Here is a 208,085-nt window from a genome sequence, read left to right on the forward strand (position 1 = left end):
GCCACTACATAAGCTAAGAACATTAAACCCAGAATAATTGCCGACACCAAATAAACAATACCGCTCATCCCGTAGATATAAGGCAACATCGTAGCCGCAATGAGTATCAAGGTATAAAGCACCATATTGAGTAGCGTAAAGCGCTCTCCATGAGTCACCGGCAGCATCGGTAAGCCCGATTGAGCATAGTCATCACGACGATATAAAGCCAATGCCCAGAAATGCGGAGGAGTCCACACAAAAATAATTAGGACTAAGAGCCATGCCTCTGCAGAAAGTGTATTTGTTACTGCTGCCCAACCTAGCGCTGGTGGCATGGCACCCGACAAGCCGCCAATCACAATATTTTGGGGTGTAGCAGGCTTCAGTAACCAGGTATAGATCACTGCATACCCAACAAAGGTGGCAAGTGTTAGCCACATCGTCAAGGGGTTACAGAAATTCCACAAAATAATCATTCCTAGTGAACCCAGAACGATTGAGAAAATAATAATATGAAAAGGTGTGACTTCGCCAGTTGCAGATGGACGCCAAGCAGTTCGCTTCATCTTGGCATCAACAGCCTGCTCAATTAAACAGTTCACAGCAAATGCCGCACCTGCTAAAAGCCAGATGCCAAAAATGCCGCCAAAGAGCACTGGGTAAGGGACCATCCCCGGTGTTGCCAAGAACATGCCTATTACTGCACAAAATACAGCAAGCTGAGTCACTCTAGGTTTGGTTAAAACCCAATATTGACGCCAACGCGGCATAGCCACTGGTGCGCTTGTTTTAGAGTCACTCATATTTATGCAATCTTCTTTTGAATGAAAGGCTTCCAAGAAGCCCAATAACTCATTCTGACTAAACAGAATACCAAAGCAGCGGAGCCGGCAGTATGCAATAGAGCAGCGAATAAGGGCCACTGAAACACTACATTAGAAATGCCACTAAGCACTTGCAAGAGAAGCACCGCTAGCAAAAGCTTTGCCACCCGGCTAAGGCTTGATAGAACTGGAGTAGCTAGCTGAAGAGCGCTCCAGCCCAGGGTACCAAGCACGACCAATACCAGCATGGCAAATAGGCGATGCGCCCAATGGATGGTCTGCAATGCAACCGGGGAAATGAACTCACCCCGCGCATTTAAGCCGAGCTGGCGCCAAAGAGTGAACCCCTCACTCCAATTGGTCTGCGGCCATGCACTACCCAAGCAAGTCGGAAAATCAGGACATGCTAAGACAGCGTAATTTGTACTTACCCAAGCTCCCAAGAAAACCTGAATAAACAAAACGATGAAAGAAAGCGTAAGAAGCTGAGCTGAAAGCGGCCGAACTCGAATAGAACGAACAGCAGAAGACTTACTCTCCCAAGACTGCTGTGCATAGGCTGTTAAGCAAGCTAACAAGACCAAGGCCAACATCAAATGAATCGAAACGATGATCGGCTGTAACTTTAAGGTGACGGTCCAAGCACCAAATGCGCCTTGAACGCAGACTAAAAACAGCAGACCCAAGCTTCCAAGTAAAGGATTTTTTCCAAAAGACTTGAGCTTAGAAAATGCAATGGCTACTTGAACTAAAATTAATGCGCCCACTGTCATGGCTAAGTAGCGATGGATCATCTCAATCCAAGCCTTGATAACAGTCACCGGCCCAGTAGGCATAACACTCTCTGCCTGTTGAATATCACTGAGCGCATGAAAGGGATTGGAAGTGCCATAGCAACCAGGCCAATCAGGACAACCCAACCCAGAATCTGTGAGGCGTGTAAACGCACCAAATACAATCAGATCAAAAGTCATGAAGACTAGTACCCAATTGAGTTTTTGGAAAAAGCTATAACCTGGTTTTCTCCAGAGATAGAGCAGCGGCAAGCCAGCAAAAATAATTGCGATGGCTGCTAACTCTAGAAATAAAATCAAATTTGGCATTACAAATTTTCGCCCTTGTGATTTAACTTCAGGAGCTTTTCTAAATCTTTCTTCATGTTCCCAAATTCTTTTGGAGAATTTGTCACCGGGAAATACATCATCTTTGCAGGAGTAGGATCCAAAAGTTGAATCTGTTGACCCGCACCTTCTTTATTTAACCAAGCTTCAAATTCAGCTTTGGCCCTAGGATTTGTTGGAAGCCCTACTATCTTCAAGCCAGCTGCCTTCTCGTCGTAAGCCTTGATAACTTCAGGATCAACAGGCTTGCCGTCTGTATTGACCCAAATTAGTTGCAGGCGCCCACTTTCTCTACCCATAGCAACTTTTGTTTGGCGCATCAGAAACAGGGCCTCAATACATTTCTCATCTTTGATGTGACACTCACCTGCTGGGCGAGCGATCAAAAGAGTCCACTTGCCTTTTGTCGGCACTTCGAGCCATGCAGTATTGAAATCTTGTGCCGGATAAACGAGCGTTCCAAGATTGGTTTTGCCACCAGTAGGCTTAATAACGTAATAAGCGAAATACGATGCAATCACTGGAGAGGCGCATGCAAGTAAAAGCAATAACATCTGAATACGTCCACGACGAGTACGCGCATTGATGGCTTCAGAATCTAACTGTGACGCCGGAATTAACAACTCTTTATCACTCACTCTTGATCCCCTCGATACCCATTACTAAAACCCTGGCGTCTAAATTGCCGTAAGCCACTTAATAGCCAAAATAAAAATCCCGCGAATGCCAAGGCAAACCACTGAAATGCATAAGCATAATGGCGATCGACCCCGTTTGTCAGGGGCGCCCAATCACGCACAAGACCATCCTCTATACCAAGCTCTAACTCACGCAAGATAAAAGGTGCTTGACTCCACCCATGCAGCTTACCTTCAGCCGTTAAATCAAAATTTTGCTCAATTCTTGGCTTACCTTCGTAGGCAGAAAGCTTGTTGCTGCCTAGCTCGTATACCTTACCTGGATGAGCAAACGCGATGCCTTCAATACTGACTAGCTTATTTGGAGTTTGTACTAGCGGTAGAGTCTCACGATTTTCGTTATTGCGTGGCGCCCAACCTCGATTAACCCAGAGGACCTCATCCTTACCCTCAAGCCTCAAAGGCATCATTAGGTAAAAACCAGACTGTGCACTCGCACTGCCAACCGGGGGTACTGGTCTTGGTCTGTTATCCAACCAGACGGCTGCTTCAGGAATATATTGCCCACGAGCAATCATGCGACGCTCACCCGCCTCCTCCAAGGTCCAAGGACCTTGATTCGCGTTCAAGATGGGCATTTGTTGTCTGGCTTGTAAATTAGCCGCTAAAGCAATTTTGGTCTCGGCCCTACCCAACTGCCAAATACCAGCAGCGCAGCCAATGGCAACGACTAGCAAGGCTGATACAGTAGCAACTATGCGCTTAGTAATGAGGGCAGTTAACAGACTATTCAAGAGATTTAAATATAAGGATTTGAGATGAAGTGGCTTATTCCGATTGTCCTACTAATGATTGTTTTTAGCTTAGGATCAGCCTTGTATTACATGATGAAAGACAGGGGTAATAGCTCGCGAATGGTTCATTCGCTAATGCTACGTGTTGGCTTATCTGTCGCCTTGTTTTTGGGAATTCTTCTAGCCCACTACTTTGGCCTAATTGAGGCCACCGGAATTAGGGTGGGCACCAATTAAAGCGTGTGTCAATAAGCAAGCACTTAAAAACAAATCGGGGCTTTCAGCCCCGATTTTTATTTACTTACATCCAGTAAACAGCGATGTACAGACCCAGCCAGACTACGTCAACAAAGTGCCAGTACCAAGCTGCACCTTCAAATGCAAAGTGGTGCTTAGCAGTAAAGTCGCCACGAATCATACGACGCAAAACAATCGCCAACATTGTGCCGCCAAGGAAAACGTGGAAGCCGTGGAAGCCAGTCAACATGAAGAAAGTGGAGCCGTAGATACCTGAAGTTAATTTTAAGTTGAGCTCATGATATGCATGGTAGTACTCGTAAACTTGGAAGCCCAAGAAAACTGCGCCCAAACCAACAGTAGCAGCTAAGCCAACAATGGCTTTTTTCATGTGGTTCTCAACTAATGCATGGTGGGCAATAGTAATAGTTACACCAGAGCTCAACAGCAACAACGTGTTGATTGTTGGAATTGGCCATGGTCCCATCGAAGTGAACTTCTCAACCAAACCAGCAGGGCCATCATTTGGCCAAACAGCCTGGAAATTAGGCCAAAGTAATTTACTCTCAACATCACCCATCCAAGGCATCGCAATATTGCGTGCATAGAACAAGGCCGCGAAGAAAGCGCCAAAGAACATGATTTCTGAGAAGATGAACCAAGCCATGGACCAGCGATAAGAAATATCTACGTTGATACCATTCTTACCAGCATTGGACTCTGCAATCGTATCGCCGAACCAGTTGTAAAGAACAAAGATAACCCAGGCCACACCGGTTAGGCAGAGGGGGCCGCCCCAAGAGGCATGATTTACCCACCCAGAAATACCAAAGGCAAAAGCAATTAAGCCAAAGGCGGCCATGGCTGGATGTCTAGATAGTCCAGGGACAAAATAGTATGGGGTTGAATTGGATGACATCTTATTCTCTCTATTCAATCAAAAAATAATCAATGGGACACAACTACTTTCACTATCAACAGGAGAACGCCCATAAAAATCAAGGCGCCAACAACTCCAGCAATGATAATGTGCACAAAACTCAATGAAGCAACACCTTCCTGCAAGCCTGACTTCTTACGCACCCCCAGAAAACCCCACATCACGGCTTTCATAGACTGCATAAAACTACTCTTCTTTTTCAAGAGGCAACCCTTGATTTAGGAGCAGGTGGTGTACCACCCAAACCTAACTCAAAAAAGGTATATGACAACGTAATGGTTTTCACATCATCCGGCAGACCTGCATCAATCACAAAGACTACCGGCATCTTTTTTGTTTCATTTGCTGCTAGTGTTTGTTCCTGAAAACAAAAACACTCTAATTTCGCAAAAAACTCTGTTGCGCTCTTAGGTGCATAACTTGGTATTGCCTGTGCTCGTACTGAACGATTTTGATTGTTGGTTACCTCATAAACAATCTCAGTCATTTCACCAGGGTGCACTTCTAAAAAATTCTTTACTGGCTTAAACGTAAACGGGCCGCGACTATTAGAGTCAAACTCAATGGTCACTGTGCGAGCATAGTTAACCTGAGTATTACCAACCTTATTCGGACTGTAGGCTCTAACACCATAGTCATTCTTACTTGTTACAACATTAATCCCAGTTACCTCACACAAGGCCTTGTACATTGGGACTAATGCGTAACCAAATCCAAACATCATTACCGCTGCAATTAAGAGCTTTAATAAAATCTGGCGATTCAGTGATTGCGTTGAAACCATCTTCATTAGCTGGGCTTACCCCAGAACACTCCACTTCATAACAATGCCGATAAAAAAGATGGCTGCAATACTCAGCAGAATCAAGCCTAGACGACGATTATTTGCTGCCAAGGCTTGTTTCGAAGACAAATTAGATTCCTGCTTCACGTAACTGCTCATGAGTAGGAGGAGTTTCAAAGGTGTGATGCGGCGCTGGAGACGGCACAATCCACTCGAGACCCTTAGCACCATCCCAAGGTTTTGCTGGTGCCTTTTCTCCATGGCCACGATAAGCAGGTAATGCTACGCAGAACAAGAAGTACACTTGCGACAAACCAAAGCCGAGTGCCCCAATAGAAGCAATTAAATTGAAATCAGCAAACTGGGTTGGATAGTCAGCATAGCGACGTGGCATACCAGCTAAACCCAAGAAATGCATAGGGAAGAAGGTAATATTGAAGAAAATCATGGAGGTCCAGAAGTGGATCTTGCCGCGGGTTTCACTAGCCATGCGACCTGTCCACTTAGGGCACCAGTAATAGAAGCCAGCAAACATTGCAAACAATGAGCCCGCTACCAACACATAGTGGAAGTGCGCTACAACGTAGTAAGTATCTTGCAGACCAATATCAATTGGTGCCATAGCTAAGATCAAACCAGTAAAGCCACCCATCGTAAATACGAAGATAAAACCAATAGCCCACAACATTGGAGTTTCAAAGGTTAACGAACCCTTCCACATGGTTGCGACCCAGTTAAAAATCTTCACACCAGTTGGCACAGCGATCAACATCGTTGCATACATAAAGAACAATTGACCAGTTACCGGCATACCAGTTGCAAACATGTGGTGAGCCCAAACGATGAATGACAAGATCGCAATAGACGATGTTGCATAAACCATGGAGCTATAACCAAACAAAGTCTTTCTGGAGAAAGCAGGAACAATTTCACTCACGATTCCAAAGGCTGGGAGAATCATGATGTAAACCTCTGGGTGACCGAAGAACCAGAAAATATGCTGGAACATGACTGGGTCGCCACCGCCAACAGCGGAGAAGAAAGAAGTGCCAAAGTGACGGTCAGTCAACACCATCGTAATTGCGCCAGCCAATACAGGCATCACAGCAATCAATAAGTAAGCAGTAATCAACCAAGTCCAGCAGAACATTGGCATCTTCATCAAAGTCATGCCAGGAGCGCGCATATTCAAAATGGTCACGATGATGTTGATCGAACCCATGATGGAGGAAGCACCCAATAAATGGAGGGCAAAAATAGCCATGTCCATGCCAGGCCCCATTTGTGAGGTCAATGGAGCATAGATTGTCCAACCGCCAGCTGGAGCGCCGCCAGGAACAAGGAATGAGCTCAACAACAAAGTAGCGGCTACTGGCAGAATCCAGAAGCTAAAGTTATTCATACGAGCAAATGCCATATCAGATGCGCCAATTTGCAAAGGCACCATCCAGTTAGCAAAACCAACGAATGCCGGCATGATCGCGCCGAACACCATCACCAAACCATGCATGGTTGTCAGCTGATTAAAGAACTCAGGACGGAAGAACTGCAGACCTGGTTGGAATAATTCCAAACGAATTCCCAAGGCCATCGTGCCGCCAGCCAACAAGCTAACAAATGAGAAGATCAAATACATCGTACCGATGTCTTTGTGGTTGGTTGCAAACAACCAACGACGCCAGCCGTGTGGCATGTGATCGTCATGCGCATGATCGTGTGCGTGATCGTGATCGTGGGTAGTAGAGACTGTACTCATGGATTACTCCGGTTTCGTTTTTATCTGTATTAGTTAATATTGATTACTTGCCGCCATGCGCGGTCATAATTTCTTGAGTCTGAATTACTTCGCCAGTCTTATTACCCCATGAATTACGGGTATAAGTAATAACGGCTGCGATATCTCCGTCGGAAAGTACACCTCCCCACTTCGGCATTGCATTTTTACCGTTGAGCAAGATATTGAACTGACCCTCTTTTGGACCATTCACTACTTTGCTGCCATCCAATGCTGGGAATGCGCCTGCGCCTTTGCCGTTTGGTTGATGGCAAGCTGCACAGTTTGCTGCATATACTTTGGCGCCGCGTTCTTTTTGCTCTTCCAAGGTGTAAACCTTAGAAGGGTCATCACCACCAGCGCCCATTGCTTGTTTCTTCTCAGCCACCCATTTGGCGTAGTCCTCTTGTGAAACCACTCGGACAACGATAGGCATAAAGGCATGCTCTGCACCGCAAAGCTCAGAGCACTGACCGCGGAATGTACCAATCCTATCGGCTCTAAACCAAGTGTCACGCACAAAACCAGGGATCGCATCTTGCTTTACGCCAAACGCAGGGATAGTCCAAGAATGAATGACGTCATTAGCAGTAGTGATCAAACGAATTTTCTTGCCAACCGGAACAACCATCTCGTTGTCCACTTCCATCAAGTACGTATTTGATTTAGGTGCCAAGTTATTAATAGCTTCACGGGAAGTAGATAAGGTGGATAAAAAGCTTATACCCTCGCCCTCACCTTTGATGTAGTCGTAACCCCATTTCCACTGATAACCAGTAGTCTTAATAGTAATGTCAGAGTTGGTGGTGTCTTTCATCGCCACAACAGTTTTTGTTGCAGGTAACGCCATACCGATAACGATGAGCAATGGAATTACTGTCCAAATAATTTCAACAGTCGTGCTCTCATGGAATGAGGCTGATTTGTGACCTAATGATTTGCGGTGTTTCAAGATGGAATAAAACATCACTCCAAAAACGCCCACAAAAATGAGTGCGCAAATTGCCAACATCATCCAGTGCAACCAATGGATCTCCTGCATGATTTTGGTGGCAGCAGGCGCAAAATTCAGCTGATTGACAGCTGGGCCACCAGGCATATTCTCTGCTGCATGAGCAAATGCAGTGCCAAAGGCTACTGCGAAATAGAGCGAAGCCCAAGTGACTTTTCCAAATAAATTCATCTTATTCTCTGTTTATTGTCGTGAGCACAGCAGCAAAAATGCCACAGAATGCCCAAAAAACGGTCTCATGCCAATACATCCTGCCGTGATTATAGGGTTAATTAAGCGCAACAACAAACCTGAATAACCTAGCTTGATCCAATCTTCGTCAAGGTTTAAATGATAGTAAGCACTTACACTTAAGCAGAATCTGACCTAGTCTTGCGCGTAATTTGATTTGGATCAATGTAAACGACGTTGTCTTTCGCCTTTGCGAGGTGTTTTCCGAGGGCCCATGCGTGCCCATAAACCACTTCTAAGGTCAGCTTTTGTGGCAAAACACTCATTTGAGGGACTGCAAGAGGGTCTGAATGCATCAATTTCAGAGCATCAATATCCGCAAGCAATAACTCAGACTTCTCATAGTCCAACGTCAAGTACTCCATATCCATCACTGGGTCAGAAAAACGCTCGCCAAGCAAGGCATCTCCCATGTCATGCACATCCCAGGGACTCAATAGATTTTTCTGCTTTAACCCTGTCAACTCTAGTGAGCGCAGCTCTTTTCCAGTGTCAGGCCCCAAATAGCTAAACGTGAGCAAACCACCCTCACGCAATACGCGCCAACACTCTTGTAGAAAATGTTTTGGGTCTACTAAATCCTGCAACAAAAGATCACTAAAAACTAAATCAACAGAATTATCAGGAATATCAAATCTTCCAGATGACGCATAGCTTGCCAAGGGGCTAGTATTGCAGGCAAATAAAGATCGCCAATTGGTCATCACCTTAGCACGCCACATTTGAAAACCGGAAACACCCGTTTCAGTAATGCTAAAAGTACGTGCCTTTGGAAAGCGTTTGGCGAGCATCTCTAAATGCTTGCCAGCAAAATCTGGCACGATCAGGATATCTTTTACATCGAGCTTAACGATATCCAATTTCTGCAGCATACGATCTGCAATTTCGTCTTGTAACCATCTGATGGGTTGGGTCATTGGCTCAGTATACTCAGCGCCCCATGCGAATTTCAAAGAACATTTTTCAAACCATCTGCGCGCATCTTTTGCCAACAGCCTGCATTACTTGTCAGGAGTTTCAAAAATTCTCAATTTGCAATGAGTGCCTCGATTCATTAAAAGATAGTGCGTTGTGCAACTATCAATGCTGCTACCAATGTGGCATTGCACTTCAAGCTTCAGAAGTGCCTAAGCAAAAATGTGTGGACTGTGAATACATCGAGCCCTACTTTGATGAAACCTATTGCTTAGATCGCTATGAAGGACTATTGCAAACCCCTCTACATGAATTGAAGTATCAGAAACGTATCGCATTTGCTGGTGCGCTTAGTAGCACATGGAACTTGCTTATCGGCCAAGAGCTAGAAGATATTCCCGCAGATTATTTACTGCCAGTTCCACTCAGCATCCAAAAGCTAGCGCAACGCGGATTTAATCAAAGCTGGGAGATTGCTAAACATATTCGCTGTGGAAAACATATTCAAAAATCACCTTATGTACTCCGCCGACATCATTATTCAGGGCACCAAGCCGGAAGTTCTTTATGCAATCGTTACTTAGCCATCCAGGGAATGTTTTATGTTGAACCGAATGACATTCAGAAGCTAAAAAATAAGACTGTCATAGTATTTGATGATGTCATGACCAGCGGAGCTACTCTTAATGAAATTGCGCGCGTTCTGAAGGACAATGGCGTATCTCGCGTAATTAATTGGGTACTACTGAGAGCTGCGCGGCCAATTTAAAGAGTGTCACATGTTTAATATTGTTTTATTCGAACCAGAAATTCCGCCCAATACAGGCAACATCATTCGCTTATGTGCCAATACTGGAGCGAAGTTACATTTAATTGAGCCGCTTGGCTTTCCCATGGAGGACGCTAAGTTGCGTAGAGCGAGCTTGGACTATCACGAGTTTGCAAAAGTAAAAGTTCACAAAAATTGGGCGCAGTTTTTAAAAGATGAGCAGCCTGATCCTCAACATCTCTTTGCATTAACGACTAAGGGCTCAGGAAAGTTTCATGAAGGTAAATACTCACCTGATGATTACTTTGTCTTTGGCTCCGAAACTAAAGGCATTACAGATGAAGTCAGGGATTCCATTCCAACTGAGAATCGCATGCGCTTAGCAATGCAAGACAGTAGTCGTAGCTTGAATTTATCGAATACTGTAGCAATTGTTGTCTATGAAGCTTGGCGCCAGAACAACCTAGTAGGCGGGCAGTAGCAAATCGGCCCAAATAATGGGCTTACGATTCGATTTTAGGATCGCGCCCCATGAGCTTTTTAACAGCATCATGCGGCTTCAATTTTCCAGAAAGTACTTCACCCATCATCGTAGTAATGGGCATCTCAACCCCTAGACGTTTTGCCAAGTCACCGACCGCCTCTGCACAAAGTACACCCTCAGCAACATGGCCGAGACTTGCCAAAATCTCTGGCAATGATTTACCTGCAGCAAGCTCAAGACCAACTCGACGATTGCGAGATAGGTCACCAGTAGCAGTCAAAATTAAATCCCCAACCCCAGTTAAGCCCATACAAGTTTCAGATTTACCACCTGCGGCTTTCACAATGCGCATCATCTCTGCCAATCCTCGGGTGAGGACTGCAGCGCGGGCGTTAAGACCTAAGTCGAGACCATCACCAATGCCTGCAGCAATTGCTAAGACATTTTTAATTGCTCCACCTAACTCAACGCCGATGAGATCATCGCTTGAATAAATACGCATATTGCCATGATGAAAAGCTGTCTGAACTGTCTCGCATAATTTTGCAGATTTACTGGCTACTGTTAATGCACACGGCATTTCCAAACCAACCTCGCGCGCAAAACTTGGCCCAGACAAAGCACCATAGGAGTGCGTTAGTCCGTGAGAGTGAATTTTGCTTTCTCGTTCTACAACCTGATGTGGCAATAAAGCAGTATTAGGCTCCAAGCCTTTACATAGCCAAATAATGTTGAGTGGATGCTCAGCAATCCTTAAGGCCTGGGCGATAGTTTCTGAAAGCCCTGACATTGGCGTAGCAATGACCAACAAGTCATCGCTAGAAAGTCTTTTGATGGCAATAGAAAAATCACTCTCTAACTCGAGTCCTTTAGGCAATTGAATACTAGGAAGGTAAGCACGGTTTTCGCCGTTCTCTTGAATATCTTCTAGCTGCTGTTTACTACGCGACCATAAGCAAACATCGCCCTCTTGGAGGTAGCGAGCGGCTTGCGCCGCCATCGCCGTTCCCCAGGCGCCAGCACCAAGCAGTGTCACTTTCATGATCTGTGGGCTCGCTAGTTGAGCTTAGTGAGGCTTGCTCTCTGATGCTGCGCCATCCTTAGCAGCAGCTTCTTGTTGAGCCTGCATTAAACGGTGTTCGTACATGCCGTGGAAATTAATCTCGTTCAAATGAATTGGCTGGAAGCCTGCACGACTAATAACGTCAGCAATATTTGAGCGTAAATATGGATACAAAATTGTTGGGCAAGCAATACCCAGCATTGGATCAATTTGCTCAGCTGGAATATTGTTGAACTCAAAAATACCAGCTTGTTTTGCTTCAACCAAGAACAATACTTTTGCATCTACCTTTGCAGTCACCGTAGAACTCAAAGCGACTTCAAAGATTCCTTCGCTTAAAGGAGCGGCAGAAATATCAATCTCAACTTGTACTTGTGGCTCCGATGCTACCAATAAAATCTGTGGTGCATTTGGTTGCTCAAGCGACAAATCCTTGAGATAAATTCGCTGAATACGGAACCCAGGCTCTTTAGATTGTTCAGTGCTTGCTTGGGGTGCGGAAGATTGTTCAGTCATTGCTAACTTTCTTTATTTATTTATTAAGCCAATAAAGGATCGAGCTTTCCAGCGCGATCCAATGCTACTAAGTCGTCATAGCCACCAACATGCGTGTCCCCAATATAAATCTGGGGAACAGTGCGGCGACCAGTGCGCGTCATCATGATTTCACGTTGGGAGGGATCACGATCAATCAAAATCTTCTCTAAATTGGCAACACCTTTTTTATTCAATAGCTTTTCAGCCATAACGCAATATGGGCAAACCTGGGTGCTATACATTGTTACTGAAGGCATGAATGTCTCCTTACTTCACTAATGGAAGGGCTGCTGCTTTCCAAGCTTGAACACCGCCATCTAAGGCGCCTACTTCAGCAAAACCCAGTTTTTGGACTTCGGCTACGAGTTTGCGTGATTGAGCACCTGTTTCACAAACCAGTACTACTGGGTGCTTGCGATCTAACTTCAGCTTTTCGATAGCCGCAGTTAAGCCTGCAGCATTAGCAAACCTGGCACCAGGTAGATGCCCCGCTTTAAAGGCCTCTTCCGTACGCAAATCCAGCACATAGGCTTTGCGTCGATTAATCCAAATTGTCGCTTCCGTAGGCGACAAGCCTTTTCCGCCAATAAGCGTAGATAATGTGGGTAGGAAGAGCGCTATGCCTGAAACCAAGAGGAGGGCAATAAGCGCTAAATTATCAATTTGCGTGAGAAAGTTCATCACCGGATTATAGAATGGCTCTATGAAACAACTTGTCCTTATTCGTCATGGCGAATCCGCCTGGAACCTTGAAAACCGCTTTACCGGCTGGGCGGACGTTGACTTAACCCCCAAAGGTGCAGAACAGGCCCTTGCCGCAGGTGAAAACCTCAAAAAAGCCGGATATGAATTCGATATCGCCTATACCTCTGTTTTGAGGCGTGCCATTCGTACCCTCTGGCATGTTCAAGAAGCTATGGATTTAATGTGGCTTCCAGTGGTCCACAGTTGGCGCCTCAATGAGCGTCACTATGGAGCGCTTACCGGCCTCAACAAAGCAGAAACAGCAACAAAGTATGGCGACGAGCAAGTTCACATTTGGCGTCGTTCATATGATGTGCGCCCCCCGCTACTTGAGCAAGATGATGAACGTCACCCTAAGAATGATTTACGCTACTCAAAATTAAACCCCTCTGATCTTCCATTGGGCGAATGCCTTAAAGACAACGTTGAGCGTGTGTTGCCCTTGTGGAATGAATCTATTGCTCCTGCTCTGAAAGCCGGCAAACGTGTTCTGCTTGTAGCGCATGGCAACAGCATCCGTTCTTTAATTAAATATTTAGATCAAATGTCTGATGAAGCCATCATGGAAGTAAATGTCCCAAACGGTATTCCTCTTATATATGAGCTAGATGACAACCTCAAACCTATTCAACACTTTTATTTGGATTAAAGCAAAAAAGATATGCGCCAATTTCTAAAGAACTTTGCCCTGATAGCCGTTGGTCTTATCGCCGGTGTGGCAGCCACGATTCAGCTCTCTGCAACCGCCCAGCAAGGCACTCAGCTACCACTAGATGAGCTTCGTACGCTCTCCAATGTCTTTGCCCAAATTAAGCGCGAGTATGTTGAGCCAATTGAAGACAAGCAACTATTAACGGATGCTGTTAAAGGAATGGTGAGTAGTCTTGACCCACACTCCACCTTCTTAGATAAAAAAGATTTTTCAGAAATGCAAGAGCAAACTTCTGGAAAGTTCGCTGGCCTTGGAATAGAAATTACTTCTGAAGATGGCGTAGTTAAGGTATTAAACCCGATTGAAGATAGTCCAGCGGCACGCGCAGGACTTCAAGCCGGAGACCTCATTACACGCCTTGATGACAAACCTGTACGCGGTATGTCTCTAGACAAAGCGGTACGTACTATGCGCGGCGAACCTGGAACCAAAATAACTTTAACAGTATTTCGTAAGAGCGAAGAGCGTAGCTTTCCAGTAACGATTACTCGTGCAGAAATTAAAGTTCAATCCGTTAAAACTAAAATTCTCGATAACGATATTGCTTGGGTTCGGATAACGAGCTTTCAAGAGCGCACCGTTCCTGATCTCGCTAAAAAATTGACTGATATTGCCAATCAAGATCCAAAGCTCAAAGGCATCATTCTTGACCTACGCAACAATGGCGGCGGATTATTGCAAGGTGCAGTGGGAGTGGCCGCAGCATTCCTACCGGCTGATGCCATCATTGTTTCCACCAAAGGTCAGTCACCGGACTCAAAACAGGTCTTCAATGCCACTCCAGCCATGTACCGCCTCAATGAGCCTGGCGATCCTTTAGCAGGCGTTCCAGCCATGTTTAAGAAATTACCGATGGTGGTTTTGGTGAATGCCTATTCCGCCTCAGCCTCTGAGATTGTGGCTGGTGCTCTTCAGGACTACAAACGAGCCACCATTATTGGAAAAACTACCTTTGGTAAGGGCTCAGTACAGACTGTTCGCCCCCTTACAAATGACTCAGCACTCAAGATCACTACCGCTTATTACTACACCCCGAGCGGCAAGTCGATTCAGGCTTTTGGTGTGAAACCAGATATTCCGGTAGACCAAAACAAAGATGGTGATCCAGACGACGTTTTGATTACGCGCGAGATTGATAGCGAAAAACACTTGCGTAATAAACAATCTGCTGAAGATAAGCTGATTAAAGATCGCGAACAGCGCCGCCTCGAAGAGTTACAACGCATTGAAGAAAAGAATGCCAAGAAGACTCCTGAAGAAAAAGAGAAAGAAAAAAATAAGAAGCCCACTGAACTGGGTAGCGCAGATGACTTCATGCTTTCTCAAGCGGTAGCCTTTATTAATGGACAGCCCGTAAAGCGCTCTGCATCTAAACTCGAATAACTTTATATCCTCACGACCGGCAAATGAATGATGAGCAGTTACTTCGATACTCTAGGCACTTACTGCTTGAGGAAATCGATGTTGCTGGCCAAGAGAGGCTTCTTAACTCTCATGCACTGGTTATCGGTGCAGGCGGCTTAGGCAGTGCCGCTGCGCCCTATCTGGCTGCTGCAGGTGTGGGTCACATTACCTTAGTCGATCATGATGAAGTCGAGCTTACCAATTTGCAGCGCCAAATCATGCATACCGAGAGCAGCTTAGGTAAAAGCAAAGTGGACTCCGGCAAAGAGTTTTTGCAACGCCTCAATTCAACGATTCAAATTGAAACTATTCAAGTCAAAGCTACTGATTCCTTACTAGACGAATTGCTTCCAAGTGTTGATGTTGTTTTAGATTGCACAGATAACTTCTTAACCAGACACCTGATTAATGCCGCCTGCGTGAACCATAAGATTCCATTGGTTTCAGGATCGGCTCTCAAGTTCGATGGTCAAGTTAGCGTCTTTGATCCACGCAATTCCAACTCCCCTTGCTATGCCTGTATCTTTTCTCCAGATGAACGGTTTGAAGAAGTCAGTTGCTCCAGCATGGGCATCTTCTCACCTCTAGTGGGGATCGTTGGAGCCATGCAAGCAGCTCAAGCGCTACAAGTATTAATTGGTTTTGGAGAGCCCCTCGTCGGCCGAATGTTGCTTTGGAATGGTCGTACCACCCAAATTGACGAATTCCGCATTGGCCGTAATGCCGAGTGCTCGGTATGTGGATCCTCGCACTAACAACGTACTAGGCTCTTAAGACAGCAAGCGCTCTAAAGCCTTTGCCTGCTCTTCAGGCTCATAAGCCCTAAGCACTCTGGCAACCCTTGCTTTAAGTAGTCCAACATTTGCTTTTAAGATCTCGCGCTTGACCAGTAATAGCTGGCTGAAGTGCATTGAGAAGTCGGTCAACCCCATGGCAAGTAGTAACTTAGTTAACGCAGGATCACCAGCCATCTCACCACAAACAGCAACAGGTACATTTGCGCGTTGAGCTTGCTCAATAATATTCGCTATCAAGTTCAAGATAGCTGGGTGTAGAGGATCATATAAGTGCGCCACCGCATGATCTGCTCGATCAATTGCTAGTGTGTACTGAATTAAGTCATTCGTGCCAATAGATAGAAAATCAAATCGATTAATGAATAAAGGAAGCACCAAAGCAGCGGCCGGAATTTCGATCATGGCGCCAACCTGAATATTGGGATTGAATGCTTTGCCACGCTGATGTAATTGTTGCTTTGCTTTTTCTATCAACCTAAAAGTTTCATCGATTTCTTTAGCATGCGCCAACATTGGAATCATGATGCGCGCCTGACCATGGGCTGATGCACGCAATATTGCCCTTAGCTGAGTCAAAAAGATTTCAGGCTCTGTTAAGGACCAGCGAATGGCCCGCAAACCAAGGGGAGACGTACCTGTCTGCGAAATGTCACCGCCGCCACCTAGCGCCTTATCTGCGCCAACATCAATTGTTCTGATATTTACCGGCAAGCCATGCATCAAATCGACGACGCGACGGTATTCTTGATACTGCTGCTCTTCATCCGGTAAGGCTTGCTTGCGATCCATGAATAAAAATTCAGAACGGAATAAGCCAACTCCTACGGCTCCTAGCTTGACTGCCTGTATTGCATCTTCTGGTAATTCAATATTCGCAAATAATTCAATTTCAACGCCGTCGGCTGTTTCGGTTTTTGAATGCTTTAACTGTTGAAGTTTGCGCGCTTCTTTCAAGACTTGAGTTTGCAGTTTTCGGTATTCAGATAGCAACTGCTCGTCAGGGGCTACGACTACAACCCCTCGCTCGCCATCCAATACCAGCCAGTCTCCATGACGAATCATTTCACTAGCATGTCGCACTCCTACTACCGCAGGAATCTCCATACTACGAGCCACAATGGCGGTATGAGAGGTCTTGCCCCCTAGGTCAGTTACAAAACCAGTAAAGGCATGCTCTTTAAAACGGAGCATGTCATGCGGTGCAATGTCATGGGCGACGATGATGGATTCAACCCCGACATCACTCACGGGTAAAAAATCTGAATCGTTTAATGGGTCTTTTTTCTGCGCATTTAATGCCTTAATGACACGTTCAGCAACCTGCCGAATATCATTGGCACGCTCTTTTAAATAGGCATCCTCAATATCTGCAAACTGCTCTAAAAGATCATTGAGTTCAGTTGTTAATGCCCAAGCAGCATTTAATCGTTGTGTACGGATTAATTTAATAGGCTTTTCAGCCAAAGCAGGGTCAGCCAATATCATGCCGTGCACGTCCAAGAAAGCTGCCATCTCTTGTGGAGCATCTTTAGGCAATCCTTGGCGAAGTTGCTCAAGCTCTAAGCGAACCTGATCAAAAGCATCCAGTAACTTTTGGGCCTCAGCCTCTTCTTTTCCGGGCTCAACCAGATGGTGACTTACTTCTAATGCTGCGCGAGAAATCAGTACCGCCTTGCCAATGGCAATGCCTTTCGATACCGGAATTCCGTGCAATGCAAAAGTCATGCTATTTACTCGCTTTCACCAAAGCGGTCATTAATTAATGTGGTCAATGCCTGCATTGCTTCATCAGCCTTCTCACCAACCGTTTCAAGCGTTACAGTACTGCCCATTCCCGCCGCTAACATCATCACACCCATAATGCTCTTGGCATTAATTTGACGCCCATTACGTGACAAGAATATTTCGCAGGGAAATTGAGCGGCTAATTGAGAAAGCTTTGCTGATGCACGAGCATGCAAACCTAATTTATTAATGATTTCGATTTCTGCGGAAGGCATAGTGTGTTGGCCCTTATTTACTCTTGATTTACTTTGCTACCTAAACGCAAAATTCCATTCTGTCCACCAGCAAGCGCTTTATGTGACAGCTCCTCAAGACCTTCTCCGCGATGAGAAATACAGCGCATCAGCATTGGAATGTTTAATCCCGCCAGCACAATGACAGGCGCATTTAATCCCGATAAAGGACCGAGGGCTTCTAACTTAGAAGCAACATTGGCTGGGGTTGCACCCATCACATCCGTCAAAATAAGTACCCCATTGCCAGTATTCACGCCATAAGCAGCCTTGAGCACTCGATCAAAACTTGCCTTGGTATCTTCATGAGGGGGGATGTCAACTGCCCGGACCCGCTCAGGCAATACACCAAATGTATGCTCAGCAAACCCTAGCATTGCGCTAGCAACTGGTGTGTGTGCAACGATGATAATTCCAACCATTTTTACGCTAATGCTTTCTCTAGTGCTTCCAACCAAAATTGTGGGACATTAAAGTCAGTTTGATTGGTGATTTCTACAAAACAAGTAGGGCTTGTTACATTAATTTCCGTGAGGTAGCCGCCGATTAAGTCTAATCCCACCAAGAATAATCCACGCTGATTTAAAACGGGGGCTAATTTATCAGCAACCTTTTTTTCAGTCTCGGTTAATGGCATGGCGACCCCTTTGCCACCTGCAGCTAAATTGCCCCGAATTTCACTTCCCTGAGGAATGCGAGCAAGCGCAAATGGCACTACTTCTCCGCCAATTAAAAGTACCCGCTTATCACCCTGAGTGATTTCTGGTAAAAAACGCTGAACCATGAGAGTTCTCGCGCCATTCTCACCAAGCGTTTCTACAATACTTGCAAGATTAAGGCCATCAGGACCCACTCTAAATACACCCATCCCGCCCATGCCATCAAGGGGTTTAATCACAATATCGTGATGAGCTTGATGAAAACGCTCTACTGCAGCCAATTCACGCGTTACCAAGGTGGGTGGAATCAGTTCCGGAAATTCGGTAATAGATAGTTTTTCTGAATGGTCACGAACAGCGCTTGGCTCGTTAAATACTTTGGCACCCTGACGAACTGCCGCAGATAGCAACCAAGTGGTGTTGAGATACTCAATATCAAATGGGGGGTCCGTACGCATCAAGACCGCAGAAAAAGATTTCAGTGCTCGAGATTCAACATCACCTAACTCAAACCAACTTGTTGAGCTCGCTTTCATTACCAAAGACTGGCAATCAGCGACTACAAGATCATCTCTCCATAAAACATTTTTGCTTTGGCAAAACCACAAACGATGTCCTGCGTCCTGGGCAACTCGCATCATTGCATAGGTGGAGTCTTTTTGAATCTTGAAGGACTCGAGAGGATCTGCAATAAAAAGAAGGTCCATTTTTTCTATTGAGAGATTAGTAATTTATTTATGCAGCTTCAGCATTGGGATCGGTGCGCTCTAACTCTAATGATGCAGCAAGAAGAGCTAGGCGAGCAACTACGCCATATAGATAGAAGCGATTAGGGGCAGCACTGCCTGGCTTAGCCCCTAGATCCGGCATAGAGTTTTGCTCGAAGGCTAGCGGCACAAAATGCATACCTGGTGCGTTGAGGTTCTCATCTGGCCCACGGTCGGTATGTACGCGATAGAAACCGCCAATGACATAACGATCAATCATGTATACGACTGGTTCGGCAACCGCTTCATTTACCTTCTCAAAGGTATAGACACCCTCTTGAATCAGTACGTCACTCACTTCAAGACCTTCTTTGACCACACTCATCTTATTGCGGTCTTTACGGTTCAAGCCTTTTAGTTGTGAGGGATCATTCACTACCATTATGCCCATTCCATAGGTGCCAGCATCTGCTTTTACTACTACATATGGCTTCTCTTTAATTCCATATTCACGATATTTCTTGGCAGTCTTTTTCAGGACCTGCTCTACTGCTGTCTGCAACTCTTCCTCGCCTTTGCGCTCATGAAAATTGATGTTCGAGCAGCTTGAGAAATAAGGATTAATCATCCAAGGATCGATATCCACTACTTTGGCAAATTTCTTTGCCACTTCTTCATAAGCGGCAAAGTGATTTGATTTGCGGCGCACATGCCAACCAGCGTGTAAGCCAGGCAACAAGTACTGCTCATAGATATTTTCCAGAATTGGAGGGATGCCCGCAGATAAGTCGTTGTTCAACAAAATCGAACAAGGATCAAAATCTTTTAAACCTAGACGCTGCTTCTTGAGGCCCAATCGAGACAGCGGCTCCATTAACAATCGATTGCCATCAGGCAAATCAATCCAAGTTGGCTTCTTGATTTCTTCAGAGAAGGTGCCTAAACGAACATTCAAACCAGCTTGACGCAAAATTGAAGATAAGCGTGCAATATTCTGTAAATAGAAAGTGTTGCGAGTGTGGCGCTCTGGAATCAACAGTAAGTTTTTAGCCTCAGGGCAAATCTTCTCGATTGCAGCCATCGCAGCTTGTACGGCAAGCGGCAACATCTGCGGAGAAAGATTGTTAAAACCTCCGGGAAAGAGATTGGTATCAACCGGGGCTAACTTAAAGCCAGAATTACGTAAATCAACAGAACAATAAAAAGGTGGGGTGTGCTCTTGCCATTCCAACCTAAACCAACGTTCAATCGTTGGGGTAGCTTCTAGAACCTTTGACTCTAATTCGAGTAAGGGGCCGGTGAGTGCAGTGATGAGATGTGGAACCATTTCACCATTGTAAGATTATTAAAAGAAAGACGCGGAATCCGAGGATTCCGCGCTTAAAACTAGGCAGCCAACCAGGGCCGCCCAGTGAGGGGTAAATCTACTGATTAAGACTCGTATGCAGTCTCACCGTGTGAGCTGATATCCAAGCCTTCGCGCTCTTCTTCTTCCTTAACGCGCAAACCAATCACGATATCGATCAATTTGAAGGCTACGAAAGAAACTACGCCGGACCAAATAATAGTAGTAATCACGCCTTGAGCTTGAATCCACAATTGGCTAGCAATAGAGTAATCAGGAGCAACAGCGTTAGCCACATAATCCCAAATACCAGAGCCGCCTAATGCTGGGTCAGCAAATACACCAGTCAACAATGCACCAGTAATACCGCCTACGCCGTGAACACCAAATACGTCCAAGCTGTCGTCTGAGCCCAAAATCTTCTTGAGACCAGTAACACCCCAGAGGCAAACTACACCAGCGACTAAACCGATGATGATTGAACCCATAGGGCCAGCAAAACCAGCTGCAGGAGTAATTGCAACCAAACCTGCTACGCAACCAGATGCAGCGCCCAACATAGATGGCTTACCTTTGAGAACCCACTCAGCAACTGACCAACCCAATACAGCAGCAGCAGTAGCTAAGTATGTGTTCACGAATGCCAAACCAGCAGTGCCATTTGCCTCAAGTGCTGAGCCAGCATTGAAACCAAACCAACCGAACCACAAGAGAGCAGCACCAGTCATTACATACACTAAGTTGTGTGGCTTCATTGCTTCTTTGCCGTAACCCAAACGCTTACCGATAACAAAGGAACCAACCAAACCAGCGATCGCAGCATTGATGTGTACAACTGTACCGCCAGCAAAGTCGAGAACACCTTTTTGCCATAACCAACCAGCACGAGCAGTAATTGCTTCGAGTGATGCAGCATCTTTGATGTCATCTGGACCAGGCCAGAACCAAACCATGTGAGCGATTGGCAGGTAGCTCAAAGTGAACCAAATCACCATGAATACCAAGATTGCAGAGAACTTAGCGCGCTCAGCAAAAGAGCCAATAATCAAACAGCAAGTGATAGTTGCGAACACTGCTTGGAAAGCCATAAATACATACTCAGGAATCACAACACCTTTACTAAAGGTTGCAGCTACTGATTCTGGATTCATACCGGCCAAGAAGAGTCGATCTAATCCACCGATAAATGCCCCGCCTTCCGTGAATGCAAAGCTATAGCCATAAATAGCCCATAGCACTGTAATCAAAGAGAAGACCATGAAACATTGCATACAGATAGACAGGATATTCTTGCTACGTGTCAAACCGCCGTAGAACAACGCCAAGCCAGGAAGAGTCATCAACAGCACTAATGCTGTACAAACCATCATCCAAGCGATATCTGCTTTATTGCACTTCTCAGAGCAAAGTACTGGAGCAGGCTCTGCAGCAGCAGGAGTTGCCGCAGGAGCTGTTACAGCAGGCTTCTTAACTTCATCAGCATGAGCTGGCGAAGTAACCATTACACCAGTAGCACCAATGGCCAAGGCCATAGCACCACCAGCAACAAGTCGTTTCATCCAAGTTAACATTTTGAACCTCTCTTTAAAGTGCTGACGCGCCGGTTTCACCGGTACGAATACGAATGACGTGCTCAACTGGTGAGACAAAAATCTTGCCATCACCAATCTTGCCTGTACGTGCAGATTTTTCAATTGCTTCAATCGCACGCTCCAAGATGCCGTCTTCAACAGCAGCTTCAATTTTTACTTTAGGTAAAAAGTCGACAACATACTCAGCACCGCGATACAACTCGGTGTGACCTTTTTGACGACCAAAGCCTTTAACTTCAGTGACGGTAATGCCCGAAACTCCCACTTCCGAGAGAGCTTCGCGCACTTCGTCAAGCTTAAATGGCTTGATGATTGCGGTAATTAATTTCATGTGTTTCTCCGTTCAGAGTGGAAATTAGAAAGTTTTAGTTAAAGAAACGATGCCAGTTTGACCGCCAGCATTTCGGCCGTTTACGGTTGACTGGCCATATGTGTTGGCGTAGAGTCCGCTGCCTTGTTTCACGTTAGTACCAACATAAGCTGCTGCAAGAGACAGGCCGCCTCCAAAGTCCTTGGTTAGACCCAGCTTCCAATCGGTGTAGCTAGCTGATGCCTGACCACCTTGGTAGTATTGGCCAGCAATTCTTTGCATACCTACGTGAGCATTAGCAGTAATTCCCCAAAAACCAGTGTCGTAGTTTCCTGTCAAATCAAGGTAGCTTGATCCTGTACTGTTAGCAAATGCAAAAGTATTGCTCAATGCATAGGAGAACTTCAAGAAACCAGTTACTGGACCAAAAGTAGCATTTTGAGCAACATAGAGTTCAGTTGTATTTGGGTTAATTGAGCCGGCAATAGTTCCACTTGTTGGATAGTAGTACTGCAAAATGCCGAAATCAGAAGCAAATCCTTCTGCAATCAAATCTTTCTTAAAGCCGCCGTAGAAATCCATTTCAACAGGTGCGCTTGTAGCAATTTTTGCGTCTGATACCCAACTAATGGATGAGTTCCAGTTACCGATATAAAAACCACTTTCGTGAGCATAATCAAAACCGCCTTGAACAGCTGGCTTGTAGTTTGATTGGGTAATACCACGATAGATGTAGTTGTTTGTTACTGTAACGTTTGCTGTAATTGGGCTAACTTCTACCTCAGCCGCTGGCTCATCAGCAGCAAAGGCCGCTGAGGATGCAAGCCCCGTCAACAAAGCTACTGCTGCTGCAGAGATTGCTGTCTTGTGAATGGTTTTCATGAACTACTCCTTGCTGGTTGTAATAAAAAAAGGGTTAAATGCTTAATGCATGGGGTGATATTGAATTGCCCGGCGTTCACAGATTTGTCACAATTCCCCCAATTAATGTAAATGCACTTTATTGGTGCTTAATATTGCACCTGATGGGTGAATTTAGGGCATTTTTTGGGTTTTAACCCCTTTTTGAGCATTTTTCCCATACAACTTAAAATACGAATGTGTATCTTTTCTGCAACTTTCAATAGAACTGCGAATCTCCATCATGCAAAAACCAGGCGAAATTCTCGAGCAAATCCAACGTATCGCAAACGATATGCAAAACAAGGTTGGTGATGCGATCCGCAATTCTCCAGCTCAAGAGATCGAAAAGAATGTTCGCGCCATGATGAATCAGGGATTTCAGAAGATGGACTTGGTTACACGCGAAGAGTTTGAACTCCAAACCAAAGTACTTGCAAAGACTCGCGAGAAATTAGAAGCGCTAGAAGCCAAAGTAGCTGCCCTAGAAAAACAATAATTAATTCAGGTTTATTTTATTTTGATTACTCTGGAGAAAAGTCACTAAAGAAGTTTTCATACCCTTCTTTAGATAAAAAAGTTTTTGCATTATCTGGGATTGTTCCAGCATGCAATACGGAGATCTGATAGATCCAACTATCACCATTTGGTGCAACACGATTGATCCAACGAACACGCATGAGTTGCTGTGTTTTACCGTTGGTTTTTAAATCCAGAAAGTAGTCTTTGGTGGGTAAACGTTGTCGCTCTGCTGTTTTATAAAACGCATCCTCAATAGTGACATCACCACCAGATGCTTTTACCCTCTCGAGTAAATTACCTTGCAATTGTGAAAGTAGCTTACTAAGTGAGGCATTTTGATTGGCCGGCAATTGAATAGTGCCAATTGAGTAAATATCATCATCTATTTTCACAGCCTCAAGAGTTTGGAGCAGCTCTTGTTCAAGATAAGGAATGCGACGCTCTAATTTATCTGGCTTGCCAGGAAATAAAGCAGAGTATCTTTCTTGTGGAGATTGGACGGTACGCCAATCCAGTTTCGGACTACATGCTGCTAGAAGAAATAAAGTCGCCAATACAGTAGCGACTTTTGAAATCTTTCTAAACAATTGTGAATGATCAGAAGTTAATGCGAAAAAGAGGGGATTTTTAAGGATTTTATTCAAAAGTTAATGCGACTTTTATTGCTAGTTAATGCGACTAAGTTTACCGCCTCTTCTTTGCAGCCTCGCGCACATCCTTTTCGCTGACTTTACCCGTTTCTTATCGCATTGTTGAGAGCTTTGCATTCGGGGAAAATTGGTTGTGGCAAATTCTTATACAAAGTGTCAACTGCTTTTTGGGGATTTTTATCACGGTGATGACAGTCTAATCCAGACTCATTCAGCCCAACTCCTGCCAATATGTATGGAAATAATCTTAAATCTAAATTCAGACTTGAACCAATCTTATGCAGAGCTAACGCGATAGCAGATTACAAATTCGCAACTCTAGACAAATATGGTCAAACTGATGGTTTTCTCGGATCCAAATTACTTGAGGGAAAAATATTTTTCAACTCTAAATTTGAGGCGCCCTTTGGACATGGCTCAACAGTTGTAAGGTCAACCGCAAACTTTATCGATTTAATTCGTGGATCGGCAGGAGTGTCCGGCCTTGGAATATCGCCCATTGAATAAATGGTTAAATGTCGATCAGCATAGGAAACATCAAATTGCCTATCAAGCCCTTCAGAGAAGTCACTCCCCAGCGCTTTAGCCATATTTTTCCAAAGCTTTTTCTTGAGGGCCGGGGAGTGTTGAACTGCCGTTTCAATGGTTGCGGCAAACTCTAAAATTCCCGTGCCGCCAGTCAATGGTTGCAGAAGCAATGATGCAACATACCCCACCCCATTAAATGGGGTGGCCAGTTGTTCCAAAGAAAATTCATGGAGCCTTGTCGATTGAACTGAAGATTTAACCTCTAAACGACCATCATTCCATGAAAAATCAAATCTATCATACGAATCTTCTCGCCAACAAGCGAGAGCGCTCAAGATATCGCCACTTTTAGCAATCACATATAGTTCCGCCCACAAACCTGAAATCTCGCGACTACCGGGCTGGGATAGCGCCCTAAAAAGATCCAGCAAGTCACGAATGCACGAGCTTAACTCTCTGGTGCCGCAGGCCACCGGAAGCTCTTCAATGGCGGCTCCAAAACAACGAATAAAGATTTCATGCAGCTCCGGGACAGAAGACTCACAGGCAACAAGTGCAAACTGTCCTTGTAAATTCGCATCTTGAGTACTCACATTACACGTAACATGAAATTGTGCCGTCAAATGCTTAAATTGATAACCTGGAGTGTAGTGACTTTCGCTGGAATCAAATAACAAAAAGACAGGTGACCCATCCATGCCTTTGGCTAAAAAATCCTTTCGCCTCGGCGAAAGGGGTACAGCATTAAAACTAATGGGGGAATTTGCACACGAAATGCTTGCGAATTGGTCAAAGATGCCCATTCTAATTACGCACCTCAATAGTTAAATCTTTCTTCAACTGACTTGGGAAGTGCAATGCAAACCAAGTCACGCCTAAGATATCAGCGTTACTTTTATCGCGTTGCATTTTTCCCAAATCAAAGCGACGTAGCTGAAGCGAAACTCGCGAATCTGAGCAAAAACTTCTATCGTTAACTCCATTTGCGCTTTGGCTAAAATATTGGTTTATAGGTGCGAATGGATGTGCTGAATTTACTCCGCGGCCAGCATCTCGCTTACGGTACCCAGAAACTAGGTTATTCATAAAGAAAACATCCGATTTCAAATTCGGGTCTGCGCGCAAAAGAGCTGCAGCCGCAATTAACATTGCACTATGCTCTCCTGCATCAACCGGATCCTTAACACTTACCTCCAATAAAAAATCTTCAAGGATTGCTTTCAAAGGAACATCCATTAACACAAAGTGTTGCGATGAATCTTTGGCCCCTTTAAATTGAGGAAATTTTGCGGCATTAACTGATGCGCCATATTTTTTTCCCAAACCTTGCGTACCTTATTAAGTAAGGCTTGATTCGCCCTTATGGCTTCCTGATCCCTTTGTAAAACCTTTGGCACCATCCATCCATCCGCGGGAATACTGCGTATTCCAAGGCCAATAACGCTAGTCCTAGTTGGCTTTAGCATTGATGAAAGAATAAAATCGCGACGCCAATCAGTTAGAGGCTTTCCTCTTGAATTATTCAAAGCAGCCCTTACAAATTCTTCATGCTCTACATATTCTGCAAATGCCTGAATAACATTTCGCTGTACAAACACACGGCACACACCTAAATACGCCTGTTTATAGCCAAAAAAACGGGCTCGCTGCTGGAGTGTATCTGCAGCTGGGGATGCGCCCAAGGGGCGAGGCATATAGGTTATGCACAGACCCTCTACGGTATAGCCGCGATCCAACTTTGCGCCCCCCACCAAAATCCAATAGGGCGTAGCCTTTCAGCATCTTTGGTGCCATTAACCGTTACAAGATTCAACTCTCCAAAAACCTCTTCCACCATGGCATCTATCAAATCACTTAGTGGTTTGATGCTGGGAAAGGTTTTCTTAAGCGCGTCATACTCAACTTGAAACATCTGAAGAACTACTTTGGGCTTTGTTTTATATTGCTTTTCGACAAACGATTTGAGTGATTTAAGCGACTTTTCGAGCCAAAACATGTACAGCTTATGGGAGGCCGTTTGCATTGCGGGATGAACCATCATCGAGCGATTTCTGTCCCTCTTACGCTCCCGCGTCAACGCATGATGCGAAGCTGCAAGTAGAAAATAGCGCAATGCACTCAATAAACTCTTGGGTGAAGCAGAAAGCAGATTACTTGGACCCGGAACCTCCGTCGCAGGTATCTCCTTTATGAGGGGAGAGTTTTTCCTAAAGAATGCCTCTCCGCCTTTATAGGCAGAGCCAGGGGTTACCAGCTCGGCAAATGAGGCATTTAGTAGGTCGGTTTGGGCCAGCAAAAGATTGGCTTGTGGTGTTGCCGTGTATTGCAGATATGAATGATGGGGCAAGGCCGCTCTTAACGCACAAATCTTTTCATATGTTGCGCTCATCTCAGAGGGGAGCAGTTTCCCGTTGCGGATTTTTGCTGCATTTGTATTTAAGCTCGCCTGATCGCTTTCATCATCAATAATCAAAGATGGGACATTGGAAATTGACAGCTTATCCAATAGCAAAGTGAGCTTATCAATATGCCCGCCATGCTTAAGAACTGTAATCAGAACACCCTTTTTTGCGCGATTCTTCTTCCATGCTTGGATTTTGCCCTCAATCTGGCTTTTAGAGTTTGCAGCTGGATTGGAATAAAGATACCAATTTTCCCCATCATCAATAGCCAAATCTTTCTTTAGGCGGTCTTCAGACTGGTCTCGCAAATTATTTTTTGTACCCGCCAGCACTATGATCAACCCGTAGCCATTGTCACGAGCTAAAGAAATAACCATTTCAAAGGACATCGTTTTGCCACTCTGAACATAACCAACCACTAGCCCCGTCTTATGCCCATTGGGCCCACTGGGCGGTAAACAGCGCCCAAGAATTCTCTGAGCTTCCTGCAACACAGAACTTGGCCCTTCCGTTAAATCTTGATAGGTTGGCCCATTAGGATCCTTTGATTTACTCTGAAGAAACTCTTCTGTGCTCTCTTTTTTCTCTGGAACCCAAAGTAAGCTCGGTTTAAGCTTCTTCAAAATATTTATAGATGTTGTCATAATCGTTCATTCAGAATAGTTTTTGCAAGGGCGCCTCTCATTAAACTATTAAAATGAAATAAGAAGCTTTCGGGAGGGTTGGCGGAAATATCTTCTGATAGCAAAAGCGCAATACAAACGGCAGATGCAACACGCAATAGGAGCTCGATATTTTCGTTATTAGCCCCTAAAAATTTGGCTGAAAAGGGGTGCGCAAGCGCAAGATCAACTGTTAATCGGCGGACATCACGCCCCTCATCGCCAATAGCATCTATTTTTGCTAGTGAAACCCAATCTTCCGTTGCTGGATTTACAGAAGTTCTTAAAGTTATGATCCAACAATAATCCCCATCATTAATCTCAACAGTCTTCGATGAGGCTTGTAAATCTGAAATTGCGAGTTCAGCCGGAAGCTTGGATAAAACGGCTGGGTTTTGTTTTGCCTCAACTATTAGTGGCTCTACATTTTTTTCCACATATTGGATTACTGCATCGGTAGCTTCACGAGCTCGAACCTGGATATCTCCTCGAGAATCTTTGGCTCGATAATTTTCGGCTTGAGCAATAAGATTAATCGGATCTTTTTCGATCTCATCCCTCAAAAGATCCAGAAAAATATCCTCAAACTCAGCCCACTGAAACCCATCTTTAGTGTGGCTAACCTCAAAACCCTCTAAATGCAATTCGCCGAATAATCGTTGATACGGGTAACTATTCGCGTGTTTAAATAAACGGACTGGCCTATAACTTTCATCAAAACTACCCTCAATTAATCTATCACGACGAAATAGGGCAAAGCCTGCCAAGGCGGTCGAGCCAACCGCACGCAAAGCAACAAAACCTTTTGCGCTCTGACCGCCACCAAAATCTAAATCGATATTTTTATGCCATTTAACTGGTGCAATGCCCTCTTCATGAACTTTTATTCCAGGAGAAGAATAAGGTACTCTATGGAGGATTTCAGGGTCTTTGTAATGAAGGGATTCATTATTCAAGCGAAGTTCAAGTCGCCCATCCCTAAGAAAGATTCGATAAATACTGGCCAAGTGATCACGAATTTTGCCAATGGTTCGCCCTTGAGGAATTTGGTGCAAATTTCGCAAGGAGACTACTGTGTAATGGGCCTCTGGACTAACTTCTAGAACCTCGGTCCCCAAACTCTCGATATTATTTTGAACAATGGCCTGAATATCAAAGCTAATTTTTCTCTCAACGGACTCATCGATTGCCTTTGTTCGTACACTCCAATTTTTAGCAAACCAGCAAGCAGCACTCTTCAAGCCCATGCCAAACTCAGAAAGGCCACCTCTATCCATAGGTGCTTGTGCAGCTCGGAACGCCCTTGGAAAATCATTTGAAGAGATCCCAGCAGCATTATCAGTAATGGTAATTTGCCCTGGGAGGGTCGTATCAATTTTAACTTCAACCTTAAGTTGAAATTTTCCACCATGCAAATACTGTAATTTTTCATGGTTAACGATGGAACTCTGTATCGCGTTATCGATAAATTCAGCCATAGCAAACCAAGCCTTATAGTTCAGGTGCCTAAGCACCGAAAACATGGCCACTTCAGGGCGAATTTCAACCAAAGGAAACTGACTTTCCTTATCACCTACGATCACACACAAATCCCGTCATCAACGCTCTTGACAGTAATGTCTCCAGCCTCAGATTTTATTGTCTGAGCCAATAATGCACGAGCAACACGCTCAACAACAGTTGAATTTACTGCATTGCCAAGCGCATGAAATGCTTTAGTTGGTGTTGATGGCAAAGCTTTTAGGCTATCAAGACTCTGCAGTTTGGCGCATTCTTGTGGCGTCATGTATCGTCTTTGCCAAGCAATAATGGGTATCTGAGTATCTGTCATTGCGATTAAGCTTGGCGCAGTAGTGCGGCGCTTAACGCGGACACCTGATGCACGAAACTGCAACACATATTGCCAGAGATCTCGCTGTCCGCCTTTTACGTTCCACTCAAATTTCTGCAAGCTGGATGGAAATTTGAGAATATCTTTCATCCAAGGGTCAATCCAATTCTTGTTGTCAGTATAAAACTGTCGATTTTGGCGAATAAAATTTATCTTCCACCCTGGAAATTTTCTTTGGGTTGTACGGGCATGACTGGGCAATGCCATCCACCTCTCTTCAAGAGTTCGTAGATAACCAATCTTGCGCCCATGACTACCGGCAAAACCCTTAAGACCATCCATGCCATAGTCTTTCCTGCGGGCATACGGCGTTTCTTGTTCATAGGGGTAGGTTGCCCCCCACTCCATAGACCATAGAGGGAAAGATGGTAACTCAACATTTTGAGGGCACCGTTTTATAAAATCAGCCCATACATCTAAACATTCTGTAACTTGTAATGAAAGCTTTTTGGCATTTTTTGGATGGTCATCCAAAATGCTATCAATCGATGTTTCAATCAAACATCTTTCTGGCCATGTGAAATTAGTTAGCGGCTTAATTGAGCCAACAATATAAACACGCTCCCTTATTTGCGGGATCCCAAAGTGGTGTGGGGAAAAACGCTCTGCGGCAATGTGATAACCCAACCCCCCTGGACCGTTACCCAATATTTCCTTGATGGCCTTCCAGGTTCGTCCATTGTCATGCTTCAATAGATTTGGCACATTTTCAAGAATAAAAAAGTTAGGCTTTTTTTGCTTAAGAATGGCTGCTACATTAAAAAATAAATCGCCCTGCTTAGTGCATTCAAATCCAAGTTGGTCACCCGCCTTGGAGAAAGGTTGACATGGAAACCCAGCCGTAAGTACATCATGAGATGGTACGTTATTCGGGGATATGAGAGTGACGTCGCCCTCGGGACGAAATCCGAAATTGGTTACATATAAATCACGAAGATGCTCCTGCCATTCTGCAGCAAAAACACACTCCCCTCCCAGTCTGCCTAAGGCAAGATGAAATCCGCCTAAACCAGCGAATAAATCTATAAATTTAAATGGTGCTGGGTTCATTTGAGACATTCAAGCTTAGACTGATTAAATCCTAACACATTGACATCCGAGAAAACCAAAAAGTGCTGCTCAGGAAACCCCTCACAACCTTTAAAAACCAATTGATATGTTCTGCCACCTATTTGGAGTCCTAAATAAGAATTAGATGCAAGAAATAAATAGGATGCCAAAGAATCATCACATTAACCTAAAATTATCTGCAATGGCTGTGCGCAAAATACCAAAAAATCACCTATTCGTCACGGGACGATATGCAAGTGCCAAAAATGGTGAAATGCGTGACTTCGAATCGCTTAACGAAAAAGACTACTTAATACTTTTAGATTTTGACCCGACCGTCGCTTCATTTGAAGTGCAACCAGTCAAAATCCCTGTTCCTGGAGTGCCCAGGGGCTATGTCCCTGACGTGTTGGTTCATTTTCATGCCGATGAATCTGGCAAAACCCGATTCCCATTATTAGTCGATGTGAAGCACACCAACGACCTTGCCAAGAACGCCGCTAAATATGCGCCCAAGTTTGAAGCCGCAAGAATATTTGCACAGGTACGCGATTGGGAATTTCAAATTATTGATGAAACAACCATACGTACCCCTTACCTAAGCAACCTGAAGTTTTTGCGGGCGTTCAAGGACCGACTGCCAGAGACCAGTCAAATTGAAACCATTGTCAGAGCATTAAGTAATGGCTCACTCACTTTTAATGAACTTCTAGACTCACTCGCTTCATCCGATCAAGAAAAGCTATCTTGGATCCCTGCTATTTGGCATATGGTAATTACCCAGCTCATCCTTGCTGATTTGCAAACACCCATAAGCGGGGATATGCTTCTTGAACTGCCAAAATCGCCATGACCAAGCCATCCTCCAATCTACTTTGGATTACCGAGGGAGCAACCATTACCAATAATGATCGCTCTTACGTCATTATTGCGGTCGCTGATATTAATCAGGTCTTAGCCAAAGATCTTGAAACAGGGCAAAAGGTTCTATTAAAGATAGGTGATATTGGGCCGCCTAAAGCGATTGGACAATCCAATACAACGCGAGCACCCGCGCGAGATATTTTGAGCATTGCCGATGAAGAATGGGAAATTGCTAGACATCGCAAGAGTCTGATTGAGCCTCTGCTGCACAACCGCTCAACATACTCTGAAAAGTTCGCCGATGAAATTGCTCGTTCAGCCAAAGTTGATAAGGCGACGATTTATCGCTGGGTCAATCAATTTCGCAACTCGGGCCTTTTATCTTCCTTATTGCCCAACTACAAAGCTAGAGGAGGCAAAGGAAAAACTCGCATTGCACCCGAAGTAGAAGCCATCATTAGTGATGTCATTGAAAACTTTCACAATGATTTACAGCATGTTTCTGTTACTGCAACCATAGAAGAGATTCGTCGCAGATGCTTTAATGCAAAGCTCAAGCTGCCCGCCATTAATACCGTTCGTAATCGACTTAAGAAAACCGATGGTTTTGAGCGCACTAAAAAACGCTTTGGCGCTGCAGTCGCGCATGATCAGCATGAAGTGATTAAAGGGCAGATTCCTGATGCCGAATGGCCGCTGGCAATCGTTCAGATTGACCACACCTTATTGCCCGTGATCATTGTTGATGATGTCTATCGCAAGCCCATTAATAGAGCGTGGATTACCTTGGCAATTGATGTCTACAGCAGAGTATGTCTTGGCATGCATTTAAGCCTGGATGCCCCTTCTGCGCTAACTGCTGGAATGTGCATTGCGCATGCCATTCTTCCAAAAGAATCCTGGCTGACCCACCTTGGAATGAGTCATGTGGAGTGGCCAGTGTGGGGAGCTATGACCGTGATTCACGCAGATAATGCCAAAGAGTTTCGGGGCACCATGATAGAAAAGGCATGCGAAGATTTGGGCATCGATATTCACTTTAGGCCTGCTGGTACGCCTAGATATGGCGGGCACATTGAGAGCATGATGGGCACCGTATCCGAAGGTTTAAAGACTCTTAAAGGTGCAACATTCTCCGGCCCCAAAGAAAAAGGGGTCTACGATGCCGAAGGCAATGCCTGCATGACTTTTGCTGAACTTGAGCAATGGCTAGTGCTATTTTTTGCTAAATACCACCTTAAAGAACACAAAGGAATTGGCACCAGTCCATTAAGAAGGTGGTCCGATGGACTACTCGGAACCAAAAGTAAACCAGGCAGAGGATTGCCAGGGCGGACAGTTGATGAAGAGTCACTACGAATCAAATTTACGCCATTTGTAGAGCGCACTGTTCAAAATTATGGCGTTGTCATTGACGACATTCATTACTACCATGATGTTCTAAGGCCTTGGGTCAATGCGCCGCATCCCGACTTTCCAAAACACAAACGAAACTTTCGCTTTCATAGAGACCCTAGAGATATTAGCCGGCTCTATTTCTTTGATGAGCTCTCAGGTCGCTATATCGCCATCCCATACCGAGATACCAGCTTGCCTCCAGTGAGCATTTGGGAGCTACGAGAAGGCCAGCGCCGCGCCAAAGAGCGCAATGTCCCGCTAAGTAACGAGAAAGCGGTGTTTGAGCTCATGAACCAACAGCGAGAACTTGAAGAAAGTTCTGCCATCAAGAACAAGAAGGCGAGGCGTGAGCAACAGCGCCGCACTGAACATGTCAAACACCGTGAGGTTAAGAAAAAGACTATGCCTAGCGTGAGTGCGCCTAGCTCAACGATTTCGGTAGCGCCTACGATTGCTGGTTACAACCCAGATGAGGTCCAGCCATTAGATGACGACTGAAAATCTCTATCCCCACCTAAATGAACAAGCTAAAGCCCTGATCAATGAATCGGATGAGGCTCGAATTGCTTTTATTCGTGGTGGTACTTGGCTTAACTATCCTAGAGCCAAGGAGGCTCTTGCCAAGCTAGAAGACCTATTGGCTTACCCCAAGATCACGCGAATGCCCAATCTGCTTTTAGTGGCGCCATCCTTTAATGGCAAAACGTCCATTCTTGAGCGCTTTGTTGCCCAGCATCCTGCCGTAGTGGATCCAGACGGGGAAAAGTCGATTTGCGAAGTTGTGATGATTGAATCGCCGCCAACCCCAGATGTGTCCGCCTTTTACTCACGCATTCTCGATGCGCTCATGGCCATGTATAAACCAACCGCTTCAGCACAAGCGAAAAACTCGCAAATCAAAATCTTATTTGAGCAATTGGGTGTCAAGATGCTCATCATTGATGAGATTCATCATTTAATTGCCGGAAGCCTGAATCGTCAAAAAGACTTTCGCAATGCGCTCAAAAGTTTAGGCAATGAAACCAAGGTTGTGATTGTGGCTTCTGGCATTGAAGATGCCTTTACGGCCTTTAATACGGATCCTCAAATGTCTAGCCGTTTTACCCCATTTGAATTACCGCTTTGGAAAGCCAATAACCAATTTGGCGCACTCCTAGCCACACTTGAACTAAAAACACCGCTTAAAAAATCATCGAACCTCAAGAGCCCCGAGAAGATGCAGCAAATCTTTTATCGCACTGAAGGGACGTTAGGTGATATGCATGACTTTTTTAAAGAATTGGCAGTAAACGCTATTCGCACTGGCGCAGAAGAAATTGCCTTAGACGCCATCAATACCCTAGACTGGGTGCCCCCATCTAAACGCAAGCAATACCGCAGGTTTTAAATACGATGCGCGGGCTAACGGAATCGCTGTGGCCCATTCGCTATAAACCGCTGGCGGACGAGCTTCTATCTTCATGGTTAGTGCGCCTAGCTCACGGCCATGGCCTCAAAGTTCAGACGTTCTGCAATCTAATTTTTGGCAATAAGCAGCAGGTCTGGAATCGCGATATAGACCGCTTGGCGCCAGAATGGCTAATAGCCGAGCTCTCCAGTAAAACCGGGGCTTCATATCAACAGGCATTTAAAACAACGCTGCAAAGCTACCAAGGGATTATTTACCACCGCCCTAGGCAATCAGGATCCTTAACCTGGATCCAAAGCCTAAAACTTCACCACCGCAAATTTGAAGGCTTTGGGCTTCAGTTTTGCCCCGCGTGCCTAGCAAGCGATCCCGAGCCTTACTTTAGAAAATCGTGGCGAGTCGCCTTTAATACGATCTGCACGATCCATAACTGCATGCTGCATGACAGATGCCCACATTGTGGTCACGGGGTGGCATTTCATCGAAGCGATATGAAGCACGCTGAATACATTACCGCTGTTTCATTACTTGAATGTCATTACTGCGGATTTGACCTTAGTCAAGCCCCTGTTAGGACAGCAAATTATTTTGATCATGAAGTGGGGCAATTTATGCGAAGGCTTGTCACAAGATTAGCTTCTTCCGCCATCAATCAGGCAGATGTTGAGGATCTAAAGGTGATGCACCATCTTTCAAAACTGATGCTATCAAGAAATCCAAATGTGCAGCTTTATTCACATCTTTGTTTTGCCATGGGTGTTGACGAAATTGCGCCCAACGTCAAGGGTGATATTGAGGGGCTAGACATCGATGCTCGATACCATCTCATGCAGGTTATTTGCTTGCTAATGATAGACTTAGATCATGGACTGCGCAGCGCTGTTCTAAATAAAGTCGTTCGCTATAACCACTTAAAGAAAGACTTTGATGATCCCCCCGAATGGTATTTGAGCCTTATTAAAAAATTTTCGGATTGGCGACTTCACGCTCACTAGAGAATACAGGCGATTGATAAACGTTCTCAGGCGATCCGAGTGCCTCGCCGATCATAGATACCCTCTAGAGAAAAAGGCTTTCTGGAGATTGGAACAGCTATGCCTTTCAAATCGACGGTTCGAAGGGCTGTTGATGTCAGATCAAAATCGTTATTTTCCATGCACCCAAGATTGATGAGCCAAATGAACCGAAATTCCTTTTCGCATTGAAATGCAGAACTTTTTCTGAAGAACGGATCGAGCCTAAGCTGCTTCGGCTGGAACTTTTCAAGGTTCTCATGCGTTACATACTGGTCTTTCGATGCGCTGGTGTAACTCACAAGTCCAAATACAGGCAATACTTCGAGCAAATGCAGCTTCTTGCGTGCTGACTGAGGCATGTGCGCATCTTGCATAGCAGCATCAAGGTAAACCTTTAGCTCTCGCGCCACTGCATCAGCAAAGATAAGTGGATTTTTAATGAAGTACCGAGCATCAGACTTAAATTGCCGTCCGTGAGTAAGAATTTCATGGTTTCGCCTAAGAAGAGCACAGCTAAAAAACGAAGGAATTGAACCGGCTTCTTTCGGACATCAACGGTGCTCCATTCGTCTCAATCGTCCACCCTTCATTGAGTCGATATGGCTCCTCGGCAAAGATACGGTTATGCACATCTGCAGTCAAAGGGATATTGGATGAATGAATGATGCGACCTTCGCCTTCATCCTCGTCACGAAAGCATCGGTCATCAATTTCCCTATAGTGCAATATGCTGCCGATGCGCATTGATTCTTGATTGATGGCGGCGTCACACCAGCGTTTCTGCGTGTATTTAACCAAGTACATTGGGCTATTCGGGATCTTATATGTAACTTCGGATTTTACAAAGGCCTAGGCGCTGCATGCTTGAAAAATCTAAGAGAATTAAAATTCTGCATGCCGACAAAATGTTCCTCGCAAAGAGTAGCCAAACATCATCCTATCAAATAATTAATTTTCAAAACAAAAGTTATTTATTACAGAAACAAGATCTACCTTATGTAGAAAATAACACTGTATGCCGTAAATCAGCTTTGCAACTCAGAAATATATTGACTATTGTGATCTGGGCACTCACCGCTCAATTGAGTTCTAGTGGGGGAGGAGGAATAATTATTTCCCAGATTAAGTCATAAGAATACAATCTCATGGACTTTGCGTCTTGGGTACACCAACCCGCTAAGAATCGCTTTATTCAACCCAAAAATATTGAAGAAATAATGCAATTTTTTCTACGAACCCTCGCCCTTGGATTTTTTGTAGGCTCTACCTTGTTTGGCTCCTTTGCCATTGCTGGAATGCAGGAGGCTAACGATGCGTTAGAGCATAAAGATTATATGAAGGCATATCAGGAATATTTAGTATTAGCCATGCAAGACAACGCAGAAGCTCAAAATAACTTAGGCGCTCTATTCGCCAAGGGTCAAGGCGTGCCTAAAAACGATCAAGAAGCAGTCAAGTGGTATAGCCTTGCTGCCGAGCAAGGTAACGCAACAGCTCAAACCAATTTGGGGTCTATGTACATCAATGGGCGAGGAGTGCCAAAAAATTACCAAGAAGCTATACAGCGGTATCGACTGGCGGCCTCTCAAAACAATGCAGAGGCACAATATTATTTAGGCATGATGTATGACAATGGCCTAGGAGTGCAAAAAAATTACCAAGAAGCTATACAGTGGTATCGGCTGGCGGCCTCTCAAAAGAATGCAGAGGCTCAAAATAGCCTAGGGATTAAGTACGCCATGGGTGAGGGCGTGTCTAAAAATTTAATGCTTGCTTACGTCTTATTTAATTTATCAGCCGCTCAAGGCGATAAGATGGCAATCCAAAATAGAGAAAAGCTAAATCTTTCACCGCAACAAATTTCAATTGCTCAAAACATTTCATCTGACATAAACGCCAGCAAAAATTTTTTGAAAATCTTTGACCTATATTCAAAGTATCCCGTTAAAAAATGAATATCAGCTATGGGGTTATAACGCACTCAATACTCCATACCATTAACAATATGTCCTCTAAAATAAACCTTTTTTTGAAATTTCCAATAGCTCAATTAGTCTTGGCGACATTCTTTACTTTATCTTTTAGGGTGCAGGCAAGCGCCGTCGAATTTGATGCAGACAATATCCATGTCATTATTTCAAAGGCAGACACAATTTGGATTCCCGATCCTGCGAAATCAAATGCCTCCCTAATGTATATCGCGCAAAAACAGAAATTGAAGTGTCTTTCTCTGCGCTCGATAGGGCGCTTTTCGGTGACCGATCAATTACTTGACGATGTTAAAAAGTCACTTGGCAAAGAAGGCGTCAAAGAGTGCTCGTTTCTTGGGGCTCAAATTCCACGTTTTCTGCAAAAATTTAAATCTTATGATTCAAGCGAGATTGCCAGCCAAATTAACAATAATTCAGCTCAATTCAAAGCGCTTGTAATTGAGCAGGGAAATCCAGCGGAACTGCCTTTGAAATATGAATCGAAAGATGACTCCAACATTGGGGGAGTCATCGCTGGAGTTGCTACCGCGGTAGGTGAAATTGCGTTAGCAAAGTCGCTTGGGTCATCAACGCTCGGCGCAACTAGCGGAGTTATTGGCAGTGGTTCACCTATGAATATTGCAAACAAGGAAATTACAGATAAATTAGATGCAACAAGCCTTAGACTAGTGGGCCTATATCCGGTTAATTTTAATTTTTTGGGATATGAGCGTATTGATGCCTATGCATACGGACAAAATACCATTCTTATTGCATACAAGAAGGGTGCTGCCGAATCCAATTCTGCCGGAGCTCTCACAAAAGCAATAATCACTGCTGATTCGTTTAATGAATCCATTGAAGATATTAAAAAGGCTAGATTGGAAGACTACCGATTAAGGCAGTCTATCTGGGATAGCAATCAATCGAAATAATTCGGACTCAATTTTTACAATAAGATGACAAAATTATTAACAATCGAGATGAACAGTGAACCATTTTCTCGATTGTCAAAGTTTTATGATTTAACCACCTCGTATTGTTAATGGCGCACTTCATTGAAGTTTCGCTAAAGCCATTGCCGCAATTTCCCGTATGCAATTAAGAGAGAGTCAATTACTTTATTGACCCAACCAAAGTCGGATGCGCCGCCAATGTAGCCCTCCAAGGCAATATTCAAATTTGGTTGGTAGCTGTCCTTAAACCTTCTCTTTGCCTCTAGCGAAACCGCATAAGCAGGCTCATCCTCAACCACAATGAAATGCCTGTGAAATATCGACCAAGTGATTAAAAATACTGCAGCGCGCCTTACCCTCTGCTTACCATCAGCCCCTTGTACAAATAATTGACTATGAATCTCACCATATTCATTTGAGATGATTGGCACGGGCACTGTCCAAGCGCATGTTTTATCATGGGTAAGGACGCTGATATCGTATTTATCTGGGGACTTTCCAAGCTCCCGAATAGCTTCTAGCAAAAACTCGGGCGGCTCTTGTTTTGCTAAATGATTGGGATCCTCATTAAGACCTAGATCAATAGGCCTAATTCGCTGGGCGGATCCAGCATCGCCCACGGCGCCTTGAGTAATCGACTGAATCACCTGACTGGCGCTCACATAATGAACTTGCTGCCTTTTTGGGGAATTGCCTCTATATACATATTTGCGCCTCAAGTCTGGAAAACGAGGTGCAGTATCAAAAAGCTGACTCTTGCCAGCCAAGGGCCCAGCATCCTTTTCAACTAAATCAACCCCCTTGGCAGCTTTTGCTCCTATACGGCGCGTAGGAATACCCTGGCTACCAGCCTGATCAGGGCTAACAGGTTCATAAGCCACTGTCTGCATGTTGTAGCGCATCTGCTTAAATGGAAAAGGGTGACTGCAGGAGTGAATGCTATGAACAATAAATGTTTGCTTTGCCACATCACCCAATGAAAGCCATTGCCCTGAAACCTGCAACGTGGTTTTCCCCTCAAATGGGAAGGCTGTTTGAATATGGCATGTCTGTCCCGATCTTGATTTATCGAGCATTGAAGCGCCAATCCTTACTGCGCTTTTCCACGCTACCGGATCCCTGCAAAACCTTCCAATATCGGCTGCAGAGCGCCCAGAAACCCCATTGGCCAGATCAATAGTTAAACGACCAAGTTTTGGCTCATAGACGGGATTGGAATAAAGAGAATTTCTGGTTAGGGGTGGTAAAAATAGCTGGGTAAAGAACTTGCTAGATGAGCCAAAGTAAAACCGAGCAATTTCTATGCAAGGAATAATTAGCCTCTTACCTGCAGGGAGCTCAACACAGATGCAATGAGAGTGGGTAGAGACCATATGCCAAGGGTACTCAGCCACGGGCAATAGGAAGCTGCCATCCTCTAAGCTAAACCCAGCCTTAATGCATTTAGCCGTCTTGGCATTGATTTCGATATCTGCAAACTGCTCCAGGTCATCTTTGGCTCGCTTTAGCAAATAGCCATCTTGCCAAATATCGCCAATATGCAAGGAAGGGAGAATGCCTACAGAAACCCAAGCCGACTTTTGGAAGGACCCCGCAGCATCTTGAGCCGAAAGAGTGTTTTTAACTGCAGTTAGATGAACCAATACGGAAGGTTGTCTTCTTCTGATCATTCGATTTGGAAAGGCTACCTCCCCAAACCAGCTAATACGCCATTTAGTTTTACCCTTTGGAAAGGCTAAAACATGTAGTAAGTTATTGTTATTGCTAGGAATATTCAAAATAAGAAATTTATCTCACTATTGAATATTCGCATTAACTATTAAATTGTGAATTCCAAAGGTAATTTCTTATGTACAAACAGATGTCTCCATTTTTACAGCGTTATTTTGTAATTAATACAGTGGTAATTTGTAATCAGATTATGAAATACAGAGTTATTTTCGAACATATTTTTATCACAAATTTTCTGCCAATTACTTTAGTAGCGATTCAACCAAGTAATTCAAGCAGACTTCGCATTAAAACCTCAACGTAGACTCCACGAATAAGCTCACCCCCGAGTGACAGTAAAACCACCCCTGGTTTTAGCAATCACTAACCATGCATGGAGTCAAATATGATTAGAAAAATAATCCTTGCCCATCGGTTAGATTCTTACCCATTCTAAGTGAATTCCAGAGGTAATTTCTGATGAACAAACAGATGTCTCCATTTTTACGGCATTATTTTACAGTCAGAGCAAAAATTACAGTCTTATTCTCTTAAGCTTTATGAGCTATTGCCAAGAAGCTTATAAACTATTCCAGAGATTTTCAATAACGTCATATCTCACCCTGGAAATACCTTGGGGCTGAGAGCCACCATCCTTTGCGCCAGACCCCAAATCACGGATCAATCTAATTTCTAAATCCACTTCCAAGGTGCACCCTGATTCAGGGAGAACTCTGACCACCAAACCCTCGGCGACCTCTTTTTTCACGGAGCTCTCTGGCAAAAATGCATACCCATGTCCTGCCAACATCATTGACTTTAGGCCCTCTGCCATATCCGTCTCATAAATCTTTTTAAAGTTAATGCCCATTCCAGATTTGGCAACAATATGGTCAGCAATTTTTCCTAAATACGCGTTTGCTCCATACGATAAAAATGGAACTTCTAATTTGGGGTGGGGCCGAAAACTTTCATGCATACTTTTAAGGCCATACAAAGAGAAATATTCAACTCCTAAAAGCTTTGAAGGGTACTGAGCTGAATCAATTCTTAATGGCGAACTTGGGTGGCTATAGGCCACCAACAAATCTGACCCGCCATTAATCAACGTCATAACAGCATCATGAACATTGAGTGCCTTTAATCGATAGGTCGTTCCTCCTAAATATTTTGAGGCTGTCTTAATCCATTCTGGAAAGAAGGTGAGGGAAAGATTATGCGGCACAGCAAAATCAATGACCAAGCCTGCTGTCGAAACTCCACCCGACAGTACAGCCCTGGTCTCAGATACATTTTCGATCAAGGCAAGCGCCTGTTCATAAAAATATAAGCCGGCAGGCGTTAGCTCCATAGGAAAACAGGATCGATCTATCAAGGGTGTTCCAGCCCATAATTCTAGAGATTTAATCCGCCTAGAAAATGCAGGTTGAGTGACATTGCGCAAATCAGCGGCTTTGCTAAAATTTTTGATTTGCGCTAGTAAGACGAAATCCTCAAGCCACTTAAGTTCCATAGAATTAGTGATCTAAAATTTTAGACAAGAAATCTTTTGCGCGCGGAGAACGGGCATCAGGATTGCCAAAGAATTCATCCTTACTGCAATCCTCAATGATTTTTCCCTGATCCATGAAGATGACGCGATTGCTGACTTTACGAGCAAAGCCCATTTCATGAGTCACGCAACACATTGTCATACCCTCATGGGCGAGCTTCACCATCACATCCAAGACCTCACCAACCATTTCTGGGTCTAAGGCGGAAGTTGGCTCATCAAACAACATCACGATAGGGTCCATACTCAAGGCGCGCGCAATGGCGACCCGCTGCTGTTGACCACCAGAGAGCTGCCCAGGGAACTTATCCTTTTGAGCCATCAGACCAACGCGCTCTAAATACTTGAGTCCATGCTCTTTTGCTTCGTGAGCAGATCTACCAAGCACCTTCATTTGGGCAAGCGTTAGGTTCTCAGTAATACTTAAGTGTGGGAAAAGCTCAAAGTGCTGGAATACCATCCCCACTCTAGCTCTGAGCTTTGGCAAATTGGTTTTCGGGTCATGCAAGCGGATGCCATCAACCGAGATCTCTCCAGCTTGAAATGGCTCAAGGGCATTAATCGTTTTGATCAGCGTCGATTTTCCAGAACCGGATGGTCCACAAATCACCACTACCTCGCCTTTTTGGATCGATGTAGAGCAATCCGTTAGGACCTGGAAAGAGCCGTACCATTTTGAAACGTTTTGAAGTTCAATCATGATGATCTATGTAATTTCGACTAAAAAGTAATTAACGAATAATGGCGACTTTGGCCTGAATAATACGAACCACCTTGGAAAGCGAGAAGCAAATCACAAAGTAAGTGGCGGCAGCCAAGATGTAGGTTTCAATTGGACGACCGTAATTCTTGCCGGCAATTTCAAAGCCCTTGAGCAAGTCGTATGCACCAATGGCATACACCAAGGAGGTATCTTGAAACAGCACAATGGTCTGGGTCATAAAGACAGGGATCATGTTTCTGAAGGCTTGTGGCAGCACAATGAAACGCATATTCTGACCGTATGTCATCCCTAATGCTTCGGCGGCATAGCCCTGACCCTTTGGCACGGATTGTATACCGGCCCGCACGATCTCAGAAAAGAATGCCGCCTCAAATGCGATAAAGGTAATTGTTGCGGAAAGGTCAGCACCAATAGGCTTACCAATCAACATGGGTATCAATAAGAAGAACCAAAGGATGACCATCACCAGCGGAATAGAACGCATGGTGTTGACGTAAAAGGTGGCGGGATAAACCAAAGAGGGCTTTCCAGACAAGCGCATCAATGCCAGAAAGGTGCCGAACAAGATACCGCCGACAGTGGCAAATACCGTTAACTGAACACTGAATAACAATCCCTTAAGGATGTAGTTAGTAAAGAGTTCCCAGTTATAAAAACTTAGATCTAAGCTCAACATATGGTCAACCCTTAATGAGCCAAGCTTGCATCATTAGATGCAATGAAGCCAGGAATACGAGTTCTCTTTTCAATGAGCGCCATCACGCGATTGAACGCAAATGCCGAGAGCGCATACAAGAAAGTAACTGCTAGATAAATTTCAACGCCCCTGGACGTTTCTTCTTGAGCTTGCATTGCAAACAATGTGAGCTCAGGAACAGATACGGCAAAGGCAACTGATGAGTTCTTAATCAGATTCATGCTCTCAGAAGTGAGTGGTGGAATCACAATACGCAGCGCCGTCGGAAGGATGACGTAACGATAGCTTTGAGCGGTAGTAAGGCCCAGGGCAGTCGCAGCAGCTCTTTGGCCGCTAGGAAGCGCCTGAATACCTGCCCTTACCTGCTCGGCAATCCGCGCTGAGGTGAAAAATCCCAAGGCAATACTCACCAACCAATAGGATGGCAATGCTTTGAGAGGTAAAACAAACGCGGGGATGACGTGGTACCAAAGGAATACCTGAACCAGAATGGGAATGTTTCTGAACAACTCAACCCAAGCGGTGGAAATTCTAACCAACCAACGATTTAAGGAGCCGGTATCTGGCAAGGTACGCAAGGTACCCATTACCGCCCCCAGAATTAAGGCAAGCATTAAACCAAGGCCAGCGACGGCCAAGGTCCAGCCCCAGGCCTTCATCAACCAATCGAGATAACTTGGATCACTATTTTGAGCAAGGCCAAAAATAGCGGAGAAGCAGTGATCTACTACTTCTTCATCCAAGGTGTTCTTACAAAAAACACCTAAATCTAATGCCATAGCTTTAACCCGTCTTTAGTGAATTATTTCTTTTGATAGTCTTCAGCTGGCTTGTCATTGAGATTGGCCCAAGCATTTTTAGTTGCTGGTGACAACTCAAGACCTACGACGATATTCTTCGGTGGAATTGGCTTCAAGAACCACTTATCCCACAACTTAGGCATATTGCCATTTGCAACAATCTTAGCGATTGCAGCATTTACAGCAGCCTTGAACTCAGGATCATTTTTTGGAACCATGATCGCGATTGGCTCGGTACTGAGAACCTCACCAACAATTTTGAAATCTTTAGGATTCTTAGAATTGGCGATGTTGCCTGCCAAAATTGAGCCATCCATTACGAATGCATCTGCACGACCTGATTCAAGCAGCAGGAAGCTATCAGCATGGTCCTTGCCAAATACTTCGTCAAAGTTCACGCCATTTGCTTTTTCATGCTTACGCAACAACTGAACAGAGGTGGTTCCGGTTGTGGTTGCAACTTTCTTGCCATTTAAATCAGCAATTGATTTGATTCCAGAGTTTGCTTTAACGGCAATACGCACCTCCTCTACGTAGAGGGTATTAGCAAAGCCAACATCTTTAGCGCGGTTAACGTTGTTCGTTGTTGTGCCGCACTCAATATCGACGGTTCCGTTTTGAACCAAAGGAACACGATTTTGTGAAGTCACTGGTTGATAGTTGATGCGCAATGTATTAACGCCCAGCTTATCTTTAATATCAGCAAGAATCATGCGGCAAATTTCAACGTGGTAACCATCAAAACGACTATCGCCAGTGGTGTATGACATGGGAATAGATGACTCACGAACACCCATCGTTACTGCACCAGTGGATTTAATTTTGTCCAAAGTGGCGCTTTGAGCCCAAGTATTAACACAACCAAACACTAGAGCGCCACAGACAAGTAAACGCAACTTTAAATACCCCATTTTCATACTGCCTCCGTTATTTTATTTTTTAATTTAGGTTATCAAAATTGGGGCTTAAGGATATAAACCCCTTAATTGTCTAGACTGCAAAATTCTAGAACAGCCAATGATGAAGGCGGCCGTTCGCAATGAGGTTCTGTTTTGAAGGCTAACCTCCCAGATTGCATCAAACGCCTTTTTCATGAGCCTTTCTAATCGATGATTAATTTCATCCTCATCCCAAAAGTAACTATTAAAGTCTTGTACCCATTCAAAGTAGCTGACTGTAACGCCGCCCGCATTCGCCAAGACATCAGGCACTATCAATGCGCCTTTTTCTCGCAAGATGTCATCAGCCTCTGGCGTGGTCGGTCCATTAGCGCCTTCAATGATGAGCTTTGCCTTAATTGAATCTGCATTATTTTTGGTAATTTGCCTCTCTAATGCTGCTGGAATTGCAATATCACAATTCAAACCCCAAAACTCTCCGGGCAACAAGACTTCTGCACCCCCAAAGCCCACAACACCACCCGTCTTATCAACATATGCGCCCATAGCAACAATATCAATTCCATTCGAATTAAAAACTGCGCCCGTATGATCCATCACCGCAACGATCTGTGAACCCACTTCATGGAAGAGCTTAGCTGCAGTCCTTCCTACATTTCCAAAGCCTTGGACGATAATTTTTGCGCCTGGGATTTCTAAATTAATTTTTTTGGCAGCCTCAACACCGGCGGTAAATAAACCTCTGCCTGTTGCCTCATTACGCCCCACAGAGCCCCCAAGCGAAATAGGTTTTCCTGTAACAACCCCCGTTGTCGTTTGCCCCAGATTGACTGAGTAGGTATCCATCATCCAGGCCATAGTTTGCTCGTTGGTGTTGACATCAGGAGCTGGGATATCCCTTGATGGGCCAATGATATTGTGAATTTCGCTGGTGTATCGCCTTGTCATTCTCTCAATTTCGGCACTTGAAAGCAGTTTAGGGTTTACTCGAATACCGCCTTTTGCACCACCAAAAGGCAGATTCATGGCCGCATTTTTAATCGACATCCACCCTGATAAAGCCATCACCTCAGAAAGTGTCACATCTTGATGAAATCGAATGCCGCCTTTACCGGGACCTCGCGATAAATTGTGCTGCACTCGATACCCCTCAAAGTGAGCTATCTCTCCGCTATCAAGCTCAATGGGAACATCAACAATTAATACTTTTTTCGGTCGCGTTAAAGTCTCTACCCATCGACCTAGATCGCCAAGATAGGGCGTCACCCGATCAATTTGCTCAAGATACATTCCCCATGGACCCATATCCTCAGGATTGATGTAAGACAATAATCCACCCTCTCTATTTTTAAACTGTGTGTTCAAAATTGGTTCCTAACATTAACTATGTGAGAACTTTAGTGAGATAGATTTATTAAATCCAATGCCATTTGAGCATGCATTATGCATAATTTGCATAATGTCTCTACACATCGTATTTAAGACCATGCATTCTTGGCGCCTAAAGTAAAGCAAGATCAAAATAAGTTTCCAGTATTACCCCAATCTGCTTGGGACCCACCTCCCGCTTAGTAACTAAGCCATTCTGAATCGTCTTAAGACTATCGCCCAATAGAATGGTTCTACCCGCTAGGTTTTGAATAATCACCAACCGCTTTTGAACAAAGATGGCATCTGGGTGGGTAGAGTTCATGTAATTGGCGGGTGCAAAATCAATCCACTCCCAAGAATGCAAATCAAAAGCGCATTGGTTAGCCCAAGCATCATCAACATAGGCTTTTAGGAGGTATTCGCCTGTATCTAATTTTTCGAGCATAAACACATCATGATCTTGTTTGATGGGCTTACCAATTTCAGCCAAATCCATTGGCGCACGAATGCCATAACTGCCAAAACCCAAATCACAAAGCCAGTCCCTGCCATCAACTTTGGCAATAATGGCCATATGGGTTTTGGGGCGCTTAACAGGGTAAAACATCGGCCTTGCCGCTACAAACTGATATTCAATGCCCAGAATTTCTAAGGCCATACCAAAAAGGCCATTGACTTCATAGCAATAACCACCTCGATTGCGATTAATAATCTTCTCGACAATCTCCTCTGGTACCAGGGAAACGACTTTTCCTGCTTGCACGTCAAGATTTTCAAATGGCACTGTCATGAGTTGGTGGCGTATAAGCCCTTTTAGGGTTTGTTCATTTGCCTTTGGCTCCTCTTCATAGCCAATACGCTCACAGTATTTTCTTAGAGAAAAGTTGTTTGCTTGCATATATTTTTTTCTATAGTTAAGAAAGTGGATATCAATTGCTTAGCGTTTATGAGGGGGGGTTGGTCCATAGGGCACACAATCATCGCCAATATGCATGCAAATCAATGTAATTCGCAATTTTTTCCGCAATGCAAGCTCAGATGCCGCCTGCATCCCTCTCTGATTTTGCCGCCACGGACTTAGCTTCAGCCCTCATGCTCCTTGCAAGCAAACACATAGTTTCAAGAGCCTCTTTGGCAAAGCTAATATCGGGGTTTTTAGTAAGGTAGCTATCGGGCCAATTTATGTCCTCTTTGAGCATGTCGATCAAACTTAACGTTGACTTCTTTGCATCTCGCCCAAGATCAATAGCCTCCTTTCCCGCCAAATAAAGGAGCATGTACTTATCGAAGATTGATTTAACCTTTATGAGGTAAGTGGATGTGTCAACAAATTGGCGATACTGCTTAAGAAACCAAGCACTAAGGAACTCAATAAAAATAAAAAGCAATGAGCAAGAGGCAATCCCATATATGTGTTGCGTCTGAAATCCGGTAGATTGAGCAACAATTTGCCATGCGAAAATTGAAAAGATGAAAAATAAAATTCCATTTCGCGCATAGCCTGTTCCTTTGTCCAAAAGAATTGATGCTTTTTCATCGGCTATAGCAGCTTTTTGCTCAAGAATCTTTCGCATAACATCGAAATAGGCTACAAACCCTTCCATATCTCCAGTAAGCGTTTGTGGGGGGCTGATGCTAAATTGATTGAAGACTTCCTGTATGTTGGCTTTGCTCGATTCCTCAAGCGCGGAAATTTTTTCCATTAAATAAATATAGGCGGCGGCATCTGGCTCGGGGCGTGAACGCACGTCAACATCGATAAATCTTTCGCGCTGAAGCGCATTTCTTCTAAATATTTCATCTAAAAATAGATAACCCCCCATCAAGAACAAGATAGAGCTGAAGATAACTGCGCCATATCGCTCCATAATGAATTCGAGGGACATATCCTGCTTAAAGTGGTAGAGGAATAGGACCCCCACGCCCCCATAAATCAAAGAAGAGGCTAGTATCAGGCGCGAAGTGATTAATGATTGATAGCGCCTAATTAAACTTGATAGACGAACTTTGGGTGCGCGAAGTGATTCTTCAGGTGTATCGCCATTTTTGGCTGACTCGGGCATACAATTTCCTAACGTGGCGCTTAATGCAAATTATTTAATTTTTAGGGCTGATAGGGCATTCATAAATAAGTACATTCCCCCTCCCACATTTAAGGGATTACTGTGGATTGAGATTAGAAATAGTCTGTACACAAATAATTTCTAATGAGTTTTCAAAATGCCTGTTCGGAAAATTCCCAAGAATTACCGCAATGTCACAGGCGTACATGCTTCTGATAAATCGATTGGTGATGCGCAATTTGAGTCGACTCTTGAGCGCGACTTTCTAACGCTATTGGAATTTCATCCCGATGTGGAGCGCTTCGAAGTTCAGCCTAGAGTTATTTGCTGGGAAGATGCCAATGGCAAACAACGAAAACACACTCCCGACGTCTTAGTGCTATTTAAGCCTGATCTCAAGCTCACACCATGGCTCTGTGAAGTTAAATACCGCTCCGATATTTTTGAAAACTGGCCCCAATACAAACCCAAGTTCAAGGCAGGCATACGACATGCCAAGACTATAGGTTGGCGCTATCGCCTCATTACCGAAGTAGAGGTTAGAACTCCATATCTTGCTAATTGCCGTTTTTTAACAGGATTTAAATTTCAAAAGCCCAAAGTACAAGACATTGAACTACTTCTAGGGCGTCTTAAGCATATCGGGCAATCAACCCCGATGGAATTGCTAGCCTCCATTGATCGTGATAGGTATGCGCAAGCACATTTAATGCCTACGCTGTGGCATTTAATTGCCACCCACCAAATTGACGTCGATCTTTACCAAGATCTGACGATGCAATCAGTCATCTGGAGCAAATCTTGAATGAGGTGAGATCAAATCCTTTGGTGCTAACCCATGGTAATCCAGTGCAATACCGGGGAAAAACCTACCTCATCAAACAAGAATCAATTAATTTTGAAACCGTTGTTTTGTGTGATGCCGATACAGGTGAGCTCACTGAAGCCTCAATCTCAGAACTTTCACCGCCACAAGCCAAACGCAAAGCGGCCTCTAAAGACCTAAGCGCTCAAGACCCCAAGGCACTAGCTAAGGCTAAAGCCAAATACGAACTGATTAAATCGCTCATTAACAACCCCAACCGAAAAACCGCCCAAATTAAAGAGCTCGCAAAAATGTCTGGGGTGCATTACACCAGCATCTATAACTGGCTACGTGAATTTGAGACGACCGGCACTGTAAGCGCCCTCATTCGGCAAACGAGGTCTGATAAAGGCAAAACCCTCTTAGATGAAAAGCTCAATAGCATCATCACTAGCTGCATTGATATTCATTTTTTAACTAAGCAAAAGAAGTCAGCTGCCAAAGTGATTGTGCAAATTTGTAAAGCCTGCGCCAAGGAAGGTATTGCAGCGCCACACCCCAATACCATTCGTAATCGCATTAAAGGACTCGATAGCTACCAAAAGCTAAAAGCCAGGGAAGGCAATAAAGCAGCGCGCGATAAATATGCGCCTATTAAAGGGCATATTCCTGGGGCGAACTTTCCGCTAGCCATTACCCAAATCGATCACACCTTAATTGATATGATTTTGGTTGATGATGTGAGTCGCCAACCTATTGGCAGGCCTTGGCTCACCCTGATTATGGATGTCTACTCCAGAATGGTCTTAGGCTTTTACATTTCCTTTGATCCGCCGGGCAATCTATCAACCGGTCTTTGCTTATCTTATGCCTTTTTAAGAAAAGAATCTTGGCTAGCCAAATTTGATATTGAAGCTAAATGGCCTTGCTGGGGAAAGCCAAGAACTATTCTGGCTGATAACGCTAGAGAGTTTCGGGGCAATATGCTCAAAAAAGCGTGTGATGAATATGGCATCACCCTGGAGTGGCGACCCGTTAAAACACCGCACTATGGCGGTCATATTGAGAGCTTGCTTGGCACTCTCAATGAAGAAATCAAGGCGCTGCCAGGAGCCGCTTTCTCCAACCCCAAGATGCGCGGTACCTATAACTCCGATAAAGAAGCAGTGATGAGCCTGTCGGAATTCGAGCGTTGCTTTACGATTTTATGCACCGAAATTTACCACCAGAAAAAACATTCCCAAATCGGCATGTCCCCGCTTGCTAAATGGGAAGAGGGTATTTTTGGCAATGATCAAGCAAAGGGTATTGGCATGCCACCCATCATCGTCGATGAGCAGCGTCTCAAACTCGATCTCATGCCCTATGAAATCAGAACGGTGCAACCCTATGGCATTGTTTGGGATCATATTGAGTATCAACATGATGTGCTGCGGCGCTGGATTAATGCACAAGACCCTGAAAACTCTAAAGCCAAGCAAAAGTTCTTATGTAGGCGAGATCCCAGGGACATTAGTAGCATCTGGTTTTATGACCCAGAAGTAGAGCAGCACTATCAAATACCGTATCGCAATACCTCTCATCCGGCAGTGAGTATTTGGGAGTGGCGTAAAGCGGAAAAGCGAGCAGAAGAAAGTTATCCCGATATGCCTATTGATGAAAACCTCATCTTTAGCGCTTACGACAAGATTGCCGAAGTGGTCGATAAGGCCAAAAAAGAAACCAAAGCTGTTCGCAAGGAGGCGCAGCGCAAACGCATTGGAATACAGAGTGCCAAAGCGCATCTGCAACAGGAGTCCAAGCCAACCGACTCGAAATCAGATGCAGGGACGGCAAAGGCCAATAAAGCAGTTGCCCCAAAAAGGGTTGTTAAAACCTTTGAGATTGACGATATGCAAGAGGATGACTCATGAGTGAGCCTTATCCCCACCTTGCCAAAAAGGTTGCAAGCTATCTTGATAAAACGGATGCGCAGCGTATTGACTATATTCGCTCGCCAAGATGGCTTTCCTACCCAGGAGCAGATGATGCCATTAGGCGTTTAGAAAACTTGCTGACCGAACCCCTCAAACACCGCATGCCGAACCTGCTCATTATTGGTGACACCAATAATGGCAAGACCATGCTGGTCAAACGCTTTTGCAATCAACATAAGCCGCAAGAAAATCCAGGGGGCGATGCCTCCATTATTCCGGTGCTGTATATGCAAGCGCCACCAGTGCCCGATGAAAATCGTTTTTACAACACTATTCTCGAATTACTTTTTGCCCCATACAAATCAGCCGATCGTCCCGATAAAAAGCAATTTCAGGTGATTAAGTTGCTTAAAGCAGTAGGCCTAAAGATGCTCATCATTGATGAGATCCACCATATCTTAGCTGGCGTGATGACTAAGCAGCGAGCATTTCTGAATGTCATCAAATATCTGGGTAATGAGTTGCAAATACCCATTGTCGGGGTTGGGACTCAAGATGCTTTTAGAGCGATTCAGACAGACTTGCAGCTATCGAACCGCTTTGATCGGGTGATATTGCCTCGCTGGAGCAATGATGACGAGTTCTTAAATTTGCTCTGCACCTTTGAGATGGCCATTCCACTCAAAAATCCATCGAACTTTGCCGATGAACCAGCAGTAGTTGATCTCATTTATTCCATGAGCGAAGGCTATCTTGGTGAGGTCTCGAGGATTATGGTGGCCGCAAGCATTTACGCGATTGAATCAAGTTCAGAGAAAATAGATAAGAAGATGCTGGGTAAGATTGGGTGGGTTAATCCAAGCAATCGGCGCAAAGAGCCTAGAAGCTAGGACAGCAATTGAGAGGGCTGACATCACCGCTATGGCCCATTCATTTCAAACCATTGCCCGATGAATTGCTTTCTTCATGGCTAGTTAGGCTAGCCCATAGCCATGGGCTTAAAGTACAAACTTTCTGCAACCTCATTTTTGGTAATCGACTTCAGGTTTGGAATAGGGATATTGATCGCTTGGCTCCTGACTGGCTCATCAGGGGGTTATCTGATCGCACCGGAGCCGCCATTGATCAAGTCATGGATACAACCCTACAGAGCTACCAAGGTATCGTGTATCACCGACACAGAGCATCTGGAACGCTTAGCTGGATTCAGAGCCTAAGGCTACATCACCGAAAGTTTGAAGGTTTTGGACTTCAGTTTTGTCCTGAGTGCTTGGCGCAAGATAAAGAGCCATACTTTAGGAAATCCTGGCGCGTGGCATTTAATACGGTTTGCACAATCCATAACTGTATGCTGAATGACAGATGCCCGTATTGTGGTCACGGAGTGGCATTTCATCGCAATGATATGAGGCGCAACCAATACGTCACGACAGTTTCATTAAAAGAATGTCATTACTGCGGAATTGACTTAAGTAAATCGCCAACAATTCGGGCAAGCCATGCAAGCAGCGATGTTAGTATTTTTTTAGGCAATCTTAGTCGAAAGCTACAGGATGGATCGCTAGATCAGTCTGAAATTGACAATCTTTTGATAATGCACCATTTTACAAAGCTGATATTCACCAGCAATCCCACAGTGAAGCTCTATTCACACCTTTGCAATATCATGGATGTTGATGAAATTGCCTTAGATATCAAAGCTGACATTGAGGGAGCTGGAGTTGAAACAAGGCATCTTGTGCTACAGCTTATTGCCTACTTGATGCTTGATTTAGGGTCCTCACTAAGGGAGGCCATTGAAGCGAAGGCTATTAGGTATAACCACCTAAAGAGGGACTTTAATGACATGCCGAGTTGGTATATGGTGGTTATTGGCAGGTTTTCAAACTGGAGAACCCGCAATTTATTTATATAAATGAATGTGTGCTTTGCATTAGCCCCCAATTGGATCTATGATATCGACAAAGGAAAGCAATACTACATGTCATCTCATAAAATAGTCACTAAAAGAGCCTCTACCGCCCTAGATCTTATTTCCGATTTTGGAATAAATGCGAGGCTATATAACGGCGACTGCAACGAGCTGTTATCGAAAATGCCTGATAACAGCATAGACCTGACTATTTCTTCGCCGCCCTATTGCATGGGCAAAGAATATGAATCTGGCAACGATGTTGCAACCTTTATAAAGGCACATGAATCTCTGCTCCCAGAAATAATTAGAATTACCAAGCCTGGTGGCAGCATATGCTGGCAAGTCGGCTTTCATGTTCAAAGTGGAGCCATTACACCTTTGGATTTTCTAGTTCATGAAATCATGTCAAAGCAAGAAGATATCGCCCTTAGAAATAGAGTGGTCTGGACCTTTGGCCATGGATTTCACTGCACCAATCGTTTTAGCGGTAGGTATGAAGTGGTAATGTGGTACACAAAAGGGGGCGGAGAATATCATTTTGATTTGGATGCGGTGAGGGTGCCGCAGAAATACCCGGGGAAAATTGCAAACAAGGGTACAAAAAAGGGGGAATTTAGCGGCAACCCCAAAGGGAAAAATCCGAGCGACATTTGGGATATTCCCAATGTGAAAGCAAATCATGTTGAAAAAACAGATCATCCATGTCAATTCCCAGTAGCACTGGCAATTAGACTTATTAGAGCCCTGGCTCCAATTGATGGATTGGTATTTGATCCGTTTTCAGGAGTTGCAAGCACAGGTGTAGCAGCCCTAAATGAGCGCAGGAGATTTCTGGGCGCAGAGTTAGACCCAGACTATGCTGAAATTGCTGAAAAAAGACTTAAAGATGCGTCAAATGGAAGGGCCAAATTTAGGCCCCTTGAAAAAGAAATTTATGTACCCAAGCCCGGAGAAAAGGTTGCAATTAAACCAAGTCATTTTTGGATATGTAATTAATTCCATATTCACTGCTACCTATAATGGTTTTCGTAAAAATCAACGGCCAATTCCTTCCAGTGACTTGATTGGTATTTTGTAAAATTAAATTCTTCAATCTTGAAGAATTTTTGCTCATATGATTTCGCGTTTATGGGTCTGCCTTTTTCAATTAGAACCCTCATTGTATGTATAAGGCCACTAATTACTGGCTGATTAAGTAGCGGAGATCTGTCCTCATCTTCAATGTTCCATACCCCATTCTCAAGCCCATACGCCTTTTTTATAAATACAAAAAACTCATTAATTTTCTCGGTACAGAAGTCTATATAAGCACTTAAGACTAAATTGGGTGTGGTTATATCTTTTTTAAGCAATTCATTTTTCCTACCATCTTCCCATATGGAAAATAAAGAGTTTGCCCCATCAACGTTAACCAAATACTTGAGACCATAACTAACTATTGATGATGTTTTTATTTTTTTAGATCTATCAAAATAGTTAGTCTGTAGCATCCCTTTATATATACCCGATTTGGACATATTTTTAATTACTGATTTTGCTATTGAGGTACTAGATCGAGGATTGAGAATTAATTCAATATCCTGTTTTAACGCAGAATGAACACGTTTTTGCTTATCGTTTATTTCGAGAAATAACCTAGCCTCATAGGCCAACTTCTGTATTTCGGGGGTGCCTTCAGGGAAAATTATTCCCGTAATCAGCAATAATTGTTTTGTTCTCAGCGAGGCAATTGTTTTTTCTTGAGTACCCCTGCCTTCATGGTAGCAAAAAACCCTATGCTGCCCATCTATGATTCCTATTCCGTCATAACTCTTTGGCACCTCTACCTTTACCGGCTTTAAATCATAGAGATCTTCTTCGGTCAAGGTTTTTCCAGATACATCATAATCGCGAATTATGGTAGAGCTTGGTAAAGTAGCGATCACATTATTTACAAAAACACGGCCTTCATCAGCCAAATAGCTTCTCATTTGCTTTATTTTGGAATGCACTAATACCCGCTGGTAGAATCCATCACCATCCTCTTGCCAGCCATCTCTCCGCAAAACATACGCAGATTCAATTACGCTTTTTGGGTCAGCATAAAAAGATAAAATTTTTGTTCCCTGAGGGTAATTGCTAAAGTTCTCTGGCAACAAATATGCCTGATAAATAGAAATATGCTCCTTTGTGTCGTAAGTTGCTTGACCAACATCTGAAAATTGTAGCCCTAGAAATTTATAGAATTCAAATCTAGCTGATTTTTCAATTGACTTAACTAACGCCTCGAAATACGTCTCAGTTGCGCCATGAAATACACGTAGATACTCCATACTTTGAAGCATCTCCTCTGAAGGCTTTATCTTTTTAGATGCATAAATGATGCAGACTTTAAAATCATTATCAGCAAACTGCGAATCCAATAGATCAATGAACCTCTGTCCATAGGCTTCCTTGGCATATGAAATAAATTTCCGCTGATTTCCGTGTATTTTATCGAGTAGCACTTTTTTCTTCGAAAGATGTTCAGCAACATTGTTTGTTGCCGTGTACTCCAATATGACAATGATATTTTCAAATACAAAAATATCGTCAATTTCGCCCGTTCTACCCTCAAAATGAATTTCTTTTTGATCAGATTGAAAGCAATTAAAACCCAATAATGCCATCAAACTTCTAACACCTTTGATATGTTTTTTTCGATCTCTATCTTCTTGGGTGAGAGTTTTTTTTGTAGTTTTTTTAGGTTTTGATGGATTATTTTTGAGCTTCATTCAATTAACCAAAAGGTTGTCTGTATTACGTTTAACGTGTGGTTGTTGGTATACTTCACACTAATCATAACCGCCCGCGTTTTTTTTCCATAAAAATATAGTCCTTAACGGGTACAAAGTTCATAACATTCATTTGAATGAAGACACAACGGCCGTTTGCCATAAGGAATTACTTAAGCGCATCCTTACATCCATATTGATCCTTGCGTAGTTTCCTTTTCGCCACACAAGTTGCACCTCATGAAATTCATCTCATAATGTAATTCAACACTTTTATTTATTTTGGGGAAAGGTATGGTCTCAATAATTAGAATCTTATGTTCGCAACCATCAACAAAACATCCCCGCCTCTGCCGAACCCCGCCATCCTCCTTCACAAACATGCTTTCTTCTTCAATCTCCCCGTCCTCACTAACAATGTAGGGCAGATTAAAGATTGGGCTTCTTTTGCCGGGTGGACAAACCACCTTTAACTCACACCCAGCAGCACTATACTGCGGGTCTTCGGCCAGCATCTTCAGACCATCAATCACAAACTGCGGTAATGGCTCATCCTCGTTTTCTTGCCATGGGGTCCATTGTTGTAAATCTAGCCCAGCATGATCAGTGGCATAGCCCGATTCCCCAAATGCAATTTGCGCGAGCGTGACATCCGCATTTCTTAGAAACACATCTGCCGATTCCATTGCTTCAGCCTTGATGCGCCAGACAGGCTTTTTCTCCAGATCTGGAAACTTAGTCTTGGTTGTAAATACAGCACTTCGCTGAGCCTTATTACTCCCAGGCTCTTTATTCACTACTTGCGACTTATCAGAACCGCTCCTGGCGGTCCCACCGGTCTTTGGCTTGCAATCACCCCCATTGCCTGCTCGAACCCTGCAATCAGCCAAATCGTAAGTTAGCTTTCTAAAGGGAAAGGGGTGGGTACAAGTATTTATTCGATAAACAAGAAAAGTGTGACTTTCTTTATCCCCAAAAGGCAACCAAACTCCACTCACACCTAAATCAGTCTTGCCCTCAAACGGAAATCCCGTATAAGGGTAGATCGGCAAATTCTGCGCTGATGCCTTCATGCAAGAGGAGTAAATACCCGCCGCAGAGCGCCAAGCAAATTGACTGCCTGCAATGCGTCCAATATCCGAGGCTGAGACTCCAGAAAGCCGATCAGCGAGAACTAAATGCAATCCCTGAGTTTTCACATCAAACTTTTTAGAGCTCCAAAGCGTATTAGCGCCTAAGGGCTCAGTAAAAAGTCTTTGGATAAAGTTGCCGGATGACCCAAAGTAAAAACGAATCAGCTCAATGCAAGGAATAACCAATCTCCTGCCATTTGGGAGACTCACCATTACGCAGTAAGCATGCGTATGAAGCCGATGCCAAGGGTGGCTACCCAAGGGCAATACAAAATTGCCATCAATATCTTTGCCAGCCTTAATGAAGGAAGTCGTTTCTGGATTGATTTGTAGATCATGGAACGCTTCAATTCGATATTCGGGCTCAGCAATCTTGAGGCCTTTTTGCCAAAGACTGCCGATAGTCAAAATTGGCAGCGCTGAGATAGCCAGCCAAACTTCTTTTTGATGGTGATGATCGGTGGCGCCAGGCAAAAGTAAGGCAGTTTGATCATCTTTTTCACAGACTAAGGGTGAAAATACCGTCTTAATGCTGGGTTGGCCATAACGCCTGATGACCATTGGATAGCCACATTCGCCAAGCCAATCTAAACGCCAAATCAAATCATCTTTGGACAGATCGGCGATGGCGGGCATGGCCCGAAGCTGATTCATTGAGTCCTCTAATAAATCATTACTGCAACTTGGCCATAGCGCCACCAAGAATGAGGCCATTAAAAATCCCCCGCCTTTTGAGGGGCGGGGGAAGTACATACACCCAGACTAAAAGGAGCGTCGTCACAACGCTGAACTTATTTTGCATAACGTCCTATATTATGCAAACCCCACAAATAAGGGATGCCCGCATCGACCGCCTGTCTTTATGCTTAGAAAATCCAAATAATTGGTTATAGCAAGTGATTAAGCTTCTCAAACACGATACGGTTTTAAAGCCTTTTTATATTGCCCTGTCTAGTGATATGCGTTTTCATGCTTTGTATGGCGATATCTCAATAGTCGATAGCAATTCCATTAGTGGCGCTATTGAAGCAATCCCGAATAAGCATTTATATGGAGTGCCCAATAATGCAATGGATTGGGATCGCTTATCCCCGGATACATCAATGACCAATCAATATGCTTGAGAAAATGCTTGGCATAGTGATTCATTTGATGCTGGTGCTTTGTGCGCTAGCCGCACTATATTGCACCCTAGTATGGCGATGAATTAATGCCCCCCATGAAGCGCATTCCCTGTAAAAACTGTAAAGCCCACACTCTGGGTGATCGGCTATGGTGTAGTGTCTGCTTAGCACCAAGGCCCAAAGGACTTTTAAGTGCTGAAAGATTGTTTTTAGTATTGATGACCCTATGGGCCTCGGCGATAGCCTATTGGATTACCAACTAATAGGAATTTAAGAGTATCGATACTCCTCAAGACAGGCATCTCGATCAGAATCCAATACAGCTTTAATAAAGTCATATGGCAAATCGGGATTAGCCTCCACCATCGAGCCAATGCTTGCCCAATGCTCGATTTGCTCAGAGATGGATAGGCCGCTTATATCTGAACCTTTGATGGCCTGTTCAATAAGATTTTTCGAAAACTTCATGCCTTCAACTTTAACCCATGAGAATTCATTTATGCAATAGTAACGAATATTGACTATCGCAATCCTTATTGAAACCCACTTATATCCCCAGGAAATCCATGCAACACATCATGCTACTTTCTAAACTTCATCGCGTAACCGTAACCGAAGCCGATCTTCACTACGAAGGCTCCTGCGGGATTGATGAGAATTTGCTGATTGCTGCCAAGATGCATGAGTTTGAAAAGATTGAGCTCTACAACATTAATAACGGTGAGCGCTTTTCTACCTACATTATTAAAGCACCCAAGGGTTCGGGGATTATTTCACTTAATGGCGCTGCAGCTAGAAGGGCGCATGTTGGCGATCACTTGATTATTTGCACTTATGGCCAGATTGATCGGACCCATCTTGAAAACCACCGCCCAACGATAGTTTTAGTAGGCGAGAAGAATCAAATCACTCAAATCAAGTCATAGCAAGGGAAATGGGGCGATATGGAATTTTCGGCCTGGGTATATCTGATTGCGCCACTGGTAGTCTTTGCTGGCTATGTCGCCTTTGGCATTAGTGGTTTTGGTTCAACGATTATTGTTGTGCCCATTTTGGCGCAATTCTTACCCCTTCAATTTGTAGTACCCCTCATGGTATTACTCGATTTATCGGCCATTTTGATGATGCGGGCAAACAAAGGACTGCAAGCGCGCGATATGAAAGACATTGGCCCCATGCTGGCATTCATGCTCATTGGCATGGTATTAGGAGCTTACTTATTAAAGAGTGCCCCAGAGCGCTACCTGATGCTAGCCCTTGGCCTATTTGTAGCGGGGTATGCGCTCATCACATTGCTGCGCAATAAAGCTGTTGGAACCATTGCGCCGTGGTGGCGTATCCCTATTTCCCTTCTGGGCGGCGCAGCCAGTTCCTTATTTGGTACCGGTGGCCCCATCTACGCAATTTATATATCTAGGCGTCTGCATAATCCCACGGTGATGCGCGCAACCATGAGCACCATTATTGCCATTAGCGTAGTGGTGCGAGTGGTTATTTTTCTAATCTCAGGATTGCTATTAAAAATAGATCTTGGAATAGCTGTCATTGCCTTGCTAGGATTTATGGCTGGCGGAATGCTGTTGGGTGTGAAATTACACACGCGCATGAATCCAGAGCAGGTGCGCAAAGTTGTTCATCTGCTATTAGTGGTTAGCGGAAGTTCACTGGTAATACGGGCTTTACTAATGACAGCGTCATAAGCAAGGCTTAGATCTTGCTCTTAACTTATAAGATTTAGCTATTTTTTGTGACAAAGGTAAATTGGTGACGAGTGCCGTCCCCAACAGAATCACTAGGCCACCCACCACAATTAATATCGAAATAGATTCTCCTAAAAGCAAAACGCCCCATGTAATACCAAATAAGGGCTGCAGATAAGTAACGGCAATCGCTCTTTCCCCGCCAATTGTTTTGGTTAAACGATAGAAAAGCAAATATGCTGCTGCAGTGCATCCCACACCTAGAATGCCGGAAACGATCCAAGCATCTGGAGTAGGCATCACTGGCGGCATAAACAGTATTGCCGGAATTACTAATAAAGCACTAGCAAACGCAAGACTACCAAAGGTAATCGCTATAGGACTTACATCTTCTAAGTAACGTTTACCTAAAGATGATCCCAAGCCATAACAAAAGGTAGCCCCAACAGATGCCAAGATCGCCAAGCCCGCGTCACCACCTTGCTTTATTCCAACGCTGCCCCAAGCAATGAAGCACACCCCCAGAAGACCAATCACCATCCCAGCACCTTGACTTTTAGTGAGGCGATAACCATTCATCTGGCTAGAAATGAGCGCCGCCCAAATCGGGGCGGTAGCGTTAATTACCACCATCGTGCCTGCTTCTAGTGCATGTGAAGCATACGCTAACAAAGTAAAGGGAATAGCCGACATAAACAATCCCATGAAAAAGATCGCCCAAGGTGCTTTTTTGATTTGATCAATTACCCTTGATCGAATAATTAATGGAGTGAGAACAAGGGCGGCCATGCTAACCCGTAGAAAAATGAGTGGGACAGCACCAAATTGCGGGACGGCAATGCGTAAGCAGATAAAGGAAGCACCCCATAGGGCGGCTAAAGCCAAAAGTTCAAATACAGATCTTGCACTCATTTAAAGCACAACTAGCTTAGCGCCGATATTCAATACGCCTGACTGGATCACCTTTGCTCTAATGCCGCCTTTATTTTCAAAAACTTGCATAAAGATCTTCCTTCCCAATAATTTGGCTGGACGCTTGCAGGGGTTACATAGCTCGGTGCCTTCAAATAAGGCATCGCCAATCTGAAATTGCTTACCCACTAAATCATTAAGATCTTGCGCGCTAATATTAGTTAGAACCACATTACGACGTGTTTGACTGCCGTCATAGCTTGGTTCGTTCATTTGAGCTAAAGCACTATTAGCCTCATCTATGGCAGCCTGGGAGATGAAAGTAATATCTCGAACCTTTCCTACTGCTGTTGTTGAAAATGCGCCTATTCCAAGAGCATAGCGATCGTTTTCAAGGCCGATTTCTGCAATGGCTTCAATGCGATCTATGGAACGCATTGCAATGCTCGCTTCAGAAGCAATGAAAATGGACTGGATGGTAGGGTAAGACGTCTCCAACATATTCAAACGCCCACCTTATAGCCAAGCATCAACTCATCACCGCATTGCCCCCGAATCCCCCAGTTATGTTTTGGGGTTTCAAAGATGGTGATTTCTACATCTTGCGGGGCAATGCCAACGTCCTGCTCAATATATTGAAACAGCAATTTAATCAGAGTCTTCTTAGTCTCTACAGATCGCCCCTCAAACATCGAGATTTCAATGATGGTGTAGTGAGAACCTCGATCAGCAGGAAAGAAAAAGTCTTCATTACTCATTCCAATAAAACGATGAAACTTCTTATCGACTGGATAAGCTAAGGCCTCTACCACCGCCTTATGAATAACATCAGAGAGAGTATTGCGATAGCATGCGAAAGAGCTTTTAAGGCCGTAGATCTTAATTTGGGACATGGGTTGTAGTGGATTTAGGTTTACTCGTAATGGGCAATTGACTTCATAACCTTGCCCTCTTGGTTAAATATAAAAGTTTCGGCGGCCATGCCACTGATGCCTTGGTAGTAAATAACCACGCTTTGTACGCCAATCAATACTTGGCGTAGGTCAAAATACAGCCCCGGGTATTTAGCTAAAGCAGTAGCCCAATATTGCCCAACCGCTTTCTTGCCCTGCAAAGTGCCTGAAGGCTCACCTGTAATAGCAACGATGTAGGGCGAAATCATTTCAAAATCATCAGCATAGTGCGAGAGGATTAAATCGAGATTATGGCTATTCCAAGCAGACAGCCATTCCCCAGCAAATTGGTTAGCAAATTCTGAAGTAATCACTTAAATATTTACCTTAAATCCCAAATCAATATCGCAAGCTGCTTGCCCACCTCGTACACCCCAATTGTCTAGGGGGCTTTCTTGGAGCAATATCAGAATATGGTCAGAGGGAATGCCAAAGGCACCCAATCGAGCCACAATGGCTTGATATAGATTTCGCTTAGCTTCTAGGGTTCTGCCCGTAAAAGCATTGATAGTGATGTGGGTAAAGAATTCAGGCTGAGTTAGCGTGGGTGGATGAGCAAATCGGTGGGGCTCATGAACGACAAGGCGAATCGTCTTATCGGTTGGCTTAATTTTGAACGAATCCACCAACGCACCATGCAAAGCATCCATTAGAGCTATCTCTTCGCTCTTGCTGTAGTTCTTACGAATTTCAATTAATACGCTTGGCATTAACTACCCCAAAATAAATTTAACGTTTATTTAATCATGATCTATAAATTTCCTATGTAAAAAAATTTAGTACGCAAGTTTTCTAAATCACGATTGCTTGATGTGATTAGAAAATAACGATGTAGTTTGGGCCAACACAAATTACAAATTCAACCCACAGTTGCGAATAAATTATTTGCACTCCCTATAATCTAATCACGGAAACGTGGCCGAGTGGCTGAAGGCACCGGTCTACTAAACCGGCATATTTGTAAAAGTATCGAGGGTTCGAATCCCTCCGTTTCCGCCAAAGCAGTATCAATGCGCGGGTGTAGTTCAATGGTAGAACTTCAGCTTCCCAAGCTGATAGCGTGGGTTCGATTCCCATCACCCGCTCCAAGGATAATGACTTATTTAAAAAGATCTACAACCAAACAACAAAGACTGACATTCAAAATCGGTTAAGATATTTCTCGTAGCATCGGGAGAGATTGATTGGTCAGATAAATCTTTGCCAGCAACGCCGAAGGAGCAACCGCCCCGGAAACTCTCAGGCAAATGAACCGATGCTATGTTGTATCACTCTGAAGAGTTATTGGCTTTTTTCGTCAGCCAAATATACCGAAGGAGCAAGCGTCTTGTCATCAATGGCATGCGTGAATCTCTCAGGTCCAAGACAGAGGGGGCTTACCTAGCCCATTGCTAGGTAGCCTAACCTTATTGACGTCTTTAGGATCTTTATGAAAACCATTGCAGTTATTGGTGGCGGCATCACTGGCATTACGACAGCCTACGCATTAGTTAAACAAGGATTTGATGTCACGGTGATTGAACGTCATCGCTACGCCGGTATGGAGACTTCTTTTGCTAACGGCGGACAGCTTTCTGCATCGAACGCCGAGGTGTGGACGCATTGGTCTACTTTGCTTAAAGGAATGCAGTGGATACTCAAAAATGATGCGCCGCTTCTCATTAATCCAAAACCTACTTGGCATAAGCTATCTTGGTTCGGGGAGTTTATTGCCAACATTCCTCATTATGAAAAAAATACCATTGAGACGGCCAAGATGGCTATTGCTGCTAGAGAATATTTATTCTCCTGGGCGCAAGAAGAAGGTATTGATTTTGATTTAAAGCATGAAGGGATTTTGCACATCTATCGTGATAAAGCGAGCTTTTCCCATGCCGGCAAAGTTTCCAAATTGCTGGCTAAAGGCGGTCTTGATCGTAGGGCTGTTACGCCTGATGAAATGCGCGCTATTGAGCCCACCTTAGCCGGTACTTATTACGGCGGCTACTTTACCGAAAGTGATTCTACGGGCGATATTCATAAATTTACACATGACCTATCACTTGCCATTGAAAAGCTAGGCGTTAAAACGCTCTATGAGCAATCGGTAGAGAAAATCGGCTCGGACGGCAAGCGAGTCCACATTACGCTAAATGAAGCCGGACGATCCCATGTGGTTGGTTTTGATAAGGCGGTTATTTGTGCTGGTGTAGCTAGCAGGCAATTGGCTGCGCAGTTGGGTGATCTGGTGAATATCTACCCTGTCAAAGGGTATTCGATTACGGTCAATCTCCTGGATGCACAAAGCCAGAATGGCGCACCAACCGTCAGTCTTTTGGATGATGAGACTAAGCTCGTTACTAGCCGCCTGGGGGTTGATCGTTTTCGAGTAGCAGGTACCGCCGAATTTAATGGCTTTAATAAAGATATTAGAGCAGATCGTATTAAGCCCTTAATTGATTGGGTCGAGCAATGCTTTCCGAATGTTGCCACCAGGTCTGTGGTGCCGTGGGCGGGATTGCGGCCCATGATGCCCAATCTCATGCCTAAAGTGGGTCCTGGATCAAAACCCAATGTGTTTTACAACACTGGTCATGGTCATTTAGGCTGGACTTTATCCGCAACTACTGCGCAGATGGTGGCCAATGTTATTGCATCTAACTAGCCGAATATTTAAGCGCCTACCATTAACAATATCGGCCCTCAGATGGTTAACTGCATCCCAAAAAATTACCTTGGAATCGACCGCAATCGGGGCTACAGCAAACGTTAGTCGAGATTAAGAGTTATAAAATAACAATGTAATTTAGAAAATAACGATGTATGTTAGAAATTACCTTTGGAATTCACATAAATTGTCGCAATAACTTCTAACTATTTACAACAATCCCCGCTCCATGTGCTTGTTGATCTGCGTGATAGCTTGAGCGCACCATGGCGCCTACAGCTGCATGGGAGAAGCCCATTTCATAGGCTTTTTCCTCAAACATCTTAAAGACGTCGGGATGAACATAGCGAGTCACAGGTAGATGATGTCCTGATGGGGCTAGGTACTGACCAATAGTGAGCATGTCGATATTGTGTTCACGCATATCCCGCATAACTTCCAAAATCTCTTCATCCGTCTCACCAAGGCCCACCATCAAACCACTCTTGGTAGGGATATTTGGAAAGCGTTCTTTGAAGTCTTTCAAAAGCTTTAAAGAATGAAGGTAATCAGCACCTGGTCTAGCTTGCTTATACAGACGTGGCACAGTTTCAAGATTGTGATTCATCACATCTGGCAAGCCGTTTGGTGAGTGCTCAGCAAAAATATCCAACGCCTTATCAAGGCGACCACGGAAATCTGGCACCAACACCTCAATACGAGTATTAGGCGAAAGAGCACGCGATTGAGAAATACAATCAACATAATGCATTGCACCACCATCACGCAGATCATCACGATCTACGCTAGTGATCACGACATAGTTCAGTTTGAGCGCAGCAATTGTGCGAGCTAGGTTAGCCGGCTCTTTTGCATCCAGCGGATCTGGCCTACCGTGACCCACATCGCAAAATGGGCAACGACGTGTGCACTTGTCACCCATGATCATGAAAGTGGCGGTTCCCTTACCAAAACATTCACCAATATTGGGACAACTAGCCTCTTCGCAAACAGTCACCAATTCGTTCTCGCGCAAAATCTTTTTAATTTCCGCAAAACGAGAATTGCCTGACGCTGCCTTTACCCGAATCCAATCGGGCTTTTTCAAGACCTCTTGTAGAGGAATGATTTTGATTGGAATACGAGCAGTCTTCTCACTGGACTTTTGTTTACGCGATGCGTCGTAATTGAGGTCTTGGCGCGCCTCAATAGCTGGGTTGGTGTCAGGCTTATTTGTTGTCATGTGGCATCAGTTGCTTTTGTAAATGCTGCAAAAGCCTTTGGCTAATAGTGTCTATATTGTCCTTGATCCCAAGGGTTTGCATATCGACAGTCTTTAGACCCTCATACCCACAGGGGTGGATACGCTTGAAAGCCTCTAGATCGGTGGCCACATTCAAGGCAAGTCCGTGATAGGAGCAGCTTTTAGAGACCTTAAGGCCTAAGGCAGCCACCTTTGTACCCACCCACTCTGGAGGCACTCCAGCCTGCTCAGAGACATAAATTCCAGGGGCCCCAGGATGTCTTTCGGCTTGAATCCCGAAATCTGCCAGCGTATCGATGACTGCTTGTTCTATTCGGGAGACTAATTCTTTTACAAATATTCCCAGACGCCTGAGATCTAACAATAGGTAGACCACAATTTGACCAGGCCCGTGATACGTAATTTCACCGCCGCGATCGACTTGAACTAGTGGAATTTGATTACTAGGCGAATGTAAGTTAGTCGCATCCCCTGCAAGACCTAAAGTAAACACTGGAGGATGCTCTAAAACCCAAATCTCATCAGGCGTTTCGCCGGTGCGCTCTTTAGTAAATATTTGCATTGCCTCATACGTAGATACGTAATCTGCCAATCCAAGATGTTTTACTAAAGCTTGCATGAATGAAGTTACAAAACTACGCTAACCAATGGATGAGTAGATAGCGTTCTATACAACTCGTCTAGCTGCTCACGACTAGTAGCAGTAATTGGCAAAGTTATCCCTAGATAATTTCCATCTTTAGAAGGGCGCTGCTCAACCTTACTCTCATCAAACGTGGGGTCGAATTGTTTTGCAATATGCACTATCGCAGGAAGATATTCTGGATTTGCTTTACCCATGACCTTAATAGGAAATAACGATGGGTATTCGATTAGTGATTTTTCTTCAGCCATATATTCTCTCTAATTCTCTCTTGTTCTGATTATTTACGATGATCTGGCATACCTAACCAAGCGCCAGTGATGATGTTGCGAATGCAATGCAGGCGGCGATGAAAAAAATGATCTGCTCCAGGTACCACTTGAACAGTAAGCTCTTGTGGACGCGCCCAATCCAAAACATCGATCAAGGGAATGGTTTCATCTAATTCACCATGAATCAAAATCGTATCCGCCGGCACTGGCGCCAGAGTCCACTTACCAGCAGCGCTACCCACCATGACAAGGCGCTCCGCTGGACGACCAAGCTCTGTAAGTCTTTGCACTAAGTGGCTACCTACAAAACTTCCAAATGAAAAGCCTGAAACTACCAAAGGTAAAGTATTTGCATTTGCTACCCAGGATTGATTTGCGGTTGCTTCAAACTGACCCCAGCTTGAAGGTGTCCGCATCCAGTCAGTAACATGCAGCAAATCTTCCAGCTCACCAACACCATCGTCATGAACGCCTTCAGTTCCACCTACACCGCGAAAGTTTGGGCGCACACTAACATAACCCAATTGATTAAAAGCGCGCGCCATGGTTTGCGCAACCTTGTTATCCATTGTTCCACCCATCAAAGGATGGGGGTGTGCGACAAGTGCTATGCCACGCACTGCAAACGCTGGATCATTTTTTAATTCATCAGGAAGATCAATGGACATTTCCATCGACCCAACAATTCCTTGAATCTGAATTACTTTGGTACGGCTATTCATAAAAAACTTTCAATTCTTTAAATGACTATGTCAGTTGCAAGCGCTCTACAGGACGCCCCTCGATTAAATGCGATTGGATAATTTCTTCAACATCATCTGTATCGATAAAGGTATACCAAACACCCTCAGGGTAGACCACCATGACTGGTCCATCTGCGCAGCGATCCAGGCATCCAGCCTTGTTTACACGAATCTTTCCAGGGCCCGAGAGCCCAAGTTCTTTCACTCTTTTCTTAGCGTAATCAAACAAAGCAAAAGCATTGTGCTGCTCGCAACACTCCTCGCCATTACTGCGTTGGTTTAAACAAAAAAATAAGTGGTGTGAAAAACTCATAGAAAAATTATATTCATCAATGTTTTGGTTTAGGGTCAATGGCACTTCGAATCATCCAAACAAGAGCCAGAGGTAACCATACTACTGAAACCCACTGCATCAGCTCATTAAAGTGCAATAAGCGACCTTGGTACCAGTGCCTTAGTGTGAGGATGAAATACGCATTGTCAGGCAAAACATTGACGGCGATTGTGGTGCCAAGCAAGCAAATCAAGGCTAGCCAAAACTTAGCTCTTGGATTTAGCTTTAGGGCCCGCCACAATAAGATACTGCCCAGCACCATTCCCCAAAGGGCGCCTGCGGTCAACCAAATCAAACTAAACTCACCGCCAAATTGCAATGCGGTAAATAAAGTCTTGATCAATACCGTCAGACCAAGAAGTCCATTGAGAATGCGCCACTGAGGGGCTTTAGTACGCAAACCCAGTGAGAGCAGTAAAGCAATGCCGAGCCAACACAGGGATGTAATGGCCATCTCTTGAATAAGCTGGTTAATGACTACAGTACCCCAGTCAACCGAGCCAAATATGGCATGTCCCCAGACACCGGTGCTAAGCCAAGAGCTTTGCGGGTAAATCTGCGACCACGGAAATAATAGGAATAAGGCGCATGCCGCCCAGTTCAGGCCAAACCATTGATCAAAGCGCCGACGAATAGCACTTCCGGACAGCCATTGTGGGCCCAAGGGAATGGCCAACAAGCCCCCCAATAAACCCCCTAAGATATTGGCCCACCAGTCCATCTGACTTGGTATGCGAGTAGGCAGCCAAGATTGAAATGTTTCCACACCTAGCGCCAGGACAGCACTCAAACTCAGGGCCATCCCAAGTGCGACATAGTTACGCCATCTTGGGTAAGCAGCAAACACCACCAAAAATCCAAATGGGATGTAAGCCAAAATATTGACCGATACATCAAATAGCGTAATGAAGCGCGGCAAAGGGGCATCTAACCAAGCCCATGCAGCTATTCCATTATGAAAGTCAAAGTCAAAGGGGTTTAGGCTCACATACAGGATCAAGAGTGCGTAGCTTAAGCTCATGGCTCTAGCCAATGGCATCGCCTGCAGGGGCCAGGCCAACTTTCGAGGTCTTTGCTCTTTTTGATCCATCCCACAATTCTAGGTCAGACCTTTCTACAATGGCGGAATGACTGCAAATTGCATCCTAGAGCGCGTTGCTGAGACCAAATCAACCAATGATGATCTTTTGGCGCGCTGGCGTGCAGGAGAGCTTATTGATCCCGTTGCCCGCATTGCCCATAAGCAAACTGCAGGCAAAGGCCGAGCAGGCCGGTCATGGCTAGCCAATCCAGAGGACTCTCTCTGCTTTTCCTTAGCATTTCCATTTAAAAGTACCGTCGCTGAACTTAGTGGACTTAGTCTATTAGTTGGCTTAGCGGTTATTGCTGGTATTGCGCAGGCTTGCAACCTTAGCGAAGCAGAACTTCAAGCCGCAGGTCTTCAGTTGAAATGGCCTAACGATTTATTGCTGAATCAAAACAAACTTGGCGGCATCCTCATTGAGGGTGGTCAAACAAAAGCAGGTGAGCCCACTTGGATGATTATTGGAGTTGGCTTGAACTTGCGCAATACAGAAATGATTGAAGCAAATCTAGAAACGGGACTCAAAGTAGGCTCGCTTTCTCAACTTATCAAATCACCTCCTGATTCAGAATATCTCTGGCTTAAATTACTGACTTCACTTGAACACGATCTTGCCGAATTTGATCTTCATGGATTCAAATCATGCAAAGAACGTTGGATGAAATGGGATGCCTATCGCAATCAAACTGTTTGTATTTCTGGTACCGGTAAAGATCCCATTTACGGTATTGCAAATGGCGTGGATGAAACAGGGGCATTACTATTGCAGCAAGATAACAAAACCATTGCCATTCATGCAGGTGATGTTTCACTTAGGATTCAATCATGAGCCTTTATTTATTTTTCGATGTTGGTAATACGCGTCTCAAATGGGCTGCAGTGGAGTCCACTCAGAATCCAAGTGCTCAACAAAAAAAATTATGGGCTTACTCTGGGTCGATCAGCAGTAAGTCTTTACAGTCTGCAGAACATCGAGCAGAGTTGTCTGACTATATTGCCAAAACACTACCAAAGCCTGCAGCTATAGGGTTTTGTTGTGTGGCTGGGCCAGAAGCGATTGCGAATCTCAAATCGCTGTTCCCGCAGTGGAGCGAGGTTGAATGGAAGCAATTAAAAGGGGATAGCCCTTACGCAGGGATGCGCAGCTTGTATCAAGACCCGGGCAAGCTAGGTGCTGATCGCTGGGCTGCGCTGATAGGCGCACGTGCCCTGTCAAATAAAAATACTTTAATTGTGAATGCTGGGACTGCTACAACAATCGATTTACTTGGTTCTAATGGCGTACATTACGGCGGCTGGATTTTGCCTGGTCTTGAATTAATGCAAACTAGCTTAGCAAACAATACTGCACAGCTAGATTTGGCTACACGTTCAGAACAGCATGGTTTTGGCACCTGCACTAATGATGCAATCATTGGAGGCTGTGATGCAGCGCAAATTGGTGCAATTCTTTACAGCATGCAGCATGCAAAAGAAATGAATATCCCAGTTGAAAAAATTTGGATTGACGGCGGGAATGCCAAAATCTTGGCAAAGGAAATCTCGCAAACGCATTTAACTGCCAAGCAGCTACTGGAGACAACTGAAGGATTGGTGCTACGTGGTATTTGGGCGTGGTTACTACAAAATCTTTAAGAGCGAATCTTGCCCAATAGGCTTGTAGTTGAACGCTCATATAGGAACGGTATTGCAACTGCCTTGCCTCCCCAACTTTTTACCAGATGGGTTTCAGCCAAGGTATCAATTTCGTAATCGCCGCCTTTGACGTAAATATCGGGTCGAATTTTTTCAATTAAATTCACCGGCGTTTGTTCGGTAAACAACACTGCCATATCCACGCTTTCAAGCGCAGCTAACAAAGCCTGGCGATCAGCCTCAGAATTAATGGGCCTGTCATCGCCTTTACCCAACATCTTGACCGAAGCATCTGAATTAACGCCGACTACCAAGCTAGCGCCCAAAGCACGTGCCTGAGCCAAATAACTGGCATGGCCACGATGCAAGATATCAAAAACACCGTTGGTAAATACTAGGGGCCTTGGAAGGACCGCCAAACGATCAGCAAGTTGCTCTGGTGGGCAGACTTTAGTTTCGAAGGAGGGTAGTGGCAAATGGCTCATGACTCAATATTAATGGCAATCTTGCAAGGCGAGCGATATTGGCCAGAATGTCTTAGACTTGGCCTCTACTTAGTGAAATAAAAAGGCGCAATATGCACCGTTATCTGATGAATTTCCTCTTTGGCTTAGTTATCCTTCTATCGGGACTTCAGCTTGCTCATGCTGCGCCCACTTGCAGCCCTTTGCTCTCCCATACCTTTCCTCGTCTTCAGGACGAGGTGCCGCAAAATCTTTGCCAATATCAAGGCAAAGTCATTCTGGTTGTGAATACAGCGAGTTTTTGCGGCTTTACCAGTCAATATGAAGGTCTTGAGAAGCTATATGCGAAATACAAAGATCAGGGGTTTGTAGTTTTAGGATTCCCCTCCAACGACTTTGGACAACAAGAGCCTGGTAGCAATAAAGAAATTGCCGATTTCTGCAAAAATACTTACGACGTGAAATTTCCAATGTTTGCTAAAAGCGTTGTTTCAGGTAACAACCCTAATTCCTTATTTAAAATGTTGATTGCTAAAACAGGCACAACTCCAAAATGGAATTTTTATAAATACCTAATTGATCGCAATGGCAATGTGATTGATTCCTTTGGCAGCATGACTAAACCGAGTAGCAGCAGCATTACCGGCCCAATTGAAAAGCTTTTAGGAGAAAAAGCGCAGTGAGTAAAAAAAGAATTGCCATTATTGGTGCAGGCATCTCTGGATTAGGCTGCGCATATGCCTTAAGACAACATCCTGAATTTGAAATTACATTATATGAAGCCGGCGATCATATAGGTGGTCACAGCAATACAGTAGATTTCAATTACTCCGTAGATGGCAAAGAGCTTGCCCATGGTGTCGATACTGGATTCCTGGTCTTTAACCGCAAGACTTATCCTCGCCTCGTTCGACTATTAGAAGAAATTCAGGCGCCAATAGCCCCATCAGAAATGTCTTTTTCTGTCTCCATTGATGCCTCTGGAAAATCTGGATTCAACAAAAAAATTGAATGGGCTGGCAATGACATTAATTCTTTTTTTGGGCAAAGATCCAATCTCCTGTCTCCCTCCTTCTGGAGAATGGCTTACGATATCTTGCGCTTTAATCGCTTAGCCACTCAATTAGCGCACGAACAAATTGATGCCGGCCATCAATACAAAGAGCCTGATGAAAAAATTGCGGATTTTTTAAAGCGCCATCGCTTTAGCCAAAGCTTTAAAGAGAATTATTTTCTACCGATGATTGGCGCTATCTGGTCCTGCTCAGTGGAGCAGATGCTAGAGTTTCCTATTCAAACCATGGTGCGCTTTTGCCATAACCATGGTCTTTTACAAATCCAAAATCGTCCCCAATGGTTAACTATTCAGGGCGGATCAAGAGAGTATGTAAAAAGAATTGTTGCGGCCCTAACAAAACATCAAATAGCGATTAAGCGTGAGTCTGCCCTGCGCGTAAATACAAATCACAACGGCGAACAAGTTGAAGTCGTTAGTCAGTCTGGTTTAGCCTACTTTGACGAAGTTATCATGGCTTGTCACAGCGACCAAACGCTAGATTTAGTTCACGGTATTAACCAGCAAGCCAGAAATATTTTGGCAGCCATCCCATATCAAAAGAATCGTGCAATTTTGCATACCGATATTCGCTTCTTGCCCGAAGCTAAACGTTGTTGGGCCGCATGGAACTACACGGCCAAATCAGGTGATAGGCCCAATGTAAAACAACATGTCAGCGTTAATTACTTAATAAACCGCTTACAGCTCTTACCAAGCCATCTTCAAGATACCCAAATTATTGTTAGTCTGAATCCTTCGGAAGAGCCGGATCCAAAACTGGTGCACCAAGAAATTCATTATTCCCATCCAGTCTTTGATATGAGTGCGATACAGGCTCAGAAAGAGCTGCCATTAATTCAGGGATCATCGTCAGTTTGGTATTGCGGTGCCTGGACTGGATTTGGATTTCATGAAGATGGCTTGCGTTCTGGTGAGCTAGTTGCTGAAGCTTTGATTGAAAGCGTTCGTCAACCCATTAAAACCAAACAAGATGTTTAGTTAATGGTGCAGGCAAAGATTAACTTTGGAGTTGTAAAGCACCAGCGCTTGCGACCGGCTAAGAATGCTTTTGGTTATGGAGTCTTTACTGTCTCTATCCCCATGCGTACTCGTAATGCCAATCCAAATTTACTTAGTCACTTGGGCTTAAGCGATAACCGTTGGGGTCTTTGCGCATTTTTTGACAAGGATCATGGTCTGGGTGAGTCCAATAGCCTTGCCTGGATCGAAAAGATTCTTGCCGAAAATCATGTCCAGCATATTGATGGCGAGATTTGGCTACAAACTTTTCCCAGGGTGTTGGGCTATGTTTTTAATCCAGTGAGCTTTTGGCTCTGTACACGGGCTAATGGCAAAGTACAGGCCGTGTTAGCAGAGGTTAACAATACCTTTGGTGAACGCCATTGTTATTTGCTTTACAAAGATTCTGGGGAGGCGCTTCGTTCTGGTGAAACACTCACTAGTAAAAAGGTATTTCACGTTTCACCATTTTGCGATGTAAGTGGTGACTATCATTTCCGCTTCTTATTCCCACAAGATAGTACTAGCGGCAATAACAGCGTCTGCCGCATAGAGTTACACGAAGATGGGCTGCCCCTTATCAATACTAGTATTAGCGGCACTAGCCGCCCACTAAGCCAGGCCAATGTCATGCTGGCGCTCATTCGCTACCCTCTAATGAGTTTAGGGGTGATTTTCCGCATACATTGGCAAGCATTGAAGTTATGGGTAAAAGGTGTACCCTTTCACTCAAAGCCTAAACCACCTGAACTTGAAGTTAGCAGATGAACCGCCCCGGACAATCCCTTCTCTCCAAACTCAATTTTTCTCGCCCACAAAGGCGGGATAGAACTATGCCGCAACACCAAATTAAGGCCAAGGCGCTTCTGACCCTCCTGACAAAGCTAAGCAGTGGTCATTTAAAACTCACTCTTCCCACTGGAGAAAAGCGCGAGTTTGGTATTCAAAGTGATCAATTGCATGCTGAAATCCACATCCTGGAGTGGTCAGTATTTAAAGAGATCATGTCGCATGGTGATATTGGTTTTGCTGAAAGCTATATCCAAGGAAAGTGGAATACTCCCGACCTCAAAGTATTGCTTGAGCTTGCAATACGCAATCGAACTATTTTAGAAAAAGCCATCTATGGCAATTGGTACGGCTCTATCTTTTATCGCCTAAAGCATTGGCTACGGGATAACAGTAAAGCAGGAAGTCGCAAGAACATTCATGCGCATTACGATTTAGGAAATGCGTTCTATACCCTCTGGCTTGATCCCACTATGAGCTACTCTAGCGCTTGGTTTTCAGAGGGCGATAAGCAATCCTTAATGGATGCGCAACGCGCAAAGATTAGACGTATTCTCGAATCACTTCAGACAAAGCCGGGAGATCATGTTTTAGAAATCGGCTGTGGCTGGGGTGGAGTGATGGAAGAGTCCCTCAGAAATGATAGGGCGATTACTGGTCTAACACTCTCTACAGAACAAAAAGCATTTGCAGAAAAGCGTCTATTAGCGGTTCAAGCAGAGACTTCTAACCCACCCTCTTTTGAGGTGCGATTACAGGACTACCGCGATTGCCAGGAAAAATTTGATGGTATTGCTTCTGTTGAAATGTTTGAAGCAGTTGGCGAGAAATATTGGCCAGAATATTTTGAAACTATTGCCCATTGTTTAAAAGCAGGGGGTAAAGCCTGCATTCAAACGATCGTGATTGCAGAAGATCTATTTGATCGCTATCGTCGCAATACCGACTTCATTCAACAGTACGTCTTTCCTGGGGGCATGTTGCCCTCTAAAGCGAGCTTTAAGGCAAGTGCAGCCAAAGCAGGATTAAGAATCGAACAAGAATTTGCCTTTGGCCCTGATTATGCAAAGACACTTTGTCTCTGGAGAGATAGCTTTAATCAAAAACTCCAAGAGGTACGTCAATTAGGATTCGATGAAGCCTTTATTCGCCTTTGGAACTTCTATCTCATGTATTGTGCTGCCGGCTTTACAGAGCGCAATATCGATGTAGTGCAATTTACCCTTAGCCATCAACCTTCACAAGCATCCTCTGATGCGCTGAGCGCATGAAACAACAAGGTATCGAACACTTCTCAGGAAAAAGAGTCTGGGTCATTGGTGCCTCTAGTGGTATAGGTGAGGCTTGTGCAAAGGCACTCTTAAACAAAGGTGCAAAGGTAGCACTTTCTAGCCGAAGAGCTGAACGATTAAATCAAATTGCCCTGAATGGAGATAGTGGGCAGACTTTAGTTATTCCACTGGACGTTACTGCTGATGAACAACTCCAAGATGGCTACAAAACTATTTTGAGCGCCTGGGGTGGAATCGATCTTCTTCTTTTTGTATCAGGCATGTATGTGCCTCTTCGCGCAGATAATTTCGATATCAAGGTTGCAGAAAAAACGATTGATGCAAATCTTTTGGGACCCATGAGAGCGGTTGCATTAGTGATGCCAGAGATGTTGAAGGCTCGCTCAGGGCACATCGCCATTGTTGGAAGCGTGGCAGGTTACAGCGGCCTTCCAAAAGCCTTGGCATATGGCCCAAGCAAGGCTGCCATCATCAATTTTTGTGAGAATTTATATTACGACTTACTCCCCACAGGAGTTTGCGTACATATGATCTCTCCAGGATTTGTGGCCACTGAGGCTACCGCTCAAAATGATTTTGAAATGCCAGCTCTTATTAGCGCAGAACAAGCAGCTGATGAGATATTAATGGGTATTCAGAAGGGAGAATTTGATATTCACTTCCCTAAGCGATTCTCAAGATTCTTAAAGTTCCTCAGAATCTTGCCTTACCCAATTTACTTTTGGATTGTGCGCCGCTTCGTCAAAATTTGAGCGGCGCTATAGCAATAGCTTCGGATGAATTTATTGCTTGTACTTATCTTTACGAATTTTCTCTTCCAAGTAATCCATTACAGCGATTGCTTTAGCTTTAGATCCAGCGATAGATGGTGATGTTACGTATTTGCCTTGCATCACAATTGTCGGTACCCCATCTATGCGATAAGCTTCTGTCAATTGCTTAGCAGCACGTGCTTTAGAAACAACTGCAAAAGAACGATAACTTGCCAAAAAGGTATTGCGATCAATGCCTTGGGATGCAACCCAATCAGCGATTTCCGACTCCGTTAGAAAGCGCTTATTTTCTTTATGCATTGCATACATCACCTTTTCGTTCAGAGCATCAGCCTTACCCATGGACTCAAGCGCGTAATACATCTGGCTGTGTGGCAGGAAGTCATCGCGGAAGGCTACTGGAACTCTTTTGAAGACGACATCTTTAGGTTGACGTTTTACCCAGGCGCTGAGCTCAGGCTCAAAGTCGTAGCAATGAGGGCAGCCATACCAAAAGAATTCAATAACCTCTACTTTTCCTTTAGTTTCTACCGGTTGTGCAATTGGCAAAATACGGTAATCAAAACCTTCTTCAATTTTTTGACCTTGAGCACTAGCAAAGCCACTTAATGAAAGAAGTGCAAATAATGTAATGAATCTTTTGCTTAATGAAATCATGATTTACTGGATTTAATCAAAGTTGGTTTAATTCCTATACCACTCAATTTATCACGCACTGAGTTGCTCTCATCAACACTGTTATATGGACCTACACGAACCCGCCAAAGGGTATTGCCATCGCTGGTAACTTCACTTAACTGAGCCTGTATTCCCTGGATAGCCAAATTGGCTTTTTGGGCATCCGCATCAGCGCGCTTTGTAAATGCACCCACTTGCAAGAAATAGATAGCGTCTGATTTGGCTGCAGGGGATACATCTGTTGGCTTATCGGCAGTTTTCTTGCCATTAACTAAATCACCAATTGGGTCTGCTGAAGCAGGTGCAGGTAATTTACCCTGAAGCGGTTTATTAAGATCAACCGGTTCAGCTGGTGCAGTTACTTCACCCTCAGCAGGCGTAGCAGAGGGCTTAATAGTCAACGGCAAACTAGGGGCACGCATCCCCGGTCTTTCTTGCGGGGTATTTTTGGAAAGATAAAAGGCGATAACAAAGGCGATGCCGAGGCCCGCACCTAAACCCAAAATAAAGCCGAGGATAGTGCCGCCGTATTGGGAATTTTGCTGATTCGGTGTTTTCATCATTTCCTCATATTACATCTTCACTTCATGCCTAGCTATTACATCTTAAAAGGCGCTGATACCCCGAGTACTTTTAAGCCATTTTGCAGAACCTGGCGTGTTGCCAACAGCAATGCAAGGCGTGCTTGCTTCAAATGTTGATCGTCAACTAATACGCGATCTGCGTTATAGAAGGTATGGAAATCGCCCGCTAAATCACGCAGATAAAAAGCCAATGCATGCGGCGCCAATTCTTCAGCGGCAGCCGTAAGCACCTCTGGATATTCTGCTAAGCGACGCAACAGATGATCGGATGCCTTACTTTGGAGAAGCGATAGGTCTGCTTTAGCCAATTCCGATGCTTGACCACCCCACTGCTGCAGAATTGAGCTAATACGCGCATGCGCATATTGAACATAGAACACTGGGTTCTCATCGTTTTGCTGCAAAGCCAAGTCAATATCAAAAACAAACTCAGTATCTGCTTTACGTGAGATCAAGAAAAATCGCACAGCATCACGCCCGCGCTGCAAAGCAAACTCTCTTTCTTCGGCAGTCATCTCTGAAGTAACACCACCAGACCACTCAACTAAATCACGCACGGTTACATATGAACCAGCACGTTTAGAAATTTTTACTTCTTCACCATGACGCATCACAGTAACCATCTTATGCAAAACATATTCTGGATACATTTTAGGAATATCCCAACCACGCTTCTGTGCTACGCCCTGCAAGCCTGAACGAACTCGGGCAATCGTGCCATGGTGATCACTGCCTTGTACGTTAATGACTTTCTGAAAGCCACGCTTCCACTTGCTGGTGTGGTAGGCAACGTCAGGCACGAAGTAGGTGAAGCTACCATCCGACTTACGCATGACGCGGTCTTTGTCGTCACCATCATCCGTACTCTTCAACCATAGAGCACCTTCGGATTCATAGGTCTTACCGATGCTTTGTAAATCACTAACAATTTGTGCAACGCTACCATCGGTATACAAAGAAGACTCTAAGTAATAGCAATCGAATTTAACGCCAAAGGTCTTTAAATCAATATCTTGTTCATTGCGCAAATAGGCAACTGCAAATTGACGAATGGCTTCAATGTCATCTTTAAATTCTGGAGATGCTTTAAATGCTGCAGCAATCTCCCCAATATATTCACCGTTATAGGCTTGCTCAGGCCACTTGGCATCGCCAGGCTTTAATCCCGCTAAGCGGGCTTGAACAGATAAAGCCAAATTAGCAATTTGTACACCAGCATCGTTATAGTAAAACTCACGATGCACCTGAATACCCTGCGTTGCCAGTAAATTCGCTAATGCGTCACCTAGTGCAGCCTGTCTACCGTGACCAACGTGCAGCGGGCCGGTCGGATTAGCCGATACAAATTCAATCATCGCGCTTGTGGGCGAGCCATCGCTTGGGGCAGTCTCTCCAAAATGAGGGCCTGCAGAAAGTATTTCTTCTACTACAGCAGTCTTAGCTGCATTACTGAGGCGAAAATTAATAAAGCCGGGGCCAGCGATTTCACAGGATGCAATAAGCTGACTGAAGCCTGCTTGCTGCTGCAAGCGCTCCACCAGAGCTTGCGCCAGCTCGCGTGGATTGAGCTTCCAGGCCTTGGAGAGCTGGAGTGCAATGTTACAGGCGACATCCCCGTGATCAACAGCCTTGGGGCGCTCTAGGCGTGGGGTAGGCGCCTCTCCTAGGCCACGCTCCTGTGCCAAGCCAGCAAGCGCAGCGCTCAGCATTTCAATTAAACGATTTTTATTGGTAGACAACATAGATAAGTGAGTTTATCAGGTGGTAAGCTATCGAAATGATCTATCAATTTCGCTCAAAGGCTGGTCCAGATGTCATCATGCTGGCGGATCTGACTAAACGAATTTTTGATATTTTAGGGCGTACTCTAGAACCTCGCGGCATCCTGACTGTGGAGCAACTTCCAGCCCTGATTACCGCACTGGAAACCGCCATCCTAAAAGATCTCGAGGAAAGGGCTAAGGCAAATGATGAAGCCGAGAATGGCGCTGAGAAGCCCAAGCTAGCCGATCGTCTTGGACAGCGAGCCTACCCATTCCTAGAGCTGATGAAGCAGGCTAAAGCGAAAGACGAACCCGTTATGTGGGGCGTTTAATCTATCAAGCTCGCTAGCTGGCGACGGGTATCTTCAATACTTTGACCGCGGCGTTTGGCTAAGTCTTCAACCTGATCATCCGATAGCTTGCCTACATTAAAGTAGCGCGCATCCGGATGCGCCAAATAGAAACCGCTCACGCTAGAAGCTGGATTCATGGCCATCGACTCAGTGAGCGTCATGCCAATATCTTCAGAGCCAATCACACGTAACAAATCTTCTTTGACCTCATGAGCTGGACAGGCTGGGTAACCAGGTGCTGGACGAATACCGCGATATTCCTCATTAATCATCTGATCATTAGTCAAAATCTCGTCAGTTGCGTAACCCCAAAGATCAGTACGAACGCGATAGTGCATTAATTCAGCAAAAGCCTCTGCTAAGCGATCTGCTAAAGCCTTCAACATAATGGCACTGTAGTCATCATGTTTCGCCTGAAATTCAGCAACTTTCTTTTCAACACCATGACCAGTAGTAACTGCAAAACAGCCAAGGTAATCAGAAACGCCAGACTCTTTTGGCGCAACGTAATCAGCCAAGCAGCGATTGGGTCTACGTACGCCATCCACTACAGGACGTTCTGATTGTTGACGCAAGTTGTGCCATACAAATAAAGGATGCTGACGTGCTTCATCGCTATACAGAACAATATCGTCACCTACTGTATTGGCTGGATAAAACGCAACTACTGCATCGGCTTGTAGCCATTGTCCCTTAATGAGTTTGTCGAGTAAGGCTTGCGCGTCTGCATACACTTTACGCGCCTCAACACCAACCACTTCATCATCCAAAATTGCTGGGAACTTACCTGCCAAGTCCCAAGTCTGAAAGAAAGGTGTCCAATCGATATATTTAGCTATATCACCAAGTGCAAAGTTTTTAAATATGCGACGGCCAATAAACTTTGGCTTCTCGGGAACATAAGCAGACCAATCAATCATTTCGCGATTCTTACGCGCAGCTGCTAAAGAGATGGTTGGCGCAGCTTTCTTATTGGCATGCTGTTCACGAATGCGCACATAGTCATCACGCATATCTTGAATAAATTTCTTGGAGCTTTCATCTGAAAGCAAGCTAGAGGCCACAGATACTGAACGGGATGCATCCGGCACATACACCACTGGACCATCATAGTGAGGCGCAATCTTCACGGCAGTGTGAACACGTGAGGTTGTTGCGCCACCAATCATCAAAGGAATTTGACGCTCTCGGAACCAATCATCCCGCTGCATCTCTTGTGCAACGTAAGTCATCTGTTCTAAAGAAGGTGTAATCAAACCAGATAAACCAACAATATCGGCATTCTCTTCCTTGGCGCGCTTAAGAATCTCCGCACAAGGAACCATCACACCCATATTAGCTACTTCAAAGTTATTACATTGCAGCACCACGGTCACAATATTTTTACCGATATCGTGTACGTCACCTTTAACGGTGGCCATGACAATCTTGCCCTTAGCTTTGGCTTCGCCACCTGCTGCAATATGTTGACGCTTTTCTTCCTCAATGTAAGGAATCAAAATAGCAACCGCCTGCTTCATCACCCGCGCACTTTTGACCACTTGAGGCAAGAACATCTTGCCGGCGCCAAACAAGTCGCCAACGACGTTCATCCCGTCCATGAGCGGGCCTTCAATCACCTCAATTGGTCTGCCACCCGCGCCCATGATTTCAGCGCGCAACTCTTCAGTATCTTCTTCAATAAAAGTAGTAATACCATGCACCAGGGCATGCGTTAGGCGCTCACGCACTGGAGCTTCTCGCCACACTAGGTTCTCGACCTGCTTGGCGCCACCGCCCTTAAATAGATCGGCAATATCGAGCAAACGCTCAGTTGGTGTTTTACCCTCTTTTTCTTTAAAGCGATTGAGAACAACGTCCTCAACACGCTCACGCAACTCAGGATCTAAATCGGCATAGACGCCTAATTGACCAGCATTCACAATACCCATGTCCATACCAGCCTGAATGGCGTGATACAGAAACACCGTGTGAATCGCTTCGCGGACACGATCATTGCCGCGGAATGAGAAGCTTACATTGGAAACACCACCACTTACTTTGGCGCCCGGCAGATTTTCTTTAATCCAGCGAGTCGCATTAATAAAGTCGACCGCATAGTTGTCATGCTCTTCAATACCAGTAGCGATTGCAAAAATATTCGGATCAAAAATAATGTCTTCAGCAGGAAAGCCAATTTCATTTACCAAGATCTCATAGCAACGCTGACAGATCTCTGTCTTACGTTTAAATGTATCCGCTTGTCCTGCCTCATCAAATGCCATCACCACGGATGCGGCACCATAACGACGAATTAGGCGCGCCTGATGTCTGAAAGGCTCTTCGCCCTCTTTTAGGGAGATTGAGTTAACAATAGGCTTACCTTGAATACATTTCAAACCCGCTTCAATGACGCTCCATTTAGAGGAGTCGATCATGATTGGAACGCGTGCAATATCGGGCTCGGATGCAATCAAGTTCAAGAAGCGTGTCATCGCCGCCTCTGAATCAAGCATCGCTTCATCCATATTGATGTCGATAACTTGTGCACCATTCTCAACCTGCTGACGCGCTACTACGAGCGCTTCATCAAATTGATTATTCAAAATCATGCGAGAAAATGCTTTTGATCCTGTGACATTAGTTCGCTCGCCTATATTGACGAAGCCAACATTGGCAGTCACGTTAAATGGCTCAAGCCCTGAAAGCTTCATTGCTGGTATTACTTTTTTCTCTATCTTACTCATGACAAAGCCTCTGCATTCTCGCGATAAAAGGCGCGAGGCTTGCGTTTGGCAACAGCGTTAGCAATTGCGCGAATGTGATCAGGCGTAGTACCGCAGCAACCACCAACCAAATTAACTAAACCGTCTTTAGCAAAACCATCAACTAAGCTAGAAGTAATTTCAGGCGTCTCATCAAAGCCAGTATCACTCATCGGATTAGGCAAGCCTGCATTGGGGTAGCAGGAAACTGCGGCATCGCAGATGCGTGCGAGCTCTGCAATATAAGGGCGCATTAGTGCGGCACCTAATGCACAGTTCAAACCGAAAGTGAGGGGCTTAATGTGGCGCAAGCTATTCCAGAATGCTTCCACTGTTTGACCAGACAAAATACGACCAGATGCATCTGTCACTGTTCCAGAAATCATCACAGGCAAGCGTTCGCCAGTCTCTTCAAAAAATTCATCGAGGGCAAACAATGCTGCTTTAGCATTGAGGGTATCAAAAATAGTTTCGACTAAAAATAAATCCACGCCACCAGCAAATAATCCTTCGATCTGCTCACGATACGAAGCACGCAAAGCATCAAAGGTTACATTGCGCGCACCTGGATCATTAACATCCGGTGAAATACTTGCCGTCTTTGGTGTAGGCCCGATCGCGCCCGCAGCAAAACGCGGTCTTTCTGGGGTGCTGTATTTTTCACAAGCTGCACGCGCTAATTTGGCGGAGACCTCATTCATCTCACGAGCCAAGCCGGCCATTTTGTAATCTTCTTGAGCAACTGAGGTTGCGCCAAAAGTATTGGTTTCAATAATGTCCGCGCCAGCATCTAAATACTGCTCATGAATCTTGCTAATAATTTGTGGCTGAGTCAAAACCAAGAGCTCATTGTTGCCTTTGATATCCCCAGGGTGATCAGCAAAACGGATATTTCCTGGTAAGCCGCGATAGTCAGCTTCGGTTAACTTGTATTGCTGAATCATGGTGCCCATGGCGCCATCCAAAATAAGGATGCGCTGCTTTAATAGCTCAGGAAGCTTTTGACCGCGGGTATAGGGCTGGGACAAACCATTAGATTGCATTGTTAAACCGGGGATAATCTCTAGAATCCCTTATTCTATTGGAAAAGCCACTTTTCATTTACCTCGGAGCCCTTATGTTTGGAACTATTCCAGAATTCAATCAAAGCCTAGATATGTTTAAGACCATGTGGGGACAAGGTGCCGCAGGTCAAGCAGGGCAATTCCCCTTTACGGCAGATGCCTCTAAGGCTGCCGGCGGCTTTGCTTCAGCTTTTCCTGGCTTAGATGTGGATGAGCTTGAAAAGCGCATTAAAGACCTTAAAAGTGTCGAAAACTGGCTCAATTTGAACCTCAACATCCTCAAGTCGACCATTCAGGGGCTAGAAGTTCAGCACGCCACCATGATGGCCCTTAAGTCCTTTGGCGATGCTGTCTCAGCAGCTAGTTCAGCAGCCAGCTCACCAAGCACCCCCAAAGAAGAGCCTAAGACTAAAACGACTAGCGCTAAACCGCGGAAAACCGCAACACGCCGTCCTCGCAAAGTTGGCGATGCAACTTTCCTCGACGAAGTAGGTAATTCAGATGAGCAATAGCCTCGCCCATCGCAAACGTGAGTTGATGAATATCTAGTTCACGTTTAAATAAAACCGGCACAATCTCTCTAGCATGTGCCGGTTTTTTACATGCACTCAAGGTATCGGCCAAGCGATCATCATGATGGGCTTTGAGTTGCGCAACACGCGGCCTGATTCCGGTAAATGGTTTGCCATGGGATGGAAGTACTAAGGCATCCTCAGGTAACGCTAAATATTTTTCGATAGATTCTAAATACAATCCCAGAGGATCCGCATCCGGATCAGCGTCATAAACACTCACATTCGTCGAGATGCGTGGCAACAACATGTCTCCAGAGATCAACACTCCTAGTTCTTTGCAAAAAAGAGAAGCATGTTCAGGCGCATGTCCATAGCCCATGATGAATTGCCAAGCACGACCACCAATCGAAATCGATTCGCCATCAATAATGCGACGATATTGACGTGGTACCCCAGGAACCATATTGCTGTAGTAATTTGAACGCCCCCGAATTTTTTCTAAGTCCTCAGGAGTTGTTAAGCCATGTTTTTGAAAATGATCTGCAGAACCACCGCTACCTGCACGTGAACCAACTGCAGCACCACCCTCTTTGCAACTTAACCATTGAGCAGTTAAATAATCTGTCATAGAAATCCACATAGGGACATTCCACTTCTCGCATAGCCACTGCGATAAACCCACATGGTCAGGATGCATGTGGGTCACAATGACACGCAAGACTGGCATGCTCTCTAGCTGGGTAGCAAACACCTGCTCCCACGAAGCCTTTGTCTCATCATTGGCGATACCACAGTCCACAATCGTCCACCCCGCAACACCATCAATCTCATCGCGTAATAGCCAAAGATTAATGTGATCCAAAGCAAAAGGCAGGCGCATTCTGATCCAGCGAACACCAGGCGCAACCTCGATTGTGCTGCCCACTTCCGGAAGCAGGTCACCTAATGGATAATGAACAGTAGCTTTTGCACTTGCATGGTTTTGAGTGTTCATGGCTTCGTATTATTTAATTATTTTTACTTCTAGGTTAGCTTTGACAACAGTTCCATCGCCCTGCATTAATTGGTGTGACATGAATCCTGAAAATGGTTACTGTCGTGGGTGTTATCGTACCTTGAATGAAATCGCTGACTGGTCAGAACTAACGAATCCTGAAAAACTTGAGGTTTTGGCCGAACTACCTAGTCGAAAACCCCAAGCATCACAGTAAAACTAATATTTATTTCTTTATTTATTGACGTCGACAATCAAACGTCCACGAACATTACCCGCCATTAATTCTTGTGCGTATTTGATCGACTCCTCAAGCGTAATCTCATGTGAGATTTCATCTAAAGTTTTCAAATCCACTAACTTACTTAATTGCTCATAGGCAGCAATGCGTTTTGCACGTGGCACAGTCACGCTATTGATGCCATACAAAGTTACGCCACGCAAAATAAATGGCGCAACCGAAGAAGGAAAATCCATGCCCTGAGCTAATCCACAGGCTGCAACTGCACCATCACTCTTAGTCTGTGCACAAGCGTTAGCTAAAGTATGGCTACCTACGCTGTCAACCACAGCAGCCCAACGCTCTTTTGCCAACGGCTTACCAGGAGCAGATAAAGTAGCGCGATCAATGACTTCGGCTGCACCCAATTTCTTTAAGTAATCCGCCTCAGCCATACGTCCTGTGCTGGCAACCACTGTGAAACCAAGCTTACTCAGGAGCGCAATTGCAAAGCTACCAACGCCACCAGCTGCGCCAGTCACCAAGACCTCGCCATCACTAGGCTTAAGTCCATGCTTTTGTAATGCCATGATGCAGAGCATGGCGGTATAGCCTGCAGTGCCAATGGCCAATGCTTGTTTGGCTGTAAATCCCTTTGGTAGAGGAATCAGCCAATCAGCCTTGACACGAGCCTGTTGACCCAAGCCACCCCAATGCCCTTCACCCACTCCCCAGCCATTGAGAAGTACCATATCGCCTGCCTTGAAGTCAGGACTAGAGCTTTCCATCACTTCACCAGCAAAATCGATACCCGGCACCATTGGAAAGCTTCGAATGACTGGACCTTTGCCAGTAATGGCAAGGCCATCCTTATAGTTGAGCGTGGAATACAGGACTTTTACACGAACATCGCCCTCTGGGAGGCTGGCCTCATCTACCTGGGCTAACTCTGCGCGATAACCCTGATCATCCTTATTTACCAATATTGCTTTAAACATGTCTCTTCCTTTTAGAACGAGGTATTTTCCCCGCAACAATTGCCTAATAGGTTTATCCTAACGAGCATTGCTGATTATGGAGGTTTCCATGAAAAAAATTCTACTATTAACTACGATTTCTGGCTTGCTGCTCTCTGGCTGTTATTTCACCCAAATTAACATGTCCATGGGCAATATGCGCCTTATTTCCTCTAGCGCTGCGCCACAGGATGTCATGGATTTCGCCACCAAGACCTGTAAAGACGATTTTTATGAGGGAGCCAGCTTTCTATCAAAAGCAGGTAAAGAATATCGCTTCAAGTGCGTAAAAGCTGAAGAAAACGAAATCTTGATTCCTATTCCTGGCACAACAATTACCGCTACAGCAAAAGCTGAAGCCAAATAAGTAAAGACTAATGACTCCATTCACCTCACAAGAGCTACGCAAAGGTTTTGCATCATTTGCTACTGGGGTCACTGTCATTACCTGCCTCGATGAGGAAAACAATCCTCATGGCATTACGATTAGCTCCTTTAATACCGTCTCGCTAGAACCCCCGCTGATTCTCTGGAGTCTAAAGAAGCATTCGCGGCTAATGCCTTGGGTTGAGCTTGGCAAGAAACATCTCATTCACGTTCTAGAGCGCTCTCAAGAGAATTTAGCAATGCACTTTGCCACAGTGAAGACCGATCAATTTAAGACGGTGGATCACAAGCTGGCGGCTAGCGGACTTACCCAGATTGATCATTGCGTTGCTTATTACGAATGTGAAACTGTTTGCGTTCACATTGGCGGCGATCACAACATCATTGTTGCCAAAGTAATTAACTTAAAAAATCATCCTGAACGAGAGCCGCTCATTTTTGCGCGCAGCCAATTTATTGGCCTTGATTTCTCGGAAACTAAAGCTAGCTAATTCGAATTAATCTCACAAGGAAATGCCATGATGCGTTTATGGGGTCGTAAAAGTTCTATTAACGTTCAAAAAGTATTGTGGTGCCTTGCTGAGCTTGGACTAAAAGAAGGCAAAGACTTTGAACGTATCGATGCCGGCCTTCAATTTGGAATCAATAACACGCCAGAGTTTTTAAAACTCAATCCCAATGGCTTAGTGCCGACGCTACAAGATGGAGAAGTAGTGCTTTGGGAATCTAATACCATCATGCGCTACTTAGCCCGTCAGCATGATCAGGCTGGGCGCTTTACTACTGATATCAGAACTCAGTACGAATCCGAGAAATGGATGGATTGGCAATTGGGTACGATGTGGCCAGCGCTACGGATTGCATTTCTGGGCCTCACCAGAACACCAGAGGAGGAACGTAAATACGAATCCATTCTCAAGGGATATCAAGAAACTAATCGACTACTGGGATTACTAGATCAAACATTATCTAAGAAAAGCTATTGCGCGGGAAATCAATTTCAGGCTGGCGATATTGTTCTAGCTCTGTGTGTCAGCCGTTGGATTCTTCTAAATCAGACCTTTCCACAACATACTGGCGAGCGTGCAGTCCTTAAGAATATTGATGCTTGGATGAAGCGATTAGAAAGAGAAACCTGCTTTAACGATATTGTTGAAAAAGAACTCAATATCGTTAAATAGTTTTTCTTTTACTCGTTACTGTTGTTTAAATTTCTTGGCGTGGTGATCAGCGCCAATAAATAAGTACATTGCCGGCACCACAAAGAGTGTGAACAATGTCCCGATCGATAGGCCTGTAAAGATCACGATACCCATTGATTTACGCCCTGCAGCACCAGCTCCTGAAGCGATCACCAAAGGAAGTACCCCTAAAACCATCGCAGCAGTCGTCATCAAAATAGGGCGTAAACGAACGCTACTTGCCTCAACGATGGCATCGAGTTTACTGCGGCCGGCCTCCTGAAGTTCATTAGCAAACTCCACAATCAAAATACCGTGCTTACTAATCAAACCCATGAGCGTGACCAGCCCAACCTGTGTATAAACGTTCAGGGTCGTGAACCCCAGATTAATAAAGATCAAGGCGCCAAATAAGGCTAGTGGCACAGAAACCAAAATTACAATCGGGTCACGGAAGCTTTCAAACTGTGCCGCAAGTACCAAGAACACAATCAGAATCGCAAAGAACATGGTGACTAAGAAGCCGCCAGACTCAGCCATAAATTGGCGTGAAGGGCCGGCGTAGTCCATGCTATAGCCATTAGGTGCAACCTCTTTCAAGGTCTGGCGCATGAACTCCAATAAATCGGCCTGCGAAATAAATGGGGTGCTCACACCCGAGATCGTCGCAGAGTTTAATTGCTGGAAGTGATTAATCGACTGCGGCACAACTCTTTGCTTGATTGTTGCGATAGTACGTGCCTGAACCATAGCGCCACTTGGCGTACGAATATAGTAGTCCAAGATTTGATCAGGGTTCAAACGATCAACTTGTTTGACCTGTGGAATCACGCGGTAAGAGCGTCCAGCTACTGAGAAGTAATTAACGTAACCACCACCTAATGCCGCAGAGAGTGCTGCGCCAACTTGTTGCTGAGTCATGCCTAAAGCCGCTACTTTTTCTCGATCAATCTCCAATACATCTTGTGGCTTATCAATCTTGAGATCAGAATCCACGAAAAAGAAATTGCCACTGCGGCGTGCTTTATCAAGGACTGCTTGCGACACTTCATTTAAAGCCGCATAAGATTCGGTGGTATTGATGACTACCTGTACTGGTAAGCCTTGCGCTCCCGGTAATGCTGGAAATTGAAAGGCTGCAACGCGTGCGCCTGCAATGCTATTCCACTTCTGCTGCATATCTTCTTGGAACTTGGTTGCATTGCGATTGCGTTCACCCCAGTCTTTAAGCAAGATACCGCCAAAACTAGATGTTGGACTCGTAATCTGAAAAGCCTGTTCGTATTCTGGTTCTGCGGCAGCAATCGCGTAGATTTGATCTGCATAAGTCTGCATTTGATTAACCGTACTATTGGGAGGCCCTGATGCTTGCATCAAAACGATTCCTTGATCTTCTGTTGGCGCTAGTTCTCCCCACGCAGTTGCATACAAATAGGCAACCCCACCTAATAGAATGACACCCATCACGATGATGACTTGCCATGTACTTAAGAGGTCACGCAAAGTTGTTTGATAGCTGTGATGTACTTTATCGAAAATGCGATCAATCTTTTGTACAAACGGTGAGGCCTCTTGCTCTTCGGTAAAGATGCGAGAACACATCATGGGTGACAGCGTTAAGGCAATTAATCCCGAAACGGCTACAGCACTAGCCAAAGTAAATGCGAATTCAGTAAATAGCGCACCTGTTAATCCACCCTGAAAGCCAATCGGGATATACACCGCAATCAGCACTACGGTCATTGCCAAAATAGGTCCGCCTAATTCGCGGGCAGCGATTAAAGAAGCCTCTAGCGGAGACTTACCCTCTTTCATATGACGGTCAACGTTCTCCACCACAATGATGGCGTCATCAACCACCAATCCAATTGCCAATACCAAAGCCAAGAGGGTAAGCAGGTTAATTGAATAACCTAGAACTTGCATCAGAAAAAAGGTGCCAATCAATGACAGAGGCATTGCAATCACTGGAACAGCTACGGCACGAGCACTACCCAAGAAAAGGTAGATCACCACAGTCACAATCACTAAAGCCTCTAATAAAGTAGAGACCACTTCATCAATAGAGCTGGTAATAAATTTGGTGGAGTCGTAAACAATCTTGCCTGTCATGCCAATTGGCAATTGTTTCTGAATATCAGGCACCACATCTCGTACTCGCTGAGCCACATCTAATAGGTTAGCCTGAGGAGCAACCTTAATTGCAATAAAAACCGACTTCTTGCCGCTGAAAGCAACGTTAGTGTTGTAGTCCTCAGACCCCAAAGTGACTGTAGCCACTTGATCTAGGTAAACAATATTCACGCCATCTTTTTTAATGACCAACTTCCGAAACTCTTCAAGGGTATGCAAATCGGTTCCAGCAACCAGGTCAACCGATACCATCTCACCCTTAGTGCTGCCAACTGCCGATAGATAATTATTGGCTGCCATGGCGCTATAGACGTCGTCAGCACCCACACCCATACCAGCCATCTTCTCGCGGTCTAGCCAAGCACGTAAGGCAAACTTTCGACCGCCAGTGATTTCTGCATTCTGAACCCCCTCTACTGAGTCTAGTTTTGGCTTTACAACACGCAATAGATAATCGGTAATGGCATTGTTAGGAATTTCATCGCTATAAAAACCCATATACATAGCAGCAGTAGATTGACCAACCTGCACTGTCAAAATAGGTTGCTGCGCCTGAGGTGGCAGCTGATTCTTTACTGCGCTAATTTGAGTCTGTATCTGCGTTAATGCCGCGTTGGAGTCATAGTTCAACTTCAATGTTGCAACAATAGTCGAAACCCCGCTCACGCTGGCGGATGATAGGTAATCAATACCTTGTGCCTGAGCTATTGAAGCCTCCAAAGGCTGAGTAATAAAGCCTGCAATTGTTTCAGGATCGGCGCCATAGTAGGCCGTAGTAATTGTCACAATCGCATTTTGCGTTTGCGGATATTGATTTACCGGCAAAGAACCAATTGCCTTCAGACCAAATACTAAGACAAGAGCGCTCACCACCAGGGAGAGCACCGGTCTACGGATGAATATGTCAGTCCAATTCATCTGCTATTTATTCCTGCGGCTTTGGATCAGGTGAGTTTGCTGGCTGCACCTTGTTATTAATAATCAGTGGAGTGCCATTCTTAAGCTTCAGCTGGCCACTGGTAACAACCGTTGCACCTTCATCAACACCCTTCAAAATAGCTACTTGATCGCCGCGAGTTAATCCAGTGATTACAAATACCTGTTGCGCTTCAAGGGCTGGGTTACCTTGTTTATCTTTTTTGCCAGTTGGCTTAGCAATAAAGATGGTTGATCCGTAGGGGTTATAGGTTACTGCCGTCTGCGGCAAGGTCAGGTACTTCGCTTGATCGCCCAGCTTGATATTTACATTAGCAAACATGCCCGGCAGAATTTTCTTATCTGGATTTGCGAGCTGCGCCTCTACCTGAATATTACGAGTGTTGGTATCTACTTTTGGACTAACCGCTGTAATCTTGCCGGTAAAGCTGGCGTCCTTAAATGCATCTGTTGTCACGATAACTTCTTGGCCAACCTGAATTTGCTCAGCATTATTTTGTGGCAGGTTGAAATCTACAAAAATTGGATCAAGAGTTTGCAGTGTGAGTAGCTTATCGCCAGGATTAACATACTGGCCTGGATTAATCGACACGATACCAACACGCCCACTAAATGGTGCTTTGAGATTTTTCTTTGCTACTAATGCTATTTGCTGCTCAACCTGAGCTTGTTTAGATTTAGAATCGGCCGCGCTTGTATCAAATACGTTTTTACTAATTGCCTGAATCGCTAACTGCTGTCTATCGCGCTCGTTGATTACCTTTGCGAGATCAGCCACTGCTTTTAAAGAATTTAACTGAGCAATATCAGATGCATCATTCAATTTGATGAGGAGCTCGCCTTCTTTAACATCCTGGCCAGACTTTACAGGTACTGATTGCACTAAGCCTCCCAGCTCCGTGCTGAGTTCAACGCCTCTAAATGCACGGACATTGCCAACGCTCGTTAACTTTGGCTGCCATTCAGAAGTAGTAACGACCAGCGTAGATACTGTTGCAGGCGGCAAACCCATGCCAGCAATGAAATGCTTAATCATGAATGTCTTCAACTGATTAAAAGCGAATATCAAACCCAACAATAGGAGTACTCCACAAAGCATGATGATCATGCGACGTTGCAGGGGCTCCATAGCCATTAACTTCTCATGCGCTTTAGTGCTGCGCCACTTTTGACCCATGCGTGCCCAAAAAGCCTTTGCTTTTGCCCAAAGAGCAATCACTCTCTCACGCAATTTCCATTCAATCGCCTTTCGTTGCATCCATGCCCATAAGGCAAGAATCAAAACAATAAGCTTGTTCTTAATTTTTTCCAGAAGTTTCATTTTGATCTTTGTTCGCTATGTCTTTTGGTTTAAATGCAGGGCCTTCACGATTCCACCAGCCACCGCCGAGCGCTGCAAATAAAGCTGCCGTATCCGAGAAGCGAGTTGCTTGTGCTGCAACGGATTTCACTTTTGCTTGTTGATACTGATTTTGGTAATAAAGAACTGCCAGATAACTCGCCGTACCAAGCTTGTACTGCTGCTGTACTAGGTCTAAAGTCTCATAGGCATAGCGCTCAGCATCAGATGCTGCCTTGAGTGCTTGCGCGCCAGTCTCGAGTGCGCGCAATGCGTTTGCTACTTCTTGAAATGCACTTAAGACTGTTGCTTGATATTGAAATGCTGCCAACTCATAGTTGGCAATCGCACCGCGACGCTGCGCCAACAAAGCTCCACCTTGAAAGAGGGGCTGTAAGATTCCCCCACCAAGAGTCCATAAGGCAGAGTTTGGCCCAAATAATCCATTTGAAGTTAATGCAGCTGCTCCAATCGATCCAGTAATATTAAATTGGGGCAATAAATTGGCTGTTGCAACACCCACAAAAGCATTCTGCGCCTTTAACTGTGCTTCGGCAGCGCGCACATCGGGACGCTGGCGTACTAAGCTTGATGGCACCGATAGAGGTAACTTTTCCGGCAATTGTAAATTTGCAAGATCAAACTTCGCAATATTGGCATTGCTTGGAATCTCTCCTACCAAGACCGCCAACTGATTGCGCGCAAATGCGAGATTTCTCTCATAATTAAATAGATCTACTTGAGAATTAGATACTAAGGTTCGTTGTGAAGTGACATCAACCTTAGAAACAGTACCAATCGCTAACTGCTTTTCCGTCACTTCAGCAAGATTAGTTTGGGCTTTCAGAATTTCTTCTGTAGCTTGCATCTGTGCTCGTAGTGCTGCCTCTTTAACAGCACTTGTCACTACGTTAGCAGTGAGTGAAAGATAGGCGCCCTCCAGCTGAAACTGTGCAACTTCTGCTTGAGCGCGAGCACCTTCAACCGCTCTACGTGCACCACCAAAGACATCCAACCTATACGTTACATTGACTGTAGCGTTGTATAGGTTATAAGTATCAGTGCCATAGTTCAAGCCATAAACGGCTGAAGGCTGTTTCTGTCTGATTGCGTTTGCACCAACACCAACCGCCGGAAAGTATTGGCTGCCAATTTGTGCGTTGACATTTTCTTGAGCGGCACGCAATGCTGCGTCAGCAGCACCTAAAGTTGGATTCTGCTCGAGCGCTCTTTTAATAAGTGCATCAAGTTCAGGAGATTTATAGAGTTCCCACCATTGCGCTTCAATCTCAGCACCTTCAACAAACTCTTGATTGCTACCCCCGGGAACACCAGGCGCAGTGACTAGCTTTTTAGATAAGGTAGTTTCTGTATAAGAAGAAGTCTTAGGCGCTTCAGGTTGCTTAAAGTCTGGCCCAACTACGCACGCAGACAGTGCGCCTGCACAAATCAACAGAAGCAAATGCAAACGGGAAAGTGGGGGTATCGATAAAAACATGAGTTGCAACAAATATCCTCTTTTACAGGAGTTATTTGAACACACAAATGCAACCAGGGCTTCGTAAAGCCCTGATTTATCTAATGAATTTTGTACACAACTTGATGCGAATGTCAAACAAGTGAAAATTTATTCGACCGTAACGCTCTTTGCTAGGTTTCTAGGCTTATCAACATCGGTGCCGCGCGCGCATGCGGTGTGATAAGCCAATAGCTGCAGAGGAACAACGTGCAATATTGGCGAGAGGTTGCCATAGTGCTCAGGCAACTTAATGACATGGATGCCGTCGCCACTAGAGATATGACTATCTTGATCGGCAAATACATAAAGTTTGCCGCCACGCGCTTTAACTTCCTGCATATTGGACTTTAGCTTTTCCAATAGAATGTTATTAGGCGCAATAGTAACCACGGGCATCTTATCTGTCACTAAAGCTAGCGGCCCATGCTTCAACTCACCAGCCGGATAAGCTTCAGCGTGAATATAAGAAATCTCTTTTAACTTCAATGCGCCCTCAAGCGCAATTGGGTAATGCATTCCACGACCAAGGAATAATGCATTTTCACATTTAGAAAAAGCATCGCTCCAAGCAATGATTTGCGGCTCAAGGGCAAGGACAGCATGAAGTGCTTTTGGTGAATGGCGCAATTCCCGTAGTAATTCTTTTTCTTTTTCAGCAGAAATTCTGCCATTGCGTTTTGCAACAGAAACCGCCAAAAGATAAAGCGCTAAAAGTTGTGTAGTAAATGCTTTGGTTGAAGCAACGCCAATTTCAGTGCCAGCCTTAGTCAAGAAATGCCAATCAGTTTCACGAACCATGGCACTACTTGCCACATTACAGATTGCTAAGGTGTACCTATGACCTAAGCTTTTGGCATGACGTAATGCTGCGAGAGTATCCGCCGTCTCCCCAGATTGTGAAACCACAACAATCAAGGTGTTTGGATTAGGCACAGTTGTGCGGTAACGATACTCACTTGCAATTTCTACTTGAGTTGGAATTCCTGCAATATCCTCTAACCAATATTTGGCAACGCATGCAGAGTAGTAACTTGTGCCACAGGCCAATATTAGAATTTGATCAAATGCTTTCCAGCCTTCTAGATTAGCCTCAAATAACTCCGGGCCAAAATGAGCGATATTGGCAAGCGTGTCGCCAATTGCTCTAGGCTGCTCAAATATTTCTTTTTGCATGTAATGCTGATATGGCCCAAGATCAACTGAGTCAGCCTGCGCTGGCATCGGCTTTAACTCTCTTTGAGCGGGCTTGCCAGCTTGATCAGTTACTGCAACGCTATCTGCTTTAAGCACAGCAACATCGCCCTCTTCCAAATACATCATGGAATGAGCGCGTCCCGCCAAAGCCAAAGCATCCGAAGCCAGGAAGTGTTCATGATCGCCAATAGCAACGACTAGAGGAGACCCAACACGGGCACCAACTAGCGTATTTGGATTATCTTGAGCAATCACAGCGATGGCATATGCGCCATGCAATTTAGGTAGCACTTCTTTTACTGACTGAACAATATCTTTTTGGCCACTGGCTACATATTGCTGATGAACTAAATGCGCAATCACTTCAGTATCCGTTTCTGAAGTGAACTCATAGCCAGCAGTTTTTAATTCAGTACGCAGGGTTTCATAGTTTTCGATAATGCCGTTGTGTACAACTGCAATTAAACCCCCAGAAATATGGGGATGTGCATTTTGCGTATCTGGCTTGCCATGAGTGGCCCAACGTGTGTGGGCGATACCCAAAGTACCGAAAAAATCTTTTCCTTGCTCACCTAACTCAGAAACACGCGCAGTAGTTCGGGCTCTTTCAATGGTGTGTTTTGCATCATCACAATTAATCACTGCAAAACCACAAGAATCATATCCGCGGTACTCTAGGCGGCGTAAGCCCTCAACCAAAACATCGACAATGTTTTTATGGGAGGCCGCGCCAACAATACCGCACATTATTTCTTACCCTTTGTAGTTTTTTTAACTGCTTTTTTCACAGTTTTCTTTGCTATTACTTTTTTGGTAGTCGCTTTTTTAGCTATAGCTTTTTTTGTTGGTGCTTTTTTGGCAGAAATCTTTTTTTCTTGCTTTACAGGGCGCTGCCATTGCAATGAAATTTGCTTTGCCCTAGATACAGTCAGTTGGTTTGCCGGCGCATCTTTAGTCAAAGTTGTGCCAGCACCCAATGTAGCGCCACGCCCAACACGTACTGGAGCAACTAGTTGTGTATCTGAGCCAATGAAAACATCATCTTCAATAATGGTCTGATGTTTGTTAACGCCATCATAGTTACAGGTAATGGTGCCAGCACCAATATTGACTCTTGAACCAACAATAGAGTCCCCAACATAAGCCAAATGGTTAGCTTTACTGTTAGCGGCAATTTTGCTGTTCTTCACTTCAACGAAATTACCGATATGTACATCATTTGCTAATTCTGCGCCAGGACGTAAACGAGCATAAGGGCCAATCAACGATTGATTGCCCACTTTTGCGCCGTCTACATGACTGTACGCATGAATAGTTACGCCTTTACCGATCACGCTATTACGAATAACACAATAAGGACCAATCTTTGTACCAGCGTCCAAAGTGACGCAACCTTCGAATACGCAACCAACATCAATTGACACGTCAGTACCGCACTCTAAGGTACCGCGCACATCTATGCGCGCTGGATCAGCTAGCGATACTCCCGCATCCATTAATTGATTAGCAATATTAAGTTGATGCACACGCTCTAGGGCGGCGAGTTGATCGCGGCTATTAACGCCCACAGTCTCAAACTCGTCATCAGCTTGCGTTGTCCGAATAGGGGCACCATCTTTAACTGCCATAGCGATGACATCAGTCAAGTAATACTCACCCTGCGCATTACTTGCACGCAAAGCTTTCAACCATTTCTTTAATGAATTCGTTGGCAAGACCATGATGCCGGTATTAATTTCTTGAATCTCTTTTTGTGCTGCTGTAGCGTCTTTCTCTTCAACAATCTCTTTTACAGAGCCGTCAGCATCACGCACGATACGGCCATAGCCAGTTGGGTTGCTCAGGTTCTGCGTCAACAAAGCTAAAGCAGAATCTTGTCCCCTGACGCCATCAGCCAATTTGACTAATTTAGCCAGCGTCTTTTTTGTAGTGAGCGGGACATCGCCATACAAAACTAATGTTGGCTCATAGAAATCTAATTTAGGTAGGGCTTGCAATAGCGCATGACCCGTTCCTTTTTGCTCAGCTTGGAGAGCGGTCGTCACCTTGCTAAAGCTTGGATCTTCCATGCTAGTGTTTGCTAAGAATAGTTTTACATCTGCTGCACCATGGCCAACAACAACCACTGGTCCACTTTTAGCTTGCTTACTTTGCAGTGAAAGCGCAGTAGCAAGAACATGTTGAAGCAGAGGTTTTCCTGCCAGGGTTTGCAGGACCTTGGGTAGGGCGGATTTCATCCGCTTTCCTTGCCCAGCAGCCAAAATGACGATATTCATAAAGGGGGATTATAAGTCGCCTGAATCATGGTTCCACAGGCTAATTCATCCAATTCAGCCTCATCAATTGCCTTGTCTCCAGAAGACCTGGCGGCAATACCTGATAACTCAGTGGAAATCTCCAGATTTTTGAAATCAAAAGCCTCACCATCCATTAAATGGGATGGCACGATGTGATGCATGGAGCGGAATAAGTTCTCCACCCTGCCCGGATGCTTCTTTTCCCAGTCGCGCAGCATTTCTTTCATCACTTGGCGCTGAAGATTGGGCTGACTCCCACATAAATCACACGGAATAATGGGGAAATTCATATCTGCCGCATAACGTTCAAGCAATTTCTCGGGGACATAAGCCAAGGGGCGAATCACAATATGCTTGCCATCATCTGAGCGCAACTTGGGCGGCATCCCTTTTAGCTTGCCCGCATAAAACATATTGAGCATCAAGGTTTCTAGAATATCATCGCGGTGATGGCCTAAAGCAATCTTCGTTGCGCCTAACTCATCTGCAACACGATACAAAATACCTCGGCGCAAACGTGAGCACAATCCACAGGTAGTTTTACCCTCAGGAATCACACGCTTCACAATGCTGTAAGTATCTTGCTCTTCGATATGATACTGAACGCCCAAGCTCTTCAAATAATTAGGCAATATTTCAGCAGGAAAGTTAGGCTGCTTCTGATCCAAGTTCACTGCAATAATTTCAAAATGAATCGGAGCGCGTTCACGCAACTTCATCAGAATATCGAGCATGGCGTAACTATCTTTTCCGCCTGATACACACACCATCACCTTGTCGCCATCTTCAATCATGCCAAAGTCACCAATGGCCTGACCTACTAAGCGACAGAGCTTTTTCTCTAGCTTATTTTCTTCAAAGACAACTTTACGAATATCGCCCATAAGAGTGCTTTTCTAATTCTTTTTTAAGAGGTCTTTATACGAAATACTTCAACACCCACGGAATGACAATCTGGATATACATCAGGCTTGGCTGTACTTACACGAGCTGCTAATACCTTTGGGTGAAGCAGCATTGCAGTCACAATGTCATCGCAAAACGTTTCCTGTAAATGTATATGGCCCCGAGAAGCCCTAGACTTGATGGTTTCACGCATAAAGTCATAATCCACTACTTCATCCAATTGATCGTTGGTTGGCGTATTTTTTTCCAAGGGAATATATAAATCCACATTGAGGACAACGCGTTGCTCTGCTTTTTTCTCAAAATCATGAACACCAATATTGATATAGATCTCATAGTCCTTGAGAAATAAGCGGCGACAGTCAACAAGAGCAGGATGAGAAAGAATAGCGTGCATGTATATTTACTTTTTAATAATACTTAATTGGTTTTGAACATCACATCACGTGATGATGGCAATAAATGTTGGCCGCCATCGACATATAAGGTGGTTCCGGTAATGGCGCTTGAGTCAGCCAAAAATACTGCTGCCTTTGCAATGTCTGCTGGCGTTGAGGATCTTCCTAGCGGCGTCATTTGATGCGCTTTAGAAAAACCATCAATCGTTTGATCGCCTGATGGTAGAGAAATTCCTGGCGCCAATCCAACTACTCGCAGATGCGGCGCAAAATCCATGGCCAACAATTCAACAGAAGAAAGTAATGCTGCCTTAGATAATGTGTAAGACAAATAATCTGGATTGGGGTTAATTAATTTTTGATCTAACAACTGAATCACTACTGGGATCACATCAAATTTATTTGGCTTGTTTTTTTGATACTCAAACATCAGTTGAGATAACAAAATTGGCGCCGTCAAATTGACCTGCATATGGTCTTGCAAAAGTTTCGCACTCAATGGGGTACTTGAATTGGCACGATCATATTCAAATATCGATGCGTTATTTACCAAGCAAGCTAAATTAGGAAAGGCTCTGCTCACAGCTAAGAAAAGATCTTTGGTGGCAGCCTCATCAGCCAAGTCCGCCTGGAAAGCTTGGGCTTTCACGCCCATCATTTCGATTTCCCTGATGGTTTCTTGGGCCTCTTGCTCAGATCGCCCATAATGAACGGCAACATCCCAGCCCTGACGGGCAAATTGCAAGGCAATTTCTCGACCCAGGCGCTTGGCAGCGCCAGTCACTAAAACTGCTTTCGATTGCTTGGATGGGGGTGTTGAACTAGGGTTCAATTAAATTCTCTTAGACTAGCGAGCTATGGATATTACCTTGACCAGCCTTGAAACGGAGCATAGTGCGCTTCTAAAGGCCAAAATAGCCTCTCAAATCGCCTCAAAGGGCGGCTGGCTGGCTTTCTCTCGCTATATGGAAATGGCTTTATATGAGCCGGGAATGGGCTATTACAGCGCTGGTGCTCACAAACTCGGGGCTGGCGGCGACTTTACTACTGCCCCAGAATTAAGCCCCCTCTTTGGCGCAGCTATTTGCTCAACCCTCCTACCGGTACTTGAGGGGCTCAAGGAAAAAGGTCTTCCCACTCAAATCCTGGAGTTTGGTGCTGGGACGGGCAAGCTCGCCACTTCAATACTCACTCGTCTTAATGATCTCGGCTTTCATTTGGATCGCTACGACATTATCGAAATTTCACCTGACTTAGCCCAAAGGCAGCTAGAAAGAATTGGAAGCTGCGTTGAGCCGCTCAATCTTAAGACGCAATTCAACTGGTTAACGGGATTGCCTGAAAATTTTAAAGGCATCATTCTTGCCAATGAAGTGATTGATGCTATTCCTTGTGATGCCATCATTTATCAAAATGGATTTTGGTATTGGTACGGCGTTGCATTTGAGAATGAAAAGCTGACCTGGAAAGTAGGTTCTCCAGTCGAACAACAATTGCTTCCTGAAAGCCTTCTCAGCGGCAACTTCTCTGAAGGTTATGTCACCGAACTACACGTGCCAGCAAATGCATGGATGCTACAGGTTGCAAAACATTTAGATGCTGGCCTATTCCTCACGTTTGACTATGGCTTTCCAGAAAGTGAGTATTACCACCCGCAAAGACTTGAAGGCACCTTAATGGCCCATCATCGCCACCATGCAATTCAAGATCCATTTTATCTACCCGGTCTTTGCGACTTAACAACTCATGTTGAGTGGTCTCAAATTGCTCGTAGCGCGCTGGCTGAAAATGTAGATGATGTATACCTTACAAACCAGGCTGCGTATCTATTGGATGCGGGCATTGGTGACATTGCTTTAGAAATTGGCGATCCAAGTGATCCAGAAACTTTTCTACCGATTTCTAACTCTTTGCAAAAGTTATTGTCTGAGGCTGAGATGGGCGAACTCTTTAAAGCTTTTGCATTTTCAAAGAAATTAGAAAGTCTACTGCCGGGATATGTACTCGAAGATCTGCCGGGCCTACGCGGCAGAAATAGACTGTAGACGCTTGTTTTAAGAAGCTAGAGCCCTAGTAATTGCAGACAACCTAGCAGACTCAAATGCATTGCCAATCCGCTCGCCGTTGGATCGATCTTCTGCAGATACGCCAGCAATAATTTCGGCTGTATTGATGGCTTGAGTACTGCGCATTGCATTAATCAAAGGGGAAACAGGCATTCCCAATTTATCCGCAAGATTCAAAAGTGCTTGTACTCGATCTGGCTTGCGCCAAACATCTGCACGGTTGAACCAATTCAGAACATCAACCGCTTGATAACTAGCATTGAGATACTTGTTTGCCAAGATCCTAAGATCGCTAAATATTTCACTAAAATCTCGCACATCAATTGGCATGCGTACACATTCAGCCCATGAACGAATTTCATTTTCAGGTAAATGCATCAAGGTAATTGCGCAGCGCTCTTCAATACTATTTCCAACTAAGGAAAAATACGTGATGAGCTCTTCACGGAACGACTCTTCAGACAGTTGGGCAGTCAATAAAGGCGCCAATATCGTTCTGGCTGCGTCAGCATCCAATAAGACTTGAAATAAGCGCATCGGCTTAGCAGCAACTAAGCCCCTAGCTAATTCCTGCCAAATGCGTTCTGCCGATAGGGCATTTAATTCGCCTGATTGAGCAATTGCCTTTAAAGCGTTGAGCGTTTCAGGAGCAACAATAAATTCAGGGAAGCGCGCTGCAAAGCGAGCGATTCGCAGTAAGCGCAACGGGTCTTCAGCAAATGCATCTGAGACATGACGAAATATTTTTCCAGCCAGATCTTCTTGACCGTTATAGGGATCGATAATGGGGCCAAATTGCTTGCCATCAGCGCCCACCTCTTGCGCCATCGCATTGATTGTTAAATCACGGCGCTCTAAGTCTTGCTCTAGGGTGACGGAAGGGTCGGCATAAAAATGAAAGCCTTTATAGCCCTGACCAGTCTTACGTTCGGTACGTGCAAGCGCATATTCCGCCTGCGTCTCTGGATGCAAAAATACTGGAAAATCTTTACCAACAGGCCGAAAGCCTTTAGCAACCATCTCTTCTACGCTAGAACCCACCACAACATAATCAATATCGTGTACAGGTAGACCCATGAGGGTATCCCTGATGGCTCCACCTACTGCGTAGATTTTCATTACTGCATACCCTCGAGACTTCGACGACTCATTTTAAATACTTCGGTCAACGCGTCGATCCTATTTGCAGGCAAAGTATTTGGCAACTGCATAGAGGCGATGTTGTCACGCGACATCAGTGTTGGGCCTGGCAAAAACTCAAATGCCAATGCTTGTAAATAACCTATAAAGGCCGGCATAGGAATAATTACGCAAGAGGTCTTAGCCTTACGTGCAGCAAATTCAACAATCTCTTTCATGGTGTAAACCGTTGGCCCAACCAAATCATATGACTGATGAATTGTCTGAGGCATCGATAAAGATTTAACAAATGCTGACGCAACATCATCTACGCTCACTGGCTGGAACAGCGCTTGATGATTTGCTAAAGGCATTGCTGGAAATAGCTTAGTCAACTTAAAGAACAAGTTAATAAATTGATCCTGCGCACCAAAGATCACTGAAGGCCTAAAGATAGTCCAATCTAAATTACTTGCTTTCACTGCAGCCTCACCATCACCCTTACTACGCTGATACATGGATGGGCCTTGAGAATCAGCACCTAATGCGCTCATATGTAGGTAGCGCTTTAAGCCATGCAACTGCATCGCAGTCATAATATTTTTGGGAAGCTCTACATGCGCAGACCTAAATACTTCTCCATAAGGCTTGGCAGGCTTATCGTGCAATACCCCAACCAAATTAATCACAGCACCATTTGGCTTAATGCGTCCACACAGATTCTGTAGTTCATCAAACTCATGAATATCAGCTTCTTCTACATGCACCTTAGGCAACATGCGTAATTCACGCGCGGCAGATAAATGGCCTGTAGGAACTAATACTGAATAACCTGCTAGCTGAAGTTGCGCGGCAATCACTCGCCCCACAAATCCATTGCCACCGATCAGAAGAATGTCATATTTCATGGAAAGCTTTCTTTGCTTTGTGTAGCGATAAATGGTTTAAGGAAGCTCAGATTGAGTTGCAGCCTTTGGTGTAATAACACCCAAGCGCTGTTTTAAGGATTGCGTCTGGCCATTCATCACCGATGAATAGTAAGTCGCATTAGAGAGCACATTCTTCACATAGACACGTGTCTCAGTAAAGGGAATGGTTTCAGCAAAGATAGCACCCTCAGTAGGCCCGGATAATTTTTCACGCCAAGCCTTTGAACGAGAGGGTCCTGCGTTATAGGCCGCAGAAGCCAATACCCAAGAACCATCCAAATCAACGAGGACCATATTTAAATAATTACTACCCAATGTCAGGTTCGTGCTGGTATCGCTTAATTTGTCATTGGTGTAATTTGTCATACCAATTTTCTTAGCCACATACTTTGCTGTATTCGGCATCACCTGCATTAATCCAGATGCGCCCACAGACGATGCTGCATTCATGATGAAGCGTGACTCTTGACGGATCAAGCCATATGCCCAAGCAAGATTTAAATCAATCTGTCTTGCAATCGGAGACAACTCTTCTTTGTAAGGGGTTGGGTAGCGCAAGCTAAAGTCATGTTCTTGCTTAGTACGATCAGCAGTATTAACAACGCGGTCATATAAATTGATTCGCTTTGCATACTCCGCAGCAGCCAACAATTGCTTGTCAGTCATGTTGCGTAATTCCCAGTTCCATTCACGATTACCTTCAAAGCGAAGATTCATGGCATACAAGCGCTCACCACGAATAAAGCCTTTACGACTTGCCATCGCATCAATCTCCTGCTCAGTCACCTTAGTTTTTACAGGCGCATTATTTGACTTGCCCAACTCTTCACGGGCAAGCTGACCATAAAAGTTATATTGATCCGCAATCATTTCAAAGCTGTCTTTAGCTTTTACATCTTGACCTTCAGCCTTTAAAGCGCGGCCATACCAATAAGTCCAAGCAGGATCTTTACTGCGCACTGCTGGATTCATGCCATCAATCGCATTTTTAACTAGGGTCCAATCTTTTGCACGCAAGCCTGCGCGCACCTTCCACTCTTGCGACTCGACCGAAAGAAGTTCGTTGTAGCCCAGCTCTTGCTGCAAACGATATGCGTCATCTGCGTTAGGATCTAATTTCTTGGCTAAAAATTGTCCGATCACACCCCATGCAACAGCTTGATTCTCTTTGCTGTAGCGAGGTGCATTTTGAGAAAAGTCACGATACGCCTTGGATGGATCGGCCTTTGCCGCTTTCACAATATCCCCAATTGGATCTTCGCCACCAAGGCGGCGCGCCATAGTGTCATAGCCCTTCTCACTTGCTGCACGACCAAGGGCCTTAGCCTCACTCGGAGACATACCGCCAGCGGCAACTAAAGACGGGACCAACTCTTGGCATGCTTGCCCAAAGTAACTTGGGTCTAATAAGAGCGCGCGCGCATCGATAGTTAATTTAGTAGGATTCTCGCCTTGAGATAATTTAGATAACAAGGAATAGCACTTCACTTGCGTATCGTCATCCAATACAAACTTGGCATACTCAGCATCAAAACGTGCCCAGTCTTTGCGCTTACCCAAAACTAAGAGCCAATCATTGCGCATACGATCAGCCAATGCGGTACCTTGGTATTGATTTAAGAATGCAACTACTTGAGAATCTGCGCCATAGTCATTACGTGCACCACCAGCACTATCGAATAATTGAGGCTTGATGCGGAAGTAGGCTACATAGTCATCAAACGGGTAATTGGCTAAATTGGATGAAATTTGCTGGGTACGAAATACATCATTCTTCTTGGCAGCTTCACGTAAATCAATAAACATTCGATCGGTATCGGTAATTTCAGCTGGCGCAACCTTGCTCTCATAGGACTTAGGGAGACTTGGCTTTTTCGGCTTTTCTGCAAAAGAATTTGACATGCCTAGGGCTAAGCCCAAAACAAGGATTTTGGCCAATTGCAGGTATTTGCTGTTCGCTATTACAGACTTCATTATTACGATCTAACCCTATTTTTATTTACAAGGCTCAGGCCTTGCAGTAGTTGATTACTATATCCTTTAATTTTCGCCTGATAATGGTCGATATGCACGGTAATTCAGCAAAAACTCTTCGCCAAGATTTATTAAAACAACGCAAGGAATTTGCTTCTGGGAATGCTTATGCCGCTGCGGAAGCAGGGTTGATTGCAGGCCTTAGTCATTTTTTAGCAAATGAAGGCAAATCTATACGCTCAATCGCACTTTATTGGCCGATTCAGAACGAAATAGATTTACGTCCGACCTTATTAAACTGGAAGAAGAATTCTGCTCAAAATCGATTGGCGCTGCCCTATGCACGCCCTGATAAACACCTTGATTTTTTTGAGTGGCAAGAAGGAGATGTCTTAATTCCAAGCGCACATGGTGTTCCCGAGCCTAGCCCGGAAAACACTGCTAGATCTCAATTGATTCCTGACTGCATTCTTATTCCCTGCGTAGGTTGGTCAAGCTCCATCGCTAATGGCAAGACACATTATTGGCGCCTAGGATATGGGGGCGGGTATTTTGACCGAACTCTAGCCCAATTACGAAAAGGCAACCCAAAACTCATTTGTATGGGAATTGGGTTTGATTGGCAGCAGCTAGATGATTCTCAGTGGGCAGCCCAAACTCATGATGAGTCTTTAGATTTACTTCTAACAGAGTCTGGTTTACTCCGCTAAATCGATGCTTTAGCTTTTCTTTGTTAAGCCTAAGTTATCTGCAATTGCTAGAACTGCATCAGCCTGATTCAGGGAATAGAAATGAATTCCTGGAGCGCCAACAGCTAGAAGTTGGTCACACAAATCCGTAACAACCTCTTCGCCAAATGCACGGATAGAAGCAATGTCGTCGCCATAAGACTGGAGACGCAAACGAATCCAACGTGGAATCTCTGCACCACATGCATCAGAAAATCTCAATAACTGACTACTGTTTGTGATCGGCATAATGCCAGCAATGATCGGCTGTGTAACACCTAAGTCATATGCCTCATCTACAAAGCGAAAGTAAGCATCGCTATTGTAAAAATATTGAGTAACAGCAGAGTTTGCACCCGCCTTCATTTTTTGCACAAAGAAATCGACATCACTAGCAGGCGACTTTGCCTGCGGATGCGTTTCTGGATAAGCGGCTACATCGATATGAAACCAGTCACCTGTTTCTGCACGAATAAATTCAACTAATTCATTGGCATGATGAAACTCGCCATACTGACCCATGCCAGATGGCAGGTCACCGCGCAAAGCCACAATACGCTTCACGCCCAAAGCTTGATATTGCTTTAGCATCTCACGCACGCTCTCGCGTGAACTACCAACACAAGATAGATGGGGAGCAACTGCCGCACCAGCAGCGTGTATGTCGCTCACCACTTTTAATGTGCCAGACTGAGTAGAGCCACCGGCACCAAAGGTCACGGAATAAAAAGCGGGTTTGAGAGTTTCAGAAAAACGCTCGCGCACAAGATGTAACTTATTCTCACCTTCAGGTGTTTTTGGAGGAAAGAATTCGACGCTTAATTCCATGATTTTGGGCCTAGGTATCTATTAAACAGTGATTGGATTAATAACGATAGTGGTCAGCCTTATACGGGCCTTGCTTCGTTACACCAATATAAGAAGCTTGCTGATCTGACAACACAGTTAACTCTGCATTGAGAGTCTTGAGCTGTAAACGAGCAACTTTCTCATCCAAATGCTTAGGCAAGGTGTAAACACCAACTGGGTATTTATCTGTGCCTACTGCATTCCACAATTCAATTTGCGCAATCACTTGGTTTGCAAATGAAGAACTCATTACATAAGAAGGGTGTCCTGTACCACAGCCCAAGTTAACCAAACGGCCCTTAGCCAAAATAATGATGCGCTTTTCAGGTTTGCCATTGGCTGCAGGGAAAATCACATGATCAACTTGTGGTTTGATTTCTTCCCATTTGTATTTCTCAATACCAGCGACATCGATCTCATTATCAAAGTGGCCGATGTTACAAACGATGGCTTGATTCTTCATCTTCGCCATGTGGTCATGTGTAATCACATGGTAGTTACCAGTTGCAGAAACAAAGATATCGGCTTTATCAGCAGCGTAATCCATTGTTACAACACGATAGCCTTCCATTGCAGCTTGTAATGCGCAGATTGGATCAACTTCAGTTACCCAAACTTGAGCAGATAAAGCGCGCAATGCTTGAGCTGAACCTTTACCTACATCGCCGTAGCCACAAACTACTGCAACCTTACCAGCAACCATCACGTCAGTAGCGCGCTTGATCGCATCTACTAAAGACTCACGGCAACCGTAAAGGTTATCGAATTTACTCTTAGTAACAGAGTCGTTTACGTTAATTGCAGGGAACTTCAACTCGCCCTTGGCAAACATTTGATACAAGCGGTGAACGCCAGTAGTAGTTTCTTCTGTAACGCCTTTAACTTTTTCTAAACGTGTTGAATACCAAGTTGGGTCTTGCGCCAATTTTTTCTTAATGGCTGAAAACAAAATGGTTTCTTCTTCGCTAGTTGGGTTACTCAAGCAAGCTTGATCCTTTTCAGCGCGTGCACCAAGGTGCAATAACAAAGTAGCATCGCCGCCGTCATCCAAAATCATATTGGTATAGCCGCCATCTGCCCATTCAAAAATACGATGGGTGAAGTCCCAGTATTGCTCAAGCGTTTCACCCTTGATTGCAAACACTGGTGTGCCGTTAGCAGCAATTGCTGCAGCAGCATGGTCTTGTGTAGAGAAAATATTGCAAGATGCCCATTGAACTTCAGCGCCAAGCGCCTCAAGCGTCTCAATTAAGACTGCAGTTTGAATGGTCATATGCAATGAACCAGTAATGCGTGCGCCACGTAATGGCTGTTGTGCAGCAAATTCATCACGAATGGCGATTAAACCAGGCATCTCAGTTTCAGCAATGGCGATTTCTTTACGGCCAAAGTCAGCCAAAGAGATGTCAGCAATTGCGCAACGCATGGCAACAAAGTTATTTAAATCAGAAACGGTATTCATTAATGCTCCAGCTAAATACGATCCAATGCTGGAGTAGAAACTCGCTAGCCATTGAATCATGGGTTAGCGAGCGCGGTTGCAATTAGCAAACTCCGGGGGTTTCCTTAGAGTCCACTCCCTTCAAGCCTGGGGAAGTGCTGGGTCTCAGCATTCCTTGCAACGCTCCTTGAAGGTATGCCGTAATTGTAAACAATTACGGCATATTTCGCCTCAATACACCTACAAACTGCGTATTTACCGCTTACAGACCAGCTGCGGCACGTAATGCAGCCGCTTTGTCTGTTTGCTCCCAAGTAAATTCAGGCTCTTCACGGCCAAAATGGCCATAAGCAGCAGTCTTCTTATAAATTGGGCGCAAGAGGTTAAGCATCTTCACAATACCTTTTGGACGCAAATCAAAGTGCTCAGAAACCAATTGAGCAATCTTCTCATCAGAAATCTTGCCAGTACCAAATGTGCTCACCATGACTGAGGTTGGCTTCGCAACACCAATTGCGTAAGAGATCTGAATCAAGCACTTGCTAGCTAAACCAGCAGCAACCACGTTCTTCGCAACATAACGTCCAGCGTATGCAGCAGAACGGTCAACCTTAGAGGGATCTTTACCAGAGAAAGCGCCGCCGCCGTGAGGGGCTGCACCACCGTAGGTGTCAACAATAATTTTGCGACCAGTTAGACCGCAATCGCCTTGTGGGCCGCCAATAACGAAACGACCTGTTGGGTTCACTAAGAAGTTAATTGCGCCTTTAATCAAATGCTTAGGCAATACTGGTTTGATGATTTCCTCAATGACTGCTTCACGCAATTTTTCGAGAGAGATATTTTCATCATGCTGAGTAGACAACACCACGGTATCAATAGAGTCAGGCTTGCCATCCACATAACGCAAGGTCACTTGTGACTTCGCATCAGGGCGCAACCAATTCAAACGGCCATCACGACGCAGTTGTGATTGACGTTCAACCAAACGGTGTGACAAGTGAATTGGCAAAGGCATGAGCTCTGCAGTTTCGTCGCAAGCGTAGCCAAACATAAGGCCTTGGTCGCCAGCGCCTTGATCTAAGCCGTCATCATGGGCTTTATCAACGCCTTGAGCAATGTCAGGACTTTGCTTGTCATAAGCAACTAAGACTGCGCAACCTTTGTAGTCGATACCGTAGTCAGTGTTGTCGTAACCGATTTCACGCAAGGTATTGCGTGCAACTTGGATGTAATCAACGTTAGCGTTAGTAGTAATTTCACCAGCCAAAACCACTAAGCCGGTGTTACATAAAGTTTCTGCTGCAACGCGTGCAGTAGGATCTTGAGCCAAAATGGCATCAAGAATCGAATCAGAGATTTGGTCTGCGACTTTATCGGGATGACCTTCAGAAACAGATTCTGAGGTGAAGAAGTAATCATTTGCCATTGCATATTCCTTTAATAATTAACACGATCATAGGGACAACTCGACGTGCCAGGAACTACAACGGCGACGCTTTAGCAGAATTTATGAATCGCCCTGCAAGTTGCCTTAACTCAGCGATGAAGCAATCTTATCTGAAAAACGCTTAATTCAGCAAGTTGTGCTGAAATCCACACACCGAGAGCGGCATTGAATATCATTGGGGGGTGCAAAAACTCCTTCTAAAGCTCTGCCTGAATACGATTGCCGTGCTTCCCCTAGCGCTAGTACAGGTCATAGGCGCCTTTTTAGGCATACTGGCATATATTGGCTCCAAGCAATATCGCTCACTCTTTCGACCCCAATATGAAGCTGTAGTGAATACGCATGGCTTGCCATTCAAGCTGTGGGAAGCGGTGAGAGCCTCTGGAATGTTGTTTTCAGACAGCTTATGGATTTGGCGCAACCCCACAAAAGCACTGAAGTTGGTTGAAGTGCAAAACTGGGATGTAGTTGAAGCGGCGATCAGTGAAGGCCATGGCTTGGTCATGCTTACACCTCACCTTGGTGGCTTTGAAATCATCCCGCGCGTACTTGCCCAACATTTTCCAGCAACGATTCTCTATAGACCATCGCGCCAAGAATGGCTCAATCAAGTAGTGGAAGAAGGTCGCGCTTATCCAAATATGCATTTCGTGCCGACCAACCTCAATGGTGTACGACAAATGACTAGGGCACTCACTCGAGGCGAAGCAATTGGCATCCTTCCGGATCAAGTACCCAGTGGCGGCGAGGGTGTTTGGGTACCATTTTTTGAGCGCCCCGCTTACACAACACCATTGCCCGCTCGACTTGCTAATCGCAACAACACACCGGTAGTTATGTTTTCTGCCAAACGCAAAGGCATTGGCCAGGGATGGCTTATGCAGGCAACTCGCCTTGCTCCTTTGTCTGAAGATGCCAATATTGCTGCGGCAGAACTCAATGTGGCGATTGAAAATGCCGTTCTCATCGCACCAGAACAATTCATTTGGTCATATAACCGCTACAAGCATCCCACTGGTGCAGAATTACCTCCAAGCAATTAAGTAAATTCGTTATCATTTTTTGAAATGACCTGGTTACAAAACCTCTTTAATTTCTTGGCGCTCAATCTTTTGCGCCTTTTTGCCTTCCTCCCTTACACCATTACCGTGCATGTGGGCTACGGCCTAGGCTGGCTTGCAGCCCAAGTTCCAAATGGCCGTACCCATGTTGTAAAAACCAATTTACGTTTGTGCTTTCCTAATCTCAGCGCAAAAGAAATTGATGATCTTGCAATAGAACACTGGAAATTATTCGGTCGCAGCGTACTTGAGAGAAGCCGCATCTGGCTTGGTAGTGGAAAACAAATTACTGACATCGTCACAATCGAATCTGCAATTACGCTAGGGGATCGTAAGCCACGTCTACTCATTAATCCACACTTTGTAGGGCTTGAAGGCGGCTTCATGGCACTTTCAGTATTGGCTAACCAGCATGACTGGCCACGTGGTGCAGGTCTCTACCAAAACATGAAGAATCCCTTCTTCAATCAAAAAATGATTGAGTGGAGAAATCGTTTTGGCGGGAAGTCCATTGAGCGGCAGAGCCGCTTACGTGATCTCATCCGAGAAATTCAAACGGGTAACTTTATTTTCATTGCCCCCGATATTGACTTAGGCCCTCGTGACTCTGTCTTTGTGCCTTTCTTTGGCATACAGACCAATACCATTACTTCCGTCTCCCGCCTAGCAAGGCTGAGCGGGGCTGAAGTGTGCCTTATGACAACTACTTTGAACAAAGATCGTAAAGGCTATACCTGTCATATTACTGAGCCATTGCCGAACTTTCCTAGTGATGATGTTGAAGAGGATACCGCTCGCTTAAATCAATACATTGAGGAGCTTGTTCGCGAAAGACCAGCGGAGTACTATTGGGTTCATAAGCGCTTTAAACATAGACCCGAAGGCGAACCTAGTCTTTACGATTAAACGGAATCATTTTGAGCACCACTACTATCAATCCATTACGCAAGCTTCGCTTCACCAAAATGCATGGTGCTGGTAATGATTTCATTGTGCTCAATGGCATCGACCAAGATCTCAGCAGCATTACCCGCGAGCAATGGCAAGCATTAGCCCATCGTCAATTTGGGATTGGTGCCGATCAAATTCTCTTAGTTGAAAAAGCTACTCGCCCCGATGCCGACTTTAGATACCGCATCTTTAATGCTGACGGCGGTGAAGTTGAGCAGTGCGGCAATGGTTCTCGCTGCTTTGTGCGCTTTGTATTGGATCAAGGGCTATCCAATAAGAACCCTTTACGTGTCGAAGTTGCCCACACGGTTCTCACTCTCAAGTCTCATGAGGATGGCCAAATAGAGGTAGATATGGGTGCGCCAATTTTTGAACACAGTCATATTCCATTTAATGCCAATGGCTTGGCAAGCGTTCAAGAGTTTCAAGAAACGCTGTACGCACTTCCCCTCAATCACCCAGCAACCCACGATAGTTTGGTTGGCGTTCTTTCCATGGGCAATCCACACGCCGTGCAGGTGGTTGGCGACGTCGATAGTGCGCCCATCTTAGAAGAAGGGCCTGAGATTGAAAAGTTTGCAGCGTTTCCGAAAAAAGTAAACGTGGGTTACATGCAAGCAATCAATCGTCATGAAATCAAATTGCGCGTTTTTGAACGTGGCGCCGGGGAAACCTTAGCCTGCGGCACTGGCGCTTGTGCGGCTGTGGTTTCGGGGATTCGTCGTGGCCTTCTAGACTCACCAGTAAAAGTGCATATGCGGGGCGGAAATTTACAGATTGCTTGGGGTGGCGTAATTGATGGTGTTGCTCAGCCCGTCATTATGACTGGTCCAGCAGTTACAGTCTTCGAAGGCGAAACAACAATCTAAAAGCTATTGCTCTTAAATTCCGTATTTATCACGATAGGCTTTCACCGCAGGCAAATAATTTGTGAGTTGGGCATCGCTTGACGCTGTCAAGAATGACATCAAACCAGCTAAGTTGGCAATCGCAATGACTGGCAAACCAAACTCTTGCTCCACTGCCTGCACGGCAGACTTATCTCCAATATCAATCGCATTACCTGAGCGCTCCATACGATCCAGGGCAATAAGGACGGCGGCCGGCTCTGCGCCAGCACCACGAATCAGATCAACCGATTCTCTTACTGAAGTACCCGCTGAAATCACATCATCAATGATGACTACTCGGCCTTTGACAGGTGCGCCAACTAGCATGCCGCCTTCACCATGGTCTTTGGCTTCTTTGCGGTTGTAGGCATAAGGCACATTGATACCGTTATCTGCCAAGGCGATAGCCGTAGCAGCCGCCAATGTAATGCCCTTGTATGCTGGGCCATAAAGCATATCGAACTGTATGCCCGACTCTTGCAAGGCTTTGGCATAGTAACGGCCTAATGCGCTCAAACGTGCACCATCATTAAATTCACCAGCATTAAAAAAATAAGGTGAGAGTCTTCCTGCTTTGGTTTTAAACTCCCCGAAGGACAAAACCTTTGCCTCTAAGGCAAAACGAATAAAGTTATCTTGATTTGAATTATTTGAGCTCATAGGCCTATATGTTACGCATCATTTCCGCGAACCTCAACGGTATCCGCTCTGCAGTCAAAAAGGGCTTTCTGCCATGGGCTGTGAAGCAAAAAGCGGACTTTATTTGCATGCAAGAGCTCAAAGCTCAGCACGATGATCTGGAGGATGCCATCCTCAATCCTGATGGCATGCATGGCTTTTTCCATCATGCTGAAAAAAAGGGCTATAGCGGTTGTGGCATCTATACCCCTCATAAACCTGATGAGGTCTTATACGGCTATGGCAATGAAGAGTTTGATGCAGAAGGGCGCTATGTAGAGGCGCGTTTTAAAGGGCTTTCCGTTATTTCTGTCTACATGCCCTCGGGCTCAAGCTCGCCAGAGCGGCAAGAGGCTAAATACCGCTATCTCGATAGCTTCCTCCCGCATCTCGTTTCCCTAAAAAAGTCTGGTCGTGAAATTGTTCTTTGTGGTGACGTCAATATTGCCCATCAAGAAATTGACCTAAAGAATTGGAAGGGTAATCTTAAGAATTCTGGTTTTTTACCTGAAGAGCGCGCATGGCTTACCAATCTCTTTAGCAAAGTAGGTTACGTGGATATTTATCGTCAGCTCGAACCAGAAGCAACTGAAACTTGCTACACCTGGTGGAGCAATCGAGGCCAGGCGCATGCAAAGAATGTTGGCTGGCGTATTGACTATCACATCACTACCCCTGGCATTGCTGCTACAGCCAAGAAAACTGCGGTGTACAAGGAGGAGAAATTCTCAGACCATGCACCACTTACCGTAGATTACGACTGGAAGATTTAACAAGTAACAGGGGAATTTACTCACCCATTACTCCACTTTTACTCCCCCTCTTTTTTGGTCTGCACGATCTTGAAATGAATCGTCGCCCAAATAAGAAGTAGGACTGGAGCGCCAATAATGGCGGTGCCGTAGAAGAATGCTTGGTATCCAAAGTTATCAACAAATACGCCAGAGAAGCCTGCTAACCATTTAGGTAAAAGCAGCATCATCGAACTAAACAAAGCGTACTGAGTTGCTGAGTAACGAATATTGGTTAATGAGGATAAGAAAGCAATAAAGGCTGCACTGGCAATGCCCGAGCTTAAGTTATCTGCAGATATTACCCAAATCAAACCATGCAGGTCATGACCCTGGGTTGCTAACCACGCAAACAATATATTACTAACGGCCGAGAGTACCGCGCCCACAAATAGTATTCGTAAAACGCCAAAACGAAGTGTGAGAACGCCACCAACAAATGCGCCTACCAAGGTCATCACCACTCCAAAGACCTTGCTGACAGCGGCTACCTCATCCTTGGTGTAACCCATATCGACATAAAACGGATTAGCCATGATGCCCATCACCACATCGCTAATACGATAGATTCCAATTAAAGACAAAATCAATACGGCGTGCCAGCGATAACGTGTAATAAATTCAGCAAATGGCTCAACTAAGGTTTGGTACAGCCATGCCTTGGCGGTACGTACTTTAGCCAATTCATATCTTGCTGGCTCCTTGCTCAAGAGGGTGGTAATAACACCCACGCCAATAGAGGCTGCCATACAGAGATAGGCAAATTGCCATGCACTTGCATCGTAGCCGCTACCTGTTTCTGCCCTAGCGGCAAGCCAGAGAACTCCAGCACCAGCCCATATCAATGCCAATCGATAGCCCGTTTGATAAGTGGCCGCCAAGGCTGCTTGATGATCGCTCTTAGCCGACTCAATACGAAATGCATCTAGGGCGATATCTTGAGTCGCAGATCCAAAAGCCACCAATAGCGCACACCAAACAATAGAGTTGAGTGCAAGCTTAGGATCTATAGTCGACATGCCAACAAGCCCTAGAATGATGAGGGCTTGGGCAAAGAGCAACCAGCTGCGGCGGCGGCCAAATAACTTAGTTAACAAGGGTATTTGCAAGCGATCTAAGAGGGGTGCCCAAACCCACTTAAAAGCGTAGATCAAACCCACCCAAGTTAAGTAGCCAATGGTGCTGCGATCAATACCAGCCTCACGCAACCAAAAACTGAGAGTGCCAAGAATAAGCAATAAAGGAAGCCCTGCTGAGAAACCCAAGAACAACATGCGTAAGCAAGGCCATTCGAGATAAATACGAAAATCTTGAAGCCAGGACTTCACTACATTAAGTTGTTTATTAGGCACGACGGATGCGGAACAATGCGAGGCTGCCAAAGAGATTTGGCAGCAAAGTTACTTGTCGACCCTCATGCAATATGCATTGATCAACCACCTTCAGGCCAAGGCTTGATGCCAACTTCTCAAAGTCGGCGACGGTAAGCACGCGAACGTTTGGTGTGTTGTACCACTGGTAAGGCAGACTCTTAGACACTGGCATGCGTCCAAGGCCAACAGCTAAGCGATGGGACCAGTGCCCAAAGTTTGGAAAGGAGATGACTGATTCCTTTCCCACACGAACCACTTCACGCAAAATCTTTTCTGTTTGATGAATAGTTTGCAAAGTTTGTGAGAGCACAACCGTATCAAAACTATTGTCTTCAAAAAGTGCTAGGCCGCCCTCTAAATTTTGCTGAATGACATTCAAGCCCTTTTGCACGCAAGAGAGTACACGTGAATCATCAATCTCAACGCCATAAGCATGAACAGGCTTTAATTTCTGCAAAAACTCTAAAAAGCTACCATCACCACAGCCCAAATCTAATACCTGCGTATTTGGTGCAATCCAATTAGCTATGGCAGCAAAGTCAGCGCGCTTAGTGAAATTACTCATGCTTGAGCCTCACGCATTTGCTTAAAGTAAGCTCTAACGAGATTATGGTACCGCTCATCATCCAACAAGAATGCATCATGCCCATGCGGCGCATCAATCTCTGCATACGTTACTTCACTCTTATTGCTTAGCAAAGACTGCACAATCTCGCGACTACGATCAGGCGGAAAGCGCCAATCGGTTGAAAAGCTGACAACCAAAAACTTAGACCGAACATCTGCTAGAGCACGATTCAGGCTGCCATCATAACGACGCGCAGGATCGAAATAATCTAGTGCGCGTGTAATGAGTAAATAGGTATTGGCATCAAAGTAGGTTGAAAATTTATCGCCTTGATGACGCAAATAACTTTCAACCTCAAATTCGACATCAAAACTAAAACGGTAGTCATTAGATTCACCGTTAGGGCGCTGTAAGTCACGCCCAAATTTTTCAGCCATGTCGTCATCAGACAGATAGGTAATGTGACCAACCATACGGGCTAAACGCAAACCGTGTTTTGGCACAACACCGTGCTCATAGTAGTTACCGCCATGAAAATCAGGATCAGACAAAATCGCGTTTCGCGCCACTTCATTAAAAGCAATATTTTGCGCACTTAATCTTGGAGTGGATGCCACAACTACGCAATGGTCTATGCGCTTTGGAAACTGAATGGCCCAAGCCATGGCCTGCATTCCGCCTAAGCTTCCACCCATCACCGCAGCAAACTTCCTTATGCCCAGCTTATCGGCCAGACGGGCTTGAGTATTAACCCAGTCCTCAACCGTGACAACAGGAAAATCTGCGCCATATGGCTTGCCGGTTGCTGGATTGATACTCATCGGCCCAGTTGAGCCAAAACAAGAGCCCAAATTATTTACGCCAATGACAAAAAAATGATCGGTATCTACTGGCTTACCTGGGCCAATCATGTTGTCCCACCAACCAATATCTTCTGGATTTTCTGGACTTGGGCCGGCTACGTGATGAGATGCATTCAGAGCATGACAAACAAGTACTGCATTACTTTTATCAGCATTAAGCTTGCCGTAAGTTTCAATCACTAAATCGTAGCCAGACAACATAGCGCCACTCTGCAAAGGCAGGGGCTCGGCAAAATGGATGGTGTTTCTAGAGAGGTGTAGCTCGCTCATTCTGACAAGAGAAGGCGCAAACTAACATCGGAGGCTTCAGTTGGCAATTTCTTAAAGCCGCTACGGGCAAAGCGATGCCAACGACCCAAAACAAAACTCATCAACATGGCAGCACGGATACTGACCTCTTCTTGACCCAGCTGCCCCCAGTTGCCACCCTGAGTTTGGGCAATACGCAGAGCTTGCTTTAGAGATGCTTCAACACGATCTAGCACTTGAGTAATACGCTCTTGCAAGCGATCATCTTCTTGCAATAAAGCGTCGCCTAATAAAACGCGAGTCATACCAGGGTTCTTCTCAGCAAAGAACAAGAGCATTTGCAAAATGCCACGAGCTTGGGCTAGGCCAGACTCTTCCTTTTGATTGATTTGATTAATCAATCCAAAAACAGTTTGTTCAATAAAAGAAATGAGGCCTTCAAACATCTGCGCTTTACTAGCAAAATGACGATATAGGGCTGCCTCTGATACTTCAATCTTGGCAGCTAAAGCCGCCGTAGTAACACGCTCACCCTTAGGGTTTTGCAGCATCACAGCAAGCACTTGCAGAATCTGTAAGCGGCGCTCACCTGGGCGAGGGCGCTTACGAGCTGTGCCAGCATCAGCCTTGCTTTCATTGATTTTTGCTGGCTCTAAGGATTCGCGCATGCTTATTTGCCTACTTATCTAGAGCGAATCATCGTACCGAATGCTTGCTCGGTCAAAATTTCTAACAATAAAGAATGCTCAATACGGCCATCGATGATGTGCACTGAATTGACACCGCTCTTAGCAGCATCTAATGCAGAAGAAATCTTAGGCAACATGCCACCGGAAATAGTGCCGTCAGCAAATAGTGCGTCAATTTCTCGCGCAGTTAAATCTGTGATCAACTTGCCATCTTTATCCATCACACCTGGAATATTAGTCATCATGACTAACTTCTCTGCGTGGAGGATTTCAGCCATCTTGCCGGCCACTAAATCCGCATTGATGTTGTAGGCCTGACCTTCTGCACTAAAGCCAATAGGGGAAATCACCGGAATAAAGGCGTCGTCTTGCAAAGCTTTTACCACCGCAGGATTAATTGCCTCGATCTCACCAACAAAACCGATATCAACCATCTTGTCCGGCTCTGTGTCGCTAGGAATCATCATTTTCTTGGCATGAATCAGCCCACCGTCTTTACCTGTCAAGCCAACAGCTTGGCCACCAAAGTGGTTAATCAACATCACTATATCTTGCTGGACCTCACCACCGAGAACCCACTCCACCACTTCCATGGTTTCTTCATCGGTTACGCGCATACCTTGAATAAAGTTACCGGTCTTGCCAATTTTCTTGAGAGCCTCGTCAATCTGCGGCCCACCGCCATGAACTACTACCGGGTTCATGCCAACTAACTTCAACAAAATGACATCGCGCGCAAAAGACTCTTTCAAGCGCTCTTCAACCATTGCGTTTCCGCCGTACTTAATCACAATCGTTTTGCCGTGATACGCGCGGATGTAAGGTAAAGCCTCGGCCAGAATCTCCGCCTTCAATAGAGGAGAAATATCACTAATAGTTGGTAAATGCTTAGTCATTGCCACTTAAAATTTATTCGCCAAATAATTTTTGACGGAGTTCGCGACGCTCTTGAGCTTCAAGAGATAAATTGGCTGTAGGCCTTGCAATTAAACGGTTCAAGCCGATTGGCTCACCAGTTTCTTCACACCAACCGTAATCACCAGATTCAATACGAGCCAATGCTTGCTCTACTTTTTTGAGCAACTTGCGCTCGCGATCACGTGTGCGTAATTCCAATGCATGCTCTTCTTCAATCGTTGCACGATCAGCAGGATCAGGCACCAAAATATTTTCACGTAAATGCTCTGTAGTCTCAGAAGCATTTTTCAGAATGTCATTTTTGAGTGTAAGTAATTTTTGACGGAAAAAATCTAACTGGGCAGAATTCATGTAGTCCTTGTCGGACATCTTGAGTAATTCCGCTTCAGTTAATGGAGCACCTTTTGCAACCTTAGCGCTTGCAGCCTTGCTACTAGCTTTTGGAGCGGTTGCTGGTTTTGTTGCTGTTTTTACCGTCATTTCATTCTTCCTTGGTTTGAAGCATTATTGCCTCATTCTGCCAAACTTTTACGGCCCCCTTATTAATATTCTTTAATATTCATCAATATGGGCCGTGGCGGCGGATTGTACCCGAATCTAGCTAAGCCAAACATCCCTCAAGCCCAGCCAATAGGGTGTCTTTAGGCAAATCGATGCCTATAAAGACCATCCGGGTTTGCTTATGCTCAGCACCCCATGGACCGGCTAAATCGCTGCCCATCATCTGATGAACGCCCTGGAATACCACTTTTCGGTTACTTCCCTTCACATAGAGCACGCCTTTGTAGCGCAGCATCTTCTCCCCAAAGACCTCCAGAATGCCTCCAAGGAAGTCTTCCAGTTTTTTGTGGTCAAAGGGTTTATCACTACGAAAAACAAAGGATTGGATGCGGTCTGTATGGCCGGCATGCCCATGGTGATGGTGTTCGTGATCATGACTATGGTCGTGCCCGCAGGTACTGTGATCATGGTCATGACTATGGTCATGGCCGCAATTGGCATGATCGTGGTCATCCTGCTCTAAGAAATGTGGATCAATATCGAGCTTCGCATTTAAGTTAAAGCCCTTAAGGTCCAAAACAGCACTCAAAGGCACAACACCCTTGAAAATCCCTGCAATAGGAGCCCTCGGATTCATATGCATCAGGCGATTGCGCAAAGCATCTACTTCGGCCGGGGCCACCAAATCAGTCTTAGTAATAAAAATTTGATCCGCAAAACCAACCTGGCGTTGAGCCTCTTCGTGCTCATTAAGCTGCTGCTGACCATGCTTGGCGTCCACCAAGGTTACCACCGCGTCTAAGACATAATGGTCTGCCACATCATCATCCATAAAGAATGTCTGAGCAACTGGGCCAGGATTGGCTACGCCTGTGGTTTCAATGACGACGCGGTCAAAGCTAATCTTTTTATCTTTACGCTGCTCCCAGAGCTCATTTAAAGCATCTACAAGGTCGCCGCGAATGGTGCAGCAAATGCAGCCATTGCTCATTTGCACAATATTCTCTTGGTTGTCTTGTACCAAGATGTCGTTATCAATATTTTCTTCACCGAATTCATTCTCGATGACGGCAATTTTTTTACCATGCTCCTCAGTCAGAATGTGTTTAAGCAAAGTGGTTTTGCCGCTTCCTAAGAAGCCCGTCAAAATCGTTACCGGAATTAATGCCATGGATGATCCAATCAAAATCTAAAAGCCATCGGTTCCCAAAGCGGGAAACCTTCTATCTTACCGAGTTCCTCAGTCTTTGCCAGCCTTTGCGCGTGGATGCGCTTTATCGTACGCCTGAGCAAGGTGCTGGAAATCCAAGGAGGTATAAATCTGGGTGCTGGCGATGCTGGCATGCCCCAACATCTCCTGGACGGCACGCAAATCTTGGGAAGATTGCAGCACATGGCTCGCAAAGCTATGGCGCATCATATGAGGGTGTACATGGGTAGGAAGGCCAGCGCGCATGGCCAAAGTACGTAATCTTGCTTGTACGGTGCGGGGTGATAGGCGCTTGCCAGTTGCCGATAAAAACAAGGCGTTGGATTCTTCTGTGTAACTTAGGGCATCACGCAACTCTCGCCATGCGGCCAGTAATTTCATCGCAGGTATGCCAACTGGGACAGAGCGGCGTTTACCACCCTTACCCAAAACGGTTACTTCAGCAGCATCCCAATCTAGCCAGCCAGCAGATTCATGTTGGCGATCTTTGCTTTGCATCACATCGATCCCAAGGAGCTCTGATAGACGCAAGCCCGAGGAATACAGCAAATCAATAATTGCTGCATCTCGGATCGACTCCAAATCCTTTTTTTCTTCGGCCTCTTTGACTGCTTGGTTTACCAAGGAAAGCGCCTGTTCAACGGATAAGGCCTTAGGTAAAGACTTCAGACGCTTGGGTGCCTTGACGTCGTCAACCGGATTGGCAATTAAATTGCTGGTTACCTTGCCGGCACGGGCATCGCGCCTGGCGTCTTTTTCAGTAAGCCAGTTATACCAGCCACGCCATGCAGAGAGTGCTCTCGCAATACTTCTTGAGGATTGGCCTTTGGAATGAAGGCGCCCAGCCCAACGACGTACATGACCATTGCTAACTTTTAATAGCTCAATGGAATCTTCAAGGGCAAAATTTTGGAGGTCGCTCAAATCCATGGCGTACGCTTTGAGTGTATGCGGCGAGAGTTGACGCAATACATGTAGCTCATGCAAATACTCTTGCATGAGTGGATCGAGATCAGTCGCCTTTAGTTTCATAAGCCTGGATACGATCCAAAGCTGCGGCAGTTAATTCGGCAATCTGACGCAAGTAGAAAGCGCCCATATCGGCTGTAAAACGCGACTCGTCCTTGCTGGCCAATAGCAATACAGCTGGAGATTGAGTGACGCCAATGCTCTTACCTAAGGGTAAGCCAATAGCCACCATGCTTTGCCACTCAGGATTAATAGTTGTTTGGCTTGCTAGCAAGTCTACACTGGCAGCAGCTAACTCTTTAGCGGAGCCACATAGAGGTGTATCCACCCAAGGACCAAATACCGCGTTAGGCGATAGTAATTGCGCAGACTCTACCTCAAATACTTCAGCCAAACCCGCGGCAATAGCCTCTTCCACATCAAGTTTATTGTTAGCCTTCATTAAACGTAACAACCAAGCAACCAAACTTTGTTGGGTTTTATCGTTACGGCTACCAAAGTGCAGCATCTCACTTAAGCGACGATTGAGCTCTTGATTTTGTGTTCGCAATACCGTCATTTGACGTTCTTGCAAAGAAATCGCACGGTCTTCATGGGGATGCTTTATCCGAATCTCATTAAAAAGATCAGCGTAGCGCTCAAAGAAGCCTGGGGTTACACGCAACCACTCTGCAACCAACTCCTCTTGCTCGGCTTGCTTTGGATCAATTGCACTCATGTATTTCTTTCTTTATTTACTAATTTTATAAACTTAGTTAGCTAAGTTTTTTACGCAAAAGCTCGTTTACCTGACCAGGATTTGCCTTGCCTTGAGAGGCTTTCATGATCTGGCCAACAAGCGCGTTAAATGCTTTCTCTTTGCCTGAGCGGAATTCTTCGACTGATTTCTGGTTGGCTGCCAAGACTTGATCGATGATGGCCTCAATTGCTCCGCTATCACTGATTTGCTTCAAGCCTTTAGCGTCAATGACTTGATCAACTGTGCCGATAGTCTTACCTGCTATAGCGTCCTCCCAAAGCATCGCAAAAATATCTTTCGCGATCTTACTGGAGATGGTGCCATCGGCTACACGCATCAGCAAAGGCGCCAAATGACTAGCTTTCAATGGCGCATCTGCTGTAGTAATACCAGCACGATTTACAGATGAGGCAAATTCACCAGCAATTAAATTGGCTGCGGCTTTAGCTAGAGGCTTGCCTAAGATCGCCAATAACTCTTCAAATACTTTTGCTGTATCGCGGTCTTGCGTAAGCAACTGGACATCGTATGCGCTTAAACCAAATTCGCTTTGCCACCGCTCGCGCAACTGGGCCGGCAGTGTAGGCATCTTGCTACGCACATCTGCAATCCATGCGGCATCGATCACTACTGGCAATAAATCGGGATCTGGAAAATAGCGATAGTCGTTAGCATCTTCTTTGCTACGCATACTGCGTGTCTCACCGCGATCAGGGTCATATAAACGCGTCTCCTGAACGACTGTGCCACCATCTTCAATGAGTTCGATTTGACGACGCACTTCATATTGAATGGCTTCCTCTAAAAAGCGGAAAGAGTTCAAGTTTTTGATTTCGCAACGGGTGCCAAATTCAGCCTGACCCTGAGGGCGAACCGAAACGTTCGCATCACAGCGGAAAGATCCCTCTTGCATATTGCCGTCACAAACTCCAAGCCATACTACTAAGCCATGCAATGCTTTGGCATAGGCAACGGCTTCAGCAGCACTGCGCATCACCGGTTCCGTCACGATCTCAAGAAGTGGTGTGCCTGCACGGTTTAAATCGATTCCACTAGAAGGCTCACCATGAGGACCCGTAAAACCCTCCTCATGGACTGACTTACCAGCATCTTCTTCCATGTGAGCGCGTGTGAGCTCAACTACCTTCACCTCATCACCCACCAGGATCTCGAGATGCCCGCCAACAACGACAGGAATATCCATCTGGCTAATTTGATAGCCCTTCGGTAGATCAGGATAGAAATAGTTCTTACGGGCAAAGATGCTCGCTGGAGAAATCTTCGCATTGACTGCCAAACCAAAACGAATCGCATGTTCAACGGCTTGGCGATTTAGTACCGGCAATACGCCAGGCAAAGCTAAATCAACTGCACATGCTTGCGTGTTTGGTTCCGCGCCAAAGCGTGTACTTGCACCACTAAAAATTTTGGACTGCGTTTGTAGTTGTGCGTGGGTCTCTAGACCAATAACGACTTCCCATTGCATCATGCCACCTCGCTTGCTGGGCGCAAATGCCAATCACTGGCCTGCTGATATTGGTGGGCTACTTGCAATAAGCGTGCCTCAGAAAAATAGTTGCCAATCAATTGCATACCAATAGGTAAATTGTTTGTATTAAAGCCACACGGAACACTCATTGCCGGTAAACCCGCCAAGTTTGTTGAGAGCGTATAAATATCTTCTAAATACATTTGCACCGGGTCTTTTGACTTCTCGCCTAAACGCCATGCCACATCTGGGGCTACAGGGCCGAGGATGACATCACATTGACTAAATGCCGTCTGAAAATCCGCTGCAATAATGCGACGAATTTTTTGCGCTTGAAGATAGTAAGCGTCGTAGTAACCATGACACAGAACATAAGTACCAATCATGATGCGACGCTTCACTTCTGAGCCAAAGCCTTCAGTCCGTGACTTGGCATACATATCATTGAGATCACGATATTCATTAGCGCGATATCCATAACGTACGCCATCAAAGCGACTCAAATTGCTCGATGCTTCTGCTGGAGCTAAAACGTAATACACCGGAATAGATAGCTTGGTCTTTGGCAAACTTACTTCAATTAATGTTGCGCCTAGATTTTCTAAAAGCTTTGCCGCTTCATTAACGGACTTCGCAACATCAACGGCCAAACCCTCAGCAAAAAATTCTTTTGGCAAGCCAACGCGCAAACCTTCTAATGGTTTTGCAGGGTTTGCATTACCTTCTTTCCAATCCTGATTGAGGTAGCGGCCATAGTCTTCGCCTGAATCAGTCAATGAGGTGGAATCACGTGGATCATGTGAAGACATTGCAGATAACAACAAGGCGCAGTCTTCAGCCGTCTTGCCCATAGGACCTGCTTGATCCAGTGAGGAGGCGTAGGCAATCATGCCGTAGCGTGACACGCGCCCATAACTAGGCTTAATTCCAGTTAAACCACAAAACGCTGCTGGCTGACGAATCGAGCCGCCTGTATCGGTGCCGGTCGCAATCGGCGCCAAGCCTGCAGCAACAGCTGCAGCCGAACCTCCAGAGGAACCGCCAGCTACGTGAGCGGCATTCCAGGGATTTAAGACTGGCCCAAAGGCAGAGTTTTCGTTAGAGGAGCCCATCGCGAACTCGTCCATATTGGTTTTACCCAAACAAACCATGCCAGCGCCATGGGGATTAATTTCATCCGGAATCCCCAGATTGGCCACCACGGTGGCATCAAAGGGACTCTGATATCCAGATAAGATTTTGGAGGCTGCGGTCGACTTCCAACCCCGGGTTACAAACACATCTTTGTGCGCAACTGGGATACCAGTCAATTTGCCAGCTTTACCAGAAGAAATTAGTTCATCTGCCTTAGATGCTTGCTCCAAACTTAAGTGAGCATTCACATCAAGGTAGGCATTCCACTGTTTTCCCGCCTCAATACGGTCTAAAAAATACTGGGTTAATTCGGTGCTGGAGACCTCTTTAGCAGCAAGCGCTTTTGCCATTAAGGCGATAGGTGTGTTGTGCCAACTCATTCGATCACCCTTGGCACTAAGAAATAGCCCTCATGCTGCGCAGGGGCTGATTGCATGTTTTCAGAGCGGTGGTCTGACTCGGTTACCTGGTCAACACGCATGGGTTGAGCCAAATCACGCAAAAAGAGGATTGGGTGTGCCAAAGGCTCAAGACCAGTTGTATCAACGGCCTGCATTTCCTCAACCAAGGAAAAAATAGCCTGCAGTTGAGGCAAAACTGCTTCTGCTTCTGCCTGATTTAATTCAAGCCTAGATAGGTGCGCAATGCGCTGGACATCATCAAGTTTCATGGGACGAGAGTATCATTCCTATATATTTTCATTAACACTTTCTATTTTCCCACTACATCATGTTTGGTTTTTTCCGCAGCTACTTTTCTAATGACCTAGCCATCGACCTAGGAACCGCAAACACTCTAATTTATATGCGTGAGCGGGGTATTGTCCTCGATGAACCTTCTGTTGTGGCAATTCGCCAAGAAGGAGGTCCAAACGGCAAAAAGACCATTTTGGCCGTCGGCAAAGAGGCAAAAGCGATGTTGGGTCGTGTTCCAGGGAATATTGAGGCAATTCGCCCAATGAAAGACGGCGTGATTGCCGACTTCACGATTACCGAACAAATGCTCAAGCAATTTATCAAGCTTGTGCATGAAAGCAAATTATTAAAACCAAGCCCACGCATCATCATTTGCGTTCCTTGCGGATCTACCCAGGTTGAGCGTCGCGCGATTCGCGAATCTGCATTGGGTGCCGGTGCATCACAAGTGTTTTTGATTGAAGAGCCGATGGCAGCTGCAATTGGTTCTGGCTTACCCGTTTCAGAAGCTGCTGGATCAATGGTTGTAGACATTGGTGGTGGCACGACTGAAGTTGGTGTGATGTCATTGGGTGGCATGGTCTACAAAGGTTCCGTTCGTGTTGGTGGCGATAAGTTTGATGAAGCCATTACCAATTACATTCGCCGTAACTACGGCATGTTGATTGGTGAACAAACTGCTGAGTTGATCAAGAAAACAATTGGCTCTGCTTTCCCTGGCGCTGAAGTGCGCGAGATGGAAGTAAAAGGTCGCAATCTTTCCGAAGGTATCCCACGCAGCTTTACCGTTACGAGCAATGAAATTTTGGAAGCTCTGACCGATCCATTGAATCAAATCGTGACTGCAGTAAAAGCAGCTCTCGAGCAGATCCCGCCTGAGCTGGCGTCCGATATTGCCGAACGCGGCATGATGCTAACGGGCGGCGGCGCCTTATTGCGTGACCTTGATCGCCTTCTGCTTGAAGAAACTGGTTTGCCAATTCACGTAGCAGAAGATCCATTAACTTGCGTGGCTCGCGGTTGCGGTATTGCACTTGAGCGCATGGATAAGTTAGGCGGAGTGTTCTCGCACGAGTAAGCGACATACACGTCGAACAGGGAATTGCAACATAGCGCTCCACCACTTTTCAGACAGGGCATTCCGGCCTTACTTAAACTGATTGTCTGTCTGTCGATCAGCATTGCTCTGATGCTGATCGATTATCGCTTTAAAGCACTCGATCCAATCCGCAACAACGTCAATTGGGTTCTGCGTCCATTGGAATATGTGATGATGGCGCCACGAAATGCATTCGAAGCAGCATCTGAATATTTCACAACGAGATCAACTCTTGATCAAGAAAACCAAGTGATGAAAGTACGGCAAGCGGAACTTTCTTTGCTCGCAAATCAATCTGAATTTTTGATGGTGGAAAACCAAAACCTGCGTGAGTTAATGACTCTACAAAAACAGGTTCCATTCAAAACATTACCAGTAGAAATTCTATTTAATCCTCCCAATCCGATTTCACAACGCATCGTTATCAATCGCGGTAGTAATGATGGCCTCAAGCTTGGCAACCCGATTGCCAATGACTCCGGAATCCTGGGCCAGGTAGTCCGCCTGTATGAGCGCTCAGCTGAAGTTTCCCTGCTTGAAGACCGTGATTTTGCGGTTCCCGTCCAAGTCGCACGTAATGGACTTCGTGCTGCTGTATTTGGCGCAGGGCGAGGCAATCCCCTGGAGTTACGTTATTTACCAGTAGCTAGCGATCTGGAGGTTGGGGATATTTTGCTAACCTCAGGAATTGATGGCGTTTACCCGCCGGGCTTTGCGGTTGCTGTCATTAGCAAAATTGAACGTAATGCCGATAAAAACTCTTCCAATGTATTCTGCGTTCCAGTTGCTGCAGTCAATCGCTATCGTCAAGCGCTTGCCCTGTTGTATGACCCCCAGTTTGATGCGAAGGCATCAACGACAAATAACAAATCCGCTTCTGGCGCGCCTTTGACCAATGCACCAGGCAGACGCCAAACTCGTGCGCGAGGAATGCAATGATCGATTTCCAGAGCGGCTATATTTTGCGCCCGGTAAATCCGGTCTTTATCTATTTCAGCTTATTTTGTGCGCTGCTATTAAACCTATTGCCTATAGGCAATTATGGTTGGGTGCCAGATTGGTTAATTCTGTGCATTGTGTTTTGGAATATTCATCAGCATCGTTATGTCAGCGTCATCACTGCCTTCATTTTGGGCTTGATGATGGATGTACATAATTCCGATTTATTAGGATTGCACGCCTTTAGCTATTCCCTAGTCGCCTACCTTGCTATCTCATGGCACAGACGCATTGTGGCTCTCACCGTTCTCTCGCAAGCCCTGCACCTGCTTCCTATTTTCTTGTTGGTATCCCTGTTTCCGGTATTGGTGCATTGGCTACTCAGCGGCGAACTCTATTGGTGGGCCTTAACAGGCGCCATTCAGGCGCTGATTGAAGCAATACTATGGCCATTTGCTACACGTATTTTGCTTGCACCGCAGCGTCGTCCTGTAGATGTTGATCACAATCGACCCCTCTAAGAAGTAGTATGGTTTCTTTTAAAAAACCGGACCTCGACTCATTTCAAGAGCGCATTCATATTGCGACTCTATTTGTCACTTTTTGCTTCTTGCTGCTCATTACCCGCCTTGTATGGTTGCAACTCGTAAGCCATGGGAAATATGCACTGCTAGCCGAAAGTAATCGCATTGCTTTGGTTCCAGCACCTGCAAACCGCGGCCTTTTAATTGATCGCAATGGCATCGTCATTGGTCGAAATTATTCTGCACTTACTTTAGACGTCAATGCTGAAGAGGTGAAAGGGAATGTTGATCAACTCATTAGCGATCTCTCTGAAATCATTGATATTTCCCCTCGAGATCGTCGTAATTTCAAGCGATCCCTTGAGGATTCCCGCAATATGGGCACCATTCCCTTGCGATCTATGCTTAACGAGACCGAAACAGCCCGTTTTATGGCCAATCGCTACCGCTTTCCAGGAGTTGAAATCCGCGCTAGAAGCTTTCGGGAGTACCCATACAACGAATTAGCCTCCCATCTGATTGGCTATATTGGCCGCGTTTCCCAAAAAGATAAGGAGCGTATGCAGGCCGAAATTGAGGGCGCAAAAGTAGATGATCCCGATGCATTGCAGACCTCTTTTTTGCCAGGCATTCAGTATGTTGGCAAGATTGGTCTAGAGCAAAGTTATGAAACTGTTTTGCGCGGCGTACCCGGATACGATCAAGTGGAAATTACAGCAGGCGGCAAACCAGTGCGTACGCTTTCAAGCTCGCCATCGGTTCCCGGTAAAAATGTTGTTCTCTCAGTTGATATCAAGTTGCAATATTTAGTCGAGCAACTGTATGGCAATTTCCGCGGTGCATTTGTAGCGATTGAACCAGAGACGGGTGACGTATTAGCTTTTGTTTCTAAGCCTAACTTCAATCCAAATGACTTTGTTGAGGGCATTGATTCTGTAACCTGGAAAGAACTCAACGACTCGCCACAAAAGCCGCTCTATAACCGGCCACTTAAAGGCATCTACCCACCGGGCTCAACTTATAAACCCTTTATGGCGCTTGCAGCTTTAGAAAATAAAAAGCGTACGCCATCACAAACTATTTCTGATCCTGGTTACTTTGACTTTGGTAATCACACTTTCCGTGACGACAAAAAAGGCGGACACGGAATTGTCGATATGCAAAAGTCGATCGTTGAATCTTGCGACACTTATTACTACATGCTTGCGCGAGATATGGGCGTCAACATGATGCACGACTTTATGAAACCATTAGGTTTCGGTCAAATTACCGGCATTGATTTGCAAGGTGAAGCAAGAGGCGTTCTACCATCCACAGAGTGGAAGAAAAATACCTTTAAAAAGCCTGAGCAGCAAAAATGGTACGAAGGCGAAACGATCTCTCTTGGTATTGGCCAAGGCTATAACGCCTTTACCATTTTGCAACTAGCTCACGCTATGGCAAACGTTGCTAATAACGGCATTGTGATGAAGCCCCATCTAGTCAAAGCAATTGAAGATCCATTTACTCGCAACAGAGTGCTAACAACGCCAAAAGAAAGTTATCGCATCGATCTCAATGCTGAGAATATTGAAGTGATCAAGAAGGCCATGGTCGAGGTTAATAACTCTGGCACATCTGCAGCTGCATTTAAGGGCACTGGATATCAAGTGGGTGGAAAGACCGGAACCGCACAGGTATTTAGCTTGAACTCTAAAGATTACAAACATGGATCCACAGCAGAATTTTTGCGCGACCATGCCTTGTATATTGCATTTGCTCCAGCAGATAAGCCAACCATTGTGATTGCGATGGTTGTAGAGAACGCAGGCTTCGGCGCGCAGTATGCTGCTCCGATTGCACGTCAAGCATTGGACTACTACATTGAGGGCAAGTGGCCCAAGGAGGTTCCTGAATGGAAAAGAGCCCCTTAATAAAAGTTAAAGGATTTTTCTTCAGTATATTTTCTGGTTTAGATCGCCAGCTAGGCCTTATTCTGCTTGGCTTAGCGGCTGTTGGCTTTTTTACATTTTTATCTGCCTCCCAAAATACCCCTGTGCAAATTGCAGATGAGTTGCGCAATCTTGCACTTTCTTTTGTGGTGATGTGGGTTGTCTCACGCATTCCACCCAAATGGTTGGAGATGGGGGCAGTTTGGATTTATGGTTTTGGTATTGCTCTTTTAGTTGCGGTTGCTGTATTTGGATTAATTAAAAAAGGTGCGCGTCGTTGGCTCAATATCGGCTTTGTGATCCAACCATCTGAAATTATGAAGATCGCAATGCCGCTAATGCTCTCCTGGTACTTTCAGAAGCGTGAAGGCATTCAAAAATCTTGGGACTATGGGGTCGCTGCAATCATATTGGCGATTCCTGTCTTTTTAATTGCGCGGCAACCAGACTTGGGAACTGCCCTGCTTGTTTTTGCTGCTGGTCTCTATGTCATTATTTTGGCAGGGCTGCCTTGGAAGTGGATTCTTCCATTTGTAGGGCTTGGCGTTGTAGGTATTTTGTTGATTATTATTTTCGGCAGCACCATTTGTGCTCGTGATGTGGTGTGGCCATTTGTTCATGACTATCAAAAGCATCGTATCTGTACTTTGCTAGACCCTACAAGCGATCCCCTAGGAAAAGGTTTTCACACAATTCAGTCGATGATTGCAATTGGCTCTGGCGGATTCTTTGGCAAAGGGTGGTTCCAAGGAACTCAAGCACATTTGGAATTTATTCCAGAAAAACATACCGACTTTGTATTTGCTGTTTTTTCAGAAGAGTTTGGCTTGCTAGGCAACTTAGTGTTACTAGGGCTTTTCTTCGCATTGATTAAGCGCGGTCTTGCTATCGCCGCCAGCGCACCCAATTTATTTACAAGATTGCTTGGCGCAGCAGTTACTTTAATTTTCTTTACCTATGCATTTGTGAATATCGGCATGGTGAGTGGTTTATTGCCAGTTGTTGGTGTGCCGCTACCATTCATTAGTTATGGTGGCACTGCGCTTGTAACACTCGGTTTTGGAGCTGGAATACTGATGAGTATTCATCGTCACCGTCGTTTAGTGCAAAGCTAACATTAATGGGCTAAGGTGTTTATATTTATTCAGATTCTGAGAAAATAAAAAAGCCCGGCATACCGGGCTTTTTTATCAACAAAGGAAGAATTACTTCTTACGCTTGTTAACTGAATCTTTAAATGCTTTACCGGCAGAAAACTTAACAGTTTTTGCAGCAGCAATTTTGAGTGGCTCGCCAGTTTTTGGGTTACGACCCATACGTGCAGCACGCTTGCCAGAAGCAAAAGTACCAAAGCCGATCAGTTGTACTGAGTCACCCTTAGTAACAGCTTTAATGATTGTCTCGATAGCAGAATTCAACGCGAATTCAGCTTTAGCTTTAGAGATCTCCGCGTCGTCAGCAATCGCTGCGATTAGTTCGGCTTTGTTCAAGTGAAGCTCCTTATAGATATTGATGTCAGCGCACATTGCGCTTACATGATTTTAACCACAAAAAATTATAAAAATAAAGTTGCGTTACAGCAATTTTTTAATACGACTACAAATTACTCATCCAAAACGGTGATATCAGAAACAAAATACTCGGTATCGCCAAAACAAGTAGTTGGCAAACCAATGTGTTGCTCATACTTTAGGGCAACCTTTTTGCCTAAATTAGCATTTATTTTTTGCGCCACAGCATCTTCACGTACCGTAAAAAGGAATTTTTCCGACATCGTGCCCGGCATAGAAACCATGGCCAATTCACCTTCCCAGGTTTTGCATATGTAGCCACGATTAGAGAATTTCTGCACATATCCTGCGCGCTCACCACTTCCGTAGCTCCAAGTTAGCATTACCCATGTATAAACTGAAATACCCACTAACCCAATTAAAACAAGGCTTAAGAGCCACTTTATAAAGCTATTCATCAGAATTTCCTTGGTAGATCTACACACAAACCCTTATCGGGTACTGATATTTTCTATACGCAGTATATGAGCATACCAGTCGAAGAAATAGTCTAATTGGCTGCGACATACAAATTAAAATACTAGCAATTACCTTAATTAGACAAAGTCCATGGAAATTCGCCACATCATCTTTTTTATTTTTGTAGCCTCTGCAATCTATGTTTATTTTCGCGGCACAGTTCGTTTCGGGCTTGTCAGATCTCTTACTGACTATCAAGTACTTTTGGCGCCAGTAAATGCACTTTTATATCTATTCTCGAAAGTAAAGCCTGGTGCTTATATTCCAGTAAATCAATTTCCCGAAATGAAACCCATCCAAGATAACTGGGAAATGATTCGTCAAGAGGCGCTTTCCTTGCAAGAAGGTGGCTCGATTGCAGCCGCCACTGGTTATAACGATATTGGCTTTAATTCCTTTTTTCGCACTGGCTGGAAGCGTTTTCACCTTTGCTGGTATGGACAAGAGGTGCCGTCAGCCCAAGCAAAGTGCCCTAAAACAGTGGCGCTCCTAAAATCTATCCCCTCAGTCAAAGCTGCTATGTTCGCCTCTCTACCGCCCGGCGCAACGCTTGTACGCCACCGCGACCCCTATGCCGGCTCCTTGCGTTATCACATTGGCCTAGTGACACCCAATGATCCTAAATGCTTTATCAATGTCGATGGGGAACGTTATTTCTGGAAAGATGGCGAAGCGGTCATGTTTGATGAGACCTATATTCATTTCGCCGCAAATGAAACAGATCAACAAAGAATCATCTTGTTTTGCGATGTGGAGCGTCCTGTGTATACCAAGGTAGTCGAGTTATTTAATCGCTGGTTTGGGCGTTATGTCATGAGTGCCGCTTCATCCCAAAACGTTGAAGGTGAAAAAATAGGTTTTGTAAATGTTCTGTTTACCTATTTTTACCATCTTCGTGCCCAAGCTAAAAAGCTAAAAGCAAAACATCGTTCTGTTTATTACGTGGGTAAGTGGGTTCTCATTCTGGGAATTTTGTGGGCTATTTTCTGGTAACCCAAGCCTGAGTTTTATGGGCTCAATACCTGAATAATTTGCTCCGGACCAATGGGGCCCCAGATTTCTACTCGTTTCTGACGACTATTTTGGCCGGAAACAAATTGAATCTGCTTTTGGGGCACCCTTAACTGCTTTGAAAGCCACGCCAATAAAAGCTCATTGGCCTTATTTTCGAGGGCCGGCGCCTTGAGAGAAATTTTGAGGCAACCATCATGAAGGCCAACGACCTTGGTTACCTTTGCTCCTGGTTGGCAATGTAAATTTAAGATAATTCCAGTAGGGGTTTGTTTTAACCAATTAGGCGTCATTAAAGTACTTTAAACTGAAAGCATGACGATGAAGAATTCTCAAGCTTTAGAACAGCTATTTTCCAATAATCGTGCCTGGGCCGCAAGTATGGTCGCAGAAGATGCTAACTTCTTTAAGCGCCTCGTTTCACAGCAAGCCCCCGAATATCTATGGATTGGTTGCTCCGATAGCCGAGTACCGGCAAATGAAATTGTGAATTTACTGCCTGGCGAATTATTTGTTCACCGAAATGTTGCAAACGTAGTCGTTCATACTGATTTAAATTGCTTGTCGGTTATTCAATTTGCTATTGATTTACTTAAGGTGAAACACATTTTGGTAGTTGGTCACTATGGCTGCTCCGGAGTCCATGCAGCACTAACGGAAAAGCGAGTAGGCCTTGCTGATAATTGGTTGCGTCATGTGAAGGACGTTCATCAAAAACATGAACGTTATTTGGGCGATGCGATTCCAACACCCAAACGTCAAGATCGACTTTGCGAACTCAATGTCATTGAGCAAGTTGTTAACGTATGTGAAACAACTATCGTGCAGGATGCCTGGGCCCGCGGGCAAGATCTGACTGTGCATGGCTGGGCTTACCGTCTAGAAACTGGCTTAGTAAATGATTTGGGAATGTCGTGCAGCTCTATTGAAGAGATGACAGAGCGTTATGCCAAATCAGTAAAGCGCTACGAATCAGAACACAACTAATTTGCTTAAGTCATTATTGAACTACCTGGGAGTTGGTTTTCTTGCGCTCCTTGCAATACTCCCATACAAGCTTTTAGTTTCTATTGGCTATAGCCTTGGCTATATAGCCGCTCGCATTCCGAGCGATAGAAATCGAGTAGTTAAAACAAATCTCCATTTATGTTTTCCAAAATTAAACGCAACCGAAATAGATGATCTTGCCAAGGAGCATTGGCGATTGCTTGGGCGGAGCCTAGTAGAAAAAAGTATTATCTGGTGCGGCAGCTCAAAACAGCTCAGCAATATGATTGAAGTGAGATCAGCAGTAGATCTCTCCAGCAAAAAACCGCGCATCCTTGTCAACATGCATTTCACAGGCATTGAGGGCAGCATTATTTTGAGCGCTCTTTCCAAAGAAAAGCATTGGCCGCGCACTTCTGGTTTTTTTCAAAGAATGAAAAATCCATTCTTCAATAAAAAGATTATTGATTGGCGCAATCGTTTTGGCGGCAACTCCATTGATCGACAAGGCAATGCGAAGGCAATCATTCGAGAAATTCGCAATGGAGACTTCATCATCATTGCGCCCGATATTGATCTTGGCCTCAAAGATTCTGAATTTGTCCCTTTTTTTGGAATTCAGACCAACACCATCACTACCATCTCCCGTTTGGCAAAAATTACTGGTGCCGATGTTTGCTTGATGACCACCACATTAAAGCCCGATGAATCTGGCTATCTTTGCGAAATTAGAAAGCCTATAGAAAACTTTCCAGGGATAGACCCTAAGACAGATACAGCACGCCTGAATCAATATTTTGAAACTGAAATTCGTCTGAGGCCGGCCGAATACTACTGGGTACACAAGCGCTTCAAAAACCCACCAGATAGCGGCCCAAGCCCCTATAGCGCTTCTAAATAAAGGTCATTTGTCCTATCATTGAGGGATGACCGAACGTATTGGGCTATTTGCCGATCTCCACAGTAATTTAGAAGCCTTTGAAGCCTGCATGGCTCGGGCAGAAGAGCTTGGCGTAACGCGCATGGTATTTAATGGTGACCTTGTAGGCTACAATGCCGACCCGGTGGCGGTCATTGATCGCATCGCATCGCTCGTGGAAGATAAAAAAGCCATTGCTATCCTAGGCAATCATGATGAGGCTATTTTTAAAGATAGTCGTGATCAAATGAATGCGAATGCTAACGCCGCAATTGATTGGACTAAGTCACAACTAAAAAAACATCATGTAGATTTTCTTAAGAATCTTCCGCTCATAGTTCAAGAAGAAAATATCTGCTTTGTGCACGCCTCAGCACACAATCCATCTGACTGGAATTACATTACTGACAGCATGAGTGCATGGCAATGCGCACAAAACTCTGGGAAAAGCTATACCTTTGTTGGTCATGCGCACGAGCAAGCGCTTTTTTATCAAAGTGCCGTTGGGAAATTGATTCGCTTTGCACCACACCCTGGCGACGAAATACCCGTACTTCACCATCGACAATGGGTAGGCGTTGTAGGTTCGCTTGGTCAGCCCAGAGATGGCAATCCTGAAGCATGCTTTGCCGTATTTGAACCCGAGTCTGAAGTTCTCACGTTTCATCGCGAAGCCTACGACTACTTTACCGCCGCAGATAAAGTGCGTCGCGCCGGTCTGCCAGAAGACCTGGCAAATCGCCTTATTACCGGCAAATAAAATTAATGGCAATCAATACAGATATTGAAGCAGTAGACGATATATTCCAAGAGGGCAAAGTAGTAGACGGGTTTGTCTTAGGCAAGGAAGTGCATCGCGGAGGTATGGCTAGTCTCTTTTCGGCAACGAAAGAAGGTGTAGATATACCCATTCTGCTAAAAATTCCACGCGTTGGCAAAGACCAGCCCGTGGAAAGCTTGATCGGCTTTGAAACCGAACTTACGATCTTGCGCTCACTAAAAAGTCCCTATGTACCTAAATACTTAGGATCTGGCAATATGGCTACGCGTCCATATATTGCAATGGAAAGAGTTGAAGGTCGCCCGCTAGAGGACTACATCAAAGAAGGAAAAGTATTTACGATTGATGAAGTTGTTCGCATTGGCGCAGATCTTGCGCAAGCCGTTCAGTCTTTGCACTCACAAGATGCTATTCACTTAGATATCAAACCTGAAAATATTTTGGTCGATGACAAAGGTAAGCTAACGCTCATTGATTTTGGTCTATCGCACCACGCCCGATATCCCGATTTGCTTGCTGAGGAAATGCGCAAAGGTGTTGGGTCGGCACCATACATTTCTCCAGAACAAGTAGTTGGAATTCGCTCAGATTCTCGTAGCGACATATTCTCAATTGGCGCAATCATGTATGAATTGCTGACCGGTGAGCTACCGTTTGGCAACCCCCAAACAATGAGCGGTCTGCGCAAAAGAATGTGGGCCGAAGCATTTCCTCCGCGCGCCATTCGCAGAGAAATCCCTCGCTGGTTACAAGAGGTAGTACTCAGATGCTTAGAACCGCGGGCTGCAGATCGTTATCAAAGTGCTGCGCGTTTACGACAAGTTTTACGAGACCCAGAGGGTATTACGCTCACTGAGCGCGCTGACCGAGTTGAGCCGCCTAGCTTTTGGCAAAACCTCAAAGGTATGTTCAAGGCTGCGGGCTACGAGCCCTCCCCAAGCCCGCGCCCCAGCATGGGCAATTTTGATGCGCCGCTAATGATTGCTGCGATTGATACTCGCCAGTCGGGTGAAGGCTTACGTGAACGCATGCAAAATACTGCGAAGAACTTACTTCATGCCTACCCTGAGAGTCGCTTGGTTTGTATCAGCACTATTAGCAGCACACCCACCTTCGAGGGCAATCAAGAAAATGAAACTGCGAGTGGCATTGTGCGCGGCCATTTAGTACAGCTGATGGATTGGGCAAAACCACTTAAGCTACCGCCAGAAAGAATTTCTTATCACGTACTAGAGGCCCTTGATCCGGCCTCTCGAATCGTGGAGTTTGCTAAAGATAATGACGCTTCTCTTATCTTGATTGGAGCATCACATAAGCTACCAAACAAGGTAACGCCTTGGAGAACTTCCATGACTAAGATTGTCGAGGAAGCCCCCTGCAGCGTGCATATTGTCAGGACTTAAACTCAGCGCATTTTGTCTTGCTTTTGATCCAAGATGAGCTCAGGCTCTTGCGCCTCAATCCAGTTATCTCGATTGAGCACGCTAGTTAATTGCTTTTGGTCTAGTTCACCAGTCCACTTAGCAACCACAATAGTGGCCACGCCATTGCCAACCAAATTAGTTAATGCCCGTGCCTCGGACATAAAGCGATCAATGCCCAAGATAATCGCTAAACCTGCAACCGGCACATCTCCGACAGCAGAAAGAGTGGCGGCCAACACAATAAATCCGCTACCAGTTACACCTGCAGCGCCTTTAGATGTTAGTAACAGAACCAGCAAAAGTGTGACCTCTTGCATGAGTGTCATAGGCGTATTGGTTGCTTGTGCAATAAATACTGCGGCCATAGTGAGATAAATAGAAGTGCCATCTAGGTTGAATGAATATCCTGTTGGAATGACGAGACCAACACAGGTTTTCTTGGCGCCCAATAGCTCCATTTTTTCCATCATGCGCGGCAAGACAGATTCAGAAGATGAAGTCCCCAAAACAATTAATAGCTCTTCTTTAATGTAGCGAACGAATTTAAAAATATTAAACCCATTAAATCGCGCAATAAGCCCTAAGACAATAAATACAAAGAGCAAGCAGGTTAAATAAAACGCACCCATTAATTTGCCCAATGAGAACAAAGAGCTTATGCCATATTTACCAATAGTGAATGACATTGCGCCAAAAGCGCCAATAGGCGCAAACTTCATGATGACGCCAATCATGTCAAAAAGAACGTGTGATGATTTTTCAATTAAGTCAAACACCAATGTTCCGCGACCGCCGAACTTATGCAGTGCAAATCCAAACAATATTGCAATGAAAAGGACTTGCAAAATTTCACCCTTAGCAAATGCATCTACTGCACTGCTCGGGATGATGTTCATTAAGAAATCGGTGGTGGTGCCCATCTTCCCCGGCCCGGTATATGCAGCAATTCCTTTCGTGTCCAAACTTGCTGGATCGATGTTCATACCCGCACCTGGCTGGAGCAGATTAACCACGACCAACCCCACTACCAAAGCAATGCTACTCACGATCTCAAAATACAAAAGGGCTAGTCCGCCCGTTTTACCAACCTTCTTCATATCTTCCATGCCGGCGATACCAAGCACAACCGTACAGAAAATAATGGGGGCAATTAACATCTTGATGCCTTTAATGAAGGCATCGCCAAAAGGCTTCATTTCTGTACCTAAGCTAGGGTAAAAATGGCCCAATAAAACACCAATTAGAACTGCTGTAAGTACTTGAAAATAAAGGATTTTATAAAAAGGTGGTTTTTTAATGTAACGGTCATTTCGATATCCTTTATTTAGTTATTAGCAGGTATTTTTCATCTCGGCTGATGACATATTAACTCTAGGCTAGGAAATGGCCTTCATATTGGATAATGCAGGGATGGAAGAAAAAGTACGCGTCTCAAAATTACTCTCAGAGCTAGGTCTTTGCTCACGTCGAGAAGCAGACTCTTATATTGAGCAAGGTTTAGTGACCGTAGATGGCGAAGTAGTCAATGAGCTGGGTACGCGTGCGTACCGCCATCAAAAGATTGAATTGCAATCGGGCGCCAAAGCGCAACAAGCATCCCGCATCACCGTCATCCTTAACAAGCCTGTTGGTTATATCTCTCACTATGACGATGAACAGGAATACCAACCAGCTGCTTCCTTGATCACACCCGAAAACTACTTTGCCAGCCCGATGGATAAGGGCAGAAACCCTCGCTTTAACACTAAAGGGTTGGCGCCTGCAGGTCGCCTAGATATTGACTCCACAGGCATGCTGGTCCTGACTCAGGATGGTCGCATTGCCAAATTATTGATTGGCGAAAATAGTCCCATTGAAAAAGAATATTTAGTACGCGTTGAGGGACTACTTTCTTTCGAAGATTTGGATCGCCTACGTCATGGCCTATCGCTTGATGGTGTGGAGCTCAAACCCGCACAAGTTAGCTGGCAAAACGAAGATCAACTTCGCTTTGTGTTGCGAGAAGGTCGTAAACGTCAAATTCGTCGGATGTGTGAAATGGTGGGCCTTAAAGTTTTAGGGCTAAAGCGCGTCAGAATGGGTCGTATCTCCCTAGGTCCGCTACCTCCGGGTCAATGGCGCTATGTAAGGCCTGAAGAGCAGTTCTGAACGGCCTCGCACCCTTATAATTGCGTCCGAACCTAGATTAATCAGCGCAGAATTCCCATCGAAACTCTTATCTCCAGCACTCCAGGCGCAGAAGTACTTAGACGCCGTAGCTTTGCCATCATCTCTCACCCAGATGCAGGCAAAACGACGCTTACTGAAAAATTATTGCTTTACGCAGGAGCTATTCAAATTGCAGGGAGCGTTAAAGCTCGCAAAGCAAGTCGTCACGCAACATCTGACTGGATGGAGATTGAAAAGCAACGGGGTATTTCAGTAGCGAGCTCGGTAATGCAGATGGAGTACCGCGATTGCATCATTAACTTATTGGATACACCTGGGCACCAAGACTTCTCGGAAGATACCTATCGAGTTCTTACTGCTGTTGATTCAGCACTTATGGTGATCGATGCTGCTAATGGCGTTGAATCTCAAACCCTACGCTTGCTTGAAGTTTGCCGTGCACGCAACACACCTATCGTCACATTCATTAATAAGATGGATCGTGAGGTCAAGCCTCCGATGGAGTTAATGGATGAGATTGAAACAGCGCTTGGCATTGAAGTAGTCCCTTTTACTTGGCCAGTAGGTATGGGCAAATCTTTTGCGGGTGTTATCGATATTGCCAACATGCGTATGCGGATGTTTAAAGCAGGCGAAGATCGTGTGACTGAAGATTCTCACGCTGTAGTTGATGTGCATGATCCAGCCCTTAAAGAGCGGCTTGGTACTGACCTTGAAATTGCTTTGACTGAAGTAGAGCTCATCAAAGAAGCGATGCCTGCATTTAATCTTGAGGCCTTCTTGGCAGGCCGTCAGTCACCCGTTTTCTTTGGCTCTGCGATCAATAACTTTGGCGTGCGCGAGATTCTCAACACATTAGTTGAGCTTGCGCCATCACCAGGATCGCGCAAAGCACTGCAAAGGGAAGTAAGCCCTGCAGAAAATAAATTCTCAGCGGTAGTGTTCAAGATTCAAGCAAACATGGATCCAGCACACCGCGACCGTGTTGCTTTTCTACGTATCTGCTCTGGGCATTTTCAGCGCGGCATGAAATTAAAGATTTGCCGAAATGGTAAAGAGGTGCGCACCAATAATGCACTTTCATTTTTGTCACAAAGGCGCGATATTTTGGATGAAGCCTTTCCAGGTGACATCATCGGCCTCCCCAATCATGGCTTACTGCGCCTAGGTGATACCCTGACCGAAGGTGAGCAATTGCAATTTACTGGCTTGCCATTCTTTGCTCCAGAAATTTTCCGCATGGTTGAGTCTGCAGATCCATTGCGCTCAAAACAATTGCGCACTGGACTAATGCAATTGGGAGAAGAGGGTGCAATTCAGGTCTTTAGGCCTATGGCCGGTGGCACCATGTTGCTTGGCGCGTTTGGCCAACTTCAATTTGAAGTGGTGAGCCATCGCCTTCAGACGGAATATGGCGCAGAAGTGCGTCTTCTACCAGCCCGCTATAACTTGGCACGCTGGGTTAGCTCGGATGATCCTGTGGCGTTGAAAAAATTTACCCAAGAAAATATCCACCGTATGGCCGAAGATGTGGTGGGAGCGTCTGTATTCTTGGCGTCACACAAATCAGAACTAGACGTTGCCCAACAACGCTGGGAGTCTATTCAATTCCATGCCCTCAGAGAGCATGCCGGTCTAATTTATCAATCCGATTTGGCTGGTTAATTAGGGCAGTTCATTTTCTAGATTGCCCTATTGGTTAACGCGTTGTTTTGCAATCAAAGACGACAACGAGCTGACTATCGCTACTTCTAAATGAGGCAACCTTGCCATACTGGGCGCAATAGGCGCTAGCCTTCTGAGTTAACTGGTCGATTGACTCACCGCTGCTATTGAGAAAAGTCACGTGATTTGTATCTGATGCATCGGTATACACCGCAGCACAAGCTCCCAGCATAGATATACAGGCTAGGCTCAAGATAAAAATTTTCATCGATGCATTCATGTAAGGATCTTTCATATTAAATTTAAGGCTTATTAAAACCTAGCGCTTTCATAAGCTGTGCAGTTATTTTGCTGGCTAACGGCTTGTATATCAAGATGCAAACAATCGCTACTGGATAAGCTACCAGCCACACGTCAAGCCAAACCCAGAAGAAATTTTCTGTAAGGCCAGCTCGAACAAATGTAGTGGCTAGAGTAATGCTCAAAGACATTAAGCAGCCCATGACTAAGGCAAAAATAAGGTTGGGTAGATTGATCATGACATCATCATAGCGTCTGCGCTTGTTAACTGTTATTCTGGACTGTGATCACTATTGTGCGCCCTAGACAGGGGAATCTCTTGAGAAAGTCTTTGAGATTCATCATTCCATTACTCTAGGAAAACTCCATGGCTGTAGGCCAAAATCAAAGAACCAGAAAAAATGACTCTATGCTCACCAAGACAGGAAAAGCCCGCTTAGGGCCCCTGAATGCAGCACAGCTTACTAAGTTATTAGAATCAAGCACTAAGCCTAAAGAAAAAGGCAAAATTTTACGAGCACTTAAGAAACGTCCAGCTGTTGCCGCATAATTAAAAAGCCCCGCCAATCAAATAAGCGGGGCTTTTTAATTTCAGCACCTCAATAGACTGGGTACTTCTAAACTCTTTTAACCAGCATTCTTTTTCCAAGGATGACTGTCGATACGACTAGCATGGCAAAGATTAAATTCATTACCGTAAGCGAATCATCAAGCAAAATGCTAGCGGCCACTAGCGTGCAAAAAGGTTGAATCAACTGTACTTGGCTAACCCTCGCAATACCACCAACCGCAAGCCCCTCGTACCAAAAGAAGAAGCCCAGAAACATTGGGAACAAACTCAGGTAAATAAAACTAGTCCAAGCAATAGCTCCTGCAGCTATGTAATCTGGACTGTAAGTAAGCCAAGTCATCAAAATATTTACTGGCAATGAAATAACCAGGGCCCAAGAAATGACGGCGCGAGGATTCATCTTTCTGGAGAGCTCGCCACCCTCAACATAACCAATACATGCACTGATTCCGCCAAGAACTAGAAGGCCATCAATATAAGTAAAGCTGCCGGCGTTTTTTAGTAAGGCATACATCACAACTAAGCCCGCGCCCAGCAGGGATACCAACCAAAATCCTAAGGAGGGACGCTCTTTAAAGCGAAGAACTCCAATAACTGTTGTAGCGAGCGGCATCATCCCCAAGATGACTGCGCCATGTGACGAGGATCCATGGGCCATGGCTACGGTAGTAAAGATGGGAAATCCGAATACTACGCCTAGGGCAATGACTACAAATTTTATAAAATCGACTTTGCCAGGTATAGGCTCTTTTTTATAAATAAGATACGCCAACGCAACAAGCCCAGCTAAAGTTGCCCTACCGTAAGCAATGAAATAGGGGTCAAAACTTAAAACAGCAATCTTGCTAACTGGCAGCGTTAAGCTAAAAATCAGGATGCCGATAAACCCAATCAGCATTCCCTTGCTTTCTTTATTCACCGTCACCCTTTATCTAATAGTGGATTAATTGTATTAACAATCCTCAATGCACGGGTTATAATATGTAAGCAATTCTTATGAAATCGACCGCCCATATTCAAGCCATTTATCTTGCTACCTCTGCAGGTGCGCCAATGCAATCTGTTAGTCATGCCAAAGTCAATGCTGGCCTGGGTATTGAAGGTGATCGTTATGCCCTAGGTATAGGTGCATTTTCAGCCGTCCAGCCAATAAAAGTAAGGCATATCAGCCTAATAGCCTTATCAGGCATTGAGATAGCAAATGACTGGCTAATGGCTGGCGATGAACCCGCCTTTGACGGAGCGGAAACACGCCGCAATATCGTGCTTGAAGACATTACCGCTGAGGAGTTAAATGCACTAGTAGGGCGGTCGTTTCAACTGGGCAGCCTACAACTATTGGGCACCGAGCTTTGTACCCCCTGTGAGCGGCCCGCCCAGCTATTGAGCAGACCTAGCTTCATGGAGGCATTTGAAAGACGGGGCGGCATTAGAGCCAAGATCCTTAATTCGGGAACTCTTGCTGTTGGTGACAAACTATTCCAACAAAATGGAAAGTGACATGATTGCATACCGCAACGATGCATTCATTACTGCTGAGCAAGCTATTGATCTGTATAAGCGCTCTACTCTTGGTGAGCGGCGCCCAATTCACAATGTCCAAACATTTGAGGCCATGCTCAAAAATGCAAATCTCACAGTTACTGCGTGGGATGGGGCAAAGCTCGTAGGCATTTCTCGCTCGCTAACGGATTTTTCTTATGTAGCCTATCTTGCGGATTTAGCAGTTGACGAACAATATCAACGCTCTGGTATTGGCAAACAGCTCATTGAAGAAACCAAAGTGCTACTAGGCCCTGAATGCATGATTGTGCTTTTGGCAGCACCCAAGGCAAATGATTACTACGAACATATTGGTTTTGAGCACAATCCACGTGCTTGGACTCTCAAAAAATAATTAAGTCTTTATCATTGCCGCATGACTATTACTCGATTTTGTTTAGTGCGCCATGGTGAAACCGACTGGAATGCAGCACGCCGCCTGCAAGGTCATACTGATATCGATCTAAATACTAGAGGCCTCGCCCAAGCAAATCAAATGGCGCATGCCCTCAAAAGAATCAATTTGCAGTTTGATGTTTTATACACGAGTGATCTCCAGCGTGCAGCCAAGACCGCTAGAGCTATCGAAGCATTATTTAAAACATCGGCAATAACTAATTCAGCCCTGAGAGAGCGACATCTTGGTGCATTACAAGGGCTGACTACCGATGAGGCTCCAATACGCGAGCCAGAGCTTTGGAAGTCTCACCTCAGCAGAAATATTGAAGAGCGCTTAGGTGATGGTGAAAGTATTCGGCAATTTGCAAATCGCATTGAAACTGCGCTTGAAAAAATTCGAGTGCAACACTCAGGTAAAACTATTTTGCTGGTAAGTCATGGCGGTGCATTAGACATGATGTACAGACTTGCAAGTAATCAGCCATTGCATGAAGAAAAAGCAGTTGCAGTGCCCAATGCTTCGCTTAACTGGATTAGCCATGATGGACATGCATGGAAGGTGGATGGCTGGGGTGATACAAGCCACCTTGAAGACTTGGCCTTAGATAATCTAGATCTCTAGAGTCTATGATCTACGCATGAAATTACTTTCCCTGGTAACTGCACTTTTTATTGCTTCTTTGGCGTGCAATCCTGGCTATGCAATGACTGACGTCCCAGATGAGCTACCAGATCGTATTGTGGGAAATATCGGCGCAGCTTTTTATACCTCTAATTTACACATTGGGACTGAAGGCACTCAGTCCCTAGTCTTACCTTATGCCTTCGCTGACTATCAACGTTTATTTGTTCGCATTGATGAAGTGGGTGTTAAGACTTTTAAGATGGGTTATGGCTACTTTGAGGTAATCGGAAAAGTAAATTTAGATACCTATAAAGTGAAGTCCTCGATTAATGGAAACTCAATTAATCGAAGCGATCCAATTCCTTTAGGACTAGGAACTTTTCAAGAAACACCTATTGGCGGATTTTTTATAAACGCCTATCACGACTTTGGAAAGTCAAAAGGGGCGCTATATGAATTTTTATATTTCGCCGAGCTTGAAACCTACAAAAAAGTGATGATCTACCCTCAAATTGGCATAGAACGGCAATCTAGTCAGTATGCCAATTATTACTATGGCATCAACCCTGGGGAGTCGAGCCTGACTGGCTATGCAGCCTATAGCGCTCCAGCAACAAACAACCTCATGGCAGGCCTAGTAGTAGAAATTCCGGTAGTGGATAACTGGTATATCAATATTTATGGCAAGCGCAAATGGATGGGTGGTGGAATCAATAACAGTCCCGTCATGAATCGCTCATTTCAAGGCAATATTTTTATGGCGCTTGCTTATCGCTTTGAGTAGGCAGAAGAAATAGGCTGCCTGTTAGAGACTATTTATTTTGATCTGATGCGATCTTAAAAAGACATTGCCAGGATGGAAAGTCCTGAGATCAACATGACCAGCTCCATGAGCAATAAAAATTTCTTCTCAGGCAACGCCAAGACAATTTTTTTGGAAAAAATGGAGCCAGCCAAAACACAGCTTCCAATCAATAGACCTTGAATAATAGCCATTGTGTTGAGAAAACCTAACTGGTGAAAAGTAATGCCTTTAGTAAACAAGATTGATAACGTACTAGCTGCCTCAGTACCCAGGAAAGCCCCTTTGCTTAAGCCATAAGCCAAAAAGAAAGGTGTATTAATAGCGCCTGTAGTAGCAACAATGCCGGTCAAATACCCAATACCAGCCCCGACGAGAGCCATCTGCCAAAGCTTTAAGTAAAAATTCTTTTTGCGCATCCAACGACGAATCGGAATGAGTAATATTAAAAATATTCCTAGTGTTATTTCAATTAGGCGCTCGTCAAGCTGCACTAGAGTATTAACACCAAGCACGGTAAATGGAATTGCCGTCAGGCCATAGACAAAGCAAACTCGCCATTGAATGACACTCCACCACAAGAAAATACGCGAAAGATTTGCTACGGTAGCTACCAAAGCTATTACCGGGATTGCCTGGATGGGTCCATAAAAATAAACTAGGGCGGGCATTAATATGATGGTGGTTCCAAAGCCAATGACGCCACCCAATACGCCGGCACCTAGCCCGAGAGAGCCGAGTACTAGAGCCTGCAAAATAAGATCAGACAAACTTGCTTATCTCAATTATTTTTTTAGAAATATCAGCGCCCCTGGCAGGCTAGAGGCATTTCCCATAGCGGTTTATCTTGTGAATAGTTGCAGTTCACTCCGTCAGGAGAAGTGGTGCTGGCGAGACAACCATTCAGCAGTAGGGCAAAGAAAATGACAGCTAAAGTTAGGGAAATTTTTCTCATATCATCCAACCAAGGCATATAGAGCCCATCCTAAGTTCAAAGCAACCAATGCAATGAGTGTGTAAAAAGTAAATTTCATTCCCAAAACACGTTTACTGAAATCTGGCGGGGGCGTATTAATGCCCTTTGCATGGATCAAGCGCCCAATAATGAGTGCGATACCCGGAATGGCGACTAACAACCATGGGGCACCATTTAGCTCAAGACACGCAATTAAGATGATGCCAAATGGTACATATTCCGCGAAGTTGCCCTGAGCGCGAATAGCTCGTTCTAGGTCATCATGACCACCGCTTCCTAGGCCGACTTTATTTTTTCTTCTTAGGCCAATGACAGCAAATGAGAGCTTGATAAAAATAATCGTTAATACAGATGCAATGATTGAGGTCATTAAGAGCATGGATATTTCCTTAGATAACTTCTAATACTTGACTTAAAGAATTGCCTTCATAGTTTGGTTTTTCCCCAATCTCTTCAAAGGGGTGGCTTTGCCGATTAACCCAAAAGACGTCAAATCCATACCACTTTGCTGCCAGAGCATCCCAAGCATTACTCGATACGAAGAGAATATCTTCTTTCTTAACTAGAAATGCTTTTAATAGTAATTGATAGGCCTGTGGAGCCGTTTTAAATAAACGCACATCTTCAATAGTGACTACTTTATCTAGGTAAGGGTCTAAGCCGTTACTCTGCACCACAGTAGCCAACATTTCTCTGCTGCCATTGGACAATATCGCTGTTGAAATTCCCTTTTGTTTTATTGTCTTCAGTACATTAAGGCTATCTTCAAAGCCAGTAAGCTTTGCATACTGATCCATGAGACGTTTTTCGTATTGCGCAGTGAGATCTAGGCCCATACGCTTACAGACATAACGCAATGAACGAATGGTTAGCTCCCAAAATGGAAGATAGTGCTTACTACCATTTGGGTTTGGGTCACTCATGGTGACAAGTCTGGTGTATTCAATTTGGCGATCGCGCCACATTAAGGCAAAGGCCTGCCCATGGCCTGGAAATAACTCTTCCGCTAGCTGCCCCATAGAATACACATCAAACAATGTGCCGTAGGCATCAAAAGCTATGAGCTTGTACATACAGCCCCTAACTCTGCTGACTTTTCAGATAATCCATTACCCAGGCTGGATCACTATCGCTTGGGAAGATGGGGTAGTGAACGGCTTCAATCACGCCATGATTGGCAATTAATGTCACGCGCTTTAATAAAGTCATCCCGGCCGCCACAAAGGTTGGCATATTCAATGCTTTTTGAAATTGATAACCTTCATCGCTGACTACTGGAAATGGTAGATGGAGTCTATCGGCCATCTCCTTTTGATATTCAGTAGACTGAACACTTAAACCCACTACCTCCGCACCCAATGCTTGGAGCTCTTGATAGTGGTCTCTAAATGAACAACTCTGGGGCGTACAACCTCTTGCTCCAGGAATTTGATCCCAACCATCGGGCAATGCAACACTAGGCTGCCCAGTCATTGGATAACAGTAAATCACCAACTTACCCTTAATATCGCCAAAATGAATGCTCTGGCCATTAGTGGCAATTAAAGAAACATTAGGCAAACTCATCCCCTTCAAGTGATTGGTCGAGCCATCATCTTGAGGAATGGGTAGGCCTGTTGGAAGCTGATTGAGATTTGTCATTAGTTGATTCTATACAAAATAAAGCCGGCGGTAAGCTTAGAGAATCAATGTATCTGCCTGGAGCTATTTTGGTGCTTCCTGCTGTTTCCGGACCAGGTCCTCAATGGGCGTGAAATGCAGTTATCAGTTTATTCGATCAATAAGATCATATTAATTCGGTTGACTGCTTTTCATCTTGGGGACAATATGACTTAATAAGCAAAGAAAACCGTCAAGCACACAGACTTTCTTTAGCTTTATCGGGTAGCCTGAACGGCGCACATTAGTAAATCTAAATTATTTTTACCTATTAGGAGATTGTTATGACATCAAAGGGAATGTGTCCTGTTGCTCACGGGGCAAATACAGAATCTGGTAACACTCCAATGGCATGGTGGCCTAAGTCGCTCAATCTCGATATTCTTCACCAACACGATACGAAGACTAACCCCATGGGGCCATCGTTTAACTATCGCGATGAATTAAAAAAACTTGATGTTAGCGCCCTCAAAAAAGATATGCACGAATTGATGACGAACAGTCAAGATTGGTGGCCAGCCGATTGGGGGCACTATGGTGGGCTGATGATACGCATGGCATGGCACTCTGCGGGTAGCTATCGCATTGCCGATGGCCGCGGCGGCGCTGGCACAGGCAACCAACGTTTTGCACCACTCAATTCTTGGCCTGACAACACTAATTTAGATAAGGCTCGCAGACTTTTGTGGCCCTTAAAGAAAAAATATGGCAACAAAATTAGCTGGGCAGATCTCATGATTCTGGCGGGAACAACTGCATACGAATCAATGGGGCTAAAAACTTTTGGCTTCTCATTTGGTCGCGAAGATATTTGGCACCCAGAAAAAGATACCTATTGGGGGTCTGAGAAAGAATGGCTACAAAAAAGTGGTGGTGATGGCAGTCGCTACTCGGGCGACCGAGAATTAGCCAACCCCCTTGCCGCAGTCATGATGGGCTTAATCTACGTTAATCCAGAAGGTGTCGATGGAGTACCGGATCCACTAAAAACTGCCAAAGATATGCGGGTCACTTTTGCTCGTATGGCTATGAATGATGAAGAAACCGTTGCACTGACTGCAGGCGGACATACCGTAGGCAAAGCCCATGGAAATGGTAATGCAGCCAATCTTGGCCCAGCACCTGAAGGTGCGCCCATAGAAGAGCGGGGTCTTGGTTGGATGAACAACAAGACTCGCGGCATTGGCAGAGATGCTGTTACCAGCGGCCTAGAAGGCGCGTGGACTACCCACCCAACCCAATGGGATAACGATTATTTCCGTTTATTGCTCAACTACGAATGGAGGCTTACTAAGAGCCCTGCGGGCGCTTGGCAATACGAGCCCATCAATATCAAAGAAGAGGATCGACCAGCTGATGTTGAAGATCCAAGCATTCTTTGCATGCCAATGATGACTGATGCAGATATAGCCTTAAAGATGGATCTAGAATACCGCAAAATCTCTGAAAAATTTTCACAGGACCAAGCCTACTTCGCCCAAACTTTTGCCAGGGCTTGGTTTAAGCTAACCCACCGCGATATGGGTCCTAAAGCAAGATACTTTGGACCTGATGTTCCTAAGCAAGATTTGATTTGGCAAGATCCTGTGCCGGTCGGTCGAAAAGACTATGGCATTGAATCTATTAAAGCGAAGATTAAAAGTAGCAAACTTTCAGTTAGTGATATGGTGACAACTGCTTGGGATAGTGCACGTACTTTTCGAGGCTCAGATAAGCGGGGTGGGGCAAACGGAGCACGTATTTGTTTGGCACCCCAGAAGAGCTGGGCTGGTAATGAGCCTGAGCGTTTAGCAAGGGTACTTGGTGTATACGAAGCAATCTCTAAAGAGTTCGGCGTAAGTGTTGCCGACATCATTGTGCTCGCAGGCAATGTGGGCATTGAGCAAGCAGCAAAAGCGGGTGGCTTCGATATCAACATTCCATTTACTCAGGGTCGCGGAGATGCTACTCAAGAAATGACTGATATCGAATCTTTTGAAGTTCTCGAGCCATTAGCCGACGGGTATCGAAACTGGTTAAAAGAAAGCTATGCAGTCACTCCTGAGGAGTTACTCCTAGATCGCACGCAGTTGTTTGGTCTGACAGCGCAAGAAATGACCGTTCTCATTGGTGGCATGCGCGTGCTCGGTACGAACTATGGCGATTCTAAGCATGGGGTATTTACAGACAAAGAGGGAATACTCAGTAACGACTTCTTCATCAATCTGACCGATATGAATTATTCATGGAAGCCAACTGGTCTTAACAGCTATGACATTATTGATAACGGTACTGGCAAAACAAAGTGGACCGCCACACGTGTTGATTTAGTGTTTGGCTCAAACTCTATTCTGCGTGCGTATGCAGAGGTCTACGCACAGGACGATAATAAAGAGAAATTTGTAAATGACTTTGTCTCTGCTTGGGCGAAAGTAATGAATGCCGATATGTTTGAATAACGTTATTGCAAGGCAGTACAAAGGGGCGGATGATTGCCTTTTTATCAACCAAAGCCACCTGCGGGTGTTTTTGGTTTTTCTTAGTGGCCTGAAATGAATTTGACCAAGGCTATAGTAGCTCTAGCCCTACTTCTTAGACTTGTATTTTTTTATAGCCTCTTTTAAATCCGAATATTCCTCGCATCCAAAAGTACAGGCTTTATCCAATCTCGCTAGAAGCGCCTCAGCACCCGGCAAATCATTATTGATTAACTTAAGTTTTCCGTAATACTCAAGAGCGCCACGGTGATTGGGGTCTATTTTCAATGCAGCTTGATAATATTTTTCTGCGCCTACCAAATCAGGCGGCTGTTTTTTTCGAAGACTATAACCAAGCAAATTATTCCAATCGGCGGAGCTTGTGTCATTCGCAGACTGCAGTTGCTGTATTGCTTGATCATATTTTTCGGCTTTAATGCTTGCCCTAGCTTGAGTGAGCCATGCCGGATCTTGTTTGGTCGGGGCAGTATCGGCCGCATGAGATGAACCAACGATTGAAAGGAACAATATAAGTGCTGGGAGTATTCTTTTCATTTGCAGGCCTTTGGTTAAGAATCTTTTAATGTCGTAAAAACTTTATTTCTATGCTAGGGTACCAACACGGCAAGAGTTGATCGGAAAAAATGAGGAATGAAGATTTTGCGATTGCTAGCTGTAAGTTGGAAAGCAGAAAACTTCTTACTTATCGTTTCCTCTAATGTCTGCTTGACCATTCTCGTATTCACTTTATAAGCTTTACTTCGATAGAGATGTTCTGCAGCACACATAGCGGCCAGCCAATAGCCTGATTAACTAAGGAGCCTAGACTACCTTCAATCCTTATCGGCATATTGCATTTCGCCATTCCCAAATGACCAGTTTTCTTTGCTCACCTCAATCAAGTTGATAAAGACGTCTTGAGGTCTGACTTTCAGGTCTTGAACTAAAGCCTCACAAATAGCTTTAAATAAACTCTTTTTTAGATCCGTAGATCTACCAAAGCTGATAGTTGCCTGAATAAAAATAATCCCATCTGAGTATTCAATCCCCAAATAACTTTTTGGAATATTCAATTCTGATCCGTCGTGTCTAGTGATGATCTGAAACTTGTCGTCTTCAGGAACGTTGATTTGCTCTCGCATCACGTTATAGACAATATTGCCGACTTGCTGTGCAAAGCTTTCGGGGTATTTTTTACTTAAATCAATTCTGACCAATGGCATCATTATTCTCCTTAGCCCTTACCTTCTTATATTGCTCTAGCAACTGCTGTCTAGCTTAACGCGCGCCCAATAAAAAACCACCCTAAGGTGGTTATTTATTTTTGAGCTGTCTTAATAAAGACTGTCTCACTAATCTTATCAAAAGCATTTTGATAGATGACCGGATCTAGTATCGGAGTGTCGTTTTCACCAGAGCCAAACACACCTCCACCACGCGTTTTATCAACAAAATTTAAACGGACGCGGGATTTCTTGGGGCCTACTGCTTCTACCGCCACCGTCACTACTGTCTTTTGTTCTGAGCCTGAAACTGGAATGGGTAGCATGCCTATGAAATAAACGCTGCCGCTAGTGCCCTTTGCAGGTGACTGCGCGGTAATGAACCCTGTTTCAAAACTGGCAGACCCGATGATGTATCCCAAATCCTGAAGAACTGACAAAGAAGAATCAAACGAAGTTTTTTTATCTACGTCAAAGTTTTTTGCCTGAATCGCCTGAATTTCAAGAGAGGTCAACTGGGGCTTTGCCGGCCCTGAAGAGCAAGCACTCAAAAATGAAAGCAAAAAAATACCGGTGATGGCCAATAAGGATTCTATTATCCATGAAATTTAATGCCATTATTGATAATTAAATTACCTGCCTTCTGCAATAAAGAACCACCTGAAGGTGGTTTTGGTGTCTTTAAATGGCCTCAGGCAGAACCTAAGATTACGTTCTCAAGCGATTCTTCCTGGGCATGACTTTTTTCTAAATCCCGTGCCCGTGAAGTTTCATGGGAATATTTCAAAAAGTTTTCTCGATGCCTTCTGTAGAACAAAAGCCCCTCTTTAATGCTAGTCACCGAGGCGCCTTGTTCAAGCATCCTATCCCAAAGGTTCCAATCTTCTTGAGGATGGATGCCATCTTTATATCTTTTTTTATAGCCAATTTTTTGCCCAAATGCTGTGCGGTACATCATTGACCCGTGATGCTGCTCTTGACGATCCCAATAAAGGTCGCCCTGATAAGGCACGGTCTCACCGGGCACCCGATCTAATATTTCTTCTTTTAATTCGCCTGTTACAACAATGTCATAGGTAACAATATCGGTGCTAGCATTTGATAACAGCTCAATTGCATCTGAACGTAACCAGTTATCGGCGCCTATGAAGAGTACGTATTCTGTGTCGATTTGAGACAGTATGTTCTGAAAGTTATCTACAACCCCCAAATTTTCATGCCTTAGTATGTACTCAATATCAGGATATAGGTCTGGCAAATGACCGCAATCTAACCCGCCATCATCAACAAATAGAATCTTTTCGGGACGAATAGTTTGTGAAAGCAGGGACTCAATGCAATGGGCTGCAAGGTGCCCGTACCTAAATGAGGCAATAACGACAGTAATCATATTGAGTCGGATTAGAGCATAAAACTATGACATTGGTACTCATTAAATCTAGGCCAGTCAAAATGAAAAGCTGCCCAAAGGTGGTTTTGGTGACTCTTAGTGGCTTGGGGCGAAACCAAACCATGGCCGAGAATGCTTAATCCAACCCCCTTAATAAGCACCGCAATGAAACCAGTGAATTATTTCAGATCCCTCAGAGCGATTAAGAGCGGGTGGTCAGCAGGAAAATTCATATTCTCAACGGCTACTGCTATTTCGGGTAATTTTTTAGCCACTTCTTCACTACCCTGAAAAACCATAGTCCACTTACTAAAGCTTCTATGTTCAATTGGCCTTGACTCTACGAGGTGAATATTTTTATGCCTAGTATCTTTTTGAATTTTTTCCCATAGCTCTTCAATCTGAACCCTTGGTCCTTCAATAACCTGACCAAAGCGATTATTTTCAAAAATCAAAGCGCCCGTTACCCCCAAGCTCGTATTTCTTAAATAGGAGTGATAAAGCAAACGCATCAAGCCTAGAAAGGACATTTCTTGGGTAGGCTCACTCACATACGTTAATTCAGTCAACTGGGTCATAAAGTTCTAATATATAGAAATATCTAAATTAACACAGGCAATATCAATAATTCCTCACGATCAGTAGTGACAAATAAAAAACCACCCGAAGGTGGTTTTGGCCATTCTTGATTGCCCAGGGCGAAATCGACCAAGGCCTCAGGAGACTCGCATCCTACCTCTAGACTACTTCCAGCTAAGGTTCAATTTCTTATGCGAAGTGGCACAATCTCTCAAATAGAGATTAATGAGGCTTTGATAAGGAATGCCAACTTCTTCTGATATAGATTTGAAGTAGCTTACTGAATCCTCGTCCAATCTAATGGTTATAGGCTTCTTTAGCATAGAAGCATATGGGTTTTTACGAGCCTTTGAGAAATCATATTCTTTACGCATCTTCATCACCTTTAATAAGCTTTTGACTCTTTAGGGGTTGCCTTACGAGCCGAAATAATACGAACGACATTACCCTCGCTTCGATAACAATGGCAAACCAAAATCACACGAAGTGAATGGCTTACTCCCAGCAAAATAAATCTGTCTTCATTCTCCGAATGATCGGGATCGGAAATCAACTTAGCGCTTTCATCATAAAACACAGATTTCGCCTCTTCAAAAGAAATGCCGTGTTTCTTCAGATTAGCTGAAGCTTTTTTGGGTTCCCATTCAAATCGCAATAAAGTCATATGTACATTGTACATACATCAATTGGAGCAAGCAACTGGGGTTAAAAATCCTAATTCACTCAACCATTCCGTCGGACCAAATGAAAAAACCACCCGAAGGTGGTTTTAGTGTTTCTTGGTGGCCCGGGGCGGAATCGAACCACCGACACAAGGATTTTCAAATATCCTCCGATAGACCGCTTTCGCTTTGATTTCAAGGGCTTGAGCCACCAGCCTCAACTTGTCTAAAAATTGTGCATCCTTGTGCTGGTCAAATTTGGCAATGAAATCAGAATCTTGCGAGGGGCTATTTTTCTGTGCGCACAGATTGTGTTGCCATATCCTTCCACTCAACTGCCATAGTGTCTTGTAATGTCGTTTAAAACGACATCTATCGTTAATTATCGCGGCAACTTTTACTTTGATAGCCTTATATGCGTATATACGCATATATGAGATGTCTTTTTAAAGGACGTTTCAGTAAGCGTCTATTACATCGACGCTTAAATTGCTGTTTTAGTAATAACTAAGCGGCTCAGTTTTGCCCCAGAAGATTTTGTAGGAATAAATGGTGTATCCGATAATAGTTGGTAGCACAATTACAGCGCCCCAAAATATTACCCATAATGACTCTGTAGCGGAAGCCGCTTCCCAGATTGTCATTTTGTCCACGACGATATAAGGAAACATGCTGTAAGCAATTCCTAAAAAAGCCAGAACAAAGATGGCTACGCTTAGGGCAAAAGGAATCCAAACTGCCGCTGGCTTATCTCTTTGCATTTTTATCAAGTTCAAATCAATTAAGACAAAACACGCCAGGGTCAGAACTGGAAAAGGAAGTAAGAAAAAGATATTAGGAAGGTTAAACCACTTAGCCGCAATCGCTGAACTAAAGAATGGTGTCGCCACAGAAATAATCCCAACACCTAGCGCCGTTAATAAGAGGCATTTTCTTGCCCAGCCAACAGCCTTAAGTTGTAACTCGCCAGACGTCTTCATAATCAGCCAGCTGGCTCCTAATAGAGCATATCCAGCAGGCAGACAAAGCGCCACGATGAAAGAAAATATCCAACCTAAGTAGCCCGAATCAAAACCAATCACCTCTCTACCAACCATCACACCTTGGGATGCCGCCGCCAAGAAACTACCAAAAAAGAATAAAAAATTCCAGACTGCCTTCTGGCTCAAATGTGCTTTTGCGCGAAAGTCAAAAGATACGCCTCGCAATATTAAGCCGGCCAACATGATGCCCACAGGCAAATAAAGCTCGGTCAGAATGATTCCATGTGCCATTGGAAAGGCAATCAAGAGTACGCCAACTCCAAGCACTAACCACGTTTCATTCGCATCCCAAAAAGGGCCGATTGATGAAATCATGATGTCTTTTTCAGAATCGCTTGCCTGATTTAATAAGATGCCAACGCCTAGGTCATATCCGTCCAGAACAACATAAGCGACCATAGCAATGCCCATTGCAACCAAAAAGAAAAGTGGCAACCAACCCGATGGTTCAGATAAATTAGGAATCATGTTTATGCTCCGGCAATGCTGTTGGTCAAGCCTGATTTTTGCCCATCAATAATATGCACAGGATTAGTTTGTCTTGCCAAATAAAAAACCACCCAAATGTAAGAAACAATGAGTCCCAAATAAAGTACTACGTACATCACCAAGGTTCCCAAAATCATATTAGTAGGCACTTTAGTAACTGCATCAGCCGTTTTTAGGACTCCACTAACAAGATAGGGCTGTCTACCAATTTCAGTCACGTACCAACCAGCAAGCACTCCTAGCCAACCAGAAAATGTCATAACGTTTAGAGCTTTTAAGAACCACCTTGGTAATTCTTTACTTTTTCTGGTCAGATAAAAGCCAATGCCTGCAGTAAAGAGCATCAACATACCAATGCCGACCATAATGCGAAAAGCAAAAAACACGGGCTTAACTGGTGGAGTAGCGCCAGGGAAGGCATCTAAACCTTTCACCTCTCCATCTAATGAGTGGGTCAAATATAAAGATGCCAGCTTTGGAATGGCTATTTCATATTGATTAGCTTTAAGGCTTTCATCGGGTATGGCAAATAAAACCGCAGGGGCACCTTTTGTTGTTTCCCAAATTCCCTCCATTGCCGCCACTTTTACAGGCTGATACTCTAACGTATTTAGGCCATGCAAATCACCAAGCACAATTTGAAATGGTGTCAATACAACCGCTACAGACATTGCTAACTTAATCAGGGCTCGGTTGCCAGAAAGATTAATGCCCTTTAAATATCGATAAGCAGAAATGCCTGCAATTAAAAATGTTACCGTCAAAAATGAGGCTGTCATCATATGGAACAAGCGATAGGGCATCGAAGGATTAAAGACAATCTCAATCCAACTGGTCGCATGTGCTTGTCCATTGATCATCACAAACCCTTGTGGAGTTTGCATCCATGAATCTAATGCAATGATCCAAAATGCTGAAAGCGAAGTACCGAAAGCAACTAGAAATGTGGCGACAGTATGAGCCCTTTGAGAGACTCGCTTAGAGCCAAACAACATGATTCCTAAAAAAGTTGCCTCAAGAAAGAATGCGGATAAAACCTCATAACCCAGTAATGGCCCTGCGATATTGCCTACAGCCTCCATATATCCAGGCCAATTGGTTCCAAACTGAAAGCTCATCGTAATGCCACTAACAACACCCAGAGCAAAAGTTAAGGCAAATATCTTGACCCAGAATTGATAAGCATCACTCCATATCGAATCGCCTGTTTTATTAAATTTAACTTTGAAATAGAAGAGTACCCACCCCAATGCAATGGATATCGTTGGGAAAAGAATATGAAAGGTCATATTCGAAGCAAATTGAATTCTGCTCAAAATAAGCGTATCAAGCATTTAATTACCTCTTATTGATAGATTACCTAAATTATTATGCTCTTTACTTTCATGGCTTGCTGAGCCTGACTTAATAGTCTTTTTCTCAACATGACGATTGAAATGAAAGTGCTAATAGCCATATATGCGTATATATAAGATGTCCTTTTAACGGACGCTCGAGTCTGCGTCGCTTAAATCGACACTTGAAGTTAAAGCTCTTTATATTTCTTACCCAACTTCTCAGGATTGCCATTTCCATAAAGACACCACTGCTTAATTTCTTCGGTGAGCTGTTCAATATCCTTCATCTTCAGATTTCTAAAGTCTTCAAGCCCAATAGACCCAGTCTGTCTTAATTTCTCTAGAGCTTCTTTTAATGCCTTCATATGAGTTTTAGATAATGCCGAATTTGTCGTTTAAAACGACATCGCGAGTTAAGGCGTAGCGAGAGCCAACTACAAAGCTCTCGCATACCTTCAAAGTCCTTTTTTCTCAAACCAGCGAAACATACCAAGAGTAATCAACGCGAATACTACGGCAACAACCCATTGATTAACGCCAAGAGTCTCGGGTAATCCAATCTTTCCTAAGTCGGCCCAAGCAAGCACCGTTGATTTAAAGAATGGATACATTTGGGCATAAATTCCTGCGCCAACTACCATGCCAATAACTCCAAAGATTGCAGTCCAGCGACCTTCACCCACTGCGCCTACTGAGGTGCCAGGACAATAGCCCAAGACTGCCCAACCTACCCCAAACAATGCGCCGCCCACCAAAATGCCACCAACATTCATTGCTTTAAGGCTCAATGTAATAAGCCCCATCTCATGCAAAGCCAAGATGCCAAACATTCCGACAACAATAGCTGAGAGCATAAATTTAAAAATCGTCATGTCTTTTAATAACAATGCGGCAACTTGCTTGTCATAGCGTAGAACACGCCCTTTTTGTAATAAGAAACCAAAGATAACGCCAGTTGCTAATCCTAATAGTTGATCTATAGACATGATTAGCTTGCCTTTCTGTACATGAAGTTTGCGACGATGACGCCAAAACCAAAGAACATGGCTAATGCGACAAAAGAACTTACGGATAACTGCATCATGCCGCTCAGTCCATGTCCACTAGGACAGCCATCAGCTAAGCGAGCGCCAATCATTGCCACGATGCCACCAACAAAAGCAAATACAGCACGCTTTGGAACTGAAGAGCCAAAACGTTTTTCCCATAATGGTGGCAAGCTTTCTAACTTAAAACTGCCATCCATTTTTGAGGAAAGCAATGCGCCAAAGAAGATGCCAATCACCATGAGAAATTGCCAATCAATAACAACTTTTTCTTTTGCGTAATAAACATTTTGTGCAACATAACTGGGGTCTACCACTTGAACTGCTAGACCTGCCGCGCGAACAAAAGTAGTTGATGCCCCCAAATAGGTAGACTTGCCCATATAAATGGTAGTCAGGTATACAGAAACAATAGCCAGTACTCCAACTAAGGCACCTGTCAAATAGGGACTCCACCCTTTAGAGCTAGATGCTCTAGTTTGTTCTGGATTGATCATCGTAAATCCTTATTAGTGATTTGCTTGTTAGCTGTTGGCAAAAGATTACTTAGAACAACTGCCATTGCCACGGCCAGCGCCACAAGAATTGATTCCCAAGATTGGATACATTGGGCAGAACTTAAATAAGCCAGTTGCCAAAGGAATAATTCCAATCCAGCCCCATACGCCAACCACATTGCTTGCGGCTAAACCAACTAAGACCAGTCCAACAGAGATGCGTAGTACGCGATCGATACGGCCAACATTACATTTCATATAACCCCCATTAATTATTATTTTTGCTTTGTTAAGACTATGCTCATAAGCACCAAGCCATTTGATCTATATCAATAACTTGTCTGCATTGAGCGGTGTTACCACCCGAAGGTGGCTTCTACCCACGCTCAACTGATTTATCCGCAGTTTCTGCCCGACATCATTTGCGGGCCATGTCCTGCTGGCAAAGTAATGCCTTTTTCTTTGGCGCGCTTTTCCATCTCTGTATGTGTAGCTGTCATGATTGCTTGCCGCTCTTCTACTGTCTTGGCATCAATCATCTTGTCCATCATGGCCAGTCTTTCGGCAGGAGTCATCAACTCACGCATAATTTTCATGTTGGCGTTTTGCCCCATCATCTGACCTTGCATCATTTGGCCGCGCATCATGCCTGGGCCCATGCCATTACCCATTGGACCTGGCTGAGCATAGGCTACAGCCAATCCAAGACCCATGACAGTGGCAACGCTAATTGCAATTTTGTTTACAGTTTTCATTTTGAATTTCCTATTCATTTAGTTAGTTACAGCAACAACTTGTGCCACTCTTACAAGAACCACTCTTAGCCTTTGCTTGAGGCGATGCATCAGAACTGATCTTTGCGGGATAACCATCCTCTTCTAATGCCGCAATAATCTCTTTTACCTGTTGCGAGATATTGCCTTCAACCTTGACTGCGCCAGAGGCAAGATCTACCTCAACCTTTTGCACCCCAGCAATTGAATTAATGGCTTTTTCAACATGCTTTACGCAAGCACCACAAGTCATTCCACTTACCGTTAAATTGATTGTTTCCATACCAACCTCCTTTGTATGAATTGATTATTCGCTCAATCATCCAAAGAGCGTATGATTTAAATCATATGGACATCTATATTCCTGAACTGCTAAAGGAGCTCCTGCCCAAAGGACTATTGGGGCAATGTCATGCCCATCACTTTGAAAAAGGTGATTACCTTTTCCATCAGGGCAAAAAACCTGAATACATGTTCTTTATTGTTTCGGGCGAAGCTGTTCTTACGAGAATCAGTAGCCATGGAGAGCCCACTACATTACAAAGATGTAAGGGTGGCTTTGTCAGTGAAGCCAGTTTGTTAGTAGATGCTTATCACTGTGATGCTATTGCGACTCACAATGGACAAGCGATCACGCTACCCATTAAATCTTTAAGAGAAGCACTCGCCGATAGCAAGTTCTCAATGAAATGGGTGCAGTTGCTAAGCAAAGAGATCATGCGCCTTCGAACACAATCTGAACGATTGGGACTCAAAGACATTCGCAGTAAATTAATTCATCTGATTGAGACCGAAGGCAAACAAGGCGTATTGACACTTCAGTCTGATTTCAAATCCATGGCTTCAGAGATCGGCGTTACGCATGAGGCGTTATATAGGGCTATCGCCACATTAGAAAAAGAAGGTCTACTAGAAAAACATCCTGATTCCTTGGAATTGCTAAAGAAAAAATAATACTCAAGAGGTAATGTCGTTTAAAACGACATCTCAAGCACCGACCCTAGATGAGTGTCGCTTAAATCGACACTTGACCACTACAGGGATGTCAAATCCCCCGTTCATTAAGCGTCCTTTAAAAGGACGATTCAATATGGAGATATCTGGGAGAAATGGTGACTGACCGCGGCTGACACTAGAGATTCTATGGGCCAACTCTAATGCTTCAAGAATTCTTGGTGGCCCAGGGCGGAATCGACCAGGGCCTAGGATGTCAAATCCTTGAGGCATTAATGGGTATGCCCTTGCTTATTCATTGGCATCTGACCATTCATCATTTTCTGATGTTGCTTGATCATGTCGCCATGCCCATCAGGATGACAAAACTCATGATCCAAGTTATCACTCATTTGATGAGCATTGGTACCTTTGTATCCCAGAATACCTGGATCAAGCATGCCGGCAATCATGGCGATGTGTCCAAAAACCAAGAACAAAGCAACACAGATCGCATGAATTTTTAGCTTACCCATTTGATCTAGTGCTCGATTAACCAAACCGAACTCTTGTAGGGCAATCCAGATCAGCGGTAATCCTGCGATGACATAAGTGCTAACAGCGATTACATCAATCACTGTTCTCCACTCGCCTGCCTGTGTAATAGGAATAATGGCGTTAGTCACAATGTAGTAAATGATCCCAACAAAGTAAACACCCACAGCAATCCCAGAAAAGCGATTGAGGTAATAAACAGCACCATCGAACTTGCGAGTGAAGAGTAGATATAACTCAGTGATAGCTAGGGTTTCGGCCAAAACAATTGGTATGGCCATAAAAATAATTAAATTCCAAGGCTGGTTAACAGCCAATAACTCCATGTAGTGAGTCATGTTCATTGTGTTTCTCCAAAATATAAGCGTGACTAGGTGTCACAAATCAAACTAACTTGTATTACTAAATTAGCCTAGACTTTTGGAGGTTTATAGATAAAGTTGATCATTGGCTGGAGAACCAATAATGAGCCTGTTGAAGGTGGGGCTTGGGTTGAGGCTATCGATAACTCAATACTCAATATTGGAATAACGACTAAGCCTAAACAGCACTGATAACTATCGCCATGGCAAGGTTGATTGGTATTTGTATCGTGAGAATTGCTCACTACCTCATCACAATGATGGGCTGAGTTATCGGCAACAGTAACCTGATGTTGAGCCTGTTCAACCGATAAATCGATAGGCATCACTGCCGCATGAATCAAGCTGGCAAATAGACTAAAGCAAAGGGCGATACATATCCTTCTCATAATTCCATTCTACGCCCTACAAATGAAAAAACCACCCGAAGGTGGTTTTGGTGTTTCTTGGTGGCCCGGGGCGGAATCGAACCAAATCGAGGATGTCCAATCCTATCTTCTATAGCCATCTAATTTCTCGCTCAAAGCCTCAACCGCCTTAGTTAAAGCATAAAGCTCTTTTTCTTTCATCATGTCGATCTTTTGATGAAGTAATTCGATTTCTAGCTCTGCTTTTACATTGACTTCAAAGTCGTTATTGGCATGTTGCCGATCTATCTCTGAGAGTCTATTCTGACTCATCATGATTGCTGGCGCTGTATAAGCCGCTTGAAATGACAGCATTAAATTCAAAAGAATGAAAGGGTATGGATCCCAAACATTGGCACTATTTACAGAGTTATAAGAAATCCAACCCAAAATACAAACGCTTTGAATAATGATGAACTTCCAAGAGCCCACCGTTCTTGCTACCGCATCCGATATTTTTTGCCCAACAGTCAATGGTCCTATGGGTTGCTCGACATGGGCTGTAATTTGGGTCGGCAGTCCTTGGCGATGCCTTTTTCTGTGGGCACGCAAAGCGTCTAAAACTTGAAGTTCTTGATTGGTAGGTATGGCTGTAGTCATGGGGCTCTCCTAGTGTGCTTTCTGTACTCTACGCCCATAAAAGAAAATAGCCCAACAAGTGGGCTATTGAGATTCTTGGTGGCCCGGGGCGGAATCGGCCAGGGCCAGGGTTTCGAGATCCTTAAAGCTACTAATGGCTATCCTGGCTTGAATGTTGCCCATATAAAACAAGTAAAGCCGCTACGACTGGAATGGTAGTGGCAAACATAGCTATTCCCGATCCCGCGAGATTAATCGGAGATGGATCAAGCAAAATAGGTCTCAACATCTGTGGCACTTCAAATATTAGATACAACAAAATGGGTAATAAAAAGAAATTGGGTGTTTTAGGTTTCGATATAAATTCCATTGCCTTAGCACTATTCGCAATCAACCCAACTAATGCCGTAAAGAAACTGGTTAACACAAACCAACCAATAAAATTCTGAAGTGGGACACCAAAGTAAGCGCCTCCATTAGGCCAGACCCACAACCCTCGAACGGTTGATTGAAAGGGGTCATTTGAAAAATCATGAGTAGTCATGGCAAGGGCGGCAAAAATGGCGACGCCTATTAATCTAAGCCCAGTTACCCTGGTTGATAAACCGCCAATCACTGCCCTACCCATAATGAAGCAGGTATAGCCAAGAGGAAAATAAATCAACATAGCCATTGGCGGCACACCTAGAACTAAGGGTCCACTGAGACCTTCTGGGTAGTAATAGAGTCCATACAAAAATTGGAAATTAACGCCAAGTACTTCAGTAAAGTAGCCAGTCAACCAGGTGACAAGAAATATCTTGATGGTAGTCGGCCGTCCCGCCCACATACTGCAGTGGATTAAACATAAAGCAACCGCCATATTTGAAACGGCATATGTGATTAACGGAGAATGATATGAGAACGGATAAAGGCCGGCAATCAAGCAAAGTAATAGCAAGATCCAGCATGTGATTAGCTTCATTTGAGACTCCCCATTGATTAGTTACATTTTTAGCATAGATATATTTCCTAAGGGCCCAAATTAAAAAACCACCCGAAGGTGGTTTTGGTATTTCTTGGTGGCCCGGGGCGGAATCGAACCACCGACACAAGGATTTTCAATCCTCTGCTCTACCGACTGAGCTACCAGGCCAAGACTGAGAATTATAACGAATTGGCTTGGGGTTTCATGAAATTTCCCTGGAGTGCCCTTGAATGACTGATTTTTATGAATCCTTCAGGGCGCGCACCCTGATTAAATGGGCTTTTAGCCTTCACCCTTATTGCGGGAAGTATCAATTCCCAGAGCCTTCAGTTTGCGATACAAGTGTGTTCTCTCTAAGCCCGTGTACTCTGAAATCTTGGTCATGCTGCCGCCCATGATTTGCATTTGATGCTCAAAATACGCTTTCTCAAACAAATCTCTTGCCTCCCTAAGGGGAAGGTCGTAATAGGTTTTTGCAATTCCGCTGATGTGCTCGCCTTCAGCAGGCATATGCGCAGTCTCAACAGCGGCCTGCTTTGGTGCGGTTATTGCGCTTGAACTTGAATGCACGGCTCGCTCTTGTTCTGGCTCTACATACTTCGGAGAACTCTCTAAAGCCTTGCTTACCGTCTTCAAAAGTTTTTGTAAGGCAATTGGCTTTTCTAAAAAGTTGAGCGCACCAATACGCGTAGCCTCAACAGCAGTATCAATTGTTGCGTGGCCAGACATCATCACTACAGGCATCGTGAGCTGACCTGTGTTGGACCACTCTTTTAATAAAGTAATGCCATCTGTATCAGGCATCCAAATATCTAGCAAAACAAGGTCGGGGCGCATTTGCTCGCGAATAGTGCGCGCCTGAATGGCGCTCTCTGCAGAGTAGACGGTATGGCCTTCATCAGTGAGGATCTCATTGAGAAGCTCACGAATTCCCATCTCGTCATCAACCACCAAAATACTAGCCATGCTTAGACTGCCTCTTTTGCTAGATTCATAAACAATATCGACACTTGCGCACCAATTACTTCCTCATTCTGCATACGGTTCCGAATTTCAATTCTGGCGGCATGGTCGTCAATGATTTTCTTGACTACTGCCAAACCCAATCCCGTACCCTTACTTTTTGTAGTTACATAAGGTTCAAATGCCCTTGCCAATATCTTAGCTGGAAATCCAATACCACTATCACTTATTGTTAATCGCACAGCGTTTTGAACTACGCCATTGTGCTCACCATACGGCACTAACTCGGTTTTAACCTCTACAGGACTGCTAGGACGAGGTCCTTCTAGCGTGGCATCTTGGGCATTTTGTAATAAGTTATGAATAACTTGTCTTAGCTGCGTAGGGTCGCCCATGATTTCTGGGCAATTTGGATCTAACTGTGTTTTCAAGGGGCTGCCCTCATAAAGACCCAAAATCTCAGAGGTAAGTGTATTGATAGAAACTGGTTTTAGTTGTGGTGTTGGCGTCTTCGCAAAATCTCTGAAATCATTCACCATTTCTTTCATGGCTTGCACTTGTCCAATAATGGTTTCGGTGCTGCGATTGATCATTTCTTCTTGTTCTGGACTCAACTTGCCTGCAAGCTTATGCTGCAATCTTTCGGCTGAGAGCTGAATTGGCGTTAAGGGGTTCTTAATTTCATGCGCAAGGCGTCTTGCTACCTCGCTCCAAGCAATTGATCTCTGCGCGCTTACAACGTCTGTAATGTCATCAAAAACGACCATGCGCAAATCACCCGTAAGCTCTGTGCCGCGCACAAACAAGGTAACGCCTAATTCGTTTTCAAATTCATTCGTACTATGTAATTGAATTTGTTTTTGCCATACCGGCGCAGTGTTTTGCGTAGATTTTTGCTCGCCCTCGCCAACTACTGCAAGCTTCATGGTTGCAAAGCCCTCTCTAATAGCCCCCTCAAATTCCTGCAATGCAGGGTTGCTACTAAGGGGTTTGCCATCAAGGTGGGTGAGGTCTTGTTTAAAGATTCTGTCTGCACCTGCATTGCTAGATACAACGTTGTAATTTTTATCAAAAATACATACACCTGCAGTAAGACTTCCCAATACACGCTCTAAGAACGCCTTGGATTCTTGCAAAGATGAACGGGTATCTGCCAACTGCCTAGTCATGACATTAAATTGCCGCGTAAGCATACCCAGCTCATCGCCAGTATCCAACTCTGGCTTAGGCGACAAATCACCCTGCGCAACTGCCTGGGTACCTCTTAAAAGCATCAACAGGGGTCGAGCAAGCTGCCTGCCCAGCATGAGGGCCAAAGTAATCGCCACGAATACCGCAAAGAAAAGGGTCAGCGTTAATGTGCCCACAAACATCTTACGTAGACCAGTGCGTCCCAAAGCCTTCTCTTGATACTCGCTATATGCAGATTCAACTGCATAGATGTTTTTAGCTAAGGGCGCCGGAATGTAACGCACCAGCTGCAAGAAATACTTGTCTTCTACCTCTTTGCCAGAATCTAGTTTGCTATTAATGGGCTTTTTACGAACAATCGGAACAATGGCTCTAATTCGATAGCCACGCTGCCCGCCATCCATCTCAATTTGATCTAGAAAGGTGACACCCTTCTTCTTAAATGCCTCTGCAACTACCTCGGCACTAGGTGCAGGGAAGTATTTTTTTGGCTTTACCTCACTGGTTAAGATCAAAGTGCGCTGCATATTAAAAAGGCTGACCTCTTGAATGCCAAATTGATTGCGAATTTTCATAACGGTGGCAGCAACCTGCTCAGACGTCGTGCCCGAAGGAGTTTGCACAATCTGTTCGGCAATGAAGTTTCCCTCACCCAAAATCTCTTCTTGGGCCACCCGTAAAGTAACGCGCCCCAACTCCAAGCCTGAGTTAAGGGCCGTCTCTACTTTGACGTCAAACCAAGTCTCAATACTGCGAGACACGAACTGTAATGAAACGCCATACAAAATTAAACCCGGAACAATTCCAACCAAAGCAAAAATCATGGCTAACTTTGCTATTAAACGCGTACCGAAGTGCCCTCGATACCATCGCACGGCAATTACAACCACCAAAATCAAGATAACTAAAGTTAGGCAAATTCCAATCACCACATTTGCGGCGTATAACCAAATAAAGTAATTATCAAAGAATTCTGTGTTGGATGAGGCAATTGCCAATAGAACTAAAAGCAATAAAGCAAAGGCGCCAATTATTCCGATCGTGACTGGAATAATTTTTTTGCTCCAAGCCTTGGATGTAAAAAAGCCTGGGTCCAGCATGGCCGCTATCGATATCATCGCTTGATTAGATTAGGGCCAGTAGAGGAAAATGGAAAACGATACCAATCGCTTGAAACATTCCAATCGCGATTGTTGAGCGCATTTACTTGGAATGGTTTTGGTAGCTTGCTGAGATCCAGGTTCATGCGCATACTGGCTGTATACGATTTGCTTGGGTCTAGTTGAGAGCCTTCCATGACTCGCCATCCACCAATACTGCCCACTGCTTGCAATGCCTCAGACATCGTTTTGGCAGAAAAAGTAAATCCTTCTGAAGCAATCCGATACTGCTGTGTCAGTGGCTGATAAGACAAGCGTGTTTGCCTTTGTACTAAGGCAGGTTTTTCATCAAACCAATACCAGCGCGATCTTGTTAAATCAAACTCCGTTTGGAAATATAAGACCACACCTTTTTGGACAGCATCCTCCAATCCTGGGGATAACTCAATCTGAAAAGAAGCATTAAGAAGCCAGTCGCTATCCACCTTCTCTAACTCAAAGGATTTAAGCTTGATGCCTTCTGCACTAACGGTTGTTGAAAAAATACCCAACACCATCAAGAACAAAAAGAGAAATTGTTTAATGCTTCGGCTCATGGCCTATTTTTTCTTAAACAAAGCATAGTAAAAACCGTCATTTAGCTCACCAGGCAAAAGCTGACCTGGAGCGCCTAATCGTACCGCATCGGGATGTTGCTCAGCAAACCAGATTGCCTGCTCCTCCCCCTCCTCAGGAAATATTGAACAAGTGACGTATAAAAGATCGCCCCCAACTTTGAGCATTTTCCATGCTTGCTGCAAAATCGCTCGCTGTCTTTCTTGAAGGGCCTTGATATCTGCTTCGCGCCTGAGAAAAGGAATATCGGGGTGGCGAGAGACTATTCCAGAGGCTGAACAGGGGGCATCCAGCAGAATTTTGTCAAAAAGAATGCCATCCCACCATGCACCTTTTGAGGCATCTCCGCGCAAAACTTGTACCTTTTCAGAATGCAAGCGCAGACGATCTAAGTTGCCCCCAATTTTCCCGATCCGCTCGCCATCTAACTCTAGCGCTCTCATTGAACAATCTGCGAGCTCCAATAGATGCGCTGTTTTTCCACCAGGAGCAGCGCAAGCATCAAGCACCAAGTCTCCCCCCTGAGGGTTTAATAAGACTGCAGCTAGCTGAGCGCCCGCATCCTGAACAGATACGGCGGCGCTATAAAAACCAGGTAGGTCAGATACGGGCACTGCTTCAGGCAATAAGAGGGCCGAATTTAATTGAATGCCCGCCAATTCATCTATTGGCTTAGATGAAATTCCACTCTCAGATAACAGAGATTGATATTGCTCACGAGTGTATTGCGTTTGATTGACGCGCAAAATTAATGGCGCGCGCTTGGCTTGTTGAAACAAAATCGATTGCCACATCTTGGAATAATTGCGCTTGAGATTTACTCGCCACCAAGCCGGCACATACATTGGGATTGGATCGGGTGGAAAACGTTTCTCGCCCTCTGGCGGCTGAACCAATAGACTTACCTTGCGCAGAACTGCATTCACTAAACCTTTGGCATACATAGTGGGGTCATATTCGCCGCATGCCTTCACCGACTGATCAACAATCGTATGCGCTGGATAACCTTTGCCCTCGGTTGTGTCTTGTAAAAATAAAGCAATTGCAACACTTAACAAATGATCCACCTCGGGAGGCGGCGTCTTTGGAATAAATTGCTTAATCAACTCATGTGAGCGCACCCATTTGCGAAGAGCATCGAAGGTCAAGCTCTGAACAATCGGCCGCTCATGGGCTTCTAGTTGGTCCAAAACTTCCGTGAGCGATCTTCCGCTCATCACCTCGCTAATGGCTTGTGCAGCAATTGTGATTGCTTCAGAAAGCGGGAGACTGCGTGGTGTTTTTTGATCAGTCAAATTAATTTGCTCCGGGATAAGTCCCGTTTTTAGCCATACTCATTAAGCGTGCTACGCGCTCTTCAGTAGGTGGGTGAGTAGAAAAAAGTTGCGCAAGACCGCCGCCACTTAAGGGATTGAGAATCATCATCTGTGCCGTTTCAGGATGTTGTTCAACTGCTTGAAACGGAATGCCTTGCGCATAGTTATGAATCTTCTCCAATGCATGTGCGAGCGCCTCGGGATCAGCGCTGATTTCTGCACCGCCTCGATCAGCCTCATACTCTCTTGCACGCGAAATACTCATTTGAATCAAGCTCGCGGCTATCGGCGCCAAAATTGCTACCATCAAGCTAGCAATTGGATTATTGGGGCGACCCTCTGAATCTCTCCCGCCAAAGAACATAGCAAAGTTAGCCAATGCCGAAATGGCTCCGGCCATAGTAGCCGCAACAGTCGAAATCAAAATATCACGATGACGAACATGCGCTAACTCATGCGCCATTACGCCACGCAATTCACGGTTAGAGAGAATTTTCAGGATACCTGTGGTTGCAGCAACAGAAGCATTATCTGGATTGCGCCCGGTTGCAAACGCATTAGGAGCATCCTCGTCAATCAGGAATACTTTGGGCATTGGTAGGCCAGCCTTCTCCGATAGCTCTTTAACTAGGCCATAAAACTGGGGTGCCGATCTTTCGTCAACCTGCTGCGCATTGGTCATTTTTAAGACCATAGTGTCAGAAAACCAATAACTAAAAAAGTTCATGCCAACAGCCATGAGCAATCCCAGCAACATGCCCTGCTCGCCACCTAACATACCACCAACCACAATAAATAGAGCGGTAATCGCCGCCATCAAAACAGCAGTCTTTGCAAAATTAAACATCTCTACTCCTTTGCTTCAAAGCGCAACAATTTTTCACCACCGCCCATCGACTGCAGGCACGTTTTGGCATCTATTTTTTTTCCACCAGGTTTTTGCATTTCAAAAACCTCGAGAACCCCTTCACCACACTGAATATATACGCCATTACTGCTAAACCCCAGGACATCGCCTGCATTGCCGAATGGGCTTACAGCTTGATTTTCTGCAAGCCTGGAGCTCCAAAACTTTATTGCGGTCCCATTGCAATTGCTGCTTGCCCCTGGAAAGGGATTAAAAGCTCGAATGCGTTGATCAATTTCTTTAGCGCTTAGCGCCCAATTAATCTCGGCCTCGCTCTTCAGAATTTTTTCAGCGTAGGTAATGCCATTTGTTTCTTGTGGCACTCGAGTTAGTTTTTTATCTTGCTGTAAGTCGTTTAAAACATCAACAATGAGCTTAGAGCCGAGGTGTGCCAATCGATCATGCAAGCTTGTACTATTTTCATCTTTAGCAATTTCAATATCTGCAACTAATACAACATCTCCAGTATCTAAGCCGGCATCCATTTGCATAATGCAAACACCCGTTTTTAAATCGCCTGATTCAATGGCTCGCTGAATTGGTGCAGCGCCTCGCCAACGAGGCAGCAATGAGGCGTGAATATTAAAGCTGCCGTATCTACCAGCCCTCTCGCTAATGTTTAAAATTTCTTGGGGCAAGATCAAGCCATAAGCAACCACTACCATGGCATCAAACTCAATTGAGGATAGGCTCTCATAAGCAACCTGTGCCTGAGTTTGTTTTTGTGAATCGCTACTGTTACGCCTCAAGGTTTCTGGCTGCATCACCGGAATACTATTTTGCAAGGCAAACTCTTTAACGGGGCTGAGTTGCAAGTGCATACCTCTGCCAGCGCGACGATCAGGCTGCGTTAAAGCTAACACGATTTCATGGCCAGCATCAAAGATTGCACGCATTGCTTGTGCAGCAAACTCAGGGGTTCCAGCAAAGACAATTTTCATTGGTGCGCTTAGCGCTGACTCTCTAACTCTTTAGCGCGCTTCTTCATTTTTTGCGAGATACGAGTTCTTTTAAGTATTGATAAATACTCAACAAATACTTTTCCTTGCAAATGGTCTAACTCATGCTGAAGACAAACAGCCAACAATCCATCGGCAGTGATTTCAAATTCTTTGCCATCAACGTCCAAAGCCTTCACTCGGATCTCAGACGGTCTTTCAACTTCGTCATAAAAATCAGGAACCGATAAACAGCCTTCACGCCATGCCTTAGTTTCAGGACTTGCCCAAATAATTTCCGGGTTTATGAAAACCATCAATTCATTTTGTTCGTCAGATACATCAATCACCACGATGCGCTCATGAACATCTACCTGAGTTGCCGCCAGACCAACACCTGGTGCCTCATACATAGTCTCTGCCATATCAGTAACAATTTTCTGAATACGCGCATCAACCTTGGCAACAGGTTTGGCAACCTTGTGCAAGCGGGGATCTGGATAACAAAGGACGGTTAATAAAGCCATATAAGAATTATCCAACAGAGCTATCAGTCTGTCCTGATTGCTCTAATTTCCCCACAAGACAAAATTGTTTTATGCAAATATCACCCAAGCCAAAACCCGTTACCCGAATCGATCGTGGAAGCCCTCACTACCCACATCGTCTCCAGGATTTATACGATCCCCCAGCCTCACTCTATATATATGGCGATATTGGCCTTTTAAAGATGCCGATGATTGCCATCGTAGGCTCTAGAAACGCCAGTCAAGAGGGCCTGAAAAATGCCCGCCTATTTGCACAAGCGCTCTCAAAAACAGGTGTGATGATCGTTTCTGGCCTTGCAAAAGGCATTGATAGCGCCGCCCACCAAGCTACGATTGAGATTGGGCCCAATCATTTCACCACAGCCATACTGGGTAACGGCCTAGATGTTGTTTACCCCCGTCAAAACATTGCTCTGTCCAAAGCCATTAGCCAGCAAGGCCTCTTGATATCAGAATTTCCCTTAGGGGTAGGGCCAAAACCCTGGCATTTTCCGAAGCGCAATCGCATTATTGCTGCGCTCTCAGTGGGTGTGGTGGTGGTAGAGGCGGCAGAAAAATCGGGATCCTTAATTACTGCTCGCTTAGCTGCAGATCTCGGCAGGGAGGTTTTTGCGCTTCCAGGGCCTATCCATAGCGTCAATTCTGCTGGCTGCCATCTGCTTATTCAGCAAGGGGCGAAGTTAGCTTTTAGACCGAACGATGTTCTTGAAGAACTTTGTTTTTAAGCAAGAACCTGCATTTAAATGGCCTAGAAGAGGGTTTTATGCTAAAAACTCCTGATTTCAACCCTCCCAAAACAAGCAAAAAATAGGGGTTTTTGGACTTTTATCAATTTATCGGTTAATAATAAAAAAGGGGTAAGTGATTGGTCAGGCCTGATTTTGGTTTAAATTGGCCATCCGTTTTATCCCAAAAAACATCATTTCTAGCTCAAATTTAGGCAAAACGCGTGGCAACTAAAGCAACTACCAAAAAAAGTATCTCAAAGACCCCCACCGTGGATCAACCTAAGGCGCTCATCATTGCGGAGAAGCCCTCTGTTGCCAATGACATTGCCAAGGCCTTGGGCGGCTTTACGAAGTATGAAGATTATTTTGAGAGTGATGAATTCTTAATTTCTTCTGCAGTGGGTCATTTATTAGAAATTGCCGCCCCTGAAGAGTTTGATGTAAAACGTGGCAAATGGTCCTTTGCTAATTTGCCTGTAGTGCCCCCTTACTTTGATTTGCGTCCAATCGCAAAAACTGAGTCGCGCCTCAAGGTCCTTCAAAAACTCATTAAGCGCAAAGATGTTACCGGCCTCATTAATGCCTGCGACGCAGGGCGCGAGGGTGAATTAATTTTCCGTTTAATTGCGCAACATGCAAAAGCATCGCAATCCATTAAACGTCTGTGGCTGCAATCGATGACGCCGGCAGCAATTCGCGAAGGCTTTACGAACTTGCGTACCGATGAAGATATGAAGCCGCTTGCTGATGCTGCACGTTGCCGCTCAGAGGCAGACTGGTTGGTCGGCATTAATGGTACGCGTGCTATGACAGCCTTTAATAGCAAGAGTGGCGGTTTCTTCTTAACAACCGTAGGCCGCGTACAGACTCCAACCCTTTCTATTGTGGTTGAACGTGAAGAGCTGATACGTAAGTTTGTTTCTAAAGACTATTGGGAAGTAAAGGCTGAATTTATCGCCGCTGCTGGCATCTATGAAGGCCGTTGGTTTGACCCGAAATTTAAAAAAGATGTTGCAGAACCCGATGCGCGTGAGAACCGTCTGTGGAGCGAAGCAGCAGCACAAAGCATTGTGGCGGCATGTCGCGGCAAAAAAGCAAACGTCACCGAAGAAGCCAAGCCTGCCACACAGCTTGCCCCTCAATTATTTGATTTAACGAGCTTGCAACGTGAGGCAAATGCACGCTTTGGTTTCTCTGCAAAAAATACATTGGGTCTTGCACAAGCTTTATACGAACGCCACAAGGTATTAACCTACCCGCGTACCGATGCAAAAGCGCTGCCAGAGGACTACCTCGATACCGTCAAGCAAACCATGGAAAATCTTGCTGAACATTCGCAAGACTATCGTGCCTTTGCTAAGCAAATTCTTAAAGGTGATCCAAAAGATCCGAAAGCTAAAGCAGGCTATGGCTGGGTCAAACCAAACAAACGAATTTTTGATAACTCTAAAATTTCTGATCACTTTGCGATTATTCCAACTTTAGAAACGCCCAAGAACTTAAGTGAACCTGAGGCCAAGCTATACGACTTGGTAGTGCGTCGCTTCTTGGCAGTGTTTTATCCTGCTGCAGAGTTTCGCGTGACAACACGCATTACCGAGGTTTCTGGGCATCACTTCAAAACCGAGGGTCGCGTTCTTGTAAACCCTGGTTGGTTAACCGTGTACGGCAAGTCCATTCAAGCAGATGATGAGCTGGTTCCGGTTCAAGAGGGCGAGTCAGTGCAAACAGAATCTATTGCCGCCGTACCTTTAAAAACCAAACCTCCTGCACGCTATACAGAAGCAACCTTGCTCTCTGCGATGGAAAGCGCCGGGAAATGGGTTGATGATGATGAGATGCGCGAAGCCATGGCTGAAAAAGGCTTGGGTACCCCTGCAACACGTGCTGCGATCATTGAAGGTTTGCTGGCTGAAAAATACATGGTGCGTGAAGCCCGTGAACTCATTCCAACTGCAAAAGCATTTCAGCTAATGACATTATTGCGCGGCCTTGACGTAGAAGAACTAACGCGTCCTGACCTAACCGGTAGCTGGGAAAATAAGCTGTCACTCATCGAGCAGGGCAAGATGAATCGTGACACCTTCATGCAAGAAATTGCACAAATGACTCAACGTATAGTCAAACGCGCCAAAGAATACGATAGCGATACTATTCCTGGCGACTATGCCACAATGACCACGCCATGCCCACACTGTAAGGGTCCGGTTAAAGAGAACTATCGCCGCTTTGCTTGTGAAAAGTGTGGTTTTACTATCAGCAAGACACCTGGCGGACGCGCCTTTGAATATCCTGAGGTTGAAGAGTTATTGAGTGAGAAAACTATCGGGCCTTTACAAGGATTCCGCAGCAAAATGGGGCGCCCATTCGCTGCCATTATTAAGTTAAGCGAAATACCAGAGGACGATAAAGATTATCCGAATGCTGGCTTTAAGCTTGAGTTTGATTTTGGTAATGCACAAGACGACGAAACGGAAGCTGTTGATTTTACGGGACGCTTGGCATTGGGTGTCTGTCCAAAGTGCTCTGGTGCAGTGTATGAAGATGGCATGCGTTACGTTTGTGAGAACAATACTGGCCCTAGTAAGTCATGTGATTTCAAAACTGGAAAAGTCGTTTTACAGCAAGAGGTTTCAGCAGAGCAAGTTCAGAAATTATTGAAAGAAGGCAAGACAGATCTTCTGACAAACTTTAAGTCAAACCGCACTGGGCGTGGCTTTAAGGCCTATTTGGCCTTGGATTCTACTGGGAAAATTGGTTTTGAATTTGAGGCCAAAGCCCCTAAAGCTGAAGGTGCTGCTCCCGCAAAGAAACGTGCTGGCGCTAGCGCTGCTACCAAATCTGCAGCTAAACCAAAGCGCGCAAGCAAAGCAAAATCATCCTCTAGTAGCTGAGCTGTAATCAGCTTAGCCGCTAGAGCGGACCACAAAATCCCTCGCGACCCTAGGGCTGTGGCTAAAAATATTCCTGATCGCTGAGTAAGTGCGCCAATAATTGGCAAACGATCACCTGCGACACAGCGAACACCAACAAATTCTCCAGCCTTTGTTAATGAAGCAAGATCGCCATCTGGATAGCTCAATAAGCTCCTCGCTTGCTCGCGATTGAAGTCATCACTCGCCTCTCTGGGGGCAAGATCGTCCTCACCTTCATCAAAGCTTGAGCCAACAATCCATTGATAGCTACCGTCATCAAGCCGTTTGGCAGGCAAGCAATACCCATCACCGGAGATGCCAACTTTGGGTAGCTTTTCGATCCAAGGGCTACCTTCTGAATCTTCTTTGATCTTAAAAATACTCAGTTGGCCGCGTACCGGCCTTAAGGGCAGACGAATACCAATAGTGCCCATTAAGGCTTTGGCCTCCATGGCGCAAGCCACCACAACCTTATTTGCTATAGCGATCATTTGACCTGAAGCGTTGAGTAAATGCCATCGATTGCCGTGAGCCTCTAGATGCTCAACTCGCGCACTCCACAGACAGGTTAGACGCTCATGATCTTGTAACAAGCGCTTGCTTGCTTCAGGCAAATTTAAGCCGGCGCCGCGCGGCAACCAAACTCCGCTTTGCTTAATTCCACAAACTTTTGCTGCCTCTTGAGCATCCATGGCAATAGCCATGTCTTGATCCAATCCCAATGAGAGAAGAAGGCTCGTTACTTCTGCATGATCAAAAGTTTTATCTTTTTTAGTCGGCTGAAATATTCCATGCTGCTGCCAAACATTTTTCCAGCGCGCTTCGGCCAGCAAGAATGCAATGCGCGTTAAGCGCAGTAAGCGCGGTGCGCCTTTGCCAATATGGGGATGTGCAATGGCGTATGAATGGCTTGAGCAGGCGGTAGCTGGGGCAGGGGCGGCATCAATAATACAAACAGCTTTGCCGCGCTCGAGCAATTCATTTGCAATTGCTGCGCCACAAATGCCCGCCCCAATCACCACTATGTCATGGTGTTGGGGTTCGGTCATTGAATAGATCTAGATAAAACCTTGGTTGCTACTAAAGGCTTTAATGGCTTAAGCATTCAAGCGTTGTTCGATCTTAGAACGAGTTTCTTTCATCTCTTTTGGTAAACGATCGCCAAGGTGTTCAAACAATTCTGTATGAAGCTTGAGCTCGTTTTTCCAATCATCAACCGCAACGTGAATTGCTTTTGCAAACTTCTCTGCAGAGTAGTCGAGGCCATTCCACTGAAGGTCAGCATGCTCTGGGCAGATGCCAAATGGTGTTTCTTTACCACTTGCCTTGCCTTCTGCACGACCCAAAATCCAAGAAAGAACGCGCATGTTTTCACCAAAGCCAGGCCATACGAACTTGCCATTCTCATCTTTGCGGAACCAGTTCACACAGTAGATCTTTGGCAATACTGCGCCTTCGGCCTCAAGCTTCTTACCAATATTGAGCCAATGCTGGAAATAGTCACTCATGTTGTAACCAGCAAATGCAATCATTGCAAATGGGTCACGACGTACAACGCCAATTTGCCCTGTAATTGCTGCAGTAGTTTCTGAACCCAACGTTGCAGCCATGTAAACGCCCTCAACCCAATCACGCGCCTCGCTAACCAAAGGCACTGTATTTGAGCGGCGACCACCAAACAAGAATGCATCAATTGGAACACCTGCAGGATCGTCCCAATTTGGATCAACCGCTGGGTTGTTGGTTGCAGCAACTGTAAAGCGTGAGTTTGGATGTGCAGCCTTGCGTCCAGCAACTCCATCAGCAGGAGTCCAGTCTTTGCCTTGCCAATCAATCAAATGTGCTGGAGGTGTTTCAGTCAAGCCTTCCCACCAAATATCACCATCATCAGTCAAACCAACGTTAGTGAAAATCACATCCTGGTTAAGAGAGTCGATACAGTTTTGGTTTGTTTGACGGTTTGTTCCTGGAGCCACGCCAAAGTAACCAGACTCTGGGTTGATTGCAAACAAACGGGTTTTACCAGTAACAGGGTCTTTGCGTGGTTTGATCCATGCAATGTCATCGCCAATGGTGGTTACTTTCCAGCCCTCAAATCCTGCCGGAGGAATCATCATGGAGAAGTTTGTTTTGCCACATGCAGATGGGAATGCAGCTGCGATGTGATATTTCTTACCCTCGGGTGAGGTTACGCCCAAGATCAACATATGCTCAGCTAACCAACCTTGCTCACGACCCATGTTCGAAGCGATGCGCAGCGCGAAACATTTTTTACCCAACAATGCGTTGCCGCCGTAGCCCGAACCAAATGACCAAATCTCGCGAGTTTCTGGGTAGTGAACAATATATTTGTTCTTATTGTTAGGCCATGCAACATCTTTTTCGCCAACAGCTAAAGGCTTACCAACCGTGTGAATGCAAGGAACAAACTCACCGTCAGCACCCAGCTGATCAATCACCGCTTTACCCATACGAGTCATGAGACGCATATTGATGGCAACGTAAGGACTGTCAGACAATTCAACGCCGATGTGAGCAATTGGCGAGCCAATTGGGCCCATTGAAAACGGCACCACATACATTGTTCTACCGCGCATGCAACCATCAAACAGTGGGTTCAATGTTGCGCGCATTTCGCTTGGCTCTACCCAATTATTAGTTGGGCCAGCATCTTCTTTCTTTGCCGAACAAATAAATGTGCGATCCTCAACACGCGCCACATCCTCGGGATCAGATAACGCTAAAAATGAATTTTTACGTTTAGCAGGGTTAAGCCGCTTAAATACACCCGCTTTAACCAACAACTCGCATAGCTCGTCGTACTCGGCTTGCGAACCATCACACCAGTGAATAGCATCTGGTTTGGTAAGGGCGGCTACTTCGCCAACCCATTCAATTAAACGTTTGTTTTTTACGTAAGCTGCCGCATTTACATTAGTCTGGCCGCCGGTTGTTGAAGTCATATATTTCCCTATGAAGATTAAATTTTAATCTTTCGATTTTAACATTTTGGTCATATTTTCGGTGTAACGACAACACAGAGCAAACCCTTTACTTACCAATACAGAATTGGCTGAAGATTTTGCCCAAAAGATCATCTGGAAGGAGTTTTCCGGTAATTTCACCGAGGTGTTTTTGGGCCAAAGAGAGCTCTTCTGCGAATAATTCGAGTGAATTGTTGCCATTTGCTGCAAATTGCTCTGATTTTTCAATGTGCTCGGCTGCTCGCTCAATACAGTCCAAATGCCTTCTGCGGGCCAAAATAGCACCTTCTTGAGGTCCGGACCAGCCCACAAACTCCAAAATCCTCCGCTTTAACTCCTCAATTCCAACCCCGGTTTTAGCGGAAATTAATAAAGCCTCATCTTTTGCTATTTTTGACGACTCCTGCAGCAAATCTGCCTTATTAATAACCTCGAGTACCGCGCATTTTGGGGATAATTCTTTCAAAATCTGGGTTTTTAGGTCGTCTTGTTGCGCGCCCATCTGAGAATCAGTCAAAAAAATTACTACATCCGCCAAGCGGATGGCATCCCATGACCTCTCAATACCCTTTGCCTCCACAACATCCATCGTATCGCGCAAGCCTGCCGTATCAATAATGTGCATAGGCACGCCTTCGATGGTGATGCTTTCCTTAACACGATCTCGGGTTGTTCCTGCTATAGGGGTAACAATAGCCACATCCTCTCCAGCCAAGCGATTCAGAAGGGAACTTTTTCCAACATTGGGCGCCCCAGCAAGTACCAGCTGAATACCATCACGCAGAATTTTTCCTTGCTTGGCGCCCGCGCGCAGGGCCTGTAATTTTTCCTTGACTGCAGCTAGGCGCTGACGTGCCTGCGCGTTTTCTAAAAATTCGATTTCTTCTTCAGGGAAGTCCAAGGTGGACTCAACCAATATGCGAAGTTGGGTGATTTCTTCAATCAAATTATTGATGTCATCAGAAAAAGCGCCCTGCAAGGAGCGCGCCGCGCCGCGCACAGCAGCCTCGCTTTGCGCATCAATTAAATCGGCAATTGCCTCTGCCTGAGTTAAGTCAATCTTGTTGTTTAGATAAGCGCGCAGGGTAAATTCACCCGGCTCTGCAATAACTAGCCCCTCAACTTTGCCTAGCTCGAGGCAACGCTTCATCACCAACTCAAGAAGCTGGGGGCCGCCATGACACTGAAGCTCTAAAACATCTTCACCCGTAAAGGATGCGGGGCCAACAAAGAAAATTGCAATGAGCTGATCAATGGCTTGACCATGTTCATCACACAAGGTTAAAAGATTCGCCTGTCTTGGGGAAAGTTTTTTTTGAAAGAGGGCGCTTGCAAGCCCACTCAAATTTTGTCCGCTGATACGAACAACGCCGACGCCAGCTTTGCCGGGTGCAGTAGCGACAGCAATGATTGGCAACTTTCTCGTCATCATTGCTGTCTACTTATTACAAGCTTTTATGTGGCACGCAAATTACTTAGCGGGCTTTTTTCCAAACATCTGATTAATCTGCCACTGTTGTGCGATAGACAGAAGGTTATTAGTAACCCAATATAAAACCAAGCCAGCAGGAAAGAAAAAGAACATGATTGAAAAGACAATCGGCATGTACATCATTACTTTTGCCTGAATTGGGTCTGGTGGTGTTGGATTCAACTTAGTTTGCACAAACATGGAGACAGCCATAATGACCGGCAAAATGTAATACGGATCAGGCACTGAAAGATCGTGAATCCACAAAATCCATGGCGCTCCACGCATCTCTACTGAAGACAATAAAACCCAATACAAAGAAATAAATACTGGGATCTGGATGACGACCGGCAAGCAACCACCCACTGGGTTGATTTTTTCCTTGCGATACATCTCCATCATTGCCTGATTGAGCTTTTGCGGTTCACCCTTGTATTGCTCCTTCATAGCCACTAGGCGCGGCTGCACCTCCTTCATGCGAGCCATTGACTTGTAACTTGCGGCCGATAGGGGGAAGAACGCCAGCTTAATTAATATGGTCAACAGGATTATTGACCAGCCCCAATTACCAACATAACCATGAATTTTTTCTAGCAACCAGAAAATAGGTTTGGCTATGATTGTGAGGTAACCATAATCTTTGAGCAATTCAAAGCCTGGAGCGATCGTCTCCAAAACTTTTTCCTCTTGAGGTCCAATAAATAATCTGGCTTTTTCTACAACAGTTGATCCTGGTGCAACCACACCAAGTGGTGTTTGAATACCAATGCGATACAAGCCATTGTCTATTCTTCCAGCATAAATGTCCCGCGTATCTTTGTCCCCTGGAATCCAGGCGCTAGCAAAATAGTGTTGCACCATGGCGACCCAAGCAGGCTCACCAGCAGCAACTTGCGTTGGAATGGTAATTTTATTTTTATCTATTGCTGAGAATTCGAGCTTATTGAACTTTTCTTTATCTGTATAGGCTGCGGGTCCAGTAAAAGTGCTGGCTGAGAAGGCGCCACCAAATGGGCCAATTTTTTGCTCTTGCGTAGCATCGCGCACAATTTCTGTGTAAAGAACAATGGGGTTTGGGTTGTTTGTTGTTTGTGTAACGCGATGGCCAACATCAACAACATAACTGCCAGGATTTAGGATGAAAGTTTTTTCAAGTTTGACGCCATTACGCTCGCTAGCAAAAATAGCAAATGGCCTGCCGGAACCATCTTTTCCTGACTCTACCAATTTGAATGTACTTGTGTGATTTGGAAGATCGTTATTGTTTAAAGAAATTAAACCGGAGCGTGCAAAGTATTTGTGTGTCGGGGTGTATTGAAAGAGTTCGACTGGGTTTTTCTCGGCAGTTAACTCCTTTAACAACCTGGCATCAGTTACGTTTGCTCCGCTAGAGCTGATTTCAAGCGCTAGAACGTCATTTTGTAGGGTGAATTTTTCTGCGTTTTCAATGGCCCCACCATTTACAACTGGGGTTATGGCAACCACTGGGGATCCTGAGATTTGGGTAGGCACATCAACCTTGTTGCTCGAAGCGGCCTTATCCGCAACTACCGCGGTGCTTGCTGGTGCTCCACCAAACAAGGACGGCTTGCCTTCATGAACCTGCCAATTGTTGTAGAGCATGAGACCCGACATCGAGAATACTGCCCAAAGAATTGTTTTTTTAAAGTCCATTTACATTCACTTAAGTTGGTGTATTGTATCTTTTACAGCAGGATCATAACCGCCGTGTGACCATGGGTTACAGCGCAAAATGCGCCACACCGTCAGCCCAAAGCTTTTAATGAGTCCGTAGTGACTAAAGCAGTCACAAGCATATTGCGAACAACTGGGTACGTATTTGCAGCGCATCCCCAAATAAGGGCTTAAGGCTAGTTGATATATCTTTACTAACCTTATAGCCACATTATTTAAGGTGCGCACCTTAAATTAGCCCCGAAATCTGAGAGCGCAAAATTTCTTTTTCTTTTTTTCTGAGTCTGCCTCGAGTCTCACGGCCAATTGGTTTTTTAAGCTTAACCACAACATCTTTATTTAATGTGTTGGCTTGAGCCGTCCAAACCAATTCGCGGATCATCCGCTTTAGGCGATTTCGATCAACCGCTCTTTTGGCTAACTTCTTTGCTACCGCAACACCCAAGTCAGGCTTAGCGCCCTCTTGAATAGAGGCAGCATACATTCCCCAATATAAACTTGTTTTGGGGCGTGCTTTTAGTAATTCAGAAATCCTTGCGCTATTCAATGGCTAAATTAAACAGCCAAACGCTTGCGGCCTTTTGCACGACGTGCATTTAAAACTGCGCGTCCGCTCTTGGTTTTCATGCGAATACGGAAACCGTGTGTGCGCTTGCGACGGGTTACTGAGGGTTGGTAAGTTCTTTTCATGTTCGATCCCTGGAAAACCAAGTATTTTCCTTGTTGCAGAGCAAAAGGTCAATCCATCTTGACGAATATGTAGGTGTTTTTCTCTATTTTTTTATAAATTACTCTTAAATCATTAATTTAAATAGAGATTTTCTTATTATTCACAAGTTATCCACAGCTTTTCCACGTTTTTGTTGCTTGTGGATAACTTTGGAGCATCGCTACAATGGATCCTCCAAAAATATGAGCAACTTACACAATCCCCCCGCCTTGAATTCAATTAGCCCACTGGGGTTTTGGGATGATGCCATTGGCACCCTGTCCCGCGAACTGTCACCCCAACAGTTTAAAACATGGATTCAGCCCCTTACGCTATTGTCTTTTATTGAAAGTGATGACTTACTAACAATAGGAGCCCCCAATCGTTTTAAGCTAGATTGGACCAAAAAGACTTTTGCTGACCGATTCCAAGAGTTGGCCTCCCAGTACTTTGGGCGCCCTATTAATGTCGGTTTTACTTTGGCTGTTGAGGGTGGCGCCACAAACCCAACACCCGCCACAGATATAGGTGAGCCTATACAAAAACCGGTCTTGGTCGAGTCTGTAGAGCCCAGCATTTCAGTTGAAGAAAATGCTTTCGAGATAGAAGACCATTCCAAACTCAACCCAAACCTTACTTTTGATACTTTTGTAACTGGTAAAGCCAATCAATTAGCCAGGGCGGCATCCATTCAGGTGGCGCACAACCCCGGCACATCCTATAACCCAATGTTTTTGTATGGCGGCGTTGGATTGGGTAAGACGCACTTGATTCACGCTATTGGGAACCACCTCTTAAAAGAGAAGCCAAGCGCCCGAATTCGTTACATTCATGCCGAACAGTATGTTTCAGACGTAGTCCGAGCCTACCAACAAAAGGCTTTTGACCGTTTTAAGCGCTACTATCACTCGCTGGATTTGTTATTAATTGATGATATTCAGTTCTTTAGCGGCAAATCTAGAACTCAAGAGGAATTTTTCTACGCCTTTGAGGCACTGCTGAGTAATAAAGCTCAGGTCATTATTACTAGCGACACCTACCCCAAAGAGATGGCGGGAATAGATGATCGCCTCATTTCACGCTTTGATTCGGGCTTAACGGTTGCGATTGAGCCGCCCGAGCTAGAGATGCGTGTAGCTATTTTGATGAAAAAGGCTATTAGTGAGGGCATTCCCATGAGTGAGGATGTTGCATTCTTTGTTGCTAAGCACTTGCGTTCAAATGTTCGCGAGCTAGAGGGGGCCTTGAGAAAGATTTTGGCTTTTGTGCGCTTTCACGGCCGTGAGGTAACGATTGATGTTGCTAGAACAGCCCTAAAAGACTTGTTGTCTATACAAAATCGGCAGATTTCGGTAGATAACATCCAAAAGGCGGTTGCCGATTTTTACAGCATCAAGGTGGCCGATATGTACTCCAAAAAGCGTCCGGCAAACATTGCTAGACCGCGCCAGATCGCCATGTTTATGACCAAGGAGCTCACACAAAAGAGCCTTCCTGAGATCGGTGAGCTGTTTGGCGGAAGAGACCACACAACCGTTTTACACGCTGTTCGTAAGATTGCGGATGAGCGAGCTCATGATGGACAGTTGAATCACGAAATTCACGTTATCGAGCAGACCTTAAAAGCGTAAATTTTGGGTGTGGATAGGTTTGTGGACAATCCTAGGGATAAGTTTGGGGATTAGTTGTGGATAAATTGTGGAAAGACTCGGCTTCATGCAAAAATAGGGTATTAAAGAAAAGTTATCCCCTTTTTATGCAATGCTTATACAAAAGTTTTCCACAGGTTTTTTAGCCTTCAATGTGTTGTTTTATAAAGGGTTTTTGACTTATCCACGGAATTTCAAGCCCTTATTACTATTACTACTAAGATATATACAAGGATTTAAAAGCAATGCAACTCGTTAACACTTCTCGCGATAGCCTACTAAAACCCCTTCAGGTTGTTAGTGGAATTGTTGAACGTAGACACACACTGCCAATTTTGGCAAACCTGTTATTCAAAAAGGTTGGAGAGAAGGTCTCATTTATCTCAACTGATATTGAAATTCAAATCACAACCAACGCGAATTTTGGTGTTGGTACTGAAGACGTTACAACCACTGTTGCTGCAAGAAAATTGTTAGACATCTTGCGTGCTTTACCAGAAGGCCCGGTATCTTTAAACCTTAAAGATAACAAGATGGTTGTTCAAAGCGGTAAGAGTCGATTCTCTTTGCAAACATTATCGGCAACGGAGTTTCCGGTAATGCAAAGTGTTGGTGAGGTCACAGCTGCTTGGAAGATGTCGCAAAAAAGTTTCCGTCAATTAATCAGCCAAGTTCATTTTTCAATGGCTCAGCAAGACATTCGTTACTACTTGAACGGTATGTTATTGGTGATTGAAGGTAAGGAAGTGGTTGCTGTAGCAACCGACGGACATCGTCTTGCTTACTCACAAGTTGAGTTGACTGAAGCGCCATCTGGTTCTGGTCAAAAGCAAGAAATTATTATTCCTCGTAAAACGATTCTAGAGTGCCAGCACTTGCTTGAAGACTCTGAGGAGTCTTTAGAAATTAGTTTGACCGCAAACCAGGTGAAATTTTCATTTGGTGATATCGAATTAATTTCAAAATTAGTTGAAGGTAAATTCCCAGATTTCCAACGAGTAATTCCTAAAGGGCAAAAGAATTCGCTGGTGGTTGGGCGCGACGCGTTGCAATCTGCACTTCAGCGTGCCGCTATTTTGACAACAGATAAATTTAAGGGTGTGCGTTTTTCTTTGTCCCCTAATCGCATCACAATTCAATCAACCAATGCCGAACAAGAAGAGGCTCAAGAAGAGATTGAAACTGAATATGCGGGCGATTCTGTAGAGATTGGATTTAACGTCAGCTATTTGCTAGATGTTTTGTCAAACCTCAAAAATGAAAAAATTCAAATTAGTTTGGGTGATGCAAACAGTAGCGCTGTGATTACTCTGCCTGGCTCAGAGAGCTTCAAGTATGTTGTGATGCCAATGCGTATTTAACTTAGAAAAAAATGACTGAAGAAAAAAAAGTAGTAGAGCAGTACGGCGCTTCATCGATTCAAATCTTAGAAGGTCTTGAGGCTGTTCGTAAACGCCCGGGCATGTACATTGGAGATACCTCTGATGGAACGGGTTTGCACCATCTTGTTTTCGAGGTTTTAGACAATTCGATCGATGAAGCGTTAGCTGGGTATTGTTCTGAGATTACGGTAGTTATTCAAACTGATAATTCTATTTCTATTGTTGATAACGGCCGTGGCGTTCCTACAGGTATTAAATACGATGATAAGCATGAGCCAAAACGTAGTGCTGCTGAAATCGTAATGACTGAATTGCATGCTGGTGGTAAGTTTGACCAAAACAGCTATAAAGTTTCTGGTGGCCTTCATGGTGTTGGTGTCAGTTGCGTAAATGCGCTATCTAAATGGTTAAAACTAACCATTCGACGTGATGGTAAAGCGCATTACATGGAGTTTGCGCGCGGCGTTATTCAAAACCGCAACATAGTAGATGAGGATGGTGTGTTGGTTTCACCAATTACTGTTACTGGCGATACGGAGCTTTCAGGAACAGAAGTCCATTTTTTGGCTGACGAGACAATTTTTGGAAACGTAGAGTTCCATTATGAAATCTTAGTAAAACGTATTCGCGAACTTTCATTCTTAAATAATGGCGTTCATATCAAGCTCATTGATCAGCGTACTGGCCAAGAAGAAGATTTTGCCTTCTCTGGCGGTGTTAAGGGCTTTGTTGAATATATCAACCAAACTAAAAACGTACTGCACCCGAATATTTTTTACGCTGAAGGCGTTCGTCCATCTGATCTTGGTGGGCAAATTACTGCAGAAGTGTCTATGCAGTGGAATGATAGTTTTAGTGAACAAGTGCTTTGTTTTACCAACAACATTCCCCAGAGAGATGGTGGCACACACTTAACGGGCTTGCGCGCAGCAATGACGCGCGTCATTAATAAATACATTGATGAGAATGAGGTTGCTAAAAAGGCAAAAGTCGAGATATCTGGTGACGATATGCGCGAAGGCTTGGCCTGCGTTTTGTCCGTTAAAGTTCCAGAACCAAAATTCTCCAGCCAAACTAAAGATAAATTGGTTTCCAGTGAAGTTCGTGGCCCAGTAGAAGAAATTGTTGCAGAAGCTTTGAGCGCTTACTTGCAAGAGCGGCCAGCAGATGCTAAGATTTTGTGTGGCAAGATTGTTGATGCAGCCCGTGCCCGTGAAGCGGCGCGTAAAGCTCGCGACATGACTAGACGCAAAGGCGTATTAGACGGCCTTGGCTTGCCTGGTAAGTTGGCTGACTGCCAAGAGAAAGACCCAACCAAATCCGAGCTCTTCATTGTTGAGGGCGATTCCGCGGGCGGCTCTGCAAAACAGGGCCGTGATCGTCGCTTTCAAGCCATTCTCCCTTTAAAGGGAAAAATTCTGAACGTAGAAAAAGCACGCTTTGACAAAATGCTGGCTAGCCAAGAGGTGGTTACCTTAATAACCGTTCTTGGAACGGGTATCGGCATTGAAGAATATAAGGCAGAAAAGTTGCGCTATCACCGCATCATCATCATGACCGACGCGGACGTAGACGGCAGCCATATTCGTACATTGTTGTTAACGTTCTTCTATAGACAGATGCCAGAGTTGATTGAGCGTGGCCATATCTATATCGCTCAACCACCACTTTACAAGGTGAAGTTTGGTAAAAACGAACAGTACATCAAAGACGACAACGAGTTAAATCAGTTGTTGTTAAAGATCGCACTAGAAACAGCCTCTCTTCAAACCCCATCCGGCGAGGTTATTGAGGGTGAAGCTCTTAATGAGTTGGCAAAGCACTATCAAGTAATTCAGTCAATTGTTGACCGCTTGTCCCGCACGATTGACGAAGACGCCTTGCGTGCAATTGCCTCTGGCACACCGCTCAACCTGGATACAGAAAAATCAGCAAACGAATCTGCTGACCGACTAAGGCAGGCGCTTGCAGACTCTTTAAACCCTTTAGCTTTGCCACCAGAAATCATCGTGCAAAAAGAGGATCGCACTGAGCGCTTTCGTTTGTTGCTGTCCCGCAGAATTCATGGAAACCTAAAACTATCGTCCATTAATTCAGATTTTGTTCATGGCGATGACTATCAAAGTCTTGCAAATGCCGCAGCTGTTTTGTCAGGCAAAGTGGTCGCAGGTTCTAAGGTTCGCCGCGGCGATCCAGATAAAAATCAAAAAGAGCAAAAAATTGGTGACTTTAGGGCCGCCTTTGCGTGGTTGTTATCTGAGGCAGAGCGCGTATTAAGCCGTCAGCGCTACAAAGGTCTTGGCGAGATGAATCCATCACAGTTGTGGGAAACCACCATGGACGCAAGCTCAAGAACGCTTTTGCAGGTAAAGATTGAGGATGCAATTGCTGCAGACCAGGTCTTTACAACTCTAATGGGGGATGAGGTTGAGCCTCGTCGTGCGTTTATTGAAAAAAATGCGCTGATTGCACGTAACCTAGACGTTTAATTTATGACATCCAAAAAATTGAAACCACCTAAAGTGGACAGATCCGCCATTGTTGTCAAGACTTCACCCATTCATGGGAAAGGTGTTTTTGTTGTCAAGCCCATCAAAAAGGGCCAAGCAATCATTGAATACAAAGGCGAACGTATCAGCTGGAAGTTGGCTGAGAAGCGTCACCCGCACGACCCCAAAGACCCTAATCACACCTTCTATTTTTCATTGGAAGATGGTCGCGTAATCGATGCCAAATACGGTGGCAATGCTGCTCGCTGGATTAACCATTCATGCAAACCAAGCTGCGAAACTCGCGAAGACAGTTTTGATCATAAGCCAAGAGTCTTTATTTATGCAAAGCGTGCTCTCAAAGTTGGTGAAGAGTTGTTTTATGACTATTCACTCGATATTGAGGGGAAGATTACTAAGCAAATGAAAAAAGATTACGCGTGTCGTTGTGGTGCAAAAAAGTGTCGTGGCACCATGCTTGCAATTAAAGATAAGTAAAAATAATTTTCATGTTGTTTGTAACAATTCAAGAGCTAGAAGCCGCTATCAATTATTGGCGGAGTCAGTCCCCATCAAAGGGTGACGAGTTGCGCCTTTGCCCAGAAGCCTCTGCGCTAGCCAAACCATATGCGCTAATGATTGTCCAAGGAGCCCAAAGGGTTCCGGTAGATGTCTTAGACGAGTTGGCTCGTTCAGCAATCCAACAATATCAAAAAACCTCCTAAGCACTTTTTATCTGCGACCCATTTATTGTTTAGGGTTATTGCTATATAAAGCTGGTCTATCTTGGGGTATTCTCATATTCTTGCTCCCAGGTAGGGGGTAGAGGGTATGAGATTGCAAGAAACAATACTAAAAACAATTGGACTGGGTAAATCTTTTAAGGGATTTTCTGCGGTTACTGACGTGAATCTAGATGTCGCCCGAGGAACCATTCATGCGCTGATCGGACCCAACGGAGCGGGCAAGACCACCTGCTTTAACTTACTAACCAAGTTTTTGGAGCCAAGCAGTGGCCAAATCCTGTTTAATGGTTTTGATATCACCAAAGAGGCGCCCGCACAAATCGCACGCCGAGGTATTATTCGCTCTTTTCAAATTTCAGCAGTTTTTCCACACCTAACCGTGATCGAAAATGTTCGTGTTGCACTGCAACGTGGATTGGGTACTGAATTTCATTTTTGGAAGTCCGGCGACTCTCTAAATGTGTTGAATGAGCGCGCCTTGGCACTTCTTCATGAAGTTGGTTTGGAAGACTTTGCCCATGTAGAGACTTTAAATCTGGCATATGGCCGAAAAAGGGCGCTTGAAATTGCAACCACTCTAGCTATGGAGCCCGAGCTAATGCTTTTGGATGAGCCCACACAGGGAATGGGGCACGAGGATGTAGAGCGTGTCACCGAATTAATTGATAGGGTGGCTAAGGGCCGCACTATCTTGATGGTTGAGCACAACATGAAGGTAGTTTCTTCTATTGCTGATCGTATTACCGTTCTGCAGCGAGGCTCGGTCTTGGCCGAGGGTTCTTATCACGAGGTTTCCAATAATCCATTGGTTGTTGAGGCCTATATGGGAAGCCATGGGGGAGACAACCTATGAGCACCATGGCACTAGAGGTTAAAAACTTAGAGTCTTGGTACGGCGAGTCCCATATCTTGCACGGCGTTAATTTTGCAGTGCGCGATGGCGAGGTGGTTACTTTGCTTGGCAGAAATGGAGCTGGCCGAAGCACCATCCTTAAAACAATTCTAGGACTAACCAGCAAAAGAACTGGTTCGGTTGAGGTTTATGGAACACAAACCATAGCTTTGCCGACCTACAAAATTGCGCGCCTCGGGGTTGGTTTTTGTCCCGAAGAGCGTGGGATTTTTGCAAGCTTAAGTGCCGAAGAAAATTTATTACTTTTGCCGGAGATTGCGCCTGGTGGCATGGGTTTGGATGAGATTTATGAAATGTTCCCAAACCTTTATGAGAGAAGAAATAGCCCTGGCACCCGCCTATCGGGTGGCGAGCAGCAAATGTTGGCAATGGCGCGCATTTTAAGGACCGGTGCAAAGCTGTTGCTATTAGATGAGATTACCGAGGGGTTGGCCCCTGTAATTGTGCAAAAGCTTGGTGAGGTGGTAACTAGTTTGCGCAAAAAGGGTTTCACCATTGTGTTGGTTGAACAAAACTTCCGCTTTGCTGCACCCTTGGCAGATCGTCATTATGTGGTTGAGCACGGAAACGTGGTTGAGGTTGTAAATCAAAATGAGCTTGCTGAAAAAGCATCTCTTTTAAATGAGTATCTTGGTGTTTAGTGCATTTCTATAGGAGACGGTAATGAAGTTAAAGCAAATAACCGCGTGTCTGGTTGCGGCGACCATGTTTGGTTCAAACCCAGTTTTTGCGCAAAGCGCACCAAAGGTCAGTGGCGACGTAGTGAAGATTGGCGTATTGACCGATCTTTCTTCAACCTATTCTGACTTGGCTGGCCCTGGTGCGGTGATTGCGGCTAAGATGGCAATTGCCGATTTTTCTAAAGACGGCACTGTTATTGGCAAGAAGACTGAGCTTGTTAGCGCCGACCACCAAAACAAGGCCGATATTGCTGCTAACAAAGCGCGTGAATGGTATGACAAAGACGGTGTAGACGTTATTGTTGAGTTGGTTTCAACCAACGTGGCTTTAGCGGTAATGGAAGTTGCTGAGCAAAAGAATAAGATTACTTTGGTTTCTGGTGCGGGCTCCTTAACTATTACCAATGAAAAATGCACCCCAAACAATGTACATTGGGCTTATGACACATATGCGCTGTCGAATGGCACAGGTAAGGCAGTTGTAAAACAGGGCAAAAAGAATTGGTACTTTATTACTGCCGACTATGCGTTCGGTGCTGCTCTTGAGAAAGATGCGACAGCTGTTGTAACTGCTAATGGCGGTAAAGTTTTAGGTACCAGCAAACACCCATTCCCTAATAGCGACTTTTCTTCCTACCTTTTAAAGGCGCAAGCTAGTGGAGCAGACGTGGTTGCCTTGGCAAATGCTGGTCAAGATACCATCAACACTGTTAAGCAAGCCTCTGAGTTTGGCATCAACAAAAAGCAAACGGTTGTTCCTTTGTTGATGTTTATCTCCGACGTGCATTCTTTGGGTCTGCCTGCCGCACAAGGCATGTACCTTACGGAGGGCTTCTATTGGGACAAGGATGACAAGACCCGCGCATTTTCCAAGCGCTTTATCTTGCAACACAAGCGTATGCCAACCATGGTTCAAGCCGGTGTTTACTCATCCGTTCTTGCTTATTTAAATGCGGTTCAAAAAGCTGGTACAGACGATACACAGGCTGTAATGAAGGCGCTTAAATCAACCAACATCGATGACGGCCTCTTCAAGGGCAAGATTCGTGCGGATGGAAAGTTTGAGCATGACATGTATTTGTTGGAGGTGAAGAAGCCGGCTGACTCTAAGAGCCCGTGGGATTACTACAATGTGCGCGCGACGATCCCTGCTGCCGAAGCAACCTTGCCGCTTTCGCAATCGAAGTGCAAGTTAGTTAATAAGTAAGAAATTTAGAAATCAAGAATGTTTGAACTTCTCGGAATTACCCCTCAAGGGCTGGTGGCCCAGCTCTTGGTGGGGCTTATTAATGGCTCGTTCTATGCCATATTGAGTTTGGGATTGGCCATTATTTTTGGCCTTCTCAACATCATTAATTTTGCACATGGTGCTCAATACACCATGGGTGCGTTTATTGCTTGGATTGGCTTAACTCAGATTAGCCAGTGGCTAGGCTTTCCTGATTTATCTATTAATTATTGGTTTGCATTAATTATTGTTCCGCTAGTGTTGGCGGGATTCGGTTTAATTCTTGAGCGTACTATGTTGCGCCGCCTGTATCACCTCGATCATTTGTATGGTTTATTGTTGACCTTCGGTCTAGCCCTAATTATTGAAGGCATGTTCCGCCATTGGTATGGAATTTCTGGTGAAAGCTACCCTGCCCCTGAGTTATTGCAGGGAGCGATTCCTTTGGAGTCGCTCGGCATCATCTTGCCAAAGTATCGCATCTGGGTTGTGGTCATTTCCATGACGGTATGTTTCTCAACTTGGTATGTCATTGAAAGAACGAAATTGGGTGCTTATTTGCGGGCTGGCACCGAAAATCCCAAATTGCTACAAGCCTTTGGTATCAATGTCCCGCTGATGATTTCTTTAGCCTACGCCTATGGCGTTGGGCTAGCAGGTTTTGCTGGTGTTTTAGCAGCCCCCATTTTCCAGGTGAACCCATTGATGGGTTCCAACCTCATCATTGTTGTTTTTGCTGTGGTGGTGATTGGCGGTATGGGCTCCATCATGGGCGCCATTTTGACTGGATTAGGATTGGGTCTTGTTGAGGGCCTTACCAAAGTCTTTTATCCAGAGGCTTCTGGCGTTGTGATTTTTGTGATCATGGCAATTGTTTTGTTGATTCGTCCAGCCGGTTTATTTGGACGGGAGAAATAAACATGAATCCAAAAACAAAATTACTGTACTGCATCTTAATTCTGATTGCGCTGTTGTTGCCATTCCAGGATTTTATTTATCTTGTATTCGCAATGAAAGTGTTGTGTTTCGCTCTTTTTGCCTGCGCATTTAATCTACTACTTGGTTTTACGGGTCTATTGTCTTTTGGTCATGCCGCCTTCTTTGGAACCGCAGCTTATATTACAGCTTATTTTTGTAAAGAGGTTGGTTTATCCCCTGAGCTCGGCATTGTTCTCGGTATGCTTGGGTCGGGACTTCTTGGGTTCTTGATTGGCTCACTCGCCATTCGTAGGCAAGGTATTTATTTCGCAATGGTGACCCTGGCCCTGTCGCAAATGGTTTACTTCTTGGCTGTTCAATTGCCTTTTACTGGCGGGGAAGATGGAATTCAGGGTGTTCCTCGCGGCATGTTATTTGGTCTAATCGACTTGAAAAATGACGTGGCGATGTATTGCTTTGTTTTGGCTGTTTTCTTATTTGGTTTTGCTGTGATCATGCGTGCAGTGCACTCTCCGTTCGGTCAGGTTCTGAAGGCAATCCGCGAAAACGAACCTCGAGCCATTTCTCTAGGCTACGATGTCGATCGATTTAAATTAATGTCTTTTGTAATTTCTGCCGCCCTTTCCGGGTTGGCTGGATCAATGAAGTCTCTGGTGTTCCAGTTGGCCACATTGACCGATGTTCATTGGCACATGTCAGGCGAGGTTGTGTTGATGACCTTGCTTGGTGGCATGGGAACCATACTTGGTCCTGTAGTAGGTGCCGGCATTGTTGTTGGTTTGCAAAACTATTTAGCAAACATTGGCTCTTGGAGTACGATTGCAACCGGATTCATTTTTGTGGTTTGTGTTTTAGCATTCCGTCGTGGCGTTGTTGGTGAGATTGCCGCGCACTTTAAAAACAAAAACTAAGTTTTTACTTTTCCTTTTATTATTTGATTTTTAGTGCGGCGCTATTAATTGCGCCGCACCCATTTAATTAAAAGAGACTCTCATCGAATTTTCAATTTTCATATGGCCGCTGCTTTTGGCAACGGCTTTCTTTGCGGGTTTGGTGGATGCAGTGGCTGGCGGCGGCGGCTTGATTCAAGTGCCAGCTTTGTTTGCCGCGTATCCCGAGGCGCCCCCAGCAACCCTTCTTTCAACAAATAAAGTTTCCGCAGTTGGTGGAACTTTAAATGCCGCCAGAAAATATTTGCGGCACGTGTCATTGCCATGGGCAATTGTTTTGCCAGCAATAATCGCCGGCTTTATTGGCTCTCTCATGGGCGCTAATGCAGTTAGTAATTTTCCTGCGGAGCCTTTACGTAAGGCACTGCCATTTGTCTTGCTATTTCTTTTGTTGTACACCTGGTTTCAGCCGTCGCTAGGAGAGGCGCATGCGCCAAAAATTCTTGGGCGCTTTCAACGGGCGAAAGGTGTGGTTCTTGGTTTAACCATCGGCTTTTATGATGGTTTTTTTGGCCCAGGGACTGGAAGCTTCTTATTGTTTGGGTTTGTGCGTTTTTTTGGTTTTGATTTCTTGCATGCATCAGCGGCAACAAAATTAGTAAACGTGGCAACCAATTTGGCAGCTATTTTGATGTTAGCTAGTCTTGGACAAATTAATTGGACTTTGGGAATTGCAATGATGATTGCGAATATTGCTGGGAGTCAATTCGGTAGTCGACTTGCGATTAAACATGGCAGTGGTTTTGTAAGAAAAGCCTTTTTAGTTATTGTGAGTATGCTGATATTGAAATCAGCCTGGAATGCTTATTTCTCCAATTAAATCAATTACTTAGAAATACTACATTTATTTCCTAGTTATTTTGATGAGTTTTGTTTCACGTGAAACAAACAAAATGCTATGATCATCGCCCTATCTAAGGCAAATCATGCGTTATTCCAAAAGTTTCGATGTCATCGTAGTTGGCGGCGGTCACGCTGGGACTGAAGCCGCCCTTGCATCCGCACGCATGGGTTGCGATACCTTGTTAATTACTCATAGCATTGAAAATCTTGGAGCTATGAGTTGTAATCCTTCTATTGGCGGGATTGGCAAAGGGCATTTAGTCAAAGAAATTGACGCAATGGGTGGTGCAATGGCGGCCGCTACAGATGAGGCTGGCATTCAGTTCAGAATCCTCAATTCCAGTAAGGGTCCCGCTGTTCGAGCCACTCGCGCTCAGGGTGACCGAGTTTTATATAAGGCAGCCATTCGCCGTCGCCTAGAAAATCAGCCTAATTTGAGCCTCTTTCAGGCTGCAGTTGATGATTTATTGGTTAAGGGTGATGAGATCCGGGGTGTGGTGACGCAAATGGGCTTGGAGTTCATGGCCAAAAAGGTCGTGCTCACGGTTGGCACTTTCTTGGATGGAAAAATCCACGTTGGATTAAATAACTATTCCGGTGGGCGTGCTGGAGATCCTGCCGCAGTTTCCTTATCAGCTAGATTAAAAGAATTGAAGCTTCCGCAGGGAAGATTGAAGACTGGTACCCCACCTCGCATTGATGGTCGAACAATCGACTTTTCAGTCATGCTTGAGCAGCCTGGAGACTTAGATCCAGTGCCAGTATTTTCTTATTTGGGGCGCCCAGAGCAGCACCCGAAGCAGCTTCCTTGCTGGATTTCTCATACAAACGAAAAGACTCACGACATTATTCGGGGTGGCTTGGACCGTTCACCGATGTATACGGGCGTTATTGGGGGTGTTGGCCCCCGCTACTGCCCTTCTATTGAAGATAAGATTCATCGTTTTGCCTCCAGAAACAGTCACCAGATCTTCTTAGAGCCAGAAGGCCTAACGACTAATGAGTTTTACCCCAATGGGATCTCTACCAGCCTGCCTTTTGATGTTCAGTGGGACCTGGTTCGCAGTATTCGTGGCATGGAGTCGGCAGTAATTGTCCGCCCTGGCTACGCGATTGAGTATGACTTCTTTGATCCACGTCAGCTCCGACACAGCCTAGAGACAAGGGTTATCGGCGGACTTTACTTTGCAGGCCAGATTAATGGCACAACGGGCTATGAAGAAGCTGCTGCTCAGGGCATGCTGGCCGGTATTAATGCTGGATTGGCAGCTAAAGGAAGAGAGCCTTGGTTACCAAAGCGCAGTGAGTCCTACATTGGTGTTTTAGTTGATGACTTGATAACCCGAGGCGTTCAGGAGCCGTACCGTATGTTTACCAGCCGGGCCGAGTATCGTTTGAGCCTGCGCGAAGATAACGCAGATATGCGCTTAACCACCATTGGTCGAGAGCTTGGTTTGGTGGACGACTATCGTTGGGAAGTGTTTTGCAGAAAACAGGAGGCTGTTTCACGTGAAACATCTCGTTTGCAGAATATATGGATTGGGCCAAAACATGAGGCTGCTCCCCTGGTTTCCCAGTTATTGGGCCAGGACCTATCCCATGAATGCAGCTTAACCGAGTTATTGAGGCGCCCTGGCATTGCTTATGAGGCAATAACGGCTTTAGGTGATGGAATGTGGGCCCCAGAAACCCTGGATGATGATCTTGGTTTGGCTGCTCAAATTAGCGACCAAGTAGAGATTTCCGTTAAATACCAAGGCTATATCGACCGTCAGGCGACAGAAATTGCTCGTCAAGAACACAATGAGTCTTTTCCTTTGCCTGAGACACTAGATTATTCGCTGGTTGTTGGTTTATCTAAAGAGGTTCAACAAAAGCTCAATTTGCATAAACCTGAAACATTAGGACAGGCTGGTCGTATTTCCGGCGTTACTCCTGCAGCCCTTTCCCTCTTGTTGGTGCACCTTAAAAAAGGCTTGGGCCGCACCCAAGAAGCGCATGAGTGAAGGGTTGCTCGCCTTAGGAATTGAGGAGCTTGGCCTCGAACTAAGTACGACCAATATTGCTGATTTAGAGTTATTTTTGCAGGAAATGGGGCGCTGGAATCAGGTTCATAATCTCACAGCAATTGAGGGTGAAAGAGACTCTATTAAGCTACATCTAATTGATTCCATTGCAGTTTTACCGGTACTACGGCAATTTCTGAAGGGCCCCTCACCCAAGATTGCAGACCTTGGTTCTGGTGGTGGGTTGCCGGCCATTCCGATTGCTATCGTTCAGTCAGAGTGGCGTCTTTCATTGATTGAGGCCATTCGCAAAAAGACTGCATTCTTGCAGCATGTACGCGGTAAGCTAAAGCTTAAAAACATTGAAGTACTTTGTGAACGAGTAGAAGATGCTGCAGTGCAACAACCAGCGCAATTTGATGCAGTGATTTCTCGTGCATTTACTAATCTTGCACGTTTTTTAGAGTTGTCTTTGCCATTCTTGAAACCAGAAGGCCTGGTATTCGCAATGAAGTCCAAGCGTGCTGATGACGAAATGAAGGATGTTTGTATGGACGATTGGCGCCTAGTGGCTGATGAACCCCTTCATATACCTAATCTAGCGGTAGAGCGGCGCCTTTTGGTGCTGTCCCCCGTGAGAAAATCCACCTCCACCCCCTTAAGTTAAATCAAAAAGTAGCCATGGCCAAAATTTTCTGTATCGCAAATCAAAAAGGTGGTGTTGGTAAGACCACTACCGCTATTAATTTGGCAGCGGGTTTGGCTGGACTGAAACAGCGCGTTTTACTAGTAGACCTAGATCCCCAGGGCAATGCCACCATGGGCTCTGGCGTAGAAAAAGCAGATCTGAATAGTAGCGTTTATCAAGTGCTTATTGGTTTAGCTTCGGTAAAAGATTGTGCGCAACGTTGCGAAAGTTCTGGATACGATGTGTTGCCCGCAAATCGCGATTTAGCTGGAGCAGAAATTGAGTTGGTTGACATCGATGCGCGCGAATCTCGCTTGAAAGATGCGCTCGCACAAGTTGCCAATGATTACGATTTTATTTTGATTGATTGTCCGCCGGCATTGTCATTACTAACGCTTAACGGATTGTGTGCAGCAAATGGCGTGATTGTTCCAATGCAATGTGAATACTTTGCGCTGGAAGGTTTATCTGATTTGGTAAACACCATCAAACAAGTGCACGCAAATTTAAATCCGGATTTGGTCATTATTGGTTTGTTGCGCGTTATGTTTGATCCGCGCATGACTTTGCAGCAGCAGGTTTCTGATCAGTTGCTTGAGCACTTCGGCGATAAAGTATTTAAGACCATTATTCCGCGCAATGTACGACTTGCTGAGGCCCCTTCTTATGGGCTTCCAGGCGTAGCTTTTGATAAATCATCCCGTGGCGCAAAAGCCTATTTAGAGTTTGGCGCCGAGATGGTTGAGCGCATAAAACATATGTAATTTGCAGAAAGAAAATAAAGATCATGGTTGTTATTAAGAAAAAAGGTTTAGGTAGGGGCCTTGAAGCTTTGCTTGGAGAAAAGACTCAGCAAGTAAGTCCGTCTACAGATATCAATCGTTTGCCGCTAACTGCTTTGCAAGCAGGCAAATATCAGCCGCGTCAAAAAATGGAGGCGGGTGCATTACAAGAGTTGGCAGAAAGCATTCGCGAGCAAGGTGTTATGCAGCCTTTGTTGGTGCGCTTGGTCGCCCCTGGTAAGTATGAAATTATTGCGGGCGAGCGACGTTTTCGTGCAGCAACTATTGCGGGTTTAAAAGAAGTTCCAGTTTTGGTTTCGGGTGCCGATGATCAGGCTGCTGCTGCAATGGCTTTGGTAGAGAACATGCAGCGTGAGGATTTAAATCCTCTCGAAGAGTCCCAAGGATTAGCCAGATTGATTGAGGAGTTTGGTTTTACGCACGAACAGGCAGCAAAGGCAGTAGGCAAGTCTCGCAGCGCTATTACCAACTTATTGCGTCTTGCCCAGCTGGCAAAGCCAGTGCAAGCCATGTTATTGGCCGGTGATATTGATATGGGCCATGCTCGCGCGCTTTTGCCGCTACCAGGTGCCAGCCAGGTGGCTTTGGCCCAAAAAATCTCTGCGCAGGGTTTGTCAGTTCGCGAAGCAGAGCGAATGACAGCCGCATTGGTAATTGCGGGAGGTCAAATTGGGGATAAAAAGTCTAAAAATAAGCCTGGCAAATCTTCGCAAAGTGCCGATCCAGACATGCAGCGTTTGACGCAAGAAATTGCAGATTTGATTGGTCTAAGCACAGAATTCAAGCTTAAAGGCAAGGGTGGAGAGCTCAGACTTCGGTTCAGTCAATTCGATGAATTAGATTCCCTATTAAAAAAATTGGGTATTGAGTCCTAAATTAGGTCGAAAAATGTCCCCAAATCCTTTGACATATTGCACTGCACACACTAAACTTTCGGGGCTAAATTGATTCCTCAAAAAAATCAATTTTCCGAAGTAGATGAGTGGGATGAGCCCGAAGAAGTTATCCGGGTTTACAGCAAAGAGGAAATTGTTGCGCTGCGGCAAAGCGATGCAACAAAGTACCGAGCCCTTTCACCGTGGAAAATTATTTTGGCCCAAGTGCTTGTTACCGCTATCAGCATGGTGTTTTGGTCATTTTTTGGGGAGTCCGTAAGGGTAAGCGTTTATACTCAGTCGGCCTTTTTAGGCGGTTTAATTAGCGTCTTGCCTACAACCTTGTTCTTAATTAGGTTGGAGTTAGCAAAGAAATCGCAAAGATTGAATCCGGGAAGATTTTTAGCTGCATTGGTTTCTGGCGAATTTATCAAAATCGTTGCGACCTTGATGTTGTTTGTAGGGATTGCGTATTACGTCCCAGGCGTGCTTTGGGTCCCATTGTTGGTGACTTATCTGCTTGTTTTGAAGTGCGTATGGCTAGCGTGGTTGTGGCGCTAAGTAGTGAAAATTGAGATTGAAACAAAGGACTAGTTAAGAGATGTCTAGCGAAGTAAACCAAGCCCACGAGGCAGCAGAACAAATGACGCCAACGGCGTACATTTCTGAGCATTTACAAAATCTCACCAGCACTGGTGAGCACCAATCTTCCATTGTTGATTTCAGCGTTATTAACTTAGACACTATTTTTTGGGCCTCTTTAATGGGCTTGATAGCTGTATTGATTTTATTAATCGCAGCACGTCGTGCTACTCCGGGTGTTCCAGGCCGCTTTCAATGCTTAATTGAAATGATGGTGGAGATGGCAGAGACACAATCAAAAAGTATTGTCCATGGCGATCGCACATTTATTGCGCCGCTCGCGCTTTTTGTGTTTTTCTGGATTATTCTTTTAAATACCCTTGACTTAATTCCGGTAGATTGGGTTTTGGGCGTAAATAATTTTATTGAGAGCTTTGGTGTGCATGTGCCCCACCACAAGGTTGTGCCAACGACTGACCTCAACGCAACGATGGGTCTATCGCTTTCTGTGTTGCTCTTGGTGTTTTACTACAGCTTCAAGGTAAAAGGTTTTGGCGGCTTCTTGCATGAGCTTATTTCTGCTCCATTCGGTGCGAAATGGTATTTGGCTCCCTTCAATCTTGCATTGAACATTATTGAGTATTTGGCGAAAGGCGTTTCTTTAGGAATGCGACTTTTCGGCAATATGTACGCTGGCGAATTGGTCTTCTTATTGATCGCCCTACTCGGTAGCGTATGGACCTTTAATTTAGATTTATCCCTGTTCGGATTGGTGGGCCACGTTATTGCTGGATCAGCTTGGGCTATCTTCCACATTTTGGTTATTTTGTTGCAAGCCTTTATTTTCATGATGTTGACCTTGGTTTACATCGGGCAAGCGCATAGCCATCACTAAGATTTTATTTTTAACTTACCTCTTTTAACTTCAGGAGTCAGCAACATGCAAGCATTTTTAGCAACTATTCAAGGTTCAACAGCTATCTGTATCGGCATCATCATCGGCCTCGGCGCGATCGGCGCATGTTTGGGTATCGCATTGATGGGTGGCAAGTACATCGAAGCATGTGCGCGTCAACCAGAATTGATGGAGCCACTCCAAACTAAGATGTTCCTTTTGGCTGGTTTGATCGACGCTGCGTTCTTGATCGGCGTTGGTGTTGCAATGTTGTTTGCTTTTGCAAACCCACTGCTCGCAGTTATTAAGTAATTGTTTTGGCGTGGATGACCAACTGGTCATCCTACTGTTCTCAACAATACTGAAAGGAATATCTTGAATCTGAACGCGACCCTATTCGCGCAAATGATCGTTTTCTTCGTCTTATGGTGGGTTGTTGCACGCTTTGTGTGGCCACCGCTGGTTAAGGCGTTAGACGAACGTTCAAGCAAAATTGCTGATGGCTTAGCTGCTGCCGAGCGTGGTAAAGAAGCACTCGCATTGGCCAGCAATGAAGCTGAGCAAGAATTAACTAAAGCACGCCAAGAAGGTGTTCAACGCGTTGCTGAAGCTGAAAAACGTGCACAAATGTCGGCCGAAGAAATTCGCGCTAACGCACAAGCTGAGGCCGCTCGAATCATTTCTCAAGCCAAGCAAGATGCAGATCAACAAGTAACGCGTGCACGTGAAGTGTTGCGCGCAGAAGTTGCTGTTCTTGCTGTTAAAGGCGCCGAGCAAATTTTGCGTCGTGAAGTTGATGCAAAAACTCACGGCCAGTTGCTTGACCAACTAAAGGCAGAACTTTGATATGGCTGAATTAGCCACTATTGCACGTCCTTATGCGGAAGCGCTTTTTCAAAGCGCCAAGTCAGCTGAGCTTGCTGGATGTTTGGAGCAGTTGAACGAATTGGCACAGCTTGCTGCTTTGCCAGAAGTTGCTGCTCTTTCAAACAACCCAAAAGTATCCGCTGATGATTTAAGCAAGCTACTTTCTGGCATGGTGAAAACCAAGCTCGACCCTAAGGTTGCTAGCTTTTTGAATCTTGTAAATCAAAACCACCGCTTGGCAGCTGTTCCTGAAATTGCTCATCAATTTGAAGCAATGAAGAACAAGAGCGAAGGTGCGGCAGAAGTAAATATTACTAGCGCATTCCCTTTAGAGGGATCTGCGTTAAATGATTTGTTGTCAAGTTTGAAGAAGCGCTTTGGGGGTAAAGAATTGCGCCCAACTATTCAAATTGACCCAACGTTGATTGGCGGAGTTCGCATTCAAGTTGGCGATGAAGTAATGGATAGTTCTGTTAAGGCCCAGTTAGCTCAAATGCAAGCAAGTCTTGGCGCATAAGTGATCCCTATTAAGAACAAACGAAATAAGACCCAGGAGTAAGTAATGCAACTCAACCCTTCCGAGATCAGCGAGCTGATCAAAAGCCGAATTAGCGAATTGGGCGTTGACTCCCAAGTTCGCAACGAAGGCACTGTAATTTCAGTGACCGACGGTATTTGCCGCGTACATGGCTTGTCTGGCGTTATGCAGGGCGAAATGTTGGAATTTCCTAACAACACTATCGGCCTCGCATTAAACCTTGAGCGTGATTCTGTTGGTGCCGTAGTGTTGGGTGAGTACACCCACATTAAGGAAGGCGATCCAGTGAAATGTACTGGCCGCATTTTGGAAGTGCCAGTTGGCCCAGAGTTGCTCGGTCGCGTTGTAAACGCACTCGGTCAACCGATTGATGGCAAAGGCCCAATCAATACTAAGTTAACTGACTTTATCGAAAAAGTTGCTCCAGGCGTTATCGCACGTCAATCTGTTAGCCAGCCAGTTCAAACTGGTTTGAAGGCGATTGATGCGATGGTTCCAATTGGCCGTGGTCAGCGTGAGTTGATCATTGGCGACCGTCAAACTGGTAAGACTGCAGTTGCGGTTGATGCGATCATTAACCAAAAAGGTAAAGGCGTTTATTGCGTTTACGTGGCGATCGGTCAAAAAGCCTCCACTATTGCTAACGTTGTTCGCAAGCTCACAGAATTAGGCGCGATGGAGTACACCGTTGTTGTTGCAGCGAGTGCGTCAGAGTCTGCAGCAATGCAATACCTCTCTGCTTATGCAGGTTGCACCATGGGCGAATACTTCCGCGATCGCGGCGAAGACGCTTTGATTGTTTACGACGACTTAACCAAGCAAGCTGTTGCTTATCGTCAAATCTCCTTGTTGCTCCGCCGCCCACCAGGCCGTGAAGCTTATCCTGGCGACGTTTTCTACCTCCACTCACGCTTGCTCGAGCGCGCTGCCCGTGTAAATGCTGAGTACGTTGAGAAGTTCACTAACGGCGCAGTAAAAGGTAAGACTGGTTCATTGACTGCATTGCCAATCATTGAAACTCAAGCTGGCGACGTTTCTGCATTCGTACCAACTAACGTGATTTCGATTACTGACGGTCAGATCTTCTTGGAAACTGACTTGTTTAACGCTGGAGTACGTCCTGCGATTAACGCCGGTATTTCTGTTTCCCGCGTTGGTGGTGCTGCGCAAACTAAAGTTATTAAGAAGCTGTCTGGCGGTATTCGTACCGACTTAGCGCAGTATCGTGAATTAGCAGCGTTTGCTCAGTTCGCATCTGATCTTGACGAAGCAACCCGCAAGCAGCTTGAGCGTGGTCGTCGCGTTACTGAATTATGCAAGCAAGCTCAATACAAGCCACTCCAAGTTTGGGAAATGGCTGCTTCACTCTATGCTGTTAATAACGGCTACTTCGATGATCTCGAAGTAAAGAATGTATTGCCATTCGAAAAAGGCTTGCAAGATCATTTGAAATCTAAATTCGCTGACTTAGTTGCGCGTATTGAAGAAACCAAAGATTTGAGCAAAGATGACGAAGCTGCATTGCGCGCTGCCATTGAGGATTACAAGCGTTCTGCCTCTTTCTAAGAGGGCTCGCATAAATCATGGCAAGCACAAAAGAGATACGATCTAAGATCAAGAGCGTGCAAAACACGCGCAAGATCACGAAGGCAATGGAAATGGTCGCCGCATCCAAGATGCGTCGCGCCCAGGAGCGCATGCGTAATGCGCGCCCCTATGCTGAAAAAATTCGTGAGATTGTTGCCAACCTTTCTAAAGCAAATCCAGAGTTTCGCCCTGCTTACATGGCTACTCGTGAAGTGAAGAAAGTTGGTACGATTTTGGTTACAACAGACAAAGGCTTATGCGGCGGTTTAAATACCAACGTGTTGCGTTTGATTGCTAACCAAGTGCGCGATTTGCAGGACAAGAGTATTGAGGTTGCGTACACCGCAATTGGTTCAAAAGGCCTGCAATTTTTGAACCGCTCAAAAGCAAAACTGATTTCTCAAACAATCCAAATTGGCGATACGCCACATATGGATGTTTTGATTGGTGCAATTGTTGCCCAATTAGAAGCGTTTGAGCGCGGCGAGATTGATGCTGTTTATTTGGCATACACCCGCTTTGTAAATGCAATGAAACAAGAGCCTGTTTTAGAAAAACTCTTGCCTTTGGAGCCAGAAGCCCTAGCTCCACAAGAGAAAACCGGCAATTCTTGGGATTACATCTACGAACCTGACGCAGAGTCCATTTTGAATGGCTTGCTAAAGCGTTATGTAGAGGCAATGATTTATCAAGCTGTTGCTGAAAATATGGCTTCAGAACAATCTGCACGTATGGTCTCAATGAAGGCTGCTTCAGATAATGCGAAGAATGTAATCGGCGAATTGCAATTGGAATACAACAAAACACGACAGGCTGCTATTACTAAAGAGTTGTCAGAAATTGTTGGTGGAGCGGCTGCGGTTTAAGCGGTCAGCGTTTAAGAATACGAAAGAATTCAGGAATTAAAAGCGGAGAAATGCGATGAGTAACGGAAATATCGTGCAGTGTATTGGTCCAGTGGTGGACATTCAGTTCCCACGCGACAAAATGCCAAACATTTATGATGCGTTGACATTAGTTGATAGCGGCGAAAAGTCATTTGCCGAAAAGGGCTTGACCTTTGAAGTTCAGCAACAAATCGGTGACGGCGTAGTTCGCGCAATTGCCATGGGCGCAAGCGATGGTTTGCGCCGCGGCATGGAAGTGAAATCTACTGGTGGCCCAATTTCTGTGCCTGTTGGCCCAGCAACTTTAGGTCGCATCATGGACGTTTTAGGTCGCCCAATCGATGACGCAGGTCCGATTGCAACTGAAGAGCGTCGCGCGATTCACCAGCCAGCTCCTAAGTTTGACGAACTCTCCCCTTCCGTTGACTTGCTCGAAACAGGTATTAAGGTTATTGACTTAGTTTGCCCGTTTGCTAAAGGCGGTAAGGTTGGCTTGTTCGGTGGTGCGGGTGTTGGTAAAACCGTGAACATGATGGAATTGATTAACAACATCGCTAAGCAACACTCAGGTTTATCAGTGTTCGCCGGTGTTGGTGAGCGTACTCGTGAAGGTAATGACTTCTACCACGAGATGAAGGAATCTAACGTTATCGACAAAGTGGCGATGGTGTTCGGTCAGATGAATGAACCTCCTGGCAACCGTTTGCGCGTTGCGTTGACTGGTTTGACAATGGCTGAAGCATTCCGCGACGAAGGCCGTGACATTTTGTTCTTCGTTGACAACATCTACCGCTACACATTGGCTGGTACTGAAGTTTCTGCGTTGCTAGGCCGTATGCCTTCAGCTGTGGGTTACCAACCTACATTGGCTGAAGAGATGGGTAAATTGCAAGAGCGCATTACTTCTACCAAGACTGGTTCCGTTACTTCTATTCAGGCCGTTTACGTTCCTGCGGATGACTTGACCGATCCATCACCAGCAACAACCTTCTTGCACTTAGACTCCACAGTTGTGTTGTCACGTGATATCGCTGCGTTGGGTATTTACCCAGCGGTTGATCCATTAGATTCAACTAGCCGTCAGCTCGATCCACAAGTGGTTGGTCAAGAGCATTATGAAGTAGCTCGCGAAGTACAGATGACATTACAGCGTTATAAAGAGTTGCGCGACATTATTGCAATTCTGGGTATGGACGAGTTGTCACCAGAAGATAAGTTGTCTGTATCACGTGCCCGTAAGATTCAGCGTTTCTTGTCCCAGCCTTTCCACGTTGCTGAAGTGTTTACTGGTTCACCAGGTAAATACGTTCCATTGAAAGAAACTATCCGTGGTTTCAAAATGATCTGCAGCGGCGAATTGGATCACTTGCCTGAGCAAGCGTTCTACATGGTGGGTTCAATTGATGAAGCCATCGAGAAGGCCAAGAAGCTTTAATCTAGGGAAATCATGTCAACCATACGCGTCGATGTAGTAAGTGCTGAGCAGTCTATTTTCAGTGGGGAAGCCAAGTTTGTTGCGCTTCCTGGCGAAAGTGGTGAGCTCGGCATTTTGCGCGGCCACACCCCTTTGATTACACGTATTCGTCCAGGTTCAGTTCGTATTGAAAAAGCTGACGGTGATGAAGAGTTTGTATTCGTAGCAGGTGGCTATTTAGAGGTTCAGCCAGATCGCGTTACCGTATTAGCAGACACTGCTATTCGCGGCCATGATCTTGATGAAGCTAAAGCTATTGAAGCTAAGAAACGTGCTGAAGAAGCTATGCAAAATCGTGGCACCGACTTTGATCTGGCCTTGGCCCAGTCTGAGTTTGCCATGGCCGCAGCGCAGTTAGCTGCAATTGCTCGTTTCCGTCGTAAAAAGTAATAGCCGGTCATCTCCTTGTTGTTAAATGACCGGTTTTTAAAGGCCTGCCTGGGCGAAGCGGTTGATCAAACACCGCTTTGGCTCATGCGTCAAGCTGGCCGATATCTCCCCGAGTACAACGCTACTCGCGCAAGAGCTGGAAGTTTTTTAGGGCTCGCAAAAAATCCTGCATACGCTACTGAAGTAACGCTTCAGCCTTTGGATCGCTATCCATTGGATGCGGCGATTTTATTCTCTGATATTTTGACTATTCCCGATGCGATGGGATTGGGTCTGAAATTTACTACAGGCGAAGGCCCAAGCTTTGAGCACCCTCTTCGCACTGAAGAGGCAGTTAAAAAATTACGCGTCGCTGATATGGATCAGCTCACATATGTTTTTGATGCCGTTTCAGAAATTCGTAAAGCTCTTATTCAGGATGGCAAACAACGCGTTCCATTGATCGGCTTTTCTGGAAGTCCTTGGACATTGGCCTGCTACATGATTGACGGCTCAAGTGCTGACGATTTCCGTCATGCCAAGACCATGATGTTTAGTCGCCCTGATTTACTCGAGCATATTCTTGAAATTAATGTGCAGTCAGTTGCCGCATATTTAATTGAGCAGGTAAAAGCCGGCGCACAAGCGCTGATGATTTTCGATACATGGGGAGGTTTACTTCCTGATGGTTGGTATCAACGTATGTCTTTGGCGGCCATGCAAAAAGTGATTGCGCTGTTACCTCGTGAACATGATGGACGTAAGATTCCAATCATTATGTTTACTAAAGGCGGTGGAATTTGGTTGAATGATATGGCTCAGGTCGGCGCAGATGTTATTGCGATTGACTGGACTATGCGCTTAAGCCGAGCCCGTAAACAGCTATTAGAAATTAACAAGCCGCTAGCACTTCAGGGTAATTTAGACCCACTTATCTTATTTTCAGAGCCAAATCAAATCTCGGCAGCTGCTGAATCTCTTTTGAATGATCTGGCTACTGCCCCCGCACTAAAGCCGGGCCTTCATTCGCTGGATGGCCACATCTTTAATCTTGGTCACGGGATTAATCAGTTCACCCCGCCCGAAAGCGTGGCGGCACTATCTGAGACTGTAATCGCCAAGTCAAAAGCCCTGCGGGTATCGAAATAAGCACAAGTAATTACTAACTTTAGTCAATATTTCTGCAAAAGTTATGCACAGAAATGTGCAGAATCATAAATACAGTGAGATTCGTGATAATTTTGAAATTTCACCTTTAGTAACCACTGTAAGTTATTGATTTATATATAAATTTAACCTTATATTGATTTTCTAAGAAAAACAGCATTCCTATAAAATGACTATAGAAATGTAAAACAGCGAATGATATCCACAGACTTATCCACAGGATAGGATGGAAAATTTAAGTAAATGATGCTCAAGCCCATCGTTGTCCAGGTAGTAATAGATAAGCCTTTAGCTCAGGGATTTGACTATCTGTGGGATGCTGAAAAATTAGGCAAATTACCAGAGATAGGCAATGTAGTTGAAGTATCTTTTGCCAGATCGAAAGCGATTGGGCTTGTTATAAAAGTGAGCGATCACTCTGAGTTTGATTTAGCAAAACTAAAATCTGTAGATCGCCTCGCCCCACTCCCTGTATTCGACCCAGCCTTATTGCGCTTGATGAATTTTGCAAGTCAGTATTACGTCCATGCTTTGGGAGAAACCATATTGCCCGTTATTCCACAGATGTGGAAAAAGGCCGATGATTGGGAAAAGATTCCAGAGAAATTGGAGTCAGCAGAAAAGAAAAGCAAAAAAAAGATAGAAGTGATACCAGAAGGACTGATCACGTTCGATCAGTTGAACGAAGGGCAAAAAAAAGCATTACAAGAATTGTTGGCGGGCGGTGCAAAAGAAAATCAATTTAGAGCAATCTTATTGCAGGGCCAAACAGGCAGCGGTAAGACCGCAGTCTTTTTGAATTGGCTGGCAAGTATTCTGAAAGATGAAAGTGCCCAAGTGTTATTGCTGGTGCCGGAGATAAATTTAACACCGCAATTAGAGCGGCGTGTGAAAGCTTATTTTCCAGATAAGAAAATGGCCGTACTGCATAGCGGCGTCAGTGAAAAGAAAAGGGGCATTGCTTGGTATGAAGCAATGACAGGCAAGGCACAAATTATTCTAGGAACAAGGTTGGCAGCTTTAACGCCAATGCCAAACTTACGCGCTATCGTCGTAGATGAAGAGCACGACACATCATACAAACAACAAGACGGGACGCGCTACTCTGCAAGGGATTTGGCAATCTGGCGCGCTCATGATCAAAAAATTCCTATTCTCTTGTCTTCGGCTACGCCATCATTAGAGACTTGGTTGGCTGCTAAATCCAGTCGATATGAATATATTCGGCTGGATCAACGGGCGCAGGGTGCAAGCTTGCCAAGTGTGCATCTCATCAATACTAGAGACCCACAAAATCAATTTAGTCCAGGTGATGTTGGTGCGCCGAAAGAAAAAAGCCTAATCACTAAAACACTTGCAAACGCTATTACCAAATCACTCGCAGAAAAAAAACAATGCTTGATTTTGATTAATAGACGTGGTTATACTCCTGTGCTCAGTTGCTCAGCATGCAATTGGTTGTCAAAATGTACCCAGTGCTCTGCTTATACCGTAATGCATAAAGCTGGTGCATTAGGAAAGCGATCGGTATTGAGTTGTCATCACTGTGGGCTGGCAAAGTCTATTCCTCAATTTTGCCCAGACTGTGGCAATGCTGATTTAAAAACTTTGGGCCATGGCACACAAAAGCTGGAAGATGCTATTGAGGAAATGTGGCCACAAGCTAGAGTGCTGCGAGTTGATACAGACTCAAGCAGAAAAAGTAAGGGAGCAGAAGCACTCTTTCAGGAAATACATGATGGCAATGTAGATATTGTCGTTGGCACTCAAATGATTGCTAAAGGTCATGACTATCAAAACATTGGATTGGTTGCAGTCTTAGATGCGGATAGTCGACTTTACTCAGCTGATTTCAGGGCGGCTGAAAGATTATTTGCCCAGTTGGTGCAGGTTGCTGGTCGCGCAGGAAGATCTGGCACTAGCGGTCAAGCTAGTGGTGATATTTATATTGAGACTCAATACCCAGAGTCACCGGTATTTCAGTATTTACTTAGACATGATGTGGATGGCTTTTTAGCATTTACTGCGAGTGAGCGTGAAGAGGCAAAATTACCGCCCTACTCTTATCAAGCACTTATTCATGCAGAAGGTAAAAGCCTCGATAAGGCAATTCAGTTTTTGAATGAGCTAAAAGCACGCATGAAAAGCAGAGGCATGGTTACTAAAGAATTGAAGGTCTATGACCCTGTGCCTAAGCCGGTCATGCGGGTGGCTGGCTCAGAGCGCGCCCAACTACTTATTGAGTCAGGCAATCGTAAGGCTTTACAAGAGGCGCTTGAAATGATTGATCAAGAACTACGTCAAGATTCTGCTGGAAGAATTAGTAAAACATCGCGCATTCGTTGGCTAGTAGAGCGCGACCCAATTTCTATTTAAGCGCCTGGTCCAAATTCATATTGCGCAAGAGGCATCAAGATATTGATATCTGCGGCCAGAGATTCTGTTGATGTCGGCTTAATTTTAAAAAGCCAAACTGCATAGGGGTTTGCATTGACCATCTCGGGGCTTGCATCCATCTCTTCATTGAGGGCGACGATCTCACCGCTGATAGGCGCATGTATATCGCTTGCCGCTTTAACAGACTCGATTGCAGCGATAGCTTCACCCTGCTTTACTAATTGCCCAATTTTCGGTGCCTGAAAAAACATCACATCACCTAAAGCTTCTTGCGCGTGATTACTAATGCCGACCCACACTAGCCCATCATCTTCGATGCTGGCCCACTCATGTGATTCTGCGAATTTAAACGTGTCTTGAGTTTTCATTGTGTATCCTGTGAGATATATTCTAGCGTCTTTGCCATAAACTAGTGGCTAATCAATTTAAGTATTTTTATTTATGCCGATCAAATTAGGAATTGTTCCCGTTACTCCATTCGAGCAAAATTGCTCTATCTTGGTTTGTCAAGAAACTGGTGATGCAGCTGTGGTGGATCCAGGTGGTGATATCGACAAGATCATGGGTGCTGTTAAACAAATGGGCGGCACCGTTAAAAAGATTTTATTAACTCACGGACACCTTGATCATTGTGCTGCAGCTAAGGACTTATCGGATCAATTGGATGTACCTATTGAAGGCCCACAAATTGATGAACAGTTTTGGTTAGATCAATTGCCCGAGCAAACTGTACGATTTGGATTTGGTCATGCAAAGGCATTTGTACCCACTCGCTGGTTAGAGGATGGTGATCACGTATGCGTATTTCAGCGATCGTGACCGCCCGTTTCAGATTGATCGTGACCGGCTAGGTTCTGGTATTTGAAGGTTCGTTTATTGTAGTTTAGCGGTCACGATACCTTCGGTTTTTTACCTATTTCCGTCGTGTTTTCCACTTCTTGCTTGCGCATGGATTCACCCTTAAGTTTGATCTTATGGCTTTGATGGACGATACGATCAAGGATGGCATCAGCCAAGGTGGGGTCGTTCAAGTATTCATGCCAGTGCTCTACTGGAAGCTGGCTGGTAATGATGGTGGATTTTGTGCCAACCCGATCATCCATGATTTCTAGAAGATCGGAGCGCTCTTCCTGGTTTAGAGGGTGCAGGCCCCAATCATCCAAAATCAGTAAATCAACCTTAGCTATCGATTGGAGTTTGCGCGTAAAGGTGCCGTCAGCAT

General features: G+C 44.9%; 225 protein-coding genes, 3 tRNA genes, 2 pseudogenes and 2 riboswitches (1 of these 232 only partly in view). Of the genes and pseudogenes, 92 read left to right on the plus strand and 138 right to left on the minus strand.

Annotated features, from left to right (window positions below):
- The 4 genes in view from cyoE to ICN48_RS04370 are tightly spaced (at most 2 nt apart) and all read right to left on the minus strand, a layout consistent with a single transcriptional unit that may run on beyond the window.
- Positions 1–785: the 5' portion of a heme o synthase gene (gene cyoE / locus ICN48_RS04355; RefSeq protein WP_216152496.1), read on the minus strand. It extends 109 nt beyond the left edge of the window; 785 of the gene's 894 nt are visible here — the first part of the coding sequence; its start codon is at positions 783–785; its stop codon lies beyond the left edge, outside the window.
- 2 nt (positions 786–787) lie between these two features.
- Positions 788–1,909 (minus strand): heme A synthase, encoded by a 1,122-nt coding sequence (locus ICN48_RS04360; RefSeq protein ID WP_216152497.1) that lies wholly within the window; start codon positions 1,907–1,909, stop codon positions 788–790.
- Positions 1,909–2,565 carry a hypothetical protein gene (locus ICN48_RS04365; RefSeq protein ID WP_216152498.1) on the minus strand — a complete coding sequence of 219 codons (657 nt, stop codon included), beginning with the start codon at positions 2,563–2,565 and terminating at the stop codon, positions 1,909–1,911. The genes ICN48_RS04360 and ICN48_RS04365 overlap by 1 nt, the downstream gene beginning before the upstream one ends.
- The gene (locus tag ICN48_RS04370) at positions 2,562–3,359 is read right to left on the minus strand and encodes an SURF1 family protein (protein ID WP_255539458.1); all 798 of its coding nucleotides are present in this window, start codon (positions 3,357–3,359) and stop codon (positions 2,562–2,564) included. Before ICN48_RS04370 ends, ICN48_RS04365 begins: the two co-directional genes overlap by 4 nt.
- Positions 3,360–3,383: 24 nt before the next feature.
- Here ICN48_RS04370 and ICN48_RS04375 point away from each other — a divergent pair, with 24 nt between their 5' ends.
- The gene (locus ICN48_RS04375) at positions 3,384–3,596 is read left to right on the plus strand and encodes a twin transmembrane helix small protein (RefSeq protein ID WP_216152499.1); all 213 of its coding nucleotides are present in this window, start codon (positions 3,384–3,386) and stop codon (positions 3,594–3,596) included.
- Positions 3,597–3,660: 64 nt separating this feature from the next.
- Here the strand turns inward: ICN48_RS04375 and ICN48_RS04380 are convergent, their stop codons facing one another.
- The 7 genes from ICN48_RS04380 to ICN48_RS04410 all read right to left on the minus strand — a co-directional run bounded on the left by ICN48_RS04380 (position 3,661) and on the right by ICN48_RS04410 (position 9,254).
- On the minus strand, positions 3,661–4,515 hold the full coding sequence (locus tag ICN48_RS04380) for a cytochrome c oxidase subunit 3 (RefSeq protein WP_216152500.1): 855 nt from the start codon (positions 4,513–4,515) through the stop codon (positions 3,661–3,663).
- A gap of 29 nt (positions 4,516–4,544) precedes the next feature.
- Positions 4,545–4,718, minus strand: a complete 174-nt coding sequence (locus ICN48_RS04385) for a DUF2970 domain-containing protein (protein ID WP_216152501.1) — start codon at positions 4,716–4,718, stop codon at positions 4,545–4,547.
- Between the two features lie 17 nt (positions 4,719–4,735).
- Positions 4,736–5,320 (minus strand): cytochrome c oxidase assembly protein, encoded by a 585-nt coding sequence (locus ICN48_RS04390; protein WP_216152680.1) that lies wholly within the window; start codon positions 5,318–5,320, stop codon positions 4,736–4,738.
- 15 nt (positions 5,321–5,335) lie between these two features.
- Positions 5,336–5,449: a cytochrome oxidase small assembly protein gene (locus ICN48_RS04395; RefSeq protein WP_255539459.1), complete on the minus strand. Its 114-nt coding sequence runs from the start codon at positions 5,447–5,449 to the stop codon at positions 5,336–5,338.
- Between the two features lies 1 nt (position 5,450).
- Complete coding sequence (ctaD, locus tag ICN48_RS04400) at positions 5,451–7,076, minus strand: cytochrome c oxidase subunit I (RefSeq protein WP_216152503.1); 1,626 nt, start codon at positions 7,074–7,076, stop codon at positions 5,451–5,453.
- A gap of 43 nt (positions 7,077–7,119) precedes the next feature.
- Positions 7,120–8,277 (minus strand): cytochrome c oxidase subunit II, encoded by a 1,158-nt coding sequence (coxB, locus tag ICN48_RS04405; RefSeq protein ID WP_216152504.1) that lies wholly within the window; start codon positions 8,275–8,277, stop codon positions 7,120–7,122.
- 179 nt (positions 8,278–8,456) lie between these two features.
- Entirely contained in the window at positions 8,457–9,254 is a 798-nt protein-coding gene (locus ICN48_RS04410; RefSeq protein WP_255539460.1) for a class I SAM-dependent methyltransferase, read from the minus strand.
- 206 nt (positions 9,255–9,460) lie between these two features.
- Between ICN48_RS04410 and ICN48_RS14065 the strand changes: the two genes are divergently transcribed.
- Positions 9,461–10,021, plus strand: coding sequence for a ComF family protein (locus ICN48_RS14065; protein WP_370624136.1), 561 nt, complete (start codon positions 9,461–9,463; stop codon positions 10,019–10,021).
- A 10-nt stretch (positions 10,022–10,031) separates the two neighbouring features.
- Positions 10,032–10,502: a tRNA (uridine(34)/cytosine(34)/5-carboxymethylaminomethyluridine(34)-2'-O)-methyltransferase TrmL gene (gene trmL, locus ICN48_RS04420; RefSeq protein ID WP_216152507.1), complete on the plus strand. Its 471-nt coding sequence runs from the start codon at positions 10,032–10,034 to the stop codon at positions 10,500–10,502.
- Between the two features lie 22 nt (positions 10,503–10,524).
- Here the strand turns inward: trmL and ICN48_RS04425 are convergent, their stop codons facing one another.
- From ICN48_RS04425 to ICN48_RS04440, 4 genes are read right to left on the minus strand one after another with little or no spacing between them, the layout of a single operon-like run.
- Complete coding sequence (locus ICN48_RS04425) at positions 10,525–11,547, minus strand: NAD(P)H-dependent glycerol-3-phosphate dehydrogenase (RefSeq protein ID WP_216152508.1); 1,023 nt, start codon at positions 11,545–11,547, stop codon at positions 10,525–10,527.
- A gap of 24 nt (positions 11,548–11,571) precedes the next feature.
- Positions 11,572–12,084 (minus strand): protein-export chaperone SecB, encoded by a 513-nt coding sequence (gene secB / locus ICN48_RS04430; protein ID WP_216152509.1) that lies wholly within the window; start codon positions 12,082–12,084, stop codon positions 11,572–11,574.
- Between the two features lie 23 nt (positions 12,085–12,107).
- A complete protein-coding gene (grxC, locus tag ICN48_RS04435; protein WP_216152510.1) occupies positions 12,108–12,362 on the minus strand; it encodes a glutaredoxin 3 in 255 nt (84 codons plus the stop codon).
- Positions 12,363–12,372: 10 nt separating this feature from the next.
- Positions 12,373–12,786 carry a rhodanese-like domain-containing protein gene (locus ICN48_RS04440; protein WP_216152511.1) on the minus strand — a complete coding sequence of 138 codons (414 nt, stop codon included), beginning with the start codon at positions 12,784–12,786 and terminating at the stop codon, positions 12,373–12,375.
- Positions 12,787–12,808: 22 nt separating this feature from the next.
- Between ICN48_RS04440 and gpmA the strand changes: the two genes are divergently transcribed.
- The 3 genes from gpmA to ICN48_RS04455 are packed head-to-tail and all read left to right on the plus strand — an operon-like array spanning position 12,809 to position 15,720.
- Complete coding sequence (gpmA, locus tag ICN48_RS04445) at positions 12,809–13,498, plus strand: 2,3-diphosphoglycerate-dependent phosphoglycerate mutase (protein ID WP_216152512.1); 690 nt, start codon at positions 12,809–12,811, stop codon at positions 13,496–13,498.
- A 12-nt stretch (positions 13,499–13,510) separates the two neighbouring features.
- Complete coding sequence (locus ICN48_RS04450) at positions 13,511–14,944, plus strand: S41 family peptidase (protein WP_216152513.1); 1,434 nt, start codon at positions 13,511–13,513, stop codon at positions 14,942–14,944.
- 23 nt (positions 14,945–14,967) lie between these two features.
- Positions 14,968–15,720, plus strand: coding sequence for a HesA/MoeB/ThiF family protein (locus ICN48_RS04455; RefSeq protein ID WP_216152514.1), 753 nt, complete (start codon positions 14,968–14,970; stop codon positions 15,718–15,720).
- Positions 15,721–15,735: 15 nt separating this feature from the next.
- On the opposite strand, the gene ptsP is transcribed toward ICN48_RS04455, so the two are convergent.
- The 8 genes from ptsP to ICN48_RS04495 all read right to left on the minus strand — a co-directional run bounded on the left by ptsP (position 15,736) and on the right by ICN48_RS04495 (position 23,275).
- Positions 15,736–17,487, minus strand: a complete 1,752-nt coding sequence (gene ptsP / locus ICN48_RS04460; RefSeq protein WP_216152515.1) for a phosphoenolpyruvate--protein phosphotransferase — start codon at positions 17,485–17,487, stop codon at positions 15,736–15,738.
- A gap of 5 nt (positions 17,488–17,492) precedes the next feature.
- Positions 17,493–17,762 carry an HPr family phosphocarrier protein gene (locus ICN48_RS04465; RefSeq protein WP_216152516.1) on the minus strand — a complete coding sequence of 90 codons (270 nt, stop codon included), beginning with the start codon at positions 17,760–17,762 and terminating at the stop codon, positions 17,493–17,495.
- 17 nt (positions 17,763–17,779) lie between these two features.
- The gene (locus ICN48_RS04470) at positions 17,780–18,202 is read right to left on the minus strand and encodes a PTS sugar transporter subunit IIA (RefSeq protein WP_216152517.1); all 423 of its coding nucleotides are present in this window, start codon (positions 18,200–18,202) and stop codon (positions 17,780–17,782) included.
- Between the two features lie 2 nt (positions 18,203–18,204).
- The gene (gene gshB / locus ICN48_RS04475; RefSeq protein ID WP_216152518.1) at positions 18,205–19,146 is read right to left on the minus strand and encodes a glutathione synthase; all 942 of its coding nucleotides are present in this window, start codon (positions 19,144–19,146) and stop codon (positions 18,205–18,207) included.
- 28 nt (positions 19,147–19,174) lie between these two features.
- Complete coding sequence (gshA, locus tag ICN48_RS04480; RefSeq protein ID WP_216152519.1) at positions 19,175–20,473, minus strand: glutamate--cysteine ligase; 1,299 nt, start codon at positions 20,471–20,473, stop codon at positions 19,175–19,177.
- A 104-nt stretch (positions 20,474–20,577) separates the two neighbouring features.
- Positions 20,578–22,062: an ammonium transporter gene (locus ICN48_RS04485; RefSeq protein ID WP_216152520.1), complete on the minus strand. Its 1,485-nt coding sequence runs from the start codon at positions 22,060–22,062 to the stop codon at positions 20,578–20,580.
- Positions 22,063–22,075: 13 nt separating this feature from the next.
- Entirely contained in the window at positions 22,076–22,414 is a 339-nt protein-coding gene (locus tag ICN48_RS04490; protein WP_011903792.1) for a P-II family nitrogen regulator, read from the minus strand.
- Positions 22,415–22,438: 24 nt separating this feature from the next.
- Positions 22,439–23,275: a TorF family putative porin gene (locus ICN48_RS04495; protein ID WP_216152521.1), complete on the minus strand. Its 837-nt coding sequence runs from the start codon at positions 23,273–23,275 to the stop codon at positions 22,439–22,441.
- Positions 23,276–23,537: 262 nt separating this feature from the next.
- On the opposite strand from ICN48_RS04495, the gene ICN48_RS04500 reads away from it, so the two are divergent.
- Entirely contained in the window at positions 23,538–23,792 is a 255-nt protein-coding gene (locus ICN48_RS04500; protein WP_215321110.1) for an accessory factor UbiK family protein, read from the plus strand.
- A 25-nt stretch (positions 23,793–23,817) separates the two neighbouring features.
- Here the strand turns inward: ICN48_RS04500 and ICN48_RS04505 are convergent, their stop codons facing one another.
- The 7 genes from ICN48_RS04505 to ICN48_RS04525 form a co-directional block, all read right to left on the minus strand.
- Positions 23,818–24,459, minus strand: coding sequence for a hypothetical protein (locus ICN48_RS04505; protein WP_255539461.1), 642 nt, complete (start codon positions 24,457–24,459; stop codon positions 23,818–23,820).
- Between the two features lie 338 nt (positions 24,460–24,797).
- Positions 24,798–25,691, minus strand: coding sequence for a PD-(D/E)XK motif protein (locus tag ICN48_RS04510; RefSeq protein WP_216152522.1), 894 nt, complete (start codon positions 25,689–25,691; stop codon positions 24,798–24,800).
- A 106-nt stretch (positions 25,692–25,797) separates the two neighbouring features.
- Positions 25,798–26,217 (minus strand): hypothetical protein, encoded by a 420-nt coding sequence (locus ICN48_RS13820; RefSeq protein WP_255539462.1) that lies wholly within the window; start codon positions 26,215–26,217, stop codon positions 25,798–25,800.
- An 11-nt stretch (positions 26,218–26,228) separates the two neighbouring features.
- Positions 26,229–26,744 (minus strand): Z1 domain-containing protein, encoded by a 516-nt coding sequence (locus tag ICN48_RS13825; RefSeq protein WP_370624137.1) that lies wholly within the window; start codon positions 26,742–26,744, stop codon positions 26,229–26,231.
- Complete coding sequence (locus tag ICN48_RS13830; RefSeq protein WP_255539464.1) at positions 26,708–28,039, minus strand: Z1 domain-containing protein; 1,332 nt, start codon at positions 28,037–28,039, stop codon at positions 26,708–26,710. The genes ICN48_RS13825 and ICN48_RS13830 overlap by 37 nt, the downstream gene beginning before the upstream one ends.
- A complete protein-coding gene (locus ICN48_RS04520; protein ID WP_370624138.1) occupies positions 28,036–29,640 on the minus strand; it encodes an ATP-binding protein in 1,605 nt (534 codons plus the stop codon). The genes ICN48_RS13830 and ICN48_RS04520 overlap by 4 nt, the downstream gene beginning before the upstream one ends.
- Positions 29,637–30,998, minus strand: coding sequence for a DNA cytosine methyltransferase (locus ICN48_RS04525; RefSeq protein ID WP_255539465.1), 1,362 nt, complete (start codon positions 30,996–30,998; stop codon positions 29,637–29,639). Before ICN48_RS04525 ends, ICN48_RS04520 begins: the two co-directional genes overlap by 4 nt.
- A 163-nt stretch (positions 30,999–31,161) precedes the next feature.
- Between ICN48_RS04525 and ICN48_RS04530 the strand changes: the two genes are divergently transcribed.
- From ICN48_RS04530 to ICN48_RS04545, 4 genes are read left to right on the plus strand one after another with little or no spacing between them, the layout of a single operon-like run.
- The gene (locus tag ICN48_RS04530; RefSeq protein WP_216152524.1) at positions 31,162–31,851 is read left to right on the plus strand and encodes a TnsA endonuclease N-terminal domain-containing protein; all 690 of its coding nucleotides are present in this window, start codon (positions 31,162–31,164) and stop codon (positions 31,849–31,851) included.
- Positions 31,848–33,758 (plus strand): Mu transposase C-terminal domain-containing protein, encoded by a 1,911-nt coding sequence (locus ICN48_RS04535; RefSeq protein WP_216152525.1) that lies wholly within the window; start codon positions 31,848–31,850, stop codon positions 33,756–33,758. Before ICN48_RS04530 ends, ICN48_RS04535 begins: the two co-directional genes overlap by 4 nt.
- The gene (locus ICN48_RS04540) at positions 33,748–34,647 is read left to right on the plus strand and encodes a TniB family NTP-binding protein (RefSeq protein WP_216152526.1); all 900 of its coding nucleotides are present in this window, start codon (positions 33,748–33,750) and stop codon (positions 34,645–34,647) included. Before ICN48_RS04535 ends, ICN48_RS04540 begins: the two co-directional genes overlap by 11 nt.
- Before the next feature lie 5 nt (positions 34,648–34,652).
- Positions 34,653–35,663 (plus strand): TniQ family protein, encoded by a 1,011-nt coding sequence (locus ICN48_RS04545; RefSeq protein ID WP_216152527.1) that lies wholly within the window; start codon positions 34,653–34,655, stop codon positions 35,661–35,663.
- 26 nt (positions 35,664–35,689) lie between these two features.
- On the opposite strand, the gene ICN48_RS04550 is transcribed toward ICN48_RS04545, so the two are convergent.
- Both ICN48_RS04550 and ICN48_RS04555 read right to left on the minus strand, forming a co-directional pair.
- On the minus strand, positions 35,690–36,094 hold the full coding sequence (locus ICN48_RS04550; RefSeq protein ID WP_216152528.1) for a hypothetical protein: 405 nt from the start codon (positions 36,092–36,094) through the stop codon (positions 35,690–35,692).
- Positions 36,095–36,197: 103 nt separating this feature from the next.
- Entirely contained in the window at positions 36,198–36,488 is a 291-nt protein-coding gene (locus ICN48_RS04555; RefSeq protein ID WP_216152529.1) for a hypothetical protein, read from the minus strand.
- Between the two features lie 56 nt (positions 36,489–36,544).
- Between ICN48_RS04555 and ICN48_RS04560 the strand changes: the two genes are divergently transcribed.
- The 3 genes from ICN48_RS04560 to ICN48_RS04570 all read left to right on the plus strand — a co-directional run bounded on the left by ICN48_RS04560 (position 36,545) and on the right by ICN48_RS04570 (position 38,589).
- On the plus strand, positions 36,545–36,817 hold the full coding sequence (locus tag ICN48_RS04560; protein WP_216152530.1) for a hypothetical protein: 273 nt from the start codon (positions 36,545–36,547) through the stop codon (positions 36,815–36,817).
- Between the two features lie 84 nt (positions 36,818–36,901).
- Complete coding sequence (locus ICN48_RS04565; protein ID WP_216152531.1) at positions 36,902–37,639, plus strand: tetratricopeptide repeat protein; 738 nt, start codon at positions 36,902–36,904, stop codon at positions 37,637–37,639.
- Positions 37,640–37,713: 74 nt separating this feature from the next.
- On the plus strand, positions 37,714–38,589 hold the full coding sequence (locus ICN48_RS04570) for a hypothetical protein (protein WP_216152532.1): 876 nt from the start codon (positions 37,714–37,716) through the stop codon (positions 38,587–38,589).
- Positions 38,590–38,723: 134 nt separating this feature from the next.
- Here ICN48_RS04570 and ICN48_RS04575 read toward each other — a convergent pair whose 3' ends face one another.
- From ICN48_RS04575 to ICN48_RS04615, 9 genes are all read right to left on the minus strand, one after another.
- Entirely contained in the window at positions 38,724–40,388 is a 1,665-nt protein-coding gene (locus tag ICN48_RS04575) for a hypothetical protein (protein WP_216152533.1), read from the minus strand.
- A 512-nt stretch (positions 40,389–40,900) separates the two neighbouring features.
- Complete coding sequence (locus ICN48_RS04580) at positions 40,901–41,833, minus strand: LysR family transcriptional regulator (RefSeq protein WP_216152534.1); 933 nt, start codon at positions 41,831–41,833, stop codon at positions 40,901–40,903.
- A gap of 4 nt (positions 41,834–41,837) precedes the next feature.
- Positions 41,838–42,572, minus strand: a complete 735-nt coding sequence (locus tag ICN48_RS04585) for an amino acid ABC transporter ATP-binding protein (RefSeq protein ID WP_216152535.1) — start codon at positions 42,570–42,572, stop codon at positions 41,838–41,840.
- A gap of 31 nt (positions 42,573–42,603) precedes the next feature.
- Positions 42,604–43,272 (minus strand): amino acid ABC transporter permease, encoded by a 669-nt coding sequence (locus ICN48_RS04590; RefSeq protein WP_216152536.1) that lies wholly within the window; start codon positions 43,270–43,272, stop codon positions 42,604–42,606.
- An 11-nt stretch (positions 43,273–43,283) separates the two neighbouring features.
- The gene (locus tag ICN48_RS04595; protein ID WP_216152537.1) at positions 43,284–44,072 is read right to left on the minus strand and encodes an amino acid ABC transporter permease; all 789 of its coding nucleotides are present in this window, start codon (positions 44,070–44,072) and stop codon (positions 43,284–43,286) included.
- Between the two features lie 23 nt (positions 44,073–44,095).
- Positions 44,096–45,010: an amino acid ABC transporter substrate-binding protein gene (locus tag ICN48_RS04600; RefSeq protein WP_370624139.1), complete on the minus strand. Its 915-nt coding sequence runs from the start codon at positions 45,008–45,010 to the stop codon at positions 44,096–44,098.
- A gap of 48 nt (positions 45,011–45,058) precedes the next feature.
- Positions 45,059–46,297 (minus strand): Glu/Leu/Phe/Val dehydrogenase, encoded by a 1,239-nt coding sequence (locus ICN48_RS04605; RefSeq protein WP_216152684.1) that lies wholly within the window; start codon positions 46,295–46,297, stop codon positions 45,059–45,061.
- A 196-nt stretch (positions 46,298–46,493) separates the two neighbouring features.
- Entirely contained in the window at positions 46,494–47,261 is a 768-nt protein-coding gene (locus ICN48_RS04610; RefSeq protein ID WP_216152538.1) for an arylamine N-acetyltransferase, read from the minus strand.
- A 136-nt stretch (positions 47,262–47,397) separates the two neighbouring features.
- Entirely contained in the window at positions 47,398–48,186 is a 789-nt protein-coding gene (locus tag ICN48_RS04615) for a hypothetical protein (protein WP_216152539.1), read from the minus strand.
- 397 nt (positions 48,187–48,583) lie between these two features.
- Between ICN48_RS04615 and ICN48_RS04620 the strand changes: the two genes are divergently transcribed.
- From ICN48_RS04620 to ICN48_RS04640, 5 genes are all read left to right on the plus strand, one after another.
- Positions 48,584–49,231 (plus strand): TnsA endonuclease N-terminal domain-containing protein, encoded by a 648-nt coding sequence (locus tag ICN48_RS04620; protein WP_216152540.1) that lies wholly within the window; start codon positions 48,584–48,586, stop codon positions 49,229–49,231.
- A gap of 5 nt (positions 49,232–49,236) precedes the next feature.
- Positions 49,237–51,144, plus strand: coding sequence for a Mu transposase C-terminal domain-containing protein (locus ICN48_RS04625; protein WP_216152541.1), 1,908 nt, complete (start codon positions 49,237–49,239; stop codon positions 51,142–51,144).
- Positions 51,141–52,037, plus strand: coding sequence for a TniB family NTP-binding protein (locus ICN48_RS04630; RefSeq protein ID WP_216152542.1), 897 nt, complete (start codon positions 51,141–51,143; stop codon positions 52,035–52,037). The genes ICN48_RS04625 and ICN48_RS04630 overlap by 4 nt, the downstream gene beginning before the upstream one ends.
- 8 nt (positions 52,038–52,045) lie before the next feature.
- Complete coding sequence (locus tag ICN48_RS04635; protein WP_216152543.1) at positions 52,046–53,062, plus strand: TniQ family protein; 1,017 nt, start codon at positions 52,046–52,048, stop codon at positions 53,060–53,062.
- A 66-nt stretch (positions 53,063–53,128) separates the two neighbouring features.
- Entirely contained in the window at positions 53,129–54,058 is a 930-nt protein-coding gene (locus tag ICN48_RS04640) for a site-specific DNA-methyltransferase (RefSeq protein WP_216152544.1), read from the plus strand.
- 14 nt (positions 54,059–54,072) lie between these two features.
- On the opposite strand, the gene ICN48_RS04645 is transcribed toward ICN48_RS04640, so the two are convergent.
- Together ICN48_RS04645 and ICN48_RS04650 are read right to left on the minus strand one after the other, a co-directional pair.
- A complete protein-coding gene (locus ICN48_RS04645; RefSeq protein WP_216152545.1) occupies positions 54,073–55,815 on the minus strand; it encodes a DGQHR domain-containing protein in 1,743 nt (580 codons plus the stop codon).
- Between the two features lie 185 nt (positions 55,816–56,000).
- On the minus strand, positions 56,001–57,602 hold the full coding sequence (locus ICN48_RS04650; protein WP_216152546.1) for a hypothetical protein: 1,602 nt from the start codon (positions 57,600–57,602) through the stop codon (positions 56,001–56,003).
- 242 nt (positions 57,603–57,844) lie between these two features.
- On the opposite strand from ICN48_RS04650, the gene ICN48_RS04655 reads away from it, so the two are divergent.
- On the plus strand, positions 57,845–58,072 hold the full coding sequence (locus ICN48_RS04655; protein WP_216152547.1) for a hypothetical protein: 228 nt from the start codon (positions 57,845–57,847) through the stop codon (positions 58,070–58,072).
- Positions 58,073–58,342: 270 nt separating this feature from the next.
- Here the strand turns inward: ICN48_RS04655 and ICN48_RS04660 are convergent, their stop codons facing one another.
- Positions 58,343–58,540, minus strand: coding sequence for a ParD-like family protein (locus ICN48_RS04660; RefSeq protein WP_216152548.1), 198 nt, complete (start codon positions 58,538–58,540; stop codon positions 58,343–58,345).
- A 98-nt stretch (positions 58,541–58,638) separates the two neighbouring features.
- Here ICN48_RS04660 and panD point away from each other — a divergent pair, with 98 nt between their 5' ends.
- Together panD and ICN48_RS04670 are read left to right on the plus strand one after the other, a co-directional pair.
- Entirely contained in the window at positions 58,639–58,998 is a 360-nt protein-coding gene (gene panD / locus ICN48_RS04665) for an aspartate 1-decarboxylase (RefSeq protein WP_216152549.1), read from the plus strand.
- A gap of 18 nt (positions 58,999–59,016) precedes the next feature.
- A complete protein-coding gene (locus tag ICN48_RS04670; protein ID WP_216152550.1) occupies positions 59,017–59,772 on the plus strand; it encodes a sulfite exporter TauE/SafE family protein in 756 nt (251 codons plus the stop codon).
- Here the strand turns inward: ICN48_RS04670 and ICN48_RS04675 are convergent.
- The 5 genes from ICN48_RS04675 to ICN48_RS04695 are packed head-to-tail and all read right to left on the minus strand — an operon-like array spanning position 59,767 to position 62,347.
- Positions 59,767–60,684, minus strand: coding sequence for a DMT family transporter (locus ICN48_RS04675; protein WP_216152551.1), 918 nt, complete (start codon positions 60,682–60,684; stop codon positions 59,767–59,769). The two genes, ICN48_RS04670 and ICN48_RS04675, sit on opposite strands and share 6 nt — an antisense overlap.
- Complete coding sequence (locus tag ICN48_RS04680; protein WP_255539466.1) at positions 60,685–61,185, minus strand: MOSC domain-containing protein; 501 nt, start codon at positions 61,183–61,185, stop codon at positions 60,685–60,687.
- A gap of 2 nt (positions 61,186–61,187) precedes the next feature.
- On the minus strand, positions 61,188–61,577 hold the full coding sequence (locus ICN48_RS04685; RefSeq protein WP_216152552.1) for a tautomerase family protein: 390 nt from the start codon (positions 61,575–61,577) through the stop codon (positions 61,188–61,190).
- 20 nt (positions 61,578–61,597) lie between these two features.
- Entirely contained in the window at positions 61,598–61,951 is a 354-nt protein-coding gene (locus ICN48_RS04690) for a nuclear transport factor 2 family protein (RefSeq protein ID WP_216152553.1), read from the minus strand.
- Positions 61,952–62,347, minus strand: coding sequence for a tautomerase family protein (locus ICN48_RS04695; protein ID WP_216152554.1), 396 nt, complete (start codon positions 62,345–62,347; stop codon positions 61,952–61,954).
- Positions 62,348–62,546: 199 nt separating this feature from the next.
- On the opposite strand from ICN48_RS04695, the gene ICN48_RS04700 reads away from it, so the two are divergent.
- The 3 genes from ICN48_RS04700 (at position 62,547) to ICN48_RS04710 (ending at position 64,281) form a co-directional block, all read left to right on the plus strand.
- A tRNA-Ser gene (locus ICN48_RS04700) sits at positions 62,547–62,636 on the plus strand.
- Between the two features lie 15 nt (positions 62,637–62,651).
- Positions 62,652–62,725: transfer RNA gene (locus ICN48_RS04705), tRNA-Gly, on the plus strand.
- Between the two features lie 73 nt (positions 62,726–62,798).
- Positions 62,799–62,902, plus strand: a riboswitch (glycine riboswitch).
- A 164-nt stretch (positions 62,903–63,066) separates the two neighbouring features.
- Positions 63,067–64,281, plus strand: coding sequence for a D-amino acid dehydrogenase (locus tag ICN48_RS04710; RefSeq protein WP_216152555.1), 1,215 nt, complete (start codon positions 63,067–63,069; stop codon positions 64,279–64,281).
- Between the two features lie 205 nt (positions 64,282–64,486).
- Here the strand turns inward: ICN48_RS04710 and lipA are convergent, their stop codons facing one another.
- The 6 genes from lipA to ICN48_RS04740 are packed head-to-tail and all read right to left on the minus strand — an operon-like array spanning position 64,487 to position 68,609.
- A complete protein-coding gene (gene lipA, locus ICN48_RS04715) occupies positions 64,487–65,506 on the minus strand; it encodes a lipoyl synthase (RefSeq protein WP_216152556.1) in 1,020 nt (339 codons plus the stop codon).
- Complete coding sequence (lipB, locus tag ICN48_RS04720; protein WP_216152557.1) at positions 65,493–66,146, minus strand: lipoyl(octanoyl) transferase LipB; 654 nt, start codon at positions 66,144–66,146, stop codon at positions 65,493–65,495. Before lipB ends, lipA begins: the two co-directional genes overlap by 14 nt.
- 8 nt (positions 66,147–66,154) lie before the next feature.
- Positions 66,155–66,421: a DUF493 family protein gene (locus ICN48_RS04725; RefSeq protein WP_072582654.1), complete on the minus strand. Its 267-nt coding sequence runs from the start codon at positions 66,419–66,421 to the stop codon at positions 66,155–66,157.
- Positions 66,422–66,450: 29 nt separating this feature from the next.
- A complete protein-coding gene (locus ICN48_RS04730) occupies positions 66,451–67,164 on the minus strand; it encodes an alpha/beta hydrolase (protein WP_216152558.1) in 714 nt (237 codons plus the stop codon).
- Between the two features lie 25 nt (positions 67,165–67,189).
- Positions 67,190–67,498 carry a ferredoxin gene (locus ICN48_RS04735; protein WP_216152559.1) on the minus strand — a complete coding sequence of 103 codons (309 nt, stop codon included), beginning with the start codon at positions 67,496–67,498 and terminating at the stop codon, positions 67,190–67,192.
- A 16-nt stretch (positions 67,499–67,514) separates the two neighbouring features.
- The gene (locus ICN48_RS04740; protein WP_216152560.1) at positions 67,515–68,609 is read right to left on the minus strand and encodes a VanZ family protein; all 1,095 of its coding nucleotides are present in this window, start codon (positions 68,607–68,609) and stop codon (positions 67,515–67,517) included.
- Between the two features lie 37 nt (positions 68,610–68,646).
- Between ICN48_RS04740 and ICN48_RS04745 the strand changes: the two genes are divergently transcribed.
- Together ICN48_RS04745 and ICN48_RS04750 are read left to right on the plus strand one after the other, a co-directional pair.
- Positions 68,647–69,432 (plus strand): biotin--[acetyl-CoA-carboxylase] ligase, encoded by a 786-nt coding sequence (locus ICN48_RS04745; RefSeq protein WP_216152561.1) that lies wholly within the window; start codon positions 68,647–68,649, stop codon positions 69,430–69,432.
- Positions 69,429–70,238, plus strand: coding sequence for a type III pantothenate kinase (locus ICN48_RS04750; protein ID WP_216152562.1), 810 nt, complete (start codon positions 69,429–69,431; stop codon positions 70,236–70,238). The genes ICN48_RS04745 and ICN48_RS04750 overlap by 4 nt, the downstream gene beginning before the upstream one ends.
- Here the strand turns inward: ICN48_RS04750 and rfaE2 are convergent.
- A complete protein-coding gene (gene rfaE2, locus ICN48_RS04755) occupies positions 70,235–70,723 on the minus strand; it encodes a D-glycero-beta-D-manno-heptose 1-phosphate adenylyltransferase (RefSeq protein ID WP_216152563.1) in 489 nt (162 codons plus the stop codon). The two genes, ICN48_RS04750 and rfaE2, sit on opposite strands and share 4 nt — an antisense overlap.
- Positions 70,724–70,830: 107 nt before the next feature.
- Here rfaE2 and ICN48_RS04760 point away from each other — a divergent pair, with 107 nt between their 5' ends.
- From ICN48_RS04760 to ICN48_RS04780, 5 genes are all read left to right on the plus strand, one after another.
- Positions 70,831–71,385, plus strand: coding sequence for a glutathione peroxidase (locus ICN48_RS04760; protein WP_216152686.1), 555 nt, complete (start codon positions 70,831–70,833; stop codon positions 71,383–71,385).
- Positions 71,382–72,758 carry an FAD-dependent oxidoreductase gene (locus ICN48_RS04765; RefSeq protein WP_216152564.1) on the plus strand — a complete coding sequence of 459 codons (1,377 nt, stop codon included), beginning with the start codon at positions 71,382–71,384 and terminating at the stop codon, positions 72,756–72,758. Before ICN48_RS04760 ends, ICN48_RS04765 begins: the two co-directional genes overlap by 4 nt.
- 3 nt (positions 72,759–72,761) lie before the next feature.
- A complete protein-coding gene (locus tag ICN48_RS04770) occupies positions 72,762–73,547 on the plus strand; it encodes a DUF1365 domain-containing protein (protein ID WP_216152565.1) in 786 nt (261 codons plus the stop codon).
- 65 nt (positions 73,548–73,612) lie between these two features.
- Positions 73,613–74,839 (plus strand): cyclopropane-fatty-acyl-phospholipid synthase family protein, encoded by a 1,227-nt coding sequence (locus ICN48_RS04775; protein ID WP_255539468.1) that lies wholly within the window; start codon positions 73,613–73,615, stop codon positions 74,837–74,839.
- Positions 74,836–75,612, plus strand: coding sequence for an SDR family oxidoreductase (locus ICN48_RS04780; protein ID WP_216152567.1), 777 nt, complete (start codon positions 74,836–74,838; stop codon positions 75,610–75,612). Before ICN48_RS04775 ends, ICN48_RS04780 begins: the two co-directional genes overlap by 4 nt.
- Positions 75,613–75,642: 30 nt before the next feature.
- On the opposite strand, the gene ICN48_RS04785 is transcribed toward ICN48_RS04780, so the two are convergent.
- From ICN48_RS04785 to argS, 3 genes are read right to left on the minus strand one after another with little or no spacing between them, the layout of a single operon-like run.
- Complete coding sequence (locus tag ICN48_RS04785; protein WP_216152568.1) at positions 75,643–76,290, minus strand: thiol:disulfide interchange protein DsbA/DsbL; 648 nt, start codon at positions 76,288–76,290, stop codon at positions 75,643–75,645.
- Complete coding sequence (locus ICN48_RS04790) at positions 76,287–76,874, minus strand: SPOR domain-containing protein (protein WP_216152569.1); 588 nt, start codon at positions 76,872–76,874, stop codon at positions 76,287–76,289. Before ICN48_RS04790 ends, ICN48_RS04785 begins: the two co-directional genes overlap by 4 nt.
- 35 nt (positions 76,875–76,909) lie before the next feature.
- Positions 76,910–78,637: an arginine--tRNA ligase gene (argS, locus tag ICN48_RS04795; RefSeq protein WP_216152570.1), complete on the minus strand. Its 1,728-nt coding sequence runs from the start codon at positions 78,635–78,637 to the stop codon at positions 76,910–76,912.
- A gap of 35 nt (positions 78,638–78,672) precedes the next feature.
- Here argS and ICN48_RS04800 point away from each other — a divergent pair, with 35 nt between their 5' ends.
- Positions 78,673–78,990 (plus strand): DUF1840 domain-containing protein, encoded by a 318-nt coding sequence (locus tag ICN48_RS04800; RefSeq protein ID WP_216152571.1) that lies wholly within the window; start codon positions 78,673–78,675, stop codon positions 78,988–78,990.
- On the opposite strand, the gene metH is transcribed toward ICN48_RS04800, so the two are convergent.
- Positions 78,987–81,737, minus strand: coding sequence for a methionine synthase (gene metH, locus ICN48_RS04805; protein WP_216152572.1), 2,751 nt, complete (start codon positions 81,735–81,737; stop codon positions 78,987–78,989). The two genes, ICN48_RS04800 and metH, sit on opposite strands and share 4 nt — an antisense overlap.
- On the minus strand, positions 81,734–82,798 hold the full coding sequence (locus ICN48_RS04810) for a homocysteine S-methyltransferase family protein (protein ID WP_216152573.1): 1,065 nt from the start codon (positions 82,796–82,798) through the stop codon (positions 81,734–81,736). Before ICN48_RS04810 ends, metH begins: the two co-directional genes overlap by 4 nt.
- 74 nt (positions 82,799–82,872) lie before the next feature.
- Between ICN48_RS04810 and ICN48_RS04815 the strand changes: the two genes are divergently transcribed.
- Positions 82,873–83,331, plus strand: a complete 459-nt coding sequence (locus tag ICN48_RS04815) for a PhaM family polyhydroxyalkanoate granule multifunctional regulatory protein (protein WP_216152574.1) — start codon at positions 82,873–82,875, stop codon at positions 83,329–83,331.
- Here the strand turns inward: ICN48_RS04815 and ICN48_RS04820 are convergent.
- Positions 83,243–84,328, minus strand: a complete 1,086-nt coding sequence (locus tag ICN48_RS04820) for an MBL fold metallo-hydrolase (protein ID WP_216152575.1) — start codon at positions 84,326–84,328, stop codon at positions 83,243–83,245. The two genes, ICN48_RS04815 and ICN48_RS04820, sit on opposite strands and share 89 nt — an antisense overlap.
- Between ICN48_RS04820 and ICN48_RS04825 the strand changes: the two genes are divergently transcribed.
- Positions 84,327–84,545 (plus strand): DUF1289 domain-containing protein, encoded by a 219-nt coding sequence (locus ICN48_RS04825; protein ID WP_255539469.1) that lies wholly within the window; start codon positions 84,327–84,329, stop codon positions 84,543–84,545. The genes ICN48_RS04820 and ICN48_RS04825 overlap by 2 nt on opposite strands.
- 17 nt (positions 84,546–84,562) lie before the next feature.
- On the opposite strand, the gene ICN48_RS04830 is transcribed toward ICN48_RS04825, so the two are convergent.
- Positions 84,563–85,546: an MDR family oxidoreductase gene (locus ICN48_RS04830; RefSeq protein WP_216152576.1), complete on the minus strand. Its 984-nt coding sequence runs from the start codon at positions 85,544–85,546 to the stop codon at positions 84,563–84,565.
- Between the two features lie 88 nt (positions 85,547–85,634).
- Between ICN48_RS04830 and ICN48_RS04835 the strand changes: the two genes are divergently transcribed.
- From ICN48_RS04835 to ICN48_RS04845, 3 genes are read left to right on the plus strand one after another with little or no spacing between them, the layout of a single operon-like run.
- Positions 85,635–85,931, plus strand: coding sequence for a hypothetical protein (locus tag ICN48_RS04835; protein WP_216152577.1), 297 nt, complete (start codon positions 85,635–85,637; stop codon positions 85,929–85,931).
- A gap of 10 nt (positions 85,932–85,941) precedes the next feature.
- Positions 85,942–86,442 (plus strand): flavin reductase family protein, encoded by a 501-nt coding sequence (locus tag ICN48_RS04840; protein ID WP_216152578.1) that lies wholly within the window; start codon positions 85,942–85,944, stop codon positions 86,440–86,442.
- 27 nt (positions 86,443–86,469) lie between these two features.
- On the plus strand, positions 86,470–87,132 hold the full coding sequence (locus ICN48_RS04845; RefSeq protein WP_216152579.1) for a glutathione S-transferase family protein: 663 nt from the start codon (positions 86,470–86,472) through the stop codon (positions 87,130–87,132).
- A 15-nt stretch (positions 87,133–87,147) separates the two neighbouring features.
- On the opposite strand, the gene ICN48_RS04850 is transcribed toward ICN48_RS04845, so the two are convergent.
- From ICN48_RS04850 to ICN48_RS04885, 8 genes are all read right to left on the minus strand, one after another.
- Positions 87,148–90,183 (minus strand): efflux RND transporter permease subunit, encoded by a 3,036-nt coding sequence (locus tag ICN48_RS04850; protein WP_216152580.1) that lies wholly within the window; start codon positions 90,181–90,183, stop codon positions 87,148–87,150.
- Positions 90,184–90,190: 7 nt separating this feature from the next.
- Positions 90,191–91,330, minus strand: coding sequence for an efflux RND transporter periplasmic adaptor subunit (locus ICN48_RS04855; protein WP_216152688.1), 1,140 nt, complete (start codon positions 91,328–91,330; stop codon positions 90,191–90,193).
- A 169-nt stretch (positions 91,331–91,499) separates the two neighbouring features.
- Positions 91,500–93,050, minus strand: a complete 1,551-nt coding sequence (locus ICN48_RS04860; RefSeq protein ID WP_255539470.1) for an efflux transporter outer membrane subunit — start codon at positions 93,048–93,050, stop codon at positions 91,500–91,502.
- A 117-nt stretch (positions 93,051–93,167) separates the two neighbouring features.
- Positions 93,168–95,000 (minus strand): glutamine--fructose-6-phosphate transaminase (isomerizing), encoded by a 1,833-nt coding sequence (glmS, locus tag ICN48_RS04865; protein WP_216152581.1) that lies wholly within the window; start codon positions 94,998–95,000, stop codon positions 93,168–93,170.
- Positions 95,000–96,529, minus strand: coding sequence for a bifunctional UDP-N-acetylglucosamine diphosphorylase/glucosamine-1-phosphate N-acetyltransferase GlmU (gene glmU / locus ICN48_RS04870; RefSeq protein WP_216152582.1), 1,530 nt, complete (start codon positions 96,527–96,529; stop codon positions 95,000–95,002). The genes glmS and glmU overlap by 1 nt, the downstream gene beginning before the upstream one ends.
- A complete protein-coding gene (gene ttcA, locus ICN48_RS04875; protein ID WP_216152583.1) occupies positions 96,526–97,434 on the minus strand; it encodes a tRNA 2-thiocytidine(32) synthetase TtcA in 909 nt (302 codons plus the stop codon). The genes glmU and ttcA overlap by 4 nt, the downstream gene beginning before the upstream one ends.
- A 23-nt stretch (positions 97,435–97,457) precedes the next feature.
- Complete coding sequence (locus ICN48_RS04880; protein ID WP_216152584.1) at positions 97,458–97,853, minus strand: dihydroneopterin aldolase; 396 nt, start codon at positions 97,851–97,853, stop codon at positions 97,458–97,460.
- A 23-nt stretch (positions 97,854–97,876) separates the two neighbouring features.
- Positions 97,877–98,686 (minus strand): SDR family oxidoreductase, encoded by an 810-nt coding sequence (locus ICN48_RS04885; RefSeq protein ID WP_216152585.1) that lies wholly within the window; start codon positions 98,684–98,686, stop codon positions 97,877–97,879.
- A 25-nt stretch (positions 98,687–98,711) separates the two neighbouring features.
- Here ICN48_RS04885 and ICN48_RS04890 point away from each other — a divergent pair, with 25 nt between their 5' ends.
- Positions 98,712–99,899 carry a class I SAM-dependent methyltransferase gene (locus ICN48_RS04890; protein ID WP_216152586.1) on the plus strand — a complete coding sequence of 396 codons (1,188 nt, stop codon included), beginning with the start codon at positions 98,712–98,714 and terminating at the stop codon, positions 99,897–99,899.
- Between the two features lie 9 nt (positions 99,900–99,908).
- On the opposite strand, the gene ICN48_RS04895 is transcribed toward ICN48_RS04890, so the two are convergent.
- Genes ICN48_RS04895 through ICN48_RS04905 form a run of 3 tightly spaced genes read right to left on the minus strand, consistent with a single transcriptional unit; the run spans position 99,909 to position 103,942 of the window.
- Complete coding sequence (locus ICN48_RS04895) at positions 99,909–101,039, minus strand: polynucleotide adenylyltransferase (RefSeq protein WP_216152587.1); 1,131 nt, start codon at positions 101,037–101,039, stop codon at positions 99,909–99,911.
- Positions 101,039–101,947: a complex I NDUFA9 subunit family protein gene (locus ICN48_RS04900; protein WP_216152588.1), complete on the minus strand. Its 909-nt coding sequence runs from the start codon at positions 101,945–101,947 to the stop codon at positions 101,039–101,041. Before ICN48_RS04900 ends, ICN48_RS04895 begins: the two co-directional genes overlap by 1 nt.
- A gap of 36 nt (positions 101,948–101,983) precedes the next feature.
- Positions 101,984–103,942, minus strand: a complete 1,959-nt coding sequence (locus tag ICN48_RS04905; RefSeq protein ID WP_216152589.1) for a lytic transglycosylase domain-containing protein — start codon at positions 103,940–103,942, stop codon at positions 101,984–101,986.
- 92 nt (positions 103,943–104,034) lie between these two features.
- Here ICN48_RS04905 and ICN48_RS04910 point away from each other — a divergent pair, with 92 nt between their 5' ends.
- Complete coding sequence (locus ICN48_RS04910) at positions 104,035–104,652, plus strand: 5-formyltetrahydrofolate cyclo-ligase (RefSeq protein WP_255539471.1); 618 nt, start codon at positions 104,035–104,037, stop codon at positions 104,650–104,652.
- A gap of 9 nt (positions 104,653–104,661) precedes the next feature.
- Here the strand turns inward: ICN48_RS04910 and metF are convergent, their stop codons facing one another.
- The 3 genes from metF to metK form a co-directional block, all read right to left on the minus strand.
- A complete protein-coding gene (metF, locus tag ICN48_RS04915; RefSeq protein WP_216152591.1) occupies positions 104,662–105,498 on the minus strand; it encodes a methylenetetrahydrofolate reductase [NAD(P)H] in 837 nt (278 codons plus the stop codon).
- Positions 105,499–105,535: 37 nt separating this feature from the next.
- On the minus strand, positions 105,536–106,981 hold the full coding sequence (ahcY, locus tag ICN48_RS04920; RefSeq protein ID WP_216152592.1) for an adenosylhomocysteinase: 1,446 nt from the start codon (positions 106,979–106,981) through the stop codon (positions 105,536–105,538).
- A 61-nt stretch (positions 106,982–107,042) separates the two neighbouring features.
- A riboswitch (S-adenosyl-L-homocysteine riboswitch) is annotated at positions 107,043–107,155 on the minus strand.
- Positions 107,156–107,222: 67 nt separating this feature from the next.
- Positions 107,223–108,389, minus strand: coding sequence for a methionine adenosyltransferase (gene metK / locus ICN48_RS04925; RefSeq protein WP_216152593.1), 1,167 nt, complete (start codon positions 108,387–108,389; stop codon positions 107,223–107,225).
- 203 nt (positions 108,390–108,592) lie between these two features.
- On the opposite strand from metK, the gene ICN48_RS04930 reads away from it, so the two are divergent.
- From ICN48_RS04930 to dapF, 3 genes are read left to right on the plus strand one after another with little or no spacing between them, the layout of a single operon-like run.
- Positions 108,593–109,453 (plus strand): lysophospholipid acyltransferase family protein, encoded by an 861-nt coding sequence (locus ICN48_RS04930; protein WP_370624145.1) that lies wholly within the window; start codon positions 108,593–108,595, stop codon positions 109,451–109,453.
- Positions 109,454–109,477: 24 nt separating this feature from the next.
- A complete protein-coding gene (locus ICN48_RS04935; RefSeq protein WP_216152594.1) occupies positions 109,478–110,377 on the plus strand; it encodes a lipid A biosynthesis acyltransferase in 900 nt (299 codons plus the stop codon).
- Positions 110,378–110,436: 59 nt separating this feature from the next.
- Complete coding sequence (gene dapF, locus ICN48_RS04940; RefSeq protein WP_216152690.1) at positions 110,437–111,291, plus strand: diaminopimelate epimerase; 855 nt, start codon at positions 110,437–110,439, stop codon at positions 111,289–111,291.
- 12 nt (positions 111,292–111,303) lie between these two features.
- Here the strand turns inward: dapF and pyrE are convergent, their stop codons facing one another.
- A complete protein-coding gene (gene pyrE, locus ICN48_RS04945) occupies positions 111,304–111,972 on the minus strand; it encodes an orotate phosphoribosyltransferase (RefSeq protein ID WP_216152595.1) in 669 nt (222 codons plus the stop codon).
- Positions 111,973–111,980: 8 nt separating this feature from the next.
- On the opposite strand from pyrE, the gene ICN48_RS04950 reads away from it, so the two are divergent.
- Positions 111,981–112,763 carry an exodeoxyribonuclease III gene (locus tag ICN48_RS04950; protein WP_216152596.1) on the plus strand — a complete coding sequence of 261 codons (783 nt, stop codon included), beginning with the start codon at positions 111,981–111,983 and terminating at the stop codon, positions 112,761–112,763.
- Positions 112,764–112,801: 38 nt separating this feature from the next.
- Here the strand turns inward: ICN48_RS04950 and ICN48_RS04955 are convergent, their stop codons facing one another.
- The 12 genes from ICN48_RS04955 to gatC all read right to left on the minus strand — a co-directional run bounded on the left by ICN48_RS04955 (position 112,802) and on the right by gatC (position 124,153).
- A complete protein-coding gene (locus tag ICN48_RS04955) occupies positions 112,802–114,133 on the minus strand; it encodes an MFS transporter (protein ID WP_216152597.1) in 1,332 nt (443 codons plus the stop codon).
- Positions 114,126–114,719, minus strand: coding sequence for a methionine biosynthesis protein MetW (gene metW / locus ICN48_RS04960; protein WP_216152598.1), 594 nt, complete (start codon positions 114,717–114,719; stop codon positions 114,126–114,128). Before metW ends, ICN48_RS04955 begins: the two co-directional genes overlap by 8 nt.
- Positions 114,716–115,855, minus strand: a complete 1,140-nt coding sequence (locus ICN48_RS04965) for a homoserine O-acetyltransferase (RefSeq protein ID WP_216152599.1) — start codon at positions 115,853–115,855, stop codon at positions 114,716–114,718. Before ICN48_RS04965 ends, metW begins: the two co-directional genes overlap by 4 nt.
- Positions 115,852–116,502, minus strand: coding sequence for a nucleoid occlusion factor SlmA (gene slmA / locus ICN48_RS04970; protein WP_216152600.1), 651 nt, complete (start codon positions 116,500–116,502; stop codon positions 115,852–115,854). Before slmA ends, ICN48_RS04965 begins: the two co-directional genes overlap by 4 nt.
- Positions 116,503–116,516: 14 nt before the next feature.
- Positions 116,517–117,419 (minus strand): acetylglutamate kinase, encoded by a 903-nt coding sequence (gene argB, locus ICN48_RS04975; RefSeq protein WP_216152601.1) that lies wholly within the window; start codon positions 117,417–117,419, stop codon positions 116,517–116,519.
- Positions 117,420–117,432: 13 nt separating this feature from the next.
- Positions 117,433–117,810 (minus strand): RNA polymerase-binding protein DksA, encoded by a 378-nt coding sequence (gene dksA, locus ICN48_RS04980; RefSeq protein ID WP_216152691.1) that lies wholly within the window; start codon positions 117,808–117,810, stop codon positions 117,433–117,435.
- A gap of 232 nt (positions 117,811–118,042) precedes the next feature.
- Positions 118,043–119,113, minus strand: a complete 1,071-nt coding sequence (locus ICN48_RS04985) for a GTP-binding protein (RefSeq protein ID WP_216152602.1) — start codon at positions 119,111–119,113, stop codon at positions 118,043–118,045.
- A gap of 69 nt (positions 119,114–119,182) precedes the next feature.
- The gene (locus tag ICN48_RS04990; RefSeq protein WP_216152603.1) at positions 119,183–120,184 is read right to left on the minus strand and encodes a tyrosine recombinase XerC; all 1,002 of its coding nucleotides are present in this window, start codon (positions 120,182–120,184) and stop codon (positions 119,183–119,185) included.
- The gene (locus ICN48_RS04995) at positions 120,165–120,839 is read right to left on the minus strand and encodes a DUF484 family protein (RefSeq protein ID WP_216152604.1); all 675 of its coding nucleotides are present in this window, start codon (positions 120,837–120,839) and stop codon (positions 120,165–120,167) included. The genes ICN48_RS04990 and ICN48_RS04995 overlap by 20 nt, the downstream gene beginning before the upstream one ends.
- A 37-nt stretch (positions 120,840–120,876) precedes the next feature.
- Positions 120,877–122,349 (minus strand): Asp-tRNA(Asn)/Glu-tRNA(Gln) amidotransferase subunit GatB, encoded by a 1,473-nt coding sequence (gene gatB, locus ICN48_RS05000; protein WP_216152605.1) that lies wholly within the window; start codon positions 122,347–122,349, stop codon positions 120,877–120,879.
- On the minus strand, positions 122,346–123,863 hold the full coding sequence (gatA, locus tag ICN48_RS05005; RefSeq protein WP_216152606.1) for an Asp-tRNA(Asn)/Glu-tRNA(Gln) amidotransferase subunit GatA: 1,518 nt from the start codon (positions 123,861–123,863) through the stop codon (positions 122,346–122,348). The genes gatB and gatA overlap by 4 nt, the downstream gene beginning before the upstream one ends.
- Positions 123,860–124,153, minus strand: a complete 294-nt coding sequence (gene gatC / locus ICN48_RS05010) for an Asp-tRNA(Asn)/Glu-tRNA(Gln) amidotransferase subunit GatC (protein ID WP_216152607.1) — start codon at positions 124,151–124,153, stop codon at positions 123,860–123,862. Before gatC ends, gatA begins: the two co-directional genes overlap by 4 nt.
- A 59-nt stretch (positions 124,154–124,212) precedes the next feature.
- On the opposite strand from gatC, the gene ICN48_RS05015 reads away from it, so the two are divergent.
- Genes ICN48_RS05015 through rodA form a run of 5 tightly spaced genes read left to right on the plus strand, consistent with a single transcriptional unit; the run spans position 124,213 to position 129,786 of the window.
- Positions 124,213–125,256 (plus strand): rod shape-determining protein, encoded by a 1,044-nt coding sequence (locus ICN48_RS05015; protein WP_068319852.1) that lies wholly within the window; start codon positions 124,213–124,215, stop codon positions 125,254–125,256.
- Between the two features lie 24 nt (positions 125,257–125,280).
- Complete coding sequence (gene mreC / locus ICN48_RS05020; protein ID WP_216152608.1) at positions 125,281–126,216, plus strand: rod shape-determining protein MreC; 936 nt, start codon at positions 125,281–125,283, stop codon at positions 126,214–126,216.
- The gene (gene mreD / locus ICN48_RS05025) at positions 126,213–126,737 is read left to right on the plus strand and encodes a rod shape-determining protein MreD (RefSeq protein WP_216152609.1); all 525 of its coding nucleotides are present in this window, start codon (positions 126,213–126,215) and stop codon (positions 126,735–126,737) included. Before mreC ends, mreD begins: the two co-directional genes overlap by 4 nt.
- Before the next feature lie 8 nt (positions 126,738–126,745).
- The gene (mrdA, locus tag ICN48_RS05030) at positions 126,746–128,653 is read left to right on the plus strand and encodes a penicillin-binding protein 2 (RefSeq protein WP_216152610.1); all 1,908 of its coding nucleotides are present in this window, start codon (positions 126,746–126,748) and stop codon (positions 128,651–128,653) included.
- Positions 128,635–129,786: a rod shape-determining protein RodA gene (rodA, locus tag ICN48_RS05035; RefSeq protein ID WP_216152611.1), complete on the plus strand. Its 1,152-nt coding sequence runs from the start codon at positions 128,635–128,637 to the stop codon at positions 129,784–129,786. Before mrdA ends, rodA begins: the two co-directional genes overlap by 19 nt.
- A gap of 90 nt (positions 129,787–129,876) precedes the next feature.
- On the opposite strand, the gene ICN48_RS05040 is transcribed toward rodA, so the two are convergent.
- Both ICN48_RS05040 and ICN48_RS05045 read right to left on the minus strand, forming a co-directional pair.
- Complete coding sequence (locus tag ICN48_RS05040; protein WP_150114176.1) at positions 129,877–130,197, minus strand: HU family DNA-binding protein; 321 nt, start codon at positions 130,195–130,197, stop codon at positions 129,877–129,879.
- A gap of 77 nt (positions 130,198–130,274) precedes the next feature.
- Positions 130,275–130,640 carry a hypothetical protein gene (locus ICN48_RS05045; RefSeq protein ID WP_216152612.1) on the minus strand — a complete coding sequence of 122 codons (366 nt, stop codon included), beginning with the start codon at positions 130,638–130,640 and terminating at the stop codon, positions 130,275–130,277.
- Between the two features lie 157 nt (positions 130,641–130,797).
- Here ICN48_RS05045 and ICN48_RS05050 point away from each other — a divergent pair, with 157 nt between their 5' ends.
- Positions 130,798–131,694: an aspartyl/asparaginyl beta-hydroxylase domain-containing protein gene (locus ICN48_RS05050; protein WP_216152692.1), complete on the plus strand. Its 897-nt coding sequence runs from the start codon at positions 130,798–130,800 to the stop codon at positions 131,692–131,694.
- A gap of 14 nt (positions 131,695–131,708) precedes the next feature.
- Here the strand turns inward: ICN48_RS05050 and ICN48_RS05055 are convergent, their stop codons facing one another.
- Positions 131,709–132,005, minus strand: a complete 297-nt coding sequence (locus ICN48_RS05055) for a DUF167 domain-containing protein (RefSeq protein ID WP_216152613.1) — start codon at positions 132,003–132,005, stop codon at positions 131,709–131,711.
- Between the two features lie 22 nt (positions 132,006–132,027).
- Here ICN48_RS05055 and can point away from each other — a divergent pair, with 22 nt between their 5' ends.
- The 4 genes from can to ICN48_RS05075 are packed head-to-tail and all read left to right on the plus strand — an operon-like array spanning position 132,028 to position 135,802.
- Positions 132,028–132,699, plus strand: coding sequence for a carbonate dehydratase (can, locus tag ICN48_RS05060; protein ID WP_216152614.1), 672 nt, complete (start codon positions 132,028–132,030; stop codon positions 132,697–132,699).
- Between the two features lies 1 nt (position 132,700).
- Positions 132,701–133,600 carry a lipid A biosynthesis acyltransferase gene (locus ICN48_RS05065; protein WP_216152615.1) on the plus strand — a complete coding sequence of 300 codons (900 nt, stop codon included), beginning with the start codon at positions 132,701–132,703 and terminating at the stop codon, positions 133,598–133,600.
- 25 nt (positions 133,601–133,625) lie between these two features.
- Positions 133,626–134,378, plus strand: a complete 753-nt coding sequence (locus tag ICN48_RS05070) for a metallophosphoesterase (RefSeq protein ID WP_216152616.1) — start codon at positions 133,626–133,628, stop codon at positions 134,376–134,378.
- Between the two features lie 5 nt (positions 134,379–134,383).
- Positions 134,384–135,802, plus strand: coding sequence for a serine/threonine-protein kinase (locus ICN48_RS05075; protein WP_216152617.1), 1,419 nt, complete (start codon positions 134,384–134,386; stop codon positions 135,800–135,802).
- Positions 135,803–135,804: 2 nt separating this feature from the next.
- Here the strand turns inward: ICN48_RS05075 and ICN48_RS05080 are convergent, their stop codons facing one another.
- Positions 135,805–137,121: a C4-dicarboxylate transporter DctA gene (locus ICN48_RS05080; RefSeq protein ID WP_216152693.1), complete on the minus strand. Its 1,317-nt coding sequence runs from the start codon at positions 137,119–137,121 to the stop codon at positions 135,805–135,807.
- 112 nt (positions 137,122–137,233) lie between these two features.
- Here ICN48_RS05080 and ICN48_RS05085 point away from each other — a divergent pair, with 112 nt between their 5' ends.
- A complete protein-coding gene (locus tag ICN48_RS05085; RefSeq protein ID WP_216152694.1) occupies positions 137,234–137,971 on the plus strand; it encodes a pseudouridine synthase in 738 nt (245 codons plus the stop codon).
- Positions 137,972–138,040: 69 nt separating this feature from the next.
- A complete protein-coding gene (locus ICN48_RS05090) occupies positions 138,041–139,657 on the plus strand; it encodes a peptide chain release factor 3 (RefSeq protein ID WP_216152695.1) in 1,617 nt (538 codons plus the stop codon).
- Between the two features lie 34 nt (positions 139,658–139,691).
- Here the strand turns inward: ICN48_RS05090 and ICN48_RS05095 are convergent, their stop codons facing one another.
- Positions 139,692–139,952, minus strand: coding sequence for a hypothetical protein (locus ICN48_RS05095; protein WP_216152618.1), 261 nt, complete (start codon positions 139,950–139,952; stop codon positions 139,692–139,694).
- A gap of 7 nt (positions 139,953–139,959) precedes the next feature.
- Positions 139,960–140,196 carry a DUF2798 domain-containing protein gene (locus ICN48_RS05100; protein WP_216152619.1) on the minus strand — a complete coding sequence of 79 codons (237 nt, stop codon included), beginning with the start codon at positions 140,194–140,196 and terminating at the stop codon, positions 139,960–139,962.
- A 128-nt stretch (positions 140,197–140,324) separates the two neighbouring features.
- On the opposite strand from ICN48_RS05100, the gene ICN48_RS05105 reads away from it, so the two are divergent.
- On the plus strand, positions 140,325–140,507 hold the full coding sequence (locus tag ICN48_RS05105; protein ID WP_216152620.1) for a hypothetical protein: 183 nt from the start codon (positions 140,325–140,327) through the stop codon (positions 140,505–140,507).
- Positions 140,508–140,574: 67 nt separating this feature from the next.
- Here the strand turns inward: ICN48_RS05105 and ICN48_RS05110 are convergent, their stop codons facing one another.
- Positions 140,575–141,447 carry a DMT family transporter gene (locus ICN48_RS05110; RefSeq protein WP_216152621.1) on the minus strand — a complete coding sequence of 291 codons (873 nt, stop codon included), beginning with the start codon at positions 141,445–141,447 and terminating at the stop codon, positions 140,575–140,577.
- A 77-nt stretch (positions 141,448–141,524) separates the two neighbouring features.
- On the opposite strand from ICN48_RS05110, the gene ICN48_RS05115 reads away from it, so the two are divergent.
- From ICN48_RS05115 to ICN48_RS05130, 4 genes are read left to right on the plus strand one after another with little or no spacing between them, the layout of a single operon-like run.
- Entirely contained in the window at positions 141,525–142,028 is a 504-nt protein-coding gene (locus ICN48_RS05115; protein WP_255539472.1) for an MOSC domain-containing protein, read from the plus strand.
- A gap of 1 nt (position 142,029) precedes the next feature.
- Complete coding sequence (locus tag ICN48_RS05120) at positions 142,030–142,425, plus strand: GNAT family N-acetyltransferase (RefSeq protein ID WP_216152622.1); 396 nt, start codon at positions 142,030–142,032, stop codon at positions 142,423–142,425.
- Between the two features lie 21 nt (positions 142,426–142,446).
- Entirely contained in the window at positions 142,447–143,091 is a 645-nt protein-coding gene (locus ICN48_RS05125; RefSeq protein WP_216152623.1) for a histidine phosphatase family protein, read from the plus strand.
- Positions 143,092–143,107: 16 nt separating this feature from the next.
- Positions 143,108–143,878, plus strand: coding sequence for a MipA/OmpV family protein (locus tag ICN48_RS05130; protein WP_216152624.1), 771 nt, complete (start codon positions 143,108–143,110; stop codon positions 143,876–143,878).
- A 53-nt stretch (positions 143,879–143,931) separates the two neighbouring features.
- Here ICN48_RS05130 and ICN48_RS05135 read toward each other — a convergent pair whose 3' ends face one another.
- The 4 genes from ICN48_RS05135 to ICN48_RS05150 form a co-directional block, all read right to left on the minus strand.
- Positions 143,932–144,666 carry a sulfite exporter TauE/SafE family protein gene (locus ICN48_RS05135; protein ID WP_216152625.1) on the minus strand — a complete coding sequence of 245 codons (735 nt, stop codon included), beginning with the start codon at positions 144,664–144,666 and terminating at the stop codon, positions 143,932–143,934.
- A gap of 186 nt (positions 144,667–144,852) precedes the next feature.
- Positions 144,853–145,251 carry an MAPEG family protein gene (locus ICN48_RS05140; protein WP_216152626.1) on the minus strand — a complete coding sequence of 133 codons (399 nt, stop codon included), beginning with the start codon at positions 145,249–145,251 and terminating at the stop codon, positions 144,853–144,855.
- A 10-nt stretch (positions 145,252–145,261) separates the two neighbouring features.
- Positions 145,262–145,945, minus strand: coding sequence for a haloacid dehalogenase type II (locus ICN48_RS05145; RefSeq protein ID WP_216152627.1), 684 nt, complete (start codon positions 145,943–145,945; stop codon positions 145,262–145,264).
- 7 nt (positions 145,946–145,952) lie between these two features.
- Entirely contained in the window at positions 145,953–146,513 is a 561-nt protein-coding gene (locus ICN48_RS05150) for a peroxiredoxin (protein WP_216152628.1), read from the minus strand.
- A gap of 302 nt (positions 146,514–146,815) precedes the next feature.
- Here ICN48_RS05150 and katG point away from each other — a divergent pair, with 302 nt between their 5' ends.
- Complete coding sequence (gene katG / locus ICN48_RS05155) at positions 146,816–148,969, plus strand: catalase/peroxidase HPI (RefSeq protein ID WP_216152629.1); 2,154 nt, start codon at positions 146,816–146,818, stop codon at positions 148,967–148,969.
- A gap of 126 nt (positions 148,970–149,095) precedes the next feature.
- Here katG and ICN48_RS05160 read toward each other — a convergent pair whose 3' ends face one another.
- From ICN48_RS05160 to ICN48_RS05235, 16 genes are all read right to left on the minus strand, one after another.
- On the minus strand, positions 149,096–149,542 hold the full coding sequence (locus ICN48_RS05160) for a tetratricopeptide repeat protein (RefSeq protein ID WP_216863752.1): 447 nt from the start codon (positions 149,540–149,542) through the stop codon (positions 149,096–149,098).
- 278 nt (positions 149,543–149,820) lie between these two features.
- Positions 149,821–150,213 carry a tautomerase family protein gene (locus tag ICN48_RS05165; RefSeq protein WP_370624148.1) on the minus strand — a complete coding sequence of 131 codons (393 nt, stop codon included), beginning with the start codon at positions 150,211–150,213 and terminating at the stop codon, positions 149,821–149,823.
- Between the two features lie 92 nt (positions 150,214–150,305).
- Positions 150,306–150,761 carry a hypothetical protein gene (locus ICN48_RS05170; RefSeq protein WP_216152630.1) on the minus strand — a complete coding sequence of 152 codons (456 nt, stop codon included), beginning with the start codon at positions 150,759–150,761 and terminating at the stop codon, positions 150,306–150,308.
- Positions 150,762–150,901: 140 nt separating this feature from the next.
- Positions 150,902–151,600 carry a glycosyltransferase family A protein gene (locus ICN48_RS05175; RefSeq protein ID WP_216152631.1) on the minus strand — a complete coding sequence of 233 codons (699 nt, stop codon included), beginning with the start codon at positions 151,598–151,600 and terminating at the stop codon, positions 150,902–150,904.
- A 179-nt stretch (positions 151,601–151,779) separates the two neighbouring features.
- Positions 151,780–152,178: a BLUF domain-containing protein gene (locus ICN48_RS05180; RefSeq protein ID WP_216152632.1), complete on the minus strand. Its 399-nt coding sequence runs from the start codon at positions 152,176–152,178 to the stop codon at positions 151,780–151,782.
- 165 nt (positions 152,179–152,343) lie between these two features.
- Positions 152,344–152,559, minus strand: coding sequence for a BrnA antitoxin family protein (locus ICN48_RS05185; RefSeq protein ID WP_370624150.1), 216 nt, complete (start codon positions 152,557–152,559; stop codon positions 152,344–152,346).
- Positions 152,560–152,564: 5 nt separating this feature from the next.
- The gene (locus ICN48_RS05190; RefSeq protein WP_216152634.1) at positions 152,565–152,843 is read right to left on the minus strand and encodes a BrnT family toxin; all 279 of its coding nucleotides are present in this window, start codon (positions 152,841–152,843) and stop codon (positions 152,565–152,567) included.
- Positions 152,844–152,948: 105 nt separating this feature from the next.
- A complete protein-coding gene (locus ICN48_RS05195) occupies positions 152,949–153,272 on the minus strand; it encodes a hypothetical protein (protein WP_216152635.1) in 324 nt (107 codons plus the stop codon).
- Between the two features lie 66 nt (positions 153,273–153,338).
- Positions 153,339–154,352: a cytochrome d ubiquinol oxidase subunit II gene (cydB, locus tag ICN48_RS05200; RefSeq protein WP_215293389.1), complete on the minus strand. Its 1,014-nt coding sequence runs from the start codon at positions 154,350–154,352 to the stop codon at positions 153,339–153,341.
- 2 nt (positions 154,353–154,354) lie between these two features.
- Positions 154,355–155,707, minus strand: coding sequence for a cytochrome ubiquinol oxidase subunit I (locus tag ICN48_RS05205; protein WP_216152636.1), 1,353 nt, complete (start codon positions 155,705–155,707; stop codon positions 154,355–154,357).
- Positions 155,708–155,898: 191 nt separating this feature from the next.
- Positions 155,899–156,075: a hypothetical protein gene (locus ICN48_RS05210; RefSeq protein ID WP_215293391.1), complete on the minus strand. Its 177-nt coding sequence runs from the start codon at positions 156,073–156,075 to the stop codon at positions 155,899–155,901.
- 90 nt (positions 156,076–156,165) lie between these two features.
- Positions 156,166–156,696: a YeeE/YedE thiosulfate transporter family protein gene (locus tag ICN48_RS05215; RefSeq protein WP_216152637.1), complete on the minus strand. Its 531-nt coding sequence runs from the start codon at positions 156,694–156,696 to the stop codon at positions 156,166–156,168.
- Positions 156,697–156,698: 2 nt separating this feature from the next.
- Positions 156,699–157,253: a YeeE/YedE thiosulfate transporter family protein gene (locus tag ICN48_RS05220; RefSeq protein ID WP_216152638.1), complete on the minus strand. Its 555-nt coding sequence runs from the start codon at positions 157,251–157,253 to the stop codon at positions 156,699–156,701.
- Between the two features lie 45 nt (positions 157,254–157,298).
- Positions 157,299–157,511 (minus strand): DUF2892 domain-containing protein, encoded by a 213-nt coding sequence (locus tag ICN48_RS05225; RefSeq protein ID WP_096673115.1) that lies wholly within the window; start codon positions 157,509–157,511, stop codon positions 157,299–157,301.
- Positions 157,512–157,648: 137 nt separating this feature from the next.
- On the minus strand, positions 157,649–158,008 hold the full coding sequence (locus tag ICN48_RS05230; protein ID WP_215293394.1) for a hypothetical protein: 360 nt from the start codon (positions 158,006–158,008) through the stop codon (positions 157,649–157,651).
- Positions 158,009–158,030: 22 nt separating this feature from the next.
- Positions 158,031–158,309 (minus strand): heavy-metal-associated domain-containing protein, encoded by a 279-nt coding sequence (locus ICN48_RS05235; protein ID WP_096673119.1) that lies wholly within the window; start codon positions 158,307–158,309, stop codon positions 158,031–158,033.
- 65 nt (positions 158,310–158,374) lie between these two features.
- On the opposite strand from ICN48_RS05235, the gene ICN48_RS05240 reads away from it, so the two are divergent.
- A complete protein-coding gene (locus tag ICN48_RS05240) occupies positions 158,375–158,980 on the plus strand; it encodes a Crp/Fnr family transcriptional regulator (RefSeq protein ID WP_215307312.1) in 606 nt (201 codons plus the stop codon).
- Positions 158,981–159,252: 272 nt separating this feature from the next.
- On the opposite strand, the gene ICN48_RS05245 is transcribed toward ICN48_RS05240, so the two are convergent.
- The 12 genes from ICN48_RS05245 to def all read right to left on the minus strand — a co-directional run bounded on the left by ICN48_RS05245 (position 159,253) and on the right by def (position 169,386).
- Complete coding sequence (locus ICN48_RS05245; RefSeq protein ID WP_216152639.1) at positions 159,253–159,858, minus strand: DUF6803 family protein; 606 nt, start codon at positions 159,856–159,858, stop codon at positions 159,253–159,255.
- 68 nt (positions 159,859–159,926) lie between these two features.
- Positions 159,927–160,265 (minus strand): hypothetical protein, encoded by a 339-nt coding sequence (locus ICN48_RS05250; RefSeq protein ID WP_216152640.1) that lies wholly within the window; start codon positions 160,263–160,265, stop codon positions 159,927–159,929.
- Positions 160,266–160,367: 102 nt separating this feature from the next.
- A complete protein-coding gene (locus ICN48_RS05255; RefSeq protein ID WP_216152641.1) occupies positions 160,368–160,883 on the minus strand; it encodes a DUF1003 domain-containing protein in 516 nt (171 codons plus the stop codon).
- A 130-nt stretch (positions 160,884–161,013) separates the two neighbouring features.
- Positions 161,014–161,826, minus strand: a complete 813-nt coding sequence (locus ICN48_RS05260) for a carotenoid biosynthesis protein (RefSeq protein ID WP_215275080.1) — start codon at positions 161,824–161,826, stop codon at positions 161,014–161,016.
- A 95-nt stretch (positions 161,827–161,921) separates the two neighbouring features.
- Positions 161,922–161,997: transfer RNA gene (locus ICN48_RS05265), tRNA-Phe, on the minus strand.
- Between the two features lie 114 nt (positions 161,998–162,111).
- The gene (locus tag ICN48_RS05270) at positions 162,112–162,795 is read right to left on the minus strand and encodes a response regulator (RefSeq protein WP_216152642.1); all 684 of its coding nucleotides are present in this window, start codon (positions 162,793–162,795) and stop codon (positions 162,112–162,114) included.
- A gap of 2 nt (positions 162,796–162,797) precedes the next feature.
- A complete protein-coding gene (locus tag ICN48_RS05275) occupies positions 162,798–165,101 on the minus strand; it encodes an ATP-binding protein (protein WP_216152643.1) in 2,304 nt (767 codons plus the stop codon).
- Entirely contained in the window at positions 165,098–165,679 is a 582-nt protein-coding gene (locus ICN48_RS05280; RefSeq protein WP_255539473.1) for a DUF4390 domain-containing protein, read from the minus strand. Before ICN48_RS05280 ends, ICN48_RS05275 begins: the two co-directional genes overlap by 4 nt.
- 3 nt (positions 165,680–165,682) lie before the next feature.
- A complete protein-coding gene (rsmB, locus tag ICN48_RS05285) occupies positions 165,683–166,993 on the minus strand; it encodes a 16S rRNA (cytosine(967)-C(5))-methyltransferase RsmB (RefSeq protein ID WP_216152644.1) in 1,311 nt (436 codons plus the stop codon).
- 1 nt (position 166,994) lies between these two features.
- Positions 166,995–167,861: a zinc metalloprotease HtpX gene (gene htpX / locus ICN48_RS05290; protein WP_216152645.1), complete on the minus strand. Its 867-nt coding sequence runs from the start codon at positions 167,859–167,861 to the stop codon at positions 166,995–166,997.
- A 2-nt stretch (positions 167,862–167,863) separates the two neighbouring features.
- Positions 167,864–168,862 (minus strand): methionyl-tRNA formyltransferase, encoded by a 999-nt coding sequence (gene fmt, locus ICN48_RS05295; protein WP_216152646.1) that lies wholly within the window; start codon positions 168,860–168,862, stop codon positions 167,864–167,866.
- Positions 168,863–168,870: 8 nt separating this feature from the next.
- Entirely contained in the window at positions 168,871–169,386 is a 516-nt protein-coding gene (gene def / locus ICN48_RS05300) for a peptide deformylase (RefSeq protein ID WP_216152647.1), read from the minus strand.
- 71 nt (positions 169,387–169,457) lie between these two features.
- On the opposite strand from def, the gene dprA reads away from it, so the two are divergent.
- Positions 169,458–170,132 (plus strand): DNA-processing protein DprA, encoded by a 675-nt coding sequence (gene dprA / locus ICN48_RS05305; RefSeq protein ID WP_216152648.1) that lies wholly within the window; start codon positions 169,458–169,460, stop codon positions 170,130–170,132.
- A 224-nt stretch (positions 170,133–170,356) separates the two neighbouring features.
- Positions 170,357–173,029 carry a DNA topoisomerase III gene (locus tag ICN48_RS05310; protein ID WP_370624153.1) on the plus strand — a complete coding sequence of 891 codons (2,673 nt, stop codon included), beginning with the start codon at positions 170,357–170,359 and terminating at the stop codon, positions 173,027–173,029.
- 59 nt (positions 173,030–173,088) lie between these two features.
- On the opposite strand, the pseudogene mnmC reads toward ICN48_RS05310, so the two are convergent.
- The 7 genes and pseudogenes from mnmC to rpmH form a co-directional block, all read right to left on the minus strand.
- Positions 173,089–174,099 (minus strand): annotated as a pseudogene (mnmC, locus tag ICN48_RS13835) (FAD-dependent 5-carboxymethylaminomethyl-2-thiouridine(34) oxidoreductase MnmC); the annotation flags it as partial.
- A 48-nt stretch (positions 174,100–174,147) separates the two neighbouring features.
- Positions 174,148–176,013 (minus strand): phosphoenolpyruvate carboxykinase (GTP), encoded by a 1,866-nt coding sequence (locus tag ICN48_RS05315; protein ID WP_216152649.1) that lies wholly within the window; start codon positions 176,011–176,013, stop codon positions 174,148–174,150.
- A gap of 88 nt (positions 176,014–176,101) precedes the next feature.
- Positions 176,102–177,463 (minus strand): tRNA uridine-5-carboxymethylaminomethyl(34) synthesis GTPase MnmE, encoded by a 1,362-nt coding sequence (gene mnmE / locus ICN48_RS05320; RefSeq protein WP_216152701.1) that lies wholly within the window; start codon positions 177,461–177,463, stop codon positions 176,102–176,104.
- A gap of 42 nt (positions 177,464–177,505) precedes the next feature.
- Positions 177,506–179,179: a membrane protein insertase YidC gene (gene yidC, locus ICN48_RS05325; RefSeq protein ID WP_216152650.1), complete on the minus strand. Its 1,674-nt coding sequence runs from the start codon at positions 179,177–179,179 to the stop codon at positions 177,506–177,508.
- A 6-nt stretch (positions 179,180–179,185) separates the two neighbouring features.
- The gene (yidD, locus tag ICN48_RS05330) at positions 179,186–179,428 is read right to left on the minus strand and encodes a membrane protein insertion efficiency factor YidD (RefSeq protein WP_216152651.1); all 243 of its coding nucleotides are present in this window, start codon (positions 179,426–179,428) and stop codon (positions 179,186–179,188) included.
- A gap of 1 nt (position 179,429) precedes the next feature.
- Complete coding sequence (gene rnpA, locus ICN48_RS05335) at positions 179,430–179,747, minus strand: ribonuclease P protein component (protein ID WP_216152652.1); 318 nt, start codon at positions 179,745–179,747, stop codon at positions 179,430–179,432.
- Positions 179,748–179,755: 8 nt separating this feature from the next.
- Positions 179,756–179,890 (minus strand): 50S ribosomal protein L34, encoded by a 135-nt coding sequence (rpmH, locus tag ICN48_RS05340; protein ID WP_011903922.1) that lies wholly within the window; start codon positions 179,888–179,890, stop codon positions 179,756–179,758.
- A gap of 222 nt (positions 179,891–180,112) precedes the next feature.
- Between rpmH and dnaA the strand changes: the two genes are divergently transcribed.
- The 26 genes from dnaA to priA all read left to right on the plus strand — a co-directional run bounded on the left by dnaA (position 180,113) and on the right by priA (position 206,842).
- Positions 180,113–181,540 (plus strand): chromosomal replication initiator protein DnaA, encoded by a 1,428-nt coding sequence (gene dnaA, locus ICN48_RS05345; protein ID WP_216152653.1) that lies wholly within the window; start codon positions 180,113–180,115, stop codon positions 181,538–181,540.
- A 263-nt stretch (positions 181,541–181,803) separates the two neighbouring features.
- The gene (dnaN, locus tag ICN48_RS05350; protein ID WP_216152654.1) at positions 181,804–182,919 is read left to right on the plus strand and encodes a DNA polymerase III subunit beta; all 1,116 of its coding nucleotides are present in this window, start codon (positions 181,804–181,806) and stop codon (positions 182,917–182,919) included.
- A gap of 11 nt (positions 182,920–182,930) precedes the next feature.
- Positions 182,931–185,429: a DNA topoisomerase (ATP-hydrolyzing) subunit B gene (gene gyrB, locus ICN48_RS05355; protein ID WP_216152655.1), complete on the plus strand. Its 2,499-nt coding sequence runs from the start codon at positions 182,931–182,933 to the stop codon at positions 185,427–185,429.
- Between the two features lie 3 nt (positions 185,430–185,432).
- Entirely contained in the window at positions 185,433–185,927 is a 495-nt protein-coding gene (locus ICN48_RS05360) for an SET domain-containing protein (RefSeq protein WP_216152656.1), read from the plus strand.
- Positions 185,928–185,938: 11 nt separating this feature from the next.
- Entirely contained in the window at positions 185,939–186,154 is a 216-nt protein-coding gene (locus ICN48_RS05365; RefSeq protein WP_216152657.1) for a DUF3717 domain-containing protein, read from the plus strand.
- 106 nt (positions 186,155–186,260) lie between these two features.
- Entirely contained in the window at positions 186,261–187,028 is a 768-nt protein-coding gene (locus ICN48_RS05370; RefSeq protein WP_216152658.1) for an ABC transporter ATP-binding protein, read from the plus strand.
- On the plus strand, positions 187,025–187,729 hold the full coding sequence (locus ICN48_RS05375) for an ABC transporter ATP-binding protein (RefSeq protein WP_216152659.1): 705 nt from the start codon (positions 187,025–187,027) through the stop codon (positions 187,727–187,729). Before ICN48_RS05370 ends, ICN48_RS05375 begins: the two co-directional genes overlap by 4 nt.
- A gap of 22 nt (positions 187,730–187,751) precedes the next feature.
- Positions 187,752–188,975, plus strand: a complete 1,224-nt coding sequence (locus tag ICN48_RS05380) for an ABC transporter substrate-binding protein (RefSeq protein WP_216152660.1) — start codon at positions 187,752–187,754, stop codon at positions 188,973–188,975.
- Positions 188,976–188,993: 18 nt separating this feature from the next.
- Complete coding sequence (locus tag ICN48_RS05385) at positions 188,994–189,914, plus strand: branched-chain amino acid ABC transporter permease (protein ID WP_216152661.1); 921 nt, start codon at positions 188,994–188,996, stop codon at positions 189,912–189,914.
- Positions 189,915–189,916: 2 nt separating this feature from the next.
- A complete protein-coding gene (locus ICN48_RS05390) occupies positions 189,917–190,846 on the plus strand; it encodes a branched-chain amino acid ABC transporter permease (protein WP_216152662.1) in 930 nt (309 codons plus the stop codon).
- A 109-nt stretch (positions 190,847–190,955) separates the two neighbouring features.
- Positions 190,956–191,705, plus strand: a complete 750-nt coding sequence (locus ICN48_RS05395) for a TSUP family transporter (protein ID WP_216863757.1) — start codon at positions 190,956–190,958, stop codon at positions 191,703–191,705.
- A 106-nt stretch (positions 191,706–191,811) separates the two neighbouring features.
- On the plus strand, positions 191,812–193,734 hold the full coding sequence (gene mnmG, locus ICN48_RS05400) for a tRNA uridine-5-carboxymethylaminomethyl(34) synthesis enzyme MnmG (protein ID WP_216152663.1): 1,923 nt from the start codon (positions 191,812–191,814) through the stop codon (positions 193,732–193,734).
- Positions 193,727–194,401 carry a 16S rRNA (guanine(527)-N(7))-methyltransferase RsmG gene (gene rsmG / locus ICN48_RS05405; RefSeq protein ID WP_216152664.1) on the plus strand — a complete coding sequence of 225 codons (675 nt, stop codon included), beginning with the start codon at positions 193,727–193,729 and terminating at the stop codon, positions 194,399–194,401. The genes mnmG and rsmG overlap by 8 nt, the downstream gene beginning before the upstream one ends.
- 14 nt (positions 194,402–194,415) lie before the next feature.
- Positions 194,416–195,186: a ParA family protein gene (locus ICN48_RS05410; RefSeq protein WP_216152665.1), complete on the plus strand. Its 771-nt coding sequence runs from the start codon at positions 194,416–194,418 to the stop codon at positions 195,184–195,186.
- A gap of 23 nt (positions 195,187–195,209) precedes the next feature.
- A complete protein-coding gene (locus ICN48_RS05415) occupies positions 195,210–196,100 on the plus strand; it encodes a ParB/RepB/Spo0J family partition protein (protein ID WP_216152666.1) in 891 nt (296 codons plus the stop codon).
- A gap of 69 nt (positions 196,101–196,169) precedes the next feature.
- A complete protein-coding gene (locus tag ICN48_RS05420; protein ID WP_216152667.1) occupies positions 196,170–196,661 on the plus strand; it encodes an ATP synthase subunit I in 492 nt (163 codons plus the stop codon).
- Positions 196,662–196,701: 40 nt separating this feature from the next.
- Positions 196,702–197,577: a F0F1 ATP synthase subunit A gene (gene atpB, locus ICN48_RS05425; RefSeq protein WP_216152668.1), complete on the plus strand. Its 876-nt coding sequence runs from the start codon at positions 196,702–196,704 to the stop codon at positions 197,575–197,577.
- A gap of 45 nt (positions 197,578–197,622) precedes the next feature.
- A complete protein-coding gene (atpE, locus tag ICN48_RS05430) occupies positions 197,623–197,889 on the plus strand; it encodes a F0F1 ATP synthase subunit C (RefSeq protein ID WP_011901869.1) in 267 nt (88 codons plus the stop codon).
- 63 nt (positions 197,890–197,952) lie between these two features.
- Positions 197,953–198,423 carry a F0F1 ATP synthase subunit B gene (locus ICN48_RS05435; protein WP_216152669.1) on the plus strand — a complete coding sequence of 157 codons (471 nt, stop codon included), beginning with the start codon at positions 197,953–197,955 and terminating at the stop codon, positions 198,421–198,423.
- Between the two features lies 1 nt (position 198,424).
- On the plus strand, positions 198,425–198,961 hold the full coding sequence (locus ICN48_RS05440; RefSeq protein ID WP_215391851.1) for a F0F1 ATP synthase subunit delta: 537 nt from the start codon (positions 198,425–198,427) through the stop codon (positions 198,959–198,961).
- A 45-nt stretch (positions 198,962–199,006) separates the two neighbouring features.
- Positions 199,007–200,548: a F0F1 ATP synthase subunit alpha gene (atpA, locus tag ICN48_RS05445; protein WP_072582050.1), complete on the plus strand. Its 1,542-nt coding sequence runs from the start codon at positions 199,007–199,009 to the stop codon at positions 200,546–200,548.
- 17 nt (positions 200,549–200,565) lie between these two features.
- Entirely contained in the window at positions 200,566–201,435 is an 870-nt protein-coding gene (gene atpG, locus ICN48_RS05450) for a F0F1 ATP synthase subunit gamma (protein ID WP_216152670.1), read from the plus strand.
- A 55-nt stretch (positions 201,436–201,490) separates the two neighbouring features.
- Positions 201,491–202,891 carry a F0F1 ATP synthase subunit beta gene (atpD, locus tag ICN48_RS05455; protein ID WP_072582052.1) on the plus strand — a complete coding sequence of 467 codons (1,401 nt, stop codon included), beginning with the start codon at positions 201,491–201,493 and terminating at the stop codon, positions 202,889–202,891.
- 12 nt (positions 202,892–202,903) lie between these two features.
- Positions 202,904–203,320 (plus strand): F0F1 ATP synthase subunit epsilon, encoded by a 417-nt coding sequence (locus ICN48_RS05460; protein ID WP_215321259.1) that lies wholly within the window; start codon positions 202,904–202,906, stop codon positions 203,318–203,320.
- Between the two features lie 9 nt (positions 203,321–203,329).
- Entirely contained in the window at positions 203,330–204,448 is a 1,119-nt protein-coding gene (gene hemE, locus ICN48_RS05465) for a uroporphyrinogen decarboxylase (protein ID WP_216152703.1), read from the plus strand.
- A gap of 261 nt (positions 204,449–204,709) precedes the next feature.
- Entirely contained in the window at positions 204,710–206,842 is a 2,133-nt protein-coding gene (priA, locus tag ICN48_RS05470; RefSeq protein WP_255539475.1) for a primosomal protein N', read from the plus strand.
- On the opposite strand, the gene gcvH is transcribed toward priA, so the two are convergent.
- Positions 206,839–207,231 carry a glycine cleavage system protein GcvH gene (gene gcvH / locus ICN48_RS05475; RefSeq protein ID WP_216152671.1) on the minus strand — a complete coding sequence of 131 codons (393 nt, stop codon included), beginning with the start codon at positions 207,229–207,231 and terminating at the stop codon, positions 206,839–206,841. The two genes, priA and gcvH, sit on opposite strands and share 4 nt — an antisense overlap.
- A 73-nt stretch (positions 207,232–207,304) precedes the next feature.
- On the opposite strand from gcvH, the pseudogene ICN48_RS05480 reads away from it, so the two are divergent.
- Positions 207,305–207,661, plus strand: a pseudogene (locus ICN48_RS05480) (MBL fold metallo-hydrolase); the annotation flags it as partial.
- 92 nt (positions 207,662–207,753) lie between these two features.
- On the opposite strand, the gene ICN48_RS05485 reads toward ICN48_RS05480, so the two are convergent.
- On the minus strand, positions 207,754–208,085 hold a 332-nt coding region (locus ICN48_RS05485; RefSeq protein WP_216152672.1), incomplete at its 5' end, for an ATP-binding protein.

The sequence above is a fragment of the Polynucleobacter sp. JS-Safj-400b-B2 genome, from assembly GCF_018881975.1.
GTDB lineage: Bacteria > Pseudomonadota > Gammaproteobacteria > Burkholderiales > Burkholderiaceae > Polynucleobacter.

Excerpts from the sequence above, each read along its gene's own strand:
- ICN48_RS04360 (WP_216152497.1), bottom strand. The coding sequence starts at position 1,909 with ATGCCAAATTTGATTTTATTTCTAGAGTTAGCAGCCATCGCAATTATT.
- ICN48_RS04375 (WP_216152499.1), top strand. The coding sequence starts at position 3,384 with ATGAAGTGGCTTATTCCGATTGTCCTACTAATGATTGTTTTTAGCTTA.
- ICN48_RS04380 (WP_216152500.1), bottom strand. The coding sequence starts at position 4,515 with ATGTCATCCAATTCAACCCCATACTATTTTGTCCCTGGACTATCTAGA.
- ICN48_RS04385 (WP_216152501.1), bottom strand. The coding sequence starts at position 4,718 with ATGCAGTCTATGAAAGCCGTGATGTGGGGTTTTCTGGGGGTGCGTAAG.
- ICN48_RS04390 (WP_216152680.1), bottom strand. The coding sequence starts at position 5,320 with ATGGTTTCAACGCAATCACTGAATCGCCAGATTTTATTAAAGCTCTTA.
- ctaD (WP_216152503.1), bottom strand. The coding sequence starts at position 7,076 with ATGAGTACAGTCTCTACTACCCACGATCACGATCACGCACACGATCAT.
- coxB (WP_216152504.1), bottom strand. The coding sequence starts at position 8,277 with ATGAATTTATTTGGAAAAGTCACTTGGGCTTCGCTCTATTTCGCAGTA.
- ICN48_RS04410 (WP_255539460.1), bottom strand. The coding sequence starts at position 9,254 with ATGACCCAACCCATCAGATGGTTACAAGACGAAATTGCAGATCGTATG.
- trmL (WP_216152507.1), top strand. The coding sequence starts at position 10,032 with ATGTTTAATATTGTTTTATTCGAACCAGAAATTCCGCCCAATACAGGC.
- ICN48_RS04425 (WP_216152508.1), bottom strand. The coding sequence starts at position 11,547 with ATGAAAGTGACACTGCTTGGTGCTGGCGCCTGGGGAACGGCGATGGCG.
- secB (WP_216152509.1), bottom strand. The coding sequence starts at position 12,084 with ATGACTGAACAATCTTCCGCACCCCAAGCAAGCACTGAACAATCTAAA.
- grxC (WP_216152510.1), bottom strand. The coding sequence starts at position 12,362 with ATGCCTTCAGTAACAATGTATAGCACCCAGGTTTGCCCATATTGCGTT.
- ICN48_RS04440 (WP_216152511.1), bottom strand. The coding sequence starts at position 12,786 with ATGAACTTTCTCACGCAAATTGATAATTTAGCGCTTATTGCCCTCCTC.
- gpmA (WP_216152512.1), top strand. The coding sequence starts at position 12,809 with ATGAAACAACTTGTCCTTATTCGTCATGGCGAATCCGCCTGGAACCTT.
- ICN48_RS04450 (WP_216152513.1), top strand. The coding sequence starts at position 13,511 with ATGCGCCAATTTCTAAAGAACTTTGCCCTGATAGCCGTTGGTCTTATC.
- ICN48_RS04455 (WP_216152514.1), top strand. The coding sequence starts at position 14,968 with ATGAATGATGAGCAGTTACTTCGATACTCTAGGCACTTACTGCTTGAG.
- ptsP (WP_216152515.1), bottom strand. The coding sequence starts at position 17,487 with ATGACTTTTGCATTGCACGGAATTCCGGTATCGAAAGGCATTGCCATT.
- ICN48_RS04465 (WP_216152516.1), bottom strand. The coding sequence starts at position 17,762 with ATGCCTTCCGCAGAAATCGAAATCATTAATAAATTAGGTTTGCATGCT.
- ICN48_RS04470 (WP_216152517.1), bottom strand. The coding sequence starts at position 18,202 with ATGGTTGGAATTATCATCGTTGCACACACACCAGTTGCTAGCGCAATG.
- gshB (WP_216152518.1), bottom strand. The coding sequence starts at position 19,146 with ATGGACCTTCTTTTTATTGCAGATCCTCTCGAGTCCTTCAAGATTCAA.
- gshA (WP_216152519.1), bottom strand. The coding sequence starts at position 20,473 with ATGGTTCCACATCTCATCACTGCACTCACCGGCCCCTTACTCGAATTA.
- ICN48_RS04485 (WP_216152520.1), bottom strand. The coding sequence starts at position 22,062 with ATGTTAACTTGGATGAAACGACTTGTTGCTGGTGGTGCTATGGCCTTG.
- ICN48_RS04490 (WP_011903792.1), bottom strand. The coding sequence starts at position 22,414 with ATGAAATTAATTACCGCAATCATCAAGCCATTTAAGCTTGACGAAGTG.
- ICN48_RS04495 (WP_216152521.1), bottom strand. The coding sequence starts at position 23,275 with ATGAAAACCATTCACAAGACAGCAATCTCTGCAGCAGCAGTAGCTTTG.
- ICN48_RS04500 (WP_215321110.1), top strand. The coding sequence starts at position 23,538 with ATGCAAAAACCAGGCGAAATTCTCGAGCAAATCCAACGTATCGCAAAC.
- ICN48_RS04510 (WP_216152522.1), bottom strand. The coding sequence starts at position 25,691 with ATGGATGGGTCACCTGTCTTTTTGTTATTTGATTCCAGCGAAAGTCAC.
- ICN48_RS13830 (WP_255539464.1), bottom strand. The coding sequence starts at position 28,039 with ATGACAACATCTATAAATATTTTGAAGAAGCTTAAACCGAGCTTACTT.
- ICN48_RS04525 (WP_255539465.1), bottom strand. The coding sequence starts at position 30,998 with ATGAACCCAGCACCATTTAAATTTATAGATTTATTCGCTGGTTTAGGC.
- ICN48_RS04530 (WP_216152524.1), top strand. The coding sequence starts at position 31,162 with ATGCCAAAGAATCATCACATTAACCTAAAATTATCTGCAATGGCTGTG.
- ICN48_RS04535 (WP_216152525.1), top strand. The coding sequence starts at position 31,848 with ATGACCAAGCCATCCTCCAATCTACTTTGGATTACCGAGGGAGCAACC.
- ICN48_RS04540 (WP_216152526.1), top strand. The coding sequence starts at position 33,748 with ATGACGACTGAAAATCTCTATCCCCACCTAAATGAACAAGCTAAAGCC.
- ICN48_RS04545 (WP_216152527.1), top strand. The coding sequence starts at position 34,653 with ATGCGCGGGCTAACGGAATCGCTGTGGCCCATTCGCTATAAACCGCTG.
- ICN48_RS04555 (WP_216152529.1), bottom strand. The coding sequence starts at position 36,488 with ATGTACTTGGTTAAATACACGCAGAAACGCTGGTGTGACGCCGCCATC.
- ICN48_RS04560 (WP_216152530.1), top strand. The coding sequence starts at position 36,545 with ATGCTTGAAAAATCTAAGAGAATTAAAATTCTGCATGCCGACAAAATG.
- ICN48_RS04565 (WP_216152531.1), top strand. The coding sequence starts at position 36,902 with ATGCAATTTTTTCTACGAACCCTCGCCCTTGGATTTTTTGTAGGCTCT.
- ICN48_RS04580 (WP_216152534.1), bottom strand. The coding sequence starts at position 41,833 with ATGGAACTTAAGTGGCTTGAGGATTTCGTCTTACTAGCGCAAATCAAA.
- ICN48_RS04585 (WP_216152535.1), bottom strand. The coding sequence starts at position 42,572 with ATGATTGAACTTCAAAACGTTTCAAAATGGTACGGCTCTTTCCAGGTC.
- ICN48_RS04590 (WP_216152536.1), bottom strand. The coding sequence starts at position 43,272 with ATGTTGAGCTTAGATCTAAGTTTTTATAACTGGGAACTCTTTACTAAC.
- ICN48_RS04595 (WP_216152537.1), bottom strand. The coding sequence starts at position 44,072 with ATGGCATTAGATTTAGGTGTTTTTTGTAAGAACACCTTGGATGAAGAA.
- ICN48_RS04600 (WP_370624139.1), bottom strand. The coding sequence starts at position 45,010 with ATGAAAATGGGGTATTTAAAGTTGCGTTTACTTGTCTGTGGCGCTCTA.
- ICN48_RS04605 (WP_216152684.1), bottom strand. The coding sequence starts at position 46,297 with ATGGGTCCATGGGGAATGTATCTTGAGCAAATTGATCGGGTGACGCCC.
- ICN48_RS04610 (WP_216152538.1), bottom strand. The coding sequence starts at position 47,261 with ATGCAAGCAAACAACTTTTCTCTAAGAAAATACTGTGAGCGTATTGGC.
- ICN48_RS04615 (WP_216152539.1), bottom strand. The coding sequence starts at position 48,186 with ATGGGGGGTTATCTATTTTTAGATGAAATATTTAGAAGAAATGCGCTT.
- ICN48_RS04620 (WP_216152540.1), top strand. The coding sequence starts at position 48,584 with ATGCCTGTTCGGAAAATTCCCAAGAATTACCGCAATGTCACAGGCGTA.
- ICN48_RS04630 (WP_216152542.1), top strand. The coding sequence starts at position 51,141 with ATGAGTGAGCCTTATCCCCACCTTGCCAAAAAGGTTGCAAGCTATCTT.
- ICN48_RS04640 (WP_216152544.1), top strand. The coding sequence starts at position 53,129 with ATGTCATCTCATAAAATAGTCACTAAAAGAGCCTCTACCGCCCTAGAT.
- ICN48_RS04645 (WP_216152545.1), bottom strand. The coding sequence starts at position 55,815 with ATGAAGCTCAAAAATAATCCATCAAAACCTAAAAAAACTACAAAAAAA.
- ICN48_RS04650 (WP_216152546.1), bottom strand. The coding sequence starts at position 57,602 with ATGAATCAGCTTCGGGCCATGCCCGCCATCGCCGATCTGTCCAAAGAT.
- ICN48_RS04660 (WP_216152548.1), bottom strand. The coding sequence starts at position 58,540 with ATGAAGTTTTCGAAAAATCTTATTGAACAGGCCATCAAAGGTTCAGAT.
- panD (WP_216152549.1), top strand. The coding sequence starts at position 58,639 with ATGCAACACATCATGCTACTTTCTAAACTTCATCGCGTAACCGTAACC.
- ICN48_RS04670 (WP_216152550.1), top strand. The coding sequence starts at position 59,017 with ATGGAATTTTCGGCCTGGGTATATCTGATTGCGCCACTGGTAGTCTTT.
- ICN48_RS04675 (WP_216152551.1), bottom strand. The coding sequence starts at position 60,684 with ATGAGTGCAAGATCTGTATTTGAACTTTTGGCTTTAGCCGCCCTATGG.
- ICN48_RS04680 (WP_255539466.1), bottom strand. The coding sequence starts at position 61,185 with ATGTTGGAGACGTCTTACCCTACCATCCAGTCCATTTTCATTGCTTCT.
- ICN48_RS04685 (WP_216152552.1), bottom strand. The coding sequence starts at position 61,577 with ATGTCCCAAATTAAGATCTACGGCCTTAAAAGCTCTTTCGCATGCTAT.
- ICN48_RS04695 (WP_216152554.1), bottom strand. The coding sequence starts at position 62,347 with ATGCCAAGCGTATTAATTGAAATTCGTAAGAACTACAGCAAGAGCGAA.
- ICN48_RS04710 (WP_216152555.1), top strand. The coding sequence starts at position 63,067 with ATGAAAACCATTGCAGTTATTGGTGGCGGCATCACTGGCATTACGACA.
- lipA (WP_216152556.1), bottom strand. The coding sequence starts at position 65,506 with ATGACAACAAATAAGCCTGACACCAACCCAGCTATTGAGGCGCGCCAA.
- lipB (WP_216152557.1), bottom strand. The coding sequence starts at position 66,146 with ATGCAAGCTTTAGTAAAACATCTTGGATTGGCAGATTACGTATCTACG.
- ICN48_RS04725 (WP_072582654.1), bottom strand. The coding sequence starts at position 66,421 with ATGGCTGAAGAAAAATCACTAATCGAATACCCATCGTTATTTCCTATT.
- ICN48_RS04730 (WP_216152558.1), bottom strand. The coding sequence starts at position 67,164 with ATGAATAGCCGTACCAAAGTAATTCAGATTCAAGGAATTGTTGGGTCG.
- ICN48_RS04735 (WP_216152559.1), bottom strand. The coding sequence starts at position 67,498 with ATGAGTTTTTCACACCACTTATTTTTTTGTTTAAACCAACGCAGTAAT.
- ICN48_RS04740 (WP_216152560.1), bottom strand. The coding sequence starts at position 68,609 with ATGGATCAAAAAGAGCAAAGACCTCGAAAGTTGGCCTGGCCCCTGCAG.
- ICN48_RS04745 (WP_216152561.1), top strand. The coding sequence starts at position 68,647 with ATGACTGCAAATTGCATCCTAGAGCGCGTTGCTGAGACCAAATCAACC.
- ICN48_RS04750 (WP_216152562.1), top strand. The coding sequence starts at position 69,429 with ATGAGCCTTTATTTATTTTTCGATGTTGGTAATACGCGTCTCAAATGG.
- rfaE2 (WP_216152563.1), bottom strand. The coding sequence starts at position 70,723 with ATGAGCCATTTGCCACTACCCTCCTTCGAAACTAAAGTCTGCCCACCA.
- ICN48_RS04760 (WP_216152686.1), top strand. The coding sequence starts at position 70,831 with ATGAATTTCCTCTTTGGCTTAGTTATCCTTCTATCGGGACTTCAGCTT.
- ICN48_RS04770 (WP_216152565.1), top strand. The coding sequence starts at position 72,762 with ATGGTGCAGGCAAAGATTAACTTTGGAGTTGTAAAGCACCAGCGCTTG.
- ICN48_RS04775 (WP_255539468.1), top strand. The coding sequence starts at position 73,613 with ATGCCGCAACACCAAATTAAGGCCAAGGCGCTTCTGACCCTCCTGACA.
- ICN48_RS04780 (WP_216152567.1), top strand. The coding sequence starts at position 74,836 with ATGAAACAACAAGGTATCGAACACTTCTCAGGAAAAAGAGTCTGGGTC.
- ICN48_RS04785 (WP_216152568.1), bottom strand. The coding sequence starts at position 76,290 with ATGATTTCATTAAGCAAAAGATTCATTACATTATTTGCACTTCTTTCA.
- ICN48_RS04790 (WP_216152569.1), bottom strand. The coding sequence starts at position 76,874 with ATGATGAAAACACCGAATCAGCAAAATTCCCAATACGGCGGCACTATC.
- argS (WP_216152570.1), bottom strand. The coding sequence starts at position 78,637 with ATGTTGTCTACCAATAAAAATCGTTTAATTGAAATGCTGAGCGCTGCG.
- ICN48_RS04800 (WP_216152571.1), top strand. The coding sequence starts at position 78,673 with ATGATCTATCAATTTCGCTCAAAGGCTGGTCCAGATGTCATCATGCTG.
- metH (WP_216152572.1), bottom strand. The coding sequence starts at position 81,737 with ATGAGTAAGATAGAGAAAAAAGTAATACCAGCAATGAAGCTTTCAGGG.
- ICN48_RS04810 (WP_216152573.1), bottom strand. The coding sequence starts at position 82,798 with ATGCAATCTAATGGTTTGTCCCAGCCCTATACCCGCGGTCAAAAGCTT.
- ICN48_RS04815 (WP_216152574.1), top strand. The coding sequence starts at position 82,873 with ATGTTTGGAACTATTCCAGAATTCAATCAAAGCCTAGATATGTTTAAG.
- ICN48_RS04825 (WP_255539469.1), top strand. The coding sequence starts at position 84,327 with ATGGCTTCGTATTATTTAATTATTTTTACTTCTAGGTTAGCTTTGACA.
- ICN48_RS04820 (WP_216152575.1), bottom strand. The coding sequence starts at position 84,328 with ATGAACACTCAAAACCATGCAAGTGCAAAAGCTACTGTTCATTATCCA.
- ICN48_RS04830 (WP_216152576.1), bottom strand. The coding sequence starts at position 85,546 with ATGTTTAAAGCAATATTGGTAAATAAGGATGATCAGGGTTATCGCGCA.
- ICN48_RS04835 (WP_216152577.1), top strand. The coding sequence starts at position 85,635 with ATGAAAAAAATTCTACTATTAACTACGATTTCTGGCTTGCTGCTCTCT.
- ICN48_RS04840 (WP_216152578.1), top strand. The coding sequence starts at position 85,942 with ATGACTCCATTCACCTCACAAGAGCTACGCAAAGGTTTTGCATCATTT.
- ICN48_RS04845 (WP_216152579.1), top strand. The coding sequence starts at position 86,470 with ATGATGCGTTTATGGGGTCGTAAAAGTTCTATTAACGTTCAAAAAGTA.
- ICN48_RS04850 (WP_216152580.1), bottom strand. The coding sequence starts at position 90,183 with ATGAATTGGACTGACATATTCATCCGTAGACCGGTGCTCTCCCTGGTG.
- ICN48_RS04855 (WP_216152688.1), bottom strand. The coding sequence starts at position 91,330 with ATGGAGCCCCTGCAACGTCGCATGATCATCATGCTTTGTGGAGTACTC.
- glmS (WP_216152581.1), bottom strand. The coding sequence starts at position 95,000 with ATGTGCGGTATTGTTGGCGCGGCCTCCCATAAAAACATTGTCGATGTT.
- glmU (WP_216152582.1), bottom strand. The coding sequence starts at position 96,529 with ATGAATATCGTCATTTTGGCTGCTGGGCAAGGAAAGCGGATGAAATCC.
- ttcA (WP_216152583.1), bottom strand. The coding sequence starts at position 97,434 with ATGGGCGATATTCGTAAAGTTGTCTTTGAAGAAAATAAGCTAGAGAAA.
- ICN48_RS04880 (WP_216152584.1), bottom strand. The coding sequence starts at position 97,853 with ATGCACGCTATTCTTTCTCATCCTGCTCTTGTTGACTGTCGCCGCTTA.
- ICN48_RS04890 (WP_216152586.1), top strand. The coding sequence starts at position 98,712 with ATGGATATTACCTTGACCAGCCTTGAAACGGAGCATAGTGCGCTTCTA.
- ICN48_RS04895 (WP_216152587.1), bottom strand. The coding sequence starts at position 101,039 with ATGAAAATCTACGCAGTAGGTGGAGCCATCAGGGATACCCTCATGGGT.
- ICN48_RS04900 (WP_216152588.1), bottom strand. The coding sequence starts at position 101,947 with ATGAAATATGACATTCTTCTGATCGGTGGCAATGGATTTGTGGGGCGA.
- ICN48_RS04905 (WP_216152589.1), bottom strand. The coding sequence starts at position 103,942 with ATGAAGTCTGTAATAGCGAACAGCAAATACCTGCAATTGGCCAAAATC.
- ICN48_RS04910 (WP_255539471.1), top strand. The coding sequence starts at position 104,035 with ATGCACGGTAATTCAGCAAAAACTCTTCGCCAAGATTTATTAAAACAA.
- metF (WP_216152591.1), bottom strand. The coding sequence starts at position 105,498 with ATGGAATTAAGCGTCGAATTCTTTCCTCCAAAAACACCTGAAGGTGAG.
- ahcY (WP_216152592.1), bottom strand. The coding sequence starts at position 106,981 with ATGAATACCGTTTCTGATTTAAATAACTTTGTTGCCATGCGTTGCGCA.
- metK (WP_216152593.1), bottom strand. The coding sequence starts at position 108,389 with ATGGCAAATGATTACTTCTTCACCTCAGAATCTGTTTCTGAAGGTCAT.
- ICN48_RS04935 (WP_216152594.1), top strand. The coding sequence starts at position 109,478 with ATGACCTGGTTACAAAACCTCTTTAATTTCTTGGCGCTCAATCTTTTG.
- dapF (WP_216152690.1), top strand. The coding sequence starts at position 110,437 with ATGCATGGTGCTGGTAATGATTTCATTGTGCTCAATGGCATCGACCAA.
- pyrE (WP_216152595.1), bottom strand. The coding sequence starts at position 111,972 with ATGAGCTCAAATAATTCAAATCAAGATAACTTTATTCGTTTTGCCTTA.
- ICN48_RS04950 (WP_216152596.1), top strand. The coding sequence starts at position 111,981 with ATGTTACGCATCATTTCCGCGAACCTCAACGGTATCCGCTCTGCAGTC.
- metW (WP_216152598.1), bottom strand. The coding sequence starts at position 114,719 with ATGAGTAATTTCACTAAGCGCGCTGACTTTGCTGCCATAGCTAATTGG.
- ICN48_RS04965 (WP_216152599.1), bottom strand. The coding sequence starts at position 115,855 with ATGAGCGAGCTACACCTCTCTAGAAACACCATCCATTTTGCCGAGCCC.
- slmA (WP_216152600.1), bottom strand. The coding sequence starts at position 116,502 with ATGCGCGAATCCTTAGAGCCAGCAAAAATCAATGAAAGCAAGGCTGAT.
- argB (WP_216152601.1), bottom strand. The coding sequence starts at position 117,419 with ATGACTAAGCATTTACCAACTATTAGTGATATTTCTCCTCTATTGAAG.
- dksA (WP_216152691.1), bottom strand. The coding sequence starts at position 117,810 with ATGTCCGACAAGGACTACATGAATTCTGCCCAGTTAGATTTTTTCCGT.
- ICN48_RS04985 (WP_216152602.1), bottom strand. The coding sequence starts at position 119,113 with ATGGCATTAATTCCGGTAACGATTTTGACGGGCTTCTTAGGAAGCGGC.
- ICN48_RS04990 (WP_216152603.1), bottom strand. The coding sequence starts at position 120,184 with ATGAAACTAAAGGCGACTGATCTCGATCCACTCATGCAAGAGTATTTG.
- ICN48_RS04995 (WP_216152604.1), bottom strand. The coding sequence starts at position 120,839 with ATGAGTGCAATTGATCCAAAGCAAGCCGAGCAAGAGGAGTTGGTTGCA.
- gatB (WP_216152605.1), bottom strand. The coding sequence starts at position 122,349 with ATGATGCAATGGGAAGTCGTTATTGGTCTAGAGACCCACGCACAACTA.
- gatA (WP_216152606.1), bottom strand. The coding sequence starts at position 123,863 with ATGAGTTGGCACAACACACCTATCGCCTTAATGGCAAAAGCGCTTGCT.
- gatC (WP_216152607.1), bottom strand. The coding sequence starts at position 124,153 with ATGAAACTTGATGATGTCCAGCGCATTGCGCACCTATCTAGGCTTGAA.
- ICN48_RS05015 (WP_068319852.1), top strand. The coding sequence starts at position 124,213 with ATGTTTGGTTTTTTCCGCAGCTACTTTTCTAATGACCTAGCCATCGAC.
- mreD (WP_216152609.1), top strand. The coding sequence starts at position 126,213 with ATGATCGATTTCCAGAGCGGCTATATTTTGCGCCCGGTAAATCCGGTC.
- mrdA (WP_216152610.1), top strand. The coding sequence starts at position 126,746 with ATGGTTTCTTTTAAAAAACCGGACCTCGACTCATTTCAAGAGCGCATT.
- rodA (WP_216152611.1), top strand. The coding sequence starts at position 128,635 with ATGGAAAAGAGCCCCTTAATAAAAGTTAAAGGATTTTTCTTCAGTATA.
- ICN48_RS05040 (WP_150114176.1), bottom strand. The coding sequence starts at position 130,197 with ATGTGCGCTGACATCAATATCTATAAGGAGCTTCACTTGAACAAAGCC.
- ICN48_RS05045 (WP_216152612.1), bottom strand. The coding sequence starts at position 130,640 with ATGAATAGCTTTATAAAGTGGCTCTTAAGCCTTGTTTTAATTGGGTTA.
- ICN48_RS05055 (WP_216152613.1), bottom strand. The coding sequence starts at position 132,005 with ATGACGCCTAATTGGTTAAAACAAACCCCTACTGGAATTATCTTAAAT.
- can (WP_216152614.1), top strand. The coding sequence starts at position 132,028 with ATGACGATGAAGAATTCTCAAGCTTTAGAACAGCTATTTTCCAATAAT.
- ICN48_RS05070 (WP_216152616.1), top strand. The coding sequence starts at position 133,626 with ATGACCGAACGTATTGGGCTATTTGCCGATCTCCACAGTAATTTAGAA.
- ICN48_RS05075 (WP_216152617.1), top strand. The coding sequence starts at position 134,384 with ATGGCAATCAATACAGATATTGAAGCAGTAGACGATATATTCCAAGAG.
- ICN48_RS05085 (WP_216152694.1), top strand. The coding sequence starts at position 137,234 with ATGGAAGAAAAAGTACGCGTCTCAAAATTACTCTCAGAGCTAGGTCTT.
- ICN48_RS05095 (WP_216152618.1), bottom strand. The coding sequence starts at position 139,952 with ATGAAAGATCCTTACATGAATGCATCGATGAAAATTTTTATCTTGAGC.
- ICN48_RS05100 (WP_216152619.1), bottom strand. The coding sequence starts at position 140,196 with ATGATCAATCTACCCAACCTTATTTTTGCCTTAGTCATGGGCTGCTTA.
- ICN48_RS05105 (WP_216152620.1), top strand. The coding sequence starts at position 140,325 with ATGGCTGTAGGCCAAAATCAAAGAACCAGAAAAAATGACTCTATGCTC.
- ICN48_RS05115 (WP_255539472.1), top strand. The coding sequence starts at position 141,525 with ATGAAATCGACCGCCCATATTCAAGCCATTTATCTTGCTACCTCTGCA.
- ICN48_RS05120 (WP_216152622.1), top strand. The coding sequence starts at position 142,030 with ATGATTGCATACCGCAACGATGCATTCATTACTGCTGAGCAAGCTATT.
- ICN48_RS05125 (WP_216152623.1), top strand. The coding sequence starts at position 142,447 with ATGACTATTACTCGATTTTGTTTAGTGCGCCATGGTGAAACCGACTGG.
- ICN48_RS05130 (WP_216152624.1), top strand. The coding sequence starts at position 143,108 with ATGAAATTACTTTCCCTGGTAACTGCACTTTTTATTGCTTCTTTGGCG.
- ICN48_RS05140 (WP_216152626.1), bottom strand. The coding sequence starts at position 145,251 with ATGCTCTTAATGACCTCAATCATTGCATCTGTATTAACGATTATTTTT.
- ICN48_RS05145 (WP_216152627.1), bottom strand. The coding sequence starts at position 145,945 with ATGTACAAGCTCATAGCTTTTGATGCCTACGGCACATTGTTTGATGTG.
- ICN48_RS05150 (WP_216152628.1), bottom strand. The coding sequence starts at position 146,513 with ATGACAAATCTCAATCAGCTTCCAACAGGCCTACCCATTCCTCAAGAT.
- katG (WP_216152629.1), top strand. The coding sequence starts at position 146,816 with ATGACATCAAAGGGAATGTGTCCTGTTGCTCACGGGGCAAATACAGAA.
- ICN48_RS05160 (WP_216863752.1), bottom strand. The coding sequence starts at position 149,542 with ATGAAAAGAATACTCCCAGCACTTATATTGTTCCTTTCAATCGTTGGT.
- ICN48_RS05165 (WP_370624148.1), bottom strand. The coding sequence starts at position 150,213 with ATGATGCCATTGGTCAGAATTGATTTAAGTAAAAAATACCCCGAAAGC.
- ICN48_RS05175 (WP_216152631.1), bottom strand. The coding sequence starts at position 151,600 with ATGATTACTGTCGTTATTGCCTCATTTAGGTACGGGCACCTTGCAGCC.
- ICN48_RS05180 (WP_216152632.1), bottom strand. The coding sequence starts at position 152,178 with ATGACCCAGTTGACTGAATTAACGTATGTGAGTGAGCCTACCCAAGAA.
- ICN48_RS05185 (WP_370624150.1), bottom strand. The coding sequence starts at position 152,559 with ATGAAGATGCGTAAAGAATATGATTTCTCAAAGGCTCGTAAAAACCCA.
- ICN48_RS05190 (WP_216152634.1), bottom strand. The coding sequence starts at position 152,843 with ATGACTTTATTGCGATTTGAATGGGAACCCAAAAAAGCTTCAGCTAAT.
- ICN48_RS05195 (WP_216152635.1), bottom strand. The coding sequence starts at position 153,272 with ATGCGTATATACGCATATAAGGCTATCAAAGTAAAAGTTGCCGCGATA.
- cydB (WP_215293389.1), bottom strand. The coding sequence starts at position 154,352 with ATGATTCCTAATTTATCTGAACCATCGGGTTGGTTGCCACTTTTCTTT.
- ICN48_RS05205 (WP_216152636.1), bottom strand. The coding sequence starts at position 155,707 with ATGCTTGATACGCTTATTTTGAGCAGAATTCAATTTGCTTCGAATATG.
- ICN48_RS05210 (WP_215293391.1), bottom strand. The coding sequence starts at position 156,075 with ATGAAGGCATTAAAAGAAGCTCTAGAGAAATTAAGACAGACTGGGTCT.
- ICN48_RS05215 (WP_216152637.1), bottom strand. The coding sequence starts at position 156,696 with ATGTCTATAGATCAACTATTAGGATTAGCAACTGGCGTTATCTTTGGT.
- ICN48_RS05220 (WP_216152638.1), bottom strand. The coding sequence starts at position 157,253 with ATGATCAATCCAGAACAAACTAGAGCATCTAGCTCTAAAGGGTGGAGT.
- ICN48_RS05225 (WP_096673115.1), bottom strand. The coding sequence starts at position 157,511 with ATGAAATGTAATGTTGGCCGTATCGATCGCGTACTACGCATCTCTGTT.
- ICN48_RS05230 (WP_215293394.1), bottom strand. The coding sequence starts at position 158,008 with ATGAAAACTGTAAACAAAATTGCAATTAGCGTTGCCACTGTCATGGGT.
- ICN48_RS05235 (WP_096673119.1), bottom strand. The coding sequence starts at position 158,309 with ATGGAAACAATCAATTTAACGGTAAGTGGAATGACTTGTGGTGCTTGC.
- ICN48_RS05240 (WP_215307312.1), top strand. The coding sequence starts at position 158,375 with ATGGACATCTATATTCCTGAACTGCTAAAGGAGCTCCTGCCCAAAGGA.
- ICN48_RS05245 (WP_216152639.1), bottom strand. The coding sequence starts at position 159,858 with ATGAACATGACTCACTACATGGAGTTATTGGCTGTTAACCAGCCTTGG.
- ICN48_RS05250 (WP_216152640.1), bottom strand. The coding sequence starts at position 160,265 with ATGAGAAGGATATGTATCGCCCTTTGCTTTAGTCTATTTGCCAGCTTG.
- ICN48_RS05255 (WP_216152641.1), bottom strand. The coding sequence starts at position 160,883 with ATGACTACAGCCATACCTACCAATCAAGAACTTCAAGTTTTAGACGCT.
- ICN48_RS05260 (WP_215275080.1), bottom strand. The coding sequence starts at position 161,826 with ATGAAGCTAATCACATGCTGGATCTTGCTATTACTTTGCTTGATTGCC.
- ICN48_RS05270 (WP_216152642.1), bottom strand. The coding sequence starts at position 162,795 with ATGGCTAGTATTTTGGTGGTTGATGACGAGATGGGAATTCGTGAGCTT.
- ICN48_RS05275 (WP_216152643.1), bottom strand. The coding sequence starts at position 165,101 with ATGATATCGATAGCGGCCATGCTGGACCCAGGCTTTTTTACATCCAAG.
- ICN48_RS05280 (WP_255539473.1), bottom strand. The coding sequence starts at position 165,679 with ATGAGCCGAAGCATTAAACAATTTCTCTTTTTGTTCTTGATGGTGTTG.
- htpX (WP_216152645.1), bottom strand. The coding sequence starts at position 167,861 with ATGTTTAATTTTGCAAAGACTGCTGTTTTGATGGCGGCGATTACCGCT.
- fmt (WP_216152646.1), bottom strand. The coding sequence starts at position 168,862 with ATGAAAATTGTCTTTGCTGGAACCCCTGAGTTTGCTGCACAAGCAATG.
- def (WP_216152647.1), bottom strand. The coding sequence starts at position 169,386 with ATGGCTTTATTAACCGTCCTTTGTTATCCAGATCCCCGCTTGCACAAG.
- dprA (WP_216152648.1), top strand. The coding sequence starts at position 169,458 with ATGCAAATATCACCCAAGCCAAAACCCGTTACCCGAATCGATCGTGGA.
- ICN48_RS05315 (WP_216152649.1), bottom strand. The coding sequence starts at position 176,013 with ATGACTTCAACAACCGGCGGCCAGACTAATGTAAATGCGGCAGCTTAC.
- mnmE (WP_216152701.1), bottom strand. The coding sequence starts at position 177,463 with ATGACGAGAAAGTTGCCAATCATTGCTGTCGCTACTGCACCCGGCAAA.
- yidC (WP_216152650.1), bottom strand. The coding sequence starts at position 179,179 with ATGGACTTTAAAAAAACAATTCTTTGGGCAGTATTCTCGATGTCGGGT.
- rpmH (WP_011903922.1), bottom strand. The coding sequence starts at position 179,890 with ATGAAAAGAACTTACCAACCCTCAGTAACCCGTCGCAAGCGCACACAC.
- dnaA (WP_216152653.1), top strand. The coding sequence starts at position 180,113 with ATGAGCAACTTACACAATCCCCCCGCCTTGAATTCAATTAGCCCACTG.
- dnaN (WP_216152654.1), top strand. The coding sequence starts at position 181,804 with ATGCAACTCGTTAACACTTCTCGCGATAGCCTACTAAAACCCCTTCAG.
- gyrB (WP_216152655.1), top strand. The coding sequence starts at position 182,931 with ATGACTGAAGAAAAAAAAGTAGTAGAGCAGTACGGCGCTTCATCGATT.
- ICN48_RS05360 (WP_216152656.1), top strand. The coding sequence starts at position 185,433 with ATGACATCCAAAAAATTGAAACCACCTAAAGTGGACAGATCCGCCATT.
- ICN48_RS05365 (WP_216152657.1), top strand. The coding sequence starts at position 185,939 with ATGTTGTTTGTAACAATTCAAGAGCTAGAAGCCGCTATCAATTATTGG.
- ICN48_RS05370 (WP_216152658.1), top strand. The coding sequence starts at position 186,261 with ATGAGATTGCAAGAAACAATACTAAAAACAATTGGACTGGGTAAATCT.
- ICN48_RS05375 (WP_216152659.1), top strand. The coding sequence starts at position 187,025 with ATGAGCACCATGGCACTAGAGGTTAAAAACTTAGAGTCTTGGTACGGC.
- ICN48_RS05380 (WP_216152660.1), top strand. The coding sequence starts at position 187,752 with ATGAAGTTAAAGCAAATAACCGCGTGTCTGGTTGCGGCGACCATGTTT.
- ICN48_RS05385 (WP_216152661.1), top strand. The coding sequence starts at position 188,994 with ATGTTTGAACTTCTCGGAATTACCCCTCAAGGGCTGGTGGCCCAGCTC.
- ICN48_RS05390 (WP_216152662.1), top strand. The coding sequence starts at position 189,917 with ATGAATCCAAAAACAAAATTACTGTACTGCATCTTAATTCTGATTGCG.
- mnmG (WP_216152663.1), top strand. The coding sequence starts at position 191,812 with ATGCGTTATTCCAAAAGTTTCGATGTCATCGTAGTTGGCGGCGGTCAC.
- rsmG (WP_216152664.1), top strand. The coding sequence starts at position 193,727 with ATGAGTGAAGGGTTGCTCGCCTTAGGAATTGAGGAGCTTGGCCTCGAA.
- ICN48_RS05410 (WP_216152665.1), top strand. The coding sequence starts at position 194,416 with ATGGCCAAAATTTTCTGTATCGCAAATCAAAAAGGTGGTGTTGGTAAG.
- ICN48_RS05415 (WP_216152666.1), top strand. The coding sequence starts at position 195,210 with ATGGTTGTTATTAAGAAAAAAGGTTTAGGTAGGGGCCTTGAAGCTTTG.
- atpB (WP_216152668.1), top strand. The coding sequence starts at position 196,702 with ATGTCTAGCGAAGTAAACCAAGCCCACGAGGCAGCAGAACAAATGACG.
- atpE (WP_011901869.1), top strand. The coding sequence starts at position 197,623 with ATGCAAGCATTTTTAGCAACTATTCAAGGTTCAACAGCTATCTGTATC.
- ICN48_RS05440 (WP_215391851.1), top strand. The coding sequence starts at position 198,425 with ATGGCTGAATTAGCCACTATTGCACGTCCTTATGCGGAAGCGCTTTTT.
- atpA (WP_072582050.1), top strand. The coding sequence starts at position 199,007 with ATGCAACTCAACCCTTCCGAGATCAGCGAGCTGATCAAAAGCCGAATT.
- atpG (WP_216152670.1), top strand. The coding sequence starts at position 200,566 with ATGGCAAGCACAAAAGAGATACGATCTAAGATCAAGAGCGTGCAAAAC.
- atpD (WP_072582052.1), top strand. The coding sequence starts at position 201,491 with ATGAGTAACGGAAATATCGTGCAGTGTATTGGTCCAGTGGTGGACATT.
- ICN48_RS05460 (WP_215321259.1), top strand. The coding sequence starts at position 202,904 with ATGTCAACCATACGCGTCGATGTAGTAAGTGCTGAGCAGTCTATTTTC.
- priA (WP_255539475.1), top strand. The coding sequence starts at position 204,710 with ATGATGCTCAAGCCCATCGTTGTCCAGGTAGTAATAGATAAGCCTTTA.
- gcvH (WP_216152671.1), bottom strand. The coding sequence starts at position 207,231 with ATGAAAACTCAAGACACGTTTAAATTCGCAGAATCACATGAGTGGGCC.